We start from the raw sequence: 222216 nt of genomic DNA, 5'->3' as shown, positions 1-222216 counted from the left end.
CGACCGTGGCCGGGTGGGAAGCCGGCCGCAGCGAACCGCAGGGCACCACTCGGGCCGCCTACGCCAAGCTCCTGGAAGGCATCGCCACCCAACTGGCAGCCGCCCCCGCACCGCGAACCGAGGCCGTGGAGGCCGAGCCGCAGACCACGGCCGCTCCCGCCCCCGGACCCGCCGCTCCCGCACCGGCCGCTCCCGTCCCCGCACCGGTCGCTCCTTCCGCGCCGGAACCGCCGGTCGCCTCCGAGCCGTCGGTGGAAGCGTCCGTCGCGACGCCCGCTGCGCCGCCCCCGCTCCGCAAGACGCCGGCGGCGACGCGACGCCCGCCCGTCCGGAACTCGGCGGCAAGGGAACCAGCCCCCACCGCCGCAGCGGTCGATCCGCGTTTCGCCAATGGTCCGCTCGCGGTGCTGGACGGCGACGGATCGGCGTACTGCGTCGGCGGTCTTGTGCTCGACTGCCCGGCCACCACCGTCCCCGCCTTGGTCGAATGGACCCTCACCGAGGCGCGCCTGGGAGCGCCCCGGCTGAATCGCAACGGCAGGGACGCCGACCCCCTGGTCGTCATCACCGCCGCGGCAGCCGAGCGCCTCGGCCTCCCGGAGGGCCTGGAGGACCGGCGGGGTCTGCGCCTTCCCGAGGACCACAAGGTGAACAAGCAGATCGCCAGGGCGAAGTGGAAGACGACCAGGCGCGGTTTCGGCCCGTGGGCCAGGGTCTACCGCCCGGCGCAGGGCGGCTCGCGCCAGTGCGTACAGTTCGCGATCGTGCCCTGGGGTGCTCTCGACGCCCGCGCCTGGGGCGACGCCGCCCACCTCCCGGCGGCGGAACTCGCCCAGGTTCTGGGCACGTACGCCACGAGGGTCATCACCCCGCGCGGCTCCTGCGCGGTGTCCGGCCTGGAGCTGATGACCGCCCTGCGTCCGCCCACCCGCGCGGTCAAGGACGCCACGACCGGCGCGTGGTCGTCCGGTCCGAACCCCGGTTCACTCACCGCCCCGGTGGACCCCGCGCCGCCGGAAGCCCCGGACGAACACCCCGTCGTCGCCGCGCTGTACCCGCGCGGGCACCGGCGCACCCCGGCAGAGGTCCTCGACGAGGAGGCCTACGAGTGGATCCGTGATCCCGAGCTGCTCACCGACGAGGAGTGCACGAAGCCCTACGCGGTGGGAATCGACGTCAACATGGCGTTCGCGGCCGCCGCGAACCGGCTGAACGTCGGCCTCGGCCCCGCTGTGCACATCAACAACCCGGAGTTCGATCCCAAGCTGCCCGGCAGCTGGCTCGTCGACCTGTCGCACATCGAGATCGACCCCCGCCTCCCGAACCCGTTCACCCCGCACGGGGTACGGCCTTCAGGCCCCGCCTGGTACGCGACGCCGACCGTTGCCTACGCCGTTGAACTCGGGCACCAGGTGCGGCCCGCCGAGGCGTACGTCCGGCGCGAGCACGCCGCGTATCTGGACGCCTGGTACACCCGGCTGCGCGACGCTTACATGATCACCATGGCGGAGCTGGGTGTCGTATCCTCGATGGACGAGGCCGACTTCCTCAAGGCGATGGACCAGCACAAGCAGGTCGACGCCGGACAGGCCGCGGTCCTGTCGGCCATCAAGTCAACGGTAAAGGGCGGCATCGGCAAGCTCCGCGAGCGGCCGCAGGGGCTCGGCTACCGGCCCGGAGAACGCTGGCCGGCGCTGGAACGCCCCACCTGGCGGCCCGACATCCGCGCCGCCGTGATCTCTGCCGCCCGGATCAACATGCACCGCAAGATGCTCAAGATCGCAACAGTCGGCCTCTTTCCGATCGCGGTTCTCTCGGACTGCGCGGTGTACCTGTCCGACGGCCCTTCGCCGCTGGATTTCCTGCCCCGCACACCCGACGACAAGCCGCTCCCCGGAGGGTTCCGGCTCGGCGTCTCGCCGGGGATGGTCAAGTGCGAGGGAAGCCAGCCGATGATGTGGGCCGTTCACATGCTCGACCAGGGCCACAACCCTGCGCGGCACATCAAGGGCAGCGACGCGTCGGCCGACGGCGAATAGGGGAGTAGGGGTCAACGATGGGCATCCTGGGCGACAGCCTCGACAAGGCCGAAGCGAATACGTTCACCCGGCCCCTGCCCAAGTCGGCGCAGGCGCAGATGCGGTTCCTGGTGAAGCACGAGAAAGGCTCCACCAAGGCGGTGGCCGAGCGGCTCGGGATCTCGCAGCGGACAGTGGAGCGTTACCTCAAAGGCCAATTCAAGCGGCCGCGCAGGGACCTCGCCACCCGTCTGGTCGCGGAAGTGGCCAAGGACTGGCAGCCCAGGGTCCGTGAGCGCGCCAAGAAGCAGGCTGCCAGTACCACAGGCATCGTGATCGAGACCCGCGCGCGGTTCGGTTTCACAGCGGCGCCGGGCACTACGGACGACAGCAGGCTGAGGCTGATCACCCAGCACCTGCCGCCCGCGTACGCGAGCCGTCTCTTCGACGCGCAGGCAGCGGGCGCGACCGAGCAGCAATTGCAGCGCATCGCCGCCGAAGGGCTTCAAGAGGAGTACTTCAAGGACCGGGGGCGCCGGGCACCCGGCCTGCAAGTCGAGCTGAACGACATCGACTACGTCGAAGTCGACTACCGCTAGTTCTCCCCCGTTCGCCTCGGCTGCTCAGCAGGACCCGAGCCCCGGGGCAGAGTTGGTGTGTACCTGCCGCTAGAGTGCTTTGCTCGATCAAGGTGCCGTAGGGCGAGGGGGACGCGTGAGTGGGCAACTGAGGGACACCGCAAGCGAGTTGGCGGAAGTGCTGTGGCGGGAGCACACCGTCTACCGGGACCGGGCTGGCGGCGTGGTCATCCGCGGGGAGCACGTGCAGCGCTGGATCAGTCTCGCTCCCGCCGGTGGCCGCGGCGAGATCCTCGTCCGCGCCGGCCGCATTCTCGACGGCGGCACAACGGCCCCGGCGCGTTCGGAGGCGATAGTGCCGCTCGTCGCCGGAACGGCAGAGCTCGCCGCGACCTGCCGCCGCCTGCTCGCAGAGGCCGCGGTCGATGCGGCGCCGCGCGTGCCCGGCCCGGCGCGCGCCGGCCGCTCCAAGGCGTCCCGCCGGTCCGCCAAGCTGCGGCGCCGGCGGAGACACACGAGCTTCAGCTCCTGGGTCGTCCTGTTCTGCGTCGCGGGCGTTGTCGCGCTCTATCTCCACAGCGCCGGATTCTTCGGGTAGCAGGCAGCAAGCAGCGGGCAGCAGGACGAGGGGCGCGAGAACGCGGCTCAGACGGGCTTACGGGCCTCAATGAGGAAGCGGGTCGAATGAGCCACGAAGGGCCCCTCGCTCTCGATCATGTCGTGCAGCTCCCGCAGCCGGTCGCGGTACTGGTCGACGGTGAAACCGGGGACCATCCAGATCACTTTCCTGAGAAAGTAGATCACCGCGCCGATGTCGAAGAACTCGATCCGCAGCCGCTCGAAGCGCAAATCGACCACTTCCAGGCCCGCGGCCTCGGCGTCCCGGCGTTCGTCGTCGGGGTGACGCGCGCGGCGGACTTCCTCCGGCTGCGGACCGAGGAAGTACTCGACGAGTTCGAAGACGCTGGAATGACCGACGTGCTGGGAGAGGTACGTGCCGCCGCCCTGGAGGACGCGGGCGATCTCCTCCCACCACACCGTCGCCGGGTGCCGACTGGTCACCAGGTCGAAAGCCCCGTCTGCGAACGGCAGCGGCGGTTCGTCCGAATCCGCGACCACAGCGGCGCCGAGCGGGTGCAGCAGCCTGGTCGCCTTGGCGACATTCGGCGGCCACGACTCCGTAGCCACCATCGTGGGCGGCAGCTTCGGCGCTCCGGCCAGGACTTCCCCACCGCCGGTCTGGATGTCGAGCGCGGCGGACGCGCGGGCCAAGTACACGCTCATCGTGCGCTGGTAGCCCCACGAGGGGCGCTGTTCGGTGGCCCGCCCTTCGAGCCAGGAGAAGTCCCAGCCGTCCACGGAGACGGCCTCGGCCTCGGATACGAGTGCGTCAAAGGTGCGTGACATACCCGGATGATTGCTTCAGAAAGTGAATGCAGTCAAAGGAGAATTCCATGCGTTCCCGAGGCGCTCCGCCGTGATTCCCCCGCCCGGCCGGACCGTCGGTGTCGGGCGGGCGGGCCGGCCAGGAATGCCGGACGACGAACTGGGCACCCACCCAGAGCGTGCGACGGCGGGTGCGACGCGGGTGCAGCAGCCTGCCGCTGAGGCAGCCGGGTGACGCCTGGAAGCGGCCTGAAGCACTTCAATGGCGAAGAATTCTGACGTAATCCTTGTAATTCATGACGGTCTCCGCGTGCAGAACCAGCGATTTCCGGTTACTCGTAGGTCATGGCATCGAAGTGGCAGCAAGAGCATGGGGACGACGAACACGGCCGTGACCGCGAGCACCGCCCAGCGGATGCCGGAGCGGGGGCGGAGCCCGCCAGACGTGCGGGACCGGACCCCCAGGTGGAACGGAACGCTCCCGACAAGCCCACCCAGATGGGCAAGCAGTCATGGGGCGCGGTGCTGAAGCGGACGCTGGCGGAGTTCAAGGACGACGAGCTGACCGACCGGGCCGCCGCTCTGACGTACTACGGGATCCTCGCGCTGTTCCCCGCACTGCTGGTGCTGGTGTCGATCCTGGGCATCGCGGGCGAGTCGGCGACCAAGAGCGTCCTGGACAACATCGCGAAGCTGACGCCCGGTGCCGCGCGCGACATCATCACCGGTGCCGTCGAGCAGCTCCAGGCCAGCGGCAGCGGTACGGGTTCGATCCTGGCGATCGTCGGTCTCCTCGGCGCGCTCTGGTCGGCGTCCGGCTACGTGGCTGCGTTCATCCGCACCTCCAATGCCGTCTACGACATCCCCGAAGGCCGGCCGGTCTGGAAGATCACGCCACTGCGTGTGGTCCTGACGCTGGCACTGATGATTCTTGCCTGCGTCAGCGCGCTGATCGTGGTGTTCTCCGGCGCTCTCGCCAAGCAGTTGGGTAGGACCCTGGGGATCGGCGACACGGCCCTGAACGTCTGGTCGATCGCGAAGTGGCCTGTCCTCGTCGTGCTGGTCACCATCATGATCGCGCTGCTGTACTGGGCGTCGCCGAACGCCCGCGGCCGCGGCTTCAGGTGGGTCACCCCCGGCAGCTTCCTGGCTCTGGTGCTCTGGCTGATCGCCTCGGCGGGCTTCGCGTTGTACGTGGCGAACTTTGCTTCGTACAACAAGACGTACGGCACCCTGGCCGGTGTGATCATCTTCCTGGTGTGGCTGTGGATCACGAACCTGGCGATCCTGCTGGGGCTCGAGTTCGACGCCGAGATGACCCGTGAGCGCGCCATCGTCGGCGGCCACCCCAGCGACGAGGAGCCCTACGTAGAGCCGCGTGACACGCGCAAGTGGACAGATGAGGACCGCAAGCGGATGGGCAACGACTGACTGTGCTGCAACGCCTGAGCCGGGATGCCGGCGGACCTGACGGACCCGACGGAGCCCACGCGGCCCCAGGGGCTGACCGAACCGGCACCATACGGCCGAAAGAGGCCGCGACACGTTTCCTCAACCACCTTCGCCGCGTCGACCGGCAACTCACCCACCGGGCCGCCTCGTGGGACTCGGCCTGGGCCCGCAAGGCACTGCCCGCCGTGGAGTCGGCCGCCGAGCGCACCAAACTCTGGTGGGGCGCGGCCGTCACCATGGCTGCCGTCGGCGGCGTGTCGGAACGCAAGGCCGCGGCCGGGGGAGTGGCCGGCATGCTCTGTGCGCAGGTGATCGCGAACGCGGTGTGCAAGCAGCTGTACGAGCGGCGCCGCCCGCCGGCCGACATGATCCCGCACGACGATGTCGAGGACCGGCCGGATAGCTCGTCCTTCCCCTCCGGGCACACCGCCGCCGCCGTGGGTTTCTCCGTCGCGGTCGGCCTGACTTCGCCGTGGCTGGGTGCGGCAGCGGCGGTTCCCGCCGCGATGGTGGCTCTGGAGAGGGTGCATACCGGAGCGCACTACCCCAGCGATGTGGCGGCGGGCGCCGCTATTGGCGTCGGCAGCGCGCTGCTGGTGCATCACGCGCCCAAGCTGCTGGCCCGCGCGATCGTGTAGGAGGGCGGCCCGGCCGCACCGCTGCACGGGTGCGGCCCCCTGGGCCGCCGGCACGGCTGCTCGCCGACCCGGGTGGCAGGCCGCGCGCCAGGTAGCGGTTGCCGGGTGGCCGACCGCGCGCCGAGGAGCGGTTCGAATGGTTCGAATGGTTCCAAGGATGCGAGTGACGGGGTGGATCTTCGTCCCGGGCGCGGGCCTGTCGGCTGGCGGGCGCTCCCGGTAGGCGTTACGACTTGAGATGACAGCCACCACCAGCGGGGCCCCTCGCCGTCGCCACGTCCGGCGCGGGCCGAGAAGCGGCAAGGAAAGGCAGGTCACGACGATGAGCACGTCAGCGGGCCAACCGCCCTACAGGGACGCCGAGGAATCGGTGGGTGACCTGGTCAAGCACGCGTCGGAACAGATTTCCCAGCTGATGCGGCAGGAGCTGCGCCTGGCGCAGGCCGAGATGCGGCAGAAGGGGAAACGTTTCGGACGCGGCGGCGGCCTGCTGGGCGGAGCCGGTGTGGTGGGCTTTGTCGCTCTGCTGGCCGCGGTGACCACCGCGATCGTGGCCCTGGACCTGGTGTGGCCGCTGTGGCTGTCCGCGCTGGTCGTCACCGCCGCCCTGCTCCTTCTGGCGGCGCTGCTCGGCCTGGTGGGCAAGAAGCAGGTCGGCAAGGCCACTCCCGCCACCCCGGAGCAGGCCATCCACAGCATCAAGGCGGACGTGGCCGAGATCAAGGAGAGGGCACGGCGATGACGGACAAGTCAAAGGGCGACGGCGGTTCCTCACTCACTCCGGACGAACTGCGGGCCCAGGTGGAGAAGACCCGGCAGGAACTCGGCCGGACGGTCGAAGCACTGGCCGCCAAGGCCGACGTAAAGGCGCAGGCCCAGCAGAAGGCCGCCAAGGTCAAGGGCATGATGCACGACAAGGCTGCCCATGCCCTCCATACCGCGCACGACAAGACCCCGGAGCCGGTAAGGGAAAAGGTGGCCTCGGCGGGCGATCAGCTGACGGAGACCGCTCACGGGCTGGGGCGCAGGAGGCACAACAGGGACGCGGCGTCCGGTATGGGCGGTCAGGGCGGCCACGCCGGCCGTAACCGCAATCTGCTCGTGTTCGCCGGTCTGGCGGCGGCGATCGCCGTGATCGTCGTCGCTTCACGGCGCGGGGCGAGGTGCTGGTGAAAGCGTCGAAGATTGCTTACAAGCCGCTCGGTCTGGTCCTGGGCGCGCTGAGCGGCGCCCTGGCCGGCGCGGTCTTCAAGCAGCTGTGGAAGGTCACCGGCCACGACGAGGACGCCCCCGATGCGACCGACGAGGAGCGCGGCTGGCGGGAGGTCGTCATCGCCGCTGCCTTGCAAGGTGCGATCTTCGCCGCGGTCAAGGCGGCGGTGGACCGCGGAGGAGCCACGGCGGTACGCCGCCTGACCGGGACGTGGCCCGGCTGACCCGACGGTACGCCGAGACGAGACCCCAGCGCCCGTACGCCGACCGTCCGCGCCGGGCGTTCGGCCCGGACGGCGCCTCAGACCGCTACGCGCCGCTCATCGGCCCCGATGGGGAGGTCGTTGATGCTCGCGTAGCGCCGTCGCATCAGGCCGTCCTCGTCGAACTCCCAGTTCTCGTTGCCGTAGCTGCGGAACCACTGGCCCTCTTCGTTGTGCCACTCGTACTCGAAGCGGACGGCAATCCGGTCGTCCGTGAAGGCCCACAGCTCCTTGCGTAGGCGGTAGTCGAGCTCGCGCTGCCACTTGTCGCGAAGGAAGTCCACGATCTCCGCCCGTCCGCGCAGGAACGTGTCGCGGTTGCGCCACTCGGAGTCCTCCGTGTACGCGAGGGCCACGCGTTCGGGCTCCCGGCTGTTCCAGGCGTCCTCGGCCGCTTGGACCTTCTGCTGGGCCGTCTCGTCGGTGAACGGCGGGAACGGCGGCCTCTTGTCGGACGTCATGCGTCTCCTTCACACCTTCGCATGGGGAGAATGGGCATTCTCCTTCGTCTGAGGCGTTAGCGTAGGAGAACAATGATTCTCTGGCAAGGGGGAACGGTTCATGGAAGCCGCGGCACAAGAGACCCGCATCCTCGACGCCGCCGAGGCGCTCTTCTACGGACGCGGGCTGCAAGCGGTCGGCATGGCCGAGGTCCGCGACGCCTCGGGGGCGTCCCTCAAGCGCCTCTACCAGCTCTTTCCCTCCAAGGACCACCTCGTTGAGGCGTACCTGCGGCGGCGCGACGTGCGCTGGCGGGCCTCACTGGCGCGCCACGCGGAGGCCCATCCCCTCGGCGAGCAGCGGATCCTGGCGGTCTTCGACTGGCTGCGGACGTGGTTCCGGGAACCCGGATTCCGTGGCTGCGCCTTCGTCAATTCCTTCGGTGAGCTCGGTGCCACATCCGATGCCGTCGCCGCCGCCGCCCGCGACCACGTCGACGCCCTGAAGGGCTATCTGGCGGGCCTGGTGAGCGAGGCGGGCCACTCCGCCCGGCTGGCCGACCCGCTCCTCCTCCTCGTCGAGGGCGCGATCACCACAGCCGCAGTCTCGGGGGACAGCGGTGCGGCCGACCACGCCCGGTCGGCGGCACGCATGCTGCTGGAACTGGACTCCGCCGGTTCCAGCAGCCGCGCGCCAGCCCGCGACTGACGGCCCGTCCCCCCTAAGGTCGGCGTCCCCCCGTACGGTCGGCGTGCCCCCGTACGGTCGGCGTCGACCGTCACATCCTCGTCGACCGTGGCATCCGGCTCGTCGACCGTCACATCCGGCGGTCGACGAGGAACGGCAGGAGCGTGAGGATGTCACCGACCGCCGCCGGGGCCAGCGGGACGCTCGTCAGGCATGCGCGCGCGCTGTCCAGATGGCGGCGCGCTTCGGCAAGCGTGGCGTCGCGCCCGCCCGCCTCCTCGACGAGTCCGGCGGCCCGGCGGGCTCCCGCGTCGTCGAGGGGACTGCCCGACGCGAGGAGCGCGACGAGCTGCCGTGCGGCCGGGCTGTCCGTGGAGAGCGCCGCGATGACGGGGTAGGTCTTCTTCAGCCGGCGGAGATCACTGTGCACCGGCTTCCCCGTGACCCGCGGATCGCCCCAGATGCCCAGCAGGTCGTCCACCGCCTGGAACGCCACCCCGAGATGCCGCCCCGCCGCGGCGAGTACGTCGGCCGTTGCGGCCGGTGCCCCGGCCAGCACGGCGCCCAGGCCGGCCGCGCACCCGAGCAGCGCGCCCGTCTTGTGGCCGGCCATCGACCGGTACTCCTGCGGGGACACCGCCCCCGGGCCTCTCCAGGGCCGGGCTTCGAAGAGCAGGTCGTCGGCCTGGCCGCGCACGAGGTCGTTCAGCGTGGCGGCCAAGTGCCGCACCGCCGCCCCGCTGTGTACGTTCCGAGAGGCGGCCAGTGTCTCCACGGCCAGGGCGAACAGCGCGTCGCCCGCCAGCACCGCGGGGCCCGTACCGTACGCCTTCCACACGCTCGCCCGCTGCCGCCGGGTCTCGTCACCGTCCATGATGTCGTCGTGCAGGAGCGAGAACGTGTGGATCAGCTCGACCGCCACCGCGCCGACCACCGCGTCCTCACCACGGCCGCCCGCTGCCTCCGCGCACAGCACCGTGAGGGCTTGGCGCACTCCCTTGCCGCGCGAGCCGGGGCCCGGGCCGGGGACGGGTGCGCCGCCCACTTCGCTCCAGCCGAACGAGAAGGCCGCCATCTCGGCCGGCCAGGGATGCATGCGCTCCACCGCCACGGTGAGCGCCGGCCGTACGAGCTCACGGCAGCGGGCGAGGATCTGCGGCGCGGTGGCCGGGGCAGTCACGGGCACCGTCATCGTCGCTCGCCCTCCTGGTCCGGCGCGGCGGCGACCGGGGTGGCGACCGGCGTCTCCAGCGGGAGTACGCCGAGTTCGGCGTGGGCCTTGTCGACCATGTCCCGCGCGTGGCGCAGGCCGATCCGGTCGAGTGTACGCCGCAACTCGCCCAGCTCGGCGGCTGTCTCGGCCTGGTCCCGGCCGAGGTGGGCGCGGGCCTTCGTTAGCCCGAGCCGCGCGAGCGCCTCGCCCCGCGGCTCGCTCATGGCGCGAAACTCCGCGAGGGCCTGCTCATACACCTGCCGGGCCTCTTCGTAACGGCGGGCACGGTAGAGCACATTGGCACGCATCTTGTGGTTGTAGGCGAGCGCGCTGGACAACTTCATCTCACGGCACGTGACTTCGGCCTCGCCGAGCAGGGCCAGGGCCCGCTCGGGGTCGTCCCGAAGGGAAACGATGTCAGCCATGCCGCGCAGGGCCCAGGCCCGGCCGCGCCGGTCGTCGGCCGCGCCGGCGATCTCGGCCGCCTCCTCGAACATGGCGAGGGCCGTGTCGTACGAGCCGGTGTTGCGGTGTATCTGCGCGATGCCCTCCAGCGCCCATACGGTGTGCCGGGCCTCGCCGCGTTTGCGCGCTTCGGCGAGCAGTTGCTCGTGCAGAGCGGCGACCGCCTGGTAGTCGCCCTGTATGCGCCCGGTCTCCGCGAGACCGGCGAGGGAGTAGCCGCGGGCCACGACGTCCCCGCCCCGCTTGCCCAGGTCGGCGGCGAGCCCCAGCAGCCGGAAGGCCAGCGCGAGCGCGCCACGCTGGCGGGCGAGCGTTCCGCCGCTCCACAGGGCCCAGGCCATCGCTCCGAGGTCGCCCGCCGCACGGGCGGCGCGGTAACTGGCCTTCCAGGCCAGGTCCGCCTCCTCGATGTTGCCCAGCCGGCGGTGCGCCTCGGCCACGGCGAGCCCCGACCGTGCCACCTCCCGCTGCGCACCGGCTGCTTCGGCCGCTCTCAGGTTCTGGATGCCCTTTTCCAGTACGTCCGTCAGAGAGGAGTTCACCGACAGCGCGGTGAGGGCGCCTTGGTACTCCGGCGCGAATGCCTTGCTGTGCATGAGTGCCTTTCGTGCGCGGCCAGGGCAGTGGCGCGGGGCGACTATGCACAGCATGTATACGTGCAGTGTATAGCGGCCTGACCTGCGAACCCTGGTGTCGCGGGAATCTGTGGGGGGAGGGCCGCCGGTCATGGTCGGCGGACCGTCCTGCTGTGGATCAAGACGGCTCCTGCCCGCCCGGGGTTGCTTGCGGGGGACGTGTTTTCTTCCGGGCAGGGGGCTGGGGGCGAACCAGCGGGGCAGGGGGCGCGCCGCGGGTTAGCCGGTGGGAACCGCGAAGACGGGGACGGGGCGGCTGGCGGACAGGGCTTCCGCTCGGGGTCGCCTGGGGGGCCAGGGCGCCGCTCCCCGGCACATCAGGAGGTAACTCGGCGAAGTCGGCCGGTGGTCAGCCGGCGAACCGGCCTGAGCGGCTTACCGGCTGTTCGTTCTCGGCCGCCAGCCGTCGTGCGCCCATGAAACCGGGCTTCCTCAACGTGAAGTCGCGGGGGAGGTCGACCGTGCCGTTGTGGCTGATGATCAGGGGCGGACTGCACGCGTCGTACGGCAGCTCGGGCGACGTGATGCGTACGCGGTACGGCCCCTCGGGCAGTTCAGGAACCACCACGGAAGCCCGCAGGGCGCGGGGGTCCACCTGCGAGGCGAGCACCGCGGCCTCGGACCACTTTCCCTGTTCCGTCCTGCGCTCCAGCAGGACGCAGCACGGATGCCCCAGGCCCCCCGTGATCCGCCAGCTGATCTGCCGACGCTCGACCCAGTGCCAGCACTCCCCTCCGGTGGGTGCCCGTACGAGCAACGCGTCCGAGGCCGGTTCTCGCGTGGCGGTACGGGGTGGGAACAACGCGTCGGTTGCCCGCTTGAGTTGAGCTCTGGCACACGCGATCCAACGCATTCTCTTCCTTCCCTGTCGCTCCCGCGGCGCCGGCGGACCGGGCGGCGCGGGAACGGGTCCTCTGCCATCTGATTTGGGTGTGTCCGCCCGGAAAGCGCCCAACACGGGACCAAAGTCCCGACCGTCCGGGCCCTTCGTCACCGCCCGACTCGTGACCGCCCGACTCGTGACCACACAGGCTGTGACCACAGGCCGGTGCTGTTCCCGGCGGAGCGCTCGGCCGTCCGTCCGCCGGTGAGCGTTCGCGCGCGTCCGGGCCCGCACCTGCGATAGCCGTGAACGGATCTTGCCGTGCGACGCCACGCGGACCGGGGAGGCTGTACGGACTGCGTGGCCGGCCACGAAGGCCCGTCCCGGGGCGGCGGTGAGCGGACTCCCTGACGGCACGGGGCTGACCGCCGTCTTCAAGTCCGGGCGCCCTCGGTCTCCCCGTTCCCGGCGGACCACCTGGGCCCGCTGCTCGGCCCGATGTCGGCCGAGCAGCGTTACGCGCCGTCTCGGAAGCGCAGTACGAAGCGTTTCTGCCAGGGTGTCTCCACAGCGCGCGGGTGGTAGTGCCGGCGCGTGTACGCCACCGCCTCGTCCGCCGGTACCCCGTCCAGGACGGCCAGGCACGCCAGCGCCGTCCCGGTGCGTCCGCGACCGCCGCCGCAGGCGATCTCCACGCGCTCGTCGGCCGCCCGCTCCAGGGCTTCACGCAGTACCTCCGCGGCCTGCCGACGGTCGTGCGGGAGCCGGAAATCGGGCCAGCGCACCCAGCGGGCCTCCCACGCCGTGGCCGCGGGCTCCCTGCCCAGCAGGTGGACGGCGAAGGACGGCGACGGCCCCGGCGGGAGCGGACGGCGCAGCCTCCGGCCGCGCACGAGCAGGCCGGAGGGCAGTCTCATGACTCCGGCGTCGGACGGGCTCCACTTCTCGGCCATGGGCCCAGCCTATGGGCGCCCGGAACGCGTAGGAAAACCCGGTCGGTGGGCCGCGCTCCGACGCCGGGACCCGGGACCCCCGCATACAGCACGCCGGTGAACGCCCGGCCGGGGCAGGGCCGGTGCCTCCTCCGTACGCCGCCCGCTTGCGCGCATGTGCGTGAACATGCGCGTCCGTCCGGGTGGGGCCGCGGAGCTGATCATGTGTCAGGGGAAGCCTCTCCAGCGGGCGCGCACGAGCGTGCCCGATCCTTCTCTAGGAGAGCAACATGCGTATCCGCACCGCGATCGCCGCCACCGCCCTGGCCGCCTCCGCCGTCCTCGGCGGCGCGGGCTCCGCCCTCGCCGACGCCTACGCCGAGGGCAAGGTCAAGCACTCGTCCGGTGTGCTCTCGGGCAACCTCATCCAGATCCCGATCCACGCCCCGATCAACGTCTGCGGCAACACCGTCAACATCATCGGCCTGCTCAACCCGGCCGTCGGCAACCACTGCTTCAACAAGTAGTCACCGCGCTGCCCGGCCCCGCTCCGAGCGGGACCGGGCAGCGGCGCCACCACCACCGCCGGACGTTGCCGACGGGCCGGGGCTTGCGGCCGCGTCGCGTCAGGCGGCCGTCATCTTCGGCATCTCGCCCTTCGTCGTCTTCATGTCGATCACGGCGAACGCCGCACCCTGCGGGTCCGTGAGCGCCGCGAACCGGCCGAACGGGCTGTCCATCGGCCCGAAGTGCAGCGCGCCGCCGCGCGCGGTCGCCTTGGACACCGCCGCGTCGCAGTCCTCCACGGTGAAGTACACCTGGATGTACGGCGGGATCTCGGGCGGGAACTCCTCCGTCATCGTCATCCGGCCCAGGACGGAGTCGTCGCCGACATTGAAGACCTTGAAGTCCATGGCGTCGTCTTCCATCCGCTGCACGCTGTAAGGGAAGACGGCGGGGAAGAAGGCGTCGGACTTCTCGGGGTCGCGGGTAAAGACCTCGGCCCAGGCGTACGCACCCGGCTCACCGCGCTTCTCGAATCCTTCGTGCGTGCCCGCCTGCCAGACGCCGAACGCCGCACCGCTGGGGTCTTTCGCGATCAGCATGGAGCCGAAGTCGCCGACCTGCATCGGCTCCATCAGCACCTCGCCGCCGTTGTCCCGGATCTTCTGTGCGGTGGCGGTGACGTCCGGCGACGCCAAGTACAGGCACCAGGCCGACGGGCTGTCCTGGCCGGGCATCGGCGGCACGACGGGCGGCCACCGCCTTGCCGTCCGAGTAGGCCTGCGTGTAGTTGCCGAACTCCGACGAACTCTCACCGAACGTCCAGCCCAGTACGTCGCCGTAGAAACTCTTGGCGCCCTCCACGTCGGTGAACATCGCGTCCGCCCAGCACGGGGTGCCCTCTGGTTGCACGGCCATCGTTTCGCTCTCTCCTGCTCGAATGATTGGTCCGGTTTTTTACGGTATCCAGTCATTCGTCGCCCCGCGCGCTGCGTGCCGCCGCACCGGGGGCTCCCGCACGCGTGTGCGGCGGCAGGTGGCGAAGGCCGAAGGGGTGACGGTACGCAACCAGGCGGGTGACTCCGCGCCCGTGGCGATCACCGGAACAGGCCGGCATGCGTTGAGGTGGGCTCGCACTTTCGCCCGTCGCCCCTCGGGGGCCGGGCGGTCCCACTCTCATCTCCTGGAGGTTCCATGCTCCGCATCCGTGCCCGCCGGCTGTCCGCCGCGGTGAGCACCGCCGCCATGGCGATGACCGTCACGGGCGCCCTCGCCCTCCCCGCCCACGCAGCCCCCGCGCCGAAGGCGGAGTCCAAGGCGAAGGTGCTCAACTGGCTGGCGCACAAGCACTCGGACAGCCTGCCGCGCTCGCTGCGCAAGGGCTCCGACTGGACGTCGTACGCGTACCTGTACGACTTCAAGAAGGGCAAGCCCGGCAAGAAGATCGGTGACGCCACCGCCCATTGCAGCGCTGTCGAGGTGACGCCCCACAGCGTCGTCGCGCAGTGCCAGAGCGTGCTGCGCACCGACGGCGGCAGCATCACCGTGAGCGGCACCATCGATCACCACCGCTCCGGCCCGTACGGCGGCGACGCGGCGATCACCGGCGGCACCGGCAAGTACGAGGACGCCGAGGGGCAGGTCGAGGCCGTCTTCCACGGCGACTACGCAAAGCTGCGCGTGACGCTCGACGACTGACGAGCGGTACGCCGTGCGCCCGCCCCGTCCCCCTGGGGCGGGCGCACGGGTGATTGACAACCGATGGGGCCTGTGTGGGGGAGAGGGGAACAAGCCCAGAGTGCCTGAAGTTACCGACCCTCTGCTGAACCTCGTGCGGTGGCACAAGGAACCCGTGGTCGTACAGACCGTCAGGTCCACCGTCGCCGCCGTGATCTCCTACGTCGTCGCCCTGATGCTGAGCAGCGAACCGGCGCCGCTGACCGCCCCGCTGACCGCGCTGCTCGTCGTCCAGGTCACCCTGTACGCGACACTCACCACCAGCATGCGCCGCATGAACTCCGTGGTGGCCGGCGTGGTCATCGCCATCGGCTTCAGTTCACTGGTCGGGCTGAGCTGGTGGAGCCTCGGGCTGATCATTCTCGCTTCGCTGACCATCGGCCGTTTCGTCAAGGCCGGTGAGTTCGTCCCCGAGGTGGCCATCAGCGCCATGCTGGTGCTCGGGGTGACGCGGGTGGCCGCGACGGCCTGGGACCGGGTCCTGGAGACACTGATCGGGGCGGTCGTCGGGCTGCTCTTCAACGTCCTGTTCGCGCCACCGGTCTGGGTGCAGCCCGCCAGCGCGGCCATCGAGGGGCTCGCGGGCCGCATGCGGGACCTGCTGATGCACCTGGGCGAGGAGGTGCGTGGCCACACGACGGTCGCGGAGGCCGCGGAGGCGCTGCACGAGGCGCGCCGGCTGGACCACGACATCGTCGAGGTGGACGCGTCCCTGCGGCAGGCGGAGGACAGCCTCCGGCTGAACCCCCGGGTCAAGGAAGGGCTGCTCTTCCGCGTCGTGCTGCGCACCGGCCTGGACACCCTGGAGATCTCGGCGGTGGTGCTCCGTACGGCGTGCCGCACCCTGACCGACCTGGCCAAGGCCCGTACGGACGAACCGCTCTTCCCCGAGGAGATCGCCACCGCCCTGACGGAGCTGTTCACCCACATGGCCCGTGCGATCGAGAGTTTCGCCGTACTGATCACCACACAGGTCAGCGTCAACGCGGAGGAGGCGGAGGAGCGGCTCCTCAGGGAGCTCGCCGCGAGTCGCGCCAGCCGCGAGATCGTGGCCCACCTGCTCCTCGACGGCGTGAAGGAGCATCCGCGCCAGTGGCAGCTGCACGGCGCGCTGCTCGCCGAGATCGACCGGATCCTCGACGAGCTGGACGTGGAGAAGCGGTCCATGCGGCTGGTGGAGGAGCTGGACCGTCAGTCCCGTGAGCAACGGGAGAAGTACCCGGTGGTCGACAAGCTGCGGGGCCGGCTGCGCCTCGGCCGCTCGCGGGAGCTGCCCGAAGAGCACCTCGACTAGGCGGGTAGCCGGGCGGCGACCGGGTACCCGCTGCTGTGCCAAGATCCGCGCGGCAGGCACGCTGCCGCGCGTCACCAGGAGGAGGCGCAGATGAGCACGGTGAAGGAGACGGTAGAGGTCGAGGTCCCCGTCCGTACCGCCTACAACCAGTGGACGCAGTTCGAGGAGTTTCCGAACTTCATGGAGGGGGTGGAGGAGGTCAGGCAGATCGACGACCGCCACAACCACTGGACCACGAAGATGGGCGGGGTGAAGCGGGAATTCGACACCGAGATCGTCGACCAGCTTCCCGACGAGCGGATCACTTGGCGTACCACCGGCGGCGACACGCACCAGAAGGGCATGGTGCGGTTCCAGCGCCTCGACGACACGCACACCCGGGTAGAGCTCGTGATGGACGTGGACACGAGCGGCCCGGCCGAGAAGGCCGCGGACATGACCGGCATGATCGACCGGCGGGTCAAGGGAGACATGCGGCGGTTCAAGGAGTTCGTGGAGCACCGCGGCGGTGAGTCCGGTTCCTGGCGCGGCCGCATCCGGCCCGGCGGCTGACGTGCGCGTACGGACGGCCCTGACGCCCGCCCCGGCGTCAGGGCCGTCGCCCATGCCTGCCCCGGCGACAGAGCCGTCGCTCATGTCCGGCCCCGCGTCAGGCCCGTCGCCCATGCCCTCCCCGCGCACCGCCGTCTCCAGCGGGAGATGAGACACGACGGGATTGAGCGGGGGCTTGTCAAGTTTGCTGCGGCGAGCTATATAGGTGTTGTCGCCATGTGCATCCCGTATCCGGGAAAGGAGTGACCAATGATGCTCATGCGTACCGACCCCTTCCGTGAACTCGACCGCCTCACCCAGCAGCTGATGGGCACCACCGCGAGGCCGGCGGCCATGCCGATGGACGCCTATCGGGAAGGCGACACCTTCGTCGTCGAACTCGACCTGCCCGGTGTGGACCCCGAGTCGATCGACCTCGACGTCGAGCGGAACGTGCTGACCGTGAAGGCCGAGCGCCGTTCCCGCGCTGGCGAGGGCGCGGAGGTCCTGATCGCCGAGCGGCTGACGGGTTCCTTCAGCCGCCAGATGTTCCTGGGCGAGACGCTGGACACCGAGCGCATCGACGCGTCGTACGACGCCGGCGTGCTGCGCCTGACCGTTCCGGTGGCGGAGCAGGCCAAGCCGCGCAAGATCTCGATCACCGGGGGCGGCGGCCCCAAGGAGATCGGCGGCTGAACCCGGAGGGGCGGGACCCGGCCGCGGCCGGGTCCCGCCCGTTTTCCCGGCCCGCCACGGGCGGGCGCGAGCCGAGCAGGACAAGCGCGTAAGAAAAGAGGGCCGGCGGCATGGTGATGAAGTGGGACGCGTTCCTGTCCGCCGTTCAGGAACGAGGTCAGTACTCCTCACGGCAGGAAGCCGAGCGGGCGACCCGCGTGGTGATCGCCCTCCTGGGCGCGCACGTTGTGGGCTCCGAGCGGTCCGAGCTCGCCGCCCGGCTGCCGGAGACGTGTGCGCTGCTGCTGCTCAACCCGCTGCCGGCCGCCGAGCCGCTGGGACCGCAGCGGTTCGTGCGGGCGACGGCGGCGTGGATCGAGGGCGCCACGGAGGAGACGGCGAAGTGGGACGTCAGCGCCGTCCTGAGTGTCGTCGCCGACGCGGCCGACGACGAGCTGATGCGGCGAGTCCTGCTCCAGCTGCCCCCGGGCTACGACCTCCTCTTCGGCCGCCCCCAGCCGACGTGAGCTGTGGGGCGTTCGGCGGAGTCGGCACGGCGGCCGGACGAGCCCGCACATAAGGTGCTGCCTTCCCCGAGAGAAGGCATGCTGAATTCGACACCAATCGGTACCGATCGGTCACCGACCAGTCACCACCCGGACATCGTCCGGTCATCACCCAAAAACAGCAGAGAGGCAGGTAGCCACAGTGATGCGGTGGAAGGAACTCGTACAGCAGGTCCGCGTCTCGGGGCAGTACACCACCGATGCCGAGGCGGAGCGCATCCTGCGCACCGTACTGACTGTGCTGGGCACGCATACCAGTGGTGATGTACGCCGCGAACTGGTGCGCCTGCTGCCTGTCGAGGCGGCCGTCATCCTCGCCCGGCAGAGCCCGGCAGTGCGGTCCCTGACCGCGCCGGAGTTCGTCGAGGCCGTCGCGGCGAGACTGGGCGGGCTCACACCCCCCGCCGCACGCTGGGGAGTGAGTTCCGTACTCGGCGTCCTGGCCGACTGCGCCGGTGACGACCTCACCCGGCGCATCACTGCGGCGCTGCCACGGGGTTACGCCCTGCTCTTCGGCCGAGCGGAACTGGCTCCGGCTGCCGCCTGAGCCGGTATCGCCCTGTCGGTCCGGCAGGGGGACGCGTTGACGCTTCCCCCTGCCGGACCGACGCATACGGTCGTACGCTGGCTGTATGACGGACAAGGAACGCGTGACGATCACGATCCCGGCGGAGAGCGCGGCCGCGCTGAGAAGGCTCGCCAAGGAGAAGCGCATCGAGTCCGTGTCGGCGTACGTGACCGAGGCGGTCGAAGAGCGCCTCGGCCGCGAAGAGCGCGCCCAGCGCATCATCGAGGGCTGGGCCGCGGAGGTCGAGCGGACCAGCACCGAGCAGTGGGCCGAGGCCGTGGAGTGGGCGCGGGCCTCCGACCGGCGCGGCGATGACGAAGCGGGCGCGGCCGCGTGATCGGCGGGTACATCCTCGACACCGGCGCCATAAGGCAACTCGCCCTCGGGCGCCCCTTCATGGTGGCCCGGGTCGTGGTCTCGGTCGAGCAGATCCAGGTCCTGTACGTCCCCACCACGGCTCTCGCCGCCGGTCTCATCGGCCACGACATCTCGCCCCGCCGACGGGAGCAGGTCGACCTCGCGCTGGCCGCCCCGGTTTTCGAGTTCCACGGCCTCGACCGTCCGGCCGCCCTGGCGGTCGCCGAACTCGCGACCATGGCCCAGGTCGATCTCGCCACCGCCCACGCCGGGCACCTGGCTCTGCGCCGTCCGGGGTGGCCCGTTATCACCGACCGGCCGGCCGAGCTGCACAAGATGAACCCGGGCATCGAGACGGTCGAACTGCCCTAGGCCCGGCTGACATCAGGGCGTAAATCCGGCCGCATACCCCGTCGGCCGCCTTCGTCGCGGCCGCGTCCGCTCTCCTGGCCGCGTTCACGGCCCGTCCGTCCTCCTGGCGGCGTTCTCGGCGCGGCGACGGGCCTCGCGGGCGGCTGTGCGCGCTTTCCCTGCCGTGCCCCGCGCGGCCACGGTCTCCTCGCGGGCGGCCTTCCGCCGCTCCTGGGCCTCCTGCAACTGCTGGGACAGGGTGGCGACCTCGTCCTCCGCCTCCCGCAACGCGGCCTCGGCCCGCGCCAGTTCCGCCTCGGAGTCACGGGCTCGCCGCTCGGCCTCCGTGGCCTCCTCCTCGGCCCGCGCGAGCCGGGCGAGCCGCTCCTTCTGCCTCTCCTGTTCCTGTTCTTGTTTTTGTTCCTTCTTCCTGGCCTCGGCGGCGGAGGCGCCGACGCGGCGACCGGTGGAAGGGGCCGGGCCGGAAGGGGCGGTGGCGGCGGTGAAGCCGACCGGCGGGCTGAGCGGTTTGGTGAGATGGCCCGCGGCCCACTCCTGTGCGGCGTCCGGGTCGGCGAGGACGGCGTGCAGCGTGCCCTCGATCTCGTGCAGTACGTCCTCGCTGACCGGGTGGCCGGCTTCGGCGGCCAGCCGCTTCGCCTGCCGGGCCAGCGCGCCGACCAGGTCGTGCTGCCGGCGGACCAGTTCTCGCAACTGCCCGCCGTCGAGATCGCGGTGTGCCTGGCGCATGGCTTCGCCGAGGCTGATCAGGGGCTGGACCTGCTCCGGCTGCGCGCGTACGAGCAGATTGCCGGCCCACGCCGAAAGCGTCGGGCGCCGCAGCGTCTGGATCCGCCCCGCCAGCTCGCGGTCGCCCGCCGTACGGGCCGCCGCCGCGCGCTCGTTCCTGGCGGCGGTGAACCGGGCCGGGGGCAGCCCGTACAGCTCGTCGATGACGCTCTCCAGGTCCACACGCCATCATCTGCCCCGCCGGGCCCGGAGCGCCGCCCGGGGATTGCCGGTCGGCGTAGCGCGCGCCGGTATCCGGGTGATGTGTCGCGCGGCGGAAGATCCGACAGGCGGACGGGTGGGACGATCGGCCGGGGGCTGCCGTACGCCTCCGTATGCCGGCTGACGAGGAAAGGGCTGACCGTGGCGGGAGAGGATCTGGGGCGTCTGTTCGGAGGGCTGCTGGGAGGAGCCGACGGAAGGGCGGGCCTCCTCGGCTCGCTGCTGGGCTCACTCGGCGGCAGCACGGCGGGAAGCGGCAATCCGCTGGACGGACTGCTGGCCGCGCTCGGTGAGGGGGGTCTCGGTCATCAGGCCCACTCATGGGTGGGCGCGGGCGCCAACGAGCCCGTCGACGGCGCGCAGCTCGCACAGGCGCTGCCGCCGGACACGCTGGAGGAGGTGGCCCGGGAAGCCGGGCTGCCGACGGACGAGGCGGCCGATCAGCTCGCTCAGGTCCTGCCGCAGGCGGTCGACAAGCTGACCCCGGGCGGACAGCTCCCGCACGACACGACACTGGAAGACCTGATCAGGTCCCGGACCCCCTGACGCCGCCGAGCCCGTACTCCACGGGCTGCCCGTACGCCATTGGCCGCGCCCGCGCCGGGGGCGGTTCGTCGGGAACATCCCGAGCGACCGGTGGCTGTACCGCTAAGGCGGGCGACTACTCGGTCCGGCCCTGTCCGGGGCCGAGCTCCTGCGACTCCTTCTCGTCGGTGTCGTCCCGCTCCCCCTCCGCCTGGGAAGGGGTTGTCTGGCGTATGTCTTCGTGCCTCTCGCCTTCGCGCTCGCCCTCTGCCTGGGAAGGTGACTGCTCACTCATCGCAGTGGTCCTCACTGGTGGAAGTCTGCCGGGTTTGCCGTCGCGGCCGCGCCGCCGTACACGCGGCGCGCGGCCACACATATGCCGTACATACGCCATTTTCGGCGCTCGGCATCCTTCCTGCGATCCGGCAGACCTGTCCCAGTGGTTGAAGCGGCAATCGGTCCATCGGGGCGTCCTTACCCCGTGGGCTTGCGCAGTTCCTCGTTGAGACGCAGGGCTTCTTCGAGCTGGTCTTCTAGGATGACGATGCGGCAGGCGGCCTCGATCGGCGTACCGCTGTCGACGAGTTCGCGTGCGCGGGCCGCGATGCGCAACTGGTAGCGGGAGTAGCGGCGGTGGCCGCCCTCCGACCGCAGGGGAGTGATGAGCCGGGCCTCGCCGACGGCGCGCAGGAATCCGGGCGTGGCGCCGATCATCTCGGCGGCGCGGCCCATGGTGTACGCCGGGTAGTCGTCGTCGTCGAGTCGGTCGGTGGGGGAATGCGGATGGGTTTCTTGCGTCATTTGCACCTCTTCTAGGACGCGTCGAGGGGCCCCGGTGCCGTACGGCACCGGGGCCCCGAGGGGTTTCAACACCATCTGCCGGCTCTGGGCTGCGCCGGCTTTCTGTTACCGCGTATCCGCCTGGGAGGCCGGACGTGCGGGGATCGTGAATGCGTGACCGGGGACCACCTTCCAATCCGGGGCCTGCGGTACCCGAGCGGAATGGGTCTTCGCCCGGGCGATCCTGATGGCGTCTGCTCCTCTCTCGTTTCTTCTGGTTCGGTACTGCTGGTTCATGTAGTGGTCCGCCGGTTCGACGCCGGCGCGCTTCGCTGGACTTCGTTTCACCGACTTCGTTGACTACGGGAGGAACCCTACCTACGCGGGACTCGCATGTCTATCGTCGCCACGACAGATATTCAGGTGCGCCGCGAGACGCTCAGCCGGCGCCGCCGCCGTCGACGCGAAGCCGCACCTGGTGCTCCAGGCGCTCGAGGCTCTGGTCGAGTGCGGCGTTCACGGCCTCCGCGCCGGGGTCGTGGTCCTCCGCGAAGAAGGAGAGGTGCACCGTCACCTCGGTGGCGCCGCTGCCGATACCGGCCACCTGGAGCCACCCGGTGTAGCTGCCCTCGTCCCTGGTGCCCCACTCCAGCCGCATCTGCTCCTTCTGGGCGCGCAGGAGCGCCGAGGTGTCCTCGTCGGTGCGGTCCTCGTGGACGGTGACGGCGGGCAGTTCCCCGGCGCGCACATGCAGCGCCTCCGGCAGCCACTGGTCCAGCTGGTCCACGTTGGCCGCCTGGTCGAAGACGTGCTCGGGCAGTGCGGGCATTGTGCGTGAACGCTCGTATTCGGTCATCAACCACACCATTCCTTGGCTCGAAACCGTTCGGACGAACGCTTGCCCGGCCTCTGCCGGACATGAAGCCATGCGGCCGTACAACCACCCGTTCGCCGGAAAAGGGGCCGTGCCGCATCCCTTGACGCGCCTCCCGGGCCCTCACATACTGGCGGCCAAATCGATTTGGCCGAGTCGATGTGGCCCCCGTCCCGGGCCGGATCACGGTCGAACCCGGAGCGAGCCGAACGGAGCTCGAACGTGCCCAGTCCCCGCCCCGCGTCCCTTCACCCCTCGTCGACCGACCCCGAGTCGACCAGCCGCGAACCGATCCACCCCGTGGACGAATCCCGCCCGATCGGCAGAATCCTGCTCTTCGGCATCCAGCACGTACTCGTCATGGCCGCGACCCCCATCTCGGCGATCTTCCTGATGAGCGCGACCTTGCGCCTCGACCCCGGTCTGACCGTCGACCTGCTCTCGGCGGCCTTCCTGCTCTCCGGGATCGGCAGCCTGATCCAGTCCCTCGGGCCGTGGAAGTTCGGCCCCAGACTGCCGTTCGTCATGCTGCCCGGCGGCGCGCCGCTCATCCTCTTCCTGGCCATCGCCGAACAGCACGGTCTCCCCACCGCGAGCGGCGCGGTGATCATCACCGCGGCCTTCTACTTCGTCGTACTGCCGGTCTTCTCCCGGCTGCTCGCGTTCTTCCCCGCCCTCGTCATCGGCACGATGATCGTCATCGTCGGCGTCAACCTGGTCAAGGTCGGCGCGCTGCTCGTCACCGGCCGGCCCGGGCAGCCCGGCTTCGCCGACACCACCAACCTCCTGCTCGGCCTGGCGACGATCGGCTTCACCGTCGCCTTCTACTGGCTGTTCACCGGCGTACTGCGGCAACTCGCCGTCATGCTGGGCCTGATCGCCGGTACGGCCCTGGCGTTCGTGCTGGGCGCCGTCGACGCCGGCCGCGCGGCCGCGGGCGGCCTCCTGAGCGTTCCCGAGCTGCTGCCGTTCGGCTCACCCGAGTTCAACCTGCTCGCCGCGCTGCCGCTGATGCTCTACAGCCTCGCCTCCATGGCCGAGGCCACCGGTCAGACCGTCATCAACGCGGAGGCCGTCGGCAAGGACATCGACAAGCGCGAGGACGTCCCCAAGACCATCCGGGGCGACGCGCTCACCTCCCTCTTCGGCGGCTTCTTCGGCCTGCCGCTCATGGTGACCAGCGGCGAGAACATCGGCATCGTCCGCGTCACCGGCGTGCGCAGCCGGTACGTCACGGCCGCCGCCGGCGTGGTGCTCATCGCCATCGGCTTCCTCGCACCGGTCACGCGCGCCATCAGCGTCGTCCCGTCCGCCGTCGTCGGCGGTACCGCGATGGTCGTCTTCGCCGTCATCACGGTCCTCGGCGTGCAGATGCTCGGACGCGCCGACCTCGACCAGCACACGAACACGTTCATCTGCGCCGTCGCCATCGCCCTGGGGCTGCTGCCGATCCTCATTCCCGGCGTGTACGGCGGCTTCGCGCCCGGCGTCCGGATCCTGCTCGAAAGCGGCGTCGCCGTAGGGGCGTTCGTCGCCGCCGTACTCAACATCCTCTTCCACCACGTACGGCCGCGGTTCGCACGCGCGCAAGCCCCCGCCGCCACCGTCCCGGCCCAGGCCGACGCGGGGGCGGGCGAACCCGCCCCCGCCCAGCACTCCTGACCGCACCCGCACCGGAAAGAGCCCGATGACCGACCTGCCCGACCCGACCGACCTCTCCTGCCCGACCGACCCGGCCGACCTGCGTCACCCAGTCCGTCCGCCCGGCCCGGCCCCCGACCGCCTGCGCGTCGACGGCCCTCTGCTCCTCGCTCCCGACCTGGTCCTGACCCCCGACGGTCCGATGGACCACTACGCGGCAGTCGTCAGCGGCTCCACCTTCCTCGCGGTCGGACCGGCCGAACAGCTGGAGCGGACGTACCCGCACCTGACGCCCGTACGGCTGCGCGGACACATCCTGATGCCGGGATTCGTCGACGCCCACCACCACCTCACCCAGACCTTCGGCGCCGCCCTGGCCTTCGGTGAGCCCTCCGAGATCTTCCGCAGGCTGTGGGTGCCCCTGGAGGGCGCTCTCGACGAGGAAGGCGTGTACGTCGCCGCGAAGCTCGCCGCGCTGGAGTCGCTGCGCGGCGGCTTCACCACCGTCGCCGAGGCGGGCACCCGGGCGCCGGTGGACGTGGAGCTGGTGGCCGCGGCCGCCCGTGACGCGGGGATCCGGTGCGTACTGGGCCTCGTCTGCAACGACACCGACAGCGACGCCGACACCACGACGATCCTCGCCCATGCCGAGAAGCACCTCGTCCGGTACTGCACCGAGGAGTTGATCCACCCGTCCCTCGCCGTCTCCGTCCCGGAGGCGGCGACGGCCCGCACCCTGCGCGACACCGCCCGGCTGGCCGAGTCGGCGGGAGCCGTCGTCCAGATCCACGTCAACGAGCATCTCGCCGCCGTGGAACGCTCCCTGGTCGAACACGGGCTGCGCCCGCTGGAGTACCTCCACGAAGTGGGCGCGCTCGGGCCGCAGTTGCTGGCCGCGCACGCCACCCTGCTCACCCCGCACGAACTGACCCTGCTCGCCGGCTCCGGAGCGGCGGTGAGCTACAACCCCGTCGCCAGTGCCTGGAAGGGCAACGCGGTGGCGCCGGCGACCACCATGGCCGAGCGCGGGATCCGGTTCGGGCTGGGCACGGACGGAACCCGGGGAGACGCGTTCCGCCTGACCGAGGCCGCCGAGTTCGCCCAGCGGCTCGCGTACGGACTGGCCACGGGGGACTCCTCCTGCGGCGCCGGCTGGACCTGGCTGGAGCACGCGAGCCGGGGTGGCGCCGACGCCGTCGGGCTCGGCGCCCGTACCGGCCGGATAGCCGAGGGCGCCGCCGCCGACTTCCTGCTCGTGGACGTGAGCGGTCCGGAGATGCGATTGTCCTGGGACCTGCCGTGGGAGCTGGTACGGCGCGGCAACCGCGATCAGATCACCGCCGTCTTCGTCGCCGGCCGGCTGCGCCTGTGGCGCGGCTGGCCGCTCGACTGGGACGGGCCGGCCCTGGTACGGCGGGCCGCCGAACTGAGCCGGGACGTACTGTCGCGGGCCCCCGTGACCCGCGCCCACCCCACGTCCACGGCCGCGCGGCACGCCGCGGCCGAGCGGAGCACGGCCCAGTGAATACGGAGACGATGGTGATCCTCGCGGCGACCGTCGCCGTCGCGGCGTTCGTCCAGGGGAGCAGCGGTCTCGGCTTCGCGCTGATCGTCGCGCCCGTGGCCGGACTGCTCGATCCCACGCTGGTCCCGGTGTTCGTCCTCGCGTCGATGATCCCTCTCAACCTGTACGTCGCGTGGCGCGAACGGCACTCCCTGGACCTGCGCGGAGCGAGCTGGATCACCGCGGCGCGGCTGGCCGCCACACCGGGCGGGCTCATCCTGCTGTGGGCCGTCCCGGACCGCAGCCTCGGCCTGTTCGTCGGAGCGGCCACCGTGCTCGCCGCGGTGGTGAGCCTCGCCGCCCCGGCGTTCACCCCCGGCCGTGGCGCGTACGTCGCCGCCGGGGCGGTCACCGGTCTGACGGAGACCGCCACCGGGGTCGGCGGACCGCCCCTGGCACTCGTCTACCAGCACCGGCCGCCCGCGGAGCTGCGCTCCACGGTCGCGGTGTGCTTCCTCGTCGGCGAAGTGGCCTCGCTCGCCCTGCTGTTCGCGACCGGGCAGGGCAGTCCGGCCCAACTGGGCTGGGTGGCGCTGCTGTTGCCCGCGCTGGCGGGGGGAGCCTGGCTGAGCCGTCTGGTGCACCACCGCTTCGACGCCCGCAGGATGCGCCTGCTCGTACTGGTCTTCGCCCTCGTCTCCGGGGCGGTGCTCATGCTCGCGCCGTGACGCGCAGCGACGAGGCGCGGGGGATCACACGGGGCTCCGGCACCGTCGCGACCCCCGCGCCCGTCGCAGCCGCGCCGGGGCCGCCCCCGGCGTCCGCCGCGCCGCCCAGCCGGCCCAGCAGCAGTTCCACGGCGTCGGCGGCCGCCCGGTCGAGGTGCAGGTCTACGGCGGTCAGCGGAGGTTCGCAGGTCCTGGCCCGCAGACCGTCGTACCGGGTGACGACCATGACGTCGTCGGGGATGCTCCGGCCGCTGTCCCGGACCGCCCGTACGGCGCCCACCGCGAAGGCGTCCACGAGCGCGCACACCGCGTCGGTCTCCGGGTGGTCGGCCAGCAGTGCGGCGCAGCTCTCGTACCCCGCCTGCTCACCGCCCTCCTCTGGAGCCGTCGCGACGACGGGGTCCCAGCCGTGGGCGGCGGCCGCGCGTTCGAACGCGGCGCGGGCATCGACCGCCGAATGGCGGGCACCGGCTCCGATGATCAGCGCCGGACGGCGCGCCCCCTGCTCCCGGAGGTGTTCCAGCAGCAGTTCCACGACGCGGCCGCCGCGCAGGTCGACGTACGGGGCGTCGTCGCCGGGCGACACCGGCCGACCGAGCGCCACGTACGGCAGGTGACGCTCCCTCAGCTGCGCCACGGCGGCGTCGTTCTCGTCGGGTTCGACGACGACGGCGCCGTCGATGTCCAGGGAGTACAGCGCCGAACCCGACTGCACGGGCGGTACGAGCACGAGCGCGTAGCCGTGCACGAGGGCCCGCTCGGCGGCGGCCGCGGCGACCTCCATGTAGAAGCCGAGCCGGGACGGTCCGCCGGCCACCGCGAACGGCATCGACGAGGCGAGCGCGATCGCCTTCGCCTGCCCCCGCCGCAGCCGCTGGGCGCGCAGATTGGGCCGGTATCCGAGCTCGGCTGCGACTTTCTTGATGCGCTCGCGGGTCCGGGGGTCGACCTTGCCGATCCCGTTCAGGGCATGCGAGACAGTCGTCCGCGACACCGAGGCGGCCTGGGCGACATCGGCGATCGTCGGCGGCCGTGCGCCGGAACCGGGACCGGAAGTGGGCATCTGCGCGGACGCTCCTCGCTCGGACGGGTGAGTTGGTGAGTGACAGGTGACAGGTGACAGCCACATCTTCGCCGACCGGGCCCCCGTCGCACACGCCTACGCCGCATTTACCGGTTGCTCCATTGGACGCAAACGGGGCGTCCGGCGGCGTGGGCTTCCCGCCGGACGCGGCCCCGCCGGTCACGATGCCGAGCGGTGGACAGGTGATCCGCTCCTGATTCCGGCGGTGAAGAGGAGACCTTGTGACGGCTGCACCGGGTGTCGCCATTCCGCGCGAACCGGTACCCGGCGGTGGCGGTCCGGAGCGGGGGAGCGGCGAGGACCGAGGACTCCTCCGGTCGTCGACGACCCTCTGCACGACGACCCTCTGCACGACGGTGCTCTGCGTGCTGCTCCTGGGACTGCTCACAGCGGGCGCGTACCTGGGGCGCTACGTCAGGCCCAGCGCGGACGAGTGGTGCTTCCTGCCCAAGGTCCGCGAGCTGGGCGTCTGGGGGATGGTCGAGAAGTTCTACGTCACGGACAACGGCCGGATCGGCAACGGCCTGCTCGTCGGGATGTACGCGCAGTTCCCGGTCGCCGGCCATCAGTGGTTCGCCCTGATCAGCGGGGCACTGATGCTGGCCGTGCTGTGGGCGCTGACCGCCCAGGTGCTGCGCAGGGCCGGCCTTGCGGTGCCGCGCGGTGTCCCGCTGCTGGTCGCCTCCATGATCACGGCGGTCTTCCTCTTCGCCACGCCCAATACGTACAAGACGTTCTACTGGCCCGCCGCCTCCGTATCGCACACTCTGGCGCCCGTTCTGGCCTGCGCGGCGGCCCTGCCGCTGCTGCTGGCGCGCGGACGCCGGGGCAGGATCGCCGCCCTGGCCGTCGTGCTCCTGTCCGGCGTGTTCATGGGCACGCTGTCCGAGGAGGCGTCGGTGGTCTGCCTCGTGGTGCTCGCGGGCGTCGTACTGCTCGGCCGCTGGGTCTTCACCGACAGGGCCCTCGTCGCCGCCCGCTGGTGGGCCCTCACCGGCATGGCCGGGATCGCCATCGGAACGCTCGTACTGATGACATCGCCCGGAGGACGCAGGAGGCGCGAGCGGTTCGGCCTCGAAACCACCTCCATGATCGCCCCGGAGTCGCTGAAGTCGTCGCTGCGCGCGTACGTACACATCCTGGAGACCGTCTTCACGACCTGGCAGTACGCGGGAGCCGTCGCGGCCGGGGTGCTGCTGGGGCTGCTGGCGAGCGGCCGGGAAGGCAGGTCACGCGGCCCGGAAGGAAGGCCACGTGGCCCGGAAGGAAGGTCACCGGTCCTCCTGCCGGTCCGGCCCCTGCTGTGGACGGCCTTCGGCGCGCTGGCCTTCCTGGTCTCGGGCTACCTCTGCACCGTCATCACGTATCCCGTCTTCGGCGCCCGTGTGGTGACCGCCCAGCGGACCTGGAACGACTACCTCCTGCTGTACGTCGTGCTCCTGGCCGGCGCCGGAGCGTTCCTGGGACGCGCGCTGCGCCGGCGCGCGTGGAGGACGGGCGTGGCGACGGCGGCCGCCGCCACGGTGTGCGCCGTGACGGTCGCGGGGCTGGCCGTTCCGCTCCATGATCTGGGGCACGACATGCGCGTGCGCGCCCAGATGTGGGAACGACAGGACCAGTACCTGCGTGGGCAGGCGGCGAAGGGCGCCAGGACGGCGCCCTACACGCCGCTCTCGGTGGCCGGGACTCTGGAGCCGTTCAGCGGCAAGGGACGCAACAGCTGGCCGGCGGGCTGTGTCGCCGACTACTACCACCTGGACCGGGTCACTTATTCGACTCGGCTTCCGTGACCCGCGACTCGGCCCCCGGCGGCCGCTCCGCCTCCCCGGAGGCCCGGGTGGCGGCCGCTCCCGAGGTGATGGCCCACCGCGCGACCAGGAACGACAGCGGTGTGACGAGGACACCGGCGGCGAGCGCGGAGACGTTCTCGGGCAGGCCGAACCGGCTCACGGCGACGTACAGGAGGATGCCGCTGCCCACGACGTTGGCCACGGCCGACAGGGGATAGCGGACGAACGCGCGCCAGGTCGGCTTCGTACGAAGGGTGACGTACGAGTTGAGCAGGAACGACCCGACGATGCTCACCGCCCAGCCCGCACCGTGGGCGAACAGATACGGCAGCCAGATGTTCAGCGAGGCGTACACGGCGTAGTAGACGGCCGTGTTGACGACACCGATCGCGGCGAAGGCGGCGAACTGGCGCAGGCCCCGGGCGTTCATACCTCCGGCCGCGCCTGTCCGGCGGCCAGGGAGAGGTTGGAGCTCAGCACCGCGGCGGACTCGTCCGTCTCACGGACCACGTAGTGCGGGCGGCGTTTCGACTCGTCATAGATCCGCCCCACGTACTCGCCGATGACACCGAGGGTGGCGAGCTGGATGCCGCTGAGAGCGACGACGGCGGTGATCAGGGTCGCGTAGCCGGGGGTCTCCACGCCGTCCAGTACGACGTTGGCGATGATCCACAGCGCGTAGACGAGCGCGGACAGGAAGAGCCACAGCCCCGTGTGGATGGCCAGGCGCAGCGGGCGGCTGTTGAAGGAGATCAGCCCGTCGATGCCGTAGTTCAGCAGATGCCTGCCGCTCCACTTGGACTTCCCGGCCGCCCGCCGGACGTTCTCGTACGTGAAGCCGACCGTCTCGAAGCCGATCCAGGAGAAGAGGCCCTTGGAGAAGCGATTGCTCTCGGGAAGCGACAGGAGCGAATCGACGGCCCGGCGGGACAGGAGCCTGAAATCGCCGGCCCCGTTCACGATCTCGACGTTCATGCAGCGGCGTACGAGACGGTAGTAGGCGCGGCAGACCGCGCTTTTCAGCGCCCCTTCGTGCGCGCGGTCGCGCTGCGCGACGACCTGGTCGTACCCGTGCTGGTGTAGCGCCAGCATGCGCGGTATGAATTCGGGCGGGTGCTGGAGGTCGGCGTCCATGAGGACGACCGCGGCGCCCCGGGACATGCGCATGCCCGCGAGCATGGCGGATTCCTTGCCGAAGTTGCGGCTGAAGGAGGCGTAGCGCACCCGCCCGTCGGTCCCGGCGAGGCCCTTGATGATCACGAGCGTGTCGTCGCCGCTGCCGTCGTCGACATAGCAGATCTCGAAGGTCGTGCCGATCGGCTCCAGAGCGTCGACGAGGGCCTCGTGAAACGCCCTGAGCACCTCGCTTTCGTTGTAGCACGGCACGACGATCGAAATCTGAACCATGGTCATTTCACTCCATGTGCTTCTTCCCGGTACACGCGCTGCCGCCTCCAGTGGATCGCGGGGACGGCCGGAAGGCCGTCCCAGGCACTCCACACGGGTGACGGCGGCGCCGGGGGAGGACGCATGCGGCACAGGGTGAAACGGCCCGCACCCGCACGGCTGCCGCGTGCTCAGGCGCCGAGTTCCGCGACGGTGGTGTTCAGTACGCCGGCCAGCGTCGTGATGTCCTGGTCGGACGGGGACCCGGTGCCGATACGCCGCTCCAGGTCCTTCGCCGACGCCACCTCCAGGGCGCCGCGGAAGTCGCCGGTGTCCAGATCACTCGCCGGGATCACCCGGGCCCGGCCGCTGACGACCACCAGCACCGGCTCGTCGTCGCGCGGGCGCAGAAGGTCCCTGACGTGCTCCTCGGTGATCACATGAGCCGCCTTTCGGGTCACCTGTGGCGTCACCGGTCGCGTCACCTGTGGCGCTTGCGGCGGGCGGGGGTGTCGGCGGCCTCGCCCTCGCGGGTCATTGCGCACACCTCGTTCCTGGGTGTCGGCAGTCCTTGACGGACTGCGGGCGTCGCGGGTTAGGAGTACCCGTGCGGCGCGGCTGATAACTGCCCGCGCCCCGGCGGGTCCATCGGCGGACGACCTGCTTCCGTCAGGCCGGGATGAGGCCCGGCCGACCGGCCTCGGTGACAAACGAGGCGGCTGTGGTGAGCGTCCCGCCGGGCCTGGTGACCTCGGAGACGGTCCTGAAGTCCGCCCGCGCGCGGTCCGTGCCCAGCGTGATGACCGTGTATCCGCGGCGGCCGTTGTAGAACTTGAGGTGCGGGTTCGCCTGGACGAGGCTGTCGAAGTTGGCCGGCTTGTCGGCGCCGTCCTTGCCACTGGAGACCGAGGTGGTGGAGATCTCGGTGGCGACGGTCCGCGAGTCCGGGTCGTCGAAGTCCTTCTTCAGGTCGAAGCCGTATCCCACATGGGCGTCACCGTCCAGCACCATCAGGTTCTGGACGCCGGCCGCTTCGGCGCCGTCGAGGAACCGCTTCCGCGCGGCGGGGTAGCCGTCCCAGGCGTCCATGGAGAGCTTGAAATCGGCGGTCGGTACGTCGCGCCTGCGCGCGAAGGTGACCTGCTGCGGTACGACGTTCCAGGTCGCGCCGGAGCCCTTCCACCCGTCGAGCAGCCAGCGCTCCTGCGTCTCGCCGGTCATGGTGCGGGAGGCGGCCTCGGACTCCGGGCCGGACTTGTGCCAGCCACCCCCGTAAGCCCGCTCCGAGCGGTACTGACGGGTGTCGAGGATGTCGAACTGCGCCAGTCGGCCGAACGTCAGCCGCCGGTAGAGCCGCATGTCGGGGCCACGGGGCCGCTGCGGGGCGCGCAGGGGCTGGTTCTCCCAGTACGCCCGGTAGGCACCGGCGCGCCGCAGCAGGAACTCCTCGGGCGGGTCGTTGTTCTCGGACCTCCCGCCCGCGTAGTTGTTCTCCGTCTCGTGGTCGTCCCAGGTGACGACGAACGGGTGCGCGGCGTGCGCGGCGGCGAGGTCCGGGTCGGACTTGTACAGGGCGTACCGCAGCCGGTAGTCGGCGAGTGTCATCGCCTCGCGGTCGAAGTGGGCCGGCAGCAGGCGGTCGGTGTAGCCACGGGCGCCGCCGGCGCTGTCGACGGCGTACTCGTACAGGTAGTCGCCGAGGTGGACGACCAGGTCCAGGTCCTCGCCGGCGAGGTGCCTGTACGGGGTGTAGTAGCCGTGGTGGTACGCCTGGCAGGCCACGGCGGCCAGCTTCAGCTGCGACTTGGCCGTGTCGGCGGCGGGCGCGGTGCGGGTGCGGCCGGTGGGGCTGGCCCAGGCCCCGGTGCGGAACCGGTAGTAGTACGGACGGTCCGGATCGAGCCCCGGGACCTCGACATGAAGGGTGTGGTCGAACTCGGGATGGGCCGTGACGGTGCCGCCCCTCACGGGGCGCAGGAACATCTCGTCGTGGGCGAGTTCCCAGGTGACCACGACCCGCTTCTCGGGGAGGCCGCTGTCGGGTTCGAGGGGGCGCGGAGCGAGCCGCGTCCACAGCACGACGCTGTCGGGAAGCGGGTCTCCGGAGGCGAGGCCCAGGGTGAACGGGTTCTCCGTGATCTTCCTGGCGTCCAGCTCGGGAACGCTCGCCGCGCCGGCGGCCGGCAGCTCGGTGGCGAAGGCGAGTGCGGCGGCGGCCGCGGTGAGGGTGAGGAAATGACGGCGTCCCAGACGCCGTACGGCGGCGCGCAGTTCTGGCTGATGGCTGTTCATATGCCGCGTGATATGCCCGTTTCGCGGCGTTCTTGATCGCTGCATCCGAGTGGTGCGGGCCCCGGTGCCCCGACGGCGGCGCCGGTGAGGGCGGCCGGGACGCGGCCGCCCTCACCGGCGCCGAGGTGGTCGTCAGGCGCCGTTTGCCGCGTCGGGTTCCTTCTGGCGGCGCAGCAGGGCCGAACCGGCGAGGACCGCGCCCACGGCGGCGCAGGACACCGCTGCGGCGTCCGCCCATGCGAAGGATTCACCCAGGCTGCTGTCCAGCAGGTCCACCGTGCCGACGCTCGCCAGTGCGTGCAGGGCGACGATGCCGATGGCCGTCGCGGCGCTCGCCGCCCAGACGCGCAGGGTGTCGCGTACGGCCAGCCAGACGCCGAACACCAGGCAGAGCACGGTGACGGCGATCGCCAACGCGTCCGCGTAGCCGCCGGAGCGCAGGTGCGCGAAGTCCGTCGGCAGGTGGATGACGCCACAGGCGAAGAGCAGAACGGCGGCCGGCCATCGCAGTACGGAACGGAGGGCCGGTGACGGATTGTCACCGCCGGAGCCCGCGCCGAGCGCGTCGCCGACGGACGGCATGACGCCCCGGGGGCCGACGGTGGGCCGCGCCGGGCGGCTGCTCGGCGGTGCGCCGGCGGCGGCCTGCCTGCCGTCGGCGCCGCGGCCGCCATCGGCGAGCGGTGTCGCCGTGACTTCGGGCTTCGCCCGTTTCCTGTCGGCGGCAGTGGCCTCCCCGGCCGGGGAACGGTGGTGGTCGCTGTCCTCGTGGCCCAGGATGCTCACCAACTGCGCCACGTCCTCGATCGGCCTGCCGACGGCGGCCGCGCGCAGCGTCGTGTCCGCCTCGTCGATCTCGTGCGGGTGTTCGGCGAGCATGGCGACCAGCTGCCGCACCTCGTCCAGCGGGCGGGCCACGGCGGCCGCGCGCAGCGCCTCGTCGCCGGGGCTGGGGACTTCCCCGGTCCGCTTGAGCAGACTGACCAGCGCGGCGACTTCCTCCAGTGGCCGGCAGGTGGCCGCCGTCCAGAGCAGAGTCCTTATGGGCTCCTCGCTGGAGTCCGGAGCGGAGCCCTGGGGCCCGCCGGTCTCGTCTGCGACCGTCCCGTTCGCGGCCGGTGCGCCCGGGGTCGTCACACCCGTGGCCGGCGCACTCGCCGGTGCCGGACGTGCGGCGGCCTCGTTCGCGGGGGCCGCACGCGCCTGGGTCTCGTTCGCGGATGCCACACGCGCGGTGGTCTCGTTCGCGGGCGTCACGCTCGGGGACGCCTTCGCCTCGTCCATGGCCGCCGCGTAGGCAGCGGCGGTGCGGGCGGCGGCCGCTTCGTCGGGCGGCTGCGAGCGGTCGTCGTTGCTGGGCGTGGGGGACATGGTCGGATCGGTTGTCATGGCGCGGCTCCGTTCGCCGTACTTCCGGTGGCACACACCGTTCGGTTGTCGTGCGCCACCTAGACGCACGCTTTGGTCCATCAAAGGGGCATATGCGGCTATTGCGCCATCCGGGCATGGCAGAAGAGGGGTTCCGGCCGGAATCCGGCATGACGGCTCGACACGAGCGGCCCGCCGCACCGGTCAGGTCGCGGACGCGTCCTGATCCTCCGTCCTGACTCTGGGCAGGAGCAGTACGCCCCAGGTGACCATCACCGCGCCGATGCCTTCCGGGATCAGCCACCACCCCGTACGCACCTCGTCTCCGTACACGAGCATCCCGAGCGCCACGCTGACCAGTGCCTCTCCCAGCGTGAGAGCGGGCTGGGAGGCCACCAGGGGGCCGGACTCCATGGCGTTGGCGAGCAGGAAGAGGGAGCACGCGCCCGCCGCCACGAAGCCATAGGTCTGCCAGCAGGCCAGGAACGCGCCGAACCCGTGCTGTTCGAACGTGGTCGTGGAGAACTTCATCAACGTGGCCGTCAGCGCGTAACCGATCGCGGAAGCCGAACTGAACAGCGCCGCGCGCGCCATACCGCGCGGCCGGGCAGGGCGGCCAGTACGCACAAGGTCATGACACCCCCGTCGTCAGCAGGGTCACTGCCCACACGCCCGGCGTGACGGGGAGTGGCGTTCGTACGGGGACGCCGCGGCCAGGGCGAGACCGAGGCCGGCGGCGATCATCCCCGCCGCCGCCCAGCCGGCCGCGGGGAGCGGACGCCGGGAGACCATGCAGGCGATCAGGAGGGTGAACGGCAGTTCGCTCACGAGGATGGGCTGGACCAGCGACATCGACCCCAGGGTCAGGGCCAGCGCCTGGCACGCCGCGGCCACGACGATGACGGCGATCCCGCCGAGCCACGCCGCGCTGTGCACCAGGTGAGGGATGAGCCGGAAGCTGAACGCGTCACCCGGCGGTACGCGCCGCGCGGCGATCCGCTGGAGCACCGTGCCGGTTGCGTTGCCCACCGCCGTGAGCACGGCGAACAGCACGGAGAGTACGGATGCCACGCGGCGGTTCCTCCGGTTCGCCGGAAAATCAGGGAGTGCGGCCGGCCGGCCGGCTCTCCGGGTGTTGCCCCGGTTCGGCGACCGCCGGTGAACCGGCCGCCGCGTACGGTGCGCCCGGCCCGGTCCCGTCCGGTGCCGCCACCTCACGGGCGAGGAGCGCGAACCACAGCCCCACCAGCAGGACATGTGCCCGCTGCGGCACACCGTGCCAGCCGGGATGGCCGATCAGCGGGCCGACGGTGGTGACGGCGGACACCATCGCCCCGGCCAGCAGTCGCGGGCCCCAGCGGCGGATCACCGGCGCGCGGGAGGGGGTCGGCGCCGCCGCCACGCAGAAGGCCACCATGGAGGCGAAGAGGAAGAAGTGCACCAGCCCGCTCGTGACGGTGTGCCAGGGATGTACGGCCTGGCAGTCCGGTTCCAGTGAGGGTGCGCAACCCATGGGCAGCAGTACGTCGGCCAGTGACGACGTACCGAATCCGAACAGTGCCCACCAGCCGGTCCGGGCCGCGGCGTCCGGAAGCAGATCGCGGGCCAGGAGAGCGCCCGCCATGACGAGTGCGGCGCAGGCGGCCTCCATGCCGCCGAACAGTGCCCGGAAGGGCTGATCGGCGGCGAAGAGCTCGCTCACGTAGGAATGCCGGTAGTCCAGGCCGGTCGGCAGCGACAGCTCCAGGAGCCAGCCGTTGTAAAGCAGTGCCGCGCCGGTCAGCACGGCCGCCGTGAGTCTCCGCCGTCCGCGGGCCGGCCGGTGGAGCCGTAAGGGCGGTGCTGGCTGCCGGAGCGCGTCCGGGGTGTCGCGGGTCAGGTCCATCGAGACGCTCCGGCGGTCGTGGCGACGCGCGCCGGCGGGGCGCCCGGGTCGCTGAACGCAGCCGCGGCGCCTGCACGCGGAAGAGGCATGGTCATCGCCGCTGGTTTAGCTGGCCGGGCGTGGCCAGTCCAGGACCTGACGACCGGTTTCACCCGGGTGGAGGAGCGATTGCTGCGCGCCGGCAGGACCGCGTGCGGTGCGCGTTCACTCTCCGCTTCCGGTCTGCGCGTTGGCTCTCAGCCCCCGGTTCGCGCGTTCGTTCTCTCCGCCCCCGGTCTGCGCGTTCGCTGCCCGCGTTCGCGTGGGGGCGCCCGTCCGCCGCTTCCTCGCCCGTCCCCTACCTCGCCCCCTTCGCCGTCGGACGGCCGAAGCCCTGCCAGGCGTTGTGGCGGATGAGGGACTCGACCAGCCCCGGACGGGTGTTCGGGAAGTCCATCGGGACCACACCCAGGCCGGTCCAGCCGCCTGCCTCGGCGCCGTCGAGGAAGCTGTGCACCCTGGGGTTGAGCCGGTCGGAGTTCCAGCGGGGCGGCAGCAGCGCCGACGTGCTGACGTAGTTGAGGAACAGTTTGCCGGGCTGCTGCGCGGCCTTGCGGAAGTGGGCTTCGATCTGGGGGTACTTGGCGCCCGGCTCGGCCATGTAGTCGTCCTGGATGTCGAAGAGCGCCGCGTCCCCGTACCGGACCCCGGGCAGTCCGCCGTTGTCGGCGAGCAGTACGACCCTGCCCCGGGCCTGCCCCAGCGCCGGCAGGGCCGCGTCGATCCGGAAGAGCGGCCGCCAGCCCTTGCCGTCCAGGTAGAGGTCGAAGATCCGGCGGAACTCCGCGTCGGCCGCCGACGAGTACTCCTGCTTGACGCGCATCAGGACTGTCTCGGAGGGGCGGGCGAGCAGGAAGTCCTGGCAGGCGACGAGCACATCGCCGAACATCAGGTTCTGGTAGTACGCGCCGTGATGGATGGCGAAGGAGTCTCCGGTGACCCGGCACCGTACGTCCAGGAAGCGGATGCCGCTGCGGAGTTGCTCGGCCACGGAGGTGTTCTGGCACGCCACCCAGGGGCCGCCGACGCGCGCACCCGAGTCGTGGGTGCCCGGGACGGTCAGCCGCCCCAAGGGTGTGCTGTCGTCGAGGCCCGCCATCCAGTCCTGTACGGACAGGGCCCGAGGCGCCGCGGTGGCCTTCGGCAGTCCGAGCAGGGCGGTCGCGGAGAGCGCCGCCGCTCCGGTGAGAAAGCTGCGCCGGTCCACGCTCATCCGTGGGTCCCCCTCGGTCGGCCAGTGATCGCCGACCGCCCGATCGGCCCCCGAATTATGACGTGAGCAGGTCAAGACTGCCAGGGTTGGAACGGGCCACCTTCACAGCCGCGGAGAATCCGGGACACTCGTACGCACGTCTCTCAACACCCCGACGCCGAGGTACACATGACAGTGAAGAACACCCGCTCCCGCGCCGCCCAGCCTCTCGCCGTCGCCGCGACGGCGCTCGTGGCGACGGTCGCGCTCTACATGGCGCTCGTCGCCTTCGGGAACATCACCGACTTCGGTACGAACCAGCAGTTCGTACGGCACGTTCTGGCGATGGACACGACCTTCAAGGACGAGGACCTCATGTGGAGGTCCATCGATTCGGCCACGGTGCAGGACATCGCGTACATCGCCATCATCGGGTGGGAAACCGTGGCAGCGCTCGTCCTGACCGTGGCGGCCTGCCAGTGGGTGACGGCGCTGCGCGGCGGCGGGTTCGGCCGGGCGAAGCGCCTGGCGACCCACGGCCTCGTGATGGTGCTGCTGCTCTTCGGCGCGGGGTTCATAGCCATCGGGGGCGAGTGGTTCGCCATGTGGCAGTCCGCCGACTGGAACGGCCTGGAGGCCGCCACCAGGAACTTCCTCGTCGCCGGCCTGGTGCTGGTGGTCGTGCATCTGGCGGCCGTGGAGGGCCGGCGGGACCCGGGGGAGGAGCGCCACGGTGAGGGGGAGAAGCGGGCGGTGACGGAGGGAAGCACGCGGTAGGAGTGGGAAGCAGGCGGTGCGGGCGGGACATGAAGCGGTGAGGGCGGGACACGGATGTCCCGCCCTCACCGAAGCGCCGACCGGGGTCAGGGCTGCGGCGGCCGGTCCTGGCCCGGGCTCTGGTCCCGGCCGAGCTGGTCCCTCAGCTTGTCCTGGCCCGTGTCGACCTGGCCGCTGTACTTGCGCTGGGTCCGGTCGTCGATGGCGTCGCCCGCCTTGTCGACGCCCTTTTCGGCCTGCGACTCGTGGCCCTTCATCATCTGCTTGAGCTTGTCCATCATGGACATGGGCTAGCCTCCTAGCTGATCGCCCCCACCCCTACAGGGTCCCCGCACCTCACGCCGTCCGCATCTGCGAGCCCTGACCACTCCGGCGAAGGGCCCGTGATGAGGAAGATCATCCTGTGGATGTCGGTGTCCCTCGACGGATTCATCGAAGGGCCCGAACGCCAGATCGACTGGCATTTGGTCGACGAGGAACTGCACAGCCATGCCAACGAAGAGCTCGCCGCGAAGGGCGCCTTCCTGAGCGGGCGGGTCACCCACGAGCTCATGGCCGGTTTCTGGCCGACGGCCGACGCCGACCCCGCGAGCCCCCGGCCGGTGGCCGAGTTCGCCCGCATCTGGCGGGACATGCCGAAATTCGTGTTCTCCAGGACGCTGGAGCGTGCCGACTGGAACACCACCGTCGTGCGGGACGTCGTCGTCGACGAGATCATGGCGCTGAAGGCGCGGCCCGGCGCGGACATGGTGCTCAGTGGCGCCGACCTCGCCGCGTCCTTCAGGCGCCACGGCCTGATCGACGAGTACCGGCTGTACATCCATCCCGTCCTCATCGGCCGCGGCAAGCCGTTGTTCACCGCCTCGGACGCTAAGACCGACCTCCGACTCGTCGAGAACCGGGCCTTCGGCAACGGCGTACTCCTCGCCCATTACGCGAAGAGGTAGTGGTCCGGTCAGCCGGCGTCCAACCAGCCCCTCCCGCGCAGTTCCGCGACGAAACCCTCGTACGACGCGTCCAGCGCCGCCCGCTCCCCGTCGGCCGGCTCGACCACGCGCCCCGCCGCCGTCATCGCCGCCGCGCTCGCGGACAGGTCCGCATGGAGCGTGCCGGCTGCGGCGAGCAGGGCCGCTCCGAACGCCGTCTCCGCCCGTTCGGCGACGCGCAGCGGCCTGCCCAGGACGGTGGCACGGATCCGGTTCCACAGGTCGCTCCGGCTGCCGCCGCCCGCCGCGTGCAGGGGGCCCCGCACCTCGACACCCAGCGCCTGGACGCGCTCGAGGGCCAGGCGTTCCAGGAAGGCGACGCCCTCCAGGGCGGCCCGGTGCTCGTCCGCCTCGTCGCGCGGCGTACCGGCCAGGAAACCGCGCGCGTCACCGGAGACGAACGGGAACCGCTCGCCCGCCCGGCGCAGCGGGTAGTTCAGGCACGACGCCGGACCACGGGCAGCCGCTGCGGCGTCCAGTTCCGGCAGCCGGACCGGGTCCACGGCGGCGAGGGCCTCACCACCGGTGTTCGAGGCACCGCCGGGCAACCACCAGCCGTCGGGGTGGCGGTGGCTGTAGAGGGCCCCGGACGGGTCGGTGACCAGCTCCCGGGTGACTCCCTTGAGTACGTACGTCGTCCCCAGTACGCCGACGAACTGTCCCGGCTCCACCGCGCCCGTGGCGATCTGGCCCGCGCACCCGTCGGTCATCCCGAGGCGGAGCCGGCAGCCGGCCGGCAGCCCGGTCTCGGCGGCAGCCCCGGCCGAGACGGTGCCGGCCTCGGTGCCGGGTGCCCGTACGGCGGGCAGGGTACCGGCCGGGACGCCGAAGGCGTCGAAGACCTCGGTGGCCCACTCGCCCGCGCGCGGGTCGTAACCGGACTTCAGCGCGTGGCTCCAGTCGGTGGCGACGGGGCGGCCGGTGAGCTTGCGCCCGAGCAGGTCGGGTGTGTGCAGCACGACCTGGCCGGGGCGGGCCCGGTTGGCGTACCAGACCAGCTTCCCGAGCGCCGCCGTCGGGCCGACAGACAGACCCAGCGCCCGCCAGCGCCGTGCGCCCGCCTCCTGCGCCTTGGCGTTGAGGTCGGCGGCCCGCCGGTCGTCGTACATCAGCGCCGGACCCACCGGCTCTCCGTCCGGACCCGCCAGGACCAGGGTGCCGGAAGTGGCGGACACCGCGGCCGCCACCACCTCCTGGCCGCCACCGGGCAGTGCGCCGGTCGCCTGCCGCAGTGCGGCGGCTACGGCGGGCCACCAGGCGCGGGCGTCCTGTTCACTGTGGCCGCCGGCGCCGCGTACCGGCTGCGGGAGCGGGGCGCGTCCCTCGGCGAGGACCCGCCCGCGGGCGTCGGCGCACACCACTCTCACCGCAGCGGTCGCCACATCGATGCCGGCCACGACGGGGGCGGGGGAGCGGGATGCGTCGGCGGTGCTGCTCATGTGCGGCACGGGTCCTTTCGGGTACGCGCGTACGGCGGTGTGTACGGGTCAGGTGGTGGCGCGGGCGGTGACCGGCACGGCGGCCTCGTGGAGGGACTTGCCCTGCTCGATGGCCTCCTCGGACGCCGGCGGCAGCTTCAGGAAGAGCGTGAGCACCGCGGCGACGACGTACAGTCCGGCGAAGATGAGCACGACGCCGTCCCGGCCCAGCGGACCGAGGAAGAGCGACACGATCGCGGGCCCCACGAAAGCCGCACCGCCCGCGCCGAGGTTCAGCAGCGCCATGGCGCCGCCCTTGTTCTCCGGTGCCAGCGACGGCATCAGCGCGGAGATCGGCACGAATCCAGCGAGCGTGGCGCCGTAGACCATGCCGACACCGACCGCGACCCAGTAGTTGTCGGTCATCAGTTTTGGTACGAAGTACAGGGCGAGGACACTCACGGCGCAGCCCACCGCACCGAACCAGCCGATGGTGGTGCGCCAGCCGATCCGGTCGCTGACCAGCCCGAAGAGCAGGTTGAAGAAGATGTTGGTGGCGAACATGACGGACAGCAGCCGCAGCCAGTCGCCGTCGCTGAAGCCCATCTCGTCGGTGAAGAAGGCGGGGAGGATCACCCAGAGGCCGAACTGCGGGGCGGTGTTGATGACGCGCACCACGCAGCCGACGGCGACCTTGGGGTTGGTCCAGGCGATGGACAGGCTCCGGGTCAGCGACTGCACCGGCTTGACCCCGGGCGGGGCGAGCCGTGCGTACCCGGTTCGTTCCCGTACGCCGAGAAGGCAGAAGGCGCCGCCGATCGCGATCAGGGCGAGGGCGACCCAGAGCGTGCCGAACTTCCCGAAGAGCGGGTTGGTGACGGACGCGGTGAGCGAGCCGAGGGTGGGCAGGCCGCCGGTGAACGCGAAGTAGAACCAGCCGACCGCCGCGCCGAGCCGGGCGACCGGGGCGGTGGCCGTGACCCACACCAGGAAGGAGAACGCGAAGAGGGGGTAACCGAAACCGCGCAGCCCGTAGAAGACGAGCATCAGGGTGTAGTTGTCCTGGGCGGCGCCGAGGGTCAGGAAGAGGATGTCGAAGACGATCCAGACGGCGAGGCCGAGCTGCATCACCCGCCGGGGGCCCCACAGCTCGGACAGGGCGCCCGAAAGCCAGGAGGCGAGCATGACCGTGACGCCGTACGCCGTGATCACATAGCTCGCACGGACCTCGCTGCCGGCGCCGTTGCCCTCGATGAACGGTGCGATGAAGCCGGACTCGACACCGTCGCCGATCATGAAGATCAGGACGCCGATGAAGCCGAAGAGGAGGGGACGGGGGATCCCGACGCGATCCCAGACCGTTTCCCCCGCGCGCGCGGCGGGTGCGGCGGTGGTGCTCATTGCTCGTGCCTCCACAGTGAGGTGCCATGGGCCCGCGGACGTGACAGCCGCGACCGGGAATGCATCATGACCTCTGTGAAATTAACACGCAAGACTTTAAGAGCCCTGTTGTCAGCCGGTGGACGCGACTCGGACATCCGTGCGCTCCCGGAGCGAGGTCAGCAGCTCGCCGCCCACCCCGTCGTCCACCACCAGGTGGTCGAAGTCCTCCACGGGCGCCAGCCGGTGCAGCGCCGTCCTCGCCAGCTTCGTGCGGTCCATCAGCAGCACCTTGCGCGTGCCCGAGGCCAGCATCGCCCGCTTGACCAGCACCACGTCCTGCTCCTGGTGGTACGTCATCCGGGCGTCCATCGCCGAGGTGGAGACCAGCACCATGTCCAGCGAGAGGGCCTCGACGGCCTCCAGGCAGGGCACGCCGAGGAAGGAGTCGTGGGTGTGCGAGTACTCCCCTCCGAGGGAGATGAGGCGTATGTCCTCATGGCCGGCGAACAGGTCGATGACCCGCCGGGCGTTGGTCACCACCGTCAGCGGTGCCTGGTCCACCAGCAGCCTTGCCAGGGCGAGCGCCGTCGTGGAGTCGTCCAGCAGCACCGACGTGCCGGGTTCGACCAGGTCGGCGGCGGTCTTCGCGATGGCTTCCTTCTCGGCCGTGTTGACGCCGAGCCGGTAGTCGAGATTCGACTCGAAGACCGTCGAGGGCAGGGCGGAGACCCCGCCCCGGAACCGCCGCAGCACTCCGCGCCGGGCCAGTTCGTCCAGATCCCGGTGGACTGTCATCAGGCTCACACGGGTCAGCTCCGCGAGCTCGGCCCCGCTCGCCGTCCCGTGCTTGAGGACGTGCTCGGTGATGATCTGCCTGCGGGCTTCGGCGCCGGTCGTCGTCATGTGCCCAAGTTTCGCGTACGGCCGTGGAGAGGTGCCCAGGTGGGGACGTTGAGCGAGCGCAGCCCCGTACCGGCGTCCGTCACCTCGATCTCGGTCACGGCCGCGTTGTCCAGCCGGGGGAACACCAACCGGTAGCGGCCGACCGGGATGGACAGCATCGCGCACAGGGCCATGCGCAGCAGCGTGTTGTGCGCCACCACCAGGACCGTGCCGTCCGGATGCCTGCGCGCGAGGCCGCGCAGCGCCGTCGAGGCGCGGGCCGCGGCCTCGGACGGCGGCTCCGATCCGGCGAAGGCGCCCAGTTCGGCGTCCTTCAGGAAGCGCCGTACGGCCTCGGGGTCCTCGGCGGCCATCTCCGCGATGGTGCGGCCCTCGCCCCAGCCGAAGTCCACCTCGCGCAGCCCCTCGACGATCTCCGGCTCGACGCCCAGCAGCTCGGCGGCGGGCTCCGCCGTCAGCCGGGCGCGGCTGACCGGCGAACAGGCGACGGCGTCGACACCCCGCTGCCTGGCCCAGGTCCCCAGGTCCCGCGCCTGCCGCAGCCCCTTCTCGGTCAGCGCGACGTCGGAGATGCCGGCGTACCGGTTCTCGGCGTGCCATTGCGTCTCTCCGTGCCGTACGAGCAGCAGGCGTGATGCCATCGCGGTTTTCTCCCTGGGGGTGGTGACGCCGCCCGGACGGGCCGCGCCGGAGCGTTGATTCTTCAAAACAATAATGTTAAATCTATCAGCGCCAGTGTTAGTGGCGCTGCGGCAACGCCTGACGCGCATCGCCACCGCGACCCCCGGAAGGGCCCCGCCCCATGCGCATCCTCGCCGCCGGCGATCATTTCGTACGCCCCGACCTGCTCCGCGCCGCTCTGCGCGAGGAGCTGGGCACCGATCAGGAGATCACCGAACTCACCCTGCCCTGGCCCCATGAGCCCTTCGGCCCGGTCGGGGACGTCCACGAGGCGAGCGGTACGGAGGAAGAGCTCGTCGAGGCGCTGGACGGCGCCGAGATCTGCGTGACCCAGATGGCGCCCTTCACCGAGAAGGTCTTCACCGCCTGCCCCCGCCTGCGCATGGTCGCCGTCTCGCGCGGCGGCCCCGTCAACGTGGACCTCGCCGCCGCCACCCGCCACGGCGTCGCCGTGTCCTTCGCGCCCGGCCGCAACGCCTCCGCCGCCGCCGAGTTCGCCGTCGGCCTGATGCTCGCCGCGATGCGCCGCATCACCACCGCCGACGCGGAGCTCAAGCGCGGCAGGTGGCGCGGCGACTTCTACGCGTACGACGAGGGCGGCATCGAACTCGACGGAGCCACCGTCGGTCTCGTCGGCTACGGAGCCATCGGCCGCATCGTCGCCCGCGTCCTGCGCGCCTTCGGCTCCCACGTCCTGGTCGCCGACCCCTACACCGACCCGACGGCCGCCCGCGCGGACGGCGTGGAACCGGTCGGGCTCGACGAACTCCTGCGCCGCAGCAGCGTGGTGAGCCTGCACGCCCGCCTCACCCCCGAGACGCACCACCTCATCGACGCCGCCAAACTGGAACTGCTTCCCGAAGGCGCGGTACTGGTCAACTCCGCCCGCGGCGGCCTGCTCGACTACGCCCCGCTGCCCGGCCTGCTGAAGAGCGGCCGCCTCGGCGCCCTCGCCCTCGACGTGTACGACATCGAACCCCCGCCCGCCGACTGGCCGTTGCACGACGCCCCGAACGTCGTGACCGCCCCCCACCTGGCCGGTGCGACACGCCAGACGGCCCACCGCGCCGCCGCCATCACCGCAGCCGAAGCGGGCCGCTTCGTACGGGGAGAAAAGCTCGCCCACCCCGCCAACCCCGAGGTCCAGGAGGCCGCGCGCTCATGAGCGTGATCATCGGCGTCGACATCGGCACCTCCGTCACCAAAGCCGTCGCCTTCGACGGCGAAGGCATACCGCTGGCTTCGGCCACCCGGCGCAGCAGCGTGGTGCGGCTGTCCGGCGGTCGCGTCGAACAGGACCTCGACGACGTCGTCCGTACGGTCGCCGAGGTCGTACGCGAAACCGCCGCCGCGCTCCCCGAACCACCCCTCGCACTCGCCCTCACCGGCCAGGGCGACGGCCTGTGGCTGCGCGACGCGGACGGCCGCGCGGTCCGGCCCGCCATCTCCTGGATGGACGGCCGCGCCTCGGACCTCGTCGCGCGCTGGCTGGAGGACGGCACCGTCCAGGAGGTGTACGAACACACCGGATCCGGCATGTTCCCCGGCTGCCACGCCCCGCTCCTCGCCCACCTTCAGGAGCACGAACCGCACACCCTGCGGCGCGCCGCCACCGCGGGCTACTGCGTCGACGCCGTCGCCCAGCGCCTCACCGGGCGGGTCGGAGTGGACGCCTCCGACGCCACCCTGCCGTTCCTGGACCCGGTCGGCCGAACGTACTCGTCCGAGGCGCTCGCCGCCTGCGGCATCAAGGACCAGGCCCATCTGCTGCCACCGCCCGCCGCACCCGGAACCGTACTGGGCCTCGACGCCTACGGCGCCGAACTGCTCGGGCTGCCCCGGGGGCTTCCGCTCACGGCCGGTCCGTACGACCTGCCGGCCTGCGCGACGGGCAGCGGAGTGCGGGAGGTGGGCGACGGCCTGCTGATCGTCGGCACGACGCTCGCCTGCCAGGTCCTCACCGACCGCGCCAGGACCGACGACTCCACCGAACCGGCCGGAATGTGGCTGTGCACGCCGGACCCCGGCCGCTGGCTGCGCGCCATGCCCGCCATGGTCGGCACCGCCGCGCTCGAATGGGTCCTCGCCCTCACCGGCACGACCACGGCCGACCTCGACGGCCTGCTCGCACAGAGCCCGCCGGGCGCGAACGGCGTCACCGCGCTGCCCTTCCTCTCCGACGCGGGGGAGCGCGCCCCGTTCGTGGACCCGGCCGCCCGTGGCCGCCTCGACGGGCTCACGCTCGCGCACACCCGGGCCGACGCGGTGCGCGCGATGTGCGAGGCCATCGGTTACGCCGCCCGGCACTGCCTGGAGGCGGCCGGTCTCACCGGCACCCTCGCCGCGTGCGGCGGCGGCACCCGCTCCGGACCGTGGGCGCAGCTCTTCGCCGACATCCTGGGGCGCCCGGTCCGCATCCCGGTGGAGAACGAGGTGGGCGCGCTCGGCGCGGTGCGGGTCGCGCGGCGTTTCCTCGGCGAAGCCCCGGAATCGAAGCCTCAGATGTTCCGGGTCGTGGAGCCGCGACAGGAGTCACGCGCGATGTACGAGGACGGTTACGCCGCCTACCGCGCCGCCCTCGACGGGGCCCGTGCGCGATGGGGGACGGTGGCGCCGCACTGCTAACAGGCCCCCCGGCGCTGTCCCGCTCGTCGTCCGTCCGGCCGTCGTCCCCCCGGCCCCCGGCCGTCGACCGCCTGGTCGTCGACCGCCCGGTCGCCCTACGCCTTGGAGAGCGCGGCGGCCGCGCGGGCCTCGCGGATCGGGGCTCCCGCCCGGTGGAGGCTGGTCAGCGCCTGCTTGTACGAGGTGACCAGGCTGGTCTCCAGGTAGCTGATGCCGAGGTCGCGGCAGTAGTCCCGCACGATGACCTGGGCACGGCGCAGATGCGGGGTGGGCATGCTGGGGAACAGGTGGTGCTCGATCTGGTAGTTCAGCCCGCCGAGCATGAGGTCGGTGAACCAGCCGCCCCGCACATTGCGGGAGGTGAGCACCTGGCGGCGCAGGAAGTCGGGGCGGTCGTCGCCGGTCAGGATCGGCATGCCCTTGTGGTTCGGGGCGAAGATGGACCCCAGGTAGACGCCGAACAGGCACTGGTGGACCGCCAGGAAGGCGATCGCCATGCCGGGCGGCAGCACCAGGAAGAGCGCGGTCAGGTAGACGGCGAAGTGACCGAAGAGCAGTGTGCCCTCCAGCGTGCGGTGCTTGAGCGTGCGGTTGGCCAGCGCGCGTACGCCCGCCACGTGCAGGTTGAAGCCTTCCAGCGTCAGCAGCGGGAAGAACAGGAACGCCTGCGAGCGGCCGAGGAGGCGGGGAAGGCCCTTGGCCGCGCGCGCTTGGTCCTGCGACCAGACCAGCACGTCGGGCAGGACGTCGGGGTCGAGCTCCGCGTGGTTGGGGTTGGCGTGGTGGCGGGTGTGCTTGTCCTGCCACCATCCGTAGCCCATGCCGATGCCTATGTTCCCGGCGATGCGGCCCGAGCGCTCACTCGCCTTTCGCAGGCGGAACACCTGACGGTGGGCCGTGTCGTGGGTCACCAGCGCGACCTGGCCGAAGACCAGCGCGAGGAAAGCGGCGACCGTCAGCGTCCACCAGCTGTCACCGACGAGTACGAAGGCGATCCAGCCGCCGGCGTAGAGGGCCGTCACCGCTGCGATACGGGCCGTGTAGTAACCGGGGCGGCGGCCCATCAGTCCGGCAGCGGTGATCTTCTTCGAAAGCTTCGCGAAGTCACTGCCGGATTTCTGCGAGGGCGAGGGCTGGGGCGGAGGTCGTATCGAAGTCTGCACGGGCATGGTGAGGAGTCCTTCCGGTGGACGATGGGGGACGCGGGCGCGCTGTGGAGGATCACGGCGCCGTATGTGCGAGGGTTTCGCGCCGCACCATCGGTCCGGGGGCGCCGGTCATCGGGGAAGTGGGGGGCGGAAGATCGTGAATCCGGCCGGCGGGGTTGTGGGGGGGCCGCGCGGACGGGCTGAGAAGCAGTGCGATCTTGCCGTCGGGGGCCTGCTGCCAGGGGGCCGTCCTCGGCCGAGTGGGTCCGGGCGACCCTGCTGTCGGCGGCGTAGGCGACGGTCTTTCCCTTGCCACGGTAAACCACGCGCGATCGGAGCCCGCGCGTCAGCCAGGCTTTTCCGGCCCTCCCCATGCTCTTTCCAGGCCCTCCTCAGCCCTCATGGTCCCGTCACCCGGCCGGCCCGGCGAGGGTGGCCCTTGCGTGTCATGGGCACCGCGAAAACGGCTGCGACCGTGCCGAGGGCGCGTATTACCGCTGCGTACCCCGTCGGAGCCGGAGCCCCGGCGGAAGGCCGAACGGGCCGGTCCGGGAGCCGCCGCGCACCTGTGGTGCGAATCACTGACGACGCCGCGCGCGCAGGCGCCGAAAAGCTCGCCGCCCCCGCCCCGCGTGCCCCGGTCAGCGACGCTCGCGCAGGACCTCCACCGCCCGGTCGAAGGCCGAGTCGAGGTGACGGGCGAATTCCTCGTCCGTGAAGACCGGCTCGCTCAGATGCGGCGGGATGCCCGGACCGTCGAAGGTGTGCCCGGAGCGGGTGAGGAACTCCTCGTTGGGCAGCAGGACCGTCCAGCCGCCCGGAAGCCGTCGCTCCAGTGTGTCCGAGAAGACGCCCTGGGTGGGTTCCCCGATGCGTACGGTCAGCCCGGGACGCTCGATCAGCGCCTGCGTGAAGGTCTCACCCGCGCTGAACGTCGTGCCACCGGTCAGCACCGTGACCGGCCCCGCGAACCGGGATCGCCCGGCCGCGGGCTGTACGTACACGGGCTGCGGACGCGTGAAGCGGGACGGGTCGGACGGGTCGTTGCGGGCTCGCTTGGCATACGCGAAGTGCGGCCGGTCGGTGAGACGCGCCGCGAGACGCAGTCCCAGGCTGTCGGACCCGCCGCCGTTGATCCGCAGGTCGATGATCAGGCCCTTCAGCCGGGCCGTGCGCGCGGGGGTGAGGATCGCGTCCAGCGCCCGGTCGAGTTCCGCGCTGTTGGCGGCGAAGGTGTTGGCCTGGGTGAAGCCGCTGAAGGCGGAGAGGCGGAGGTAGCCCCGGCCGCCCGGCAGATCGGCGTAACCGATCCGGCCGCGCCCGAACTCCCGCAGCGGACGGCCGTCCAGATCCCGTTCCTGGACGTACGCCTTGATCCGGTCCTCCAGCGCCTGGCCGGGAATGACGGTGCCGGGCCGGCTCTGTGCGAAGACGCCGGTGCCACCTGCGAGAAGGGCGACATGCGCGTCGTGGAGCGGCGACAGCATCTCCCGGAAGACGGCGAACAGTTCGGCGTCCGTCGTCCCGGCGTGTATCCGGGGCCGGTAGCGGTCCCGGACCGCGTCCCAGTCGATCCCCTTGGCGGCGAAGAACGGATAGTTCTCCTCGAAGGTCTGCCAGAGAACGTCGAAGGCCGCCACCGGGCCTGCGGGCGTCTCACGCGCACAGGAGACGGGCAGCGCCGCGATCCGGCGCAGGGCGCGGTCGTTGGGCGAACCGTCCACGCGCATCGACGCCCGGTCGGGCCGTGGTCCGGATCGTACGGTGAAGGCGTCACCGTCGGCGGTGAGGTACCGGGGCGCGTGGCTCGCCCCGCCCGAGCGCCCGGCGGATTCGCCCTTCAGGCAACTCACCGAAGTGACCTGGTACTCCAGCAGCCGACCCCGTTCGACGGACAGCACCGTGCCGTATCCGTCCACGCGCCACATCCCGGCCGGTGAACCGGACACGGCGCCGGCGGCAGCGACGGGAAGGGCAGGACCACCCACGACGGCGAGCAGCACCGCCGCGGCGACACCCTTGGCCGTCCGGCCGGCCGTCCGGCGCGATGTCCAGCTCGATGTCCGACCCCATGGGCGCCTGCGCTGCATGTTCATGTCTCCCCGTAAGCGGCCGGTCCCGGTCGCGGGCCCGACTCGTACCACCAGCATGGCCACCGCGGTACGGCCCGGACATCCGGCTGGCCGGTCGGCCGGGGGTGGGGATTACCCCCTGCGGTCCTCCAGGTGGCGGGCCAGCCGTTCAAGGAACACACGCTGGCCCGTGACGAGCCGTTCGTGGGCGTTCTCGGGCGTGCACCAGGCGACCTGGTCGATCTCCGGGAACTCCTGCTGCACCCCGGAGCCCCTCGGCCACTCCATGGTGAACATCCCGAAGTCGGCGAGCGCCGGGTCCAGATCGGCCTCCAGGGCCCAGACCGTGACGACTTTCCCGCTCGGCTGGCGGGCCTCACCGAGGGGGATGAGCTCTCCGTCCGGCACCGGCAGGCCTAGCTCCTCCGTGAACTCCCGCCGGGCTGCCGCTTCGGGCGTCTCGTCCAGCTCGTACTCGCCCTTGGGGATCGACCAGGCAGCGCTGTCGCGGCCGGCCCAGAAGGGACCGCCCATATGACCGATGAGGACCTCGGCGCCGTCGTGGCCGTCCGAGGTCCGGAACAGAAGGAGACCCGCGCTTCGCTTTCCCGACATGCCGTCAAGTCTGCGTGCCGACACGGCCCCGCGCCAATGGGCGAAGCCGTGTCGCACCCGTACGCTCATCATGGCCGGGGGCCGCCCGCGGACCCGTTGGGGTGTGTGGCCCCTCACGTGCGCTGTTGAGGTGTGGCCAGTGGGTACATGGGGCCCATGGATCAAGTGGTGCTGGCAGGAATGTGGGGGCTCGTGGCCGGGTCGGCCCTGCTGCTCGGGGCCGCCCTCGGGTACGGGGTGCGGATTCCGCAGTGGGTGGTGGCGTCGGTCATGGCGTTCGGCGCGGGGGTGCTGCTGTCGGCGGTCTCCTTCGAACTGGTCGAGGAGGCGTACGACCAGGCCGGACTGGCCCCGGCGGCGATCGGGACCGTGGGGGGAGCGCTGGCCTACACGGCGGGCAATGTGTGGCTGGCGCGCCGGGGGGCCCGTCACCGCAAGCGCTCCGGACACCGGCAGTCACAGCCGTCGGAGGCCCAGCAGTCCGGCTCCGGGCTGGCGTTGGCGCTGGGCGCCCTGCTGGACGGTGTGCCGGAATCGGCGGTGATCGGCGTCAGCCTCGTCGACGGCGGGGCGGTCAGCACGGTGACAGTGGTGGCGGTGTTCATCAGCAACGTCCCCGAGGGACTTTCGAGCTCCGCCGGTATGCGGAAGGCCGGCCGCGGCAAGAAGTACGTCTTCGGTATCTGGGGCGCGATCGCCGCCGCGAGCACGGTTTCCGCGGTGATCGGGTACTCCGTCGTCGGCGGGCTGCCGACCGCGGTGGTGGCCGCGGTGACCGCGGTCGCGGCCGGAGCGATTCTCGCGATGATCGCCGACACGATGATCCCGGAGGCGTTCGAGGACGCCCACCTGGCGATCGGCCTGATCACGGTCAGCGGCTTCCTGGTCTCCTTCGCGCTGTCCCACGCCTGAGCCGTGCGCCGACGTCACCAGGAGGACAGCGCGTCCGGCGGCAGAGGCGTGAAGCGGATGGTGTGGTGGCTGGAGCGCGGTCCGGTCTCGTACAGCAGCCCCACCCTGCCCACGCCCGTCTGAACCAAGTCCGAGTACCCGGCCGGGTCTTGCGACACGGACAAGACCGGCCGCCACGAACGCCCGCCGTCGTCGCTGGTACGCACCTGCATCCGGAGGCGTCTGTCCGGGTCGGACGGACCGGAGTACAGCAGCGGTGACCTCCACGGCGGGCCCAGGACGTGCAGCACGCTGCCCTGGACCGTCGGGCCCGTCAGGTGGGGCTGCGGCCGGAAGGGGACGGACAGTGTCAGGCCGCCGTCGGCGCTGTAGGCGTCCGCGCGGGTGCCGTCGGCAGTGCGGTCGTGGTCACGGGCATTGATGTAGACGGTGCCGTCCGGAAGTTCGGTCAGGGTGCTCTCGTTGAGCGCGAGAGGGCCGCCGGCCGATCGGCTCACGTACCCGATCCGCCAGGTGTGGCCGCCGTCGTCGCTGTAGAGGGAGTGCGCGCCGCTGCGTCCGGTCTTCCCGGCGCTGTGGTTCGCGGGCACCAGCAGCCGGCCGCGGTGCGGCCCCTGCCGCAGGGCCGCACCGTGGCCGGGGCCGACGGCGTACCAACGCCAGTCGGGGGGCTTCACCGCGTCGGTGATGTCCCGCTGCGGTGACCACGTGGCACCGCCGTCCGCGCTGCGCTGGACGTACACACGGCGGACCGAGGCGGCCACCTTCCCCGACGTCACCTGCCGCTTCGTGGCGCCCCCGATGGTCCGGCACGTCACCAGCACGATGTCTCCGCTGCGGGGATCGACGACCGGCACCGGATTGCCCACCGTGTCCTTCCCGGCGTCCGCGACCAGTTGGAGCGGCTGCCACGTGCATCCGCCGTCGAACGAACGCCGCAGGACCAGATCGATGTCACCGTCGTCCGCGGCGGAGTCGCGGCGCCCCTCGGCGAAGGCGAGCAGCGCACCGCCGGGTACCTGGAGCGCGGCCGGAATGCGGAAGGTGGTGTAGCCGTACTCACCCGATGTGTACGGCACTGACGCCGGACACGGTGGTGCGTGGCCGTGAGCCGCCTCGCGGTCGGTCGCGCGGTCGTACGCCGCGGGGGCCGATGCGGGGGTTGCCGCCAGCCCGGCGACCAGGGCCAGCAGGAAGGCAAATCGCCTGCTGGCAGGGGCACGAAGTCTCATCGCGTCTCTCGTCCGGTGCGGCGTTCGTGAGGACCCAGGGGCACGCGGGATCCTCCCGCGCCTGTCCGGATGGAACATAACGACGGAAGGCGTCCGCGTCTGTGAGCGCCACGCCTCCGTGCGGGACCGGACCGAATGGCGCCCCACATCCGCGTGCCGGACGCCGTGACCGTACGGCCGCCCCGCCCCCGGCGCAGGGCCGTGACCTACGGGCCGGAAATCAGCGGCGGGACGGAACGCGCGGCGGGAGGCTGTGCAGGCGGACCTCGCCCAGCCGCCCCTCCGCCGCGACGGCGGTCATGTAGGTGCAGGAGGGCTGGCGCCGCCGGTCGGTCGGCGAGCCCGGGTTCAGCAGGCGCAGTCCGCCGGGAGCGGTGCTGTCCCACGGAATGTGACTGTGGCCGAACACCAGCAAGTCCAGATCGGGGAAGCGCTCGGCGCACCTGCGCTCCCGCCCCTGAGCCGCTCCGGTCTCGTGTACGACTCCCAAGCGCACGCCGCCGAGCTCGGCCCGCGCCACTTCGGGCAGCCGTGCGCGCAGGTCCGGGCCGTCGTTGTTCCCGTACACGCCGATGAGGAGCCGCGAGCGTGCTTCGAGGAGGTCCAGTGTCGCCCCGTCCACCCAGTCGCCCGCGTGGATCACGGCGTCGGCCTCCCGCACCCGCCCGAGGAGCTCGGCGGGCAGTTCCCTGGCACGTTTGGGCAGATGGGTGTCGGACATCAGCAGCAGGCGCACGACACCACCGTAGGCGCGCCGGCCACCACGGGCAGGTATGCCGCCCGGCGGTTTCCGGGCGCCGGCACGGCCGTCGGCCGGCCCTGCCCCGCCGCGGGCGGAGGCTCTGGCCTGGGTGGATAGCGGTGGGTGATCGTTCGGCATGCGCGGGAGCGCCGGGCCTGTTTCTCTGATTGCGCCCGCTCTGTCCTGTCACCCGAGGAGTGATCATGAGCGTTGCAGGTGAGTCCGGCGGCCGTGCCCGGGAACTGCGCCAGATGGCGCGGGAGATGGAGCAGGCCGCGGAACGTGCCGCTGACCCGGAGCAGCGCAAGCGGCTCGAGGAGAAGGCCCGCCGCCTCAGGGACCAGAGCGAGCAGGCGAGCAGCATGGGCGGCGGGGACATCTACCCCCCGCAGTAACCCCGCCCCTGCGCATGACACCGGCCGGTGGCTGCCCCCGCGCCCCAGGCGCGCGCGAGGCCACCGGCCGGTCAGTTGCCCGGGCACTGAGGCACAGCCCGTACCCCCATGGGAGCGACCCGAAGGCCCCTTTCGTCGACAGCGTCCGGTGGGTCAACCAGGGTCCAGTTCTCTGTTGAGCAGGGCGAGGGCCTCGTCCGACACGAGGGCGCGGCGTGTACGGGGCGACAGACCCGTCGCACCGCGTGATGCTGATGCGGTGAACACTCAGGACGAGGACCAGGACCAGGACCAGGACCAGGGTCACCACCGGGGACCGGGCCGTGCGGCATCCGGCGCGCAGGCGCCGCCCACGGTCGGAGTCGAGGAGGAGTACTTTCTCATCCACCCGGGGACGCACAGGATGGACCCGGCGGGCGCCAGAGTCGTGACGCGCGCCTCGGCGGTCCTGGGCGACCTGGTCTCCGGCGAGTTCACCCAGTACCAGATCGAGGGCAAGACGCCCCCGTGCGCCGGCCCCGGGGAACTGCGCAAGGAGCTCACCCGGGTGCGCGCCGCGGCCGTGGCGGCCGCGCGCGAGGAGGGGCTTCGCCTGTGCGCTTCCGGTACGCCCGTCGTGGGAGGCGGGGTTCCGGCCGGCATCGGTGACCATCCGCGCTACCGGGCCGGCGCGGACCAGTACCGCGCCCTGCTCGACGACTTCGCCATCAGCGCCTTTCACGCGCATGTGCACCTGCCGGACCGGGAGGTGGCCGTCCTGGTCACCAATCACCTGCGGCCGTGGCTGCCGCTCCTGGTGGCGATGAGCGCCAACTCGCCCTTCCACCAGGGACGCGACACCGGATACGCGAGCTGGCGGGCCGTGATGCGGAGCGCGTTCCCGTGTCTGGGACCGCCCCCGTACGCCGCGTCCCTGGCGGAGCACCAGCGGCTCGCCGAGGCGATGGCGGCGTCGGAGGCGATGCTGGAGGCGGGCATGCCGTTCTGGGACGTGCGGCTCAACCCGCGGCTGCCGACGCTGGAGATCCGCACCATGGACGTACTGCCCGACATCGACGACACGGTGGCTCTCACAGTGCTGGTCAGGGCGCTGGTGGTGACGGCGCGGGACAAGGCCGTAGGCGGCGATCCGGGCCCCCGTACGGAGGCCGAACTGCTGCGCGCCGCGTACTGGCGCGCGGCGCGGGACGGCTGGTCCGGCGCGGGCGTCGACGCCCTGAGCGGGCAGATCCTGCCCGCCCCGGTGCAGGCGGAGCGGCTCGTGGAGTACGTGCGTCCCGCTCTGGACGCGTACGGGGATACGGGCGAGGTGACGGCGTTTCTGCGACGCCTGACCGAACGGGGGTGCGGCGCGCGGCGCCAGCGCGCCGCAGCCGCCGCGGGCGGTGGTCCCGGCGCGGTCGTGGACGAGTTGGTGGCGGCGACCGCAGCCGGGCGGTGGCCCCCTGTGCGCTGAGGACGCCGCCGGAACGGAGGCGAGCGGGCCGCTTCAGCAGGCCGTGAGTGTGGTCACCAGTACGTCCCGGTACGCGAGCCGGCCGGCGTCGACGGGGCGGATCGGCGAGACCTGGTGCAGGGTGCGGCGGTCGTCGCCGAGGAGCAGGGCGGCCGGTTCGCTCAGCGTCGTCGTCAGCACCTGCTTGCCGTCCGGGTCGAACACCGAGCTCTCGCCGCCGTCGGCGTTGCGCCGGCCGATGAGGAGCGAGGAGACGAGCGTGACGCCGTCCCGGTGCAGTCCTTCGGGCGTGGGTTCGCTCGTCCCGTCGCCCACGCCGACGACACGGAAGGGATGCACCTTCACGCTCCACCGCGCCGACCGCTCCAGGCACGCCGCGAGTTTCCCGAGCAGCCCGATCACGGACCGCAGAATGGGGTCGGCCGAGAAGGCGTCGGTGAGCGGGTCGAAGTGACGGTCGACCTGGGCATAGAGCGGGTTGGTGTCCTGAGGCTGTAGGAACGGGACGTGCGGCAGGAGTGCCAGTTCACCCGTGGCCGCCGTGAGGGAGAAGTGTCCGTAGCGACGCAGCCGGCACGTGCCGCTCTCCGCCGCGTATCTGTCGGGAGACAGATTCTCCCAGTGGGCGGTGAAGCGCTCCCATGCCCGCCGGTCCGTTCCCGTGCACGCCGCCACGGCGTCCGGCGGCATCAGATGCACTCCGGTCGCGGTCAGGTCCCGCTGTGCGGCCTCGACCGAGGCGGCGGCAGTGCGGACCGGGTCGGGGTCGGCGGCGGTGGTGGTGCCGTGGTCCAGGTCAGCCATTGACAACGTCCGTCCACTTCGGCGGTCTCGCGCCCTGCGGCGCTCCGGATTCCATGGTCGGGCGCCCGGTGACGGCCCGCATCCCGGGCCGCGTCCGCACCTGACCTCCGGGGCGGGGTGCACCGGCACGAAGTGGTGTGGGAGCATCCGGCCATGGACCTCGCCTCCCTGGAACTGGCCGTCAACCGCCTGCGTGAAGCCGAAGCCGCGATCGACGCCGCGCGCGCCGATGTGGAGACGGAAGCCGTCGGCGCGGTGCGCGAGGGCGCACCCGTGGACGCCGTCTGCGAGGTGTCCGGGCTCAGCCCCCACGACCTGCTCCGCCTGGAGAAGACGGCGGGCGAACTCCCCCACTGACAGCGCTCCCGCCGATCGCCCAGCTTCGATTGCGGGGGGCTCGGACCGGCGGGATGCTGGAGACGTCAGCCTTCCGGTGCGCGTGCCGCCCGGGGTGCGGCTGAGGGGGTGCCGGGGCGCCGGCGACCACCGTTCCACGGCGGCCGGCCCGAGCAGCGGCCGGAGGTGTCGGGCGGTGCCGCGTCTCGCGAGGAGATGGTCATGGACGGCAGAACGCTGGACGCGATGCGGACCGCGCTGCGCGGCCCGGTCATTGGCCCCCAGGATCCGGAGTACGACCGGAGCCGCGCGATCTACAACGCCATGATCGACCGGCGTCCAGCCGCCCTCGTGCGGTGCGCGGACGCGGCGGACGTCATGGCGGCGGTCGACTTCATCCGCGACAACGGCCTCGAAGTCGCCGTCCGGGGCGGTGGGCACAGCGGCCCCGGCCTGGGCCTGGTGGAGGACGGCGTCACCATCGACCTGTCGCCCATGCGCTGGGTGCGCGTCGACCCTGCCGCGCGGACCGCGCGGGCGGGCGGCGGCAGTCTGCTCGGGGACCTCGACCACGCCGCCCACGGATTCGGCCTCGCCACTCCCGCCGGCGTCATGTCCACGACGGGCCTCGGCGGCCTCACGCTCGGCGGCGGCCACGGTTATCTCACCCGCAAGTACGGACTCACGGTCGACAACCTGCTGTCGGCCGACGTCGTACTCGCCGACGGCGGTTTTGTCACCGCGAGCGAGACCGAGAACCCCGACCTCTTCTGGGGTCTGCGCGGCGGCGGCGGCAACTTCGGCATCGTCACCTCCTTCGACTTCCGGCTGCATCCGGTGGGCAGCGTGGGCGTCGGGATGACCGTGTGGCCGGTGGACAGCGGCCGCGAAGTGCTGCGGTGGTACCGCGAATTCCTGCCGCGGGCGCCCGACGACCTGAACGGCTTCTGCGCCCTGTTCACCATCCCGCCCGGTCCGCCCTTCCCGGAGGAGATCCACGGCCGGAAGATGTGGGGAGTCGTGTGGTGCTGGACGGGGGACCCGCAGCGCCTCGACGAGACGCTGACGGTGGTGAACGAAGCCGGCCCGCCAGCCTTCCACTTCACGACGCCGATGCCCTACCCCGCCTTGCAGAGCATGTTCGACACGCTGATCCCCGCCGGCCTCCAGTGGTACTGGCGCGGGCACTTCTTCGACCGGATCACGGACGAGGCCATCGACGTGCACGCCAAGTACGCCGAGAATCTCCCCACCGAGCTGTCGCTCATGCACCTCTACCCGGTGGACGGCGCCGCGGGCCGCGTCGCCCCGGACGACACCGCGTGGAGCTACCGGGACGCTGTCTGGTCCGCTGTCATCGCCGGCGTGGACCCCGACCCCGCCAACGCGCGGGCCGTCAAGCAGTGGTGCGTCGACTACTGGGAGGAACTGCGGCCGCACTCCATGGGCGCCGCCTACGTGAACTTCATGGACGCCGAGAGCCAGGACCGGGTCAGGGCCGCCTACCGCGGCCACTACGACCGGCTGGCGGAGATCAAGCGGACCTACGACCCGCACAATTTCTTCCACGTCAACCAGAACATCGAGCCGGCGGAACAGTACTGACTCCGCGCGTACGCGGCCGGACCGACTCCGCGCGTGCGCGGCCGCCCCGCCGGCGAGGGGGTGCCAGGTGCAGCAGGCAGCCGTCGTAGAAGCGCCGTCCGTACTCGGGCTGCGCCCTTCCGGCGTACAGGACTCGCCGGCCGCTCTGCTCGACGCCGGCCTGCTGGCGGCCCTCGGCGCGGTGTGGGCAGGCCGGGTCGAACCGCCGGCGTACGACCCGAGGCGGGACGCCGAGACCGGAATCCTCAACCCGCTCGCGATCGCGCGGTACTCCGTACAACTGGCCGACAGGGTCGGCGGAGTCCTCGGGCGTGGTTGCTTTCCCGTGGTCCTCGGCGGTGATTGCAGCATCCTGCTGGGCAGTCTCCTGGCTCTGCGGCGCCGGGGGCGCTACGGGCTGCTGTTCCTCGACGGACACACCGACTTCTACCAGCCGTCGGCGGAACCGGCCGGCGAGGCCGCCTCGATGGAGCTCGCCCTGGCCACCGGACGCGGGCCGCTGCCGCTGACGGACCTCGAAGGGCGCGGGCCGCTCATACAGGACGAGGACGTCGTAGCCTTCGGCTTCCGCGACTCGGCCGAATCCGCGGGGGCGGGGATGCAGCCGCTGCCGCCGAAGCTGTGCGCGATCGATCTGGACGGCGTACGCGCGACCGGCGCCGAAGCGGCGGCGCGCCGGGCGGTCGACGGGCTCACCGCCGGGCAGAGCGCCGGATACTGGGTGCACCTCGACGTGGACGTCCTCGACGACGCGGTCATGCCGGCTGTCGACTACCGCCTGCCCGGCGGGCTGAGCTGGCCGGAACTGGAGACCGTGCTGCGCACGGCGCTCGCCGACGAACGAGCCCGGGGGCTCGACGTCACGATCTTCAACCCCCGCCTCGACCCCGGCGGGACGCTCGCCGTCCGCCTCACCGACTGCCTGAGCCGAGGACTGTCCGCCCGGACGGGCCGGGGGAGTTGAGCTCGGCGGCTGCGCGGGACGCGGGCGGCCCGTAGAGGACGGTGGCGAGACCGGCGCCGAGGAGCCCGCCGAGCAGCTGGGCGGCGACGAAGCCGGGAAGCGACGCCGGCGCGATGCCGGTGAGGGAGTCGGTGAGCGCGCGGCCGGCCGTCGCCGCGGGGTTGGCGAACGAGCCCGACGAGGTGAACCAGATCGCCGTGGCGATGTACGACGCGACCGCGACCGGGGCCAGTTGGGGGCGGCCCGTGCGCTCCAGCCCGTACACGACCACCACGAGCCCGGCCGTGGCGATCGTCTCACTGAGGAGCAGGTGTCCGTCGGACCGCACCTGGGTGGACCACACGCCGGGCGTCCGGCCGAACATCGTCTCGGCCAGCAGCCCTCCCGCACCGGCCCCGGCGAGCTGAGCGGCGATGTAGAGACCGACCTCGCGGCCGGTGAAGCGGGCGCCGGACCGCCGCTCCGACCACCAGACGAAAAGGGTGATCACCGGATTGAGATGGGCCCCGGACACCGGGCCGAACAGGACGATCAGCAGGCCGAGCCCCACCGCGGACGCCAGTGCGTTGGCGAGGAGCTGGACGCCGGCGTCCTGACTGAGGCCGGCGGCCTGGATGCCGGAACCGACGATGACGGTCACCAGGGACGCGGTCCCCACGAATTCAGCGGCCGCTCGGCGCGGCAGTGCCCTGTGGATACCCATGTGATTCCTCCCCCGGACCCAATTAATGGAAAATATATTCCGCATCTTGGAAATTAGTAGAGGGGTGTTCGAAGGCTGGACGCCGGAGGCCGTACGGGCACGGGGCGGCGGCACTTCCCGGACCGGTCGCCCGTGTCGGCCCCGGGGCCCGAGACGCCCCTGTGCGGTACCTGCCATGAGGCGCGCGGCGGCCACGCCGTAGGCTGCGGGGCGCGGAGCCGGGCACGGGGCGGCCTGCTCCGGCACTCCAGCACCACCTACACTCGTCCTCCGTTCTGGCTGCCGCCAGAAACCGCAGTACCGACTTGAAGGGCCCTCTTCGACGTGAGTTCCGCAAACCGTGCCGAGGCACCGATCTATGCAGGTCTCGTGGAAGAGCGCGGCGACGTACCCGCCGAAGTACGCCAGGCCGCGGAGGAGACCCTGCGGGAGGTGGAGCAGGCCATGGACTTCAGCTCGGTACGCGCCACGGCGATGCGCTGGTAGCCGAAGACCCGTCGTGCCCGTGTGGCGTCCGCCGCGCCGGCACACCGGGCGACGCCCTCAGGCCGCCAGGCTCTTCAGCAGGGCGGGCAGCGCCGTCCCGATCGGCTCGCGTACGACCTCGTCGGCGAGCTCGTCGTAAGGCGTCGGCTCGGCGTTGACGACGATGAGCCGTGCGCCGTGCTCCGCCGCGATCCCCGCGAGTGAGGCGGCCGGCTGCACCTTGAGGCTGGTGCCGACAGCCACGAAGACGTCGCTCGCCTTGGCGATCGCCAGAGCCTCGCCCATCACCACGGGATCGAGCCGCTGCCCGAACATGACCGTGGCCGATTTGAGGACGCCCCCGCACACCAGGCACGGCGGGTCCACCTCGCCCGCCTCCACCCGCGCCAGAGCCTCCTCCATCGGCGAGCGGGCGTGACAGCCGGTGCACACGGTCGACCGTGCGCTCCCGTGCAGTTCGAGCACCTTGCGGCCGGGCAGTCCGGCCATCTGGTGCAGCCCGTCCACGTTCTGGGTCAGGACCCGGACCGGTACCCCCGAGCGCTCCAGTTCGGCGATCGCCCTATGGGCGTCGTTCGGCCGGGCATGCCGCGCGGGACTGTCGCGGCGCATGCGCCAGGCCCGGCGCCGGATGTCGGGATCGGACATGTAGAACTCGTACGTGACGAGCTTCTCGGCCTCCGGATCACGCCGCCACAGCCCGTTCGGCCCGCGGTAGTCGGGGATGCCGGAGTCCGTCGAGACACCAGCTCCGCTGAGTACGGCGACCAGCGGCCGCCGAGCCGTGCCGTTGTCGCTCATACGAGCGAGCGTAGACCGAAGGCCACGGCGGCGTCGACGCAATTGCGGCGGAGCGCGTGGAGGGTGAACGGCGCCGCCGCTCTCACGGTCATCCGGTACGCACCCGGCAGGCCGTCGTCCGTCGTCTGCCACAACGACATGCGGCACCTGCCGGCGGAGCTGCGCCGGACCGGCTTCCCGCCGGAGCTGCACGTCTGAGCGCGAGCACCGGCGGCAGTGCCCGCACGGCTCCCGGCTCCGAGGTGCGCGATGATGGACGCAGGGCGCGGTCAGCCGCTTCTCATCGAGGAGGCGAGGACAATGGGCAAGTCCGATCGCTATGAACTGGTCTTCGTGCACCCGGGCGCACCGGCCGCCGTTCCGGAGGCAGCCGATGTGGTCGAAGTGCACCGCACGGACCGCAGCGGGCCCGGCGGCCACCCGGTGTACGCGGACGACACCGGTATCGTGCTGGCCGAGATCAGCGACCGGGACGAGGTGCGGATGCTCGCCAGCGGCGGTCACCAGGACCCCGCGGCGGCGGTCCAGGTACGTCCGGCCTAGGTCGCCGCCGGCCTCGGACGGGCGACGTCGGCGGAGCTTTCCGTAACGGGTCCCACCGGTTGCCCCGGGCAGGGTCCGCCCGTTTGATGGGAGTACGGGTACCTGCAAGACGGCACCGGAGGTGGAGCGGCCCGTGGATCTCGTACTGCGCCCCGGAAGGCCGGAGGACGCCGCCGAAGCGGGCCGGATCTGTTTCGACGCTTTCTCCGGAATCGCCCTCCAGCACGGTTTTCCCTCCGACATCCCGGGCGTCGAGGCGGCCGACGGGATGTTCAAGCAGTTGCTGGGACACCCCGGCTTCTACAGCGTCGTCGCCGAGCTCGACGGCCGGATCGTCGGCAGCAACTTCCTCGACGTACGGTCGGACGTCGTCGGCGTCGGGCCGATCACCGTCGACCCGGCCGTCCAGAACGGCGGCGTGGGGCGCCGGCTCATGGAGGACGTCATGCGGCGGGCCGCCGAGCGGCGGGTGCCCGGCATCCGGCTGCTGCAAAGCGGCTACCACTCCCGGTCGTTCGCCCTCTACGCCGGCATGGGGTTCGAGTTCCGCGAAACCGTGGCCTGCATGCAGGGACCGCCGATCGGGGGGACCGTACCGGGGTACGAGGTGCGCCCCGCGACGGAGGCGGATGTCGCGGCCTGCAACGAGGTCTGCCGCCGGGTGCACGGGGCCGACCGCGGCGGCGAACTCACCGACGCGCTGAGGACGGGCACGGCCCGCGTGAGCGAACACGGCGGGCGCATCACGGGTTACGCCACGGATCTGGCCTTCTTCGCGCACGCCGTCGGCGAGTCGACCGAGGACATCAGGGCGCTCATCGCCGCGGCGCCCGGCTTCGGCGGCCCCGGCATCCTCGTCCCCGCCTCCAACAGCGTGCTGTTGCAGTGGTGTCTGCACAACGGTCTCAAGGTGCAGCAGCTGATGAGCGTGATGACGATCGGGCTCTACAGCGAGCCGGCCGGGGCGTACCTCGCCTCCATCCTCTACTGACGTACGCCGAGGAGTGACAGAGAGTCACCTCTGGTGTGACGAGATGCCATTGGGGACGTTCGGGTGATTGGCTGCCCCGGGCGCAACTGGGCATCGGCTCCGGGGCCTCCTGTTGGGCAGTGACGACAACCCGGAGGTTCCGTTGAACGGCACACCGTTTTCCGCTCTCCCGCCGAGGACGCCGCGATGGGCTCTCGACCCGTACCGCTTCCACGGCCTGCCAGACCTCGACCACGAGGGCGCCGTCGCGGCCGTCGCCGAGGACGACGACTACGTCCTGCCGGCCCCGTGCGGGCAGCGGCCGTCGTACGCCCTGGCCGCCACCGACAAGCGCCGCCTCGACCTCCACGCCGCCCTGACCACCGCCGGCCTCGCGCCGCGGCCGGGCGACCTGGAGGCCATCGGCATCCTCAGCGGGCTCGACGACACCACGGTCGGCACGGTCCTGCGGTGGATCACCCGCGACTGACGACGGCTGGAACGGAGCGGCGCCGACTGCCGTCCGGGGCGGGAACACCCCGTCCGCCCGCGTTGTTCTGGTGAGAAAGCAGACATCCCCGGCGATCCGGAATGCCATGTTCACTCCCCGTCCTGTTCCCGCCGCCCTCGCGGGCGCGTGCGTCGCCGCGCTCGTGGGCTGCGCCACCGCCGGCAGTGACGGCGCGGCCGGCGCGCCCGCGCCCGCTCCGGTCTCGGTCTCGCTGACGCCGGACACCGCCCCGGCGGGCACGGCGACGATCGCCGGTCCCGCGCCCTCCTCGTCCGCCGCCGAGCCCGCCGTGAGCAAGAGCGGCACGCGGCAGGAGAGCGCCACGATGGCCATCCCGTCGATCGGCGTCCAGAACCTGCGCGTCGTCCCGTACGAGGGAACAACCGACGACTGGGCCGGTACGAAAATCCAGGACCGCGGTGTGGCCGCCAGTCCGTACGGCAAGGGCGGCGGGGTCGGACCGGGCGAGGTCGGGAACTACCTCGTCACGGCACACCGCCTCTCCGCCGGCGGACCGCTGCGCGAGCTCCCGTCAGTGCAGAAGGGCGGCTCCGTGTTCGTCACGTCGGAGGGCAAGGTGTACGAGTACGAGATCACCGGGACCAGGACGACGTCGTTCCGCTCGGAGCGGTCACTGGCCGAGCAGCGGGCCGCCGTGCCGGGATCGCCGGGTGAGCGGCCCACCAAACCGATGATCACGATCTCCACCTGCGCGACACCCGAGGACGACGCGGCCGGGAACTTCTGGCGCGACGACAAGGGCAACCCCGAGCACCGCATCGACAAGATCGGCGTACTGGTCTCGACCCGGACGGTGGCCGGCGGCTGAGCCGGCCGACGAGCGCGAGCGAGCGCCGTTCAGCACCGGTCGAACACCGGCGTGGCTCGTGTGGCTTGCGGGTGATCGGCTGCCGGCAGCCGTGACCGTGGGGCGGTCCCGGCCGTTGCTCAGGTCATGATCAAGACAAAGAGTGTCCTCGCCGCCGCGGCCCTCGCCGCCGGTTTCTCCGCCCTCGCCGCTCCCGCCGCCGGCGCTGCCGACACTTCCGGCCGGTACCTGGTGTCCGTGCCCGACGCGCTCGACAACATCGGCGCGAGCGCCGTACCGGCCGAGCGCCGGGCCGAGGTCCCGTCCGTGACCGGTCAGCTCAACGGGCTCAGCCAGCTGGACAAGCTCAGCGAGCTCCAGCAGTTCACCGGCCTGGTCGCGCCGGTCACCGGCGTGCTTCCCGCCATGGAATGACGGCTCGGGCGGCGGCTTCGGTCCGTCGCGTGAGGGTTGTACGGGAACGGGTCTCGATTGGATGCCTCTGGGATTTCGTGGTCGTCACGATCACCGGGGCCGGGCCGATCCGTTGATCATCCGGTGGGCGCGGCCAGTAGATTCAGTGATCACAACAAGCACCGCGTGTCACCGGATGTGTGAACTTCGCGCGGGGGGACCGTTGTTCACCGATCCAGAGGAATACTGTTCATGCGCCGCACCACCGTCCGCCGTACAGCCGTCGCCGCCTCCGCGCTCTCGCTGGCCCTGCTCACCGGCGCCTGCGGGTCCGGAGAGACCAAGACCGACGACGCCAAGGGCGGCAAGGGCGACGCCGCCGCCACCAAGGCCGTCTCGCAGACCGACCTGGACAAGCTCGTCCTGGCCGAGAGCGACCTGAAGGACCACAAGATCGTGAACGCGTCCAAGGCGGACATCGCGGCGGCGAAGGTCGTCACCACCGACAAGGCCGAGTGCAAGCCGCTCGTCGACGCCATGGCGCTCCGGCCCCTGGGCCGGCCTGCCGCGACGTCGATGCGCAAGGTGATGGCCGTGCCGCCGAAGCCCGCGAAGGACGCCTCGCCCGAGGAGAAGATGAAGGCCGGTCTGGGCGCCCTGGGCGGGACGATCACGAGCGACACGCTCGGTTCGTACGACGGCAAGGGCGCCACGGAGGCACTCGCCGGGCTGCGCGCCGCCGGTGAGGCGTGCGCCGACGGCTTCAGCGTGATCGTGGGCAAGGACAAGACGAAGTACACCAAGGTCGCCCCCGCCACCTACACGGCCGGTGACGAGGCGGTCGCCTTCACCCTGACCGCCGACCTGGAGGGCATGACCGGCACGGCCCACCTGGTCGCGGTGCAGAAGGGCGGCACGCTCGCGTCCTTCTACGCCCAGAGCCTGACGGGCAAGGCGGAGCAGCCGAAGGCCGTCATCGACGCTCAGGTGGCCAAGCTCGGCTGACCACTGCCGCACCGCAACGCCCCCACACCGGCCCCTTCGCCGGTGTGGGGGCGCGCCGCGTTCGGGCCGTGTTTGTGCCTGAGCACGGCGGCGGCCCCGCCGGAGACACGGACCGGTCAGTCGACGGTGACGACGACCGAGTGCCACCCGTCGGCGCCGTCGGGGATGGTGCGTGTCCGCTTCTCGGTCTGTACGGCGCCGGTGCGGTCGGTGGCGCGCACGGTGAGGGTGTGGCCGCCGGGGGTGGCCTTCCAGGGGAAGGACCACTGGCGCCAGGTGTCGACGGTGGCCTGCGCGGCGAGGTCCGCGGGCTGCCAGGGACCGTCGTCCACACGCACCTCGACGCGCTCGACACCGCGGCGCTGGGCCCAGGCGACGCCGGCGACCATGACGGTGCCGGCCGTGGGGCGGGCGAAGGGCTTGGGGGTGTCGATGCGGGACTGGGTCTTGACCGGAGCCTCGCGGGCCCACTCGCGCTTCACCCAGTACGGGTCGTAGTCGTCGAACGTGGTGAGTTCGATGTCCTCGATCCACTTGCAGGCCGAGACGTATCCGTACAGTCCGGGGACGATCATCCGGACGGGAAATCCGTGCACGAAGGGGAGCGGTTCGCCGTTCATGCCGACCGCGAGCATCGCGTCGCGGCCGTCCATGACGTCCTCCACCGGCGTGCCGAGCGTCATGCCGTCCACCGAGCGGGCCACCAGCTGATCGGCCGGGCCGCCCCGTGAGGGCGGCTTCACGCCCGCCTCGCGCAGCAGGTCCGCCAGTCGTACGCCGATCCACCGCGCGTTGCCCACGTACGGGCCACCGACCTCGTTGGACACACACGTCAGGGTGATGTCGCGCTCGGTCAACTCGCGTTCCAGCAGGTCCTGGAAGGTGACGGTCACCGGACGCCGGACACCCTTGCCGTGGATGCGCAACCGCCAGGTGCCGGCGTTCACCCGGGGCACCACCAGGGCGGTGTCCACGCGGTAGAACGTGCTGCTGGGCGTGGTGAAGGAACTGATGCCAGGAACCCGCAGCCGGGCGCCCGGCGGCACGGGGGCGGCGGGCGAAGCGGGCCGGGGCAGCAGTACTCCGGCGCGCGAGGCGACGGCGCCTTGGCCGCGCCGGCTGTTCACCGTACGGCCCAGCATTCCCGCACCGCCCGAGGCGGCGGCCGCGGCGGTCGCCGCGATCAGGAACCCCCGCCGGTCCCAGCCGCCTTCGTCGTCCCGCGCGGCCGTACGGCGTGGCCGGGTCAGCCTGCCGATCAGTACGTACAGCGCGGCGGCGCCCGCCACCCCGCCGGCCAGGGACGGCAGTCCGTCCGCGAGGCCGGTCGAGTCGGGGCGGCCGGTCGCCGCCGCGGCGCCGACCGCACCGAGGAGCAGCACACCGGCCGCACCGGTACGCCGATGGCGCAGCGCCACCGCGCCCAGGGCGAGTGCCAGGACGCAGAGGGTCGCCAGGATGCCCAGTTGCAGGACGAGCTTGTCGCTCTCACCGAAACTCCGGATCGCCCAGTCCTTCACGGGCGCCGGTGTGCGGTCGATGGCCGCCCCGCCGACCGCGGTGACGGGCCCGGCCTCCGGACGGACGGCCGTTGAGACGAGCTCGGCCACGGCAAGGGCGGCGCAGCCGGCGAGCAGGCCGCTGAGTGCGGCGAGCCCGCCGCGGGTCAGGTGCGTACGGGAGATCCTCACGCCCACTATTCGCAGCCGTCGGCGTGGGGGATTGGTCCGTCACCGCCGTCGTCCGGCTACCGGAGCCGTGGCTCTTCCTGCTCTTCTTCCTCCTCGTCCGGGAGCTGCACGTCGCTGACGGCGATGTTGACCTCGACGACTTCCAGGCCCGTCATCCACTCGACGGCGGAGATGACGCTCTCCCGCACGTTGCCCGCGACATTGGTGATCGAGACGCCGTAGTCGACGACGATCTCCAGGTCGACCGCCGTCTGCTTCTCGCCCACTTCGACCTTGACGCCCCGGGAAACGGACTTGGCCGTACCGGGCACGCGATCCCGCGCCGCTCCGATGGCCCGTGACATTCCGCTGCCCATCGCGTGGACCCCGTCGACATCGCGTGCCGCCATGCCGACGATCTTCTCGACCGCACTGTCGGCGATGGTGGTCCGTCCCCGGTCGGCGGGGTCGCCTCCGGTCTTCCCACTGAGGTTCTGGTGTCCGGTATCGGTCATAGCCGGTCGTTCCTTCCCAAGGAGAGGAGCTTGCCACCGTTCTTCCACGTTAGGCCCGTCCTGCCGACGATGCTCAGGGACGGGCCGGCGGCGGTCGCGGGAAGGCCGGTCGCGGCTTCAGACCTTGCGTACGGTCACGCCCGCCGCGGCCAGGGCGCCTGTCGCGTCCTCGGGGGCCGCCTGGTCGGTGACGACGACGTGGAAGGCGGAGGCGGGCGCCACGAAGGCGAGCGCGGTCCGGGAGAGTTTCGCGGATTCGGCGACCGCGATCACGCGGCGGGCCGAGGCGATCGCGGCGCGCTTGACGGCGGCGTCGTCCAGGTCGTACGCCGTCAGGCCGTCCGCGGGCGTGAGTCCGCAGCAGCCGATCACCGCCGTGTCGAAGCGCAGGGCGGCCAGTGACGCCGTGGTCAGCGGGCCGGTCAGGGTCAGCTCACCCGGTCGCGGTCGCCCGCCGGGCACCAGCAGCGTCAACCCGGGTGCCGCGGTCAGTGCGTTCACCGCGTGGAGGGACAGCGGCATCACGGTCAGGCGCCGGTGTTCGAGGGCGCGGGCCACTTCCAGGCAGGTGGTGCCGCTGTCGAGCACGACGGACTCGCCGTCCGCGATCAACGCGGCGACCTCGGCGGCGATGCGCTGCTTGGTCTCCAGCCCTTCCCGCTCGCGCACCGCGAACGGGGGTTCGTCGCCGTACAGCAGCAGGCTCCTCGCCCCGCCGCGGAAGCGTTCGAGAACGCCCTGCTCGGCCAGGACCTCCAGATCGCGCCGGATCGTCATCTCCGAAGCACCGGTCAGTGCGGCCAGCTCCGCCACCCCCATGCGGCCGGCCTCGCGCACGGCATCGGTGATCTGTCTCCATCGCTCTGTGCTCGCCATGCCTCCATTGAACATTGAGGCTGTTTGAAACTCAAGCTTTCGCACACGCAGGTTGTTCGTTATGTTCATGTGCATGGACAGATCTCTGCGGGCCGCTCGGTCGGCCACCTTCGCCTACTTCGCCTTGAACGGCTTCCTCATGGGGATGTGGATCGTGCACATCCCCGCCGTCGAGCAACGTGCCGGCACAAGCCACGCCGTCCTCGGCTGGCTCCTTCTCCTGCTCGGAGCGGGCGCGTTCGCCGGCATGCAGATCGTCGGCCCGCTCACCGACCGCATCGGGGCCCGCACGGTCGTACCGGTCAGCGCGGCCCTGTGCAGCGCCGCGCTCGTCCTGCCCGGCCTGGTCACGAACACCTGGACGCTGGGGGCGGCGCTGCTGGTCCTCGGCTTCGGCAACGGCTGCCTGGACGTCAGCATGAACGCCCACGCGGTTCAGGTGGAGCGGGGTTACGAGCGGCCCGTGATGTCCGCCTTCCACGCCACCTTCTCCCTGGGCGGTGTTCTGGCCGCTCTCGTCGGCGCCCGCACGCTCAGCTGGGGCGTGAGCCCCTCGGTCACCCTCGGGGTGGTGGCACTCTGCGGCATCCTCGTCGCCGTGCCGGCCGCCTCCGCGCTGCTGCGACCCGAACCCGTCCCGGCGGAGCGAACCTCCGCCGCCGCGTCGAAGACGGGCCGCGGTACACCCCGGCGCATCTGGGTGCTGGCCGTCCTCGCCCTGATGCTCATGCTCTGCGAAGGCGTGGCCAACGACTGGAGCGCGCTCCATCTGCGCGACGTCCTCGACGCCTCGGCGGCCACCGCCGCTCTCGCGTTCGGGGCCTTCGCCACGGCCATGACCGCCGGCCGCCTGCTGGCCGACCGGGTGGCCGCACGCTTCGGCCCGGTGGCCATCCTCAGGTACGGCGCCTCCATGGCCGCACTCGGCCTGGCGGCGGCGGCGCTGTCACCCTGGATCCCCCTGGCGCTGATCGGCTGGACCGTGTTCGGGGCCGGCCTGTCCGGCTGTATCCCACAGCTCTTCAGTGCCGCCGGCCACGCGGACCCGGAAGCCGCCGGAGTCAACGTCTCCCGGGTCGCCGGCCTCGGCTACCTCGGCATGCTCGCCGGGCCGGCCGTCATCGGCCCCCTCACCCACTTCGTCCCGCTCAACCTCACGTTCCTCCTGCCCGTGGCGTTCTGCGTCGTCGCCGCCTGCACGGCGGGCATCCTGCGGTCCCGGCCCAAGGCGCCCGCCCCGGTGGAGGCGCAGGCCGTATGACCGGCGCGCGCCGGTGTCCGGCCCGAGCGGCGGTGCGGCGGACAGCCCGACGGCTGTTCCGCGCCCCTACCCGAGTGCGCCTCGCTTTTCGTCGTGCCCCGGACCGAACCCGCCTCCTCCACCGGTCGCACCCCGGCGCGCCGCCGGGATGATCCCGGCGCCGGCAGGCAACGGACCGCCGCCCTCGCGCCTCTTCAGACCTGACGAACGGTCAACCTGAAGGGACGCATCTTGGGTACGAACCATGCGAGACACGGAGCAGTGGCCCTCGCCGTCATAGGAGCCGTACTGGCGCCGGTGTCACCGGCGTTCGCAGCCGACCCGCCACGGGCCGACCTCCGGGCGGACGTGAACCGGGACGGGAAGGTGGATGTCACCGGCGCTTCGGACACCGCGGGCGAGAACAGCTGGTCCGCCCGCAGAGGGGCGGTCTTCCTCCCCAACATCGACGACGACACCGGGCGTTGCCCGGTCAAGGGTCCGGACGGCCGGCGCCTGTCGGACGCCAGGCTGGCCGCCTGCAACGACGCGGCCGACACCTTGGTCAACGGCTCCGCCGACGCGGCCGACCTCGCCCGCGTCCGGTCCGTACCGATGAGGAACCTGCCCGCCACGGCGACCGGCACGCTGAAGATCGTGTCCGGCGGCAAGAAGGCACGTCTCTTCGTCAAGCGCTCCTCCGGCTGGGCCCCGGTCACCGCCAGGACCCGGCTGTCCGCCGCCGAACTGCGCTCCGGAGTGGAGTTCGGCGTCGAGGGCACCGACGTCATCCGCGACAGTGCGGTCTGGGACGGCCGCGCCGTGATCCGCCTGACGGTGACATCGGGCGGGAGGAGCACCTCGGACGAGGTCACGCTGCGGGCCGCCCCGCTCCTCACCCACCACCACCTCCAGAACGCACAGCAGCTGATGGTCACCAAGGTGCCGGGCAGGGACGACTACGCACGCCGGCAGCAGGCGTTCGTCAAGGGCCTGGCCGCCGAGGTCAAGTCGGCGGGGATCGACAAGCCGCTGCTGACCTTCGACAAGTACGGCGACATCTGGGCCCAGGACTTCGTCGAGCCCGGATACGTGAGCATGGCGCGTCCCGGCGGGGGCCGTCAGACCATGCGCGTGATGCTGCGGTCGGCGCAGGCGGACCGGGAGGCCGGCCGGGAGCTGTTCGAGAAGATGCGCGGCAACGGCGTGGGCGTGGTGCAGGTGGCCGGGGTCCGCGACACGGAGGAGTGGACACTCAACTCCATGGGCAACCTGGAGACCGTTCCCCCGTACACCCACGGCGGCCGGTCCTTCCCCGCCGGGCGCATCATCATGGGCGAGCGCAAGGACAACGGCTCCAAGCCCGCGAAGGCGATGCGGACGCTGCTCAAGTCCCAGGGCTTCCAGGACCCGCTGCTCCTCGACACCTCGTGGCTGCACGTCGGGCACGTCGACGAGTTCGTGCAGTTCCTGCCGGCCGACACCCCGCGCGGCTGGAAGATCGGCATCGCCGATCCGGAGGCCGGGCTGCGGCTGCTGCGCGAGGCGCAGGAGGCCGGACACGGCAGGACGAAGATGTTCTCGGTGCCGGGCAGCCGCGACATGCCCGCGCCCAAGGAGACCATCGACCAGGCGCTCGCCTCCAGGTGGCTGGTGGCCGACAACACCATGGCCGCGAAGCGGATCAAGGCGAACCTGGAGGTGCTCCGGCGCGAGACGGGCGCGACCGACGCCGAGATCGTACGGGTGCCCGCGCTCTACACGCGGGGTACGCAGGAGGGCGAGCGGGGTGAGCGCGTGCCCCGCCTGTCACGGATGGGCGCGGGTGAACTTCCGGAGGCGGTCCGCGAGTACGGGCAGCAGAAGGAGCTGGCTCGGCACGCCGACCGCGCCGGAGCGGCCCCGGAAACGGTCATGACCAGCGCGTACGTGCCGGGTGCGGTCAACGGGATCGTGCTGGGCAGGAACCGCTACCTGGCTCCCCGGCAATGGGGGCCGGTCATCGGCGGCAAGGACATATTCACCTCCGCGGTGAACGCCGCGTACACCGGGGCGGGCATGAAGGTGTCGTACCTCGACGACTGGTACACGTACCACCTCGGCGCGGGCGAGGTGCACTGCGGCACCAACACACTGCGCGACGCGTCCGCCGCCTGGTGGCTTCCGTAGCCCGGAGCGGGCGCGAGTGTCCCCCCGGCAGCGGCGTCCGGGCCCGGAAGGCGCCGTACGGCCGCTGGAGGAGGGGGTGGAACGTCCAGGTTTGACCTGGTAGCAGGTGGGGAGGGGCTTGGGTAGGAACATCGTTCTCACGAGATCGGAGGACACCATGATCGTCCTCGGAATCATTCTGCTCATCATTGGTTTCGTGGCCGGTATCTCCATCCTGTGGACCATTGGGATCATCCTGGTCGCCATTGGCGCCGTCCTCTGGATCCTGGGATCGATGGGACGCGCAGTGGGTGGACGACGGCACTACTGGTGAAGGGCGGGGCCCCGGACCGGCCCCTCCCGCCACCCGTACGGACGCGCCGGGCGCCTCAGCGCCCGGCGCACCCGTTCGGCGGCACGCCTGAGGGGGCGTGAGCGCCTTGCGGGTACTCGACGGGGCATGCCCCTGAAATCCGGTGCGCCGTACGAGGGCCGCCCGCAGCACTTCCGCCGGCTCGTCCGGCTTCGACAGCGGCTCGGCTCCTCGGCCGCCACGCTGACCTGGCAGCGCGGGCGCGAGGTGGAGCTCATGCACCGCGCCATGGGCTTCGCGGCGCTCAGTTTCCTCACCCTGGTGCCCCTGCTCGTCGTCGTCGCGGCGGCCGACCTCCCGAGCGGGCAGGGGTTCGCCCGCTGGCTGGTGACGGGCCTCGGGGTTTCGGAAGTGTCGCAGGAGGAGGTCGAGGACCTGTTCGGCCGGCCGGGCCAGGCGTTGCAGGGGACCACGGCGTTCGGTCTCGCCGCCCTGGCCACGTTCGGTGTGACGTTCGGCTCGGCCGTGCAGACCGGGTACGAACGCGTCTGGGGCCTCCCGACAGCGCGCTGGCACACGATGTGGCGTCACGTCGTGTGGCTGGCCATGCTGATCGCGGCGCTCCTGCTCTTCGTCAAGACCCCCACTCCCGACCGGTCGCCGGCCCTGACCGTGCTCGTGGCCGCCGGCGACGTCGTCGGCTTGTTCCTCTTCTTCTGGTGGTCGCAGCGAGTGCTGCTCTGCGGCCGGATCCGCTGGCGGGCCCTGGTCCCCGGGGCTGCTCTGACGGCTGTGGGGCTGCTCGGGCTGCGGATCTTCTCGCAACTGGTCTTCTCACCGCTGATCGCGTCGAACGCGTTGACCTACGGCCCCTTCGGGACGGTGCTGGTCCTCCAGTCCTGGCTGGTGGGAGTGGGATTCGTGGTGTACGGCGGGTCGCTCGTCGGGCGGCTCGTCCACGAGTCGCGGGTACGGCGCAGGCTGGGCGCGGTGCCGGGCGAGCCGGACTGACCGTACGCACCCGGCCGCTCCGGGGTACGCGCTCGTGGCCCGCGTCGCCACGGCACCCGCTGGTCCGAGGCCGCGCACCCCCCGCTGTCGCTCTCCCTCGGTGTGGCCGCGCCGGCGCCTGTACGCGTCAGGCCGGCGCGTGACGCAGCGCCTCGGCGGCGGTGGCGGCGACCGCGTCCGCCACCGCCGCGAGGGCCGGTGAGTCGAGCTTCCACTGCTGCCAGAACAGCGGAACGTCCACGGGCCGGCCGGACGCGAGCAGCGTGAGGGCGCCCGTGCGCAGGAGCGGGCGCGCTTGCGGTTCCGGCACCAGGCCCCAGCCGAGCCCGGCGGCCACCGCGTCGCAGAAGCCCTCCGAGGTGGGCACGTAGTGGCGCACCGGCGCCGCGCCCGTCCCGTCGCTGGTGAGCGACCGTACGAACCCGTCCTGGAGGTCGTCCCGGCGGTCGAAGACGATCACCGGGGCGTCGCGCAGAGCGCGCTCCAGCGGCTGTGTGAGGTGGCGGGCGGCGAAGGCTTCGGTGGACACCGGCAGGTACCGGGCGAGGCCCAGGCGGCGTACCGTGCAGCCCGCGACCGGGTCCGGCGACGACGTGACCGCCGCCATCACCTGGCCCTCGCGCAGCAGCGCCGTGGTGTGGGCCTCGTCCTCGCGGTGCAGCTCGAAGCAGACGGGCGGGTCCTGCGGCACGCGCGTCAGCGCCGGCAGGAACCACGTGGCGAGCGAGTCGGCGTTGACCGCGATGGGAACCCGTGCCGGCCCCCGCTCGCCGGCGATCCCCAGCTCCGCCCGCGCGTCCAGTTCCAGCCGGGCCAGCTGGCGCGCGAACCGCACCACCACCTGACCGGATTCCGTCGGACGCACCGGTTTCGTACGGATCAGCAGCACCCGGCCGGTGCGCTGCTCCAGCGCCTTGACGCGCTGGCTGACCGCCGACGGGGTCACGTGCAGGGCGGCGGCGGCCGCGTCGAAGGTGCCCTCGTCCACCGCCGCCAGCAGCGTACGCACCAGGTCCAGAGGAAGCTCGTCCATCACGAATGCTAAGGGTACGTTAGAACCTTTAGCTGTACTGATGACGCGATGATCCATACCGTCGTGGCATGACCCACGGAATCATCACTGCGGCACTCGTCGGCTTCGGCACCGGACTCTCCCTCATCGTCGCCATCGGCGCGCAGAACGCCTTCGTCCTGCGCCAGGGGGTCCGGCGGCACGCCGTCCTCGCGGTCGTGGCCATCTGTGCCGTGTCCGACGCGGTCCTCATCGTGCTCGGTGTCTCGGGGGTGGGGGCCGTGGTCACCGCCTGGCCCGCCGCCCTGACCGTGGTCGGCCTGGCCGGCGGCGCGTTCCTCATCGGTTACGGCGCCCTCGCCGCCCGGCGCGTCCTGCGGCCCACTCCCGGCGCGGCCCTCACGACGGAGGGCGCCGCCACCAGCTCCGCCCGGAAGGCCGTACTGACCTGCCTCGCCATGACCTGGCTCAACCCGCACGTCTACCTGGACACCGTCCTGCTCATCGGCTCCGTGGCCGCCGACCACGGTTCCCTGCGGTGGGCCTTCGGAGCGGGAGCCGTGCTGGCCAGCCTGACCTGGTTCACGACCCTCGGATACGGGGCCCGCCTGCTCAGCGGCCTGCTGGCGCGACCCGCCGCCTGGCGGGTGCTGGACGGCCTGGTCGCGGCCACCATGGTCACCATGGGAGGGCTGCTGGTGGCAGGCGCCTAGCGCGCCGGCCTGCGGGTGCGCTTTCAGACGTTCTGGGCGTAACGTCCAAAGATGATGTGTCTTGTGACGTACGGGGCGAGGAGCCGGTAGTCCATGGTCGCGCCGAAGGAGAGCGGGCAGTCGGAGGTACTTGACCGACTGCTGTCCCGGGTACTGCGTGAGTCCGACGCGTACGGCGGCGGGATCTACGTGCTGACGGCGGGCGGCCAGGTGCTGTCCGCCGTGGTGCTCGCCGGCGTACCGTCCAGCCTCGCGATGCCGTGGGCCAGGGTGGGCATGTCGGCCTCGGGTCCCCTCGCGGAGGCGGTACGCGAAGGCCGCCTCGTGTGGGTCGGCGCCGAAGGGGAGCTCGCCCGCCGCTACCCGCGCATCGGCCTCGCGCTGCCGTACTCGTTCGCCCTCGCGGCCGCGCCGGTGATCAGCGGGCAGCGGACCTGGGGCGGACTGCTGCTGCTCTGGCCGGGTTCCCACCCGCTGGTGATCGAGCCCGAGCGGCAGCGGGCGATCCAGAAGGCGTCCGGCTACGTCGGCGCGGCCCTGCGCCGGGCAGACGAGAGCGGCCGTCCGATCCTGCCCACGCCCGACCCCCGGATCGTTCCGGTGCCACGGCGCCGTATGGTCACGCAGGCCGAGTCCCTGGCGGCGGTGGACTTCACCGAGCGGCTCCCCGAGGGCTGCTGCGCCCTCGACCTCGACGGCCGGATCACCTTCATCACCCCCACCGGGGCGGAGCTGGTCGGCAGCACGGTCCCGGCGCTGCTGGGAACGCGGCCCTGGGAAGCCCTGCCGTGGCTCGACGATCCCGTCTTCGAGGACCGCTACCGCTCGGCCGTGATGAGCCGCCACCCCACCTCGTTCACGGCCCGGCGCCCGGACGACCTGTGGCTGTCCTTCGAGCTGTACCCCGACGCCGGGGGGATCAGCGTGCGTATCGCCCGGTCCTCCCTCGCCGAGGGTGCGGCCGGGGCGGCCGCCGCCGCGGAGCCGGGAGCCGCGGCCGCGCGCGGCTCACTGCCGGATGCCGCCGCACCCGCGGGCGGGGGCGCCGCGCCGACACGGGTGGGCGTGCTCTACCAGCTGGCGCATCTGGCCGCCGCGCTCACCGAAGCCCTCAGCGTGCCCGACGTGATCAAGCTGGTGGTCGACCAGATCGCCCCCAGCTTCGGCGCGCACGCGGTCGCCCTGTTCGCCGTACAGGCGGACAAGCTCCGGCTGCGGGGCCATCACGGCTACGGCGCCCAGGAGATGAAGCGGCTGGACGGCGTGGCGCTGTCGGCCGAGCACCCCGCCTGCCGGGCGGTGACCTCGGGGGAGCCCGCCTTCTTCGCGTCCCGCCGCGAACTCCACGACGTCTGTCCCGGCGCCGCGGACGAGGACAGCAACCAAGCCTGGGCCTTCCTGCCCCTCGTCGCCGCGGGCCGCCCCATCGGCTGCTGCGTACTGGCCTACGACCGGCCGCACGTCTTCGGGCACGACGAACGGGCCCTGCTGACCGCGTTCGGCGGTCTCGCCGCGCAGGCCCTGGACCGCGCGCATCTGTACGACACCAAGAGCGGGCTCGCCCGCAGTCTGCAAGCCAGCCTGCTGCCCCACGTACTGCCGTCGCTGACCGGTCTCCAGGCCACGGCCCGCTACCTGCCCGCCACGCGCGGCATGGACGTCGGAGGCGACTTCTACGACCTGGTGCGCCTCGACGACACCACGGCCGCCGCCGTCATCGGGGACGTCCAGGGGCACAGCGTCACCGCCGCCGCCCTGATGGGACAGGTCCGCACCGCGGTACGGGCCCACGCCATCGCCGGGGCGGCCCCGGGCGACGTTCTGGCCCGTACCAACAGACTGCTCACCGACCTCAACCCGGGACTGTTCACCAGCTGCCTGTACGTCCAGATCGACCTCGCCCGCCGGCGGGCGTGTCTGGCGACCGCCGGACACCTCCCGCCCCTTCTGCGGCACCCCGGCGGACGCACGGAAAGCGTCGCCATGCCGCCCGGACTGCTGCTAGGCATCGACCCCTCGGCCCAGTACGAGGCGATCGACATCGAACTGCCGCCCGACACCGTCCTGGCGCTGTTCACCGACGGCCTGGTAGAGCGGCCGGGCACCGACATCGAGGACGCGACCGCCGACCTCGCCGCCGTCCTGAGCGAGGGGACCCACAACCTCGACGCCCTCGCCGACGCGCTGACGCGGCGCGCCCGCCCGTCGCCCGACCGCAGGGACGACACCGCGCTGTTCCTGCTGCGCCTGGCATCGGCGTGACCCGCGCCCGCGACGCCGGCCGGTGTCGTGCACGAAGCCCCCGGGACCAGGTCCCGGGGGCTTCGCGGCACATCGTTTCGACCGGAGTAGGTCAGTTGGCGTTGACCAGGTCGTGAGCCGGCACCGTCACGGTACGCGCGCCCGCGCTCCCGCCCAGGACGACCTTGCGAAGAGCGCTGTTGTTGGTCAGGCTGGTCTCCTTCAGCCTCTTCTCGGGGTTGGCCAGCACCTGGATGTAGTACGTGCCGTTCGCCAGGTTGGTGATGTCGAAGGACTGACCGGGCAGGTCCTGGGTGTACGTGTCGCCGGAGCCGACGTCGAGCACCTCACGTACGGAGATCGAGTTCTCCTGGCCGCACGCGGTGGAGAGATCGGTGTTGCCCGGGTGCCAGTTGGCGTTCTTCACCGTGTAGTCGACGGCGTCCGTGTTGGCCAGGCAGAAGGCCTCCTTGCCGCTGCGGACCGCCTCCTTCTGGTCGGCCTTGAGCAGCCGGTAGCTGGCGAAGTCGGTGAAGTGCCAGTGCTCGTGGCCCCGGCGCGGGTCCCACTCCATGGTGCCGGTCGGCGTGTAGCCGACCTGCTTCCCGTTGGCGTCGTAGAAGTACTGGTAGGCGTCCATCAGCTTCTTGCCGGGGGAGCGGAATCCGTCGACCACCAGCTGCGCGGGGCCCGCGTTCCACACGTTGGCGCTGAACGCCAGATAGTCTTTGCCCCGGGTGCTGCCCTGTCCCTTGCTGATCGCGATGCCGTAGGCCGGCAGCGAACGGAGGTCGGGCTTTGGTACGTCCGGCACCGCCGGCGCGCCGGTCGGCCGCTTGGCGGCCGCCTTCACGGCGGGAGCCTTGCGCGAACCGTCCGTCCGCCCGGTCCCGTCACCCACTTGCGCCGCCTTCAGGGCGGCCTTCTTCAGCGACCAGGGGAGGGCCGGCGGAGCGGGGGTGTGAGGCCCGTGGCCCACGTTGTACGACGGACCCGCACCGCTCGTCGGGGCGGCGGGCACCGGCGGGGGCGTCGCGCCGTGACCGGCGTGCCCGGCCGCGTGCGACCCGTGCTTCATGGCGGCCCCGGCTCCCGGGCCCTCGTCCTCGTAACTGCGCTCGCGTACGGTCACCTTGATCGTCCGGGGCTTGTTCTCCATGCCGAACAGCTCGCGGTAGCGCTTGGTCACCGACACCTTGGCGGTGTACTTGCCGGCCGGCAGGCGGACCGGATCGGAGTAGTAGCCCGCGTAGGTGTTGGACGCCCAGCCGTTCTCGACGCCCCACACCGAACCGAGCGTGAACGGGTTGACGGGGCAGCTCTCGGGATACTTCGACTTGGCCGGGGCGTCGGGACGGATCCGGCCGGAGGCGTTGTTCGGACAGAATGCCTCCTTCTTGTCCAGCACCTTCCTGCCGGCGGCGTCGGTCAGGGTGACCTGCGCGAAGTCGGGCAGCCCCGCGAAGTTCCGCACCAGGCGGGCCGGAAGGGTCTTGGTGTGCTTCTTCGTCCCGAAGCGGATGATCTGCGCCGCCACGACCGGGTCCTTGTAGGACTTACGGGTCACCTTGAGTTCGAGGGGACCGTTCTCGGCGGTGATGTACGTGCCGAGGTCCAGGTAGACGCCGGGGCTCTCCTTGTACGAGTCGAGCGTCACCTCGTTGGAGGCGGCGATCAGGCTGAGCTTCGGCGCCGGCGCGTCCTGTGCCGTGTCGTCGTCGGGCGCGGCGACGGCGACACCCGCGGTCACGGTGATCGCCGCGGCGGCCGCGATCACCGAACGCCAGGGGCGGGCCTGGGGGAATCTGGTCATGGTTCCTCGTTCTCCGGGTCTTCCGAGTGCCTGCTGGGACGGTGGAGGAACAGCCGGTACACGGAAATGGGCCGGGCCTGCTGCGGCACGAGGGGCCCTGATCGCGAGAACTGTCTCCGGCCCGTGAGAGTTGATGAAGGGCCGTACGGGTTGTCTCGGGACTCATGAGTTGTGGATCGTTGTCCGAAAACAGCTCCTGGACGCCGGATCAGGCCGTTGTTGTGTTGAACCAGCCGACTGCGCCCATCTTTTGTGGTAATGAATCGACGGGCCGGGCTCATGTCACTCGGCCGACGGGCCGGACTTATGGTCCTCCGTATGAAATCCGCACCGCGCCTCGCGAGAATCACCGCCGACAACTTCGACGCCGCGATCGCCCTCAGGGTTCGCCCCGACCAGGAACACCTGGTCGCGCCGGTCGTGAAGTCCCTCGCTGAGGCGTACGTACACCCCGACACGGCCTGGCCCCGGCTCATCCTCGACGGCGACCGGCCCGTGGGGTTCGTCATGGCGTTCTTCGACATCGACTTCGCCGGTGACGGCAAGGGCAGCGACATCCGCTCGGGCCTCTGGCGGCTCAACATCGCGGACGGCGAACAGGGGCGTGGCTACGGCCGTTTCGCGGTCGAGGCCGTCGCCGCTGAAATCCGCCGCCGGGGCGGCAGTCGCGTCACCACCACCTGGCACCCGGGCGAGGACGGCCCCGAGTGTTTCTATCTGAGGCTGGGGTTCCGGCCGACGGGCGAGATGAGCGGGGACCAGAAGGTCGGTGAGTGGGAGCCGGACCAGGGGGCCCCGCGCCGGGCCGGTGCGTCCACCGCTGAACCCGGCGCGGGGGAGCGGACCGTCAAGTGAGGGCGCGGACGCGTTGGGAGTGGAGTTCGTAGCGGGCTCCGACGATCGCGAGCCTCCCCGTGGCGACCTTTGCCGCCAGGTCGGGCTCGCCGGCCAGGCGCGCGCGGACCCTGCCGACGTTGCGGGTGATGGTGGAGTCGATACGGGCGTCGCCGTGCCGGCCGTGGTCTATGGACGGCCGTATCTGCTCCGCCAAGTACCGTATGTGCGCCGGAAGTTCCTCTCCCGTCTCCTCCGCGTGCACGGCGGCGGACACGGCGCCGCACCCCTGGTGCCCGAGCACCATGATCAGAGGTACGTCCAGCTCCAGGACGCCGTACGCGATGCTGCCCAGTACGGCCTCGTCCAGGACCTCGCCCGCCGACCGCACGGTCATGAGGTCGCCGAGCCCCTGGTCGAAGACCAGTTCCGGCGGTACGCGGGAATCGACGCAGCCCAGGACGACGGCGAACGGGTTCTGCCCCGACACGAGCGCCTGGCGGACAGGGGGTGTCTCGTGAGGATGCCGCTGCTTGAAGGTCCGCCAGCGGCGGTTGCCGACGGCCAGCTCCCGCAGTGCCTCGCCTGGTGTGCGGGGAGTCTTGGTCGCCACGGCCGCGGCAGCGGACCCGGCGGACGAGGCGCTGAGCGCAATTCCCGCTCCGGCGGCGGCGGTTCCGGCGACAGCGGCCCGCAGCAGGGCGCGGCGCCCCGTGCTGACCGGTGCGGTCGATACGGTCGATACATGTCGATTCAAGGTCACGAGGGGGAACGTAGCGGTCACGTTCGGCCCTGAGATTCATGATTGTGATCTGTTGGCGTGGCCTTGAACAAACCATGGCGGGACGGGCCTTCCGCTGCCGGCTCCGCGGTCCGCGCGGGTCCGCGCCGCGGGGCAGCGGGTCAACGGCGCGAATGCCGGTGGTGGCGGTGATTGTGGATGACGGCGACGTCGACGAGTGCCAGCAGGGCCAGAACGGCGAAGACAAGAGCGACGGCCCCCAGCGCCCACGAGTCGGGCCCCGAACCGGTCTCCGAACGCCACGCCCATACGCCGAACAGCACGGCAAGCGCCAGGAACAACGGCATGTGCACCTTCGCCAGCAGATGCCTCAGCCGGTACGCCCGGCGGCGGCCCTCGGGGGAGGGAGGGGCGGCACCTGCGCTCCGCCGCCTGTCCGGGTCGGCACTGTGGTCGCGCATCGACTGCTCCAACGGCGAAGGACCCCTGTGCCCAGGATAGTCCTGTCCGTACGGCGCCCACGGGCCTCGCGTCGCCGACGGCGGAAGCGGGCGGCGCGGCCTCGGCGAGCACGCCGGGCACGAGCCAGGGCGGGTGCCCCAGGCGCCTCAGGTGACCCGCGCGAGGGCGGCACACCGTTGACACGCGCCGAACGCCGGCCGCGCGCCCGCCGGCGCCTCGCAGGTGGTTCGCCTACTCCCCGGTCCGCCGGTCGAGGCCCAAAGCCGGCGTGGTGTTCTTGAAGGTCTCCTCGTCGACCAGCGGCCCGGGACCGAGCACGGCCGTCGTCTGCCGGTCCATCCAGAACGCGAGGTCGAGCGAGCTCTTGGTGAGGGTCTGCGAAGCGTCCAGGGCGAGCTTTTCCGGGCCCGCGGCCTGCGCCGACGACGCGGCACCGCCGAGTACCAGGAGATTGAGAGCCGCCACCGCGGCGGCCGGTCGGAGTTTCATGTGTTCACCTCTGTTGCAGGAACGTTCCCGACGATCAACGAACGTGCCCGGCGGGCGTTACGAAGCCGGCCGCCGGGCCACCCGTCCGCGCGCGCGGTGAGGGCGGCGCCCCTCTCGGTTCAGTCCGGGTCCGCGGCGAGGATCGCCTCGATGCGCAGCAGTTCCGCGTCGCTGAACTCCAGCCGGGCTACGGCCTCGACGCTGTCCCGGAGCTGCCGGACGCTGCTCGCTCCCACGACCGCCGACGTCACCGTGTCGTCGCGCAGTACCCAGGCGAGCGCGAGCTGGGCCAGTGACTGGCCCCGTTCTCCCGCCAGCTCGTTCAGCGCCCGCAGCCGCGACACCAGTGAGCCCGTCACCGCGTCCGCCGTGAGGAAGGGGCTCGTGCCGGCGGCGCGGGAGCCTTCCGGCACCCCGTTCAGGTAGCGGTCCGTGAGCAGCCCCTGGGCGAGCGGCGAGTAGGCGATGGCCCCTGCTCCCACCTCCTCCAGGGTCTCCAGGAGCCCGTCCTCCGGAGCGCGGTCCAGCATCGAGTAGCGGGGCTGATGGATCAGCAGGGGCGTGCCCAGCCCGCGGAGGATGGCGGCTGCCTGCCGCGTCTCCTCGGCGGGGTAGTTGGAGATCCCCACGTACAGCGCCTTGCCCTGCTGGACGGCCGTGTGCAGGGCCCCCATGGTCTCTTCGAGAGGCGTGCCGGGGTCGTAACGGTGCGAGTAGAAGATGTCGACATGGTCGAGCCGCATCCGGCGCAGGCTCTGGTCGAGGGAAGCGAGCAGCGACTTGCGCGAGCCCCACTCCCCGTAGGGACCCGGCCACATCAGATAACCGGCCTTCGTGGAGATGACGACCTCGTCCCGGTACGGCGCGAAGTCCTCGGCGAAGAGGCGGCCGAAGACGGTCTCCGCCTCCCCGGGCGGCGGGCCGTAGTTGTTGGCGAGGTCGAAGTGGGTGATCCCCATGTCGAAGGCGCCCCGCAGGATCTCGCGCCGGCCGTCGAGGTCGAGGTCGCTGCCGAAGTTGTGCCACAGGCCGAGGGACAGCGCGGGCAGCATCAGGCCGCTGCGGCCGGTGCGGCGGTACGGCATGGCGTCGTAACGGCCGGGGTGGGCGGAGTGCACGTGGGTCTCCTCTGGAGAGCGCGGGTGGGCGGGGGCGCGCCTGGAGAGCGCGGGTGGGCGGGGGCGCGCCGCGCGGAGCGCGCCGCGTACCCAGACTGTCGGCCCGCCGTCATCCCGTCCAACAGAAGAATCCGAACGATTTGAGAAGCTATCCTTCTGAATCATGGAACTGAGACACCTGGAGTACTTCGTCACGGTGGCCGAGGAGTGCCACTTCACCCGGGCTGCGCAGCGCCTCATGGTGTCGCAGTCCGGGCTGTCGGCGGCCGTGCGCGAGCTGGAGCGGGAGCTGGGAACGGCGCTGTTCGCACGCACCACCCGGTCGGTCGGCCTGACCGAGGCGGGGCGCGCGCTGCTGGCCGAGGCGCGGCGCACACTCGCCGCCGCCCGCGCCGCCAAGGACGCCGTGGCCGCGGTCCAGGGGCTGCTGCGCGGCACACTCACCGTGGGCGCCGAGCAGTGCATCGCGGGGGTGCACGTCCCGGGGCTGCTGGCGCGCTTCCATCAGCGGCACCCGCAGGTCGACATCCGGCTGCGTCAGGCGGGTTCGGCGCAGCTCATCGAGGAAGTCGGCAGCGGGCGGCTCGACCTGGCCTTCGCCATCGACTGCGGGGACACCCCCAGGACCGTACGGACGCTGCCGCTCACGGACGAGCCGATGCTGCTGCTCTGCCATCCTCAGCACCCGCTGGGCGGGGCGCGGGAGGTCGCGTGGCACGAGCTGCGGGACGAGCCCTTCATCGACTTCCACTCCGACTGGGGGCCGCGCAGGGTGGGCGACGCGGCGTTCGCGGCGGCGGGGATCGGCCGCCAGGTCGCCCTGGAGGTCAACGACGTCCACAGCCTGCTGGAGCTGGTCCGTGAGTCGCTGGGAGTCGCGCTCGTTCCCCAGCACTTCACGCGCAAACCGGAAGCCAACGGGCTGCGCGCCGTGCCGCTGGCCGGGGCGAAGCGGCTGACGTACAGCAGTGTGACCGCGCTGCCCCACGAACAGTCCACGAGCCCGGCTGCCCGCGGCCTTCTCCGGCTGCTCGGAACGGACGCTTCCTGACGGGCTCCGGGCCCCGGGCCGGGCAGTGCCACCGCCGGCATGACGCCCCAACGATCATCAGCAGACCGAGCTCTTCCGGACCGAGCCCTCCAGAGCAGCAGGCGAACGTGGTTCGCCGACCGGCTCCCCGCGATATCAGCCCGCAACACTGGTCATGAACTGCGCCGATCCGACGACCAGTCACCTCACGCGCATCGGCCGGGGAGCGGCGTGACACGGGCCGGCCCGCGCAGCGCCCGAGCCGCCGCGCCGGCCTCACTTCACAGCCGCCGCAGCAACCTGCGCAGGCGCTTCAGTGGGCGGGACGGCTTGGCGCGGCTTCGCGGCGGCGGCTCCTCCGGCTTCCACAACGGGATCTGCGGCATGAGGAAGCGCTGGCCGGAGCTCTCCATCGCGCAGAACAGCTCGCCGCCCATGTCCTCCAGCAGGATGCGGAAGGGCCGGGGCGGATCCTCGGGCAGCTCCGCGCTCAGTGTGGTGACGCCCTTGACGCGGCCGTGCTGGTAGCCGACGACCTTGCCGTCCACCAGCAGCTCGACGCCGCCGGAGGGCTGCCCGGTCTGGACGGTGACCGAGTGCCCGTCCTGATCAAGGTGAAAGCGGTGACCACGGGCCATGGCGAGCCTCCCCGCGCGGTGCGGAACGTCCTGCTCCCAGGGTACGCAGCCTCCGGGGAACAGGGCCTCTCCACGGCCGCCCGGCGGGTCGGTTCGCCGCTTCCGCGCCGCGCGTCCACTGGGCCGTCCATACAGCGGGCCGTCCACGTAGTGGTCGTCGGAGTGCTCGGAGGACTCCTTGATCCCCGCGAGGAGCCGGCGATGACGGAGGGCCCGGGGCCGGGCGGACGGGACAGGCCGGGACCGCACCCGCCCCGTGCCGGACCGGCCGGCTACTTCTTGAAGCCGTAGTTCATGAGCTTCGTCGCGTCCGTCGTGCGGTTGGCCTGCGAGGAAGAGGCGAGGACGGTGCCGATGACCGTCCTGCCGCCCCGGGTGGCCGCGTAGACGAGGCAGTACTTGGCCTCGGGGCCCGAGCCGGTCTTGACGCCGATCGCGCCCGGGTAACTGCCGAGCAGGTTGTTGGTGTTGGTCCAGGACATGTAGCGGTAGCCGTTGTTCCTCATCGTGACCTTCTGTTTGGTCGACTTCGTCTTCACGACGGTGCGGAACAGCGGGTACTTCATCGCGTTGCTCGCGAGCTTCGTCAGGTCGCGCGGTGTCGAGTAGTTCGCCGTGTTCCCGATGCCGTCGAACGAATCGAAGTGCGTGTTCTTCAAACCGAGGCTCCGGGCGGTCGCGTTCATCTTGCCGATGAACGACTTCACGCGCTGGGCCGGCGTGGACCCGCTGCCGAATTTGTCGGCCAGCGCGTACGCCGCGTCGCAGCCGGAGGGCAGCATGAGTGCGTACAGCAGCTGGCGGACGGTGACCTTGTCACCGACGATGAGGCGGGCCGACGACGCGGTCCTGGAGACGATGTAGTCGCTGTACGCCTTCTGGACCGTCACCTTGGAATCCAGGTTGAGGTTCCGCTGTGCCAGCACCACCCGGGCGGTCATGATCTTGGCGGTGGAGCCGGTGGGCAGGCGCCGGTCCGCGGACTTGGCGAATAGCGTCTTCCCCGTGCCGTTGTTCATCACGAAGCCGCCTTTGGCGGCGATCGCGGGGGGCCTGAGCGTGTCGGCCTGTGCCGGGGCCGCGAACGGCCCGGCCGCCAGGACGGCTCCGGCGGTGACAGCGACTCGCGCGACGCGCAGTACGGCTTTGTTGTCGGTCTTCAAGATGGGTACTCCAAACGCCCTGACGGGCGGCCAGGTGAGACTGCCGGTTACCCGTACAACGGCCACAACCGCGCGGGGGATGTGTCCTGCGCGACGGCTCGTTGGGTCGTACGGGGGCGGCCCCTGACACACACCGTGAGCGCCGAAGCGGTCAGTGGGAGGCCGTACGGCTCCCGGTCGCAGCATCCGACAGATACGCGCGCAGCCCGGTCCGGCGGCCCAGATCGGGCAGCGGGCGGACGCGCCACTCGCGGGCGTAGGCGGGAGGGCGGCCCCCGGCGTAGACCAGCACCGCGACCGGCTGCCGCAGCCCCGTGGCGGCGAGCGCGCGGGGCGTGGTGCTTCCGTCGTGACCACTGAACTGGCGGGAGGCGCACCCCGTCCGGAACGCCACGCGGACGGCCTCGTCGCCGCTGATCACACACGGCGGCCGCACACCCTGGGCCCGCAGTTCGGCGGCGATGCGGGTGAGGTCGAGGCTGTTGCGCCGCACCCGGCCGGCCACCCCGTCGACCAGGAAGTACTGGATCGTCAGGTGACCGACGACGGCCACCGCGACGCACCACGCCGCGGTACGCCGCCACCGCGCCCGCGGGCCGCACGCCCGCACCAGGCACTGCGCCACGGGAAGGGCCAGCAGCGCGTACGCCGGGAGCAGGAAACGCGGCGCCGCGTACCCGACGGTGAACAGGTACGGCGCCGCCAGCGTCACCCCCACCACCGTGGCCACGACGACCGGCGTGCGGTGGCCGCCGCGCACGGCGGCCCGCACGCCGCCCGCCACGAGCAGAGGCAGCGCGAAGAACCAGAGGGCCGAGGGAGGGTGGCGCCACGGCACGTCGCACGGTCGGCACAGCGCGCGGCCGCCGAGGGCCCGCACGTGGTCGTCGACGGCGAAGTACCAGCCCAGGTGGCCCTGGATCTCGCTGGCCCGCCGCAGCCGGGCGGCGAGACCGCCGTAGTGGACGTACGCCTCGATCACCCACTCGGCGCAGCCCAGGGCCACGCCCGTGACCGCCACGAGGATCAGCAGGCCCCTGCGTCGCGTACGCGGCATCACCAGCGCCGCAACGACCAGAGGAAGGGCCAGCCATACGGCGTCGGACGGACGCATCAGCGCTGCGAACGCCACTCCGGCGCCCATACCGGCCAGGGCCCACCGGTCCCCGGGGTCCCGTGCGGCCCGGAGGAAGCACCCCACCGCGGCGAGCGCCCCGTACGCGACCCAGAGGTTCGGCATGGCCTGCGAGGCGTAGAACATCGTGACCCACAGGCTCGCGAACAGCGCCCCCGCGACCGCGAGCACCGGGGCGGGCAGCGATCGCCGCCACACCCACAGCGCCAGGAACAGGCCGCAGCCGGCCAGTACGGCCATGTACACGCGCAGCGCCGCCACCGAGGTGGTCAGCGCCGCGACCGGAGCGACGAGGTAGGTGATGCCGCGCGCCCGGGGCGCGCTGAAGAACGCCGCCGGGGCCTGTGGGCTCACCTGGCTGACGTACACGGTCTCGTCCCAGCCGAGTCCGAGGCCGGGGGCGACCAGCAGGAGATGGACGAGGGTGAACGCGGTGGCCACGGCGGCCAGCAGCGGCAGCGGGCGGGCGCCCGCCCCGGCGGAGGAGCAGCGCTCGCGCGTTCCGCGCCTTTCGCGCGGCACGCGGTCCGGCGGTCCGGCGACGAAGCGTGTTTCCTGCATGGCCCGGCCTCGCTCGGGGGTACGGCGGGTGACGGTTCCCCGGCCCTGTTCCCTCCACGCTGCGGGTGGTCGCACCGGGCGCACCACGCGGAGGAGGCACTCGGCTGAACGGTTCTCCCGAACGAGTGAGGCGGCGCATCGGAGCGCCCGTGGTTAGCATCCGACGAGGGGGCCAGCCCACGGATGGCACGGAGGCCGTCATGCAGCAGACACCCGCTTCGCGCCTGTCGGCGAACCGCTCACGACTCGGTCACAAGGTGCGGTACGCCCTGAGACATCCGGAGCGCGTACTGCCCTACCTGCGCCGGGCCGGGCGGGACAGCCTGCTGAGGCTGCGCCACCGGGGGAATCACGTCGCGTACTACAGGGCGGTGATGGCGTCCGACACGGCGCGGAGCCCCGAGGCGGCCGTCGGCGGCGGCCCCTCGCGCGAGCGCTGGCTGGCGATCGGACAGATGCAGTACGACTACCTGCTGGGGCACGGGCTGACGCCGCGGGACCGGATGCTGGAGATCGGCTGCGGCAATCTGCGCGCCGGGTGGCGGTTCATCGAGTACCTGGAGCCCGGCCACTACTACGGGATCGACATCTCGCCCGACATCCTCATCGAGGCCAAGAAAACCCTGGTCCAGTACGGACTACAGGCCCGGCTCCCGCACCTGACCCCCGTCCAGGACCTGCGGCTCGACTTCCTTCCCGACGCCTGGTTCACGGTGGTGCACGCCCACAGCGTCTTCTCGCACTCCCCGCCGGAGGTCATCGAGGAATGCCTCGCGCACGTCGGGCGGGTGCTGGCGCCCGGCGGCTTCTTCGACTTCACCTTCGACCGCACGGAGGGAGCCGAACACCGGGTGCTGGGCGAGGACTTCTACTACCGTACGCAGACGCTCGTGCGGCTGGCCGAGAAGTACGGTCTGATGGCCCGCTTCATGGACGACTGGGAGCGGCTGCCGCACGGCCAGTCCAAGCTGCGGGTCACCCACGCGGTGGCCGCCGAGCGGCTGCCCGGTGCGGCGGTGGAAGCCGAAGTGCCTTCCGTGGAGCCCTGAGAAGGCATCCGCGCCCCGCGACCACGGGGCCCATGGGTCAGTCCTGGGCGCCTGCACGCCGATCCCCGGCGGCCGGCGCCGGAGCGGGTCCCGGCCGTCCCGGCAGGGGGAGTTCCGAGGCGACGGCGCCCCGGAGCAGTTCCCGGGCGCGGTCCAGGGACGTCGACCCGCTGAGCCACCGCTCGCTGAGCCCTTCCACCAGGGTCGTCAGGCGCTCGGCCGAGTCCGCGGCGATCACGTCCTCGTCGACGGTGCCGGCTTCCTGCGCCCGGCGGATGAGACCGGCGGCGTACTCGACCCATTCGTACGTCGAATACCGCAGCTGCTCGCGCAGTTCGGGCTCGAAGACGGCGGTGGCGCGCAGTTCGCCCCAGGCGGCACTGTTCTCCTTCACCGTCGGTGCGTCCTGGAGTTCGAGCAGGAGCATCTGCTCCAGGTGCGCCCGCGGATCGGAGCGCGGGGAGACCGAAGGCTCGGTGTAGCGCTCGGCCCGTTCGCTGATGAACTCCAGCGTGCGGCGCATCAGTCCGGCGCGGTCGCCGAAGTGGTAGTAGATGAGCGCGGTGGACACCTTGGCCTCCGCTGCCAGCTCTTCCACGCGCAGGCCGCGGACACCACGCCGGGCGATGACGCGGGTGGCGGCCTGAAGGATCAAGGTTCGGCGGTCTGACACAGTCCCTCACCGTACCGGCAGGGCAGTGGTAGCCTGACCTTTCTGACTGAAATTTCAGTCAGAAATGAACCACGGCCGGATGGAGAAAGTTGTGAAGGAGCGCTCCCGGCGGGCTCTGCTCAGGTCCGGCGCCGCTGCCGCCCTCGGCGGAGCCGGCTTCCTGGCCGCGGCCTGCGCGCCCGCGCCGAACGGCGGACCGGGCGCGGGGCCGACGGCGCCGGCGTCGCCCGGCGGCGCTTCGCCGGACCGCCGGCGCCTCGCGCTGCCGGCCGAGTCGATGCGGCACGAGCGGACGTTCATGGCGTGGCCGCCCTCGGACTCCGTGTGGGAAGACGCGACCGCCGCCGTCCAGCGCGATGTGGCCCGCCTCGCACGGGCCGTCGCCGAGTACGAGCCGGTCACCCTGCTGGCCGCCCCCGCGGAGGCCGGGCGGGCCCGGCGGGCCTGCGGAGCCCAGGTCGAGATCATGCCGGTCCCCGTCGACGACCTGTGGATGCGCGACAGCGGTCCGACCTTCGTCACCGGGCCCGGCGGCGCGGTCGCCGGCACCGACTTCCACTTCAACGGCTGGGGCGGAAAGCAGGGACACCGGCGTGACGGACAGGTCGCGAAGCGGCTCCTCACCCGCGAGGACGTGGCCAGGATCGACGCGTCGATCACAGCGGAGGGCGGCTCCCTGGACACCGACGGGGCGGGCACACTGCTCGTCACCGAGAGCTCGCTGGTCAACCCGAACCGGAACCCGGGGCGCTCCCGCGCGGACATCGAGGGCGCGCTGAAGGACCTGCTCGGCGTCGACAAAGTGATCTGGCTGAAGGGCGTACGGGGCGAGGACATCACCGACTGCCACGTCGACGCGCTGGCCCGGTTCGCGGAACCGGGCGTCGTCGTGCTCAGCCGGCCACCGGCCGGGGCCGGGCCGGACGTGTGGACGCGGGTCTACGACCAGGCCCGCGGCGTGCTGGAGTCGGCGACCGACGCGCGCGGCAAACGCCTGGAGATCGTCGAGCTGCCCGAGCCGGAACCTGCGGAGCTCGGCGAGCGGGGAGCGGACTTCCTGGGCTCCTACGTCAACTACTACGTGATCAACGGCGCGGTGCTGCTCCCGCGCTTCGGTGACCGTACCGCGGACGACCGTGCCGCGTCGGTCGTCCGGGACCTGCACCCCGGGCGAACCGTCGTACAACTCGACATCTCCACCCTCGCCGAGGGCGGCGGCGGCATCCACTGCGCCACCCAGCAGCGGCCGGCCGTGTGAGGGCGGCGGCGAGGGGGCGGGGCTCGCGATCCGGGGCGGGCGCACAGGGCCGGGGCGGCGGGTCTCATGGCCGCGGGGCGGGTCTCACGGTCCCGGGGCGGCGGGCCTCACGGAGCCAGGGCGGCTGCCGACCGGCATATCGGGCACCGGTCCGTGCCGTCCCACCCCTCCCACCCGAAGGCCGCGGGTGAGAGCGACCGCCCCTCAAGCTCTTCCCGTACGGCCACCCGGTACCGCCACACCGCACCGATGTAGGGGTGGTAGGCGTCGTGGAAGGCCGTCGACGTGATCGAAGCCCCTGCCGCGACGGCCTGCCGAACGGCGCGGAGTTGCTCGAACATCGCCTGCCCGGCACCGGCGACGGCGGCCGTCGCGTCGATGAACAGCCTTTCGCGCGCTTCGTAGACGCCGGCTTCGCTCATCGCCGCGCGGCTGAGCGCGTCCATGTCGCTCTCGCCGCCCGGGTCCTGCGCGAGGTGGCGGAGCCGCGCATGGCAGATTCCGGCGGCGGTGATGAACTCGATGTACACCGCCCGCCTTTGCGCCCCGATGCCGCGATCGTCCTCGCGGCGATGGCGCAGGTAGTCGGCGAGTACGGTGCCGGTGATGGCGATCGAGCCACCGCTGACCGTCGCGACGAGCGTCCCCCAGTCCACCGCTGCCCCCCCGTGATCCCCGTGTCGGAGTCCGAATCTACGGGAGGCCGCTCCCCGATGAACAGCCGTTGACCCGGCGCGCCCCTGGCGTATGCGCGGCGGGGGCGCGACGCACGCCTACTGGCCACGCGCCGGCTGGTTGGCGATGAGCAGGGTGGTGCCGGCCGGACGGAATCCCAGGCGGGCGTAGATACGGGCGACGGCCTCCTCCGCGTAGGCGAGGAAGACGGTGCGGACACCGTTGTCGCGGGCGTGGGTGGCCAGGGCCACCATGACCGCCGCGCCGAGGCCCTGGCGGCGGGCGGCCGGGAGGGTGCCGATGCCGCCGATCTCGGTGGCGCCGCTCGCCGGGTGGTAGTGGCCCGCGGCGAGCGGAGTCCCGTCCGGGGCGAACGCGGCGACGAGCGTCTTGTGGCCGGCGTCCAGGGAGGGGCGGATCGTGGCGGCCGTGCCGTCCGCGGTGAGCCTGTCCGCCACCGCCATCAGCTCGGCGCGGCCCGCCTGCCCCACCGCGGTGCCTTCCGCGGCGAAGGCCAGCCGGGGGAGGGCGAGTACGGCGGGCAGGGAGGGGTCCTCGGCACCCACGGCCCGGACGGTGACACCGGCGGGCAGGTCCCGTGGGGGCAGCGGGTGGTGCGGGTCGAGGACCATGAGCGGGCGCTCCGCCACCGGAAGGCCCGTCGCCTCGGCACCGGCACGCAGCGACGGCGTCACCTCGGCGAGCCACTCGAAGGCCTCGGGCACCCCGAGTTCGCGCTGCCGGGCCCGCACCCGGTCGATGTCGCCGGGGCTGACGCGCCCGCCCGCCGAGGCCGGGCGGGCGTGGCCGGGGCCGCCGTAGTACGGGGCGCCCGCCTCCTTGCGTACGAAGAGGCGCAGGGAGCCGAACTCCTCCGCCTGTGCGAACACCAGCGGCACAGTGGCGTAGTACTGCTCGATGCGGTCACACAGGGACGACTCGTTCATACGAACATCCCACCACGGGCTCCGCCCGGCGCACCAACGGCCGTCCGCGCCGTCGTTCCGATCGGTGCGCGTGCCTGGGGGGTGCCCGCGTGAACGCCTCGGGTCTTCCGCACCGCCCCGAGATCTTCCACGCCGCTGCCGGTCCGGCTTCGGCGCGTCGCTCACTTGCTCAGTGCCTCTACTTGCTCAGTGCGTTCGCGACGATGATGAACAGCCCGAACAGCATGTCCACGCAGCCGGCCCGGCACGCCGCCGCCCAGCTCCGACCGGCGACCCGCGTCGCCCACAGCCCCCAGCCGAACAGCGCGACCGTGTTGAACGCCAGAGCCGCCACGAGAGCCGTTTCCTCGTCCCACCAGCCCGCGTGCGCGGTGAGCAGCGCCGCGACGGTGGGGAGCACCGCCGCCAGCAGGGGCCACTCGGCCAGGACGGACCGGAGCGTGCTGGTGACCGCCACGTCGTGGGCCACCCGGTGGGCGAGGGCATGGGCGTAGCCGTGCGCCGCCGCCGAGGCCAGGGCGGCCACCAGGACCCATACGGCGTCGTAACCGGGATTGGGAGAGCCGCTGTCGCTCTCCAGCGCGGCGGCCAGGGCGCTGGCCAGCACCGTTCCGTACACGCCGCCGAACAGCAGCCGCTGGAGGGGTTCCCCGCGCCGGGCCGGGCGGAGAGTATTGCTGGAGCTCTCTGACAAGACGTCATCTCCCACGAGAGGGCCGGTTCCTGGGAGAGATGTACCAGTCGGCGTGGTGAGTTCATGGTCCGCACACGCGCGTACGGGGCGCCGTACGCCTGTCGGCCACTCCACGGCTGGATGCTCACGCCCGTTGATCGTCATGTTCCCGTCAGCGAGGAGATCTCCATGGCCATGAACCGTCCCGCCCGCTCCGCCGCCCTGGCGCTGGGTACCGCGATGGCGGCGATCGCCGCACTCACGCCCGCCCAGGCACTCACCCACGCCTCCGACCCGCTCCCCACCGTCACACCGCGGTCGGAAACACCTACGCTGTACGACGACGAGGCGGGCGGCAGCGCCAACGCCGACGACCCCGCGATCTGGCGCAACCCCGCCGACCCCGACAACAGCCTGGTGATCGCGACGGCCAAGGAAGGCGGCCTGCGCGTCTACGATCTCGACGCCCGTCAGGTGCAGTCGGTACCGGCACCCCCAGCACCCGGCCCCGACGACGCTCCCGGCCGCTTCAACAACGTCGACCTCGTCCACGGCCTGCGCCTGCCCGCCGGGCGCGCCGACCTGGCCGTCACCACTGACCGCGGCCACGACCGGCTGCGTTTCTACCGCATAGACCGGAGGAACACCGGCGGCCCGCTGACCGACGTCACCGACCCGGCCGCCCCGCGCGTCTTCTCGGCCGGACAGGACGAGGTCAACGACCAGCAGACGGCGTACGGCCTGGCGGTGTGGACCGATCCGGCGACCGGCCGCTCCTACGCCCTGGTCAGCCGCCGCAACCGCACCACCGTCGCCCTGCTGGAAATCACCCCCACCGCCGACGGCAGGGTCACGTACCGCAAGGTCCGGACCCTCGATCTGCCGTCCGCGTTCCGCCTCCCCGACGGAACCTCCTGGACCCCGTGCGCCGAGCCGGGCGAACTGCCCCAGTTGGAGGGCATGGTCGTGGACCCGGCCAACGGCACGCTCTACGCCGGCCAGGAGGACGTCGGGATCTGGCGGATGCGCGCCGATCTCACGGGGACACCGGACCTTGTCGACAAGGTCCGTGAGTACGGCGTGCCGGGCGTGTACGACGAGGAGACCGAGGAGTGCGCCCCCGGAGCCGATCCCGGGTTCGGGGGCTCGTACCTCGCGGCCGATGTCGAGGGGCTGACACTGCTCACCGAGGCCGACGGCGACGGGTACGTCCTCGCCTCCAGCCAGGGGGACGACACGTTCGCCCTGTACGACCGTGAGACGCAGGACGACAACGAGTACGAGGGCGGTTTCCGCGTCACCGCCGGCCGGACCGTCGACGGCTCGGAGGAGTGCGACGGCGCAGCCGTCCTCAATGCCCCTCTCGGCAGCAGGTACCCCCGGGGCCTGCTCGTGGTCCAGGACGGCCACGACACACCGTCGGTCCCGGAGGGGCGTGAGGCGACCGGATTCAAGTTCGTCGACCTCGGACGTGTCATGGACCGTATCGACGACTGACGCCCCCGCCGTCGCGGCGCGGGACCGCCCCTCGAAGTCCCGCCACGGATCGCGTCTGCTTTTCTGTTATCCCGCTCCCGGGCAGCCGGTCTCCCTGGTGTCGGACAGAACAGCGAGGACCGGGCCCAGCCCGAGGAAGTGAGCCGAGTGTGGGCAGCGAACGTGATGCCGTGGTGGTCAGGGCGGCGCAGGGCGGCGACCAGCGGGCGCAGGACGAGCTCGTCGCGGCGTACCTGCCACTCGTCTACAACATCGTGGGCCGGGCACTGAGCGGGCACGCCGACGTCGACGACGTGGTGCAGGAGACGCTGATCCGCGCGCTCGGCGCCCTCGGCTCGCTGCGCGATCCGGAGAGCTTCCGGTCCTGGCTGGTGGCCATCACGATGAACCAGATACGCGACAGCCGGCGGAGCCGCCCGGACCAGGTGGGCGGCGAGCTGGCGGAGGTCCGCGACGTGGCCGACCCCGGCGCGGACTTCGAGGACCTGACCATCGTGCGCCTCGGCCTGTCGGGCCAGCGCCGCGAAGTCGCTGAGGCGACCCGCTGGCTGGACGCCGACGACCGGGCCCTGCTGTCGCTGTGGTGGCTGGAGGCGGCGGGCGAGCTCACCCGGGCCGAGGTGGCCGCCGCGATGGAACTGTCACCCCAGCACACGGCCGTGCGGGTCCAGCGGATGAAGGCGCAGCTGGAGACGGCGCGCGTGGTCGTACGCGCGCTGTCGGCGGTGCCGCGCTGTGTACTGCTGGACGACGCCCTGGCCCTGTGGGGCGGGGTGCCGTCCGCGCTGTGGCGCAAACGGCTGGCACGCCACGCCCGCGACTGCACCGTCTGCTCCGGGTACGGCGCGGAGCTGGTGCCGGCCGAACGGCTGCTGGTCGGCCTGGCGCTGGTTCCGGTCGGCGCCGCGCTGGCCGCCGCGGTCGTCCCCGGTGAGACCGGGCCGCTCGGCCTGGCCGCGTCGCACGGTGACGCCCCCGAGCCGCTCGCGTCCGCCGGGCGCCGTCAGGAGCGGCACAGCCGGCGGTCGCGGCGCCGGCGGGCCGCCGCGGCGGCGGCAGCGGTGCTGCTGGTCGGGGGTGGCGGCTACACGGGCCTGACGCTGCTGAAGCCCGGCGAGGCCGAGGAGGCGACCCGTTCGCAGACCGCCGCCGAGGCGGCCCGGCCGCCCGTCGTGGCCTCGACGCGGCCTGCCCTGCCGACGCCGAAGGCGCCCTCGTCGTCGGCCGCCTCGCCGAGCGCGTCCGCCTCACCGGCCGGCAAGCCGTCGAAGAAGACGTCCCCCCGGCCGACGCCGACGAAGAGCGCCACCCGGAGCCCGTCCAAGCCCTCCCCGCGTCCGGCGCCGCCGAAGCCCCGTCCGGCGGTCCAGCCGGACACGGCCCCCTCGTCCTTCGCCCAGCAGGTCACGGCTCTGGTCAACACCGAACGCGCCGAGAACGGGTGCGGCCCGGTGAGCCAGAACAGCCGCCTGGACACGGCGGCCGCGCGTCACTCCGCCGACATGGCCGCCCGCGACTTCTTCGACCACACCAACCCCGACGGCGCGGGCCCCGGCGAACGCATCACGGCCGCCGGATACGGGTGGAGCACGTACGGCGAGAACATAGCCCGCGGCCAGCAGACCCCGGCCGAGGTGATGGAGTCCTGGATGAACAGTTCCGGCCACCGCGCCAACATACTCAACTGCTCGTTCAAGGAAATAGGCATCGGAAAGCACGAGGGCTCCGGCGGCCCCTGGTGGACCCAGGTCTTCGGAGCGTCGCGCTGACAGTGACCGCCGGCGCCCGGTCGCGAGGCGCCGTCCTACACTCCGCTCCATGACGATCGCGACTGCTGCCATCACCAGAGACCTCGCGCCGAACGGCACGCTGCGGGCTTCGGTCAACCTGGGCAATCCGGTACTGGCCCAGGGCACACCGGCGGCGCCGGCCGGGGTGACGGTGGACATCGCGCGCGAGGTGGGGGCCCGGCTGGGCGTACCGGTGGAACTGCTCTGCTTCGACGCGGCGCGAAAGTCGTACGAGGCCATGGCGGACGGGCGCGCCGACCTGTGCTTCCTGGCCGTCGAGCCCGCACGGGAGGCGGAGGTCGCGTTCACGGCCCCTTACGTCGTGGTCGAGGGAGTGTTCGCCGTGCCCCGCGACTCGGGCTTCACCGCGGTCGCCGACATCGACCGTGCCGGCGTGCGCATCGGCGTGAAGCGCGGGTCCGCCTACGACCTCTTCCTCTCCCGCACCCTTGAGTACGCGACCGTCGTGCGCGGAGAGGAGGGGGTCGACGCGTTCCGCGCCCAGGGCCTGGAGGTCGCGGCCGGGATCCGGCAGCCGATGACCCGGTTCGTCGCGGAGCATCCGGGACTCCGGCTGATCGAGGGCCGGTTCATGGAGATCCGCCAGGCGGTGGGCACGACCAGGAGCCGGCGGCCGGAGACGGTCCGCTTTCTCCGGGACGTGGTCGAGGAGTTGAAGGCCGGCGGCTTCGTCGTGGACGCCCTCCGGCGCGCCGGCCAGCCCGACACCTTGGTCGCCCCACCCGCGTAGGAGCCGGCCTGCGCCAGGCGCGCCGGCCGGCTGTGCGGCCGCTCCGGCGGCTCCCGTACGTACCGTGGCGATCCGTTCGGCAGCCGCTACTCGAACCGCGTCGTGTCGCCCGCGCCCCGGCGTACGACCTCGGCCTCGCCGCTGGAGAAGTCGATGACCGTCGTCGGCTCGGTGCCGCAGTCGCCCGAGTCGACGACCGCGTCCACCACGTGGTCGAGGCGTTCCTTGATCTCCCAGCCCTGGGTCAGCGGCTCTTCCTCGTCGGGCAGAAGCAGCGTGCTGGAGAGCAGCGGCTCGCCGAGCTCGGCGAGCAGGGCCTGGGTGACGGCATGGTCGGGAATTCGTACGCCGACGGTCTTCTTCTTCGGGTGGAGCAGCTGGCGGGGCACCTCCTTCGTCGCGGGGAGGATGAAGGTGTAGCTGCCGGGCGTCGTTGCCTTGATGGCGCGGAAGACGTCGTTGTCGACGTGCACGAACTGGCCCAGCTGTGCGAAGTCCTGGCACACCAGGGTGAAGTGGTGACGGTCGTCGAGGTTGCGGATCGACCGGATCCGGCCCAGCCCGTCGCGATTGCCCAGCTGGCATCCCAGTGCGTAGCAGGAGTCCGTCGGGTACGCGACGAGCGCGCCGGAGCGGATGATGTCAGCCACATTGCCGATGGTGCGCCGCTGAGGATTCTCGGGGTGCACGTCAAAATACTTCGCCATTCGCCGAGCCTACGCGATCAGGCCGGTGCGCCCGGGCCGAGACGCCACGGTGGAAGGCATTGGTCTATACCTTGACTTGATCATGACATCGCGCTTGAGTGTGGACCGCAGCCCCCCACCGCGGCCGCACCCGGAGGTCAACGCACCGTCCGGGTACGGCCGTTGTGCTCAGAAGGAGTGATCGAGTGCTGAAAACACGCCTCATGGCCCTGCTGGCCGCGGTCCTCGTCGCCACAGGTCTCACCGTGACGCTGACGCCCTCGGCGACAGCGGCGTCCACGGCATCCACGGCGACCGTCTGCGACACCGCGCCGAACTGGCAGCAGGGTGTCTGGTACACGACTGGCAACGTTGTCAGATACAACGGCGCGTACTACATAGCGGAGCACGACAACCCGGGCTACGACCCGACGGTCAGCACCTGGTACTGGAACCCGCACACGTGCGGCGGCGGCGGCAACCCGTCCCCGTCCGGCTTCGTGGTCAGCGAGTCGCAGTTCAACCAGATGTTCCCGAACCGCAATTCCTTCTACACCTACAGCGGCCTGACCGCCGCCCTGAGCGCCTATCCGGGCTTCGCAAACACCGGCAGCGACACGGTGAAGAAGCAGGAGGCCGCGGCCTTCCTCGCGAACGTCAGCCACGAGACCGGCGGACTGGTGCACGTCGTCGAGCAGAACCAGGCCAACTACCCCCACTACTGCGACTGGAGCCAGTCCTACGGCTGCCCGGCCGGCCAGGCGGCGTACTACGGGCGCGGCCCCATCCAGCTCAGCTGGAACTTCAACTACAAGGCCGCCGGTGACGCCCTCGGCATCGACCTGCTCAGCAACCCGTGGCGCGTCCAGAACGAGGCCGCCGTGGCGTGGAAGACCGGCCTCTGGTACTGGAACACCCAGAGCGGTCCCGGCACGATGACCGGCCACAACGCCATGGTCAACCAGGCCGGTTTCGGCCACACCATCCGTTCGATCAACGGCTCGCTCGAGTGCGACGGCAAGAACCCGGCGCAGGTCCAGAGCCGCGTCACCAAGTACCAGCAGTTCACCCAGATCCTGGGTGTCCCCACCGGCTCGAACCTCTACTGCTGAGAGCGGGCCGCCCCTGAACGGGCCGCGGACCGGGGAGACACTGTGTCCTCCGATCCGCGGCCGCACCAGGTATCAGCCCAGCAGGTGGCCCAGGACCGACCGGACCGCCCGGTCCACGGCGTCACGTGTCTGCCCGGTGTGGTCGACCGTCTCGAATCCGTGGTGGCCCAGCGGCACGTCGACCACCTCGACATCGGCCTCGCAGTTCCCGGCCGCGCTCAGGAACTCCTCGACCGTCGCCGCGATCGCCGCGTGTTCCAGCCCCACCCGGGTCAGTACGACCGGCAGTTCCCCCGACGAACTCACCGTGGCGGCGGGGCGGAACCGGGGGTCAACAACCCCCCACCCCGGCAGCGGCGCGAGCACGGGGTAGGTCATCGCCACACACCGCAGCCACGGCGGGGGCGCCGCGAGCCAGTCCGCCGACAACAGCCCGCCGGCGGAGAAGAACCACAGGGCGACCCGTTCCCCGTCGACGCGCGGATCGGCGCGGACGAGCCCGACCGCCGCTGCGACGTCCTCGGCGGCACGCGCGTAGTCGGCGAGACCGTACAGCCGGTGATCGAGCGTCACACCGACCGCTCCCAGACTCGCCACGTACTGGCCGTATCCGACGTACGAAGGCCAGTCCCGCGGCGTGGGCCTCAGGTCGGGGGCGACCGGGCCGCCATGGACGAACACCACCGCCGGCCGGGGACGGTCGGCGTCCGGCAGATGGAGATCGATCCGTCCCACCCGTTCGCGCGGTTGCTCCGGTACGTCCAGGAGGAAGGGCCGCAGGTGGGCGGGCCGCTCGTCCGGCGCCGCGGTCACGCGGTGCCCTTCTCCCGCCGCGGCCCGGAGCAGTACGCCGGCCAACTCGTCGGGGCGGGAGAGCATCGGCCAGTGGCCTGTGGCGATCTCGAAGAACCCCACCCGGGGGTCGGCGAGCGCCCGGTACTGCGGGGGGCCCGATGCCACCAGCAGTTCGACCATGGCGATGTCCGTCCCGTTCGCGGTGCACAGGACGCCGGTGGCCGGTATCGCGGCGGCCGCACCGGACAGCCGCAGCGGCTGAGTGAAGGTGCCGGACGGCTGCGGCGCGGCGAGGCGGTCCAGGCGTGCCAGCGCGTCCGCCGGGATGCCCTCGGTGCTGCCCCAGCGCTGCCACTCGTCGCGCTGTGGCGGCAGGATCCGCCAGTCGTCCGCAGTCTGCCCGCCGGCGTGCGACAACCGCTCGCGGACCGCCTGGTCGGGCACCACCGCGAGGGCCGGGTCGCCGTCCTGCGGCATGCCGGCATCGAGATACACGATCCGCGCGATCCGCTCCGGCCGACGGTCGGCGGCGCCCAGCACCGGGTGGATGCCGTAGTCGTGGCCGACGACGACCACATCCGGCGCGTCGATCTCGTCGACCAGCCGCACCACGTCCTCGATGTGCGTCTCCAAGTCCGTGTCCGGCCCGGCCGGACGGCGTTGGTCCCCCATGCCCGTGAGCGTCACCGGGTACACCCCGGCACCCGACTCCCGAAGCCGGGCGGCCACCTCCCGCCACACCCAGCCCCCGGTGAAGGGCCCCGACACCAGCACGAACACCGTCATGATCGCCTCCTCGCACGTCCGGTTCCCGCGGCCGGCCTGACGGGCGGTCCGCGCTCACCGGTACGGTAGGAACTCCCCCTGAGGGAGGTTCAATCCTTGTTCCCCGACGGCATGTGGAGCATCGGAGAACTCGCCGAGCGCGCCGGTGTCACCGTCAAGACCGTTCGCTTCTACTCCGACCGCGGCCTGCTGCCCGAGGCCGCCCGCAGCGCCGGGGGCCACCGGCGGTACGGCCCCGACGCACTCGACCGGCTCCGTCTGATCCGCTCCCTGCGCACCCTCGGCCTGCCCGTGACGGAGGTCGGCCGGGTCCTCGACCGGGACGACGCGCTGGAGGACGCGGTCGCGGGCCGGCTGCGGGAGGTCGGCTCCCAACTGACCGCTCTGCGCTGGCGCGAGGCCGCCCTCCAACTGCTCGGGGACTGCACCGTTGAGGAGCGTGCCGAGCGGCTGCGCCTCATCGGTGCCATCGACACCCCGCCCAGCACGGCCGCGCTGGCACGCTTCTGGCGCCGCACACTGCCCGCGCGGTTTCCGGCCCGGCTGGCCGCCAAGGTTCTCGACGCGGCCGTTCCGCAGCCCCCCGCTGAACCCACCCCGGCCCAGGTGCTGATCTTCGCCCGGCTGCACGCCCTCGTCTCCGGCCCCTGCCACCGCGCGGTCGATTGCCGGCCCGTCTTTCTCCTGCCCGACGCGGAGTACCGCCCGGCCGTGCTCTACGAAGGTCTCGCCGAGGCATACGCGCTGGCCTCGGCGGACCTGCGGGCACGGCGGCCACCTCGCGGCGGCGAGGCACTCGACTGCTTCGTCTCCGCCTACGCCGCCTCACGCGGAACACGGGACACCCCCGCCTTCCGCCGCAGGCTCCCCGGCCTGCTCCCTCCGGGCGCCGATCCGGTCATCGCCCGCTACTGGGAACTCACTGCCGAACTGCGCGCCCCGTCGTCCGGCCCGGCGGAACCCACGGCCGGCGCCGCCCATTCCTGGCTCTGCGCCGCCCTGAAGACCCGGACCGGACGGCCGGCCCCTGCCCCCGACGGCCGGACCCCCTAGTCCGGTTGGCGCCGTACCAGCGCCTGTCGCGGCGTCGTACCGGCGCCGGCCCGGGGCCCGTCGGGGCGGGAGCAGGGGCGGCGCCGTCATCCGTGCGGGCGCGGCCGAAGGGATTGCGCCGGGCTTTGGGTACTCGTAACGAGGGAGAAAGATCCGTACGAGACCGAGGAGTCCGTGTGACCACTTACGTCATCTCCATTCCGGGCACGTTCCTGCGCGAACCGGACGAGAGTGCGCGAGCCGCCGTCGTGCGGCGCCTGCGCCCCGCAGACCCCCACCACACCTCGTTGGGCCAGTCGGAGGACCTGGACATCCTCACCGTCAATGACAACGGAACGTTCAGTATCCGGCTCGAAGTGGACGCCGACGACAGTCGCAGCGCGGAGACGCACGCGAAGGAGGTGGCCGCCGCCGCCCTGCGTGAAGCGGGGCTCAGCGAGGACGAGGCACCGCTCGGCCCTACAGCGGTCACCGGCATCGACACGTAGCCGGCCCGCCCGCCCGGCTTCAGCGCACGTACGTCGGGCTCGGCGCGCCGGTCACCGGGGAAACGCTCTCGATCATCTCAACTGAATGGCCGTTGCTCTCTGGTGAGCGGCGGTTCCGCCGTGTAACGTCGCTGGCAGATGTCGTGGTTCGCAGTTCCTGCCCGCGCTATGGCGTGGGCGCTTTGCTGTGCAGTGCCAAAGAACCAGGGCGATCACCTCCGGGTTCGCGCGGTGCGGATCCGATATCGACTGAAAGGCACCAGCATGGCCAGCGGAACCGTCAAGTGGTTCAACTCCGAAAAGGGCTTCGGCTTCATCTCCCAGGACGGCGGCGGCCCGGACGTCTTCGCGCACTACTCCAACATCAACTCTTCCGGCTTCCGTGAGCTCCAGGAAGGCCAGACCGTCACCTTCGACGTCACGCAGGGCCAGAAGGGCCCCCAGGCCGAGAACATCACCCTCGCCTGATCTCTGACGTCGGTACGTACGCCGGGCCCCCGGGAGCACTGCTCCCGGGGGCCCGGCGCGTCTGGTGCGCCCCGTCAGGCGGGGTGGCCCGGCGTCAGGCTCTTGACGTCGGTGAAGCGCAGCAGCCGGGGGCGACCCGGAACCTGCGGGGATTCGGCCACCGGCTCCAGGAGGAAGCCGACGTGGTCTCCCCCTTCGAAGCGGTCCAGAACGCGCCCGACGAACCAGGCGCAGGCTTCCCCCAGCACCGGCGTCCCGCCGTGACCCGGCTCCCATGCGACACGGGCGAACTTGTCGACGCTGTCGCCGGTCTCGCTGCCGAACAACTCGGCCAGTGACCTGTCGTCGCGGCGCAGCAGATGTACGCCCAGGTGCGAGGCGTGACGTGCCACGCGGTACGTGTGGTTGGCCTTGGAGAGCCACACCGTGTAGCGGGGCGGATGGATCGAGCACTGGGAGGCGAAACCCACCAGGCACCCCGCCCGCTCGTCCGCCGCCTCGGCCGTCACCAGGTACATCGGGTAGTCGAGCAGATCGGTGAACGTGTCGAGTTCCACCCGGGGACCGTACCGTGCCCTCTCGTCTCGCGATGTGGAATACGTGGGGGAGTGTGACCTGCGTCATTGGAGAGGCAGGTGCATATGTCCACTATGTTCGGCCAGTCCCCCGAGTGAAGAGTGGCTTCTATGAGCAAGCAGCATGTGCACGTCCGGCTCCACAAGGGAATGGTGGTCTCGCCGGAGGGTGAACTGGTGGAGGAGTTCCGCTGCCGGTGCGGAGCGGCCTGGACGAAGACGTACCAAGTCGAGGACCGCGACGCGGACTGAGCTAGAGATCAGGGCGCCGCGCGGGCGCCTGCGGGGCCGGCGTGCGGCGCGCGGGCGTCGCCTGAGGGGCCGGTGTGCGGCGCGCCCTTGCTGAGTTCAGTGACCCGCACAGCTCGTTGCCGCATTGCCGCCCTGTCGCACACCGGGTTGCACGCCCAGGACCCCGAGCGTGGCGGCCCGCAGGGAGACCGCCGCCTCGTCGGAGGTCATCCGGCCGGCTCCGACTTCGTTGCCCGCGGCGTGCCCCAGGGCAACCACCGCGGCCACCAGCCACGCGGCGGACGGCTCGGCGGTGAATTCCCCCGCCGCCTGACCCCTCTCGATCAACCGTCCGAGCCGGAGCGCTACCGGCTCGTGGCGGGCGCGGTCGGCCTCGTCGCTCGTGGGGGCGGCCCCTAGCTGGAGCATCACGGGGTGCCGCGTGAACAGTTGCCAGCCGATGTCCTGAAGGCGCAGCAGTGCGTCCAGGGCCGGACCCTCCTCCAGTTCTGACGCGTCCATCGCCGCCCTGGCCTCGTCCGTGACCCGGTCGGCCACCGCCTCCAACAGCTCGTCGCGCGTGCGGAAGTGGGCGTAGACGGTCTGGCGCGTGACGCCGGCTGCCGTGGCGATGGACGCCATACCGGCGTCCGGCCGCTCGGCGAGCAGTCGCATCGCCGCGTCGAGTACGGCGGATCTGCTCCGTTCGGCGTCGGCGCGGCGGCGCCGCTGAGGAGCCGAGGGGGTGGCAGTGGTCTCTGACTCGCTCAACTCTTACACCCTTGTCAAAGTTGCTTGAGGTGCATATCTTACAGTCCTGTAAAGGATCGTAGCGGGACGCGGGCCTGTCCCGCCCTCCCGCCTGGTCGGAGCGCCATGAATCGGAGCCCCGTGCATTCGAGCGACGGGCTCCTCGCCCACCTCCGCCCCGTACGCCCCATCGTGAACTTTGAGACCCGGAGGTAGCGCGAATGCGGGTACGCATCATCCAGGGGATCGCCCTCTTGTCCACCGGCGCCCTCGCGGGCGCTTTCGGTTACGGAGCGGCCAACCTGGTCCCCACGTTCAACGCCGTACCGCTGGAGATGAGGCTGGACTTCCACACCGAGCTGATGAGGATGAACGGCATCACCGTGCAGGGCGCCATGGGGCTGTCGGTGCTCAGCGCCTTGACGCTCGCGGCCATGACGCGCGGCACGGCGCGGTGGCTCGCCGGTGGTGCCGGCCTGCTGGCGCTGGCGTCCTTCCTGATCACCCGGCTCGGCAACGTCCCGATCAACGGTCGGATCAAGGAGTGGGCAGCCACGTCGGCGCCCGTCGATCACGCGGAGATCCTGGGCCGCTGGGAGGCGTTCAACTACGCCCGCACCGCCGCCGCGTTCGCTGCCTTCGCCCTGCTGATCCTGCTCACCCTGCGGCCGGGGGAGACCCGCTCCAGAAGTCGCGCAGTGCGGTGACGAGTTCTCCGGGGGCTTCCTCGGCGATGTGGTGACCTGACTCGATGGGGCCGCCGACGAGCCGGTAGCCGGCCCAGTCGCGCCATACCGCCAGAACGTCACCGTAGAGGTCGATCATGTCGTCGCGCGTGGCCCAGAGCACCTGGACGGGACAGTCGATGCGCCGGCCGCCGAGACGGTCGGCGTCGTCGTGGGCGCGGTCGATACCCAGACCCGCGCGGTAGTCCTCGCACATGGCGTGCACTGTGCCGGGATCATGGATGGCGCGGTGGTAGTCCTCGTACGCCTCGGCTCCCATCTCCTCCGGGGCCCCCCGGTACCAGGCGTCCGGGTCGGCGTTGATCACGCGCTCGGCGGGCTTGTCGGTCTGTCCGAGGAAGAACCAGTGCCACCAGCTCGCCGCGAACCGGGCGTCACACCGCCGCAGCGCCTCGCCGATCGGGACGGCGTCCAGCACGGTCAGGCAGCGCACCGCCTCCGGGTGGTCCAGGGCGAGGCGGGTGGCAACGTAGGCGCCCCGGTCGTGGCCGACCACGGCGAAGCGATGGTGTCCCAGGCCGCGCATCAGCGCCACGCAGTCGCCGGCCATGGCGCGTTTGGAGTACGGGCGGTGCTCGGCGTCGGTGGCGGGCTTGGAGGACTGCCCGTAGCCCCGCAGGTCCGGGCACACCACGGAGTACCCGGCGGCGGTCAGTAACGGGGCCACCCGGTGCCAGGTCGCGTGGGTGCGCGGATGGCCGTGCAGGAGCAACACCGCGGGCCCGGCGCCACCGTGACGTACACGCAGCCGGGCGCCTTCGCCTTCCCGCATCGTCAGTGTGAACCCCTCGAACATGACGTCTCCCTGGTCGCTTCCCGTCCCGGACATTGCGGAGCGTCTGCCCGGTGGCCGCATCCGTCATGCGAAGACGGCCGCGCGAAGGCGGCCGCGCGGGTGCGTCCGGGTGCACGCCGCTTCGGAGCCGGGAGTCGTCCGTACGCGGGCGAGTTGTCCGTACGCGGGCGGGTCCGGCGGGAGCTGTCAGCTGCTGCGGCCGCCGGCGGAGGCCAGGCCGAGCCAGGTGTGCGGATTGCCCTCCCAGCACCATCCCAGCTTCGGGGCGCCCTTGCTGATCCACAGTGCCGGGACCCGGCGGTCTCCGAGGCGTGTGCCGCCGAGTGAGAAGCACTTGTTCTTGGCCAGCGCCCCGGGGTACTGCGTGATGAACGCCAGGCCCTCCTCGATCGTGAGCGGGGTGCGGCCCCGCTCCTCCAGCGCGGCAAGAGCGTCCAGGGGGACGACGTCGCAGAACTCCTCGCCCCGGTCGATGTCGAAGGCGACGTACACCTCGCCTTCGGGCAGCTCCAGTTCCTTGAGCGAGACGAACCTTTCCAGCTCGCCGGGTGCGTAGAAGCGCTCGATGACTCCGGGGCGGCTCTTGCCGGCGAGCGTGGTCAGCGGTACCGCCTCCTCAAGGGGTACGAGCGCCCTGGTGACCACCAGCAGGAACGGAATCCGGCCTTCGGTCGGCGGTCGCAGGGACGCCGCGCGGGCGAGGACGGGCTCGCGCAACGGTTCGACGAGATCGAGGAAGGCGGCCTCTGTCGTCTGGGCAAGGGCCGGATAGCCCAGGTCGAGCAGTGTCTTGATCTGGCGGTCGAACTCGGTGCCGGCGTCGAAATCAGTCATGCGGGCCTTCCTGTGGGAGCGGCGCGTGCGGAGGCTTCGTCGGCTCACCGTGCGGCCACCGAAACTTGCTACGAACGTAAAGTTAGCCTCGAGGTGCGTAATGCGTCAAGGGTAAATGTATGTCGGGTGTAAGATTGCCGCATGAGTAGGGAACCCATGGGGCTGCGCGAGTCCAAGAAGCAGGAAACCAGGCAGCTCATCTCCGACCACGCGACCAGGCTGTTCATCGAGAACGGCTTCGAGTCCACGACCATCGCCGAGATCGCCGCGGCCGCCAGAGTGGCCAAGAAGACCGTCACCAACTACTTCGCCCGCAAGGAGGACCTGGCCTTCGATCACCAGGACGAGTTCGTTCAGGGACTCGCCCGCACGGTCGCGGGCCGGAGCGAGGGGGAATCGGCACTGGCCGCGCTGCGGCGCGAGTTCCTGGCGGCGGTCGGGCTGCACGATCCGGTCATCGGGTTCTCCGGAGAGGTGTTCGCCCGGATGATCGCGGACAGTCCCACGCTGGTGGCGCGCTTGCGCGACTTGCACGACCAGCGGGAAGAGGCGCTGGCCGTGCTCCTCGCCACCGAGACCGGGGCCGCCGCCGACGACATCGTCCCCCCGGCGGCGGCAGCCCAACTGGGCGCCGCCCACCGGGTTTTGTTCCAGCGTATCCAGGAGCTGACCCTCGACGGCCGGAGCGACGAGCGGATCGCCGAAACGGTGACCGTCTCGGCCCACCGCGTCTTCGGCCTGCTGGAGGGTTCGCTCGGCGATTACGCCGTGAAGTGAGCGTGCGGGCCCGGCAGCGGACGGCAACGCGTGCCCGGCAGCCCGGATTTCTCAGCCGTCCTGTCACATTCGCGGACCGCGGCACGTCAATGCGGTGAAGCACTCACCGCACACCGCCGGAGCGAGCCCGCACCGGCGCCCGCCTGCTGAGGAGTACCGCGATGTCCGCTCCCTACGTTGTCGTCAGCCTTCTGGCCGCCCTCACGGCCGGTTTCTCGGCCGCTTCCGTCTTCTTCCGCGTGCAGTGGGTCGTGGAGCCGCTGGCCGACTACGGCGTGCCGCAGTCGTGGTGGCCCTGGCTCGGCACGGCCAAGGCGGCTGGGGCGGCGGGCCTGGTCGCGGGCCTGTTCGTGCCGGTCATCGGTGTCCTGGCCGGTATCGGTCTGGTGCTGTACTTCGCCGGGGCCGTTGTCACGGTGGCCCGGGCACGCTCGTACGTGCACATTCCCTTCCCGCTGCTCTACATGGCTCCGGTGGTGGGCGCCCTGGTGCTCGGGCCCGTCGCCTGACCTCCGGTACGGCCGGCAGCGTCAGCGCAACTGCGGTCCGTCCGGGTGGCGTCGGCGGGGCCGGTCGCGCTCTGCTCGGCCCGGTCGGGCGACGTACCCGCGCCGGACACGGAATACGCCCCGGGGGCACGGGGGTTGGAAGCGAGGCAACCTACCGCCGCCCCCGGCCGGCTGCCGCGCCACGAGGCTTGCGCGTCGGCGCCCGAGGGTCCGAGACCGGAGCAGACATGACCACTGGCACCACCGACACCACCGGTACGACCGACATCACCGGCACGACCGACAAGACCGGCACCAGCAGTGGTACCGACCGCTCGTTCCTCTTCGTCCTGGGCAGCTCCCGCCCCGAGGGCAACACCGAGATCCTGGCCCGGACCGCGGCCGCGCAGTTGCCCGCCGGTGTCCCGCAGAGATGGGTGGACCTGTCCCGGCTGCCGCTGCCCGACTTCCAGGACGGACGGCACGAGACCGAGGGCTGGCCGGCCGGGGAGAACGAGGAGGAGCTTCGCCAGGCGACGCTGGCGGCCACCGACATCGTGATCGCCTCGCCCCTGTACTGGTACACCCTCTCGGCGCACACCAAGCGTTACCTCGACTACTGGTCGGGCTGGCTGGCGGTGCCCGGGTTGGACTTCAAGGAGCGGATGGCGGGGCGGACTCTGTGGGGCGTGACCGTCATGGCGCACAGCGAGGAGGTCGTCGCCGGCGGTCTGGAGATCACTCTCAGCCACACGGCGGCGTACTTGCGGATGCGTTTCGGCGGGTTGCTGCTCGGCAACGGTTCGCGTCCCGGGCAGGTACGGGACGACGAGCGGGCTCTGATCCGGGCCAAGACCTTCTTCAGCCGCGAGGCCCCGCTCGCCCTGTTCCCGTACGAGGAGGAGGCCGGCGCCCGGTAGCCGGCGATCACCGCCCCCGAACAATGTCGTCCAACGGCTACACAGCGTGGCCGCCCAGGTGGGGACCTTCCCGCGGCGGGCGCGACACCCCGGCACGTCGCACCATGGGCACAGGGCCCGGGAGCGGCCGCCGTCGCGGCGCCCTGCGCTCCGGATGAGAGGGCGTGAAGCGGGTAGCCGTACGGGCGAGACCGCACCGGTGAGACCAGATCGGCGGACCCCACCGGCGAGACCGTACCGGCGGCGGAGGAGGACCCCTGCTGTGGAACTCACCGACTGGCTTCTGACCTCCGGCGAACGCGGCAATCCCGCGACCCGTCTCGACTCCCGCCGCCCCGACGGAGCGGCCTGGGCGGACGGCAACCAGGTGCGGCCCCTGATCCACGGTGCGACGTACTTCCGGGAACTCCTCGCCGCGGTGCGCTCCCAGCGCGCCGGTGACCTGCTCCTGTTCACCGACTGGCGCGGTGACCCCGACCAGCGCCTGGACGGTCACGGAACGGAGATCGGCACGGTCCTCTGCCAGGCGGCGCGGCGCGGTGTGATCGTCAAGGGGCTGGTCTGGCGTTCCCATCTGGACCGCTTCCAGTTCAGCGAGACCGAGAACCGCCACCTCGGCGAGGAGATCGAATCCGCGGGCGGCGAGTGCCTGCTCGACATGCGGGTGCGCCCCGGCGGCTCCCATCATCAGAAGCTCGTCGTGCTCCGGCATCCCGACCGCCCCGAGCTCGACATCGCGTACGTCGGCGGCACCGACCTGTGTCACAACCGCAACGACGACGCCGCCCATCACGGTGACCCGCAGTCACAGCACATCTCCGCCGCCTACGGACCGCGCCCTCCGTGGCACGACATCCAGCTGGCCCTGCGCGGGCCGGTCGTGGGCGACATCGAGGCGTGCTTCCGTGAGCGCTGGGACGACCCGTCCCCGCTCAGCCGCAGCCCGGTCACCCGCCTGCGGGAGCGGGCACACCGGGAGGACACCGACGCCGACCCGCTGCCGCCCCAGCTGCCAGACCCCCGGCCCCGGGGGACGCAAACGGTCCAAGTGCTGCGCACCTACCCGAACCGTCTGCTGCGTGGCTACGACTTCGCGCCGGACGGCGAGCGCAGCATCGCGCGCGGATACCTCAAGGCACTGCGGCGGGCCCGTGCCCTCATCTACCTGGAGGACCAGTACCTGTGGTCTCCGCACGTCGTGAAGTTCTTCGCCGAGGCGCTGTCCGCGAACCCCGGCCTCCGCCTCGTCGCGGTCATCCCCTCCGCCCCCGAACAGGACGGCAGGATCACGCTGCCGATGAACCTGGTCGGCCGGATCTCGGCCCTGGAGAAGCTGCGGCGCGGGGGCGAGGGCCGGGTAGCGGTGTACGGGCTGGAGAACCACGCCGGGACACCCGTGTACGTACACGCCAAGGTGTGCGTGATCGACGACGTCTGGGCCTCGGTGGGCTCGGACAACATCAACCTCCGCTCCTGGACCCACGATTCGGAACTCGACTGCGTGGTCCTGGACGAGAGAGCCGATCCCCGTGAGCCGCGTGATCCAGGGGGCCTCGGGGACGGTGCGCGCCGCTTCGCGAGGAACCTGCGGCTGGAGCTCTCGCGGGAGCACCTCGACCGGGAGGCACCCGACCGGGAGGAACCTGACGCGCCCGACGCGGCGGACGCGCTCTGTGACCCGGTGGGCGCGTTCGACGCCTTCGCGGCGAGTGCCGCCGCCCTGGACTCCTGGTACGACGGCGGCCGCAAGGGGCCCCGGCCTCCGGGCCGTCTTCGTACGTACCGCCCGCCGGACCTCTCGCAACCGGCGAGGGCGCTCTCCATGCCGCTGTACCGCCTTCTCGTCGACCCCGACGGCCGTCCCTTCACCCTTCGCCGCCGCAACACGTACTGAGAACCGGGTGGGCAGCACGGGGAGACGCGGCTGAGCGAGAGCCGGGATATCCACCGGAATTGGCATGACTGAGACGGGCCGTTGTGGGAACTCAATTAGATTTGGGCACAGCGACTACTGTCGAACGGGCTGGGCAGACGCCCAGCATGAACGGGGACGAAGAACTTGCCGTCAAGGCTTCGGGGGCCGAACGAGCCGACGGGGACGAGGTCGTGGAGGGCGTGGCGCGCGCCGTTTCCAGCGCGGTGGATTCGGTGCGCCGGCAGTTGGCCAGAGTGCACGCGGGGCTGCCGCCCGTCGACGACGAGCAGGGCCTCCACGCGGACACCGACCTGACCGCCGCCGGCCACAGCGGCGACCCGCTCGGTGACGACACGGGGAACAACACCCTAGGCTTCGTCACCAAGACGAGCCCAGGAGGCACCACCACAATGATTTTTCTCCGCGAAGTGCGCGACGAAGACCTGCCCGCCTTCTGGAGGCACGTCTCCGACCCGGCGGCGCGCCATGTGGCCGCCGTGACGCGGCAGTATCACTACGACCGGGGCCACTTCGACGCCCACTGGGCGAGGATACGTTCGAACCCTGAGGTCCTGATGCGCACCGTGGTCGCCGACGACGAGGTGGTCGGCCACGCGGCGGTGTACGGTCCGCCGGACGAGCGCGAGGTCACGTACTGGATCGACCGAGCGCACTGGGGGCGCGGAATCGCCACGGCGGCGCTCGTGGCGCTGATCGATCTCGACGGTACCCGGCCGCTGCACGCCCACGTGGTGGCCGACAACGTGGGCTCGATCCGCGTGCTGGAGAAGTGCGGCTTCGTCATCACCGAGCACGGCAGGGGCTTCGCCCAGGAGCGCGGCGGGGAGATCGACGAAGTACTCCTGACCCTGAAGTGAAGGCCGAAGGCCGTCTCCGTTTCCCCCTGAGCCCTGGGCCGATGGTCGCCGGTGCGGTGCTACCCGGCCAGCCCCTTCCGCCACTCCACTTCGGCGGCGGTCACCGGGGCCTGAATGCTGTACACGTCGCCGACCCGTAGTTTGTCCGGTGTCGTGTACTCGCCGTAGGTGCCGATGACGGAGACGGCCACCTGGGAATCGGGTTGCCAGAACGTCCGGTAGTACGGTGCGTTCCCCGGTATCTCTGGAATCTCCGGCAGGGGGACGCCGCGCCGGTGCAGCAGGCGCCGGAGTTTCTCGAACCGGACCCTGGGGGTGAACCGCCCGTACCGGGCCCGGAGCGCCTCGTTGACGAGCGAGCCGCCCCGGGGGGCGAGCCGGTGCACTTGCAAGGTGAAGTGGTGGCCCGACCAGGAGTGGTCGGCGCGAGCACGGTGCCAGAAGAACTCGGCCAGGCCGTAGTCACGGAACATGCTCTGGTCGTCGAAGCTGTTCTGCGAGAAGTCCGGACCGAGGACCTCGGTGACGCGGCCGGGAGAATCCGTGGGGCGTACGCCCAGCACGGTGCCGGTGGTGACGACGTCCATGTAGAACGCCAGAGAGTGCGGGGTCAACCTGCTGATCCTTGTGTGGTGTGCGTCCGACGGGACTCGGGCTGGTTCACCGGGCAACGTTCCGGCTTGCTCATGATCCGCCATGACGCGCCATCGCCGCCCTGGGCTCGTCGTCGGCGCAACCACCACATGGGCGCGGAGGGTGCTCACCCTTCTGCTCCGCTGAGGTGGCCGTATCGAAGGCCGGGTGTTCGGCTGACCAGAGTCCGCATCGGATCGGCACCCATTGGGAGGCAATCAATGTTCAGACAAATCGTGCGCGCGACCACGGCCGCGGCCCTGGCGGCGACCGCGGTGCTCTTCCTGTCGAACGTGGCAACGGCTCAGGCCCGCACCGCGGAAGCCGGGCAGTACGCACAGTTCGCCGCTCCCGCCCCCGAGGACGAGGACGGCCTGGACTTCGGTGGAATTCTGGAGGGGATCATCGGCGGCATCGGGGACATCGGCGGCTGAGATGTCGATGTTGTCCGTCCGGGCCGTGCACCGAAGCCCGTGCGGAGAGTCTCCTTCAAGAAGCCGCGGGCCCCACGGGTCCGTGGCTTCCTTGTCACCTGCCCGGCGCACCACGGGGTGTCACACCACCGGGTGTGCGGACGCCGGAGCCTGACTCCGCCGTCCGCCGTCCGCTGTCCGCCCTCCACCGTCCGCCGTCCCGCCCGGCTTGGTTGGCCGCACCGGACCGTTGCCGCCTGGGACCGGTCGCGTCACCGGGGGGTCAGTACACAGAACTCCTGGCCGTCGGGATCGGCCATCACCACCCGCCCGACGTCACCCCGGCCGGTGTCGACCCGAGTCGCCCCGAGGGAGACGAGACGGTCGATCTCCGCCCGCAGATCACCGTGGACGGGCGGAGCGAGGTCGAAACGCAGCCGGTTCCTCCCGGTCCTCGACATCAGTGGCGGGCCACCCCACGTGATCTTGGGGCCGCCGTGCGGGGAGCGGATCGCGGTCTCCTGGTCCTGGTCCCAGACCAGGGGCCAGCCCAGGGCTCGGCTCCAGAAGTATCCGACGTCCTGCGAACCGTCGCACGCGAGCGCTCCGACGAAGCCGCAGTCGGCGAGGAAGTTGTTGCCCGGCTCGATGACGCAGAACTCGTTGCCCTCAGGGTCGGCGAGCACCACGTGCCCCTCCTCCGGGCGTTGGCCGATGTCGATGTGCCGGGCGCCGAGTCCGAGCGCCCTCGCCACCACCTGCTGCTGGTCGTCGAGGGATGTGCTCGTCAGATCGAAGTGCATCTGGTTCTGGCCTGTCTTCTGCTCCTGGGATGGAAGGAATCGGATCCGGAACCCCGTGTCGTCGCTCGGCAGGAGAGCGATGCCGTCGTCGGGATCGTCGGCCGTCTCCCAGCCCAGGACGCCGGCCCAGAAGCGCGCGAGACGGAGCGGGTCGTGCGCGTCGAAGCAAAGCGCGTGGAGGAGGGAGGTCATTTTTCGGCGTGTCCGATCTGCTGACTCGCTGCCCCAGGGGCGGGTCACGCAGAGCAGTCCACCAGCGAGAGGTTGCATCAGGGTCGGGCTGAAGCCTGCCCGGGCGGGCTCCACCCGGTCAACTCAATTACGACCGCGCTCAACCACTGACGTCACGACAACCTGACGTCACGACAGCCCACTGCCGTCACGACAACCCTGCTCAGTTACAGGCTCGTGAGGAGGTCGTGGAGCGGGGCCGGTGTCTGTTCCGGGGCGAGGGCGTCGACGAGGAGGCGGCCGTAGCGGATCTTGCGGCCCTTCTTCGTACCGAAGAAGCGGCGCAACTGCTGCTGCCGGGGCCGGTCGTGTTGTGCCGGCTGGCACAGGAACGTCTGCCAGGCACGGAAGTCGCCCTCGGCGCGGACGATCTCCTCGACCCTTGCCGTGCCCAGCGCGCGGATGAGTTCGTCCTCCAGGTCCGCCACGCATACGAAGAATCCCCCGAGCGGCACCCGAGCCCGCTTCAAACCGCGGTCGTAAAAGCGCTGTTCGCCCTCGTCGCACAGTCCCGCCAGGCGCAGGCCGAGGCCGGGCGGCCCGAGGAGCCCGGCGTAGCGGCCGATGCTCATCGCCCCACCCATTGACACGACACACACCCCTTCGGCGGCCAGGTCCCGGCTACCCCGTGCGGCCAGCGCCTCCACGGCGGCGAGGTCGCTCGGCCCTTCCAGCAACACCGCGGTCCGTACCCCCAGTCGTACAGCCAGATCACGGGCCGCCCCGCCGGGCCCGCCGGCCGCCCAGCCACACACCTCGTCCCGGAACGCCCGCATGTCCGCCATGGAGCGAGTGTGCACCTCCACCGACGACACGGCACGGGATTATTCGAGGGCCACGACGGCCACGCACGAAATGACCGGCACCCTGCCACATGACCGGCGCCCTGCCACGGGCGACGGCGGCAACCACCGCTGTACGGCAGCGGGGTGTGGCAGCGCGTGTGGCGGAGGAGTGTGGCAGAGGTGTGCCGCGGGCGCGGAGTGCTTCGCGAGGGGCGTTGTCAGTGGTCGCCAGTAGGTTCAGTGGTGTCCCGCCGGTGTGGCGCGGAATCCCCTTTTGCTGCATAGGAGATGTGCGTTGTCTGACTGGGAGAGGTCGAGTACGGCACGGGTGACAGCACCCGCACGGCCGCGCAAGCTCGCCAAGGTCCCGTTCGTCGAGTTGGCCGACGGGCGCCTTCAAGGAGTGGTGTCCAGCGGCTCGGACATCGAGCGCGTCTACGTCTCGTCGGTCGCGGCCGGCACCTACGCCTTCGCTTGCAGCACCAATAACAACCGGCCCTGCGGCGGTGCGCGCGGTTCGTTCTGCAACCACATCCGCGCCCTGATCAACGAGGCGGTTTTGCAGTACGGCGCCGTTCGTGTCGCCCGTTACCTGAGGATCGAGACCCCGGACGGAGAGCCCACCGCGCAGACCCTCGCCGCCGGCATGAGCGAGACACGTCCGCCGCAGGGGGACGCCAAGGCCGCCGCGCCGGTCTTCAGCAGGTTCCTGCGTCACCTCGCGTACCTCGAACTCGCCCCGAACACCGCACCGTTGCCGGAGATGCAGTGGTTCCCGCCGACACGGGCGGTGGCGTGATGCGCACCGACCTGCTCACCGACCCCGTCGAAGGACTCGACGAAGCCCTGACGGCCGTCGACGCCTTCGACGGGGCCCTTGTCACCGGTCTGCTGCGCCCCCACCCCGCCCAGGCCGCCGGCCTGACAGAGCTCACCCACGCCGTCGCGGGGACGCCACTGGCCGCGAGGGTCGCCGAGGCGGCCGAGAAAGCGTCGGGCGGGGCCGCGAGCGAAGACGACTTCGTCGCCCTCGCCGCAGCCCGCATCGCACTGCTCGGTTCCGTACACGACGCACTGATGGTCCGCGTCGACGAGGCGACCGGTCGGCCCCGAAGCGACGAGACGGCGCCCGTGTCCCGGGGCCTGCAGTCGGTCAACCTGTGTGCTGCCGCCCGCTCATGGCTGTCCGACCTGGCGCGCTGCGGGTGGCAGGGCATCGACCACGACGTGGTGGGCGGGTCGGCGGGCATCGTCTCCGCGATGCTTCCGGACCCGGCCCTGCGCCGCCTGGCGACGCTCCTCGACGGCTTCGCAGCCGAACTCGCCGCATCATGCCCGGGCGCCACTCTGGCCCGCGTCCCGGTCCGCCGCTGGGCCGATGTGTGGTCGCGCGCGATGCTGCTGACGCTTCCCGGCGCCGCCCAAGTGCCTCCGACCAGTACGGCCACCGGCCGCCTTCTGCCCCTCGGCGTCGACGTGCAGGAGCACGCCACCGCCGTACAGGCACAGGTGCACGCGGTGTTCGAGCCCGCTTACGGCACCGCGCCCCGCCTGGTGCGCGCCGGGGTCTCGGTGCCGAAGCCCGACACGGTCGTCGGCGCCGGTCTCTGGCAACTGCTCCGCCCGCACATGTCGCTCCTGGCCGCCGTCGGCGAAGGCCGCTCGATGGAACTCACAGACATGCCCGTCACCGCCGAGGGCGACCTCGTCTGGAGCGACGAGCACGCGCGCCCGGGGGGGCCGGCGGACGCCTTCGCCACGGCTCGCGTCGCCCTTCCCACGGCTACCGACGCGGCAGTCGCCCCCTTGGACCGGCACCCGGTGCGCATCGCCGTACCCGTGTTCCTGGAGGGCTACGCCGCCCGGACGGAGGAAAGCGGGCTGACGTTCACGTTCACCGCTGCCACCGAACCCCTCGCGGTCGACACCGACCGCGTTCCGGCCGCCGGACCGCTCACCCCCCAGGCCGTCGCGGCGTCCGGCGCGTGCATCGGTCTGCTCCGCTGGGACGCGGGCACGTTCAGCGTCCAGCCGCTGGCCGTCGAGACGACCGTACGGAAGAAGGCTGTCGCGATCCACGCCGGGGGATGGGCCGGGGGCACGACCGACAAGGCCGGGGTCAAGGCCGAGAAGGCCGCCACCGACGCCGTGGCCGTGCTGCGCGAGCGTGCCGGGAAGCTGCTGCGGAAATGACAGAGCACGCGACAGAAGAGTCGCCCCCGTACGCGTCCTCGCAAAATCCCGGAGCGGACGCCGACGACAACCGCCGGCAGGTCCTGTACTGGAGGCTCCTCGCCCGTCTCTTCGACAACGAGGAGCAGGCCACGCTGGAGTCGGCGAGCCTCGCTGTCGTCGAGGACATCGGACTGCCCTCCGCGCTGCTGGACCCGCAGGCATCCGTCGACTCGATCGTGCAACGCCATCCGGAACTGGCCACCGAGTTCGACGGCCTGATGACGCCTGACGTGGACCGCGCATCCGGCCCCGCCCCGGGCCGCACTGACGCCCACCCCGACGCCCACCGCGACGCCGACGCCGATCCCGACTCCGACGCTGCCCCCGACGCCGTCCCCGACCCCGCCGATGCCGGTGCCGGTGCGGACGACCGGGCCGCCGAAGTGCGGCGCGCGGCCCTGGTGTCGAAGGTGCTGCTCAACGTCTTCGCCCCCGCATCCGGCACGGTCACCGCCGCGCAGCTGGCGCGCTGGCAGTCCGACGCAGGCTGGCTGGAGCGCGCGCTCGGCTGCAAGCCCGGCGCCCTGCGCGGCGGACGTGCCGGCGGGGGAAGCGCCGCGGGACCTGGCGTAAGCCCGGCCGGCAGCGGCGGCCGGGGCACGACGCCCGATCTCAGCCGGCTGATCCCGGCGATCGGCCCGGAACTCGGCGCCATCGAGGCCGGCCTCGTCGAGCGGATGCGCCTGCGTGAGGTGCTGGCCGACCCCGCGCTCGCCGCACAGCTCACCCCGAGCATGTCGCTCATCGAACAGCTGCTGCGGGACAAGAACAACCTCTCGGGTGTAGCCCTGGCCAACGCCAAGGCCCTGATCCGCCGATTCGTCGACGAGGTCGCCGAAGTGCTGCGTACCCAGGTGGAGAAGGCCACCGTGGGCGCCCTGGACCGTTCCGTGCCGCCCAAGCGGGTGTTCCGCAACCTCGACCTCGACCGCACGATCTGGAAGAACCTCACCAACTGGAGCCCGGACGAGGAGCGGCTGTACGTCGACCGCCTCTACTACCGGCACACCGCCCGCAAGACGACACCCCAGCGGCTCATCGTCGTCGTGGACCAGTCGGGCTCGATGGTCGACTCGATGGTGAACTGCACCATCCTGGCGTCGATCTTCGCCGGGCTGCCGAAGGTGGACGTCCACCTGATCGCGTACGACACGCAGGCACTCGACCTCACACCCTGGGTGCACGACCCCTTCGAGACCCTGCTGCGTACCAAGCTCGGCGGCGGGACCGACGGCACGGTCGCCATGGCTCTGGCGCAGCCGAAGATCGCCGAGCCCAGCAACACCGTCGTGGTGTGGATCTCGGACTTCTACGAATGGTGGACCGAGCCGCTGTTCGAGAGCATGGCCGCCATTCACCGCTCGGGCGCCAAGTTCATTCCGGTCGGCTCCGTTACGAGCTCCGGGCGCGGCAGCGTCAACCCGTGGTTCCGGGAGCGCTTCAAGGACCTCGGCACACCGGTGCTCTCCGGCCACATCCGCAAGCTCGTCCACGAACTCAAGACGTTCCTCGCTTAGAAAGGCACCCTGTTATGTCCGACATGCTGCGCGCCCCCGCCGAGATCAAGTACGCCGAGGAGCTGGACTGGCTGGAGTCCGTCGACGACAGCCCCAAGCCCTTCTCCTGGCGCCTGTCCCCGAAAATGGTCCGTCTGTTCATCCTGGGCTCCGAGCGCTCCGACGGCCTGGACCGGGAGATCTCGCAGAAGTGGTACGGGGACCCCAGCTTCGTCGAGCGCTCCGTCGTGACGCTGGCCTCCGACCGCGGCCTGCTGCTCATCGGCGACCCGGGCACCGGCAAGAGCTGGCTGGCCGAGCTGCTGTCCGCGGCGATCTGCCGCAACTCCACGCTGGTCGTGCAGGGCACGGCGGGCACCACCGAGGACCACATCAAGTACTCCTGGAACGTGTCCATGGTGATCGCCAAGGGCCAGTCGCGGGAGTCGATGATCCCCTCGCCGATCATGACGGCGATGGAGAGCGGTGGAATCGGCCGTATTGAGGAACTCACCCGCTCCACCAGCGACGTTCAGGACGCGCTGATCTCCATCCTGTCCGAGAAGTACATCTCGGTTCCGGAACTGGACAGCGACAACATCGTTTTCGCCAAGCCCGGCTTCTCGGTCATCGCCACGGCCAACAGCCGCGACCGGGGCGTCAACGACCTGTCCTCGGCGCTCAAGCGCCGCTTCAACTTCGTCCGCATCCCGGTGGTCACGAACAAGAAGAGCGAGGTGGAGATCGTCCGCTTCCGCACCGAGGAACTGCTCCGCCGCCACCAGCTCGAACTGGACGTGCCGCCCACACTGCTCGACGTGCTGCTCCAGAGCTTCGCCGACCTGCGGGCCTCGGCGGCCGCGGCCGGCAGCGACGACGAGAAGTTGGAGTCCGCGCTGTCCACCGCCGAACAGATCGGCGTACTCGAGGACGCGATCCTGCACAGCAACTTCTTCGGCGAGCGCGCCCTGACCGCCCGTACGCTGGCATCCTCGCTCGTCGGGTCACTGGCCCGGCGCGAGCCCGAAGACCTCGCCATCCTCAACAAGTACCTGCACGGTGTCGTCGAGCCGCGCAGCAAGGAAGAGGGCGGGTCCTGGCCGGAGTTCCTCGAGGGCGGCCGCGACGCGATCGCCACCCTGTCATGAGCGGCACCCTCGCGAGCACCCCCGAGAGCACCTTCGGGGAACTGCGTGCGCAGTTGCAGGAGGCCGCCGCGACCTTCGCCGACGGGCCCGACGCCTTGGAGGGCATCCTCCTCGGCATGGTCGACGACGTCGACCGCGCGGTGCGCGAGCCACTGGAGATCTTCCCCGTCTGCCACCACTCGCCCGCCTCGGCGCTCGCCGTGGCACGCCGTCTGCGGGAGAAGCAGCCCAAGGTCGTGTACCTGGAGCTGTGCGAGGACATGGCGCCGCTGCTGAGCGAACTGCGCAACTGCAAGCTCCCCGTGGCGGTTCAGGCGTTCGCGACCGACGTCGACGGCTTCCCGGCCGAGTGGTCCCCGCTGTCGGTGGTCGCTCCGATCACCGAGGCGTCGGCCGAGTACCAGGCCATTGCGTACGCACTCGACACACCGGGCGTCGAACTGGTCCTCGTCGACCGCTCCTCGGACCACGTGTTCCAGTGGGACGCGCGCGGAACGCACGGTGCCGGGTCAGGTGCGGAGCAAGGCACGCCGGACGCACCTCCCCCCGAGGAAGAGGCCACGCTGCACGGCGACGCCGTCGGCGTGGAGATCGGTGACCTGCGGCCGCGCTTCGCCGAACTGGAGGAGCACCTGCTGCGCCACGGCAGGGTGCGGCACTGGTCGGAGTGGTGGCACCAGTACGTCGAACTGCCACTCGGCGACAGCGACCACGACACCTACCGTCAGGTCATGCTGCTGATAGGCAGCCTCTTCCGGCGCCTCGCACCCGGCGACACCCATCGGGTCCGGGTGGACGAGGACCGCGAGCGCTACATGTGGACCAGGATGCGTGAGCACCTGGCCGCGTCCGGCACGGACCCAGCGGACTGCCTCTACGTCTGCGGCGCCTTCCACGCGGCCAGCCGTGTGGCGGAGTTCGGCGTACACGGCACGGACACCTTCGACATCGGTCCGCGCAGTGCCACCAAGTGGCTGCACGGCCTGATTCCGTCCAGTCATGCGGCGATCGAGGCCCAGTTCGGCCTCGCCGCCGGCTCGGTGTCGATCGCCGCGACCGTCTGGGCGAAGAACGTCAGGCGCACCCGCGTGGAGCCGTACCGGCTGGCGGGACAGGCGGGCGCGAAGAGATCGAGGGCCCGGAAGACCCCGGCCCCGGCGGTCGCGGCGGCCGCGGTGCCACCCTCGGACAAGCTGACTGGCTTCCTGCGACAGCCACCGGCCCTGGACCGGCTGGACGAGGCCGAGTTGCTCGGCTGGTCGGTGGAGATCGTGCGCGCCGCGCGCCGCAACGGTTACCTCGCCTCCACCGCCGACGCCATCGCGGTGTTCGAGACGTCGATCCTGCTGGCCGGGATGCGCGACCGGGCCAAGCCCACGCCGTACGACTTCCAGGACGCGGCCGTCACCTGCATCGAGAAGGACACGGTGCCGGGCCGGCGCGATGTGCGCCGCCTCGTCGAGATCATGATGGGCAGCGACCGGGTCGGCCAGGTCGGCTACGAGGCCCTGCCGCCCCTGGCCCGCGACGTCCACGACCGGCTCGCGCCCCTGAATCTGAAGCTCCAGCAGCGCGGCGTGCAGAGGGCCCGGCTCGACATCGCCTCCCAGCCGGAACTGGAACGCTGCTCCGACGTGCTGTGGATGCTGCGCTACCTGATGCCGCACGGCAGCGCGCGGCCGATCATGGGCGAGCGGAAGCTGGGGGAGCGGCCGATCCAGGAATCCTGGGACCTGGCACTGGGCACCCACCAGCGTGCGCTCATCGAGCTCGGCTATGAGGGTGTCAGCATCGAGCAGGTACTGGAACAGCGCCTGCGCCGCACCGCGTACGCGCCGCACGCCACGGCCGCGACCGTCCTGGCAGCGGTCGAGGACGCGACGCTGTACCTGCGCAGCGCCCGGCTCGCAGACGAACTGGGCGTACGCGCCCTGGAGGTACTGTCGGCCGAGCGCAGTGTCGACGGCGCACCGGAGGTGCTGCGCCGGGTGCGGCGGCTGCTGGCCTACTACCGCACCAGCGAGCCGGTGCTGCCGCAGTGGATCGAGTCCTTCGTCAAGACCGGGTACGCGCACTACTGCACCCTCCTGCCGACCGCGTTCACCGACGAAGACGCCACTGCCCGCCAGGTGGCGGCGATGCTGGGCTTCCTGTTCAGCATGGAGAATCTGGCGCTGTCGCTGGGGTGCGACCGGACCCAACTGGAGCTGGCGGTCGCCCAGTCGCACCCGGACGACCCGTCGCGGACGGCGCTGCTGTGGGCGGCTCAGGTGCAGCTCGGGCGCCTCTCGCGGGCGGACCTCCGGGCAAAGTGCGACGAACTGCTGGCCAACCCCTTGGTGGTGCCCGCCTACCCGCGCTACCTCAGCGGCTTCGTACAGGCCCTGGAGCCGGTCCCCGGCCTCACCGACTTCGTCGTGGAGGCCGTGTCGAACGCGTTCGGCCGGCTGCCGGACCCCGTGCTGCTGCCCTGGCTGCCGACCCTGATCACGACCTTGCGATCGGGTGGCGGCGAGCTGGCTCCGCTGCTGATCCGTGAGGCCGGACGGATCTTCCCCGGCCGGCTGGCAGCGCTGGACGAGTGGGTGCCGCCGTGGCGGGCACAGCTGGAACCGGCAGCCGCGCACCCGGCGCGGCGCGCGGCCGGCGGCCACGACTGCACGTTGCTGGCCGCACACCCCGCGACGTGCGACGCGATGGCAAGCCTGCTGGGCTGCGACTCCACGTGGGAGACCGCGATTCCCGGCCCGCGCGGCGCGGCTCTGGCCGGGCGCCACCCGCAAACGGCTCTGGCGCTGGAGGCGCTGCTGGCCGGCGCGTGACAGACATCCGCAGGTCACCGGCGGTTACCACGGGAGGAAGGCGTGGACCGTCTTGCCGCCGGCGTCCGGGACGGTGATGGTCTGGTCCGCGAGTGCGTTGATGAGGTGCCAGCCCAGGCCGCCGCGACCGTTGAGGTTGGCGGGGCGTGGGCTGGGCACCGCGGGGCTGGTGTCGGCCACAGCGATGTGAAGCGTTCCCGTCGTCATGGCCCGCAGGCTGAGAGTGAAGGGACCGGGTGCGAAAGTGAACGCGTTCGAGGCCAACTCGGTGACTACCAGCAGTGCGTCGTCGTGTGCGTCCGGTGTACGGGGCGGATGCACACGAGCAAGTCGGTAGAGATAGGCACACACTTTGTCCCGGGCGTCGGACACGTCGCTCAGCGCCCCGTTGAACTTCCAGGTTTGTTCGACGCCAAAGGCGGTCGGCAAGCCAGTTTCTGGATCATGCCGGTCAGCAGTCACTTCTTGCTCCTTCGTTCCATCGAAAAGACTGGAGCCTTAGCGACTTCCCGGGCTTCTGCCCGCTATGCCTCATCTCGCACCGGCACGGTAGGCCTGACCCGATACGCCGTAAGTAATCGTGGTGACGCGTGACGGGTGCGAACCGAAACGGCGGAGGAGGCGTGCAGGCGGCCCTGACCGGCCGATTCGTACGGACAGCCGCACCGATCGGTAGGTGCGTGATCTGATCGGGGCATGATCACCGAGCACTGCGCGACGCGCAACCACATCGACCTGTGGAACAGACGGGTGCTGCCGGACGGCTCGGTGCCCTTGAGCTTCGGCACCGTGCTCCGGGGTTCTCTTCCGCCGATCGGGGTATGGCTGGGTGTTGCGGCCTTCCTCTGCTTCGCCCTCCACCCGCTGGCAGCCGTGCTCGAAGGAGGACTTTTCCTGGCCTTCCTTGTGCTGGGTTACGTACGCCGAAGGAGGTCCGAGCACTCCATGCGATGCAGCTGGTACGGCGCGGTGGGCGGGGTGCTGGACAAGTCGATGGCCGGGTTCTGAGCAGTGGCGTGACGGGCAGGCCGGGGAGGCGCCCGATGCCCGGATGCAAGCGGCGTACCGGCGGTCCTCAGGCGCGCCCCCAGGTCATTCCTGGCCCCCGCCCCCTCGGGAGGCGCGCCGCCCCCGCGTCACCGCGAGGACGCTTCCGGCGAGCGCGATCACCGCGATGGCCAGGGCGATGCTGACCCCGCCCTCGGTGTCCCAGTACACGTCTTCGAGGCTGATGAGCAGCGCCGCCTCGTCCAGTACGAGGGCCAGACCCACCCCGTAGGCGAGCCCCATCCAGGCGCGCGCCCGCGCCGAGCGTTCGACCAGCCCCGCCGCACCCACAGCCGCCAGCAGCAGGATTCCCCACACGTAGTGGTGGATGTGGACACCACCGGCCTGTATGTCGCCCACCCCCGCCACATCGATGTGGATGAGCCAGGTGAGCAGGCGCATCCCGCCGAAGGTGAGCGCGAACCCCCACCAGGCCAGCACGAACCCGCGCCGCTCCGAGGAGATGCCGGGCAGGAGCCGCAGCCTGGGCGACGGGCGGTCGGTGCGCGGACGGTCGGTACGCCCGGACTGCGAACGGTCGGACGTCTTCGACGGCTTCATACGCGCCTTCCTGCTGTGAATTCCCTGATCAGCGCGGCCACGGCGTCCGGCGCGCTGTAGTGGGCCGCGTGCGCGGCACCCCGGACCTCGGCCGCGCGTCCGTCACCGAGGACGCGCGCCACGCGCCTGGTCCAGGCGTCGGAGGCGATGGTGTCACCCGCCCCCCGCACGACGAGTGTGGGCGCGTGGACCTGTGCCAGGTGCCACTCGAATGCCTCGGCGGCGTCCCGCAGGGCGTGACGGAAGGACGCGGCGAAGCGGAAAGGGCCGGTCACCAGGTAATCGGCCGCGGCTACCGCGATGAGGGAGAGCGGCTCCCTGGGTGCGTCCGCCAGGAGCCGGCCGAACTGGCGCAAGCCGGACGCCCGTGGGTCGAGTGCCGGTCCGACCAGCACCATCCGGTGCACCAGGCGTGGATGGCGGGCGGCGAAGGCCGCGACAACCTGACAGCCGACGGAGTTGGCCACCAGCAAAGTCGGTGCCAGGGCGAGCCGCTGGTGCCAACGGGTCAGGGCACCGGCGAGTTCCCCGATGTCGGGTGTGCGGCGGACGGCGGCCCGCGACCGCGCGTTGCCCGGCAGGTCCGGTACGAGCACCGTTGCCCCGCTCACCGCCAGCCGACGTGCGAGCGGTACGAAATACCGCCCCGAGAGCCCCAGGCCGTGCACCAGCACCACGGTCGGGGCGCCTTCGCGCGGCGGAGGACCGAACCTGCGGGTGAAGAGCCCGGCGTGTGTTGTCTGTTCCATCCGTCAACCATCGCCCCTCAGGGGTACGGGATCGGGGAAGCGCCGTGCCGAAGAGGGGCGCGTGCCGGGGGCGTCGGAGGCATCGCGCTCGGCACCCACTTGTCGCTGCCCGTACGGCAGTGCGACGAGTCGCGGCCTCCTGCATGGTCCGAAGCCGGTCCGGCGATGGGCGGGGAACGCCCTGGGGTACGGCCGGGCCGACGAGAAGACGTCCCGTCGGGAGACTCGCCGAACGGCCCGGCGCTGCCGTCACGAGCGGGCGGCGTCAGTCGTACGTCAGCGGGACGTCAGCGGAACGGCAGGGCGTGCACCGAAGCTGTGAGCAGACCAGATGCCGGTACATGGCATCGACCGCATCGACCGCATCACACGGGGAGCCCCACATGCGTACTTTCATCAGCCGCCCTGCCGTACTCGCCACGACCGCCGTAGCCGCGCTCAGCCTGACGCTCACCGCCTGCGGTGACGACGGGGCCAAGGACAAGGCGGCCACCGGGTCGGCCTCGGTCTCGAAGTCCCTCGGCGAGGGTGCCGGGAAGAAGGACACGGCCGCCGGCGGCGAGTCGGGCGCAGGCACCTCCGGTTCGGGCACCTCCGGTTCGGGTACGTCCGGTTCGGGTACGTCGGGCTCCGTCACCTCTGGCACGGGTACCACGGGCACGGGCACCTCCGGCTCCACGGGTTCCGCCACGCAGGCCGGAGCCAACAAGAAGCCCGCGGCCAACGCGCCGGCCTGCGGTGTCAACGACGTCAGGATCTCGGCGGCCAAGCAGGGCGGCGTGCCCACCACGCACATCACGCTGACCGCGACCAACGTCTCGGGCCACGCCTGCACGCTGCTCCAGTACCCGCTGATCGCGTTCGGCGACGTACCGCAGACGGCGAAGGACGTCCCGGCCGTTGCCAAGAGCAAGCCCGGCGCCCCCATCGTGCTGAACGCAGGCGCCCCCGCCTACGCGGCCGTACGCATCAACCAGGGCGGCGTCGACGAGACGAACCACGCGGTGACCTCCTTCTACGTGAACCTCTTCGCCGCCGACGGCCCCGCCGAGGGCAGCAAGAACGTCACCGCGCCCAACGGCGGCATCGCGGTCAACGACGCGGTTGCGAAGACCGGTTACTGGACGTACGAGCTGCGCAACGGTGCCGACGACTTCTGAGCCGGCCTGGCACCGACCCGTACGTGGCTCCGCTGCGGTGCGCCCAGCCCCGGGCCGCACCGTTCACCCCCGGCGGGCCCACGACACGGGAAAGCCAACCGCACGCAAATCCGGTCCTGAGGGCCCGGACCCCACAGGGTCCGGGCCCTCCGGGCGTCCGCCGCCGCGTCGTTGCACCGGGACGGGGTGTCGCTCACACCGATGTGACCCGATCACGTGCCCTGCGGGGCATGACTTGCGGGGAGGGGCTCGGCTGAATCCCCCGGTATGTGCGTTGTAATGAACTCGTAATGCCCACACGGGTCTTTGGCATGCTCAGTACCCGTACGCTTCGTAAGCCCTCGCCCCAACAGCAACAACGCGAGGCGACACACTCATCACTTACCTGTCCCCGTGGGGTGGCTCAGCCAGAACGGGCGGCAGGAAGCACAGCAAGCAAGTGGGGAATTTGATGTCCACCGACGTCCGCACGTCCGCGCCCGCCGGCGCTCCTTCCAGCCCGGTCGGCACCTGGCTGCTCACCCTGGTGACCCTCGGTATCTACTGGCTGGTCTGGTACTACAAGGTCAACAAGCAGGTCAAGGCGATCGACCCGACCATTGAGGTCAAGCCCGGCATGGCGGTTGTCGCCGTCACCTTCGGCTCGCTGCTGATCGTCCCGCCCTTCGTCTCCATCGTGAAGACGGGCTCCCGCATCGCCCAGGCCCAGCGCGCCGCCGGTGTCACCTCCGACTGCTCCGGCGGTGTCGGCCTGCTGCTCGCCTTCGTACTCGGCCTGACCCCGCTCTACTACCAGAGCAAGCTCAACACGGTCTGGGCCGACCGCGCCTGATCCACCGCCGCACACGCGGCATCGGCACACCGGAGGGGGCCGGGAGAGCGAAGCGCTCTCCCGGCCCCCTCCGGCTTCGGACGATGATGCGTCCAGGCGTACCAAGTACTCTTGCGGCGTACCCTTGCGGGGTGACGATGCACAAGACACTCGGTATGAATGTCGAAGCGATGATCGAAGACCTCCGGACGCTCGTCGAAATCGAGTCTCCGTCGCGCGATGTCAACGCCTTGACGGCATCCGCCAAAGCCGTCGCCGCTGTCATCGAGGGCCGCCTCGGCGGACAGGCCCTCATCGTCGAGAGCGAAGCCGGGCCGCACGTCCACTGGTCGGCCGGTGGCGAGCCCAAAGTGCTGATCCTCGGTCACCACGACACGGTGTTTCCGCTCGGCACCCTCGCACGCCGCCCGTTCAAGGTCGAAGACGGGCGCGCGACCGGCCCCGGAGTGTTCGACATGCTGGGCGGTTTGGTGCAGGCCGTTCACGGCGTGGCGGCGCTCGACGACCGGTCGGGCGTCGAAATCCTGGTCACCGCCGACGAAGAGGTCGGCTCCCGCTCCTCCCGGGCCCTCCTCGAAGAACGAGCCATTGCCTGCGGCGCTGTACTCGTGCTCGAGGGCGCCGCTGAGGGCGGAGCCCTGAAGACCGGCCGTAAAGGATGCGGTACGTTCCGCGTCACCATCACCGGCCGGGCGTCACACGCAGGTCTTGAACCCGCGGCCGGGGTCAACGCCCTGGTCGAAGCGTCATACCAAGTACTGGACATCGCGGCGCTTGGCCGGCCCGACGTCGGCACGACGGTTACCCCGACCGTCGCGTCCGCGGGAACACTGGACAACGTCGTTCCCGCGGAGGCATCCGTAAGCGTCGACGTCCGGGTCGAGTCGGCGGACGAGAAGGAACGCATCGAAACAGCGTTCGCTGCCCTGACTCCGCATCTCGACGAGGCGAGGATCGCGGTGCGGGGAGCCATCCGGCGCCCCCCGATGCCCGAGTCGGCCTCGGCCGAGCTCTTCGCGGTGGCCGAGCGGCTGCTTCCCGGTATCGAAGGCAAGGCTGTCGGCGGTGGAAGCGACGGCAACTTCACGGCCGCACTAGGGGTGCCGACACTCGACGGCCTCGGCGCAGTCGGCGGCGGTGCCCACGCCGACCACGAGTACCTGCTGGTCGACGCCATGGCCGAGCGGGCGAACCTTGTCGCTGGACTGGTGCGCACGATCCAGAACGCGTAGGGGGCTCCGGCCCTTTCATGGGCAGGGGCGGAAGTGAACCGACTCACCGACTCAGACTCACCGACTCACTGACGCCCCCGGCCGGTCGGTGGTCTGCCGGGCCGCCCCGTAGCGTGCCAGGTAGTGCCACACCTTCTTGACTGCCTGGGGGTCATGACGGCCGGCACGTGCGGCATCTCCGACGATGCGAGGGTCGAGTACGCCGTCGACGGCGATCTCCGCGCCCAGTTCGACGTACTCCTCACCCCGGTAACCCGGATGCATGCGCAGTTCCTCGACTGCGAGTCGCAGGCCGGGGTGCCACTCCACAGGGCAGCCAAGACGCAGGGCCGCGGCCTCGACAGCCGTGCCTCGGTAACAGGGGTCCAGAACCAGTGCCTCCGCGTGGCGGTTCAGCCGGACCGGGCCGTGCACTTGGGCCTCTATGTAGTCGTCGAGGTCGTCCTGCCGATCCGCGCGAGCGAGCTCGATGAGCCGCATGCTGTCCGCGACACCGAAGTCCGAGGGTTCGAAAAAACTGTCCGGATAGCAGAACGTGGCCCGCGTCAGCGTCTCGCCGGTCAGCCGGAAGTGTGCGGAGCCGAACCGCGGCGCCCCGCCCAGCGGCTTGCGGCGGAAGTTCAACGCGCCGTATACGGGACGCTCATGAACAGACGCTTCGTCGTAGATCCCCTTGAAGATCCGGCTCTCCCAGCGCCAACGGTCACCGCCCGGATATGCGGTCAGTCCACCGTTGCTGGTGCCCGTGACGAACTGCGAGCAATAGACACCGTCCTCGGCCAGGGCATCCAGGATCGGCTTGCCGCGAAGCAAACGGTCCGGGTGGAAGTTGAGTGTCACCCGCAGGGCCCGGTCCATGGGAGGGCCCGACGCCAGTGTCGCGACATGGCGAAGGGCTCGTTCCTGCGGTGTCCGGGAGGCTGCGGCGCTCATCCGTACAGTGTCGCCCGTGCGGGCGAATCCACTGCGTGGACCCGCAGACCGCGCTGTGCGACGGCGGCGCTCAGAGGTGCACGGGGCACGGTAGTTCGCGCGGTGACCGCAGGAGGTCCGGATCGCCGCTCCACGCGCCGGGCTGCCACTGTCCCGGACGTTTCCGGTGTCCGCTTGAATGGCCGTATGACTGTCCATGACGTTGCCCGAGCTCTTCCCGGTATCCCGGCTGTCCGGGACCTCTGCCGGTCGATGGCCATGCTGGAGGCAGTACTGAACCCGGACGGTGCGCGGTACCACTCGTTCAGCGCGACGTGGTCCGAGACAGAAGAGATCGCCTCCATGCGCAACGGCTCCGGGGACGAGTTCGACATCGTCTTCTCCCCGGCCGGGGCGTATGTCCGCGGCTTCGACCACGAGTCACCGATGAGTCCCTACGACAACGAAGAGCCGTGGCCGGGTGTGGTCGACTCCGTACCGGAGGTGTTCCGCGCGTACGTGCTCGAACCGGCCTTCGCGGACGGGGACATGCCCAGAGTGACCGCCTGCATGTGGCGCGAAGCGGGCGGAGACCAGTGGCAGGCAGGAGAGATCGACTTCCCGGTGGGCTCCGCGGATCCGGACGGTGCCGACTGGCTCTTCCAGTTGCTGACCGAGCCGGCGCCTGAGGCATTCCAGAGTTTCGCCGACGCGTACTACGGGACCGCGGTCGACCTCGAAGCGGTGCGCCATGTCTATGCTTTCCGCCCACTGGACCGACGTACCGTCCGCGCACTGAACGCCACGGTGCCTCTGGCCACGGTCGCGGCAACAGCAGCCGCCATCGGCTATCCGGTCGTCTCCGAAGGAGAAGCGAAGCTGCCGGCGCCGACAGCACCCTCGGTCGGGCCGTCGTCGACCCCGTCGTGAGCCACACCGGGCCCGCCGGCCTGCCGGTGCCTCTCTGCCGGCGCGCGCCCGCCGACCTCGAGAGAGCACTCGCCTGGTAAGCCCGCGGAACGCCGACGGTGGCTCGTTCTTCTCGACGCGTACGTGCGCGTACGGCTCGTCGGGTCCCTGCGCCGGGCGTGTCGTCACTGTCTGCCTCGTCGGCTGCCCCCACATCTTGCCGCATCTATCGAAAAACGATAGATTTCTATCGCTGGTCGATCTAGGGAGAGATGATGGGAAAGCTGACAGTGCTTGCGCTGCGCGCCGTGCTCGTGGTGCTGCTCGCCGGCTCGGTGTTCGTGCAGGCGGTGATGGTGCCGCTGCTGGCCGTCGACTTGAACGGGCTCGACCCGGACTTCGCGTACCTGCGCACGCCGCTTCTTGTGATCATCGTCCTGGGTATCGTGACGGTGCAGGTCGTTCTCGTCTGCGTGTGGCGGCTGGTGACGATGGTGCGACGCGGAACCGTGTTCTCCCCCGCGGCCTTCCGGTACGTGCACGTCGTGATCGGCGCGATGGTGGCGGCAGCGCTCGTGGTGTTCGCCCTCGCGGTCGTCCTGGCGCCGGGCGAAGCGGTCGCCCCGGGCATTGTCCTCCTGATCTGCGGGGTCGTTGTGGCCATCCTGGGCGTCGCGCTCATCGTGCTCGTACTGCGCATGCTGCTCGCACAAGCGGTCGCGCGGGACGTCGAAGCGGCGCAGATGCAGGCCGAGCTGGACGAGGTGATCTGATGCCGATCTGCGTCGACATCGACGTGATGCTGGCCAGGCGGAAGATGTCCGTGGGCGAGCTCGCGGACCGCGTCGGGATCACCCCCGCCAACCTGGCGGTGCTCAAGAACGGCCGCGCCAAGGCGGTGCGCTTCGCGACGCTCGCCGCACTCTGCGAGGCACTCGAGTGCCAGCCGGGAGACCTGCTGCGCTGGGAAGCCGGGGACCCCGCGGAGGGGTGATTCCGGCGGAGGGAATGTGGTGGCCGGTGGTCCTGTCAGCGCCCCACCTTGCCGAGCGGCCGGCCGTACGTACCGACATCGAGCGCCTGCGTGAGCCGGGCTGTCCGGCGGATGCCACCCGCGGTTCGGCCGGCGGCTACCGGCCGGCAGGCCGCTCTCCTGACCCACGATGCGGACGACCGCCGAGCGTTGCCCGCCGCCGCATCGGACGCACAGCGGGCGTTGTCAGTGGCGTGGTGCAGCATGGGGGAGTCAGAGCTTCTCAGGTAGGCGCAAGTGGGCGGGGATCATCATGTCGGTCAGCAACGAACAGGTCGCAACGCACAAGTTTCTGCGCGTGCTTTACGCGGACGCCTCTTTTCCGGATCACCTCCTGGACAAGGGCAAGGAGATCCTGCTGAGGCTGAGCGAGCGCATCGAGGCCGAGCGGCCGGCGGATTTGGCTGCCCTCTACGTGCTCACGCACAGGGCGACGGTGGAATTCAACGCTCTGGAGGCGGAGTTCGAGGCGGCGGGGAGCGGGTTCGAGACCGTGGCACGGGAGGAGATAGCCGAGGGCTTCTGGTTCGTGGCATCGGCGTACGGGTTCGCGGAGGCAGACGTGGAGAAGCTGATCGCCCCTCGCGACTGGTGACCGACGCCGCGAAGAGCGTACGGTCCTGACTGCCGGGCCTCTGCTGTGGTCAATGACAGGTCCGGCCGCCGCCCTGTGGCGGCTGCCGGGGCTGCCCGCCGATGTACGCGCGCCGCGCTCACTGGTTCCCGCGCCCGGCCGTCGCAGGCCGTCGCATGTTCTCGCACCGACTCCGACTCCTGTGCCGGGCACCGCACTTCCTCCGGGGCTCCAGGCGTCAGCCGGGGGCACTGCGGGAGGTGTTCACGTCGCGTTAGCGGGACGGAGGGATGCCGTAGTGGCCGGTGAACGCCTGGCGGAGGGATTCGGCGGAGCCGAAGCCGCATCGGGCGCCGATGCCCGCCATGGGCAACCGGGTCGAGACCAGGAGGTGGGCGGCTGCCTCGACACGAGCCCGGCGCACGTACTGGCCTGCCGTCAGGCCGAGGTGTTGCACGAAGAGCCGGGACAAGTGGCGCCGGGTCACGCCCGCGCGGGCCGCCAGGGCGCTCGTGCTGAGATCGCCGTCCGGATGGCCGGCGATGTGGTCGACGAGCTGCCGGACCAGGTCGTCGCGGGGTGGTGGGGCGGCGGTGAACAGACTCATCTGAGCCTGGTTGCCGGGGCGTTGGAGGTAGATGACCAGATCCCGGGCGACCTGCCGGGCGAGTTCGGCGCCGTGGTCCTCCTCGATGAAGGCGAGGGTGAGGTCGAGGGCGCTCGTGATGCCCGCCGCCGTGGAGACGTTGCCGTCGCGGATGTAGATGGGGCGGGAGTCCACGGTGACGGCCGGGTGGCGGGCGGCGAGCCGGGACGCGAACCGCCAGTGCGTCGTGGCCCGGCGGCTGTCGAGCAGGCCGGCGGCGGCGAGGACGGCGGCTCCGGTGCAGACGGAGGCCACCCGGCGGCTTTCGCCGGCCAGCCTGCGTACGTGCGCGACCATTCGGGGATCGTCGGCGGCCTGCTCGAAGCTCACGCCGCCCGACACGATGAGCGTGTCCAGCGGGCCGACGAGGCGTTCGAGGGTCTGCTGGCTGTGCAGCGTGAGGCCGGAGCCGCACACGATCGGCCCGCCGCCCGGAGCGGCCAGCAGCACCCGGTAGGGGCGGGTGGGGTTGCCGAGACGGTTCGCCATGGCCAGGGTGGTCGTTACGCAGGCGATGTCCAGTAACTCTGCGCTGTCGTAGCCGACAACTGCCATCAGCCGATCCCTCATGCGGGCACCCTATGCCGGAGAGACCAGTACCCCAAGGTTCGGGACATGCCCGGAGGCAGCCGACGGGATGTTCGCCGCCAGGCCCCACAGTGGGTGGGCGAACATCCGCTCCCGCATCCTGGAGATCTCATGGCGACCGAATCTACGACGGCGGACCCGGCCGCCCGTACGGCCCGCCCGTCGGCCCTGCGCAGGCTGGGGCACCGCTGGCCGACCTGGGTGGCGCTCGCCCTGGTGGGCGTCACATTCGGCGACGGCGAGCCGCCCCTTGGCTTCCTGGCCGGGCTGCTGGTGTTCATGCCCCTCTGCTACCTGGCATTCGGCGCGTTCCGCGGTGAGTTCGGCGGCGAGTCCGGCCGCCGCGGCCTCCTGGCTCTTCAGCTGGCGGGACTCCTGGGCTTCGCGGGCCTGGCGGCGGTCGCCCTGTCCACCGGCGAGCCGGCCGCCCGCTGGGTGGTGGCGGCCGGATGGCTGGCCCACGCTGTCTGGGACTTCGTGCACCACCGTACGGGCCGGGTCGTCCCCCGGGCCTGGTCGGAGTGGTGCTGCGTCGTCGACCTCCTTGGCGCGGTGGGAATCCTGCTGCCGCTCTGGTGGCGGTGAAGGCCGCCCGTGACCTGTCGGGCAGTCGTCGGCCGGGGGCGGCGGCACGGCCGGACGCTGTTCGACGGCCAGGCCCGAATGCCCGGTGTCCGTCCGGCGAACACGGTGAGATGCCGGCCCCGGCCGCCGACGCGTCCGAGGCCCGACCGGGCAGTTGCTCGTCGGGCCTCACGCGCGTGTCCCGGGGTCAGCCGTAGTGGCGGTAGACCGCCTGGGCAACGCAGGCGGGCTTGTCGGCGCCCTCGACCTCCACCGTGAAGGTCAGCGGCATCTGCACACCGTTGCCCTTCACCTTCTCCACGGAGCCGACCGCACCGTGCAGGCGGACCCTCGCACCGACCGGTACGGGACTGGGGAAACGGACCTTGTCCAAACCGTAGTTGACGCTCATGGAGATGCCCGTGATCTCCAGCAGTTCGTTGAAGAGGGGGATGATCAGGGACAGGGTCAGGTAGCCGTGGGCGATGGGGCCGCCGAAAGGGCCTTCCTTGGCCCTCTCCGGGTCGGTGTGGATCCACTGGTGGTCCCCGGTGGCATCGGCGAAGGTGTTCACCCGGTCCTGGGTGATCTCTCGCCAGTCGGTGCGGCCGAGGTCGGCTCCGCTGAGGGAGATGAGCGCGTCGAGGCCATGGGTGGTGGTGGGCATGGTGGTCCTTTCCGGTGCGGTGAGCTGAGTTCGCAGAGTTCGGGGCCCGGTCACGGTCCGGTGCCGCCCGTGGAAGTGCCGCTGTACGTCGCGCGCACGGCGGGTTTGACGATCTTTCCCGAGGCTGTACGGGGCAGAGAGCCGGTGAAGACCACGGACCTCGGGATCTTGTACTTGGCGAGCCGCCCTCGCAGATGACCGAGGAGGGCGTCGGCGTCGGCACCGGAATGGGGACCGGCACCGGGACCGGAATGGGGACAGGCACCGGCACCGGAATGGGCACCGGCACCGGGACCGGAATGAGGGCCGGTATCGGCGTGGGCGTCCGGTCTCAGGACGACGACCGCGCGTCCGACTTCGCCCCAGACCTCGTCCGGTACCCCGATGACCGCGCATTCCGCCACGGCGGGGTGGCTCAGGATCGCGTCCTCGACCTCGGCCGGATACACGTTCTCCCCACCCGAGACGAACATGTCCTTGACCCTGTCGACGATGTAGCAGTACCCGTCGCCGTCGGTCCGGGCGACATCGCCGGTGCGCAGCCAGCCGCCGTCGGTGAAGGCGGCCGCGGTGTCCTGCGGCCGGTTCCAGTACCCCGTCATGACGTTCGGGCCGCTGACCAGGATCTCCCCGCTCTCCCCGGGAGCGGCCCCGCTGCCGTCCGGCAGCACCACTCTCGTGTCGGTGAAGAAGTGCGGTACGCCCGCCGAACCAGCCTTGGCCGCGGTTTGTTCGCGGTCCAGGTACAGAATTCCGGGGGCGGCTTCGGTCATGCCGTAGCCCTGGCTGAAGGCCAGGTTCCGGGCCAGGTAGGCGGCGATGGTGCGCGCCGGGACGGGTGCGCCGCCGCAGTTGAGGGTGCGCAGGCTGGACAGGTCGGTGTCCGCCCACCGCGGGCGGGAGGTCATGGCGTCGTACATGGTGGGAACGCCGAACATATACGTCACGCGCCGGGTCTCGATGAGGTCCAGTACGCGGTCGGGGTCGAACGCGCCGAGCAGCACGACGTGGCCGCCCTTCAGGAGGGTGGGCAGGCACGTCATGTTGAGCCCGGCGGTGTGGAACAGAGGGGCGACGACCAGGGTGATTTCGTCGCCGGCCTGGTCGGTGTCGACGAGGACGTTGACGCTGTTCCAGATGATGTTGGCGTGGGAGAGGACAGCCCCCTTGGGGCGGCCCGTGGTCCCGGACGTATACATGATCAAGCAGGGGTCGTCCGGGGAGACGGCCTCGTCCAGCGGCTCGCTTCCTCTGCCGGCGAGCAGCTCCTCGTACCCGATGGGCCCGGTTCCGTCGAGAGCGATACGGACGCTCACTCCCGCGGACTCGGCGGCCTCGGCGGCGGCCTCGGCCGTCTCCGGGGCGTGGACGAGCACAGTGCTTCCCGAGTCGGCGAGGTTGAACGCCAGCTCAGGCGCGGCGAGCCGGGTGTTGAGGCAGGTACGAACACCGCCCCGAGCACACTGGCCGCGAACAGTGTTTCCAGGAACGCGGGGTGGTTGGGGCCTAGGTACGACCCGGTCGCCCCGGCGCGTGCCCAGGGCGCGCAGAGCGTGGGCGAGTCGCAGCACCCGCCGGTGCAGATCCCGGTAGGTCCACGTGCGGTCCTCGTGCACAACGGCGATCCGGTCCGGGGTCTTGCGGGCCCGACGCGCCGGCCAGGAGCCGATGCCTTGGTTCAACACGGCGACTCCTTCAGTCCTTGAGCAGGTCGAGCAGGCGGGCGGCGTTCTCCTTGAGGATCTTCGGCCGGACTTCGGGCTTGATGTCCAGCTCGGCGAAGTCCGCCAGCCACCGGTCGGGCGTGATGACGGGGTAGTCGGAACCGAAGAGCACCTTGTCCTTGAGCAGGGTGTTGGCGTACCGCACCAGCTGCGGTGGAAAGTACTTGGGCGACCAGCCGGACAGGTCGATGTACACGTGCGGTTTGTGGGTGGCCACCGAGAGGGCCTCGTCCTGCCAGGGGAAGGACGGGTGGGCCAGGATGACGCGCAACTGCGGGAAGTCCACGGCGACATCGTCGATCAGCATGGGGTTGGAGTACTTCAGCCGGATGCCACCACCACCGGGGACGCCGGCGCCGATGCCGGTCTGCCCTGTGTGGAACAGCGCGGGTACGCCCAGTTCCTCGATGGCCTCGTACAGCGGGTAGGCGAGGGGGTCGTTGGGCGAGAATGCCTGGATGCTGGGGTGGAACTTGAAGCCGCGTACCCCGTGTTCCGCCACGAGGCGGCGGGCTTCGCGCACTCCGGCCCGGCCCTTGTGGGGGTCGACGCTCGCGAAGGGGATGAGCACGTCGTCGTGTGCGGCGCAGCTTTCGGCTATTTCCTCGTTGGCGATCCGCGGGTGGCCGGTGGCGTGCTCGGCGTCCACGGTGAACACGACAGCGGCCATCCGGCGTTCGCGGTAGTACGAGGCCATCTCGTCGACGGTCGGCTGCCGGTGCCCGTGGGCCTTGAAGTAGTGCTCGGAGGCACCGAACAGTTCGGGGCTCAGAGCTCCGTGGCCGTCCTTGGACACCTCCGCATGGGTGTGCACGTCGATGGCGGTCAGTTGCGAGAGGTCGAGCTCGATGTCGCTCATCTCAGGCTCCCGGCGCCTTGGGGGCCGGGATGCCGCACGTCTCGGGCTCGGCCCCGACACCGTCGTACCACTGCTCGCGGATCGCGTCGGCGCTCCAGCCGCCGTCGGCGAGGGCGACCGTCTTCTCCTTGGGATGGGCCCACAGGGCCAGCCGGTCACCGCCGATGCCGATGGCCTGCCCCGTGACGCCTTTGGAGGAGTCGGAGGCGAGGAAGGTGATCAGTCCGGCGACGTCCTCGACCGTGCCCATGCCCTCGTCCTTGCGCAGCCAGTCCGGGAGCGGCTCGCCGGTGCGTTCGGATGCGGCGATGACCGGCGCGAAGGCCGGGACGGTCTTGGTCATCTCGGTTGCCGCGACCGGAACGACGGCGTTGACCGTGATCCGGTCAGTACAATCACCTGATTATGGAATCGAAGGCCCAGGTCGAGATGGTCTCCGTCCAGGCGGGGCGGGTGTCACTGTCGGATCGGCGGACCCGACGCACATGGTCGGTGGACCTTGAGCCCTACGCGCTGTCCGCGTTCCCGGTCACCCAGGGTCTGTACGCGCAGTTGACCGGCCGGCGCCCGAGCACCGCACAGGGGGACCGGCTGCCCGTCGAGGGCGTCTCCTGGTGGGACGCCGTCCGGTTCTGCAACGCCTTGTCCCAGCAGAGCGGTTGCACGCCCGCCTACCGCCTGCACCCCGATGGAGAAGGCATCGAGTGGGACGCCGACGCCGACGGGTACCGGCTGCCGACCGAAGCCGAATGGGAACACGCCTGCCGTGCCGGTACCGACGGACCGCGTTACGGAACGCTCGACGAGATCGCCTGGTACCGCGGCAACTCGGACGAGCGCATCCACGACGTGGGCGGCAAGCGGCCCAACGCCTGGGGCTTTCACGACATGCTCGGCAACGTCTGGGACTGGTGCTGGGACATCTACGACGCCGAGGTCTACGGCACGTACCGGGTGCTGCGTGGTGGTGGCTGGTTCGACGAACAGTGGAGCTGCCGGGCCTCCGCGCGGCGACGCAGTCACCCGACCTTCCAGGTCGACGACGTAGGCTTCCGCGTCGCCCGATCCGTCTTCGGCTGACCGTCAGCCCGTACGACAGCCGCGTACCGCGCGTCACATGACCCGCTCGGCGCAGGACGGACAGGCCCTGCGCCGAGCACAAGTGGCGCCGGCTTCCGCCGGACCTGCCCGGTCTCCGGCTGGTTGACCGCCTGGGGTCGCTCCGCCTCGCCTGTGACGCAGGCCGATCAGCGGGCGGCGGCGAGGACGCGGTCAGCCATGGCCCGCTCACCGGCCGCGTTAGGGTGGAAGGGGGCGGCGGCGCTGGTGACGAGGGGTTCCATCCAGCGGGTTCCGACCGGCTTGCAGATGTCGTGGCCGATGGACTTGGTGTACGTGTCGACGTACTGGGCGCCGTGAGCGGCGGCCTGAGCGGCGATCATGGTGTTGAGACGCTTGTGGGTGTCCCTCAGCCAGGGGGCGTCACCCTTGGCAATCGAAACGACTGACGGGCAGTTGCTTCCGTCGTCGGGCAGGATCGCGGGGTAACCGGTGACCAGGATCCTGGCCTGCGGGGCGCGCTGGCGGATGCCGTCGACGGCGGCGGCGATCTTGGGTGCCGTGGCGTTGATGGTGGCGGTGAGGCGGTCGGTGCCGGTCCAGGTGTAGCTGCTCTTGCAGGGCGAGCCGGCGGGATTGAACGCCCCCAGGCTCACGCACCGCAGGATGATGTTCGCGAAGCCGATGTCGTTGCCGCCTATGGTGAGGGTGACCAGGTCGGTGTCCGAGCTCAGCGCGTTGAACTGTGGCGGAGCGGAGGCGTTTTGCGCCGACGTCATGTGTACGGTGGTGGCGCCGCCGCACGTGACGTCCTGGTGGCCGGTGGGAGCGAGTGCGGCGTTGACCAGCGCGGGGTAGTTGCGGTTGGAGCGGGTACAGGCCGAGTCGACCTGGTCCGGAACCCCGGCTCCCGAGGCGTAGGAATCGCCCAGAGCGACGTAGCGGTCGATCGCGGTGTCCGCGGCCTGGGCGGGGTTCGCCCCGAGACCTGCCATGGTGGCAAGGGCGGCTGTGGTGGCGGCGAGAAGGGTGCCGGTACGGCGGCCTTTCGAGACTGTTCGCATGACGGTGCCTCTCATGGCGAAGAGAAGAGGGCGCCTTCCGGTCGTCGTGGACGAGCGGAAGGCGCACGGAAACCGGCGGCAGCGTGGTTCGTCCGCCCTGCCGTCGATGGTGCGAGGCACTGCGCGCAGTTACTGGCCGGTTGTACTGGCACGTAATATGTGGCCGGAGTTGACGGATCGTCAAGACATCCGGCGCTGATTGTTCAATGTGCGTCCAAATTCCCGGCTCGGGCCGGGGGGCTCCGCAGCCGCCGGCTTGTGGGCGGCTGCCGGCGCCCGCTCCGTGGCCCTGGTGGGGATGGGTTCAGGCCGGCTTGTCGCTGATGTTGACCAGCCAGGTGATGCCGAAGCTGTCCGTACACATGCCGAAGACGTCGCCCCACATCTGCCTTTCCAGCGGGACCGAGACCGTGCCGTTGCCGGAGAGCTTGTCCCAGTAGCCGCGCAGTTCGTCGGCGTTCTCCCCGCTCACGCTCACCGCGATGTTGTTCCCGGGCTTGTACTCCATCCCCGGCGGGGTGTCGGCCGCCATGAGTGTGAAGCCGCTGTCGGTCTCGAGCATGCTGTGCATGATCTTGTCGGCCGCGTCTCCCGCCTTCTCCTCGCCGAACTCACCGAAGGTGTTCAGTGTCAGGTTGCCGCCGAAGACGCTCCTGTAGAACTCCATGGCTTGCCGGGCGTCGCCGTCGAAGCTGATGTACGGGTTGAGTCGAGAAGGCACGATGCGTTCCTTTCGTGATGAAGTGTCAGTTCGGCAGATTAGGCGATGTACTGCCCAGGACCCGGGCGACGCCCCGGCGGTCTCATCCCGTCCTTGCGGCAGCACGGCAGACGGCCCCGTACTCCGTGCCCCGAAGCTGAGGCGGTGGGCTGCGGAGGCCGGGGAGCCCTGCGGCGCCGTAAGCGTCCGCCGGCCGGATGGGTTGCGAGTCCTTGCACTTCAGGTCACTCGACCCACCCGAGGAAGAGCTGGGGCTCACGCGGGGGAAGAGCTGAGGCTCGTGCGGAGGAAGGGCTGAGGCTCACGCGCCCGGCTTCTCGGCCTCCTGCTTCGCCTTGCGGCTCCGGTAGCTGCGCATGGCGACTTGGGCTCCGCATCGGTTCGGGCTGCAATAGGCGGCGGAGGAGTTGCGCGTACGGTCGTAGAAGCCGAGGTGGCACGGTGGGTTCCGGCATGCCTTGAGCCGCATCCAGTCGCCGCGCAGGGCGACGTCGGCCGCTGCGGCGAGCAGCTGGGCGAGTGCGCCGGGTACGCCGCCCGAAGTCGGCGCGAGGTGGACGCCGGACGCGGTGATGACCGGTGCGAGGGGATACAGCTCCGCACTGCGGCGCAGATGTTCCTCGGCGTCGGCGCGGCTCTGGTCCGCGTCCGGCTCGCCCGCATGGGCCAGCAGGACGCACACCAGGGCGTCCCTCAGCTCACGCGCGGCCGCCGCGTCGGCATCGGTGACCAGCGACGCGGGAGCTGCCAGCTCCTCCCGCCTCAGCCACTCCGTGAGAGCGGCTCCGTCCAGCAGTTCTTCCCGACTGCCGTCGATGGCGCGGGTATTGACGAAGGTGAGTACGCGCTCCGCCGCCGGTGAGGGGCTCAGTGCTGTCCGGCTCGCATCCTTCGTCATGGCTTCACGGTACCAGAGGGGAGAAGTGACAGTTAGGTGCAAAGTCGCTTCGGCCGTAGACGCATGGACGCCTGACGCCTTGTGAGTTATGAGCTAAACGCTTATGGTCCTCACCATGACCGATGACAGAAACACCTCGCACACTGCCCGCGCATGGTTCATCACTGGAGCTTCCCAGGGTCTCGGCCGCGCCCTCGCCGTCGCTGCCCTCGATCGCGGCGACCGCGTCGCGGCCACCGCCCGCCGGGCGGAGGCGGTCGCCGACCTCGTCGACCGCTACCCGGGCAAGGCGATCGCGCTCGAACTCGACGTACGTGAGGAAAGTGCGGCCCACCGCACCGTGGAGCAGGCATGCGCCGCGTTCGGCCGAATCGATGTGGTCGCGAACATCGCCGGCTACGGGCTGTTCGGCGCAGTGGAAGAGGCAACCGACGCACAGGCCAGGGCGATCTTCGACACGAATGTCTTCGGTCCGCTGAACGTGCTGCGCGCGACACTTCCCGTACTGCGGGCACAGCGCTCCGGGCACGTCCTCCAGGGCTCTTCGCTGTACGGGCAGTCGGCCCACCCGGGAGTCGGTCTGCTCGCCGCCAGCAAGTACGCCCTCGAAGGGCTGTCCGACGCCCTGGCCGCCGAGCTCGCCCCCCTGGACATCAAACTCACGCTGATAGAGCCGGGATACATGAGCACGGGATTCCTGTCCCACCTGGTCTTCGCCGAGCCGGCCGCCGACTACGACGCGACCGTACGGGCCGTGCGGAGCGCGCTCGGTGAGCTGGCCCCCGAAGCCTTCATCGAGCCCGCCCGTGCGGCGGCAGCCGTCTTCGCCGCCGTCGACGCCAAGCAGCCTCCCCTGCGTCTGGCCCTGGGGCGCGCCGCGGAGGACGGCCTGCGCGCCGCGCTCACGGCACGCCTTCGCGAACTGGACGCCTGGGCCGACGTCACGCGCGGCGTGGACGCCGCGCCCCGGAGCTGACGACCGGCCGGCTGAGGGTGCCAATGACCCCCGCCGGGCGCCGGGGCGGCCGAAGCGCCGCCCCGGCACGCCCTTCGGGTGTGCGGCGGGCGGTCACGATGCGGCGTCTCCCGGGTGGGTCGTACGGATGCATGGCGGGCCTTCCGTCGTGATCCACGTCTACGCGGAGGTGGTTGCACAACCCGACCGTGACAGCAGCCGCTTGCGCCTTCTGGATTCGTCTCGCAGGCGTCCGATACAGCGCCGCGCCCTACTGTCGTCCGACCGGCGGAGGCCCTCCGTTCGTTCGGCCTTCCACCTGGACAGCGCGGTCCTGCCGCAGCCGCGCCACTGCGACGGTGAGACGCGCGCACGCTGTCCGCCGCTGGTGATCAGCGCGTTCACCGGCGCCAGGGGATCACCCGCCATGGTCTTGGCCAGTAGTACGCCGACCGCCAGCGGCAGCAGGGCCACGGCGAGGGCCGTGCCGGTGGTGGTGACGTGCTGCATGCTCGCGCGTCGCGGTGCGTCAGGAATCATGGTGCTCATTCCAGCAGCGGCGGCGCGGAGGGACATCGGGCGGCGTACTCAGTCCGGGCGTCCCGACGTACTCATGCCGTGGCGGCCCGGCTGAGCATCAACCGTGCCGGCGGAGCGGCGGTCCTCCCCCCGGGGTGGTTCCTACGGTGCTGTCGTGGCCTCGGAACAGTTCTTGATGAGTTCGTAGGAGCGCATACGGTCGCCCAGGTCGTACACGGGTGTGGTCAGCATCAGCTCGTCCGCCCCGGTCTCACCGGCCAGCTGTGCGAGCCGGTGTACGACGGCCTTCGGAGTCCCGACGGCCTGCTGGGCGCGGAAGCCGGCCAGCGCCTGCCGCTCCGTCGCCGTGAAGGGGTGTCCGGCCGCATCGGCGGGTGTGGGGAAGGGCGCGTCACTCACCCCTTTGAGGAGCCCGGCTTTGACGACGTCCATCGGTCCGGCCAGCCACGCGGCTTCTTCTTCCGTCTCGGCGCAGACCGCCTCCACGCACAACATCACCCGGGGCCGCGCGCACCAACGGGACGGGGTGAACGCCGACCGGTAATGGTCGAGGACCGCGAGGGTGTTGTCCGGCCGGATGTGGTGTGCGACGGCGACCGGCAGGCCGAGTGCCGCGGCGAGAGCGGCACCCGCGGTGCTGGAGGCCAGCAGCCACGGTTCCGGCAGGGGGCCGAGTGCGACTTCGTCGACCAGACAGGTCAGGATCGCGGCTACGTCGGCCGCGTACTCCGCGTCCGTCGTCGGTCCGGCTCCGCGGCGAAGTGCTCGTGCCGTGGCCTCGTCAAAGGTGCCGGGACCGCGGCCGATACCCAGGTCGATGCGGTCCTGGTGCAAGGCGGCCAGCGTGCCGAACTGCTCCGCCAGGGTGAGGGGCGCGTGGTTGGGGGCCAGCACTCCGCCCGAACCGAGACGGATGACCGAGGTCGAAGCGGCAGCGTGCGTGGTCAGAACGACGGGTGGGAAGGCGCCGATCGCGGGCGAATGATGATGCTCGGCGTACCAGATCCGGTGGTAACCCAGGCGTTCGAGTCCTTGTGCGAACGCGGCGGTGTCCCGCAGGGTGTCCACGGCCGGGGAGCCCGCCTGGACCACCGCGACTTCCAGCGCTGAAAAAGGTATGTCAACCATGACATCAGCATAATGACGACGTGTTAGGCGACCTCGGGCAAGCCTTCACCGAGCTTCACCGAGCGTCGTGTTCGGGAGGGGGCCGGTGCGGGCACCGGGAACCCGGTGCCCGCACCGGCCCCCGGCCTCAGGCCGCGGCCGGTGTGTAGTGCGAGGCGTCGTCGCCCTCGAGGACGTGGCTCAGCGTGCCGTCGACGCCGGCCGGTACGTCGCCGGCGACGGTCACCCGGTGCAGCAGGCGCGGCAGGTCGCCGTAGTCGTCCGGGGCGTAGTGCTGGGTGACGCGGTTGTCGAACAGGACGACGTCACCGGGCGTCCACGCCACCCGCACGATGTTCTCGGGACGCGTCACGTACGACTGGAACAGGCGCAGCAGATCGCGCGAGTCGGACGGTCCGAGACCGACGATGCTCTGCGCGAAGCCGCCGATGAAGAGCCCCCGCTCACCCGTCTCGGGGTGCACGCGCACGACCGGGTGCACGGTGCGGTACGTGCGTGAGACGAACTGCCTGCGGTGCTCGGCGGCCTTCTCGGTCCTGGGCGCGGCGTAGTCGTAGGCGTTCGTGTGGACCGCCCACAGCTTGTCGGCCAGCTCACGCAGCGGCTCCGGCAGGTCCTGGTACGCCGCGGCCGAGTTGGCGATGAGGGTGTTGCCGCCGTAGGGCGGGACGACGATGCCGCGCAGCGTGGATGCCTTGGGCGGCGTACGGACGAACGTGACGTCGGTGTGCCAGTGGTTGGCGCGGATGCCCTCGTCGCCGTCGACGGGCAGGATGCTGGGCTGCCCGTCGACGGAGGGCACGGTGGGGTGCGCGGTGGTGAGCTCGCCGAAGAGGGAGGCGAAGCGGAGCTGGGCCGCGTCGTCCAGCTGCTGGTCACGGAAGACGAGTGCCTTGTGCTCCAGGAGCGCGGAGTTGATCTCGCCGACGATCGCCGGATCGAGGTCGCCGGAGATGTCGACGCCGAGGATCTCGGCGCCGATCCGTCCGCCGATGCGCCGGATGTCGAAGCTGTTGCCGGTGGTGGCCATGGAGGTGTCCTTTCGGAGATGAGGGGCGGTTCAGTGGTCCTGCGGTACGGGGGCGGCCTGGGCGGCCAGCCGGTTGGCGGGGCGGGGAAGGCCGTAGTGCTCGCGCAGGGTGCGGCCGGTGTACTCCGTACGGAACAGGCCGCGCCGCTGGAGGATGGGCACGACGTGGTCGACGAAGTCCTCAAGTCCACCCGGGAGATGAGGTGCCATGATGTTGAAGCCGTCGGCTGCCCCCTGGGTGAACCACTCCTCCAGCTGGTCGGCGATCTGCTCGGGAGTGCCCGCGACGACACGGTGGCCGCGTCCCCCACCGAGGCGTGCGATGAGTTCGCGCAGCGTCAGACCGTCACGGCGGGCGAGTTCGGCGACGAGCGTGAAACGGCTCTTGTTGCCGTTGATGTCCCGCTCCGCGGGGAGCTCCGGAAGCGGTCCGTCCAGCGGAAGGCCGGTGAGATCGGTACCGAGCATGCCGGACAGCTGGGCGAGTCCGTACTCCGGCACCTGGAGGTCGGTGAGCTCCTGCTCCAGCGCCCGCGCGGCGTGCTCCGTAGATCCGATGACGGGGCAGATGCCGGGAAGGATCCTGAGATCGTCCTCCGTCCGGCCGTAACGCGCCAGGCGGGACTTGAGGTCCTTGTAGAAGGACTGACCGTCGGCCAGGGTCTGCTGGGCGGTGAACACGGCTTCGGCGTACTGGGCGGCGAACTCCTTGCCGTCCTCCGACGAACCGGCCTGCACGAGCAGCGGATAACCCTGAGGACTGCGCGGTACGTTCAGCGGCCCCTGCACGCCGAAGTGCTCGCCGCGGTGGCCGATCTCGCGGACCTTGTCGGTATCGGCGTACACACCGCCCTCACGGTCGAGCACGATCGCGTCGTCCTCCCAGCTGTCCCAGAGCCGGGTGGCGACCTCGACGAACTCCCGTGCCCGCTCGTACCGCAGGCCGTGTTCCATGTGCTCGTCCTGCCCGAAGTTCCGGGCCTCGTTCACCGTGCCGGAGGTGACGATGTTCCAGCCGGCCCTGCCGCCGCTGATGTGGTCCAGGGACGCGAACTTGCGGGCGGTGTGGAAGGGCTCGTTGAACGTGGTGGAGACGGTGGCGATCAGACCGATGTGCTCAGTGACCGACGCCAGGGCGGACAGCAGGGTGAGCGGTTCGAACCCTCCGAGGGCGTTGTGGCGGACCTTGCCCCACAGGGCGAGGCCGTCGGCGAAGAATATGGAGTCGAGCCTGCCCCGCTCGGCGGTCCGCGCGAGTTCCTGGAAGTAGCGCAGGTCGGTGACGCGTTCGGGCTGCGTACGGGGGTGACGCCAGGCGGCGTCGTGGTGGCCGGCGTTCATCAGGAACGCGTTGAGGTGAAGCCGGCGAGGGCTGGTCGCGGACATGAGAGTTCCTCACAGCAGGGCGAGCAGGGCGAGCGGGGAATCGAGGGAGCGGGGAGCCGAGGGATCGGGGAATCGAGAAGAGGGGGGAGCCGAGAGAGGGGGAAGTTGGGTCGGAGGGCGCGGTCAGCCGGCGGCCGGGACGCGCCAGGAGCTGAGTCGTCGTTCCACGGCCACCAGGAACTGGTTGAAGACCACCCCGATGGCGGAGATCGTGATGATGCCCGCGTACATCTGCGGGATCGCGAAGTTGTACTGGGAGGCGTTGATGAGATAGCCCAGCCCCGCCTTGGCGCCGATCATCTCGGCCGCGACGAGCACCAGGATGGAGACCGCTCCGGCCAGCCGGATGCCGGTGAACATCACCGGCACCGACGCTGGCAGGATCACCTTCTGGAACAGCCGGGGCGCGGACAGATCCATCGACCTGGCCAGACGCAGCAGAGTCGGGTCGACATTGCGTACGGCGCTGATGGTGTTGAGCAGGATCGGCCAGGTGCACGCGTACACCACGATGGAGATCTTCGACGTCTCACCGATGCCCAGCAGCAGCACGAACACCGGGAGCAGCGCCAGCGCGGCGGTGTTGCGGAAGACCTCGAGCAGCGGGCCGAGGAGATCGGCGACGGGCCGGTACCAGCCGATCAGCAGACCGAGCGGCACGGCGCCGGCCACCGCGAGTGCGAACCCGCTGAACGAGCGCGTAAGACTGGCGCGGGCGTTCTCGGCGAGCTGACCGTCGACCGCCAGTCCCCACCAGGCGGCGGCGACCTCGCTGAACGGCGGCAGGAACGTCCGGTCGACCAGGCCCAGCCTCGGCGCGGTCTCCCACAGGAGCAGCAGGGCGGCTATGGCAACGGACTTGGTCGCTCCCTTCAGCAGCAGGTACGACAGCCGGCGCAGCCTCCCGCGCAACCGGCCCACCGATGCGGTCAGCACGCCGGCACGCGGCGGGGGTGCCGGCGAAGGCACGACGTCAGCGGGCGTGTTCCGCGGGGGTGACGCTGCGGTGACGCGCGGCGCGGGGTTCTTTTCCGCGCTCTCGATGCCGGTGCTGGTCACGGCGCTCATACGGCGACCTCGTCCCTCTCCAGTTGCTGGGCCCTGGCCACCTCGTCGTGCAGCAGCGACCAGATCTCGTGCCGGTAGCGTGCGAACCCGGGGCTGAACCTCAGGTCGTCCGCCGAGGTGCGGGAGCCGAGGGAGATCGGCACCACCTGCTTGATCCGGCCGGGGCGGGATGTCATGACCGCGACCCGCTGGCCGAGATAGACCGCTTCCTCGATCCCGTGGGTGATGAAGACGACCGTCTTCTTCGTGCGCTGCCAGATGCGCAGCAGCTCGTCCTGCAAGGACTCCCTGGTCTGGGCGTCCAGGGCCGCGAACGGCTCGTCCATCAACAGCACCTCGGGGTCGTACGCGAGGCTGCGGGCGATCGCCACCCGCTGACGCATCCCGCCCGACAGCTCGTGCGGATGGCGGTCCTCGAACCCCGAGAGCCCCACCAGGTCGAGATACTCCCGGGCCCGCTCCGCGCGTTCACGACGCGGTACGCCGGTCGCCTCCAATCCGAACTCGACGTTGCCACGTGCCGTGCGCCAGGGCAGCAGGGCGTACTGCTGGAACACGATGCCGCGGTCCAGGCCGGGTCCCGTCACGGGTACGCCGTCCAGCAGGATGCGCCCGCGGGTCGGCCGCGTGAGCCCGCCGAGCAGATCCAGCAGCGTCGACTTGCCGCAGCCGCTGGGCCCGACGACGACGAGGAACTCCCCGGGCGCGACCTCCAGGTCGATGCCGTCGAGGGCCGTGAGCCCGGCAGCCGGCGGTCCGACCCCCGCCCTCTTCCCCCTGCCCTTGACGGTGAAGTCCTTCCTGACCCGATCGAACACGATCTTCGGTGTGGTGCGTTCCGGCATGGGATCAGCTCCCGCTCTTGGCGTTGAACTCATTGGTGTAGAGGCCGGACAGCGTGACCTGGCCCTTCGCTATGTCACCGCGCTCGGCCAGCCAGTCGATCCACAGCTGGAGCTCCTTGCCGGTGATCCGCCCTGCCGTCTCCGCGACGCCGTACGACTTCCAGTAGCGCAGGGCCGCGGTGTCCTCGTTGCGCCCGCGCTTCTTGACGATGGCGGTCATGCGGTCGACGACCTCGTCGCGCGGCGTGGTCTTCGACCACTCGATGGCCCGCCCCACGCCTGTGACGAAGGTCCGCGCGGTGCCGGGGTTCTGTTCGAGGAAGCGGTCCGTCATGACGTACGTTCCGGCGCTGAAGGCACCGAGGAGCTGGTGGTCGGTGAACAGGGGGCGGATCCCGCCGCTCGCCAGGGCCTTGTCACGCAGAATGCCGCTGAGTACGGCGACTTCGATCTGCTTCTGGCGCAGCGACTGCTCGGTGTTCACGGGCGGCACCACCAGCGGTTCGACCTTGTCGGCCTGGGCCCGGGACAGGCCGGCGCGCTGGAGGTAGATGTCGAGCATCGCCTCGGAGTGGGCTCCCAGGGTGTTCATTCCGACCTTCGCGCCGATCAGGTCGCGGGCCGAGCGGATGGGGCTGTCGTCGAGTACGTAGTAGCCGCTGTACGAGTCCTTGTCGGAGCCGTAGTAGCTGATGACGGCCTTGACGGGAGCCTTGTTGGCGGCCAGCTTGACCACGGCGCCGTTGAACGCGCCGCCGAAGTCGGTCTGGCCGGTCGCCGCGGTCTGGATGTCCTGCGGTCCGCTGGTCGTGTTGCCGACCCACTTCAGTTTCACGTCGTCCAGGTAGCCGAGATCCTCGGCGAGCTCGGGCAGGGTGACCTGGCCGGCCCAGCCCTGGTAGCGGAGCGTCTTGGTCTGTCCCTTGCCCGGGGACCCGGCGTTCGCAGTCGTGCCGCAGCTGACCGCCAGCGCCGAGACACCGAGCAGAGTGAGGAACTGTCGTCGGGACGATGCGGTCGGTGCAGTCATGGGAATGTCCTGTTCGGGGCTTGGATCGGTTTCCGGGAAGGCGGGCTCGGTGCGGAGCGACGCCGTTGGGGGAGGGGCTACGAGGCGGCCGTGGCGAGCGGCGCACGGGCCGCGAGAGCGTCGGTGAACCCGTCCACTGCCTGGAGCAGGCGGATCTCCGTCTCGGGTTCGAGCCGGACCGCCCCCTGGCCCAGGCGCTCGACCGCACTGTCCAGCAGGAAGCAGCCCGGCACGATGTGCCGGGCGCCGAGTGCGGAGAGCACGGGGCGCAGGGCGTAGTCGAGGGTCAGTACGTGGGCGAGGCTGCCGCCGGTGGCCAGCGGCAGCACCGTCTTCCCGGCCAGCCCGGACTGCGGCAGCAGATCGAGGAACGCTTTGAGCAGTCCCGTGTACGAGGCTTTGTAGACCGGGGTGGCGACGACGAGCCCGTCAGCGGCGGCCACCTCGTCCAATGCTCCGCGCAGCGCCGGACCGGTGACCCGGCCGGCCAGGAGATCGGCCGCCGGCAGGTCCCGTACGGCGAGATGACTTGTGCGGTAGCCGGCGTGCGAGAGATGCCGTACGACCCGGTCCACCACGAGGGCGGTTCTGGAATCGGCGGACGGGCTTCCTGATATGGCGAGAAGGGACGTCAAGACAGACTCCTTGGCATGATGAACACCCGGCCGGAAATGGCGGATCGATGAATGCGGAAAGGCGCGGAGAACCGAGGGGAGAGGGGAATGGATCCACCGGTCGGCAACCACCGGGGGAGCACGCCGAGCACACACGTCTGCAATGGCCGCAATGGCCGCAATGGCCCGCGACGCCCGCCGGGAGAGATGTGCCGGCACGTGTGGAAGAAGCGCCCGCGTCAGAGGCGCGAGACGTCTACGAACCGTGAACAGAAGTCAGGAGAGAGCGCCTGGCGACGGGTCTAGCGACCGGTGGCACAGATGGCGCTGGCGTGACGTCGCAGATCGACGTGCAAGCGCGCGGAGAGGTTCTCGGACTGGTTCACATGCAAGAGGCTGGCAGCGAAAATCGGCCACGTCAACGTCTCTTCCGGATGCGTCTCACATTCCGAATTACCTGTCACACCGGGGAAACGCGCCGTTCATCAAGAGGGCGACCGACCGCGTGCCGGCGAGGCCGCGGCGGCAGCGGACCCCCGGGCGCATGAGTCGCCGGGGTCCGCTGCCGTCGTCAGCCTCGCGGTCGTGGCTTCAGCGCAGGCGGCCTGTCGTCAGCACCAGACGACCCGGTCGCGCACACCGGCGGGGAAGTGCGAGCTGTAGGCCCACCCCCGCTGGCCGGTGGACGTCACGCTGACGCTGTACCACAGGTTGCCGAAATCGTTGCTCAGCTTGCAGAAGACATGAGTGTCCCGGTTCGCCGGCACTGAAGGCCCGTCCTTCCGGCATTCCTGATAAGGGCCGGTCCGGACGGGTGTGCTGTCCATGGTGTACGTCAAGTACCCGTAGCCACGGCTCGGCCTTTCACACACGACGGCGGATTCCGGTACCGAGGACTCGGCCGCGAAGGCCGGGGCGACGCTCGTCGGTATGGCGGTCAGGCCGAGTGCGCTCACCGCGATCGCGATTTTCTTGAGCATGGTCGTCTCCTGTCGTCTGCTGTTCGGATTGATGGGGGTGATGGGGTGACGGGGGTGATGGGCGCGGGGTAATGGGGCGGCGTTCTCGGCGCCCTCGAAATCCCCGGGCGCGGTCCAGCGGTCCAACGGAACAGGCGGGTATATCCCGGCCAGTGGTCACATCCGCTTGTCCGAGCGGGCAACACAGAGCTTGACGATGTCGATGGGGCTGGGCAATCACCAGCCGCTGTCCCGGACAGACCCCAGGCTGTCCGACCTGGTCAGCGCCCTGTCGGGGGAGCTGTCCGGGCCGCGACCCGCGCCGCCACCATCACCCGGCACAGAGCCCACGCCGGCCGAGTTCCGCACCGTGCGGCGGGAGGCGCTGCACTGGTCGAACACTCCTGCTGGACGCCGCCGAAGGCCCGCCGAGGGGAAGAGGCTCCAGGTGACAAGTACCGCCGTACGAACGCGTATCCGAGTGGCTGACTTCCTCGTGCAGACTGTGGGCATGGAGTTCTTCTGCTATCACCGCGACCGGTCCGGCTCCTTGGCGCTGCGCCACGAGCTACTGGAAGGGCACTGGTCCTACATGGACCAGTACGTGAAAGAGTTGATCGCCCGCGGCCCGACCCTCACCAGCGACGGTGAAGCGCCCACCGGCAGCGTGCACATCATCGACTTGCCGGATCCTGACGCCGCTCGCCGGTTCGCCTTCGACGAGCCCGGCTACCAGGCCGGCGTGTACCGGGACGTGTTGCTGCGCCGGTGGCGCAACGTGCTGGGGCGAACCATGTGGGACTTTCCCGGTGGCCGAACCGATGGCAACCGCTACCTGGTGCTCGGTCTGGGCTCGGGGCAGGCCGCCGACCTCGCCGTGCCGCAGAACGGGGACGAGCTGATCGCGTACGGGCCGCTGCTGTCCGACGACGGCACCACCTGGCTGGGTACGGCGGTGCTTGTCCGGGCCCCGGACCCGGAAACGGCACGCGCCGTCCTCACGGCGGACCGGTATGCCGAGATCGAGGTCCACAGATGGCAGTTCGGCGGCCGGCCGTCATGACCGAGGACATGCCGCACTGACCCGGCCGGGCACACCTGTTCCCTGACAAGGTGCTCGGCCCGAGGATGACAGCGTTGGAGGAGCTCCATGCCCGCCTACCGATCCCGTCCGCGCAAGTGATCCAATAGTGCAGGGGGGTGTGACTCCCTTGTGGGTGCGCAGCGGGGTGTACGCGCGCGCCGGGTTCCGAGGGGACAGGTGAGGGGATGTCGGCTGGTGGCGACAGGCGGGCACTGCGGCCCTGCCGGTGGTGCGGGCGGCCTTTCATGCCGACCGGCAGACGGTGGTCGCGGCAGTACTGCCGGCGGGCACACCTGTGGAGGCGCCGCCTGTCCGACCTCGCCGAACTGATCTCGAGCGGCGCCTGAAGGTGTCGCATGCGCGACGCACCCGCCGCCAGGAGATGCCATCTGCGCCTGGCGCTGCGACGCACAGTTCCACGAGTACCAGTTGATCATCCACGCGGCGGCACCTCAGGCTTCAGCGAAGCTGCCTTCCGCGCAACGTGCAGACCCGTCCCTGGACGTACCCGTCGTCGTCGGCTATCGAAGAACGGCGGTGTTGCACGCTCCGTGATCAGGCGGAGATGCCGGGCTCGCGCCAAGTGCTCGGGCTGCCTTTCTCCAGGCAGCGGTCACGGCCTGATGCGCCCTTTCCGTTGCTGCCGGAATGTCGTGGGGCAGATCCACCGGGAGTCCCATGTGCACGTGCAGGCGAGGACGGCGCAACGGTGCGCTGAGCACGCCGGCGATCTGCTTCGTTCGGCCACCGGAAGTGATGCGCCGGGCACCCGCGTGGCCCAGCGGAACGATCGGCGAGCCGGACGCACGAGCGAGGCGGGCCAGGCCCGTGCGGAACGACTCCGGTGCGGCCGTACCCGCGTCCCGTCGGCTGGGCAGACGGCCCTCACCGTAGATCAACACGTGACGGCCCTCGGCCAGGGCCGCGAGTGCGTGATCGAGCGCCCGGGCCGCATGCTCGCTCCTCCGGTGCACCGGAATATGACCGCCCCGCTCGAGCGCGAACCCCAGGAGAGGGATACGCCAAAGCCCAGCGGCGGCCATGACGACGGGCTGGATGCCCATCCGGTGCAGAGCGGCCAGAGTGACAGCCGGGTCGGCAAGCGAGTCGTGGTTGGGAGCGATGATGCTGCCGGTGGCAAGGCGGCCCGGGAGGTCTGAGGTGATCGTCAGGTTCCCGAAGGCGGGTACGAGCATCGCGGCGGTACGGCTGAGCACGGGTGCCTCTCTGACTGGTGTAGGTGATTCACATCCTTGCTGTGCCGCGGACGCCGAGGCTTGAGTACGCATACTCATTCGGCCTGTGCTGAAGCGGCATGTCCCGGGGGGCCGATGCGAGGTCGTATGCCTGGGCTGTGGCGATCGCGAAGCGGGCGGCCCGCGGGCGTTGTGGCTGCGCCCTGACGGCCGGCGGAACTCGCGCAGGGCGCGATCCGGCAAGCCATGGAATGCCGGCCGGCCGCCTTGCTCCGGACCCCCACCGGAGGGAGCATGAAGTGCGGGCGGAGCGGTGGTAGTTGCCCAACGTCGCGGGAACCGACCGCCTCTTGTAGAAGTCTACGAAGGGTCGGCGGGCGCTTTCATGTCTTCCACTCCTAGCTGGCTCCACTCCGGTGGCTGTGTACTCCTCCCACAAGTTGCAACGAAATAAAGCAGGTTGCGACGAAGTGAAGGATGAGTGACGTGGACTTCCTCCGGACTGCCACTTGCCACACGGAGGAAGTGCTGACCGCAAAGGCACAGCATCAGGGTGTGACGCCGATCGCGGACGGTACCAGGCACCAGGTACCAGGGTGATTGGTGGAGATCAGCCGCTTGTTGCCCCGCGTGCGGCCTCCCGTATGGGCAGAGCATTCGGGGAGTAGTCCCCAGTACTTTTCGAACAGGGAGTGACCGTGACCGCAAACACCCAGGAAACGAACATCCAGGAGCTCAAGCTCGTCTGGATGGAAGAGGCCATCAGGCTGGCCACCAACAGCGTGACGAACGGCGGCGGTCCGTTCGGCGCACTGGTCGCCAAAGACGGCGAAGTCGTCGCCATCGGCAACAACATGGTCACCGCGACGCTGGACCCGACGGCGCATGCCGAGGTGAGCGCGATGCGAGCCGCCTGCAAGGAGCTGGCTACCTTCTCGCTCGAGGGCTGCGTCCTGGTCACCTCGTGTGAGCCGTGTCCGATGTGTCTTTCCTCCGCGCTGTGGGCGCGATTCGACCGGATCATCTACGCCGCCGATCGGCACGATGCCGCAGTGGCCGGTTTCGACGACCGCAAGTTCTACGACCTGTTCGAGAAGAAGCCCGCGTCGATGTGGCCGATGCCGGTCGAGCGGCTGGATCTGCCGAACCGTACGGCGCCGTTCGACGCGTGGCTGGCCAAGTCCGACCGTATCGACTACTGACGAGGAGCTCTCGGGGAGAGCGAAGGAAGCACGCGGTCCTGGTCCTGGAGGCCCGTGTGGTTGGCGCGGTGACCGCCGTACCGCTGGCGGCCGTCCTGTGGTCGGTCCGGCAGGCGCTGCGCCGGGCCACCGCTTCCGGTCCGCCGGTCGCCGGGCGGCGTGGCGCACCGGCCCTGAAGCGGCGTACGGCCGCCCAGGGGCAGCCACTGACCGTGTGCTCCTCAGGGAACGGTCGCACCCGGCTCGGCGTCGCTCTCGGGGGCCACGACAGCGCGGGCGATCGGCATCCTGGACAGCATGAGCACCCCGGCCGCCACCAGGGCGACGCCGAGGACTTCGGGCAGCAGCCACCAGCCGGAGCGGACGTGCTCCTCGTACAGAACGATGCCGAGGGCGAGGCTCACGCCGGCATCGCCCAGAGTGAGCGCGGGCTGGGAGGCGACCAGGGGGCCGGCCTGCATGGCGTGCTCCAGCAGGAACAGCGCTCCGGCGCCCACCACCGCGAAGGCGTAGGTCTGCCAGGCGGTGAGGAAGGCCGTGATGCCACCGGCGTCCAGGATGTGCATGGATGCCTTCATGAGCGCCGCGGTGAGTGCGTACGCGATGGCGGTGGCCGCACCGAAACAGGCCGCCCGGGCCCCGCCCTCCGGGCGGCGGACCGCCGTCAGGACGAGCGCGACGACGATGCCGAGGCAGATGGCGAGCGCGACGATCCACCGGTCCAGCGGGACGTGCGTACGGTTGCCCGAGGGCGACGCGGCGGCGAGAGCGATGCCGAGTCCCGCCACCACGGCGGACACCGCGATCCAGCCGCGCACGGGCAGGTGGCGTTTCAGCAGGAGCGACGCGATGATCAGGGCCAGCGGCAGTTCGAGGACGAACAGGGGCTGAACGATCGTCAATGGTCCCGTCGCCAGGGCCACCGCCTGGCATACCGCCGCGGCGACGACGGCCAGGATGCCGGCCAGCCAGACGGGTCTGCGCAGCAGATCGAGCATCAGCCCGGCGCGCAGACCGTCGGATCGGGGCACGCTCAGCGCCGCTTTGCGCTGGAGCACCGTCGCCAGAGCGTTGCTGAGGGCCGCGCAGATCGCGAAGAGAATGGGCAGCAGCAGGTCGTCCACCGTAATCGGCCTCCGGCAGTGCGTTGTCGTCGCGGTCCGGACCGACGCTGGCGGCCCCTTTTCTGGCGTATTTTCCCTTCCGTGGCGATCCCTGACCGCCACGGCTCGCCTTGCGTACGCCGACAGGGCTGTTCGAGCGGTTCAACCGCCAAGGTCACCCCGGGCGGCGCCGCGACCTCGTCCCACTACGTGATCGAGGGTGTCAGGGGCGCGGGACAGACCGTGGGAGTGGGCCAGGGGACGTCGGTTTCGACGGGGACGGTGTAGTCGACGCCGGGGACGGAAAAGCCGTAGAGGCGGCGGACTTCGCCACTGAACCAGTCGAGGTCGGCGAGACCGGTGATGGTGCGGGTGGTGGCGGTGCTCCAGCGTTCGGCGACGGCGTTCTGTACGTCGGGGGCGAGTTCCCAGGTGTCGAGGCGGACCCGGCCCTCGTTGTCGAGGTCGAGGGGGCGGGCGCCGGTCAGCTGGTCCCACAGCTCAACCAGTTGACCGACCGGGGCCACCATGGCTTCGCCGAGGACGCCGCGCAGCAGCCCGGTGTACAGGGCGATGCCCGGGATGGCGGTGGAGGACTGGGTTACGGCGGCGGCGTTGACCGAGGTGACGGCCCGGCCGCGCACAGTCTTGCCGAGACGCTCGTCCAACGTGCGCGCGGTGGCTTCGAGATGGGCCTTCGCGGCGCCGATGCTGCCCTGCCGGTAGATCGCCGCCGTGAGGGGTGAGCCGATGTAGGACAGGGCAGCGGTGGTGAAGCCGTCGGCGAGCAGGGACCGGTCGGCCAGGAACGTGATCCACCGTTCCCAGTCGGTACCGCCCATCACCGCCACGGTCTGCTCGATGTCGTCGCCCTCGGCCGGCGCGGTGGTGACGTCCTTGACCTCCGGGGCGCCGTACTCGTCGAACACGAGCGTCTTGGTGGTGTACGGCGAGCCGACCGGCTTGAGGACCGAGCTGTACGTGGTGCCGGTGTCCGGGTCGGTGCGGCGAGGCGCGGCCACCGAGTAGATCAGGAAGTCGAGTCGTCCCCCGAACCGCTCGGCGAGGAGGTCGGCAACCTGCTCCTTCATCGCGTCACTGAACGCGTCGCCGTTGAGGAAGACCATGTCCCGCCCGTGCTCTCGGGCGAGCCGGGCGGTGGCGGCGGTGCGGTACCAGCCGGCCGTGCCGGTGCGGCGCGCGGGCGCCTTCTCGAAGCACACCCCGATGCCACGGATACCCACTCGGGCCAGGCCCGCGATCGTAGCGGCCAGGCCGTACCCGGCGGACGAGCCGATGACCAGCGCCACCGGCCCCTCTCCCTCGGCGGCCACCGGGGCGGGGACGGCCTGCCACTTCTCGTCCACCAGCTTTCGGCAGCCGCCAGGATGGGAGTCGAGGAACAGGAAGCCCCGGCTCTTGGGCGTAATGACGCGTGCGCTCACGGTGTGGTGTCCCAGATGTCGTCACGGGCAAGGGCGCGGCGGCCGCCTCGGCCACCCCGTCCCGCAAGTCTGCGGCGGTGCGCACGAACGCGGTGATCTTGACCGGCACAACGCTGTCCAGCCGGGCTTGGAGGGTTCCTACTGTCTCCGGCGGCGACGGCCGGCGGCACCTGGCGCACGCCGGGAGCACCACCACGCCACCGCCTCACGGTTCGCCCGTCGCGGCCGGTTGATCCGCTGCTCGTGTCAGGAATCCTCGTCCCGCTCGGAACGTTCCTGGGTAGGGTGATCCGGATGATCGAGGTTCGTCACGCCGGTCCGAACGACGGCCACGTGCTGGGTGAAATCCACGCCGCCGCCTGGGAGGTGGCGTACGCCCCCTTCTTCGAGCCGGAGTTCGCCGCGCGCGCTGTCCAGAGCAGGCGGACCCGATGGCACGAGCGGATCGCGGACGGGAGAGGGACGATCCTGCTCGCCGTCGTTGACGACCGCCCACTTGCGCTTTCCGTCTTCCTCCCGTCCGAGACCCGGCACGGTCTGGCTGAGATCTGTAGTTTCTACAGTCACCCGGACGGCTGGGGCAGCGGTGTCGCCGCCGCGCTGATGACCGGGACGCTGCGCCGTCTCCGCGAAGACGGATTCGCTCGCGTGCACCTGTGGACGCTGCGTGACACCCCGCAGTCCCGTCGCTTCTACACCAAGTGCGGTTTCACCGAGACCGGCGCCGCACGGGCCTTCGACTTCGGCGACGGCAACGCACTGGACCAGGTCGAATACGAGCGAGCCTGCTGATCCAGGAGCGCACACCCGGCCGAAGGCTTCTGCGCCGGGCAGCGTGCCGTCGTCCTTGGGCCGGGCACAGCCAGTCGCGGTCAGTCGGCCGCCACGGTGTTCAGCACTGAGCCGTCGAAATCGGCGGCGAGGTATCCGGACGAGTGGTATTCGTCGCTCAGGTAGACGTTGACCGTCGGCACGCTCTCGAATATGGGACCGCGGACGATGACGTAACGCATCGTCGGTTCGGTGATGCCGAGATCCTGGTCGGCTTTCCGGATGAGCGCCGGCAGCTTGTCCCAGTCCACCTTGCTGATGTCGATGGGGCCTGCGTCCGCGCCGATGGCAGTGCCTGCAGGGCCCTCTTCGGCGGCGTAGCCGTTCCGGTACACGAAGCGGTCGTACTTCGTCCGGCTGCCCCGGACCGGAACGCCGGCGATCGCGTACTCCTTGTAAACCGTGAACTCGAAGAACTTCGTCGTCCCTGTCTTGGCCTTGAGCGCCGCGATCGCCTCCCGCACACGATCGGGGGTGAGGAGGTTCTTCGTCTGCTTGGACGGCGGAAGGGACGCCTGTCCCGGCTGCCCGTCCCCCTTCCGCTCGGTTGTCTTCGGAGTGTCCGTACCGCCGGTGAGACCCGCCGTCGAGGTCGATTTCTCCTTCTGGTCACGGCTGAATCCGCTGAACAAACCGGTGTTGAGCGGAAGGGCGTTCAGCAGAGCCACCAGCGCTGCCGCGAGCACCGCAGCGGTCAGGACGGGTGCTGTCCACCGCCTTCGCCGTGGCTGGGGCGGGGCGGAGCGCGACGGGGTGTCGAAAACGGTGACCGGAGGTGGCGGAGGGCCGAAGCCGTACGGCGGGGCGGTCGAAGGAGGAGTGCCCGCAGGCCCGGCCGGCGTCGGGTGGGTGGCCGCGACACCGGGCCCGGTGGCAGCGCCGGGAGCCGCGGGCCGTGCGCGCAACACCGCGGTGGTCGAACGGCCGTCACCGACTCCGCGTCCGGCGTCGATGAACATCTGCTCCAGCCGTGACGCGTCCGGCCTGGCCGCGACGTCCCGCGTGAGCAGGGCGGTGAGCAGCACGGTGAGCGGCCCCGAGCGCACGGGCGGGGGTATCGGCTCGTCGAGGACCGCGACCAGGGTCGACAGGCTGGTCTCGCGCCTGAGCGGGTGGTGCCCCTCCAACGCGGTATAGAGCAGCATGCCGAGCGACCACAGGTCGGAGGCCGGGTTGCCTTCTTCGCCCCGGATGCGCTCGGGTGCGATGTACTCGGGGGAGCCGATGAGGTCACCGGTGGCGGTCAGGCTGGTCGACTCGCGCAGTACAGCGATACCGAAGTCCGTCAGGACGGGGCTGCCGTCGGGCCGCAGAAGGACGTTGGCGGGCTTCACGTCCCGGTGCTGGATGCCCGCACTGTGGGCGGCCCGGAGAGCGGACAGCACGCCGCGCCCCACGGCCAGTGCTTCCGGAACGCTCAACGGGCCCTGGGCCAGGCGGTCGTGCAGGGACTGCCCGGGAACCAGCTCCATGACGATCCACGGGTGGGGCCCGTCCGACGAATCCACGATGTGATGGATGGTGACCACATGCGGATGGGCGAGGCGGGCGAGCGCCCGGGCCTCTCGCAGCACGCGCTCGCTGAGCATGCGCGCCCGGGCCGGGTCCGCCTCCGACAGCGCGGGGTCGGGCGAACGTACTTCCTTCAATGCCACTTCACGGTGCAGCACGATGTCCCGGGCCCGCCACACGGTGCCCATACCGCCGCTGCCGAGTCTGCCGAGCAGTTCGAACCGGCCGTCGATCAGCCGTCTGCCGGCCTCCTTGGTGTTCATAGCGGCTCAGTTTACGAGCAGCGCGCCGCTCACGATCGGCCGTGGGCTGCCCAAGGGCTTTCGGCGGCTGTGCTGGTGTGCCAGGAGGTCCGACCGGCCTCCGGTCCCGCGATCAGCCGCGTTCGAAGCAGTGCGAGTGGCCGATGACGGCGAAGCCGCGGCGCTCGTACCAGTGCCGTGGCCAGTCCGCCGCATCGGCGGTCAGGAACCGGGCGCCGCAGTCCTCGTTCGCGGCGAGGCGCAAGGCGGTGGTGAGGACGGCATCGGCGTAACCGCGCCCGAGGTGGGCCTCCGAGGTGATCAGGTCCTCGATCTGCGCTGTGCCGGTTGCCGGGTCGAGGTAGAGGTCGGCCCATGAGGCGACCTCGCCGTCCGGCGTGCGGGCACCGATGAAGCGAACGATGCCGGCCCCGCGACGGCGGGCCTCGCGTCGGTCGACGAGGTGGCGTACGACCTCGTCGCCCACGTCCGGAAGGAGGTCCCGCCAGCGCCGGGTGAGGGGGACGCGTATCGCGTCGAGGTCCACCTCCTCAGCGGGTGCGCCGGCTGGCACCGGGCCGGTGTGCAGCATGACCAGGTAGGTGGAGTGGGCGTATCCGGCCCGGATCAGTGGCTCCGCACACGCCAGTGCGACTTCGTCGTCAAGGACGGAGATCAGTCGGTGAGGCAGATGCCCCAGTGCCTCCTCCGCGATGGCGGGCAGAGCCTCGCAGTCGACGCCCCCGTCGATGACCACCTGGTTGTTCGCGCGCGAATGCGCGAAGGCGTCGTCGTACACGGCGAACCCGCCCGGCAGGTCGACGACGCGGGCGGCCTGGCGGCGGGCGAAGGCCGAGAGGAAGGAGGTGATCCGCTGAAGCTCTGCGTTCGGCATGGCAGGAGCGTAGGCAGCCGTGAGGCATGGCCGCCCGCGAATAGTTCCAAGCTTGTACGACGCTGTGCGTGGCGAGTGGCTGCGCCGCGACGATCCGCTCGTACGGCGACCCGCGTGCGTCCGGCCACGGGAGCGGAAGGCGACGCACGTCAGCGCACGGCAGGCGGAGGCTGCAAGTGAGCCTCCGTCTGCCGTGCGCGCTGACGCGATCGCCGCGCCGCACGGTGCCGGATTGGGCAGAGGAGGCGCGTGGACGGCTACTTCGCGCGCTCCGCCGCCGACTCTGCCTGGGCGTCACCTCTGGCCAGGGCGCTCGGCCACCACGCCCGGGGGCCGATGTCGACCACCAGCGCCGGCACCAGCAGGGAGCGGACCACCAGGGTGTCCAGCAGCACGCCGAAGGCCACGATGAAGGCGATCTGTGCCAGGAAGGCCAGCGGGATCACCATCAGGGCCGCGAACGTCGCCGCCAGCACCACGCCCGCCGAGGTGATCACCCCGCCGGTCGTGGCGAGCCCGCGCAGGACACCCTGGCGGGTGCCGTGGGTGAGCGCCTCCTCCCGGACCCGCGACATCAGGAAGATGTTGTAGTCGACGCCGAGGGCCACCAGGAACACGAACCCGTAGAGCGGGACCGACGCATCGGTCCCGCTGAAGCCGAGGAGATGCTCGAAGACGAGCGCCGACACCCCCAGCGTCGCCAGGAAGTTGAGCGCGACCGTCGCCACCAGCAGCACGGGGACCAGCAGCGAGCGCAGCAGCAGCACGAGGATCAGCAGAATGACGACGAGCACGACAGGCACGATGACCGTCCGGTCACGGGCGGCCGTCTGCTGGGTGTCGTACTGCTGCGCCGTGTAGCCGCCGACCAGCGCGCCGGCGCCGCTCACCGCGTGCACCTTCTCGCGCAGCCGTTCAACGGTGTCCTTCGCGGCGTCACTGTCGGCGGCCGCTTCGAGAGTGGCGTCGATGCGCAACCGCCCGTCCACGACGAGCGGTTCGCCGGCGCCCGGCCGGCCTGACGCCGAAACGGCCGCGGTTGAGGCGACACCTTCCGTGCTCTCCGCCGCGGCCCTCACCGCCGCGGCACGTCCCGAGTCGGCGATGATGACTGCCGGGTTGCCCGAACCGGCCGGAAAGTGCTCGCCGAGGGTTTCCTGGGCGGTGACCGACGGGGCGTCGTTGACGAAGATCTCGTCGAGCGGGACGCCCTTGGAGGACAACGTCGGGGAGAGCGCGGCGAAGGCCGTCAGCACGAGGGCGGTGGTGACCCACACCCGCCGCGGCCGGCGGTCGACCAGGGCGGCGACGCGGTGCCATACGCCGCGCCCCTCCGCTCCGGCGTCCGACGGCTTCGGTCCGGCCGGCCAGTAGGCGGTACGGCCGAGCAGGGCCAGCACAGCCGGCAGGAACGTCAGGCTGGACAGCACGGCGCAGACGATGCCGATCGCGCCGACCGGCCCGAGCGCGCGATTGTTGGTGAGGTCGCTCGCGAGCAGGGCCAGCAGACCCAGCGCCACGGTGGCCGCGCTCGCCGTGATGGCACCGAGGGAACGGCGTACCGCGGCGAGGGCGGCGGTCGTACGGTCGGCTCGCGCGGCGAGTTCCTCGCGGAAGCGCGCGGCGAGCAGCAGGGCGTAGTCGGTGGCCGCCCCGATCACCAGGATGGACAGGATGCCCTGCACCTGGCCGTCCACCCGCACCAGGTCCCGGTCCGCCAGCGCGTAGACCACCGCACACGCCAGCCCGAGGGCGAAAACCGCCCCCAGGATGATGACGAACGGCAGCAGCGCGCTCCGGTAGACCAGCACCAGGATCAGCAGCACCGCGCCGAGCGCCACGCCCACCAGCAGCCCGTCGATGCCGGCGAACGCGTCGGACAGATCGGCCTGGCTCGCCGCCGGGCCCGCGATGCGCGCCACCGAGCCCGGCACGCCCTGTGCTGCCTCGCGTACCTCCTGGAGGACGACCGGCAGTTCCTCGCCCAGATCCGGTTCCAACTGGACGACGGCCTGCATCGCCGCGCCGTCCTTCGACACGAGCGCGGGCGAGGGCCGGCCGACGACCCCGGGCTGTCCGGCCAGCGCGCCGACCGCCTTCGTCGCGGCGGCCCGCTGCTCCCGGGTGACCGGGGGCCCGTCCACCGTCCACACGACGATGGCCGGCACCGTTTTCGCCTGGTCGAACGCCTCGCGGGCCTGGAGCACCCGGGTGGACTCCGCGCTGCGCGGCAGGAACGCGGCCTGGTCATTGGTGGCCACCTCGCCCAGCTTGCCGGCATACGGGCCGAGCGTCCCACCGACGCCCAGCCAAATGATCAGGAGCGCCACGGGTACCAGCCAACGGGCCCAGCGCGATGTGCTTCTCATGAGGTTCCCAAGCAACATAGGAAATTATCTCATCCATCAAGTATGTCAATGGTCGAGATACCTTATCCTGGTGAGATGAGCAGCACGGACACTCCCTCCCCCTCACTTCCCTCCGAGGACCCGATCGGGTTGCAGGAGTTCGCCGTGCTGTTGCGCCGCCTGAACGGCGAGTTCAATCGCATCGCCCAGGAGTTCGCCCAGTCGCAGGGCCTGCATCTCACGGACGTACAGGCGCTGATCGCGGTCCTCGACGGGGATCGTGACGACGACGGGCCCATGACGCCCGGCAGGCTGCGCAAGCAGCTCAACCTCACGTCGGGCGCCATGACCGCGTGCCTCGACCGCCTGGAGAAGGCCGGTCACATCCGACGGGTCAGAGCGGCCGACGACCGCCGGGTGGTGCACCTGCACTACGCCGAGGCGGCCAAGAAGGTGGCCCGGGACTACTTCTCGCCCCTCGCCCGGGGCACCGACGCCGCGCGTGGCCGTTTCACCCCCGACGAGCTGAGAGTGGTCGTCCGCTTCCTCGCCGAGATGAACCGGGAACTCTCCCTCCTGCGTCGGTGAGGAGCCGCGCGCATCGGCTGCTCCGCGCGACCGACTCGCCGCGCACCGCGGCCACTTGAGGCCCCCCGGCCGGGACCCTCGCCCCGTGTCCCGCGCACTGCAAGGGATTCCCCTCTTACTCCCCGGCGGGGCTGTCTGACATCTTGCGTCCACCCCCTACACGTTTCGTCCCCGGCGGCCCCATCGGCGTGCCGGGACTCGGAGGACGCATTGAGACGTCACATATTCAGCCGGCTCCAGGCCCCCGCGGTCGCCGCCGTCGCCCTCGGAGCCACCCTGGCCCTCGCGGCTCCCGCCGCGGCCGTCGCCACCGGGCCGCAGACCGCCGCCGCTTGGGCCGCCGGCACCCGCGCACATCTCGTGATCACCGCCCCCGGGGACACCAGCGCCGTACGGACGGCCGTCGCGGGCAACGGTGGCTCGGTCTTCGCCTCGTACGACGCGATCGGCGTGATCGTCGCCCACTCCGCCTCGGCCGGCTTCGCCTCGACCATGCGGAGCGTGACGGGAGTGCAGCAGGTCGGCGCGACGCGCACCTCGGACGTTCCGGCCGACGCGTACAACCCCGCGCTGCCGGCGAACCCGGCCCAGTCGCCGACCACGCTCACGGAGAGCCTGACCCGCTGGGACATGACCCAGATCAAGGCGGACCAGGCGTGGTCGGTGACGACCGGCTCCGCGTCGGTCAAGGTAGGCGTACTCGACACGGGCGTGGACGACCAGCACCAGGACATCGCCCCGAACTTCAACGCCGCCGACTCCGTCTCGTGCGCCTACGGCAAGGCGGACACCCGCGCCGGAGCCTGGCGTGACGTCGGTACGCACGGCACGCACGTCGCCGGTACGATCGCGGCCGCCAAGAACAGCAAGGGCGTCGTCGGGGTGGCGCCGGGGGTCAAGGTCTCCTCGGTCCGCATCGCCGAGCCGGGCAGCAGCCTGTTCTTCGCCGAGAACACGATCTGCGGTTTCATGTGGGCCGGTGACCACGGCTTCAAGGTCACCAACAACAGCTATTACACGGACCCGTGGCAGTTCAACTGCCCTGACAACGTGGACCAGGCCGCCATCATCGAGGGCGTCAAGCGCGCCCAGGAGTACGCGGAGCGCAAGGGTTCGCTCCAGGTCGCCGCGGCGGGCAACTCCAACCTCGACCTGGCGAACAAGACGGTCGACACCGAGAGCCCGAACGACTCCACGCCCGTCACCCGGACGATCACCAACGCCTGCCTCGACATCCCGACCGAGCTGCCGGGCGTCGTGACCGTCGCCGCGATGGGCAAGGGCAACGTGAAGGCGTCGTACTCCAACTTCGGCAACGGAGTCATCGACATCGCCGCACCCGGTGGTGACGGTGCGTCAGGTATCTACTCGACGCTTCCGGGCGGCAAGTACGGCAACATGAACGGTACGTCGATGGCCTCCCCGCACGTCGCGGGCGTCGCGGCACTCATGGCGAGCGTCAACCCGGCGGCCACCCCGGCCGACCTGCGCTCCAAGCTCGGCGTACAGGCGACCGACACGGCCTGCCCGTCGGACAGCCGCTGCACGGGTACGACCACGAAGAACGGCTTTTTCGGCGAGGGCCAGACCGATGCGCTCCAGGCCGTCGGCAGCACGCCCCCGCTCCCCGGCTCGTACTTCGAGAACACCGCGGACGTCACGATCGCGGACAACGCGACCGTCGACAGCCCCCTCACCGTCTCGGGCGTGACCGGCAACGCGCCGGCCACCCTCAAGGTGGGCGTGGACATCAAGCACACCTACCGCGGTGACCTGGTCGTCTCCCTCGTCGCGCCGGACGGGACGGTGTACCTCCTGGAGGACTTCGCCAACAGCGACGGCACGGACAACGTGGCCAAGACGTACACGGTGAACGCCTCTTCCGAAGCCGCGAACGGCACGTGGAAGCTCCGCGTCCGAGACATCGCGTCCCAGGACACGGGCAGGGTCGACGCCTGGAACCTGACCTTCTGAGTCCACCACCCCCATACCGCGCCGTTGCGCGCCCCGCACGACCGGGGCGCGCAACGGTGCATCCATCAAGAGGGCGGATCGCGTCAGTTGTGCAGACCGCCGTCCCCGTCGCCGGCCGCATCGCCCTGCGCCTCGCCGCCGCCAGCCTCGTCGGGTCCGCCGGCACCGCCGTCGTTCGCACCGTCGTCGCCCGGGACACCGGCGTCCGCCCCGCCATCTGCCCCGGCGTCCGCACCGGCGTTCGCCTCCGCGCCGCCGTTGTCCGCGACGCCGCCGTTGTCGTCGGCACCGGCGCCCGCATCGGCGCCCGCATCAGCACCGGCACCGGCGTTGTCACCGGCTCCGCCGTTCTCCTGAGCCCCGCCCGCACCGTTGTCGTCGCCGGCACCGCCGCCCGCGCCGTCACCGATCCGGGCACCGACCGCTTCGAGCGCCGTGGTGACCGGCTGGAAGAACGTCTCGCCGCCCGCCGTGCAGTTCCCGCTGCCGCCCGACGTGAGGCCGATCGCGCTGCCGTCGGCTGTGAAGAGCGCCCCGCCGCTGTCGCCGGGTTCGGCGCACACGTTGGTCTGGATGAGGCCCGTCACCGTGCCCTCCGGGTAGTTCACCGTGGCGTCGAGGCCGGTGACCTGGCCGTCGCTGAGGCCCGTCGTACTGCCCATCCGGATGACGTCCTGGCCGACCGCCGCGTCGGCGGCCCGGGCGATCGCCACCGTCTGCCCGTCGCCGGTGTCGACCTCGCTCGGGGCCTCGGTGGCGGGGTCGTCGTACGTCACGAGCGCGAAGTCGCCCGCGCCGGGGAACACCGCTTCCTGGACGGTGCCGACCGGCGCGCCGCCGGCAGCCTCCGACCACTGCTCGGCCGCCACACCGCAGTGTCCGGCGGTCAGGAAGCCGGGACTGCCGTCATTGGTGGTCACGTTGAAGCCGAGGGAGCAGCGCGCGCCGCCGCCGAAGATGGCGTCGCCGCCTTCGAGGAACGTCTTGAACTCGCCCTCGGACTTCTGGATCCGGGCCATACCCGGGCCGAGGTTCTTCACCGCCGCTTCGAGCCTGTCCCAGCGCTCACCGGTGACGGTTCGGTCTGCCGTGACGAGGACCTGGTTGTTTCTCGGGTCGATGGCCCACGACGTGCCCACGACGGTGGCCTTGCGGGACAGTGTGCTCTTGGCCGCGCTCAGCTCGCTCGCGCTGTTGTCCACGCTCCTCGGCACCGCGCCGGCCTTCTTGACCTGCACCTCGATCTCGTTGTTGTCGCCCACGACGTTCACGACAAGCTGCTGCTTGCCGGCGTCGTAGTAGGCGCCGCCGTAGGACTCACCGAGCTGCCCGCCGAGCTGCTGGAGCAGCTCCGCCGCGGAGGCCGCGCTCATCCGCCGGGGGGCCGACGCGTCGGAAGCGGCCCCGTCCTGACCGGCGTAGGCCTGCGGAAGCAGGACGGCGGCCGCGGCAACGCCGACCGCCCCCGCTCCCGCCAGAACGGCCTTTCGCTTGGTTATTCGCCTGTGACTCAACTCGCCGCCTCCTGTAGGGGGGTACGGAGCCGGTTGCCGATGGGCAGCCGGGGGACGCGTCCGCCTCTTGATACGCACGAGGCGCGTGTTGTTCTCATCGCGCGCGCACATTCGAGCTGACGGCCCGCCACGGACGCGTACGGAGAAGCCCGGTGAGGACGGGTTGACCTCAAGTCCGATTGAGGTCCTAACGTCACGCCCATGGACATGGAAGTCACCGCTTGGACATCGCTGCACAACGCGATCAACGCCAGTCAGGACCGCAGGCCGGTCTCCCGCACCACTCTGCGCCGCATCGTCGGGTTCGCCCGGCCGCATCACCGGCAGCTCTACCGCTTCCTGCTGCTCAGTGTGGTGACCGCCCTCCTCGCGGTGGCCACGCCGGTGCTCGCGGGACGCGTCGTCGGCGCGATCGTCCGGGGCCGCGATGAGGGAACGGTCACCCGGATCGCCCTGCTCATCGCGGTCATCGCCGTCGCCGAGGCAGGGCTCGGCCTGCTGACCCGCCGGCTCTCGGCCACCCTCGGGGAGGGGCTGATCCTCGACCTCCGCACGGCGGTCTTCGACCACGTCCAGCGGATGCCGGTCGCCTTCTTCACCCGCACCCGGACCGGTGCGCTCGTCAGCCGTCTCAACAACGACGTCATCGGGGCCCAGCGCGCCTTCAGCAACACCCTCTCCGGTGTCGTGTCCAACCTCGTCACCCTGCTGCTGACCCTCGCCGTCATGCTCAGCATCTCGTGGCAGATCACCCTGCTCGCCCTCGTCCTGCTGCCGGTGTTCGTCGTGCCCGCCCGCCGGATGGGCGCACGCATGGCGACGCTCCAGCGCGAGGCCGCCCACCACAACGCCGCCATGGGCACCCAGATGACCGAACGCTTCTCCGCCCCCGGCGCGACCCTCGTCAAGCTCTTCGGCCGCCCGGCCGACGAGTCCGCCGAATTCGCCGCCCGCGCCCGCCGCGTGCGCGACATCGGTATCCGTACCGCCATGGCGCAGTCCACCTTCATCACCGCGCTCACCCTGGTCTCCGCCCTGGCGCTGGCCCTCGTCTACGGACTCGGCGGCTTCTACGCCCTGCGCGGCAGCCTCGACCCCGGAGCCGTCGTCGCACTCGCCCTGCTCCTCACCCGGCTCTACGCCCCGCTCACCGCACTCGCCGGCGCACGCGTCGAGGTGATGAGCGCACTCGTGAGCTTCGAGCGGGTCTTCGAAATCCTTGATCTGCGCCCGCTGATCGCCGAGAAGCCGGACGCCCGGCGGGTGCCGGACGGACCGGTGTCCGTCGAGTTCGACCGGGTCTCCTTCGGCTACCCGTCGGCGGACAAGGTCTCCCTGGCCTCCCTGGAGGACGTAGCGACCCTCGACTCGCGCGGCGGCACACAGGTCCTGCACGACGTCTCGTTCCGCGCCGAACCCGGCCACATGGTCGCCCTCGTCGGCTCCTCCGGCGCGGGCAAGTCCACGATCGCGCAGCTCCTGCCGCGCCTGTACGACGCCGACTCCGGCTCCGTACGGCTGAACGGCGTCGACGTACGCGACCTGAGCGCCGACTCGGTCCGCGAGACCCTCGGCATGGTCACCCAGGACGGGCACCTCTTCCACGAATCCGTACGCGCCAACCTGCTCCTCGCCCGCCCCGACGCCACCGAGGACGACATCTGGGACGCCCTGCGCCGCTCCCGCCTGGACGGTCTCGTGGCCTCGCTGCCCGACGGCCTGGACACGATCGTGGGGGAACGCGGCTACCGGCTCTCCGGCGGCGAGCGGCAGCGCCTCACCATCGCCCGCCTGCTGCTGGCGCGCCAGCGCGTCGTCATCCTCGACGAGGCGACCGCGCACCTCGACTCCACGTCGGAGGCGGCAGTACAGGAGGCACTGGCCGAGGCGCTGGAAGGACGCACCGCCGTGGTGATCGCCCACCGCCTGTCGACCGTACGGGCCGCCGACCTGATCCTGGTCGTCGAGGACGGCCGGGTCGTCGAACGCGGGACGCACACCGAGCTGCTGGCTGCGGGCGGCCGTTACGAGGAGCTGCACCGCACCCAGTTCGAACGTCCGGGCACGCAAGAGCCGCAGGCGAGGCAGGGCGCCCCCGCAATGCCCTGAACCCCACCGGCCCGGCGTGACCAAACCGGCCCGGCCCGTGGGCAACCACCGACCCCCTCCACACCGTCCCTCCTCGGATGGATCTTTTCGGGCACGCATGCGGTGGAGCGGCGTGGAGGGGTGGGGGCAGCGAATGAACAGGCCGCTGAGGCGCGTGGCGATCTTCTGTGGGTTGCTGATACTGGCCCTGCTCCTGCGGATCAACTGGGTCCAGTTCGTCCAGGGGGAAACGCTCGCCAACCACGAGAACAACCGGCGGGTGAAGATCGCCCGGTTCGCCGAACCGCGCGGGGACATCATCGTCGCGGGACAGCCGGTCACCGGCTCGAAGGAAGTAGCCGGCCAGGACTACAAGTACAAGCGGACCTTCACGGACGGGCCGATGTACGCCCCGGTCACCGGTTACGCCTCACAGGCCCAGGGGATGTCGCTGCTGGAGAAGACGTACGACTCGATCCTGAGCGGCCAGGACGACCGGTTCGCGTTCAAGCGGGCGCGGAACGTCCTGACCGGGGATCCGCTGCGCGGAGGGTCCGTAGTCACCACCATCGACCCCAAGGCGCAGAAGGCCGCCTACAAGGGGCTGACGGATCTCGGGGCCAGGGGCGCGGTGGTCGCGCTCGAACCCGGCACCGGCAAGGTGCTCGCCCTGGCGTCGGCTCCCTCGTACGACCCCTCCGTGTTCGCCGGGATGACGTTCAAGGAGAGCGACAGGTTCCAGGCGCTCGTCGCCGACAAGAGCAAGCCGCTGGCGAACCGGGCGCTGCGCGAGACGTTCCCGCCCGGCTCCACCTTCAAGATCCTCACCGCTGCCGCGGCGCTGGAGCACGGCGTGGTCACCGACGTGGACGCGCCGTCCGGCGCCCCGTCCCCGTACCCCCTGCCGCTCTCCACCTCCAAGATCGGCAGCGAGGCCGGCGACGCGGTGTGCGCCAAGGCCTCGCTGAAGACCGCCATGCAGTTCTCCTGCAACAACGTCTTCCTCGACGCAGCGTCCAGGCTGGGCCCGGAAAAGATGCGGGAGACGGCGGAGAAGTTCGGCTTCAACGCGGACGTGTACTCCGAGGACTTCGGCGACATGCTGGCGTACAAGAGCCTCTACCCCGACCGGCTCGACAAGCCGGGGACCGCGCTGACCGGAATGGGCCAGGGCAGCCTGACGAGCACCCCCATGCAGATGGCCATGGTGACAGCGGCCATCGCCAACGACGGCGAGCTGATGCAGCCGTACATCGTCGACAAGCTGGTCGACCCCGAACTCTCGCCGGTCGAGGAGCACGAGCCGAAGCTGAAGAGCCGGGCGGTCTCCGAGGAGACCGCCAGGAGCGTGCGGGAGATGATGGAGTTCACCGCGCGTGAAGGCAGCGCGAAGGGGGCCCTGATCGACGGGATCACCGTCGGCGGGAAGACCGGAACGGCGCAGCGCGGCGTCGACGTCGACGACGAGGTGCCGTACGGCTGGTTCGTCTCGTACGGGAAGAACGCCGACGGAGCCTCGGTGGCGGTGGCGGTCTTCATCGACCCGACCGACATGGACATCTCGCGCGCCGACATCTCCGGCGGCAGGCTCGGTTCCCCGATCGCCAGGCAGGTCATGCGGGCCGTCCTCGTCAAGTGATCCCTCGTGCGGACCCGAATTGCGGTCTCACGGGTAACGGCTTCCCCGTCCATCTCACTGACATGGCGGAATTATTGACTTCTATTCATTTGAAAACACCCCTCGTTCGATTTGAAGATCACCATGCTAATGTCGGAAGACTGAATCGCTGAATTGCGGGGGGTCCGATGCTCCAGTTACGTGATCGCCTGAGCGCGGCCCGGGGCACCAAAGCGATCAACTTCAAGCACGTCCTCCTCTCCGTCATGATCAAGAGCGACAGCCAGGCCGATTTGGCCCGGCGCACCGGACTCGCTCAGTCCACCGTTTCGAACATCGTCCGGGAGTTACAGACGGCCGACGTCCTGGTCTCGGAGCCCGGGCGCGGGGCGAGGGTCTGCCTCGCCCCCACGCGCAACGTCGCGGTCGGCGTCCACCTCGGCTTCAACCAGGCGACCGTCGTGGCCCGGCGGGTCGACCGCCCCGTCACCGAGACGCACTGGGAGCACGTGGGGAGCGGCGCGAACCGGGGCCTGGGCGAGATCATGCCCTCCCTGAAGCAGGCCGTACGGGAGGCGGTCGCCAAGACCGGCCGTGAACTGGAGGACGTCGTGTCCCTCGGTGTGGCGGTGCCGAGGATGGTCGACCCCCGGACCGGCAGGTTCCGTACGCCCGTGCTGCCCCCGTGGAGCGAAGGGGACGCTCCGTCGGACGACCTGGGGGAGTGGCTGCGCGTCCAGGGCGCCCTCGACAACGACGCCAACCTCGGTGCGCTCGCGGAGCAGACGTACGGCACGGACGGCCACTGCGAGATCGTCGTCTACGTCAAGGGCTCCACCGGCATCGGCGCCGGGCTCGTCATCAGCAGCAACCCCATTCGCGGGCACGGAATGGCCGGCGAGATCGGTCATCTCGTGCTCGACCCGGACGGCATGGTCTGCCGCTGCGGCGGGCGCGGCTGTCTGGAGACGATCATCGGTGCCGACGCGCTCGTCCGTCAGGCCCGCGAGGCACTGGCCGGCAGCGTGGCCGATGTACCGTACTCCCTCGCCTCGCTGATCGAACGGGCGCAGTCGGGCGACGCGGTGTGCGAGCGGGTGGTGCGGGACGCCGGACGGGTGCTCGGCCGGGCCCTCGCGCTGGTCTGCAACCTCCTCAACCCGGACTTGATCGTCCTGGGCGGGCAGCTCGCCGCCGCGCAGAACCTGGTGCTGGAGCCCTGCCGGGAGTCCCTCGCACGCTACGGACTGCGGGGTGCGGTGGGGCCGCACAGTGAATTCGCCCTCAAGCTGAGTTCGATGAATCCGCTGTCCGAGGCGCAAGGGGCACTGGTGCTCGGTCTGACCTCCTTGCGAAGGACGGACGTGGAGAAGGACTGAGCGGGAATTGAAGCTCGGCGCCTGTTCCGTACGGCGCACAGCGACGAGCTGAACTCCGCGCCCGCACCGTCGGTCCACAGCTCTGCGAATTGACGCCGCGGTGTGTTGCGGGGGAGGGGCGCGAGTCTCCGCGTCGAGGCCCTCACCTCGTCGAGCACCTGTCGTCGCGCGTGGACAACGGCCGCTCACGCCTGCCATGGTGGCCGCACGCCAGGGGTGCGAAAACCCCGTGTGCGGCTAAAGTCGAATAGCAGACTCTGTCCGAACGTGTTCGTTCATGCAATTGCATGCGCCTTTTGAGTCAACATCAGGTGGATATATGACCTTGCTGAGAAAATACGCCGAACGGTCGGTGGCCCGGCCCTCTGTTTCCGATACTGCTGCTCAGGAACATGGCGCCGCGGCGGAACCCGACCGCGACGACTCTTACGCCTCCCCGGTCGTGGTTGATCTCGGTCATGTCCGGGAGGTGACTCTCGGAAGCTCCAGCAGTGGCACCGCCGACGCCAACTCCCATTACTACTGGTGAGGGACGTGACCGCACCCGACCACAGCACCGACGGGCGGCTCCACCCGGACTTCACCGGCTGCTTCCCGCTTCTCACCGGCTCGTCCGCCCCCCTCACGGACGTGACCGGTCACTGGCGGGAAGGCGAACTGCGCAGTTTCCGGGGCGCGGGCGGCACTGTCATCACCGTCGGGCAGTGTCTCGCCGAGGAGCGGCAGTTCGCGGCTGACGCCGAGCGGGCGCTCGCCACGGACCGGCTCACGCCCCTGACCCGGTGGGCGGGCAGCTACCTCTGCATCGTCGTACGCCCCGGAGATCTCACGGCCTTCGCCGACCTGGCCGGGCAGTACCCGTTGTACTACCGGCGTCGCCCGGGCCGCACCTGGATCGGTTCGCGGCCGAAGGACGTAGCGGTCGCGGCCGGCGGCGGCTGCTGCCCGGACCCACAGGTCCTCGCCGCGCACATCTTCTGCCCCGGCATACCCCTGCTGCCCGGGAACCGGTCCGTGGTGGCCGGTGTCGAGCGGCTGGGCGGCGGGCACGCCTTGCGGATCACCGCCGACGGCGCGGCCGTCCAGTGGGAGTACGAGACTCTCCAGCCCCCACCTGAGGCATCAGCGGCGACCGCGGCCGAGGCGCTCGGAGCGGCCCTCGAAGATTCGGTGCGCCTGCGCGCCGCGCGGGCCCGGACCCTGACAGCCGACTTCAGCGGCGGACTCGATTCCACTTCTGTGGCCTTCCTGTCGCTGCGCCACCGGACGGACCCGTTACCCGTTTTCACCTATCACCGGGCGGACACGTCCTGCGACGACCTGGAGTACGCCCGCGACTACGCCCGGCTCGACGAACGGCTCCGTCTCGAAGTCGTGACGGGGACGACCGCCGACACCCTGCCCTACCAGGGCCTGTACGACGCGGAATGCGACGGGGAGCCCAACCCCGCAGCGGTGGGCGCGGCCCGTACGCGGCTCCGCCTGGAACGCATCGCCCAGCACGGTTGTGACGTCCACCTCGGCGGCGAGGGCGGCGACGCACTCCTCAGCCCGCCGCCCTCCTACCTGGCGGGCCTCGCCCGGCCGGGCGGGCTGCGCAGGCTGCTCCGGGACGCGCACGTGCTGGCGAGAGCGCGCCACACCTCGCCCCTCCGCGTCGCGGGCAGGGCTGCCCGACTGGCGCGCACTCCGCCGGCAACAGCCCTGCGGCAGACGGCCGAACGCCTGGAGTCACCGGGGGCGCACGACCCGCACTGGCTGGACACGCTGAGCTGGTGGGTCCCTCCGGGCCCCGAAGCGGCTTGGCTCACGGCCTCCGCACGCGGGGAACTCGCCGAACTCGCCCGTACGGGGGCCGCCGGGCGACGGCCGCGAGGACGGCGGACGGACGACGGCCCGCCGGACCTCCGCACAACCCTCCACGAGTTGCGTACGTCAGCCTCGGCGCAGCGCCAACTCGCGTGTGCGGCAGCGCCCTTCGGGATCTGGCCGCAGGCCCCCTTCCTCGACAACGACGTCGTCCGGGCCTGCCTGCTGCTGCCCGCCCACCGCCGCTGCGAGCCCCCGGCCTTCAAACCGCTGCTCGGTTCGGCACTGGCGGGCGCCGTCCCCGCCCCCGTGCTGGCCCGGCGGACGAAGGGCGACTACTCCGACGAGGACTACCAGGGTGCCCGGCTCGCCGCAGGGACGCTGCGGGACATCATCCGTACGTCCCGCCTGGCCGCCCTCGACGTCATCGACCCGCGCGCCGTCGCGGCCTCTCTGGAACGCGCCCTGATGGGGCTGCGCGCCCCCTTCCCCGCCCTGAACCGCTTCCTCGGCGTCGAGTTGTGGCTGAGGGACACGTCATGGCCAGGCGACTCGCAGTACGGAGGCAGCTCGTGACCGAGCTCCGGATTCCCCAGCACGTCCACGCCGGCGAGGCACCGCACGGCGGGACCGTGCTCTTCAACGCCCGGTCCGGGCAGTGGTACGCGATGAACGGCACGGCACGCGACCTCTGGGAGGAGTGGCGACGCACCGGCGATTTCGACACCGGCGTACAGACGGTCGCCGACCGATTCCCGGGGGTGCGGTACGACCACGTACGGCTGGACGCCGAACGGCTCGCCGACGACCTGGTCGAACGCGGCCTCGTGGCCGCCGAGATGGACCGGACCCCTGTCGCGGGTGCGGCCCCGGACACGGGCGCGGCCCCGGACGCGAGGAAGGAGAGCGGGTGCGCGCCGCCGGACTGCGCGCCGTCGGCCGACGGCGTCCGGTGGCTCAGGACGGCCGGGTGGCTCGGGCTGTGCCTCGCGCTGGTGCTGCTGCGGCTTCCCTTCCGCGTTCCCGTGCTCGCCGTGGACGCACTGAAGCGGCCGCGGGCACGCCTGCGTCCGGCCACGATGCGCCAGGCCGAGGCGATGCTCGCGGTCGTCCGGCGGGCCGCGGACGGGTATCCGGGGCGAGCCGCCTGCCTGGAGCACTCGCTCGGCACGGTGCTGGGGCTCGCGCTCGCCGGGCTCACGGCCGACTGGTGCCTCGGCAGTGCCGACGACCCGTACCGGTTCCACGCCTGGGTGGAGATCGACGGCGAGACCGTCACGCATCACGAAGCCGACGACCGCGTCTCGTTCCGACGAGTGCTGGTGCTCTGAGCACCCTGCGGCGCGCCCGGCGCTTCAGAATGAAGGCCGGCCCTCGTCCTGGTTCAGTTCGTTGTTCAATTTCTGCTCCAACCCCCGCGGATATCATTCCCAAGCCGATCGTGTGCGCGCTCCCACGAGTGGCTGACGGAGGGGGGTATATGAAAGCTTGCTTCAAATTATCCGACGTCGGAGGATACGGGGACTGCCTACCGATCGGTTTCACACTAATGCGTGGGCGAGGCTTTCCCCGGAGTGCGCGGAGCGCTATGCTCAACACACGCACAAAAAGACTTGAGGGGCCGCCCGCTGCAACGGGCAACCCCTCAAGAGCATGAAACCACCTGGTCGGTGAGCGGTCAGAGCAGCGGCGTGACTCCTTCGTTCACCAGGGCCAGTACGACCAGGATGGTGATGACGATGACCTGGATCACGCGTGCCCAGCTCAGGTTCGTGCTGCCCTGGATCGTCATTCGTGCTTTCACGTTCACGGAGGAATTCCCTTCGGGGGTGAGGGCCGGCGCAGTGTAGATCGAAAAGCAACACCGCGACAACAGTTTCTTCCGCATTTCGCAGCGTGGCAAGCCCTCGGCATGCGACCTGGGGGCGTCCTGAAGGCCATTCCTCACAGGGGAATTGCACTTGAGGAGCGAGTGTTCTGCAATTCGTCGGTAAGGGGTTCCCGGCGTGGAAGCCGGAAGCGGAAATTGGATGAGACACGCACGCCGGAACGCCCTCCGGCCCGCACGTGCCTCCCGCCTCGTCGCCCAGTCCGCCCCCGCACGGCGCGGGCGTCAATCCGTACACCGGGCACCGCCGGCCGGCGCCGACGGCATCGGTTCGGCCCTCGCGTTCCCGTAACGTTCCCTCCCGGGCGGCGAATTGGCGGTCGGCGGGGCGCGGCCCCCACCGGAGAAAAATCTTGGGCCGGTTTTCACGCCTGAAGGCGAGGGCGCTCGCGCCGCCCGGCGGACTTCATGAAGTGGTCACATCACGGCCCGCCCTGCCGCGATCACAGCGGCCGGCTTCGCCCACCGTGTGCGGCGACGGCGGGACGGTCCGCGTCGGCGATCTCCGGTTCCAGGCCCTGTGCGGGCGTCGTGGGAAGACGCCCGATGTCCGAACGCCAGGCCTCGAAGGCGAGCGCCGTAGCGGTGACCACGGCGAGGCCCAGGCACCAGCCGCCGATCACGTCGCTGACCCAGTGGACCCCCAGCGCCACACGCGTACCGCTGACGCCCAGAACCGCGACGACAGCGAGGACCCAGGGCACCGGGCGCCAACGCCGGGGCACCAGCGGAATCAGGACCAGCAGCAGAATGGCGCAGGAGGTCGTAGCCGTCATCGCGTGCCCCGAGGGGAACGAGAAGCCGGGACTGTGCGCCACCGGATCCGGCAGGTGCGGGCGGGCACGTTCGACGGTGTTCTTGGCCAGCAGACCGGCCGCGGCGCCTGCCAGCGCCGTGACCGCCGCCCAGGCCGCCAGCCGCCAGGCGCGGCGGCTCAGGAGCCACACCACGAGCACGGCCACCAGCAGGCGCATGGTCACCGGCCCCCACACGACATCCGTGAGGAACCGGAGGACGCGTACCAGCCAGGGGTGCTCAAGAACCTGTTGGTGCAGCGATGCGGCCGCGCCCCGGTCGAGCCGTCGCAACGGCGCCCACTGGGCCTCGACCAGCACCAGTGCCAGGGCCGCAGGCACGGCCGCCACCACGGTGGCGACGGCGGTGCCGGCCAGCCGCATGCCGAGCTTGACGTCCGGCCCCCAGTGGCGGGAGATCAGTGGTCCTACGCGTCGTGGCGGGCCGGCGGGGCGCCGGCGCTCGGATCGTTGTTCCATGGCGCGGTGCGCCTCCTCTCAAAGACCGTTACGGGCCTGGCCGAGCGGCGCGGGTGACGCCGGTGTGCCTCGCCCCGGGCGTACGGGGGCCGCAGGGCCGGGGTGCCGGTCGTCGTGCTCGCCGTCAGGGGGTGTGGATGCGGGGTGCGGGGTAGGGCCCGGACCGGAGGGCCGGTGCTTCGGTCTCCGAGGCCCCGGTGAGTGCGGGGTCCGTCGCCCGGGACGGGCGGGTGGCGGCGGAGCGCCGGCTCCTGGGCAACTGGACCAGCAGCGCGCCCGGTTCCACCTCCGCGACCAGTCGCGTGCCCTCGACGGCGCAGTCGCCGTCAACTTCGCGGGCCTGTGGCCCGGCGAAGCGGATGTCGACCCGGGCCGCGCTGAAGTACTCCAGGGCGCCGCGCGCCACGAGCCGTCGCGCAGACGGCCCGGCGGCCTGGGCCGTCCCCCTCGTCCCGGCCGTTCCTGTCATCCCGACAGTCCCTGTCGTCCCGACCCTCCCCCTCCTCCCGCCCGAGCGCCGGAAGTGGCCGGCCGTCATGCCGCGCAGCAGGTGCGCCGCCGCCGCGAGCCAACCGGCGGCGCCGACGGGATCGAGCAGGACCACCTCCAGCCGTCCGCTGTCGGGCCGGGCGTCCGGAAGGAGCGGCACGCCGCCCTGTAGGGCGCCGACATTGCCGATGACGACCATGCGCGCGCGTCGGGACAGGAGCTCGCCCGTGTCGAGCCGGATCGACAACCGCATCGGGGGATCGCCGAGATGACGTACGGCCGAGGCGACGTAGGCGAGCCAGCCCAAGGACGCCTTGAGCTGTGGTGAGGCGTCGCGCACCATCAACGCGTCGAACCCGGCACCGGCCATGACGGTGAAGCGGGTCGGCGCGATACCGTCCCCGCTCACCCGCCCGACGTCGATACGGACGCGGTCGCCGCTGAGTGCCCGGTCCAGGGCCGCGGCGGGCTTCACGGGCAACCCGAGGTTGCGCGCGAGCAGATTGCCCGTACCGCACGGGACGACCGCCAGGGCGGTGCCGCTGCCGGACAGCTCGTCCGCGCAGGCGCGTACGGTGCCGTCCCCTCCGCACACCACGACCAGGTCGACCCGCCCGGCCGCCGTGTACGCGGCGAGGTCGCCGCAGGGGCGTTCGGCCGTCGTCGACGTCCACCGCACATCGGTGCAGCCGTGACGGACCAGGACGCCGTGTACCTGCTGGGCCAACTTCTCCGTGCACGCCAGGGGATGGCGCACCACGACGACGCGCCGGACACCCCGGACGCCGCCGACGGCGCTCCCGGCGGCTCGGGCCAGGGGCAGGGGACCGCTCTCACGGCCGGCGGGCACCGGAGCGGGACGCCGGCGCGGCGCCAGCAGCGCGTACCCGATGACGAGCAGGGTGCACGCGCCGTTGACCAGGCCGCCCACCACATCGCTCGGATGGTGCATCCCCCGGTACAGGCGGGAGAAGGCCACGGTGGGCGGAACGACCAGCAGCACTGCCGCGGCGGCGTACCGCCACGGGCCGCGCAGCCGGGTGACCGCGAGTGTGGCCAGCCCGCCGTAGAGCGCGACCGACGCGCCCACGTGACCGGAGGGGAAGCTGGAGGTGGGCGGGGCCGGATCGAGATGGGGCACGTCGGGGCGCGGCCGCTCCACGCACAGGGTGATGAACAGGAAGAGCGCCGACTGCGCCGCGACCGACCCGCCGAGGAACACCGCCTCCCGCCACCGCGGCACGCGCGGCAGCACGACCAGCGCGACGACGCAGACAAGGGTGATGCCGATGATGCTTTCGGTGGAGGCGACGAGCGTCAGCCACTCGGTCACCGCCGTGGCCGGCCCGGTGCGATGCCCGGCGAACCAGGCGTTGACATCGCCCTCGGCCGCAAGGGGCCACCAGGAGGCGGCCGGGCCGGTGATCAGCAGACCCGCTCCCACCATCAGTGCCCACAGCGGTGGCAACAGCAGCAGGGGTCTGATCCGTCCGGCGGCCGTGCCGCTACCCGTTGTCATGTCCCACGTGTTGCCCGTCGCGGCCGGGTGAACCGTGATGGCCGGGGCGCATCACCTCGCGTCACACCGGGGGAGAGCAGGGGTCGGGCTTCTTCGGCCGTCCGTCCCGGGCGAGTTCGGCGTTGAACTGCGCCCCGCCCAGCAGGACGACGTGGGACACCCACAGCCAGACGAGAAAGGCCACCACACCCGCCAGGGAACCGTAGAGACGGTTGTACGTCGCGATGTGCGAGGCGTAGAACGCGAAGCCCGCCGAGGCCACGAGCCACAGCACCACCGCCAGCGCCCCGCCGGCCACCGTCTGCCGCAGCCCCCGGGACTCGGACGGCCCGGACCGGAAGAGCAGCAGGACCAGGGCGACGACCACCAGGAACAGCAGCGGCCACTTCAAGCCCGCCCACACGAGCGCCGCCTGATGGTCCGTGCCGGTTCCCCGGCCGATGGCACGGGCGATCCGTCCGGTGGCGGTCAGCGTCAGCACGCCGCTGACCAGCAGCGCCAGGACGGTCAGCGCCCTGAGCAGGATGGCGGGCAGCGTGCGCCACGCCGGACGGCAGTCCGCCACGCCGTACATCGCGTGCAGCGCGCGCCGGAACACGGCCAGATAGCTGGAGGAGGACCAGAGCGCCGCGCCGCCCGTGAGTACGACCAGCAGCCACGGGCCCGAAGCCCCCTGCGGCCGGCTGCCCAGTGCCTGCTCGAGCACCGGTCGGGCCGTGCGCGGTACGAAGGCGCCGAACTGTGCGATGACCTCCTCGGGGGAGCCCGTGCCGAGCAGCGCGATGGCGAAGACGATCACCAGCAGGGCCGGGAAGACCGCCAGGACCGCGTAGTACGTCAACGCGGCCGCCCAGTCGGTGAGGTCGTCCTCCCACAGAGCGACAGGCGTACGGGCCAGGGCCCTGGCGTACGCTCCGCGTTCGCCACCGCGCGCCGAGCCGCTTGCGGGGACACCGACCGCCATGAGACCACCACTCCGTTCCACCCTGCCCGCCCGCATCGCCGCTTCCTCGTCGCACGGCTGCCGACAGGCTCTCCTCCCTGCTGCCCGGCAAAGGTGCCCGCACGCCATGGCGCGGTGGTGAATCCGAGGCCGGCGGCCGGGGGCCCACCGGCCGCCGCCACGGCTCGCGCGTCATGCGCGATGAGGACGTCACGCGGGGTGGACTTCGGCGGCCGGTACGAAACGACGTCGCGGGAGTGCGCCGGCCCGTACAGCCGGGCGCGTGACGTCGGGCACGGCCGCGTGCGTGGCCGGGGCGATCGCGGGGACATGAAGCGGCATGTCGACAGTCGAGCAGCAGCCGCCCACAGCCACGTCCGGCCCCGCCCTCCAGCAGACCCTCACCACGGGACTGCTGTACTTCTTCATCCTGGGCGATGTCCTCGGCGCCGGGGTGTACGTCCTGGTGGGCGAGGTCGCCGCCGACTCGGGCGGGGCGGTCTGGGTGCCTCTCGCCGTCGCCCTCCTGCTGGCGCTGCTGACCGCCGCCTCCTACGCCGAACTGGCGACCAAGTACCCCAGATCGGGCGGCGCATCCCACTACGCCACCAGGGCGTTCGGACCGTTCGCCGGCTTCGTCGCCGGGTTCTGCATGCTCGCGGCCGGCGTCGTATCGGTCGCGGCACTCGCCCGGGGCTTCGCCGGCGACTACCTGACGGAATTCGTGACCCTGCCCGTCGGCCTCGTCGCGGTGGGCTTCCTCCTGGCGCTCGCACTGATCAACGCCCGTGGCATCAAGGAGTCGACCCGCGCCAACGCCGTCGCCACCGTCATCGAGGTCGGCGGCCTCCTCGTCGTCGTGGCCCTCGGCGCCTGGCTGCTCCTGCGCGGCGACGGCGACCTCGCGCGTCTCACCCGGCTCGGCACGCCCGAGAAGGGTGCCGCCGCCGCGGTCCTGAGCGGTTCCGTACTCGCCTACTACTCCTTCGTCGGCTTCGAGACGTCCGTCAACGTCGCCGAGGAGACCCGTGATCCCCGGCGGTCCTACCCCCGCGCCCTGTTCGGCGCGCTCGCCACGGCAGGGGCCGTGTACGTACTCGTGGGGATCGCCGCCTCCGCGGCCGTACCGACGGCGAAGCTCGCCGAGTCCAGCGGGCCGCTGCTCGAAGTCGTCAGGGCGGCCGGGGGTGTTCCGCCGTGGCTCTTCAGCGCCGTCGCGCTCGTCGCCGTGGCCAACGGCGCGCTGCTCACCGGCATCATGTCCTCGCGGCTCGCCTACGGCATGGCACGCGACGGATTGCTGCCCGCCCCACTGGCCCAGGTGCTCCCGCGCCGCCGGACCCCCTGGGTGGCGATCGCGGCCACCACCGCACTGTCGGCCCTCCTCGCCCTGACAGGCGGCGCCGCCACCCTGGCCTCCACCCTTGTGCTGCTCCTGCTCGTCGTGTTCCTCGTCGTCAACGCCGCCGTTCTCGTGCAGCGCCGCGACCGGGGACGGCCGGACCACTTCCGGGCCCCCACCGTGCTGCCCGTACTGGGCGCGCTCTCCTGTGTCGTCCTCGCCACGCAGATCGAGGCCCGGGTGTGGCTGCGCGGGCTCCTGGTTCTGGCCCTCGCGGTGGTGCTCGCCGCGATCGCCACCATGAGGCGGGCGGAGGGATCCGGCACGCCCGACGGTGACACCACGGTGGGCGCGTGACGCGGTCCGGGCGGTCGGCGCATCGGGAAGGCAAGCGATTCGAGGCGGATGGTGGACCGCACAGCGGGTACGCGATCCACAGCGTTGTCCATGTTCGTGCCTGCTCGTGGTGACAGTTACGGGAGACCAGATGAGGGTCCGCCAATCGCCTTTCCCTCCGGCGTTCCGGTTGTCCGCCGAAATCGTGGCCGGACGCTACCGGTTGGGAGCGAAGATCGGCACAGGAGGCGTCGCCGACGTCTACGAAGGGCTCGATCTCCGGCTCAGGCGGCCCGTGGCCGTCAAGGTCTTCCGGCCGGGCTCCGACCCGGAGATGGAGGAACGCTTCGCCGACGAGGCCGTACTGCTCGCCCGCCTGCGGCACCCGGGGCTGGTCACCGTGTACGACAGGGGCCGGCACAACGAGTGCGAATACCTCGTCATGCAACTCGTGAAGGGGCAGACCCTCCGCCGGCGGACCGTGACCGGGCCCCTGGAACCCGCGTACGTCGCCGAGCTGGGCGCCGACCTGGCGCACGCCCTCGCTCATGTGCACGCCGCCGGCATCGTGCACCGCGACGTGAAGCCCTCGAACGTCCTGCTGGATGACGCCGGACGGCCGCATCTCACCGACTTCGGCATCTCGCGGATGATGAACTCCACGAGGAACACGGCCTCGGGAGCCCTGATAGGCACCGCCGCCTATCTGGCGCCCGAGCAGGTGCTGGGCAGGGGAGCGGGCCCGGCCGCCGACATCTACGCCCTCGGACTCCTGCTGCTCGAATGCCTCAAGGGAGAACTCGAATACCACGGCGCTCCCCTGGAGGCGGCCTTGGCCCGTCTGCACCGGCCGCCGGAGATACCCGGCTCGGTGCCCGAAGGGCTGGCTCGCACGGTACGGGCCATGACCGCCCTGGAGGAGGAGGCGCGTCCCGACGCCGAGCAGTGTGCGCAGGCGCTGTCCGCGCTCGGCGGCGACCCGGGTTTCGTGCCGCCGCCCACGACTGCCGCGCCTGCCCCCGCCGGTCACAGCGGCCCCGCACCGGCCACGCTGAAGACCGCCGGGGCCCGGTACCCCTCGCGGCAACCGCACGGGCCGGGCCGGGCCCGCCACCTGCTGGCGGCCACGGGCACCGCGGTGCTCACGGCGGTCCTCGGTGCCACTCTCGTGGCCTCGGACAACCCGGGCGACCGAACCGCACGGTCGGCCGGCTCCACGCCGCCCCGGGCCGCCGCCGTGGAGCCGCCCTCCACCACCGCGTCCGCCGAGGGCCCCGGGGCGGTGGGCCGGCGGCCCACCGCGGCCACCACCGGACCCGCCCCGCAGGCTCCTGACCCGCCCGAGCCCGCCGCCTCGGTGCGGACGGCCGGGTGGACCTCGGGCGAGCCGGGCGGCAGTCCCGCCGTACGGGCACCGGCAGAGGACCGAACACGCGCCGCGCACGCCACCGGCACCGGCACGCGTCCGGGCTCCGCGCACCGCGACGACGCTCACAAGCCTCACGGCGAGGCGCAGGGGCAGAACAAGAACCGCCCCGGGAAAGAGAACCGCCGCTGAGCTCCAGCGAGCGAGGACGCGTCCAGCCCTACCGGGACTAGGGCGGCCGGACCCTGGGGGGCAGCGGCCACTCGTGGGCGGTTCCGGCCAGGCGGTCGGCTACCACATGACGGGGAGCCGCTCAGGCATCCGCTTCATGAACCTGGTCCGCCACACGAGCTGTTCGACGGGGACCGCCAGCCGGAAGTCCGGCATCTTCTCCAGCAGCGTCTCCAGGGCGATCTCCGCGTGCCTCTTGCCCAGCGCCGTCGCCGGGCAGTAGTGCTGCCCGCCCCCGAAGGAGAGGTGCGCGGTGTTGTTCTCCCGCGCCAGGTCCACCTTGTGCGGGTCGGCGAACGCGTCGGGATCGAAGTTGGCGCCCTCGACCAGGACCAGCACGAGCTCGCCCTTCTTCACCTCGACATCCCCGAGCGTGACGTCCTCCAGCGCGAGGCGCGGCAGGCCGTCGCCGATCGACAGGTTGATGCGCAGCAACTCGTCCACGGCCGCCGGGATCTTGCCCCGGTCGGCGAGCAGTTCGGCCGTCAGTTCCGGGTGCTGGATGAGGGAGACGAGGGCCATGGTCAGGAACCCGGACGTGGAGATCACGCCCGCGCCGAACATGGTGACACCGACGGTGGCCAGCATCTCGTCGGTGAGGTGGTCGTACTGCGGGTCCTCGCGCAGGGCCGCCAGCTCGGCCATCAGACCGGTGGTCGCCGGGTCGTCGAGGCGCTCCACCATGTACGCGATGTCGCGGTCCCAGTTCAGTTTCGCCCCGGTGACGGGGCACGCGGAGTTCATGAACGCGATGTCCAGGCTCCGCATCAGGCGCGGTGCGTCCGCCTTCGGGATGCCGAGGATGTGGCAGTGCATGCCCGCCGAGTACGGATCGGCGAACTGTCCGCGCAGGTCGGCCGGCGCGCCCTCCGCCATGAGGCTGTCGACCAGCTCGGCCGCGTTCGACCGCATCCACTCGACCAGACCCGGGGCCTTCGGGTTCAGCGCCTTGAGCACCGCCTTGCGCAGCCCGGCCCCGGTGATGTTCCCCATGTTGTTGACGACCTCGGGTGGGATCGTCAGGGCGTACTGCCGGGGCACACCCGGCGCCGAGGTGTCCTTCAGGCTGAACCGCCGGTCCTCCAGGACTTGTCTGCACAGCGCGTGGGACGACACCAGCCACGCCTCGTCGCCTGCGATCGTCCGCACCCGCTTGACGGGTTCCTTGCGCAACACCTCTATCTCGTCGGGCAGTTGGTCGCCGCGCCAGGAGAAGGGGAAGTCGATCAGCTCGTCGGGCAGCGTCTCAACGGACATCTGAGTCTCCTTGTGCGGGGGTGACAATGGCGTGGCCCTGGTTGCGGGAGGCACGCAGGCCCGAACCGCGCGAGTAGAGCAGCTCGGCCATCGGCAGAAGCTGGTGGTAGCAGTTGAGCGACGACGGGACGCCCAGGATCGCGGGTGTGTCCAGGAACAGTGGCGCTTCGGCGCAGACGTACTCCAGGCACACCGCGCGCTGCCGCTCGGTGGCGGTTCTCCCGTCCAGGACCTTGGAGGACAGGAAGGCGTCGACGAGCGCTTCGCACGTGGTGCGGAACTCCGCGTCGGTCCGCAGGCGGTTCTGGAGGTGGTCGTGAATCTCGCGGTACGCCGGGTTCGAGGTGAACGCCGACATGGGGTGGGCGCGCAGCCGTGTGCCGTCGGGATCGACGGTCTGCACGGCGTTGGACACCTTGGCCCGTACGCCGCGAAGGTTCTTCACGGCCTTGCGCCGGGCGTCGTCGGCGGGATAGCCGGAAGCCTCATACATTTCGGCCACGTGGAGGTCGGTATAGACGAAGTCCACCTGGTGGAAGTGCTCGATGCCCCAGCGGGCCAGGTCGATGACGCGCTGGGCGGAGAAGTAACTGTTGCCGGGTGAAACGCCGATGACGGCGTGGGCGCCCTCGGCGCATATCACCTGGCAGTGGGCTGTGTAGGGCTGGATCTGGAAGAGTCCGGCGGGTGACGCCGGCGGGGTGAAGGGCTGGCTTTCGAAGACGGTCTCAGTCGTCAACTGGAAGGGGTCCTTCGCGTCGCTAGTCCCGGAGGAGCCTCGTGCTCCTGGTGTGGCGACGACGCCGTGAAGTTAGCTTCCGGACACGGAGAGTGTCAACGACGGTCCACGGCCGGAGGTTTGTGTATACGCTTCCGTTTCCTGCTCGTCATGCTGAAGTCATGCGGTATTAACCATTCCGCCCTGCTGGGTGTCGGTTCCCTGAAAGTTGACATGGGGCAACGGTTGTGTGCGAGGGTGTGAGGACGCCAGCCTGGTCTGGTGGGAGGCCCCGCGCCGCCCTTGTGGTCAGTTCGTGGCCGGGGCGCGGTACGGGTGGTCTTACTTGGCTGTGCGCGGTCCACGCCGCGCGCTTGACGGCTCCGCCGGTCCGCCGGCCGCCGTGATGGGCTCGACCCCTGGATTGAGGGGCGAACCATGAAGAGTTTCACCGTAACCGTCGAACAGCAGCCCGGCCTGACACTCATCACCGTGGCCGGGGAGCTGGATTTGCAGACCCTCCCCGCCGTCGAAGACGCCACCGTCGTCGTACCGCTCGGCGGCAAGGTGCTGCACGTGGAACTCTCAGGGGTGCCCTTCATGGACTCCAGCGGCTTGAACCTGCTGCTGCGCCTGCGCCGCCGCATGCGCCAGGAAGCCGGACACCTGGTGGTGTCCGGGCTTCAGGAGCAGCCGGCCGGCCTGCTGCGTCTGACCGGAACGTACGAGCTGCTCACCGCAGCCGACAGCGTCGGCGTGACGTCGCCCGTCGGCCGGCGGTCACCGTCGCGGGTCTGATACGCCGCCGTCGCTTCTCGGTGCCGAGCCCGCATGTACCTCATGGGTTGATGAGAGGCGCAGCGCCGCGCCGAACCGCCGGCCCCGCAGGTCGCGTTCGGTGTCATACGCACCAACAGGGCGGCGAATGGGCCCACGTTGCCGACCGGTCAAGGCCGCACCGCTGTCCCGGCGGGCCGCACGTACCGCCTCACCCGCCGGCACCGGCCGCAGCCCCGCCCGCCCCGACCGCGCGGGCGGCGCCATCGGAACGCGGCACGTCGTCCGGTCCGGCGCCGACGCGGCAAGGAGCGCATCGGCCGGGCCCGCGGTGGGTTTTTGCCCCGTTTTCGTGGGGAACCCGCTGTGCCATGGACCACTCACAGGTACCCGTGCTCGACGCGCTGGCCGCGTACCATGCCCAGAAGCAGACCCCCTTCACTCCGCCCGGCCACAAGCAGGGGCGCGGAGCCGACCCCCGCGTGCGCGCGGTCCTCGGTGACGCCGTGCTCCACTCCGACGTGCTCGCCACCAGCGGCCTGGACGACCGGACCTCGTCCAAGGGCGTCCTCGCGAAGGCCCAGGAGCTGATGGCCGACGCCGTCGGCGCCGAGCACACCTTCTTCTCGACCTGCGGCAGCTCCCTGTCGGTCAAGGCCGCCATGCTGTCCGTCGCCGGGCCGCACGAGAAGCTGCTCGTGGGACGTGACGCGCGCGAGGCCGTGGTGTCCGGCCTCGTACTCGCCGGGATCGTGCCGATCTGGGTGGACCCCCAGTGGGATCCCGAGCGCCACATCGCCCACCCGCCGTCCGCCGACGCCTTCCGCGCCGCCTTCGCCGAGCACCCCGACGCCCGGGGCGCCCTGGTCACGACACCGACGCCGTAGGGCACCTGCTCCGACCTGCCCGCGATCGCCGAGACGTGCCACGAACACGGCGTACCGCTCATCGTCGACGAGGCATGGGGCGCCCACCTGCCCTTCCATCCGGACCTGCCCACCTGGGCCATGGACGCCGGCGCGGACGTGTGCGTCACCTCCGTCCACAAAATGGGCTCCGGGCTCGAACAGAGCTCGGTCTTCCACCTCCAGGGCGACCTGATCGAACCCGAGGTGCTCAAGAACCGCGAGGACGTGCTGGGCACCACCAGCCCCTCCGTACTCATGTACGCCGCTCTCGACGGATGGCGCCGCCAGATGGTGGAGCACGGCCACGCCCTCTACGACGACGCGCTCACGCTGGCGAAGACCGTACGGGCGCGGATCGCCGAGATCGACGGCATGCACGTGCACGGGCGCGAGGACTTCTGCGGCCCCGGCCGGGCGGCCGACCTCGACCCCCTCCAGGTCATCGTCGACATCAGCCGCCTCGGCACCACCGCCGACTGGATCCGCGAACACCACCGGATCAACCTGCACCTGTCCGACCACCGGCGCACCAGTGCCCAACTCACCCACGCGGACGACGCCGACAGCGCCGACGCGCTGATCGCCGCGCTGCGCGATGTCGTCGACCATGTGGACGAACTGCGGCCCGCTGCTCAAGTGGAGATCCCGGACCCGGCCGACCTGCGGCTGGAGCAGGTCCTGCTGCCGCGCGACGCCTTCTTCGGGCGGACCGAGCAGGTGCCGTGGGAGAAGGCCGTCGGCCGCGTCAGCGCCGAAATGCTCACGCCCTACCCGCCCGGCATCCCGGCCGCCCTTCCCGGCGAGAAGCTCAACTCCGAAGTCCTGCGGTACCTGCGCAATGGCGTCGACGCGGGCATGGTCGTACCGGACGCGGCGGACACCGAGGTCAAGACCGTACGGGTGAGCCTGGAGGACTGACGTACGGCGACCCGCACGCCACCGGGACGCGGGCAGGCGGGCGCCGGCCCCCCGTCACAGGCCGGCGGCCGCCTTCTGCCGGAAGGACGCCCAGGCCCGCTCCGGTACGTCCGTACGCAGCAGGACGTCGGCTGCCGTACACGCCAGCGCCTCCGCCGCGGCCAGCATCACCTGCCGCGCGCGGGGACCGGCCGCCGCCTCCGCGAACCGGGGCGTGTGGTCCGAGGCGTCCGAACCCGTGATGGCGACGAACGGATGGATCGCGGGCACGCGTGTGCTGACGTTGCCGATGTCCGACGAGCCCAGGTACACGCCCGCCGCCGGTTCCGACAACGGGATGCCCGCCCGGCCCAGGTGGTGGGCGAACAGCCCGGACAGCACGTCGTTGTTACGGAAGTGCTCGTACCGGCCCCCGACGTCGGTCACCTCCACCTTCGTACGGGTGGCCAGCGCCACGCCCTGTGCGCACGAGCGCAACTCCTCCACCAGGTCCTCCAGCGCCGACGTGGTCCCGCCGCGCAGCCCGAACAGCCCCTCCGCGTATTCGGGGACGATGTTCGTGGCCCGGCCACCGTCGGTCACGATGCCCTGGATGTGCGATCCGCCGGGAAGCCGCCGGTGCAGCACGCCGAGCGTGTTGAAGAGCTGGATCAGCGCCCCCAGCGCGTCGATGCCCTCCGTCGGACTGCCGGTCGGGTGCGCGGCCCGCCCGTGGAACCCCACCCGCACCTGCGCGCTTGCCGTCAGCGGCGCCCAGGACCAGTCCTGGACGCCGGGGTGGAACATCAGAGCCGCGTCCACCCCGTCGAACAGGCCCGCCTCCACCTCCGTGACCTTGCCGCCGCCGCGCTCCTCCGCTGGCGCCCCGACGGCCAGCAGCGTCCCGGCGAACTCGCCGAGTGCGGCCCGCGCGGCGAGCGCCGCACCGAGGCCGGCCGACGCGATCAGGTTGTGGCCGCACGCGTGCCCGAGCAGCGGCAGCGCGTCGTACTCCATCAGCAGGGCCACGCAGGGGCCTTCGCCCGCGGCGGCGGCGGTACCCGTACGAGCGACGAAAGCGGTCGGCAGCCCGGCCGCGCCGCGCTCCACCCGGAAACCCTCCCGTTCGAGCTCGTCCGCCAGCAGGCGGGCCGCCCGGTGCTCCTCGTATGCCGTCTCCGGTTCGCGGTGCAGCGCGAGGGCCACGTCCCAGAGCCGGTCCGCGCGGGCGGCCACCTCTTCTTTGACGCGGGCGTACAGGGAATCCGTGGTGTGGGACACGTGGGCCTCCTCGAACCGGTGCGTTTCCTCGCATCGCACGTGTTCCACCGACTCCGTCGCCCGATGCCTCGAAGCGCTTGTCGAACGGTTGAAGTTCGCGAGGGGGGATGGGATGCCGGACGTACGACTGGTACGCGCAGGACACGATCTTCTTCTCCCTCAGGGGCTGACCCTGTGCAGAAGCGGCGGGGCCGAGCCCGCGAAACCGGCGTCGACGAACCCGCCGCACCCGCGCGCCCGGTAGGAACGACTTCCCGCGCATGACATCCCCGCCACGGGGCATCAGCACTACAGCACCCAGTCAGGCGGCCTCCCCCCGCTGCCTGACGCGGAGAGGCCGCGCGAACCCACCCCCCTGGGGTCGCGCGGCCGTTGCTGTTCCCGGTCGACCAGAGGGGCCCGTACTCCTGATCGTGGAGCCCGTGCCGCCACGAAGGCGTTCGTCGACACCTCGGGTCGTGCACGTCCCCAGTGCGACGTGTATATCCCGGTCACTCCGCGGTCATGCCAGTTCCAGCACGAGCTTGCCGACGTTCTGGCCGCGGAAGAGCATGTGCAGCGTCTCGGGGAAGTCGTCCACCGTCCCCTTCACCACATGCTCCTTGACCTTGAGCCGGCCCTCGCCGATCCACCCGGCGATCTCCTGTGCGGCCTGCGCGTAGCGCTTCGCGTAGTCGAAGACCACGAAGCCCTCCATGCGGGCACGGCGCACGAGCAGGGACATGTAGTTCGACGGGCCCTTGACCGGTGTCGCGTTGTTGTACTGGCTGATCGCGCCGCAGATCACTACGCGAGCGTGCATGGCCAGCCGAGTCAGCGCGGCGTCGAGGATGTCGCCGCCCACGTTGTCGAAGTAGACATCGATGCCGTCAGGGGTCTGCTCGCGCAGCGCACGCTTGACGTCGCCGGCCCGGTAGTCGATCGCCGCATCGAATCCCAGTTCGTCAGTGAGCACCGCGCACTTCTCGGGCCCTCCGGCGATGCCGATGACGCGGCAGCCCTTCACCTTGGCGATCTGGCCGACCGTCGTGCCCACCGCGCCCGCCGCGCCGGAGACGACGACGGTTTCGCCTTCCTTGAGGGCGCCGACGTCCAGCAGCCCGAAGTACGCGGTCATGCCGGACATGCCCAGCGCGCCGAGGTACGTCGAGGGCGGTGCGAGCGAGGTGTCGATCTTCAGGGCGCCCTTGCCGTCGGACACGACGTGCTCCTGGACGCCGAAGGTTCCCACGACGTGATCGCCGGGCTGGAAGCCAGGGTGGTTGGAGGCGGTCACCTCGATGACCGATCCCGCGCGCATCACCTCGCCGAGCCCGACAGGCGGGAGATAGGAGGGGCGGTCGTCGAGCCAGCCGCGCATCGCGGGGTCCAGCGATATGACGCGCGTCCTGCCCGCGAACTGGCCGGGGCCGGGTGCGTCGACGGGGACGGAGACGTGTTCCCAGTCCTCAGGCTTGACGTCACCTGTGGGGCGGGCTGCCAGACGGATCTGGCGGTTGGTCGCAGGCATGAGGCCTCCTGTCGCGGCTATGAACCACTGACCATACCGACCAGCAGGTATGCCTGTGGCTGTGAACTGCGCCACTTTTCACCGGCGGTGCGGGCGGCCGTTCGGCGTGCTCGGGTGGCGGCCGGTCGCTCACGGGGCCTCGGTGGTCCGGACGGTGAGATCCTCGCGCCGCAGGTGCTGCCCCCGATGGCGCGAAAGCTCCCGTACCGTGCCTCAATATCTACGTCGCCTGCTGTAGTTTTCCTCGGGCTCGGCAAGGAGCTAATCTACTTCCAGAATGTCGGCCGGGCGTACGTGCCCGGTGTGAGGAGGAGCCTGCCGGCGTGACCGCCGGACCGGCTCCCGGGCGATGAGGGGAAACGTGAGCAAGGCAATGGGGGCTGCGGCTCGCGTCGAAGTACTGCCCGACATGGACGGCACGCGCGTCATCGTCTGTTCGGGAGAGTTCGACATGGAAACCGAGGGTGCGCTCCGCCAGGCATTGGACACCGCTCATCATGACGGCACGACACTGACTGTCGTCGACCTGGCCGGCGTCTCCTTCGCCGACTCCTCCATGCTCAACACGCTGATCGGAGCCCACAATCGCCAGCCCCTCGTCCTCGCCGGCCCTCTCGCTCAGCAGGTGATCAGACTCCTGGAGGTCACCGGCACCGACTCGTTCTTCCATCTCGCCGCGGACGCGAACAGCGCCCGTGCCACCAGCCCCGCCGTCGCTCCCCGGTAGGCACCGTCCGGCCGGCGGTCTCGCCCGCACGCTCGACCAGTGCCCCGACGCGCCCGTCCTTCTGGGCGGGCTGGTCAGGACGAGGCGCGATGGTGCCGGGTGGGGTGCTGGCGAAAAGGCGGCCGGTCGCGGTTGCGGTGTCGTGGGTTGGCCTGCCGTGGTGGACGGGTGAGGGTGATCTGCCGTACGAGCTGCTGGAAGCAGGCCAGCGCGGCCAGCGAGGGGAGTGCGGCCGCCGCGGCGTCCACCACTGTGTGCGGCGCCTGCGCTACGCACAAGATCATGGAGACGGTGGAGAACAGCAGGACGACGGCCCAGGAGTGTGCCGCACGGCGCTGATGGAGAGCGGCACGCAGAACCGACAGAGAAGCGACCATCCACGGTCCGTAGACCAGCAGGGGCCACCACCGGACCGTAGCGCCGGACGTGCGGTGCTTGGCGAGGTGGCGCAGCGGGTCGTAGGCGACCATGCCGCCGAAGACGCACACCATGGACACGACGACCGCGGCGAGCGCGGCGAGGAAGAAGCTGGTCGTCTGTAGGGCCCCGACCGCGCGTTTCCTGCGTGCGGGGGCGCGGCGACGGCGGGAGGGGGCGGTGCGCAGGGGCGGCAGTTCCGCGGTGATCTGCGTCAGCCCCGCGAGGGGGGCACCGGCACCTTCGGTGGCCGGTTGTTCAGCGGTGTCCGGCGGGTCATGGATCTCCGCGGGCGGGGCGGCGCTCCTCTCGTTCTCCATGGCTTCGTGCAGAAGGTGGGCGAGTTCCTCTGCCGGGTCCCAGTGCGCGTGCAACTGGTCGACCAAGGTCGGAGGCTGGTCGGCCGCCTGCGGAAAGCCGTCGGCCGGGCGGGGCCAGCTGGGCGGGGTGATCCGGGGGGAGGACGGCTCGGGGCGGCTGTGGCGGCCGCGCGTCTCACCCATGAAAGGGCCGCCGGCCGGGGTGACCGCCGGTCCGGGCGTCCGGTGCGCCCGACGTTGTGGCGAAGCCGGCTTCGATGCTGCCCAGTCGTGCCAGCAGCTCTTCAAGGAGCGAGGCCGAGTACCGCAGTTCGACGCACCGGTCCTTGTCGTGCAAGGTCGCGTTCGGCCCCCAGATGGGATGGCCGACAGCAGGGGTGAAAACCCAGTCCCCCATCCGGACAGCAGGCGCGGTGCTCTTCACGCCGGTCGGATGCGGTCCTGCGGAAACCAGTCGACTTGCTCTCGTCATACTCAGGCCAACGCAGTCTGGATTAGGCAGGATGCGCGGCAAACGGGTGGCTGCCTTGTCGCATTTGGAGTAATTCGGCCTAGTGATTTATCGGTTCTGCGAGGCGCTCAGGTATATGGGCCCGTCACTTGCCCCCTGCCGCTGAGGGGAGGGGCTCAGCTGTGATCGTCGGGCGTGTCACCGTGTCGCGCCGCGTCCGGGGCGGCAAGGGTGCCCCTCTCGGCCGTTTGTCCGGCCGGCGAGCCCGCTGCTTGGGGGCCGGGGCCGGTCAGGGCCGCCCTGAGCCGGCGGTGGCGCCGGAGTTCGATGACGTCGACGTGCCGCATCCGGCTGGCCGGGGACGGGACGACCGTCCACAGCACGGTGCATGCCGAAGCGCAGGCAATGGTGATCAACAACATGATGTCCGTCACGAGAATCCCTGGTTACGCCACCATTCCTGGCGGCAAGCGGGCCGCGCCTTCTGGAAGTTCGCCCGTTGAGCGCGCGATAGCACCCGCATAACGGCCCGGCATATGCCGGGTTACGCAAGTTGCCAGGATTCGAACCGGCAGGAGCAGTGGAACGTACAAGCGGAAAACCGGTCGTACGTCTCACGCCGTGCGACCGGCCCGCGCCCGCGGTCCATTCTTGGCGGCGACGGGCGGGGCCGGTCGGCCCCGCGACGCGGCCCGTGACGGCGGCGTGATGGGGCTATGTCCGGGCCAGGGGGCCACGGGCCTGCTGGGGGGCAGGGGCGGACGCGTCCGGGCAGTGCGGGGAATGGTCCTTCCAGGTGTCGGCGTGGTCTTCGGGTGCACCGAGGCGGATTTCGCCGCGGGTGCACCGCTGGGCTCGGGTTGTCGACGGCAGGCCGTGGAATTCGCGGGCGTCGGCGGACAGGGTGCAGTGCTCGATCATGTGCTGCCCTGTTCCCCGTCAGCGATTCTAAAGTGCGGCTTCCTGTCCTTCGTTCTGGTGGCGACGTTCGTAGCGTGCTGACGTCCGCGCAGGCCGGCGGGGGACAGGGCGTGTGAAGAAGTCCGCCAGGGCTCACGTCACGTGCGGGAGCCTGTCACCGCGTACCCCGGTACCCGCTGGTCGCCGCGTACCTCAGTCGCCTTCCGGCTCGCAGCGCGTGTCGCCGGGAGGGAGAGCGCCGGTGAGCAGGTAGCGGTCGACGGCGGAGTCGACGCACGCGCTGGTGGTGCTGTTGAACGGGCTGTAGACCCCGTGCCGGAAGGTGTCCGGCAGGGTCACGAGGCGTGACGCCGTCAGTGTGCGGTGCAGGCTCCTCTGATGCCGGTAGAGAGCCGCCGGGTCACCGGTGGAGCCGACGAGCAGGGCCGGTACGTCGTTGCGGAACGCGGTGGGCGGTTCGACGGGCGCGGAGGGCCAGAACGAGCAGGGCGTGATGTTGCGAAGGAGCGGGCCGTACAAGGGGTCACGGTCCCGGTGCGCCTCGATGTCCGCGAAGTAGTGCTGGGGGTTACGGGACGTCGCCGCCTGGTCGGCGCACAGGATGGCGGTCTGCGCCGATGCGGCCCCTTCTGTGTCTGGTGCCGAACTGAGCCGCAGCATCTGGTCGAGAGCGGGACCGGGAGTGGCGGGCAGGCCCGCGGCGGCGTCGGCCAGGACGCGGACGTCTGCGGCGAAACTCCGGTAAGACTCGTCGCTGTCACTGCCCAGTGGCTGCAACAGGATCGGCAGCAGGCCGCTGCCGACCTGGTGGGAGCCGACCCGCAACGCGCTTTCGGCGGCCGCCTCGTTGATGCGCAGCACCGTACGCATGACGTCGGCGGTCGTGTCACCCAGCCGGAAGTCGGAGTCGTGCCGGGCCGCCCACGCCGCCCAGTCCCTGAGTGCCGCGTTCCATGCGGGGCCGTTCTCCCGCAGCCCGTCGGGCGATGCGCTTCACCCCCACCCTGAAGGGTGGAGCGCGGCGCAAGATCAGAGGTAGACGGGCGGACGAGAGCGCACGGCAGGACGGAATTGCGCGCGCGGCCCGAGGCGCCGGAAGTGACAGCGGTCGGCCTGCCCGACCGCGACAGCGGGCCGGACCCGCCGCGGTGTGCGGCGGGCCCGGCCGGGCAGTCTTTCGCTTCGCTAGAGACCGAGTGGCCTCGCTTCGGTGATGCTTGCCCAGTCGTTCTCGGGATTCGCCCAGAACGAGATCTTGAGGTACCGGGCGTCCAGGGCGCCCGAGGTGAAGTGCACCGTCTCCGGCGCCGTGGTCGTCCCGGAACTGCGGCCTTCCCACACCTTGGTGTACGAGACGCCGTCCTGTGAAGCGTGGATGGTGTAGTCGTTCCACCGCAGGTCACCGCGGTGCCAGGCCACGGTGGCGCCGCAGAGCTGGCGGGGTTTGCCCGTGTCGAGGATCAGTGCGGCGCCGAATCCTCGGCCGGACCAGCGGGTCGTCAGGTTGTTGTCGACGGCGTGGGAGGGTGGGTTCGCGGCCTCGTACGTGGTGGCGGACGCGGCGGCGACCACCGGGGCCCGCGTACAGGCTCGCTGGGGCGTGATGTCCCGGTGGACGGCGCGTTCGTCGCCCAGACGCAGAGCGTCGTAGTACATCACCCGCTGCGTGGTACTGGAGGGAGCTCCGGTGTTCCAGTCCCACTTGTAGATACCGAACTTGAAGTAGGGCGACCGTGGTCCGCCGTCGTGGGTGGCGCCGGTCTGGTGCACGACGCGTTCGCCGTTCTTCCATACCTGGAGGAGGCCGGTGCTGTCCGTCCTCCAGGTGACGTGGAAGACCCAGTCCACCCAGGCCCCCGTGGTGTAGGCACCCAGATCGATGGGCTCACCGCGGAAGTCGATCTTCCAGCGTCCCTCGTCGGTCAGAAGGGCCAAGGGGGGAGAGGTGCCCGGGCATCCGACGTCGCAGTGGTGCCACTGGCTCACGATCTCGGCCGAGGTGTCGTGGGTCCATGTGTTCGCGAGGTTGATGCTGAAGCCGTACCACCGGTCGGCGCCCGCGGGTTGCTCGTCGCGCTGCGAGATCTCCGCCCGTTTGCTGCTGGAGACGACCGGATCGGATTTGCGCAGCTCGAAGCGGGCTGCGTGGGAGCCGTCGCGCGTGGGGCTGGTGACGTTGGTGGCGCCGTACGAAGTGGCCCACTGCTTGTTGAGACCGGCCGGTGCCGTGGCCGGGAGGGTCCGGTCGGCCGACTGCTCCCAGTCGAGGGTGCGTTGCACGCCGACGGGATCGGCCATGGCTGTCTGTACGGGTGCCAGTGCCACTCCCGCGGCCAGCATTGTCGAACTCACTGCGACGATCCATGCTCTGATACGTGACCTCTTCATGCTCGAGCTCCTTCGTAGGACGCCAAGCGAATGGTTTCGTTCGTCCGGCCCCGAGGGCGGGGCGCCGGCGCTCACCCGCCGCCGGAGCCCAGGAAGTCTCCGGCGGCGACAAGCGGCGGTTGGGGCGGCAGGCGGCGGTTGTACGGGACCGGACCCGTGCCCCCGTTTCTCAGCTGGCCTTGACGGTCAGCCGGCTGTAGGTGATGTTCATCGCGTTGACCGGGAACCCGCCCCACCACCGCTCGATACAACGCGTCTGGCCCGCTGCTACGGAGACGTACTCAGGAGCCGCAAGGGGTGCGCTGCTCTGCACCCTTGCGGTGCCCGCGGCCGAGTAGCCGGCTGTGACACACAGCCGCGTCCTCCCGAAGAGCCACGTCGGGAAGTTGTATGCGTCGTGGTAGTAGAGGGGCGGTGATTGCGTTGCCGCCACTCGAACGGGAGCCGAGAGGGCGGGCTGTGCCGCGGCGGCCGTCGCCGGCCGTGGCGATGCCTGGGCCAGGCCGGCCGGTCCCAGGCCCAGACCTGACACGACGCTGATGGCCGACAGGGCGACGGCGAGGCGCCGAAGCGACGCTCGAGGCATGCGATGCTCCTTCAAGCTGGTGTCCGGGCGGGCCTGGAGAGCTGGTACTTCTCCGCTTGCTCCGGCCGCACCGGAGGACTGAACCGACGCATCCCATGCTCCGCTCCCAGGTGTCCCGGGAGCACTCCCCGATCGTCCTCGGTTATCCCGGTCGCAGGTCACCCGGCAGGGAACCGGAACCGTTCCCCAAGCCGTTGGCCCGCGCCACTTCCGCGGCCTCGTTGCGCCCGGCCACACCGAGCTTGCGCACGACGGCCGACAGGTAGTTGTGCACCGTGTGAGGGTCGAGGACGAGCTCACGGGCAATCCGGGACGGCTCCTTGCCCTGCGCCAGCAGGGTCAGTACCTGACGTTCCCGCCCGCTGAGGGAGGGAAAGGGACCGACCGTCGGCGTACGCGCCGCCTCCAGTGCGCCGAAGAGGTGGCTGCGCGCGGTCTGGTCGAGCACGGTCAGTCCTCGTGCGGCCGCACCGAGAGCCGCCAGCAGAGCGGGTGCCGAACACGTCTTCAGTACGAAACCGGCGGCGCCGGCGCGCAGCGCGTCGCTGACCCGGGAACCCTCGTCATAGCCGGACACCACGACGACCGGCAGGCCCGGCCGTTCGGCGGCCAAGGCGCGGATCGCTGTCAGCCCGTCGCCTCCCGCCATCTCCAGGTCCATCACCACGACGTCCGGTTCCGTCTCCAGAACCACGTCCACCCCTTCCGCGGCATTGCCGGCCTCACCCACCACCTGAATGCCGGCCACCTCCGCGTAGTCGCGCAGGCCGTTGCGGAAGACTTCGTGATCGTCGACGATGACCATCCGGATCGTGGTCAACTCGCGTCCCCCAGCGGGAGGCGCGCCACCACGGTGAGACCGCGCTCCTGCTTCGTGTCGAGGACCAGCTCGCCGCCCAGCTCCTCCGCCCGTTCACGCATGGAGCTCAGCCCCACTCCCGCGCGCCGCTGCGTCCGCAGCCCCTTTCCGTCGTCTGCGACACTCAGTTCGAGGATGTCGGACACCCGCACGGTAACGACGCACCGCGTGGCGGCTGCATGCCGGACGACGTTGGTCATGGCCTCGGTGGCGATGAGGTACGCGGCGGCGTCCACCGCTGCCGGCAGGTCCGCGGCGTCCCCCTCGGACTCGACGGTTATGCGGAGGCTGTCGGGGGAGGACAGCCGGTCGGCGTACAGACGCAGGGCCTCGACCAGCCCTTCGTCGTCGAGAGCGGCGGGGCGCAGGCCCACCACGGCCTGGGACACATCGGACGTGATGCCGTCCACCAGGACCTGTAGGGCCTGAAGCCGTTCGCGCAGGTGCTCCGCGCTGCCCTCGGCCACGTGCTCGGCCGCCGCGAGCCGCAGGCGGAGCCCGACGAGGGAAGGCCCGACGCCGTCGTGCAGGTCCCGGCGCAGACGCCGGCGCTCTTCCTCGCGTGCACGCACCACACGTTCACGTGATTCCCTCAGGTCGGCGGTGAGCCTGGCGGTCTCCACAGCCATCGCCGCCAGTCCGGCCGTCTGGTCGAGCAGTTCCCGGTCGGCGGAGGAAAGGTCGTCTCCCGGCAGCCGGGGGCTGACCATCAGCCGGCCGATGACCGCGTTCCGGTATTCCAGGGGAAGGGTCAGTACGGTGCCGGTCGGCGCACCGTGACGCACGCGGGGCCCGGCGGGTGTCTCGATGGCCACGTACGACAGGCGCAGCGCGTCCGCCAGCGTGCGGGCCACCATGGGCAGGGCGGCGTCCGGTTCGACCGAGGACCGCAGACGTGCGGTCAGACGGGCGATGACGGTGTGGGGTTCGTCCCGGTCACCGAAGAAGATCCGGTTCACGGCACGCTGACTGCGCTGGTGCAGCGGCTGAAGGGCCACCGCGACCACGCCGGTCGCCAGCAGGGAGGCCGCGAAGGTGGACCTCCGGTGGAGTACACCGTTGACCGACCACATCACCCCCGCGTACAGGACGACCACGCCCGCGGTGAGCGCCGCATAGGCGAGCGAGCGCCGGATGATCAGGTCAATGGCCCACAGCCGGTAACGCAGTACCGCGACGGCAACGGCGACGGGGACCCCGGCATCGAGGCAGAAGCCGATCCCGTGCAGCACCACGGGCGAGTACGGCACGAGGTCCAGCGCGACCTGCCCGCCTATGGCCAGCGCGACGGCGAAGGCCAGCCACTTCAACTGGTCGCGCTCCAGCCGCGCCCCTCTTCGCCACCGTGCCACGAGCGAGACCAGGGCAATCAGGAGACATACCTGCAAAGCGATGAACGTGACCCGGTTCACGGGAAAGAGAGGGCTCTGCCCGATGTCCTCGGGGTCCACCACACCGGCCGTGGGATGGATGGCCCCGACCACTGCGAGGACGGCGGTCGGCAGAACCACCAGAGCGGAGAAGAGGAGGCCGGCCGGGCGCCAGCGTGGCGAAGGCAGGCGTCCCGTGGGGTACAGCAGCAGAGCCAGGGGAAGGGAGCCGAAAGCCGGCCACCACACCCACGCCGTCATCCAGCCGAGAACACTCGTGCCGGGCATCCGTGCCGCCGAGGCCAGCGGCCACACCTGGTGGATCAGGCATCCGAGCGAACCGCTCAGCGCCATCAGGAGCATCAGCCAGCCCAGCGGGTGGCGTGGCAGCCGGTGAGCCAGCAGTCCTCCTACGGCCGCGAAAGAGACCGAGACACCGGCATCGCCCCAGTACAGGTCCTGAAGTCGGTCTTCGTACGCCGCGATGCACACCGCCGCGGCCACGCCACTCAGCGCACCCGCTGCCACCGGATACGCCCACGGCCGGTATCGCTCCATGGACCAGCCCCCTCCCGCAGAAGGCCGCCACCGAGCGGCTCGCGAGGAGCCTAAAGAGCTACCCGCTGGTCATGACCCTGCGTTACCGAGTCGATACCTGGTGTGCGAACGGGGTGGCTCCAGTGCCTACCGCATCCTCGTGAACGCACGGCGGTACGTGCGGGGCGGCACGCCCCGGCGGCGGACGAACTGCTCACGCAGCACGGCCGCGGAGCCGTAGCCGACCAAGCGGGCGATCTCCTCGACGGGCAGGTCCGTGGTCTCCAGGAGCTCCTCCGCCCGGCCGAGCCGCAGGCCGACCACCCAGGCGTGCGGCGTCGTGCCGGTCGCGGCGGTGAACCGGCGGGCGAAGGAGCGGCGGCTCATCAGGGCGCGCCGCGCCAACTCAGCCACGGGCAACGGTTCGTGGAGGTGCTCGCGGGCCCAGGCGAGCACGTCCGCGAGCCGCTCGTCCTCACCGTCCTCGGGGACGGGGGACGCCAGGTACTGGGCCTGCCCGCCGTCCCGGTGCGGCGGCAGGACGAGGTCGCGGGCCACGGCGTTGGCAGCGGCGGCGCCGTACTCGCGGCGCAGCAGGTGCAGGCAGAGGTCGAACCCGGCGGCGGCGCCCGCGCCCGTGAGGATCCGGCCCTCATCGACGTACAGGGCGTCGGGATCGACGGTGACGGACGGGTGGCGGCGGGCGAGGAGATCGGCGAACCGCCAATGAGTGGTGGCCCGAAGGCCGTCGAGGAGTCCGGCGGCGGCGAGCGCGAACGCACCGACGCAGTGTGCCCCGACAAGCGCGCCGCGCGCGTGCGCGGCACGGAGTGCGTCGAGCACGGGCTCGGGCGGCGGGATGCGGAAATCGGCCCACGGCAGGACGAGTACGAGGTCGGCGGCAGCGAGCCGCTCAAGACCGTGCTCGACGGCGAGCGGCACCCCGACATCGGTGGTGACCTGTCCCGGCCGCTCGGTGCAGAGCGCGAAGTCGAAGCGCGGTGGCCCGTCGGCGTGGGCGTCGAAGACCTCGGCGACGAGACCGACGGCGAGCATGCCGACACGGGGCGGGGCGTATGCGGCTATGGACGCGAACGGCATGGCGCGGAGTATGGCACGGGTGGCAGGAATCCTCCGATGAGCGGCAGTGCGGCCACTCGCGGGCCTGTTCAGCCTGCTGCTCCCCACCCCGCAAGGGCCGGTCGGCCGAACAGCGGGCGATGCCGGCGTACTACGCATGGTCGCCGCCTCGCCGCCTCGCCGCCTCGCCGCCTCGCCCCCTCGCCGGTGGTCGCGCAGGGCGGGTGACGGATGTGGTGACCGCGTGGTCACCTGCCGCCGGCGAGCGGAACCGCTGCGGCGATGCGTCCCCCCGCGCCGAAGTGGAGACGGTCGAGGCTGTCGCCGTACGGCCAGTCCTCCGCCCGGTGGAAACACAGGTCGGTGGGTATCGGCGCCCGGCGCAGGTCCGCGACATGGGTTCCGGCGGGGAGACCGGCCACCGCGGCCCGCAGCGGGTCGGTGGAGGAAGCCCACTCGCCCAGGGGGACCGGACGGGTCCACGGCTCACCGGTGTTCGGGAAGAACCATGTGGTGGCCCCGGCGAGCGAACGCGCGAAGTCGGGGCTGTCCCCGGCCTCGCGGGCAAGACGGGCGACGGTCAGCAGCAGGTGAGGAAGCGACTCGGCCAGCAGGGTGACCTCCGGGAATTCCCGGAGGCTGCCCAGGTCGGTGGGCACCGACACGGCGTAACCCCACTCGCCGGTGTCCGGGTCGATGCGGATCTGCGCGAGGGCGGTGTGGCGCGCGTACACAACCCGGGCGACGGGCCAGTACGTCCCGTCACCGCCCATCATCCGGTGCACCTCGGGGTCCACGCCTTGCTCGGGCGCCCCGTGCAGCAGCTCCAGGTCGGGCAGGCCCGGCATGCGAACACCGCCGATCTCACGCAGCACGTCGCGTACGTCGGCGGGGACGGGCACCGGCCAGGTGTCCATCTCCGCGTCGTCACAGCCGGGCTGGAGGGAGACGAGGCCGGGGAGTTCGGCCGCCAGCGCCCGCAGCTCGGCGACGGCCCGCGGGCCGGCATCGTCGGGGACACGGTGACGGCGTACGCCGTCCCGCAGGAAGTCGCCGCTCACCATGCTGCGGATGAGCAGCACTTTGCCGTCTCCGGCCAGCCGGAAGTCCACTTCGCTGCTTCCCGTGTCGGCGGTGTTGTAGTCGGTCGAGTGGTACGGCTCCCAGCCGACTCCGCACGGATAGGCCAGGAGGGAGCGCAGATCGACCAGATCGGTGAGCGAATCCCCCCGCCCGGCCAGGGCCACCAGCTCGGCGTCCGCGTCAGCGCTCTCGGCGATCTCCACGGACGGCACGGCCTCGGTGAAGACGGTGGGCAGGGGGCGGTCCTCCACCGTGCCGCCGTCGGCGAGACGTTCGGCGAGACCCAGCAGCCAGCTGGTGAAGCCCGGGGCTTCGACGGTGACTTCCGGTTCGTCGTACGGCTGGACGGCCGCGACCGGGCCCCAGTCGGAGCGCTGCTCTCCGCCCACGCCCACCAACAGTGAACCCTGGCCCCAGGTCAGTTCTCCGAGCGTCCAGTGGCCGTCCGCGAAGGGACGGCGACCGTGGGAGTCGCCGCGTGGCCCGAACACGTAACGAACGCCGCCTGCCTCCAGGCCACCGGTGTCGCGCAGCACGACGCGCACCGCTTCCGGCACCGGAACCGGCCACGCGTCCAGCTCCGCGTCCGTGAAACCGTCGAGCAGGGCGATGTCCGGCCGCCGTGCGGCCGACGACCGCAGTGCCGCGACCACGGCCCGTGCCCGCTCAGCGCTCTCGTCGGTCATGTCGTTCCCGCCCCCGTCGTGCCTTCGAATGTGCCTCGTGCGTGGCGTACCGCTCCATGATCCACGGCGTCCGCGCCCCACGTCCACCGCGACGGGGCCGGTCTCGGCTCGCGGCGGATGCCTCTTACGTCCTTGCGTGCCGATTTCCAGGACTCCAGGCATGGCGTCGGCGCGTGTACGAGGTACTGGATCTAGCCTTGACCGAGTACGACGGGACCGTGATCGTGCCCATGACGGTTGTGGAGCCGGTCTGCTTGGAGCGTCTTCGAGAGCCGGAGTTCGCGCAGCATGTCTGGACCGATCAGATCACCGTCCCGCAGACTGCAGACTGCAGACTGCAGACCGCAGACCGCAGACCGCAGACCGCATCGCCGCCTCGGCGGGCTTGGCGCTCGGGCCGGACTTGGACGGACCTCTGCGAGGTCGCCCCTGCCGTATGCCGCGTCCAAGCCGCCCGCCCCGGCACCCGACTGCGTACCCGACCTGTCCGCTATCGGTGCCAGGGTGGCTCCATGGAGGCAAACGGTCTCGACGTGGAGCGTGCGGCGGGCTCCGGGTCCCGGTCGGCACGAAGGAACGTTCCCCGTGATGCCCATGGCCGGCCCGCCGCTGCACATCCACCGCCGGCTGATCCACCACCTGTCCGAGGTCTGCCCACTGCGAGACCTCTGCCCGCAAACGAAGCACGCCACGAACGGAGCGAACCGATGAGCCGCCACTTCCAGGTCACCTTCGACGCCCACGACCCGAGGGCGCTGTCGTCCTTCTGGCGCGACGTACTGGGGTACGTCCACCCCGGCCCGCCCGGAGTCGACCTGCCCGAGGACGCCGATCCGCTGGCCGCGTGGGACGACTTCCTCGCGCGGGTCGGCGTACCGGAGGAGCAGCGCAACAGCAGATCGGCCATCGAGGACCCGGACGGGCACGGCCCACGGCTGTTCTTTCAGCAAGTGCCGGAGGACAAGGTCGCCAAGAACCGGGTGCACCTCGACGTCCGTACGGCTCCCGGCCTGGAGGGCGAGGAGCGGATGGCGGCGCTGGAGACCGAGTGCGACCGGCTCGTCGCGCTGGGAGCGACGCGGGTACGACGCTACGAGCCCGAGCCCCCGATGAGCACCGGCTTCATCGTGATGACCGATCCCGAGGGCAACGAGTTCTGCCTGGACTGACGCAGCTGTGCCAGGGGCAGCCGGACATCGGAGTACCCGACTGCCCGTCGCAACACGTTGCCTATGGGGCGGGCGGCTGATCCTTGTACGGGCTCAGCGGTGGGGGGATGCGCTCGAGTGACCGCACGTCAAGGGCGGGGGCCGCGGACGCGGTGCCCAGGGCACCGCTCGGGTGCCAGGTGCCCGTCACCTTGACCCAGGTGTCCGCGGGCGGTGCCGGAAAACCGTGCATGGGCACCGTCAGGGACTGGGAGTCGGCCGCGCAGCACGCCACGAGCAGCCGCGTCAGGTCCCACCGTCCGCCCTTGCCGGGGGTGACGAAACCCGACATCACAACGGTGCGCCCCTGGAGACTCTTCGCGCGATCCTGCTGGACCCGGGCGGTGAACTCCGTCAGCGAAAGGGGTACGGGCCCTTGCGCGGGCAGTCGCTTGAAATGGTCGTAGTCCTCGACGACCTTCGGACTGTCCCGCGCGGCTGTGTACGAACCGAGGGCGGGCGGCGCGAACATCAGCAGGACCAGCGCCGGAGCCGCGAGCAGCCAGGCAATGCCGGGTACGTGGGCGTGCTCGTGCCCGTCGGGACCAGGAGCGGCGACCGCGGGCACGGAGCCTGTCGATTCCCGACGCCTGATGAAGCGCAGACCCTGGGGCAACGCACCCGCCAGGGCGCAGCCGACCAGCACGAGCCCGGAAGCGATGAGGAAGGGCTGGAGGCCCTCCTTCACGTACCGCAGGCAGATGTCGCTGAACAGGGAGACGCGCAAGATCGCCGCCCCCATGAGCAGAAGCAGCATGGGCTGCACCATCGGCTTCACAGCAGCCACCATCCGACCACGACGCTGCTCGTCACAGCGGTCACCGCCGTCGCTGCCGAGAAGCGCAGCGCGAACGCCCGGCCGAAGGTGCCCACCTGCAACGCGATCAGCTTCAGGTCCACCATGGGCCCGACCACCATGAACGCCAGCCGGGCGGTGGGGGAGAAGCCGGTCAGGGAGGCGGCGACAAACGCGTCGGCCTCCGAGCACACGGCCAGAACGACGGCCAGTGCCGCGAGGAAGAGGACCGACATCCACGGAGAGTCGGCGAACATGTCGAGGACCGAGCGCGGCACGGTGACGTTGAACGCCGCGGCGGCCATGGCGCCGAGCACGAGGAAGCCTCCGGCGTGCAGGAAGTCGTGCTGGAAACCGAGCCGGAACTCGTTGAGGCGACTGCGCCCGTGCTCGTGCCCGGAGTGCCGGGCAGGCATCCGCAGCCAGTCCTCGCGGCCGAACCTCAGCCAGAGCCAGCCCATGATCGCGGAGGTCGCCAGTGAGGCGGCGAGCCGGGCCGCGACCATTTCAGGGCTGCCGGGGAACGCCACAGCGGTCGACGCCAGCACGATCGGGTTGACGGCAGGCGCCGAGAGAAGAAAGGCGAAGGCTGCCGAGGGCGTGACGCCACGCCGGATCAAGCTCCCCGCGACCGGTACTGACGCGCATTCACACCCCGGCAGCACCGCGCCGGCGGCGCTCGCCACGGGGACCGCAAGCGCGGGATTGCGCGGCAGTACGCGTGTGAACAGCTCGGCCGGTACGAAGGCGTTGACCGCTCCGGAGATCAGTGTGCCGAGCAGCAGAAAGGGCAGAGCCTGGACGGTGATGGCCACAACGACGGTCTGCCACGCGGTGAAGCCCGGATGCGTGAGCCATGTGTCGTCTCGTACCAGGGAGTAACCGAGTTCGCCCACCAGCAGGGACAGGACCAGACCGGCCACGATCAGCGGGACCGGAAGCTTCCCGGCGGGGCTCTCGGCAGGCGCCTCCTCCGGGACGGCGTCCGGCTGCGGCGGCCTGGCCAGTCCTTCCGGGTGACGCATGTGTGCTCCGGTTGTCTGCGAGGGGCATGACCGTTACCGCCGACCGGCGCGGTCCCGGCGATCTGGTGAGGGTACGCGGTGCGCCGCACGCCACGAGCGGCAGGTGGCCGACGGAGCGCGCCTGCCGTGAACCGGCATTCATCCTAAGCACCGGGCGAGAGGCCCCGTGTCGCAGGTCGACAAGCCGCGTCCTGCCCGGCAGGCGGTGACGCCGGCCGGCGGTGCTCCGGGTGTCGGGCGGGGGTGATTCATACCTCTGAGTGAGAGCCAGAGGCTTTCCCGACTCGCGCTGGCCGCACCTTTCTAACGTGTAGCCGCAGGGCGGCGGATCGCCCGTCCGAATGCCGCGTCGACTCATGCCGGGGGTGCATGGTGCAGCACACGACGCCCCTCTGGCGACGCCTCCAATACCGGTTCGACTATCTGGTGTCACGCAGCACCACCGCTCTCATCGGCTGGCTCACCCTCGCCTGTCTGAGTGTTGTCGTCCCGGCGAGCGTGGTGCTGGTCCGGGCGGGTCACCAGCCCCCGGCAACCCTCTCCGGCCAGCTCACGGCCGTATGGGTCAGTGTCGGGCAGACCCTGAAAATCGGAGGAGCGGTCGGTTCCCCCTTGTACGTACTCGCGTCCGTCCTGCTGGCGCTGATCGCCCTGCTCTTCGTATCGACGCTGGTCAGTCTGATCACTGCCGGGATCAACCAGCGCATCATGGAGCTGCGTCTGGGCCACTCCAGGCTGCTGGAGACACGGCACACCGTCGTACTGGGCTGGTCCGACCAGGTTTTCCCCGTGACCGCGGAACTGGTGGCGGCCAATTCCAACCAGCGCCGGGCTGTCGTCGCTGTCCTCGCCCCGAAGGACAAGGTGGAGATGGAGCAGGAGATCGACGCCCGCGTTCCGGCTACCGGAACCACCACGATCGTCTGCCGCAACGGCTGCACCACCGACCCGGCGGTTCTGACCAGGGTCAGCCCGCAGACCGCCAAAGCCGTACTCGTACTACCGCCCGGCGCGGACGACGGTGACACCCACGTGGTGAAGACCCTCCTCGCGCTGAACGCGGTCGCCGCCGAACCCGGCGACGCGATCGTGGTCGCCGCAGTTCACGATGCCCACAACCGTGTCGCCGCCCAGCTCGCCGCAGGACCGCGCGGCCATGTCCTCGCCGTCGACGACATCGTCGCCCGCCTTCTCGTACAGACCGCACGCCAACCGGGCCTCTCGCTCGTCTACCAGGAACTGCTGAACTTCGCGGGCGACGAGTTCTACACCGTGGACGCCCCGGCGCTCACCGGCCGCACCTTCGGCGAGGCTCTTCTTTCGCTCACCACCTCCTCGGCGGTCGGCCTGCTGCGCGAGAACGGTACGGTCGCACTCAACCCGAACCCCGGGACGGAAATCGCCCCCGGTGATCGGATCGTCGTCATCGCGAAGGACGACGACACCACCGTTGTCGCCGCCGCGGCATCCGGCATCGACGAGGAAGCGATCGCCACGGCCGGGCCCCGGGCAGCCACCGCGGAGCGGCTGCTCCTGCTCGGATGGAATCGCCGGGCACCGCTCATCGTCCAACAGCTCGCCACCTATGTGAGCGCCGGAACCACGCTGGACATCGTGGCTCTCGGAGACCACGCGACGATGCGCGGGGCCCAGGACGTCGCGGTGGCATCCCAACGCCTCGACGTGACCCTCCACAGCGCGGACACCACGGACCCTCGCGTACTGGCCCGGTTGAACGTGCCCTCGTACGACAGCGTGATCGTCATCGGCGACGCGGGCCGCACGCCCACCGCGGCAACCGTTGCGACCCAGGTGGCGGAGGCGGACGACAGGACGCTCGTCACGCTGCTGCACCTCAGATCGATCGAGCAAGCCTCAGGCAAGAGGATCTCACTCACCACTGAAATGACCGACGACCGCAACCGGTTGCTCGCGCCCGCACGAGAAGGCGCCGACTTCATCGTGAGCGGTCGGCTGACAAGCCTGCTGATGGCCCAGATCTCGGAGAACCCCTCCCTGGCGGACGTCTTCGACGAGCTGTTCGATGCGGAAGGCAGCGAGCTCTACCTCAAACCCGCGGCCGACTACGTCCACCCGGGAAGCGAAACCACGTTCGCCACCGTCGTCGCCTCAGCACGTCGCCGCCATGAGTGCGCCGTCGGCTACCGACTGCGCGCGCAGGCCGCGGCAGGCCCCGCGTACGGCGTACGGATCAACCCCGACAAGCAGCAGCAGGTGCGCTTCACCGCGGAGGACTGGGTGATCGTGCTCGCGGAGAGCTGAACCACACCTCGGCACTCCCGGGCCCCGCGGCCGCGTGGGCCAGTGAGCCCTCGCGGCAGTGGCGGACCCCCCTGCGCAACCGGTGTGCGCCCCTGAACGCGCCGCCGCACCTTCACGTCCAGCTCCTTCATGTGGGTGGTTTGGATCTGATCCGTCCCGCCTGTCGCCGGCGTGCCGGAAGGATTGCCCGCGCTACGGCTGTCGATCGGGAAAGCGAGATCTCATGGCGAACGGCACGGTCCTGCTGGCGCTGCGCGAGGATCCGCTAGGAGGCGGCGTCGGTACTGAGCAACTGCGCCGGATCGGGAAGGAGCTGGAGAACCGGGGTCTGGAGGTGCGCCGGGCCCGCTCGGAGGGCGACGCGCGGGCGGCCTTGCAGACCGAGGCGGGGTTGACGGCCGCCGTCGTGGGCTGGGACCTGCCCGGCGCGGCCGACGGGGAGGACGAGGGGGGCGGCGCCGCGGTACTGCGCCGGATCGGCCGGCGCTTCAAGGATCTGCCGGTGTTCCTGGTCATGACCGACGAGTCCGATCACGCCCTGGAGCGCCTGCCCCTGTGGGTCGCCGAAACCGTCGTGGGCTACGTCTGGCCGCTGGAGGACACGGCCCCGTTCATCGCCGGCCGGATCGTCAGTGCCGCTCGCGCCTACCAGAAGAACGTGCTCCCGCCCTTCTTCAAAGCCCTTCGGCGGTTCGACGACGCGCACGAGTACTCCTGGCACACCCCCGCGCACTCCGGCGGCGTCGCGTTCCTGAAGTCACCGGTCGGGCGCGTCTTCTTCGACTACTTCGGTGAGCGGCTCTTCCGCAGCGATCTGTCGATCTCGGTCGAGGAACTGGGCTCCCTGTTCGAGCACACCGGCCCGATCGGGGAGGCGGAGCGCAACGCGGCCCGTGTCTTCGGCGCCGACCGCACCTACTTCGTACTGCACGGCGACTCGACCGCGGACCGCATGGTGGGGCACTACTGCGTCACCACCGACGAGGTCGCCCTCGTGGACCGCAACTGCCACAAGTCCGTACTGCACGGCCTGGTCATCTCCGGCGCCCGACCGGTCTACCTGGTGCCGACCCGCAACGGCTACGGGCTGGCGGGTCCCCTGCCGCCGCACACGATCGAGCGAACGGCCGTGGCGGCCCGGATCGCGGCCAACCCCCTCGCCCAGGGGGCCGTATCCGACGCCGCCCAGTACGCTGTGATCACCAACTCGACCTATGACGGCCTGTGTTACGACACGCTCCAGGTCGCCCGCGCGCTCGCGCCGAGCTCCCCGCGCCTGCATTTCGACGAAGCGTGGTTCGCCTACGCGCGCTTCCATCCGCTGTACGCCGACCGCTACGGCATGGCCGTCGGCCCGCACACCTTCGAAGGACCGGACCGGCCGACCGTCTTCTCCACCCAGTCCACCCACAAACTGCTCGCCGCGCTCTCACAGACCGCCATGGTCCACGTCAGGTCCGCACCCCGTGCCCCGGTCGAACACGAGCGGTTCAACGAGGCGTTCATGATGCACGGCACCACCTCGCCGTTGTATCCCGCCATCGCCTCGCTCGACGTGGCCACCGCGATGATGGACGGTCCTCAGGGGCAGTGGCTGATCGACGAGGCGGTGACCGAGGCCATCCGCTTCCGCCAAGCCGTGGTCCGTACCGGTCGGCGCATCGCCAAGGCCGGCGACCGGCCGGGCTGGTTCTTCGGCGTCTGGCAACCCGACACCGTCACCGACCCGGCCAACGGAGATCCCATTCCCTTCGCCGACGCGCCAACCGCGCTGCTGAGCCGCGAACCGGCCTGCTGGCAGCTGGAACCGGACGCCGACTGGCACGGCTTCCCCGGCCTCGACGACGGCTACTGCATGCTGGACCCGGTCAAGGTCACTCTCACCTGTCCCGGCGTGAACGCCACCGGCCGGACCACCGGTTGGGGCATCCCCGCCCGCATCCTGACCTCCTACCTCGCCGGGCGCGGCATCGTGGTGGAGAAGACCGACAGTTACAGCACCCTCATCCTCTTCTCCATGGGCATCACCAAAGGCAAGTGGGGCACCCTCCTCGACGCCCTGATGGACTTCAAGGCTCTCTACGATGCGAACACCCCACTCGACCGCGTCCTGCCCGGCCTGACCGAGCGATATCCGCAGCGTTACAGGCACGCCACCCTCAGGGGCCTCTGCGAGGAAATGCACGAACACCTCACCCGGGCCCGACTCGTCACGGCCCTCGACGACGCCTTCCAGCAACTGCCGGAGCCCGTCCTGCCCCCGCAGACCTGCTACCGGCAACTGATCCGCGGCGGCACCGAACGCGTACGCCTGAACCAAGCAGCAGGGCGCATCGCCGCCGCCATGGTCACCGTCACTCCGCCCGGCATCCCCGTCCTGATGCCCGGCGAGTCCCTCGGTGAGCCCGAAGGCCCGCTGCTCCGCTACCTCCAGGCTCTGGAAGCGTTCGACCGGGCCTTCCCCGGGTTCCGCAGCGAGGCGCACGGAGTCACCGTCGACGACGAGAACGGCGACTACCTGATCGAGTGCGTACGGCCGGGAAGCGACACCGCCGCCGGTTCCGACGAGCCGGGCGGTTCGCCCGGCTGACATGCGCCGTACCGGCCGGCGCCGATCGGCTCCTGGCGCCGGCCGCCGACCGATCAGTTGCCGGCGGCGGAGCTCGCACCGTCCCGGAGCAACTCGCCCACCGGGAGCCGGGGGTGGGGTGTGCCGGGTTGGGGCATGCTTGGAGGTGCGCAGACGCGCTCTACCGCTGTGGCAGGGAGCCGGTCGGTGTTACGCATTCACTTCACGGCGGAGGACCTCGCGCGGACACGCGTGGCCGCGACGATCGGAGTCGCGGCGGAGACGTACTACAGCCTGGAGCTGCTGAGAGAGAACCGGAACCCTGCCTACCTCCGCCAGTGGCGCTCAGCGGTGGCGGGCCGGATGGGGGCGGACACGCGCCCGCTGACGTCCTTGGTTCCGAGGCGCGGTCCGGGGCTCGACCTGCTGGCCCTGATGGGCGACGTGCCGTCCCTGGATCACGCCGTGGACAACCTGCTGCGCGCACCCGTGGCCCGGCTGCGACGCGAGTTCCAGGGCCTCGACTTCCACCCCGGACAGCTGTCATGGGCCAGGCGGGTGTCCGAGGGGGACCGCGACGCGCGGCGGGAGTTGGCCGAGGCCGTGCGCGCCTGCCACCGGCTGACCGTGGAGCCCTACTGGCACAAAGGACGTACCGAACTGGTCGCCCTGTCCTCCCGCTGCGCGAACCTGATGCTCGAAGGAGGCATCGACCTGCTGCTGCGGTCGCTCTGCGCACCACTGGTCCGCTGGCGTCCGCCCGTACTGGAAGCTCCCTACCCGCGCCGGACCGAGGTGCATCTTCGCGGCAGGGGACTGATCATCACGCCCACGGTCTTCTCGCCGCGCCCGCTGAGCCTTCTGTGGGACCCGCTGGATACCGCGCAGCCACCCAGGCTGACCGTGCCGTGCCTCCGCGAAGCGCTGACCGGTGCCGAACCGACTGAGCCGGGCGGCTCCCCGGGCCGGAACCTGGAGTCCCTGCTCGGCCGCACGCGCGCCGCCGCGCTGAACGTGACGGCGGAAGGCTGTACGACGACGGAGCTGGCCCGACGCCTCGAGGTCTCGGCCGCAGCCGCGAGCCAGCACGCGACAGTGCTCCGGAACGCGGATCTCATCACCACCAGCCGCCGAGGCGGGTCCGTGCAGCACCGCATCACTCCTCTGGGACTCGCCCTCCTCAGGACCGGAACCATGCCGTGAGCCGTGAGCCGTGAGCCGTGAGCCGTGAGCCGCGAGCCGCGAGGCCGCCGTGCGGCGCGGCGGTTGCAGCCGGCAACTGGACCGCCGCCCCATTCGAAACGAGGTGGCGACAGCGCGACGGCCACCGGCCACCTTTAAGCCGTGGCTTAAGAGCTGGGCCGCGGGTGCCCGGATCCCGCAGCATGTAGAGCCGTAACCGGCCAACTCCTGGAGATCACATGCGTACGCGATTCGCCGCCGCCCTCGGTACCACCGCGCTGGCCGCGGGCACGTTACTGGGCGCTCCCGCCGCACATGCTCACACCGCCGCCTACCCTGTCACCCCGTTCTACGTCGAGGTCGGGAACACGTGGACGACGGGCACGTTGACCTGGCAGAACCGGTCGGTCGTCGTGAAGGGCACGCACAAGTCGGTGAGCGCGGCCGGCCCGGCATACTGCCGGCGCACCTGGGCGTACACCTACAACGCCGCCGACACAGTAAAGCTGGGCTCGAACGGCTCTGCCTCCGGCGATACGGCGTGCGGCACGACCGAAGACTTCTCATTCGTCGTTCCGGCAGACGTTCCCGGCGGAGCCGGGCTCGTGCGCGTGTGTCTGGACGACGGCAATCTCAAGGACCTGCTCTGCCGCCCCTACAGGCGGCCCTGACCCTCGGCGGGCAGACAGGGGGCGGGGTCGGAAGAGGCTCGCTCATCCGGCCTCGCTCTTGTCCGACGAGCTCGTCCACACCGGAACGGGAGAGCAGTTCGGGGTGGTGTCCGGGTAGAGGGGGAAGATCTGGTCCAGGCCGACGACGCGCAGGATGCGCATCGTGTGGGCGGGGACGGCGGCGAGCGCGATGTCGGCCTGGGCGGCGTGTGCGCGGTTGCGGGCCGCGAGCAGGGCGGTGATGCCGCTGGAGTCGCAGAACCTCATGCTGCCCAGGTCCAGGACGAGACGCCGGCCGGGCTGGAGGGCGAGCGTGGTGAGCCGGTCGCGCAGCTCGGAGGCATTGGAGTAGTCGAGTTCGCCGATGATCTCCAGAACGGGACCGGTCGCGGTGTCTCGGGTGATGATCTGTAGCGGGCTCATCATGGGTTCTTCGTCGTAGGGCCGGCGGCGGGAATGCCGAGGGCGAGCAGGGCGGTGTCGTCGTCGAGGCCGTCACCGAAATCGTCCAAGAGGCCGGTCAGGGCCTGGATGACGGCATGTGGGGGCTTGCCGGCGTGGCCGGCGGCGAAGGAGCGCAGCGCCTCGTCACCGTAGAGGCCGGCGCGGTCTTCGCCCGTCCGCGCTTCTGTGAGGCCGTCGGTGTAGAGCAGGAGGGTGTCGCCGGGGGCGAGCGTCGTGGTGGCGGTGGCGAAGTGCGGGTCCGGCAGAACGCCGACGAGGAGGCCGCCGGGGGTGGGCAGGAAGTCGGCTGTGCCGTCGGCGCGCAGGACGAGGGCTGGGGGGTGGCCGCCCGAGGCGAGGCGGATGGCGACCTGCCCGGTCGCGTGATCGGGTTCGAGGATGCCGTAGATGGCGGTGCAGTAACGCGGGTCGCCGCCGGTGTAGCGCTCCTGGAGCACATTGTTGAGGGTGGACAGTGCGGCGACGGGGTCCGGGTCGTGCAGGGCGGCTGCGCGCAGGGTGTAGCGTGTGAGGGAGGTGACCACAGCGGCCTGGGGGCCCTTGCCGCACACGTCGCCGAGGAAGAAGGCGAAGCGTTTGCCGTCGACGGGGAAGACATCGTAGAAGTCACCGCCGAGCCGGTCGGGAGAGGCGGTGTGGTAGTGGGCGGCCGTCTGCACTCCCGGTACCGGCGGCAGTGCGGCGGGCAGCAGCGACTGCTGAAGGACTGCGAGGGCGTCCTGTAGCCGCGCGCGGTCGGCCTCCGCCTCTTTGCGCGCTTCCTCGGCCGCTTGCCGGCTGCGCAGGAGTTCCCGCTCGTAGGCGCGGCGGTCCCGGGCGTCGAAGACGGTGGTGCGGATCAGCAGCGGTTCGCCGGTGCTGCCGTTCTTGACCACGGAGGAGATCAGTACCGGCAGCCGGGCACCGCCCGCCTGTTTGATCTCCAGAGCTATTCCGTTGATCTCGCCCTGCATGCGCAGCAGCGGCGCGAAGTGGGTCTCGTGGTACAGCTTGCCGCCCACGGTGAGCAGGTCGGTGAACCGCATCCGGCCCACCACCGCCTCCCGCTCCAGGCCGAGCCAGCCCAGCAGCGTGGTGTTGATCTTCGCGATACTGCCGTCCATCAGAGTGGACAAATAGCCGCACGGCGCGTTCTCGTACAACTCCTCGGCGCTGTCCTCCAGCAGTGCGGTGAACGCCGCATCCGGCGTCTGCTCCTTGCCGGCGTCGTGCGGGTCGGGTTCCTGTCCCGTGCGGCACATCACCGCAGGCCCGCCAGGAAGCCGGTGATCGCCCTGTTGGTGGCTTCGGGCGCGGACATGTGGGGGCAGTGCCCCGTCGCGTCGAGAGTGCTCAGCTTCGACCCGGGGATCGCCCGGTGGACAAAGGCGCCGACCTCCCGGGGAGCGATGGCGTCCTGGGTGCACTCCAGTACCAGTGTCGGAACCCGCACACTCTTCAGATCGTCTCTCGAGTCGGACAGGAAGGTGGTGCGGGCGAACACGCGCGCCATGTCGGGGTCGGTGGCGCAGAAACTGTTCGTCAGCTCCTCACCGAGCTCCGGCCGCTCCTCGTTCCCCATGATCACCGGCGCCATCGCCGCCGACCAGCCCAGGTAATTGGACTCCAGTGACGTAAGGAGTTCGTCGATGTCCCGACCATCACCATCGCGCCGATGCGCTCCGGAGCCATGTTGGCGGCCATCACCCCGACCATCGCGCTGACCGAGTGCCCTACGAACGCGACATCACGCAGTTCCAGCGCTTCGCACACCTCCACCACGTCCCGGGCATAGCCCTCCAGGGAGGAATAGCGCTCCTCCGAGAAAGCGGACAGATCCGAGCGGCCCGAACCCACGTAGTCGAACAGCACCACGCGGTAGTTCTCGACCAGCGCGGGCACCGTCAGCCGCCACATGTTCTGATCGCAGCCGAAGCCGTGAGCCAGCATCACCGCCGGACCCTGCGGGTTGCCGACGACGGTGACGTTGTTCCTGCGATCGATGTCCATGCCCGCTATTCTCCCAGCCTCCGCTCACAGTTGCGCCGTGGCCCACGCCACCGGCATCGCGGCCGGCCACCGCGGCCGGGGCGACACCGCGCGCTCAGGCGTGACGGGCGAGCTTGAGTGCGGAAACGAGCAGGATCACGACCAGCACGGGGATGAGCACCAGTTCCGGGAACGCACCGAGGAGCAGCCCGCCCAGCACGGCACCGGCGACCGAGCCCGCGGCCATGATCAAGGTGAAGCGGAGGTGGGTACTGAGCACCGCGAAGCTGCCGTCACGGCTGTAGCGGACGAAGGCCACCAGCATGGTCGGCAGCGACACCAGCAGGGAGAGGCTGCCCGCGGCTCTGATGTCCACCGCGAACAGCAGCACGATCGTCGGGATCAGCAGCTCGCCACCCGCCACGCCCATGATCGCCGCGACCACCCCGATCCCGAACCCGGCCACGACGCCACAAGGCACCTGAGCCCACAGCGGCAGCGCCGGCGTCCCCACGGTGGTGGTGTGTGTGACCAGCAGCCGGCGGCCATGAACACCATCAACACCGCCAGGACCTTGTGAAGGGTGGAACCGCGCATGCGCACCGCCCAGGTCGCTCCGGCCCAGGCGCCCAGCAGACTCCCGGCCAGCAGGTTGATCGCGACAGGCCAGTGTGCGCCCACCTCGGACGCCGGCACCGCTGCCAGGCGGGCGGGCAGAGCGACCAGGACCACGACGAGGCTCATCGCCTTGTTCAGGATGACCGCTGAGAGCGCGGCGAACCCGAAAAGGCTGATCAGCAGCGGCAGGCGGAACTCCGCGCCACCCAGACCGACCAACCCGCCCAGAACGCCGACAACCGCCCCCGCACCGAAAACCAGGGGCGTCGAGTGTGTCGAACGTACGGCGGCGAGGTCGTTGTCAGTGGCCATGGCGGGCATCCTCGTCGTCCCGGCCCCCGCCCGCTACGTCACGCCCACACCTTTGGGGAAAGGCACCGGGCACCCGCACGAGATTCAGCCGGTCCTCCGAACCGCGGACCGGTTCGCACTCGTGGAGGAGGCGCCGGCGTGGTGCCTCTCGCCCGGTTCACGGCCGGTGCCGGGGGTGGATCGGGGTGGTCGCGACGGCTGAGGCCCGCGCGCCGGCCGGGCGGAGCATCTGCCCGGCGGCCAGCTCGCGGTAGGCGGGGCTGCTGGTGAGCAGGTCCTGGTGCTGTCCGCAGGCGGCGGTGCGGCCGTCCTCCAGTACGACGATGCGGTCGGCGTGCTGGACCGTGGAGAGTCGGTGCGCGATGACCAGAACGGAGCACTCCTGGGCGACGTCCCTCATCACGGTGGTGAGCGCGGTTTCGTTGATCGTGTCGAGGTGGGAGGTGGGCTCGTCGAGCAGGAGGAGAGCGGGGCGGGCGAGCAGCGCGCGGGCCAGGGCGACGCGCTGACGTTCTCCTGCCGAGAGGGTGCCGCCGCGTTCGCCGAGCACACCCGACAGGCCACCCGGCAGCCGTCGTACGACCCCGTCGAGCTGGGCGAGCTCGACGACGCGCCGCACATCGGCCTCGGTGGCGTCGGGAACGGCGTAGGTGATGTTGTCCCGCAGCGTGCCATGGACGACGTGGGTGTTCTGGTCGACGACGGCGATGCGTTCACGGCAGGCCGCGCGGCTCAGTCCCGTGGTGGGAAGGCCGTCGAACAACAGGGTTCCGGAGTCCGGTTCGTAGAACCTGGCAATGAGGGCGAAGACCGTGCTCTTTCCGGCACCCGACCGGCCGACCAGGGCGACCTGCTGCCGGTGTGCGACGGTGAAGGACAGGCCCCGCAGCACCGGCCGGCCCGGCGTGTAGCCGAAGCAGAGGTCCCGCAGGGCGAGGACGGGCTCCTCGCGCGAGGCGACATGCCTGGCCGGTTCGCGCGTACGCGCCCGGACAGCCGGCTTCTCCGCGGAGGGCTCCGCCGGCAGGGACAGTGCCTGCTCGACGCGCTGGTAGGCGCCCATGCCGCGCTGGATGAGACCGACCGCGCGGAAGACCGACGACAACGGCAGCACCAGGTACGAGGCGTACAGCAGGAAGGCCACCAGGTCGCCGAGTGAGTTGGCCTGCCCGTTCACCCGCAGGCCGCCGATCACCAGGACGATCAGGAAGGAGCCCTGGACGGCGAGTTCGACGGCCGGGCTCATGACGGAGGCGAGCTTCGCGGTCCGTACACCGGCGTCGTAGGCCGCTTCGACGCGCTCTCCGATGCGGGCCGCTTCACGGTCCTCGGCGCGGTGGACCCGGACCATCGGGAGCGCGCCGAGGGCGCGTTCCAGCTCTGCGGCGATCGCGCCCACGGAGTTCTGCATACGTTCTGACGCGACCCGGATGCCCTTGAGCAGTGAGGCAACGATCATGGCGGCGGCGGCCACGGTCAGAGCGACCAGGAGCAGCAGCAGCGGGTCGATCCAGATCATGAGGACGATCGCGCCCGCCGCGACGAGAGCCCCCGTCACCAGATCGACCAGCGCCTGGGACACGACTTCCCGCAGCAGGGTGGTGTCCGCGGTGACCCGGGAGACGAGGTCACCGCTGCGGTGCCGGTCGTACTCCCTCATCTCCAGCCGGAGCAGCCGCCCCACCAGGCCGTGGCGCAGCCCTCGTACGACGCCTTCGCCCATGCGCTCCAGTACGAAGCGGCCCACCGCACCCGTCGCCGCCTCGGTGACGAACAGCACCGCGAGCAGCAGCAACAGCGGCCACAACACCTGCCCCCGGCCGCTCGCGTCCACGACATGCTTGGCGACGAGCGGCTGAGCGAGGCCCAGAGCGGAGCCCACCAGAGTGAGCACGGTGGCGACGGCGACCGAAGACCGGTGCCCGGTGGTGAGCCGGTACATGGTGGCGACCGCGGCCCGCGTCGAGCGGTCGCCTTCGGCCGCCGGCTGCGCCTGCTCCACGACGGTGCCGGTCATCGGCCCGATCGGTCCGCCGGGGTGACCGTCATCAGCCGAGTGAAATAGTCGTCCGGTACGCCTTCGTCCACGGGCCGGCCGTCCGCCTCGATCCAGGCGTGTGCCGTGAACGGCGGCACCACGCGTACCCCGGTGCACCAGGTCGGCCATGTTCCCGAGACGCGGCACAGAAGGGCGGCGCCCAACGAACGGGGCAGGCAGCCCTTGGGGCCGGCGCAGCGCAGGCTCACCGCGCACATGGCATCCCGCGCGCGTTTGGCCTCGGCGGCGGTGGCCGGCCTGGCCCGGCCACGGACGACACCGAGTACAACGCGGATCCGCCGTGGCGGCAGGAAGGACAGAGCGACCGCGGGGAGCAGAACGAGACGGGCGGCCAGTCGTCGCGCGAAGGGCACTCCGGTGGGCCGCTCCAGTGCGCTCGGCGTCGTCATTCGGCCAGCCCCGAGGTCCGCAGTTGCCGTACGAGGGCGTCGACATCCTGCTTCGCCCTCGAAGCACTGATGTCGAATTCTTCGGTGAGTGCGGCCACCGCGTCCGCTTCGTCACCACCCGCCATGAGCGTACGGACGACCAGCGTGCCCGTGGGATTCAATTCCCAGTATTCCCCGGCCCGTTCATCGAGAAGAACAGTGCCGTAGTCGGTCTCGGCAGTGGAGACATTGGCGCCGAATTTCAATGCCATGCGTGTGCCTTTCCGCTGAGGAACTGTCGTCATCGGGCGGCCGGCGCCCTGGGGCCGGGGGAGCGGCTGAGTCCGCGCAACCACACCTCGGCGGCGATGGTCGAGTAGAGGATCGCGTCGCGCAGTTCGGGGGTGGCCGGCCGCTGGGCAAGCCGGCGCAGGGCTGCGCCGTCCACCAGACCGAGTTGCTCCAGCCGCGAGTCTTCCCAGAGCCGCAGCAGGTCCGCTCGGTGTTCGCGCAAACCGTTGGAGGCGTCCATGGACGCGGCGGCCTTGTTGGTACGTCGCAGACACGCATCGGGCACGATCCCGCTCATGGCGGCGGTCAGGAGGGGCTTGTACGCCCAGGGAGTCACCCGCTCGCCCGGACGGACCGCGAGGCATGCCTCGATCACACGGTCGTCGAGGAACGGTGACGCCATCGGCACCCCGGCCCGGGCCGCCATACGGTCCCACTGACGGATGATGCGCGTACACGCGAGGATCTGTTCGAGATCGGTGTGCAGGCCACGATCCGGGTGTAGCGGGACCGCCTTCGCCGCGGCCTCGCGCAGCGCCCGCCGGGCCATCTGCTCAGCGTCGGGAGTGACCCAGCCGAAGAGACGGGGCGGCATGCCCCACCCGAGGCTGGTGCGGACGGTGGAGGCCAGCGGGTCGCGCAGGCGACCGCTGGAGTCGGCCAGCCACTTACCGTACGGCCGCGAGTCGGCCAGCGCACGCGCCACGTCTCCGACCGGCCACTGCCACAGCGCCCGGAAGCCGCGCAGCCGGCCCAGGGCGAACAGCGGCCGGGTGCGCAGCAGCCGGTGGTAGTACGCCTCCGAGCACCAGGCCACGTGGTCACCGCCGATGCCGGTAAGGTGCAGTCGGCTGCCGCGCTCGGCCAGTCCGGGCAGGTGGTGCAGGACGCGTGACCGGTCCATGACGCCGATGGTCGGTTCGTCCAACAGGTCGTCGATGCCGAGCAGGCCGCTGTAGACGAGCGGTGAGGCATCGGCGTCCCAGACGACGTGCTCGACGTCCGGCAGGGACCGGGCGGCCTGTTCGGCCCAGTACAGGTCGGTGTCGGCGGGATCGCGTCCGGGCCAGGTGCTCGCCACCACCCGGGCCGGCGATCGCGCGGCGAGAAAACAGACGGAGGTGGAGTCCAGTCCGCCGGAGAGATCGCAACTGACCACACCGCCCTGCCGCGTACGGGCATCGACGGCCTCGGCGAGCGCTTCGCGGACGAGGGGCGCGCCGTCGGCGAGCGTGCGTACCGGCTCCGGCGGCGTCCACCAGCGGGAGTGGCGCACGGTCCGCCCGTCCGCCGAGACGACGAGTGCGTCATGCGGGGACACGGCGGTGATGCCCCGCCACATGGGGGTCTCGGCGAGTGGATGGGGAACGGGCCACAGCAGCCGGACAGCCAGCTGCTCCTCGTCCGGCTCGGCGCCGAGCGCGGCGGCCAGTACCTCAGCACTGGTGGCAGCCACCTGGACCCCGCTGACGGGAGCGTGGAAGACCAGCCGGAGACCGGAAGCGGTCCCCTGGATCCTGAGCCGTCCGTCGAGCGCGGCGACGAGATGGAAGCTGCCCGGCAGGGAGCGGGCCAGGGCGTCGAGTCCGGCGAGATCGCGCAGGCGCCCGGCATGGCGTTCGAGCTCCGCCGAGTCGATGGGGCACGTGCCGATGACGGCGAGCGCGGCGTGGCCGGCACGCGCGGTGGTGATCTCCTGGTCGTGCCACTGCCCGACGAGCCAGGGCCGGCCCGAGGGGTGCTTCAGGGTTCGTGCTCGGGGATGGGAGAGGGAGCGGGCCACGGCGGCCGCGTCCTGACAGTCGGTGAAGACCGTGAAGTGCGCGTCGCCGGGGCCCGCCCCCGCACTCTCGTGCAGTTCAGTCATGGCGTCGGATCAGAACCGTCAGCCGTCAGTTCTTGCTCAGGATCAGCCGGTCGTTGCCGGAACTCTGGAGGAGTCCCGTCTTCTTACGGAACGTCCCCAGCCGGGCGAGCGTCGGTGCTTCGTAAGCCTTCTTCATGGCCTCTCCTCACGTACGGGTGTCACGCCGCTTCCCCGGCCGACCGCACGTCGCGAGGCCGGCCTGTCCAGGGGTCATCGGGAGCCCGGAACGGGAAGCGGGTGTACGCAATAGCTACCGGTACATGTGGAGGCGATGGCAAGACCGCCACGAAAAATAGGACGAGATGTAAATTGCAGATGTGGTCGGATTTACGCGGTGCGGTTCAAGGACTTCGTCGAAGATGAAACAATTTTCTTCCAGCGTTAAAAGCTGCCGGAAAAACGATTCGACCTGCGCTCCGAGGAGTTCGCGGCCGGTGTGGTGACGAAGAGACGCCGCCAGGACCGGCGGAGCCGCCGGGGCGCATTCCCGTACGGGACCCTGCGCTTCCCGACCGTACTTCCCCCCACGGGATTGGCTGGATGCACACCCCCGCCTCCCGGCCGGGCCGCCTGCCTCTCGCCGGGGGCCTCTTGTCCGTGCTGGTCCTGCGAGCCGGGACGGGGTCGCTGACGTCATCCAGACCCATATGGAGGTGGTGTCTGGTGGATCGTCGGCGTGTTTGCCGCAAGCCGGCCGGTGCTGCCGCGCAGAGTGAAGTCCTGCGCCGCCCGCCGGTGGCCTCGCTTCACGACGGATGGAGATGAGATGCCGATGACTGTGGTCAGCGACAGCACTACGGGTGAGGAGCTTGCCGAGAGGTTGCTGGAGGGGGTGGTGAACGAGCCGATGCGGGCGGCGACGAAGTTGCTGGGGGCGCACAGCGACGGCTACTGGCTACGGCGCCTGACCAGCGACCAGGAACTGGCGGCCTTGGTCGACCATCAGCTGATCGACCCCTCCGGCCGGTGTCCCACGGTCGACTGGGACGGCGTCGGCCACCTCCTGAAGACTCCGGGGTGGTCCCGAGGGACCAGCAGGAGCCAGACGGCGGTGCTGGAGTTTGCCGCGTCGCTGGTGAGCCGGTGCCCGGTGCAGATCGGGCGGGTGAGCCATGCCGTGGACGACGCGGAGTTCCAACTCCTCCTCCGGGCGATGGAGGAAGCCTCGTACGGCGATCCCCGCTGAGCCGCCGGGGTGTTCAGCTGGTGATTGCCCTTCCCCTCGCTGCGGACTGCGCTCCTGCGCGCCTTGAGGGAGAGACGCGGATGCCACGGCGGTAGTGCTGCGCGTGTTCGGTCCTGAGTAACCGTTTCGATGCCGGGTGGAGGCTACGCCCGCCTTCGTGCCCGGTGCCGTTTTGCGTACGACCAGGTCACCGCGGTCATGAGTGCGGGGATGGCGAGCAGCGGGGCGAAAGCGACTGCCCAGACCGCCCCGGCTGGACCGCTCGACAAGTACGTCTGGCTCTCGACGGTGAAAGCGACCGCGACTTGCCACAGCGCCACCAGGACCAGGATGCCCGAGGCGGTCCAGGCGAGCGCGGCGAGGGCCCGGGGCGGCAGCGGCCGCCAACGGTCGGTGACGAGCAGCAGTGGAAACAGAGCGGCCAGCTCGGCGACAACGGACAGTCCGACGACGTATGCGATGCCCCAGCCCGGGATTCCGTAGACGTCGCGCAGCACCTGGTCGCTGTAGCCCACGTATACGCCGGATGCCATGGCTATACGCCACAGACCCGACGGGACTGCGCACAACGCGATGGCGTGGGCGGCGCGGCGTGCCCAGACCGGCGCGGGCGCGGCGGCGCGGAGTTGAGCGTTCTCTGTCGTCATGACGCCCATGCTGACCGCGGACATGGCAGCCGTGCGTCGTCTGCTACGGCGGACCGTCTCCGCCCTGCGACGGAGGACGGAGACCCTGAAGGAGGACTCAACGCATCACCGCCGTCCGGCCCCTGACCGCGCTCAGGTTCGCTCACCAGATGCAGCGGAGAGTGACGTGCGTCACAGTGGAATAACGAGTGGTTTGGTCACACGACGCCCATGTCCATGGGCCGAGGCTCGCCCCAGCTGCCTGTCGCCGATCACCTGTCGCAGCCCATCGATCACGGACGTCGAAGTGAACGCCGGGAGGGACGGCTCGTACCGGCTCGCTTGCTTGAACCGCTGACCGGTGCGCTCGCCGTATCGCACGCCCCACTGCGATCAACAACCGCTCCGCAGCGGACGCCGTCCTTGTTCACTTCAGGAGGTCCAGCGACATGACCGCATTGCCCAAGCCCGTGATCGACGCCATGGCCGACCGAGCTGTGCGCCTGCACCACTTGCTGTGGCACACCGCCCGCGACGACTGGGCGATTATGACGCCGGAACAGCAGGAGGTGCTCCGCCACCACGGCTGGGAACCGCCGCGCCCGTCAATATCGGCTCCCCCTCGGGCCATAGAACTTGAAAATGGTTCTGGTGAGGATTTCCTGTTCATGCACCGGGAGATGATCGCCGCAGTCAACGACATACTTGCCGAGCTGGGTGATCCCCAGCATGTACGGGTGGAGGGATGGCCGACCGTTCCCGCTCCGGAAGACAGTGAGTACCCGGTCCCGCCCCCGTTCGATGTCCCGATCGGTGTCCTGGTGACAACCGAGGACATCCGCGGTGCCAAGAGCCCGGAGTCATTCGCCCAGATCCGTGACTGGGAGTCGAAATTCACGGACCCGGCGAGGCTGCGGGGAATGTCACTCGGCCGTCTCGGCGCCCTGGTCGAGTACACCATCCACAACACGATGCACCTGCGCTGGTCAGCCGAAATGCCCGGCTACCGGCCGGACAAGGATTACTTCAACGTCGACCCTCGATGGGACGACGCCGGCTACGACTGGATGGCCGACTTCTACTCCTCTCATGTCAACCCGATCTTCTGGAAGCTTCACGGCTGGGTGGACGCCCGGATCGACGACTGGATGGCGGCCAACGAACTGACGGGGGCCGTCCCGTGGAGTTTCGACCCTCCGTGGAGCGGTCCCGCGGGGCACCACGGGCACGACCCTCATCACCCTGTGGCCCGACTCGCCGTGCGGGCTCAGCCGGGCAGCGCCGAGGCCGACTACCTGGACTCGCGCCTCCGCGCCCTGGAAGCGACGGTCGAGCACGTGAAGCGGGCCGGGGTTCATGAACCCGCCCCCTTCTTCATCTCCAGGGACGTTCGGCTGACCTGACCGCGTGGCGCGCCCGCGTGGAAAGCCCGCCCGGCGCGCAGCGTCCGGGCGGGCTCCGTCACAGACGTGTCAGGCATCCCGCTTTACCGCGAGGAAGCTGGCCGTCTTGCCCGCCGGCGCCACAGCGGTGCCACTTCCGTGGTCCTTCGCGCGTAGCACGGTCCCGGCGAGCGTCATGCGCTGATTCACCCCGGTTTCCCAGTGGCGCAGGACAATGCCGTCGTACTCGTAGTGGTAGTCGGCGATGGAAGTGTCCGGCTGACCTTTGCCCGTCAAGGTGAAGGTCACGGGCGACGAGTTCGACACCTTACCGGTGATGTACATGGATTGCGGTTCGGTGCCCGGCTCCGCGGGAAACACCAACTCGCCGCTGATCGCTCCGGCCGAATCCACGGCCAGCCTCAGCTCCGCCTGTGCGAACCAAAGCTTGTTGAAGTCGTCGACGAGTTCCGGCCGGTTGTGGAAACTTCGGTACGTGTAGGTCCCGGTCAAGTCTGTCGCGTTCATTCGGCCTCCTGCACGATGTTTTTTCGATGCGAGTCAAAGTCCCGGATTCATTTCTTCCCCGAGAAGCGTGCCCCAGGGGTACATTCCGAGGGTTGCTGACTCGCCGTTCGGGGCGGTCGAGGTGCGTGCACCAGGGCGCCGCAACTCGGAATTGTGGCCGCCGGGCGCATGGCGTCAGGTTCGGACGAACCGTCTCTCGGCGGCTTACCGTCTTTCCACGGACTCACCCGTCGACGAGGTGTACCTGGAACTCCCCCCGCGGAGGCGCGACCGGGAGCCGGCCCGCGCCCAGGGCGGCGAGCAGGGCGTTCGGGTCGGTGGTGAGGCTGACGGTGCGGGGGCTGCCCTCGAGGCGGACATGGAGGAGTCCGAGGTCGAGGGCCAGCACGTCCTCCAACCATGGAACTTCTGGACGTACACGGCTCAGGTGACGCGCGAACGCGGATGCCTCCTCCGAGGCGAACAGACGGGGTGTTTCGGCGCTGCTGTACGCGTCCAGGACGTCCCGCAACCCCGCAGCGCCGAGGGTGAGGAACAGCAGGCGCATCGCGTTGGGCAAGGCGCCGGCCAGGGAGCCCCCTCGGGCCTCGGTGATGAGTTCCCGGAGCAGTCCGATGGCGGGGTCGGCCGCCAGTTCCCGGTCCAAGGGAGTGGCCGGTTCGCGTCCGAGGGCCAGGCTTCCGAGGGCGTACTCCCAGTCCTCCGGAGACGCGGTGCCGTCGTCCGGACCCTCGGTGTGCCGCGCCGGGCGGGGCACGGACAGGGGCGGAAGCTTCTCCGGGCGGTCCCACAGCGTGTCCAGTCGCGTCAGCACCGTGCGGACGGCCTGCGCGTCCAGCTCCGGCACGGCGGACGGCGTCACTTCGAACAATACGGCGCGCAAGGCCGGCAGCAGGGGCAGAGTCCGTTCCGCGAGCGCCATGAGGTCCTCGTCGGGCAGGCCGTGATGGGCGTCCAGCCAGTAGCCACGATGGTCGAGGCCACCCGCGAGGTGCACCTCCCAGACCCGGTCCAGCGGCAGCGCCGCGATCAGTTCGTCCGCGCTGCCGCGGCCGTTGCGCTGGTTCGTCAGCACGTTGTGTAGATCGAGCAGCAGCCCGCAGCCACTGCCCTCGGCCACCTGGCGCACGAAGGCGCCGTCGGCCAGTTCGTCGTTCCGGGGTCGCAGGTAGTTGGCACCGATCTCCACTGCGAGGGGCACGGGGAGCTCCTCGGCCATGGCCCGGACCGACCGGACGGCGGACCGGACGCCGGCGGGCGTCTGGCGCGGAGGCAGCATGAAGCCGGTGTGAAAACTCTCGCCGCGGGCGTCGACCTGATTGAACGCCAGGTGTTCGCTCACCCACGGCACGCCGAGCCGCTCGGCGAGTTCGCCGACGAGCGCCGTGTTCCGGGGGTCCGGGAGCCGGCTTCCGCCGACGGGGTTGCCGACGCCGTGCAGTAGTCGGCCTCCGGGCAGGTCCGCCAGCCTGCGCAGCACCTCCTCGTCGGTCGAGATCGTGCCGTCGGCCCGGATGCGCCAGAGGGTCTGCGGTTCGATCTCGACGACCTCCAGCAGATCGGCGCAGGCGTCGAGGATCCGATCGAGACCGGGGACGTAGGTGAGGCCCACGCCGAGCTGCGTCATCGGCCGTTACCGGTTGACCGGCACGGCCACGCCCTGGAAGACCTCACCAGCGGGGTTGACCACGAAGTCCCTGGCGATCTTGATCCTGAGGTCGATTCCGGAGTGGCAGGTGTTGCACCCGTACTGCGTCATCACCTCCTTGATCACGTTCTGCATCTGGTCGAGATTGTTCGCCACAGACACAGGGACGGTGATCGTGACCGGCTCCCATGGGTCAGGAA

General features: G+C 70.9%; 225 protein-coding genes and 4 pseudogenes (1 of these 229 running past the window's edge). 105 read left to right on the top strand and 124 right to left on the bottom strand.

Annotated features, from left to right (window positions below):
• From tap to AS594_RS04020, 3 genes are all read left to right on the top strand, one after another.
• Positions 1–2039, top strand: the 3' portion of a protein-coding gene (tap, locus tag AS594_RS04030; protein ID WP_069925690.1) for a telomere-associated protein Tap. It extends 148 nt beyond the left edge of the window; the window shows 2039 of its 2187 coding nt (coding positions 149–2187); its start codon lies beyond the left edge, outside the window; the stop codon is at positions 2037–2039.
• Between the two features lie 17 nt (positions 2040–2056).
• Complete coding sequence (gene tpg, locus AS594_RS04025) at positions 2057–2617, top strand: telomere-protecting terminal protein Tpg (protein ID WP_069925689.1); 561 nt, start codon at positions 2057–2059, stop codon at positions 2615–2617.
• Between the two features lie 115 nt (positions 2618–2732).
• Complete coding sequence (locus AS594_RS04020; RefSeq protein WP_107357987.1) at positions 2733–3194, top strand: hypothetical protein; 462 nt, start codon at positions 2733–2735, stop codon at positions 3192–3194.
• A 47-nt stretch (positions 3195–3241) separates the two neighbouring features.
• On the opposite strand, the gene AS594_RS04015 is transcribed toward AS594_RS04020, so the two are convergent.
• On the bottom strand, positions 3242–4003 hold the full coding sequence (locus AS594_RS04015) for a class I SAM-dependent methyltransferase (RefSeq protein ID WP_069925688.1): 762 nt from the start codon (positions 4001–4003) through the stop codon (positions 3242–3244).
• Positions 4004–4327: 324 nt separating this feature from the next.
• Between AS594_RS04015 and AS594_RS04010 the strand changes: the two genes are divergently transcribed.
• The 5 genes from AS594_RS04010 to AS594_RS03990 all read left to right on the top strand — a co-directional run bounded on the left by AS594_RS04010 (position 4328) and on the right by AS594_RS03990 (position 7508).
• Complete coding sequence (locus AS594_RS04010; RefSeq protein WP_079148296.1) at positions 4328–5413, top strand: YihY/virulence factor BrkB family protein; 1086 nt, start codon at positions 4328–4330, stop codon at positions 5411–5413.
• A gap of 206 nt (positions 5414–5619) precedes the next feature.
• Positions 5620–6072 (top strand): phosphatase PAP2 family protein, encoded by a 453-nt coding sequence (locus AS594_RS04005; RefSeq protein ID WP_240508929.1) that lies wholly within the window; start codon positions 5620–5622, stop codon positions 6070–6072.
• 322 nt (positions 6073–6394) lie between these two features.
• On the top strand, positions 6395–6814 hold the full coding sequence (locus tag AS594_RS04000; protein WP_069925686.1) for a phage holin family protein: 420 nt from the start codon (positions 6395–6397) through the stop codon (positions 6812–6814).
• The gene (locus AS594_RS03995; RefSeq protein ID WP_069925685.1) at positions 6811–7245 is read left to right on the top strand and encodes a DUF3618 domain-containing protein; all 435 of its coding nucleotides are present in this window, start codon (positions 6811–6813) and stop codon (positions 7243–7245) included. Before AS594_RS04000 ends, AS594_RS03995 begins: the two co-directional genes overlap by 4 nt.
• A complete protein-coding gene (locus tag AS594_RS03990) occupies positions 7242–7508 on the top strand; it encodes a DUF4235 domain-containing protein (RefSeq protein WP_069930260.1) in 267 nt (88 codons plus the stop codon). Before AS594_RS03995 ends, AS594_RS03990 begins: the two co-directional genes overlap by 4 nt.
• A 77-nt stretch (positions 7509–7585) precedes the next feature.
• On the opposite strand, the gene AS594_RS03985 is transcribed toward AS594_RS03990, so the two are convergent.
• A complete protein-coding gene (locus tag AS594_RS03985) occupies positions 7586–8008 on the bottom strand; it encodes a nuclear transport factor 2 family protein (RefSeq protein ID WP_069925684.1) in 423 nt (140 codons plus the stop codon).
• A gap of 100 nt (positions 8009–8108) precedes the next feature.
• On the opposite strand from AS594_RS03985, the gene AS594_RS03980 reads away from it, so the two are divergent.
• Positions 8109–8696 (top strand): TetR/AcrR family transcriptional regulator, encoded by a 588-nt coding sequence (locus AS594_RS03980; protein WP_069925683.1) that lies wholly within the window; start codon positions 8109–8111, stop codon positions 8694–8696.
• A gap of 109 nt (positions 8697–8805) precedes the next feature.
• Here the strand turns inward: AS594_RS03980 and AS594_RS03975 are convergent, their stop codons facing one another.
• The 4 genes from AS594_RS03975 to AS594_RS03960 all read right to left on the bottom strand — a co-directional run bounded on the left by AS594_RS03975 (position 8806) and on the right by AS594_RS03960 (position 12764).
• Positions 8806–9867: a polyprenyl synthetase family protein gene (locus tag AS594_RS03975; RefSeq protein ID WP_069925682.1), complete on the bottom strand. Its 1062-nt coding sequence runs from the start codon at positions 9865–9867 to the stop codon at positions 8806–8808.
• A complete protein-coding gene (locus AS594_RS03970) occupies positions 9864–10949 on the bottom strand; it encodes a tetratricopeptide repeat protein (protein WP_069925681.1) in 1086 nt (361 codons plus the stop codon). Before AS594_RS03970 ends, AS594_RS03975 begins: the two co-directional genes overlap by 4 nt.
• A 388-nt stretch (positions 10950–11337) precedes the next feature.
• The gene (locus tag AS594_RS03965) at positions 11338–11841 is read right to left on the bottom strand and encodes a hypothetical protein (RefSeq protein WP_141747148.1); all 504 of its coding nucleotides are present in this window, start codon (positions 11839–11841) and stop codon (positions 11338–11340) included.
• 485 nt (positions 11842–12326) lie between these two features.
• Positions 12327–12764: a protein-tyrosine phosphatase family protein gene (locus tag AS594_RS03960; RefSeq protein ID WP_069925679.1), complete on the bottom strand. Its 438-nt coding sequence runs from the start codon at positions 12762–12764 to the stop codon at positions 12327–12329.
• Positions 12765–13033: 269 nt separating this feature from the next.
• Between AS594_RS03960 and AS594_RS03955 the strand changes: the two genes are divergently transcribed.
• A complete protein-coding gene (locus AS594_RS03955) occupies positions 13034–13270 on the top strand; it encodes a chaplin (protein WP_069925678.1) in 237 nt (78 codons plus the stop codon).
• A 99-nt stretch (positions 13271–13369) separates the two neighbouring features.
• Here AS594_RS03955 and AS594_RS03950 read toward each other — a convergent pair.
• A pseudogene (locus tag AS594_RS03950) lies at positions 13370–14165 on the bottom strand (VOC family protein).
• 276 nt (positions 14166–14441) lie between these two features.
• Here AS594_RS03950 and AS594_RS03945 point away from each other — a divergent pair.
• The 8 genes from AS594_RS03945 to AS594_RS03910 all read left to right on the top strand — a co-directional run bounded on the left by AS594_RS03945 (position 14442) and on the right by AS594_RS03910 (position 19347).
• Positions 14442–14945 (top strand): hypothetical protein, encoded by a 504-nt coding sequence (locus AS594_RS03945; RefSeq protein WP_069925676.1) that lies wholly within the window; start codon positions 14442–14444, stop codon positions 14943–14945.
• 100 nt (positions 14946–15045) lie between these two features.
• The gene (locus AS594_RS03940; RefSeq protein WP_069925675.1) at positions 15046–16278 is read left to right on the top strand and encodes an FUSC family protein; all 1233 of its coding nucleotides are present in this window, start codon (positions 15046–15048) and stop codon (positions 16276–16278) included.
• 90 nt (positions 16279–16368) lie between these two features.
• Positions 16369–16830 (top strand): SRPBCC family protein, encoded by a 462-nt coding sequence (locus AS594_RS03935; protein ID WP_069925674.1) that lies wholly within the window; start codon positions 16369–16371, stop codon positions 16828–16830.
• Between the two features lie 249 nt (positions 16831–17079).
• Positions 17080–17505 carry an Hsp20/alpha crystallin family protein gene (locus tag AS594_RS03930; RefSeq protein WP_069925673.1) on the top strand — a complete coding sequence of 142 codons (426 nt, stop codon included), beginning with the start codon at positions 17080–17082 and terminating at the stop codon, positions 17503–17505.
• Positions 17506–17615: 110 nt separating this feature from the next.
• Positions 17616–18011 (top strand): DUF2267 domain-containing protein, encoded by a 396-nt coding sequence (locus AS594_RS03925; RefSeq protein ID WP_069925672.1) that lies wholly within the window; start codon positions 17616–17618, stop codon positions 18009–18011.
• 184 nt (positions 18012–18195) lie between these two features.
• Positions 18196–18597 (top strand): DUF2267 domain-containing protein, encoded by a 402-nt coding sequence (locus AS594_RS03920; protein ID WP_069925671.1) that lies wholly within the window; start codon positions 18196–18198, stop codon positions 18595–18597.
• A gap of 85 nt (positions 18598–18682) precedes the next feature.
• Entirely contained in the window at positions 18683–18955 is a 273-nt protein-coding gene (locus AS594_RS03915; RefSeq protein WP_069925670.1) for a ribbon-helix-helix domain-containing protein, read from the top strand.
• Positions 18952–19347, top strand: a complete 396-nt coding sequence (locus AS594_RS03910) for a hypothetical protein (protein ID WP_069925669.1) — start codon at positions 18952–18954, stop codon at positions 19345–19347. The genes AS594_RS03915 and AS594_RS03910 overlap by 4 nt, the downstream gene beginning before the upstream one ends.
• Positions 19348–19431: 84 nt before the next feature.
• On the opposite strand, the gene AS594_RS03905 is transcribed toward AS594_RS03910, so the two are convergent.
• Complete coding sequence (locus tag AS594_RS03905; RefSeq protein ID WP_069925668.1) at positions 19432–20298, bottom strand: hypothetical protein; 867 nt, start codon at positions 20296–20298, stop codon at positions 19432–19434.
• Positions 20299–20478: 180 nt separating this feature from the next.
• Between AS594_RS03905 and AS594_RS03900 the strand changes: the two genes are divergently transcribed.
• Positions 20479–20883, top strand: coding sequence for a YidB family protein (locus tag AS594_RS03900; protein WP_069925667.1), 405 nt, complete (start codon positions 20479–20481; stop codon positions 20881–20883).
• 115 nt (positions 20884–20998) lie between these two features.
• Here AS594_RS03900 and AS594_RS44470 read toward each other — a convergent pair whose 3' ends face one another.
• From AS594_RS44470 to AS594_RS03890, 3 genes are all read right to left on the bottom strand, one after another.
• A complete protein-coding gene (locus AS594_RS44470; RefSeq protein WP_167367937.1) occupies positions 20999–21157 on the bottom strand; it encodes a hypothetical protein in 159 nt (52 codons plus the stop codon).
• A gap of 179 nt (positions 21158–21336) precedes the next feature.
• The gene (locus AS594_RS03895) at positions 21337–21663 is read right to left on the bottom strand and encodes a MerR family transcriptional regulator (protein ID WP_069925666.1); all 327 of its coding nucleotides are present in this window, start codon (positions 21661–21663) and stop codon (positions 21337–21339) included.
• A gap of 418 nt (positions 21664–22081) precedes the next feature.
• Complete coding sequence (locus AS594_RS03890) at positions 22082–22498, bottom strand: SRPBCC family protein (protein WP_069925665.1); 417 nt, start codon at positions 22496–22498, stop codon at positions 22082–22084.
• Between the two features lie 240 nt (positions 22499–22738).
• Between AS594_RS03890 and AS594_RS03885 the strand changes: the two genes are divergently transcribed.
• Genes AS594_RS03885 through AS594_RS03875 form a run of 3 tightly spaced genes read left to right on the top strand, consistent with a single transcriptional unit; the run spans position 22739 to position 26389 of the window.
• Positions 22739–24178: a uracil-xanthine permease family protein gene (locus tag AS594_RS03885; RefSeq protein WP_240508928.1), complete on the top strand. Its 1440-nt coding sequence runs from the start codon at positions 22739–22741 to the stop codon at positions 24176–24178.
• A gap of 25 nt (positions 24179–24203) precedes the next feature.
• Positions 24204–25682, top strand: a complete 1479-nt coding sequence (locus AS594_RS03880; RefSeq protein ID WP_079148298.1) for an amidohydrolase family protein — start codon at positions 24204–24206, stop codon at positions 25680–25682.
• A gap of 11 nt (positions 25683–25693) precedes the next feature.
• Complete coding sequence (locus tag AS594_RS03875) at positions 25694–26389, top strand: sulfite exporter TauE/SafE family protein (protein ID WP_420877881.1); 696 nt, start codon at positions 25694–25696, stop codon at positions 26387–26389.
• Here AS594_RS03875 and AS594_RS03870 read toward each other — a convergent pair.
• Complete coding sequence (locus tag AS594_RS03870) at positions 26373–27452, bottom strand: LacI family DNA-binding transcriptional regulator (RefSeq protein WP_069925663.1); 1080 nt, start codon at positions 27450–27452, stop codon at positions 26373–26375. The genes AS594_RS03875 and AS594_RS03870 overlap by 17 nt on opposite strands.
• 242 nt (positions 27453–27694) lie before the next feature.
• Here AS594_RS03870 and AS594_RS03865 point away from each other — a divergent pair, with 242 nt between their 5' ends.
• Positions 27695–29263 (top strand): DUF6056 family protein, encoded by a 1569-nt coding sequence (locus AS594_RS03865; protein WP_069925662.1) that lies wholly within the window; start codon positions 27695–27697, stop codon positions 29261–29263.
• Here AS594_RS03865 and AS594_RS03860 read toward each other — a convergent pair.
• From AS594_RS03860 to AS594_RS03825, 9 genes are all read right to left on the bottom strand, one after another.
• Positions 29238–29693 (bottom strand): GtrA family protein, encoded by a 456-nt coding sequence (locus tag AS594_RS03860; RefSeq protein ID WP_069925661.1) that lies wholly within the window; start codon positions 29691–29693, stop codon positions 29238–29240. The two genes, AS594_RS03865 and AS594_RS03860, sit on opposite strands and share 26 nt — an antisense overlap.
• Positions 29690–30670: a glycosyltransferase family 2 protein gene (locus AS594_RS03855; RefSeq protein WP_069930257.1), complete on the bottom strand. Its 981-nt coding sequence runs from the start codon at positions 30668–30670 to the stop codon at positions 29690–29692. The genes AS594_RS03860 and AS594_RS03855 overlap by 4 nt, the downstream gene beginning before the upstream one ends.
• 170 nt (positions 30671–30840) lie before the next feature.
• On the bottom strand, positions 30841–31089 hold the full coding sequence (locus AS594_RS03850) for a hypothetical protein (RefSeq protein WP_069925660.1): 249 nt from the start codon (positions 31087–31089) through the stop codon (positions 30841–30843).
• Between the two features lie 229 nt (positions 31090–31318).
• Positions 31319–32941, bottom strand: coding sequence for an alkaline phosphatase D family protein (locus AS594_RS03845; RefSeq protein ID WP_069925659.1), 1623 nt, complete (start codon positions 32939–32941; stop codon positions 31319–31321).
• Between the two features lie 132 nt (positions 32942–33073).
• Complete coding sequence (locus tag AS594_RS03840; protein ID WP_240508927.1) at positions 33074–34330, bottom strand: hypothetical protein; 1257 nt, start codon at positions 34328–34330, stop codon at positions 33074–33076.
• Positions 34331–34513: 183 nt separating this feature from the next.
• Positions 34514–34936, bottom strand: coding sequence for a hypothetical protein (locus AS594_RS45955; protein ID WP_240508926.1), 423 nt, complete (start codon positions 34934–34936; stop codon positions 34514–34516).
• A gap of 30 nt (positions 34937–34966) precedes the next feature.
• The gene (locus AS594_RS45950) at positions 34967–35380 is read right to left on the bottom strand and encodes a DMT family transporter (RefSeq protein WP_240508925.1); all 414 of its coding nucleotides are present in this window, start codon (positions 35378–35380) and stop codon (positions 34967–34969) included.
• 28 nt (positions 35381–35408) lie between these two features.
• Positions 35409–36194: a DUF998 domain-containing protein gene (locus tag AS594_RS03830; RefSeq protein WP_069925657.1), complete on the bottom strand. Its 786-nt coding sequence runs from the start codon at positions 36192–36194 to the stop codon at positions 35409–35411.
• A gap of 337 nt (positions 36195–36531) precedes the next feature.
• Positions 36532–37446 carry a phosphatidylinositol-specific phospholipase C gene (locus AS594_RS03825; protein WP_069925656.1) on the bottom strand — a complete coding sequence of 305 codons (915 nt, stop codon included), beginning with the start codon at positions 37444–37446 and terminating at the stop codon, positions 36532–36534.
• 168 nt (positions 37447–37614) lie between these two features.
• Between AS594_RS03825 and AS594_RS03820 the strand changes: the two genes are divergently transcribed.
• Positions 37615–38202 (top strand): DUF2165 domain-containing protein, encoded by a 588-nt coding sequence (locus AS594_RS03820; protein ID WP_069925655.1) that lies wholly within the window; start codon positions 37615–37617, stop codon positions 38200–38202.
• 86 nt (positions 38203–38288) lie between these two features.
• Here AS594_RS03820 and AS594_RS03815 read toward each other — a convergent pair whose 3' ends face one another.
• A complete protein-coding gene (locus AS594_RS03815) occupies positions 38289–38489 on the bottom strand; it encodes an antitoxin (RefSeq protein ID WP_069925654.1) in 201 nt (66 codons plus the stop codon).
• A 99-nt stretch (positions 38490–38588) separates the two neighbouring features.
• Between AS594_RS03815 and AS594_RS03810 the strand changes: the two genes are divergently transcribed.
• Positions 38589–39149: a dihydrofolate reductase family protein gene (locus AS594_RS03810; protein WP_069925653.1), complete on the top strand. Its 561-nt coding sequence runs from the start codon at positions 38589–38591 to the stop codon at positions 39147–39149.
• 8 nt (positions 39150–39157) lie between these two features.
• On the opposite strand, the gene AS594_RS03805 is transcribed toward AS594_RS03810, so the two are convergent.
• The 4 genes from AS594_RS03805 to AS594_RS03790 all read right to left on the bottom strand — a co-directional run bounded on the left by AS594_RS03805 (position 39158) and on the right by AS594_RS03790 (position 43533).
• Positions 39158–40627: an FGGY-family carbohydrate kinase gene (locus AS594_RS03805; RefSeq protein WP_069925652.1), complete on the bottom strand. Its 1470-nt coding sequence runs from the start codon at positions 40625–40627 to the stop codon at positions 39158–39160.
• Positions 40628–40675: 48 nt separating this feature from the next.
• Complete coding sequence (locus tag AS594_RS03800; protein WP_069925651.1) at positions 40676–42007, bottom strand: MFS transporter; 1332 nt, start codon at positions 42005–42007, stop codon at positions 40676–40678.
• Between the two features lie 111 nt (positions 42008–42118).
• A complete protein-coding gene (locus AS594_RS03795) occupies positions 42119–42892 on the bottom strand; it encodes a DeoR/GlpR family DNA-binding transcription regulator (protein ID WP_069925650.1) in 774 nt (257 codons plus the stop codon).
• The gene (locus AS594_RS03790) at positions 42889–43533 is read right to left on the bottom strand and encodes a histidine phosphatase family protein (protein WP_069925649.1); all 645 of its coding nucleotides are present in this window, start codon (positions 43531–43533) and stop codon (positions 42889–42891) included. The genes AS594_RS03795 and AS594_RS03790 overlap by 4 nt, the downstream gene beginning before the upstream one ends.
• A gap of 161 nt (positions 43534–43694) precedes the next feature.
• Here AS594_RS03790 and AS594_RS03785 point away from each other — a divergent pair, with 161 nt between their 5' ends.
• Both AS594_RS03785 and AS594_RS03780 read left to right on the top strand, forming a co-directional pair.
• Positions 43695–44738 carry a 2-hydroxyacid dehydrogenase gene (locus AS594_RS03785; RefSeq protein ID WP_069925648.1) on the top strand — a complete coding sequence of 348 codons (1044 nt, stop codon included), beginning with the start codon at positions 43695–43697 and terminating at the stop codon, positions 44736–44738.
• The gene (locus tag AS594_RS03780; protein ID WP_069925647.1) at positions 44735–46198 is read left to right on the top strand and encodes an FGGY-family carbohydrate kinase; all 1464 of its coding nucleotides are present in this window, start codon (positions 44735–44737) and stop codon (positions 46196–46198) included. The genes AS594_RS03785 and AS594_RS03780 overlap by 4 nt, the downstream gene beginning before the upstream one ends.
• 95 nt (positions 46199–46293) lie before the next feature.
• Here AS594_RS03780 and AS594_RS03775 read toward each other — a convergent pair whose 3' ends face one another.
• The 3 genes from AS594_RS03775 to AS594_RS03765 form a co-directional block, all read right to left on the bottom strand.
• Positions 46294–47367 carry a fatty acid desaturase family protein gene (locus AS594_RS03775; protein ID WP_069925646.1) on the bottom strand — a complete coding sequence of 358 codons (1074 nt, stop codon included), beginning with the start codon at positions 47365–47367 and terminating at the stop codon, positions 46294–46296.
• A 620-nt stretch (positions 47368–47987) separates the two neighbouring features.
• The gene (locus tag AS594_RS03770; RefSeq protein ID WP_079148486.1) at positions 47988–49436 is read right to left on the bottom strand and encodes a S41 family peptidase; all 1449 of its coding nucleotides are present in this window, start codon (positions 49434–49436) and stop codon (positions 47988–47990) included.
• Positions 49437–49550: 114 nt separating this feature from the next.
• Positions 49551–50033 carry an NUDIX hydrolase gene (locus tag AS594_RS03765; protein ID WP_069925644.1) on the bottom strand — a complete coding sequence of 161 codons (483 nt, stop codon included), beginning with the start codon at positions 50031–50033 and terminating at the stop codon, positions 49551–49553.
• 156 nt (positions 50034–50189) lie between these two features.
• Here AS594_RS03765 and AS594_RS03760 point away from each other — a divergent pair, with 156 nt between their 5' ends.
• Positions 50190–50945 (top strand): ZIP family metal transporter, encoded by a 756-nt coding sequence (locus AS594_RS03760; protein ID WP_069925643.1) that lies wholly within the window; start codon positions 50190–50192, stop codon positions 50943–50945.
• A 14-nt stretch (positions 50946–50959) separates the two neighbouring features.
• On the opposite strand, the gene AS594_RS03755 is transcribed toward AS594_RS03760, so the two are convergent.
• Both AS594_RS03755 and AS594_RS03750 read right to left on the bottom strand, forming a co-directional pair.
• On the bottom strand, positions 50960–52177 hold the full coding sequence (locus AS594_RS03755) for a sialidase family protein (RefSeq protein ID WP_069934944.1): 1218 nt from the start codon (positions 52175–52177) through the stop codon (positions 50960–50962).
• Positions 52178–52397: 220 nt separating this feature from the next.
• A complete protein-coding gene (locus tag AS594_RS03750; RefSeq protein ID WP_069925641.1) occupies positions 52398–52913 on the bottom strand; it encodes a metallophosphoesterase family protein in 516 nt (171 codons plus the stop codon).
• 209 nt (positions 52914–53122) lie between these two features.
• On the opposite strand from AS594_RS03750, the gene AS594_RS03745 reads away from it, so the two are divergent.
• Positions 53123–53314, top strand: coding sequence for a DUF6381 family protein (locus AS594_RS03745; RefSeq protein WP_069925640.1), 192 nt, complete (start codon positions 53123–53125; stop codon positions 53312–53314).
• A 259-nt stretch (positions 53315–53573) separates the two neighbouring features.
• Positions 53574–54770 (top strand): carboxylate-amine ligase, encoded by a 1197-nt coding sequence (locus tag AS594_RS03740; RefSeq protein ID WP_079148300.1) that lies wholly within the window; start codon positions 53574–53576, stop codon positions 54768–54770.
• A gap of 33 nt (positions 54771–54803) precedes the next feature.
• Here the strand turns inward: AS594_RS03740 and AS594_RS03735 are convergent, their stop codons facing one another.
• Positions 54804–55574, bottom strand: a complete 771-nt coding sequence (locus AS594_RS03735; RefSeq protein WP_069925639.1) for a 2OG-Fe dioxygenase family protein — start codon at positions 55572–55574, stop codon at positions 54804–54806.
• A 153-nt stretch (positions 55575–55727) separates the two neighbouring features.
• Between AS594_RS03735 and AS594_RS03730 the strand changes: the two genes are divergently transcribed.
• From AS594_RS03730 to AS594_RS03720, 3 genes are all read left to right on the top strand, one after another.
• Positions 55728–55931: a hypothetical protein gene (locus AS594_RS03730; RefSeq protein ID WP_069930254.1), complete on the top strand. Its 204-nt coding sequence runs from the start codon at positions 55728–55730 to the stop codon at positions 55929–55931.
• 201 nt (positions 55932–56132) lie between these two features.
• Positions 56133–57515 carry an FAD-binding oxidoreductase gene (locus AS594_RS03725; protein WP_069925638.1) on the top strand — a complete coding sequence of 461 codons (1383 nt, stop codon included), beginning with the start codon at positions 56133–56135 and terminating at the stop codon, positions 57513–57515.
• 67 nt (positions 57516–57582) lie between these two features.
• Entirely contained in the window at positions 57583–58479 is an 897-nt protein-coding gene (locus AS594_RS03720) for an arginase family protein (RefSeq protein WP_069925637.1), read from the top strand.
• On the opposite strand, the gene AS594_RS03715 is transcribed toward AS594_RS03720, so the two are convergent.
• Entirely contained in the window at positions 58427–59182 is a 756-nt protein-coding gene (locus AS594_RS03715) for an aquaporin (protein WP_069925636.1), read from the bottom strand. The genes AS594_RS03720 and AS594_RS03715 overlap by 53 nt on opposite strands.
• Positions 59183–59506: 324 nt before the next feature.
• Between AS594_RS03715 and AS594_RS44465 the strand changes: the two genes are divergently transcribed.
• Positions 59507–59668 carry a hypothetical protein gene (locus AS594_RS44465; protein ID WP_167367980.1) on the top strand — a complete coding sequence of 54 codons (162 nt, stop codon included), beginning with the start codon at positions 59507–59509 and terminating at the stop codon, positions 59666–59668.
• Positions 59669–59725: 57 nt separating this feature from the next.
• Here AS594_RS44465 and AS594_RS03710 read toward each other — a convergent pair whose 3' ends face one another.
• Positions 59726–60469 (bottom strand): SIR2 family NAD-dependent protein deacylase, encoded by a 744-nt coding sequence (locus tag AS594_RS03710; protein WP_069925635.1) that lies wholly within the window; start codon positions 60467–60469, stop codon positions 59726–59728.
• A 75-nt stretch (positions 60470–60544) separates the two neighbouring features.
• Between AS594_RS03710 and AS594_RS40810 the strand changes: the two are divergent.
• The 7 genes and pseudogenes from AS594_RS40810 to AS594_RS03680 all read left to right on the top strand — a co-directional run.
• Positions 60545–60667: pseudogene (locus AS594_RS40810) on the top strand (histidine phosphatase family protein); the annotation flags it as partial.
• Between the two features lie 102 nt (positions 60668–60769).
• The gene (locus tag AS594_RS03705; RefSeq protein WP_069925634.1) at positions 60770–61012 is read left to right on the top strand and encodes a DUF6296 family protein; all 243 of its coding nucleotides are present in this window, start codon (positions 60770–60772) and stop codon (positions 61010–61012) included.
• 133 nt (positions 61013–61145) lie between these two features.
• Complete coding sequence (locus AS594_RS03700; RefSeq protein ID WP_069925633.1) at positions 61146–62003, top strand: GNAT family N-acetyltransferase; 858 nt, start codon at positions 61146–61148, stop codon at positions 62001–62003.
• Between the two features lie 142 nt (positions 62004–62145).
• Complete coding sequence (locus AS594_RS03695) at positions 62146–62472, top strand: hypothetical protein (RefSeq protein WP_079148301.1); 327 nt, start codon at positions 62146–62148, stop codon at positions 62470–62472.
• A 106-nt stretch (positions 62473–62578) separates the two neighbouring features.
• Positions 62579–63322 carry a sortase domain-containing protein gene (locus AS594_RS03690; protein ID WP_069925632.1) on the top strand — a complete coding sequence of 248 codons (744 nt, stop codon included), beginning with the start codon at positions 62579–62581 and terminating at the stop codon, positions 63320–63322.
• A gap of 126 nt (positions 63323–63448) precedes the next feature.
• Entirely contained in the window at positions 63449–63736 is a 288-nt protein-coding gene (locus tag AS594_RS03685) for a hypothetical protein (protein WP_069925631.1), read from the top strand.
• A gap of 231 nt (positions 63737–63967) precedes the next feature.
• Entirely contained in the window at positions 63968–64720 is a 753-nt protein-coding gene (locus tag AS594_RS03680) for a hypothetical protein (protein WP_069925630.1), read from the top strand.
• 116 nt (positions 64721–64836) lie between these two features.
• Here AS594_RS03680 and AS594_RS03675 read toward each other — a convergent pair whose 3' ends face one another.
• The 3 genes from AS594_RS03675 to AS594_RS03665 all read right to left on the bottom strand — a co-directional run bounded on the left by AS594_RS03675 (position 64837) and on the right by AS594_RS03665 (position 67781).
• The gene (locus AS594_RS03675) at positions 64837–66411 is read right to left on the bottom strand and encodes a molybdopterin-dependent oxidoreductase (RefSeq protein ID WP_069933992.1); all 1575 of its coding nucleotides are present in this window, start codon (positions 66409–66411) and stop codon (positions 64837–64839) included.
• A 56-nt stretch (positions 66412–66467) separates the two neighbouring features.
• Entirely contained in the window at positions 66468–66905 is a 438-nt protein-coding gene (locus AS594_RS03670) for an Asp23/Gls24 family envelope stress response protein (protein ID WP_069925628.1), read from the bottom strand.
• Between the two features lie 117 nt (positions 66906–67022).
• Positions 67023–67781, bottom strand: coding sequence for a DeoR/GlpR family DNA-binding transcription regulator (locus AS594_RS03665; protein ID WP_069933482.1), 759 nt, complete (start codon positions 67779–67781; stop codon positions 67023–67025).
• A 73-nt stretch (positions 67782–67854) separates the two neighbouring features.
• Here AS594_RS03665 and AS594_RS03660 point away from each other — a divergent pair, with 73 nt between their 5' ends.
• The 4 genes from AS594_RS03660 to AS594_RS03645 all read left to right on the top strand — a co-directional run bounded on the left by AS594_RS03660 (position 67855) and on the right by AS594_RS03645 (position 72493).
• Positions 67855–69042, top strand: coding sequence for an MFS transporter (locus tag AS594_RS03660; protein WP_069930252.1), 1188 nt, complete (start codon positions 67855–67857; stop codon positions 69040–69042).
• Between the two features lie 231 nt (positions 69043–69273).
• Complete coding sequence (locus AS594_RS03655; protein ID WP_079148302.1) at positions 69274–71190, top strand: protein-arginine deiminase domain-containing protein; 1917 nt, start codon at positions 69274–69276, stop codon at positions 71188–71190.
• A 157-nt stretch (positions 71191–71347) separates the two neighbouring features.
• Positions 71348–71503, top strand: a complete 156-nt coding sequence (locus AS594_RS44460; RefSeq protein ID WP_167367979.1) for a DUF6131 family protein — start codon at positions 71348–71350, stop codon at positions 71501–71503.
• Between the two features lie 126 nt (positions 71504–71629).
• Positions 71630–72493 (top strand): YhjD/YihY/BrkB family envelope integrity protein, encoded by an 864-nt coding sequence (locus tag AS594_RS03645; protein ID WP_069933483.1) that lies wholly within the window; start codon positions 71630–71632, stop codon positions 72491–72493.
• A 127-nt stretch (positions 72494–72620) separates the two neighbouring features.
• Here AS594_RS03645 and AS594_RS03640 read toward each other — a convergent pair whose 3' ends face one another.
• The gene (locus AS594_RS03640) at positions 72621–73526 is read right to left on the bottom strand and encodes a LysR family transcriptional regulator ArgP (RefSeq protein WP_069925623.1); all 906 of its coding nucleotides are present in this window, start codon (positions 73524–73526) and stop codon (positions 72621–72623) included.
• 68 nt (positions 73527–73594) lie between these two features.
• Between AS594_RS03640 and AS594_RS03635 the strand changes: the two genes are divergently transcribed.
• Complete coding sequence (locus AS594_RS03635) at positions 73595–74218, top strand: LysE/ArgO family amino acid transporter (protein ID WP_069925622.1); 624 nt, start codon at positions 73595–73597, stop codon at positions 74216–74218.
• Positions 74219–74311: 93 nt separating this feature from the next.
• Complete coding sequence (locus AS594_RS03630; RefSeq protein WP_069934943.1) at positions 74312–76480, top strand: SpoIIE family protein phosphatase; 2169 nt, start codon at positions 74312–74314, stop codon at positions 76478–76480.
• Between the two features lie 91 nt (positions 76481–76571).
• Here AS594_RS03630 and AS594_RS03625 read toward each other — a convergent pair whose 3' ends face one another.
• Positions 76572–78272: a lysyl oxidase family protein gene (locus tag AS594_RS03625; RefSeq protein ID WP_069925620.1), complete on the bottom strand. Its 1701-nt coding sequence runs from the start codon at positions 78270–78272 to the stop codon at positions 76572–76574.
• A 318-nt stretch (positions 78273–78590) separates the two neighbouring features.
• On the opposite strand from AS594_RS03625, the gene AS594_RS03620 reads away from it, so the two are divergent.
• Positions 78591–79127, top strand: coding sequence for a GNAT family N-acetyltransferase (locus AS594_RS03620; RefSeq protein WP_069930251.1), 537 nt, complete (start codon positions 78591–78593; stop codon positions 79125–79127).
• On the opposite strand, the gene AS594_RS03615 is transcribed toward AS594_RS03620, so the two are convergent.
• From AS594_RS03615 to AS594_RS03600, 4 genes are all read right to left on the bottom strand, one after another.
• A complete protein-coding gene (locus AS594_RS03615) occupies positions 79120–79869 on the bottom strand; it encodes a carbonic anhydrase (RefSeq protein ID WP_069925619.1) in 750 nt (249 codons plus the stop codon). The two genes, AS594_RS03620 and AS594_RS03615, sit on opposite strands and share 8 nt — an antisense overlap.
• 140 nt (positions 79870–80009) lie before the next feature.
• Positions 80010–80309 (bottom strand): hypothetical protein, encoded by a 300-nt coding sequence (locus AS594_RS03610; RefSeq protein WP_240508924.1) that lies wholly within the window; start codon positions 80307–80309, stop codon positions 80010–80012.
• 232 nt (positions 80310–80541) lie between these two features.
• On the bottom strand, positions 80542–80799 hold the full coding sequence (locus tag AS594_RS03605) for a hypothetical protein (RefSeq protein WP_069925618.1): 258 nt from the start codon (positions 80797–80799) through the stop codon (positions 80542–80544).
• A gap of 119 nt (positions 80800–80918) precedes the next feature.
• Positions 80919–81917, bottom strand: coding sequence for an aldo/keto reductase (locus AS594_RS03600; RefSeq protein ID WP_069925617.1), 999 nt, complete (start codon positions 81915–81917; stop codon positions 80919–80921).
• A gap of 163 nt (positions 81918–82080) precedes the next feature.
• On the opposite strand from AS594_RS03600, the gene AS594_RS03595 reads away from it, so the two are divergent.
• Entirely contained in the window at positions 82081–82968 is an 888-nt protein-coding gene (locus AS594_RS03595) for a LysR family transcriptional regulator (RefSeq protein WP_069925616.1), read from the top strand.
• Positions 82969–83228: 260 nt separating this feature from the next.
• On the opposite strand, the gene AS594_RS03590 is transcribed toward AS594_RS03595, so the two are convergent.
• The 3 genes from AS594_RS03590 to AS594_RS03580 form a co-directional block, all read right to left on the bottom strand.
• On the bottom strand, positions 83229–83585 hold the full coding sequence (locus AS594_RS03590; RefSeq protein ID WP_069925615.1) for a hypothetical protein: 357 nt from the start codon (positions 83583–83585) through the stop codon (positions 83229–83231).
• A 272-nt stretch (positions 83586–83857) separates the two neighbouring features.
• Positions 83858–84748, bottom strand: coding sequence for a D-alanyl-D-alanine carboxypeptidase family protein (locus AS594_RS03585; protein WP_069925614.1), 891 nt, complete (start codon positions 84746–84748; stop codon positions 83858–83860).
• 151 nt (positions 84749–84899) lie between these two features.
• Entirely contained in the window at positions 84900–86444 is a 1545-nt protein-coding gene (locus AS594_RS03580) for an ArnT family glycosyltransferase (protein ID WP_069925613.1), read from the bottom strand.
• 200 nt (positions 86445–86644) lie between these two features.
• Between AS594_RS03580 and AS594_RS03575 the strand changes: the two genes are divergently transcribed.
• Entirely contained in the window at positions 86645–87493 is an 849-nt protein-coding gene (locus AS594_RS03575) for a class I SAM-dependent methyltransferase (protein WP_069925612.1), read from the top strand.
• A gap of 37 nt (positions 87494–87530) precedes the next feature.
• On the opposite strand, the gene AS594_RS03570 is transcribed toward AS594_RS03575, so the two are convergent.
• On the bottom strand, positions 87531–88166 hold the full coding sequence (locus AS594_RS03570) for a TetR/AcrR family transcriptional regulator (protein ID WP_069925611.1): 636 nt from the start codon (positions 88164–88166) through the stop codon (positions 87531–87533).
• A gap of 91 nt (positions 88167–88257) precedes the next feature.
• On the opposite strand from AS594_RS03570, the gene AS594_RS03565 reads away from it, so the two are divergent.
• Positions 88258–89424 carry an agmatine deiminase family protein gene (locus AS594_RS03565; RefSeq protein ID WP_240508923.1) on the top strand — a complete coding sequence of 389 codons (1167 nt, stop codon included), beginning with the start codon at positions 88258–88260 and terminating at the stop codon, positions 89422–89424.
• Positions 89425–89531: 107 nt separating this feature from the next.
• On the opposite strand, the gene AS594_RS03560 is transcribed toward AS594_RS03565, so the two are convergent.
• The 3 genes from AS594_RS03560 to AS594_RS03550 form a co-directional block, all read right to left on the bottom strand.
• Positions 89532–90080, bottom strand: coding sequence for a CchlQ (locus AS594_RS03560; RefSeq protein WP_069925610.1), 549 nt, complete (start codon positions 90078–90080; stop codon positions 89532–89534).
• A gap of 117 nt (positions 90081–90197) precedes the next feature.
• Positions 90198–91046 carry a GNAT family N-acetyltransferase gene (locus AS594_RS03555; RefSeq protein WP_069925609.1) on the bottom strand — a complete coding sequence of 283 codons (849 nt, stop codon included), beginning with the start codon at positions 91044–91046 and terminating at the stop codon, positions 90198–90200.
• A 178-nt stretch (positions 91047–91224) separates the two neighbouring features.
• Positions 91225–91740 (bottom strand): hypothetical protein, encoded by a 516-nt coding sequence (locus AS594_RS03550; protein ID WP_079148488.1) that lies wholly within the window; start codon positions 91738–91740, stop codon positions 91225–91227.
• Positions 91741–91908: 168 nt separating this feature from the next.
• Here AS594_RS03550 and AS594_RS03545 point away from each other — a divergent pair, with 168 nt between their 5' ends.
• From AS594_RS03545 to AS594_RS03535, 3 genes are all read left to right on the top strand, one after another.
• Positions 91909–93216 (top strand): phytase, encoded by a 1308-nt coding sequence (locus AS594_RS03545; RefSeq protein WP_069933484.1) that lies wholly within the window; start codon positions 91909–91911, stop codon positions 93214–93216.
• Positions 93217–93365: 149 nt separating this feature from the next.
• Positions 93366–94985: a sigma-70 family RNA polymerase sigma factor gene (locus AS594_RS03540; RefSeq protein ID WP_069925607.1), complete on the top strand. Its 1620-nt coding sequence runs from the start codon at positions 93366–93368 to the stop codon at positions 94983–94985.
• Positions 94986–95034: 49 nt separating this feature from the next.
• Complete coding sequence (locus AS594_RS03535; protein WP_069925606.1) at positions 95035–95757, top strand: transporter substrate-binding domain-containing protein; 723 nt, start codon at positions 95035–95037, stop codon at positions 95755–95757.
• Positions 95758–95843: 86 nt separating this feature from the next.
• Here the strand turns inward: AS594_RS03535 and AS594_RS03530 are convergent, their stop codons facing one another.
• Complete coding sequence (locus AS594_RS03530; protein ID WP_069925605.1) at positions 95844–96464, bottom strand: L-threonylcarbamoyladenylate synthase; 621 nt, start codon at positions 96462–96464, stop codon at positions 95844–95846.
• 203 nt (positions 96465–96667) lie between these two features.
• Between AS594_RS03530 and AS594_RS03525 the strand changes: the two genes are divergently transcribed.
• Entirely contained in the window at positions 96668–97555 is an 888-nt protein-coding gene (locus tag AS594_RS03525) for a glycoside hydrolase family 19 protein (protein WP_069925604.1), read from the top strand.
• A 72-nt stretch (positions 97556–97627) separates the two neighbouring features.
• Here the strand turns inward: AS594_RS03525 and AS594_RS03520 are convergent, their stop codons facing one another.
• On the bottom strand, positions 97628–99136 hold the full coding sequence (locus AS594_RS03520) for an alpha/beta hydrolase (RefSeq protein ID WP_069933485.1): 1509 nt from the start codon (positions 99134–99136) through the stop codon (positions 97628–97630).
• A gap of 96 nt (positions 99137–99232) precedes the next feature.
• On the opposite strand from AS594_RS03520, the gene AS594_RS03515 reads away from it, so the two are divergent.
• The 3 genes from AS594_RS03515 to AS594_RS03505 all read left to right on the top strand — a co-directional run bounded on the left by AS594_RS03515 (position 99233) and on the right by AS594_RS03505 (position 101145).
• Positions 99233–100189: a helix-turn-helix domain-containing protein gene (locus tag AS594_RS03515; protein ID WP_240508922.1), complete on the top strand. Its 957-nt coding sequence runs from the start codon at positions 99233–99235 to the stop codon at positions 100187–100189.
• A gap of 176 nt (positions 100190–100365) precedes the next feature.
• Entirely contained in the window at positions 100366–100677 is a 312-nt protein-coding gene (locus AS594_RS03510; RefSeq protein ID WP_069925602.1) for a hypothetical protein, read from the top strand.
• A gap of 264 nt (positions 100678–100941) precedes the next feature.
• On the top strand, positions 100942–101145 hold the full coding sequence (locus tag AS594_RS03505) for a cold-shock protein (protein ID WP_069925601.1): 204 nt from the start codon (positions 100942–100944) through the stop codon (positions 101143–101145).
• A gap of 74 nt (positions 101146–101219) precedes the next feature.
• Here AS594_RS03505 and AS594_RS03500 read toward each other — a convergent pair whose 3' ends face one another.
• Complete coding sequence (locus AS594_RS03500; protein ID WP_079148489.1) at positions 101220–101663, bottom strand: flavin reductase family protein; 444 nt, start codon at positions 101661–101663, stop codon at positions 101220–101222.
• A gap of 168 nt (positions 101664–101831) precedes the next feature.
• On the opposite strand from AS594_RS03500, the gene AS594_RS44455 reads away from it, so the two are divergent.
• On the top strand, positions 101832–101972 hold the full coding sequence (locus AS594_RS44455) for a hypothetical protein (RefSeq protein ID WP_167367978.1): 141 nt from the start codon (positions 101832–101834) through the stop codon (positions 101970–101972).
• Positions 101973–102068: 96 nt separating this feature from the next.
• Here AS594_RS44455 and AS594_RS03495 read toward each other — a convergent pair whose 3' ends face one another.
• The gene (locus tag AS594_RS03495) at positions 102069–102722 is read right to left on the bottom strand and encodes a TetR/AcrR family transcriptional regulator (RefSeq protein ID WP_069925599.1); all 654 of its coding nucleotides are present in this window, start codon (positions 102720–102722) and stop codon (positions 102069–102071) included.
• A gap of 200 nt (positions 102723–102922) precedes the next feature.
• Here AS594_RS03495 and AS594_RS03490 point away from each other — a divergent pair, with 200 nt between their 5' ends.
• Positions 102923–103408, top strand: coding sequence for an anthrone oxygenase family protein (locus AS594_RS03490; RefSeq protein WP_069925598.1), 486 nt, complete (start codon positions 102923–102925; stop codon positions 103406–103408).
• On the opposite strand, the gene AS594_RS03485 is transcribed toward AS594_RS03490, so the two are convergent.
• Together AS594_RS03485 and AS594_RS03480 are read right to left on the bottom strand one after the other, a co-directional pair.
• The gene (locus AS594_RS03485; RefSeq protein ID WP_069930247.1) at positions 103359–104243 is read right to left on the bottom strand and encodes an alpha/beta fold hydrolase; all 885 of its coding nucleotides are present in this window, start codon (positions 104241–104243) and stop codon (positions 103359–103361) included. The two genes, AS594_RS03490 and AS594_RS03485, sit on opposite strands and share 50 nt — an antisense overlap.
• 186 nt (positions 104244–104429) lie before the next feature.
• On the bottom strand, positions 104430–105077 hold the full coding sequence (locus AS594_RS03480; protein ID WP_069925597.1) for a DUF5701 family protein: 648 nt from the start codon (positions 105075–105077) through the stop codon (positions 104430–104432).
• A gap of 141 nt (positions 105078–105218) precedes the next feature.
• Here AS594_RS03480 and AS594_RS03475 point away from each other — a divergent pair, with 141 nt between their 5' ends.
• From AS594_RS03475 to AS594_RS03455, 5 genes are all read left to right on the top strand, one after another.
• Complete coding sequence (locus AS594_RS03475; RefSeq protein ID WP_069934942.1) at positions 105219–105854, top strand: TetR/AcrR family transcriptional regulator; 636 nt, start codon at positions 105219–105221, stop codon at positions 105852–105854.
• A gap of 161 nt (positions 105855–106015) precedes the next feature.
• Positions 106016–106363: a DoxX family protein gene (locus AS594_RS03470; RefSeq protein ID WP_069925595.1), complete on the top strand. Its 348-nt coding sequence runs from the start codon at positions 106016–106018 to the stop codon at positions 106361–106363.
• Between the two features lie 227 nt (positions 106364–106590).
• The gene (locus AS594_RS03465; protein WP_079148304.1) at positions 106591–107262 is read left to right on the top strand and encodes a flavodoxin family protein; all 672 of its coding nucleotides are present in this window, start codon (positions 106591–106593) and stop codon (positions 107260–107262) included.
• A 262-nt stretch (positions 107263–107524) separates the two neighbouring features.
• Positions 107525–109156 carry a phospholipase D family protein gene (locus AS594_RS03460; protein ID WP_069934941.1) on the top strand — a complete coding sequence of 544 codons (1632 nt, stop codon included), beginning with the start codon at positions 107525–107527 and terminating at the stop codon, positions 109154–109156.
• A 431-nt stretch (positions 109157–109587) separates the two neighbouring features.
• Complete coding sequence (locus tag AS594_RS03455) at positions 109588–110055, top strand: GNAT family N-acetyltransferase (RefSeq protein ID WP_069930245.1); 468 nt, start codon at positions 109588–109590, stop codon at positions 110053–110055.
• Positions 110056–110114: 59 nt separating this feature from the next.
• Here the strand turns inward: AS594_RS03455 and AS594_RS03450 are convergent, their stop codons facing one another.
• Positions 110115–110669: a hypothetical protein gene (locus AS594_RS03450; RefSeq protein WP_069925593.1), complete on the bottom strand. Its 555-nt coding sequence runs from the start codon at positions 110667–110669 to the stop codon at positions 110115–110117.
• Between the two features lie 240 nt (positions 110670–110909).
• Between AS594_RS03450 and AS594_RS03445 the strand changes: the two genes are divergently transcribed.
• Positions 110910–111122, top strand: coding sequence for a hypothetical protein (locus AS594_RS03445; RefSeq protein WP_069925592.1), 213 nt, complete (start codon positions 110910–110912; stop codon positions 111120–111122).
• A gap of 251 nt (positions 111123–111373) precedes the next feature.
• Here AS594_RS03445 and AS594_RS03440 read toward each other — a convergent pair whose 3' ends face one another.
• A complete protein-coding gene (locus AS594_RS03440; protein ID WP_069925591.1) occupies positions 111374–112096 on the bottom strand; it encodes a VOC family protein in 723 nt (240 codons plus the stop codon).
• Between the two features lie 206 nt (positions 112097–112302).
• Positions 112303–112920, bottom strand: a complete 618-nt coding sequence (locus tag AS594_RS03435; protein ID WP_069930244.1) for a TOPRIM nucleotidyl transferase/hydrolase domain-containing protein — start codon at positions 112918–112920, stop codon at positions 112303–112305.
• Positions 112921–113248: 328 nt separating this feature from the next.
• Here AS594_RS03435 and AS594_RS03430 point away from each other — a divergent pair, with 328 nt between their 5' ends.
• Genes AS594_RS03430 through AS594_RS03410 form a run of 5 tightly spaced genes read left to right on the top strand, consistent with a single transcriptional unit; the run spans position 113249 to position 120621 of the window.
• Positions 113249–113719 carry a hypothetical protein gene (locus AS594_RS03430; RefSeq protein ID WP_069925590.1) on the top strand — a complete coding sequence of 157 codons (471 nt, stop codon included), beginning with the start codon at positions 113249–113251 and terminating at the stop codon, positions 113717–113719.
• On the top strand, positions 113689–115113 hold the full coding sequence (locus AS594_RS03425; protein WP_069925589.1) for a hypothetical protein: 1425 nt from the start codon (positions 113689–113691) through the stop codon (positions 115111–115113). The genes AS594_RS03430 and AS594_RS03425 overlap by 31 nt, the downstream gene beginning before the upstream one ends.
• Entirely contained in the window at positions 115110–116672 is a 1563-nt protein-coding gene (locus AS594_RS03420) for a VWA domain-containing protein (RefSeq protein WP_069925588.1), read from the top strand. Before AS594_RS03425 ends, AS594_RS03420 begins: the two co-directional genes overlap by 4 nt.
• A 14-nt stretch (positions 116673–116686) precedes the next feature.
• Positions 116687–117799 (top strand): ATP-binding protein, encoded by a 1113-nt coding sequence (locus AS594_RS03415; RefSeq protein WP_069925587.1) that lies wholly within the window; start codon positions 116687–116689, stop codon positions 117797–117799.
• Positions 117796–120621, top strand: coding sequence for a DUF5682 family protein (locus AS594_RS03410; RefSeq protein ID WP_069934940.1), 2826 nt, complete (start codon positions 117796–117798; stop codon positions 120619–120621). The genes AS594_RS03415 and AS594_RS03410 overlap by 4 nt, the downstream gene beginning before the upstream one ends.
• 24 nt (positions 120622–120645) lie before the next feature.
• Here the strand turns inward: AS594_RS03410 and AS594_RS03405 are convergent, their stop codons facing one another.
• Entirely contained in the window at positions 120646–121050 is a 405-nt protein-coding gene (locus AS594_RS03405; RefSeq protein WP_069925585.1) for an ATP-binding protein, read from the bottom strand.
• Between the two features lie 267 nt (positions 121051–121317).
• On the opposite strand from AS594_RS03405, the gene AS594_RS03400 reads away from it, so the two are divergent.
• On the top strand, positions 121318–121629 hold the full coding sequence (locus AS594_RS03400; protein ID WP_069925584.1) for a hypothetical protein: 312 nt from the start codon (positions 121318–121320) through the stop codon (positions 121627–121629).
• 84 nt (positions 121630–121713) lie between these two features.
• Here AS594_RS03400 and AS594_RS03395 read toward each other — a convergent pair whose 3' ends face one another.
• Both AS594_RS03395 and AS594_RS03390 read right to left on the bottom strand, forming a co-directional pair.
• Positions 121714–122229 carry a hypothetical protein gene (locus AS594_RS03395; RefSeq protein WP_069925583.1) on the bottom strand — a complete coding sequence of 172 codons (516 nt, stop codon included), beginning with the start codon at positions 122227–122229 and terminating at the stop codon, positions 121714–121716.
• A complete protein-coding gene (locus AS594_RS03390) occupies positions 122226–122978 on the bottom strand; it encodes an alpha/beta fold hydrolase (RefSeq protein WP_069925582.1) in 753 nt (250 codons plus the stop codon). Before AS594_RS03390 ends, AS594_RS03395 begins: the two co-directional genes overlap by 4 nt.
• Before the next feature lie 383 nt (positions 122979–123361).
• Here AS594_RS03390 and AS594_RS03385 point away from each other — a divergent pair, with 383 nt between their 5' ends.
• From AS594_RS03385 to AS594_RS03375, 3 genes are all read left to right on the top strand, one after another.
• Complete coding sequence (locus AS594_RS03385; RefSeq protein ID WP_069925581.1) at positions 123362–124138, top strand: DUF4232 domain-containing protein; 777 nt, start codon at positions 123362–123364, stop codon at positions 124136–124138.
• Positions 124139–124589: 451 nt separating this feature from the next.
• The gene (locus AS594_RS03380; RefSeq protein ID WP_069925580.1) at positions 124590–124970 is read left to right on the top strand and encodes a DUF4234 domain-containing protein; all 381 of its coding nucleotides are present in this window, start codon (positions 124590–124592) and stop codon (positions 124968–124970) included.
• A 137-nt stretch (positions 124971–125107) separates the two neighbouring features.
• Positions 125108–126202, top strand: coding sequence for a M20 family metallopeptidase (locus tag AS594_RS03375; RefSeq protein WP_079148490.1), 1095 nt, complete (start codon positions 125108–125110; stop codon positions 126200–126202).
• Between the two features lie 57 nt (positions 126203–126259).
• Here the strand turns inward: AS594_RS03375 and AS594_RS03370 are convergent, their stop codons facing one another.
• On the bottom strand, positions 126260–127135 hold the full coding sequence (locus AS594_RS03370; RefSeq protein ID WP_069925578.1) for a DUF3626 domain-containing protein: 876 nt from the start codon (positions 127133–127135) through the stop codon (positions 126260–126262).
• A 186-nt stretch (positions 127136–127321) separates the two neighbouring features.
• Between AS594_RS03370 and AS594_RS03365 the strand changes: the two genes are divergently transcribed.
• From AS594_RS03365 to AS594_RS03350, 4 genes are all read left to right on the top strand, one after another.
• Positions 127322–128044: a hypothetical protein gene (locus tag AS594_RS03365; protein ID WP_240508921.1), complete on the top strand. Its 723-nt coding sequence runs from the start codon at positions 127322–127324 to the stop codon at positions 128042–128044.
• Between the two features lie 254 nt (positions 128045–128298).
• Positions 128299–128796 carry a DUF2975 domain-containing protein gene (locus AS594_RS03360; protein WP_069933993.1) on the top strand — a complete coding sequence of 166 codons (498 nt, stop codon included), beginning with the start codon at positions 128299–128301 and terminating at the stop codon, positions 128794–128796.
• Positions 128796–129017, top strand: coding sequence for a helix-turn-helix domain-containing protein (locus tag AS594_RS03355; protein ID WP_069925576.1), 222 nt, complete (start codon positions 128796–128798; stop codon positions 129015–129017). Before AS594_RS03360 ends, AS594_RS03355 begins: the two co-directional genes overlap by 1 nt.
• A 292-nt stretch (positions 129018–129309) precedes the next feature.
• Positions 129310–129651, top strand: coding sequence for a DUF5713 family protein (locus AS594_RS03350; protein WP_069925575.1), 342 nt, complete (start codon positions 129310–129312; stop codon positions 129649–129651).
• Between the two features lie 253 nt (positions 129652–129904).
• Here AS594_RS03350 and AS594_RS03345 read toward each other — a convergent pair whose 3' ends face one another.
• Positions 129905–130846: a GlxA family transcriptional regulator gene (locus AS594_RS03345; RefSeq protein ID WP_069925574.1), complete on the bottom strand. Its 942-nt coding sequence runs from the start codon at positions 130844–130846 to the stop codon at positions 129905–129907.
• A gap of 129 nt (positions 130847–130975) precedes the next feature.
• On the opposite strand from AS594_RS03345, the gene AS594_RS03340 reads away from it, so the two are divergent.
• A complete protein-coding gene (locus tag AS594_RS03340) occupies positions 130976–131449 on the top strand; it encodes a hypothetical protein (RefSeq protein ID WP_069925573.1) in 474 nt (157 codons plus the stop codon).
• 187 nt (positions 131450–131636) lie between these two features.
• Here AS594_RS03340 and AS594_RS03335 read toward each other — a convergent pair whose 3' ends face one another.
• The 4 genes and pseudogenes from AS594_RS03335 to AS594_RS03320 all read right to left on the bottom strand — a co-directional run.
• Positions 131637–132095: a MaoC family dehydratase gene (locus tag AS594_RS03335; protein WP_069925572.1), complete on the bottom strand. Its 459-nt coding sequence runs from the start codon at positions 132093–132095 to the stop codon at positions 131637–131639.
• Between the two features lie 50 nt (positions 132096–132145).
• Complete coding sequence (locus AS594_RS03330) at positions 132146–133780, bottom strand: acyl-CoA synthetase (protein WP_240508920.1); 1635 nt, start codon at positions 133778–133780, stop codon at positions 132146–132148.
• 10 nt (positions 133781–133790) lie between these two features.
• Positions 133791–134678, bottom strand: coding sequence for an amidohydrolase family protein (locus AS594_RS03325; protein ID WP_069925571.1), 888 nt, complete (start codon positions 134676–134678; stop codon positions 133791–133793).
• A 1-nt stretch (position 134679) separates the two neighbouring features.
• Positions 134680–135060: pseudogene (locus AS594_RS03320) on the bottom strand (SDR family oxidoreductase); the annotation flags it as partial.
• A gap of 23 nt (positions 135061–135083) precedes the next feature.
• Between AS594_RS03320 and AS594_RS03315 the strand changes: the two are divergent.
• Complete coding sequence (locus tag AS594_RS03315) at positions 135084–135758, top strand: formylglycine-generating enzyme family protein (RefSeq protein ID WP_069925570.1); 675 nt, start codon at positions 135084–135086, stop codon at positions 135756–135758.
• A 167-nt stretch (positions 135759–135925) separates the two neighbouring features.
• Here AS594_RS03315 and AS594_RS03310 read toward each other — a convergent pair whose 3' ends face one another.
• The 3 genes from AS594_RS03310 to AS594_RS03300 all read right to left on the bottom strand — a co-directional run bounded on the left by AS594_RS03310 (position 135926) and on the right by AS594_RS03300 (position 138420).
• Entirely contained in the window at positions 135926–136801 is an 876-nt protein-coding gene (locus tag AS594_RS03310; protein WP_069925569.1) for an SGNH/GDSL hydrolase family protein, read from the bottom strand.
• A 304-nt stretch (positions 136802–137105) separates the two neighbouring features.
• On the bottom strand, positions 137106–137522 hold the full coding sequence (locus AS594_RS03305; protein ID WP_069925568.1) for a VOC family protein: 417 nt from the start codon (positions 137520–137522) through the stop codon (positions 137106–137108).
• A gap of 301 nt (positions 137523–137823) precedes the next feature.
• Positions 137824–138420: a CGNR zinc finger domain-containing protein gene (locus tag AS594_RS03300; RefSeq protein ID WP_069925567.1), complete on the bottom strand. Its 597-nt coding sequence runs from the start codon at positions 138418–138420 to the stop codon at positions 137824–137826.
• A gap of 115 nt (positions 138421–138535) precedes the next feature.
• Here AS594_RS03300 and AS594_RS03295 point away from each other — a divergent pair, with 115 nt between their 5' ends.
• A complete protein-coding gene (locus AS594_RS03295) occupies positions 138536–139396 on the top strand; it encodes an SDR family NAD(P)-dependent oxidoreductase (protein ID WP_069930243.1) in 861 nt (286 codons plus the stop codon).
• Between the two features lie 159 nt (positions 139397–139555).
• Here the strand turns inward: AS594_RS03295 and AS594_RS47520 are convergent, their stop codons facing one another.
• From AS594_RS47520 to AS594_RS03250, 10 genes are all read right to left on the bottom strand, one after another.
• Positions 139556–139915: a hypothetical protein gene (locus AS594_RS47520; RefSeq protein WP_079148307.1), complete on the bottom strand. Its 360-nt coding sequence runs from the start codon at positions 139913–139915 to the stop codon at positions 139556–139558.
• Positions 139916–140056: 141 nt separating this feature from the next.
• A complete protein-coding gene (locus AS594_RS03285) occupies positions 140057–141043 on the bottom strand; it encodes an LLM class flavin-dependent oxidoreductase (RefSeq protein WP_069925565.1) in 987 nt (328 codons plus the stop codon).
• A 127-nt stretch (positions 141044–141170) separates the two neighbouring features.
• Complete coding sequence (locus AS594_RS03280) at positions 141171–142073, bottom strand: TauD/TfdA dioxygenase family protein (RefSeq protein WP_069925564.1); 903 nt, start codon at positions 142071–142073, stop codon at positions 141171–141173.
• 30 nt (positions 142074–142103) lie between these two features.
• On the bottom strand, positions 142104–143459 hold the full coding sequence (locus AS594_RS03275) for an LLM class flavin-dependent oxidoreductase (RefSeq protein ID WP_069925563.1): 1356 nt from the start codon (positions 143457–143459) through the stop codon (positions 142104–142106).
• Between the two features lie 123 nt (positions 143460–143582).
• A complete protein-coding gene (locus AS594_RS03270; protein WP_107357989.1) occupies positions 143583–144527 on the bottom strand; it encodes an ABC transporter permease in 945 nt (314 codons plus the stop codon).
• Positions 144524–145372, bottom strand: coding sequence for an ABC transporter ATP-binding protein (locus tag AS594_RS03265; RefSeq protein ID WP_069925562.1), 849 nt, complete (start codon positions 145370–145372; stop codon positions 144524–144526). Before AS594_RS03265 ends, AS594_RS03270 begins: the two co-directional genes overlap by 4 nt.
• 4 nt (positions 145373–145376) lie before the next feature.
• Positions 145377–146402, bottom strand: coding sequence for an ABC transporter substrate-binding protein (locus AS594_RS03260; protein ID WP_069925561.1), 1026 nt, complete (start codon positions 146400–146402; stop codon positions 145377–145379).
• Between the two features lie 77 nt (positions 146403–146479).
• Positions 146480–147037, bottom strand: a complete 558-nt coding sequence (gene ssuE / locus AS594_RS03255) for an NADPH-dependent FMN reductase (protein ID WP_069925560.1) — start codon at positions 147035–147037, stop codon at positions 146480–146482.
• 281 nt (positions 147038–147318) lie between these two features.
• Positions 147319–147402: a putative leader peptide gene (locus AS594_RS47870; RefSeq protein WP_369524658.1), complete on the bottom strand. Its 84-nt coding sequence runs from the start codon at positions 147400–147402 to the stop codon at positions 147319–147321.
• Positions 147403–147627: 225 nt separating this feature from the next.
• Entirely contained in the window at positions 147628–147996 is a 369-nt protein-coding gene (locus AS594_RS03250; RefSeq protein ID WP_069925559.1) for a hypothetical protein, read from the bottom strand.
• Positions 147997–148486: 490 nt separating this feature from the next.
• Between AS594_RS03250 and AS594_RS03245 the strand changes: the two genes are divergently transcribed.
• Entirely contained in the window at positions 148487–149038 is a 552-nt protein-coding gene (locus tag AS594_RS03245; RefSeq protein ID WP_069930241.1) for a YciI family protein, read from the top strand.
• Between the two features lie 542 nt (positions 149039–149580).
• Here AS594_RS03245 and AS594_RS40805 read toward each other — a convergent pair.
• Positions 149581–150276, bottom strand: coding sequence for a lysophospholipid acyltransferase family protein (locus AS594_RS40805; protein WP_079148308.1), 696 nt, complete (start codon positions 150274–150276; stop codon positions 149581–149583).
• Positions 150277–150953: 677 nt separating this feature from the next.
• Here AS594_RS40805 and AS594_RS03235 point away from each other — a divergent pair.
• The gene (locus AS594_RS03235; protein ID WP_069930240.1) at positions 150954–151457 is read left to right on the top strand and encodes a nucleoside deaminase; all 504 of its coding nucleotides are present in this window, start codon (positions 150954–150956) and stop codon (positions 151455–151457) included.
• Positions 151458–151678: 221 nt separating this feature from the next.
• Here the strand turns inward: AS594_RS03235 and AS594_RS03230 are convergent, their stop codons facing one another.
• Positions 151679–152581 (bottom strand): DMT family transporter, encoded by a 903-nt coding sequence (locus AS594_RS03230; RefSeq protein WP_069925557.1) that lies wholly within the window; start codon positions 152579–152581, stop codon positions 151679–151681.
• Positions 152582–152766: 185 nt separating this feature from the next.
• Positions 152767–154005 carry an enoyl-[acyl-carrier-protein] reductase FabV gene (gene fabV / locus AS594_RS03225; protein WP_069925556.1) on the bottom strand — a complete coding sequence of 413 codons (1239 nt, stop codon included), beginning with the start codon at positions 154003–154005 and terminating at the stop codon, positions 152767–152769.
• A 294-nt stretch (positions 154006–154299) separates the two neighbouring features.
• Between fabV and AS594_RS03220 the strand changes: the two genes are divergently transcribed.
• Positions 154300–154797 carry a GNAT family N-acetyltransferase gene (locus AS594_RS03220; protein ID WP_069930239.1) on the top strand — a complete coding sequence of 166 codons (498 nt, stop codon included), beginning with the start codon at positions 154300–154302 and terminating at the stop codon, positions 154795–154797.
• Positions 154798–154877: 80 nt separating this feature from the next.
• Here the strand turns inward: AS594_RS03220 and AS594_RS03215 are convergent, their stop codons facing one another.
• The 3 genes from AS594_RS03215 to AS594_RS03205 all read right to left on the bottom strand — a co-directional run bounded on the left by AS594_RS03215 (position 154878) and on the right by AS594_RS03205 (position 159854).
• Positions 154878–156611 (bottom strand): serine/threonine-protein kinase, encoded by a 1734-nt coding sequence (locus AS594_RS03215; RefSeq protein WP_176742725.1) that lies wholly within the window; start codon positions 156609–156611, stop codon positions 154878–154880.
• 112 nt (positions 156612–156723) lie between these two features.
• Entirely contained in the window at positions 156724–157485 is a 762-nt protein-coding gene (locus AS594_RS03210; RefSeq protein ID WP_069925555.1) for a GNAT family N-acetyltransferase, read from the bottom strand.
• 257 nt (positions 157486–157742) lie between these two features.
• Positions 157743–159854: an MMPL family transporter gene (locus tag AS594_RS03205; protein WP_069925554.1), complete on the bottom strand. Its 2112-nt coding sequence runs from the start codon at positions 159852–159854 to the stop codon at positions 157743–157745.
• Between the two features lie 75 nt (positions 159855–159929).
• On the opposite strand from AS594_RS03205, the gene AS594_RS03200 reads away from it, so the two are divergent.
• Together AS594_RS03200 and AS594_RS03195 are read left to right on the top strand one after the other, a co-directional pair.
• Positions 159930–160421 carry a MarR family winged helix-turn-helix transcriptional regulator gene (locus AS594_RS03200; protein ID WP_069930237.1) on the top strand — a complete coding sequence of 164 codons (492 nt, stop codon included), beginning with the start codon at positions 159930–159932 and terminating at the stop codon, positions 160419–160421.
• A 210-nt stretch (positions 160422–160631) separates the two neighbouring features.
• Positions 160632–162395, top strand: a complete 1764-nt coding sequence (locus tag AS594_RS03195) for a S8 family peptidase (protein WP_079148309.1) — start codon at positions 160632–160634, stop codon at positions 162393–162395.
• A gap of 83 nt (positions 162396–162478) precedes the next feature.
• Here the strand turns inward: AS594_RS03195 and AS594_RS03190 are convergent, their stop codons facing one another.
• Complete coding sequence (locus tag AS594_RS03190) at positions 162479–163909, bottom strand: S1 family peptidase (RefSeq protein ID WP_079148310.1); 1431 nt, start codon at positions 163907–163909, stop codon at positions 162479–162481.
• A gap of 201 nt (positions 163910–164110) precedes the next feature.
• Between AS594_RS03190 and AS594_RS03185 the strand changes: the two genes are divergently transcribed.
• The 6 genes from AS594_RS03185 to AS594_RS40800 all read left to right on the top strand — a co-directional run bounded on the left by AS594_RS03185 (position 164111) and on the right by AS594_RS40800 (position 172134).
• A complete protein-coding gene (locus AS594_RS03185) occupies positions 164111–166018 on the top strand; it encodes an ABC transporter ATP-binding protein (protein WP_069925553.1) in 1908 nt (635 codons plus the stop codon).
• 133 nt (positions 166019–166151) lie between these two features.
• Positions 166152–167636 (top strand): peptidoglycan D,D-transpeptidase FtsI family protein, encoded by a 1485-nt coding sequence (locus tag AS594_RS03180; RefSeq protein ID WP_069925552.1) that lies wholly within the window; start codon positions 166152–166154, stop codon positions 167634–167636.
• A 167-nt stretch (positions 167637–167803) separates the two neighbouring features.
• Positions 167804–168994, top strand: a complete 1191-nt coding sequence (locus AS594_RS03175; RefSeq protein WP_069925551.1) for an ROK family transcriptional regulator — start codon at positions 167804–167806, stop codon at positions 168992–168994.
• A gap of 319 nt (positions 168995–169313) precedes the next feature.
• Positions 169314–169523, top strand: coding sequence for a lasso RiPP family leader peptide-containing protein (locus AS594_RS42790; RefSeq protein ID WP_107357990.1), 210 nt, complete (start codon positions 169314–169316; stop codon positions 169521–169523).
• A gap of 5 nt (positions 169524–169528) precedes the next feature.
• Entirely contained in the window at positions 169529–171379 is a 1851-nt protein-coding gene (locus tag AS594_RS03170) for an albusnodin/ikarugamycin family macrolactam cyclase (protein ID WP_069925550.1), read from the top strand.
• Entirely contained in the window at positions 171376–172134 is a 759-nt protein-coding gene (locus AS594_RS40800; protein WP_079148312.1) for a lasso peptide biosynthesis B2 protein, read from the top strand. The genes AS594_RS03170 and AS594_RS40800 overlap by 4 nt, the downstream gene beginning before the upstream one ends.
• 347 nt (positions 172135–172481) lie before the next feature.
• Here the strand turns inward: AS594_RS40800 and AS594_RS47190 are convergent, their stop codons facing one another.
• The 5 genes from AS594_RS47190 to AS594_RS47185 form a co-directional block, all read right to left on the bottom strand.
• Entirely contained in the window at positions 172482–172613 is a 132-nt protein-coding gene (locus AS594_RS47190; RefSeq protein WP_256096989.1) for a hypothetical protein, read from the bottom strand.
• Positions 172614–173134: 521 nt separating this feature from the next.
• Complete coding sequence (locus AS594_RS03160) at positions 173135–173869, bottom strand: phosphatase PAP2 family protein (RefSeq protein ID WP_069930233.1); 735 nt, start codon at positions 173867–173869, stop codon at positions 173135–173137.
• Between the two features lie 220 nt (positions 173870–174089).
• Positions 174090–175973 (bottom strand): bifunctional phosphatase PAP2/diacylglycerol kinase family protein, encoded by a 1884-nt coding sequence (locus tag AS594_RS03155; protein WP_107357991.1) that lies wholly within the window; start codon positions 175971–175973, stop codon positions 174090–174092.
• 61 nt (positions 175974–176034) lie between these two features.
• Complete coding sequence (locus tag AS594_RS03150; RefSeq protein WP_079148314.1) at positions 176035–176937, bottom strand: YihY/virulence factor BrkB family protein; 903 nt, start codon at positions 176935–176937, stop codon at positions 176035–176037.
• Between the two features lie 189 nt (positions 176938–177126).
• Positions 177127–177258 (bottom strand): hypothetical protein, encoded by a 132-nt coding sequence (locus AS594_RS47185; RefSeq protein ID WP_256098434.1) that lies wholly within the window; start codon positions 177256–177258, stop codon positions 177127–177129.
• On the opposite strand from AS594_RS47185, the gene AS594_RS03145 reads away from it, so the two are divergent.
• A complete protein-coding gene (locus AS594_RS03145) occupies positions 177257–178615 on the top strand; it encodes an APC family permease (protein WP_069925547.1) in 1359 nt (452 codons plus the stop codon). The two genes, AS594_RS47185 and AS594_RS03145, sit on opposite strands and share 2 nt — an antisense overlap.
• A 184-nt stretch (positions 178616–178799) precedes the next feature.
• Positions 178800–180152, top strand: a complete 1353-nt coding sequence (locus AS594_RS03140) for a serine/threonine-protein kinase (RefSeq protein ID WP_240508919.1) — start codon at positions 178800–178802, stop codon at positions 180150–180152.
• 99 nt (positions 180153–180251) lie between these two features.
• Here the strand turns inward: AS594_RS03140 and AS594_RS03135 are convergent, their stop codons facing one another.
• Both AS594_RS03135 and AS594_RS03130 read right to left on the bottom strand, forming a co-directional pair.
• Positions 180252–181448: a cytochrome P450 gene (locus AS594_RS03135; RefSeq protein ID WP_069925545.1), complete on the bottom strand. Its 1197-nt coding sequence runs from the start codon at positions 181446–181448 to the stop codon at positions 180252–180254.
• Entirely contained in the window at positions 181438–182187 is a 750-nt protein-coding gene (locus AS594_RS03130) for a cyclodityrosine synthase (RefSeq protein ID WP_079148315.1), read from the bottom strand. Before AS594_RS03130 ends, AS594_RS03135 begins: the two co-directional genes overlap by 11 nt.
• A gap of 417 nt (positions 182188–182604) precedes the next feature.
• Here AS594_RS03130 and AS594_RS03125 point away from each other — a divergent pair, with 417 nt between their 5' ends.
• Both AS594_RS03125 and AS594_RS03120 read left to right on the top strand, forming a co-directional pair.
• Positions 182605–182964 (top strand): STAS domain-containing protein, encoded by a 360-nt coding sequence (locus AS594_RS03125; RefSeq protein ID WP_069925544.1) that lies wholly within the window; start codon positions 182605–182607, stop codon positions 182962–182964.
• Between the two features lie 350 nt (positions 182965–183314).
• Positions 183315–184769: pseudogene (locus tag AS594_RS03120) on the top strand (aminotransferase class I/II-fold pyridoxal phosphate-dependent enzyme).
• Positions 184770–184823: 54 nt separating this feature from the next.
• On the opposite strand, the gene AS594_RS03115 reads toward AS594_RS03120, so the two are convergent.
• Together AS594_RS03115 and AS594_RS03110 are read right to left on the bottom strand one after the other, a co-directional pair.
• The gene (locus tag AS594_RS03115; RefSeq protein ID WP_069930231.1) at positions 184824–186029 is read right to left on the bottom strand and encodes an amidohydrolase; all 1206 of its coding nucleotides are present in this window, start codon (positions 186027–186029) and stop codon (positions 184824–184826) included.
• Between the two features lie 502 nt (positions 186030–186531).
• On the bottom strand, positions 186532–187539 hold the full coding sequence (locus AS594_RS03110) for an NADP-dependent oxidoreductase (protein ID WP_176741072.1): 1008 nt from the start codon (positions 187537–187539) through the stop codon (positions 186532–186534).
• A gap of 361 nt (positions 187540–187900) precedes the next feature.
• Between AS594_RS03110 and AS594_RS03105 the strand changes: the two genes are divergently transcribed.
• Positions 187901–188266 (top strand): STAS domain-containing protein, encoded by a 366-nt coding sequence (locus tag AS594_RS03105; RefSeq protein ID WP_240508918.1) that lies wholly within the window; start codon positions 187901–187903, stop codon positions 188264–188266.
• Positions 188267–188340: 74 nt separating this feature from the next.
• On the opposite strand, the gene AS594_RS03100 is transcribed toward AS594_RS03105, so the two are convergent.
• The 10 genes from AS594_RS03100 to AS594_RS03050 all read right to left on the bottom strand — a co-directional run bounded on the left by AS594_RS03100 (position 188341) and on the right by AS594_RS03050 (position 198964).
• Positions 188341–189186: a DUF2637 domain-containing protein gene (locus tag AS594_RS03100; protein WP_069925542.1), complete on the bottom strand. Its 846-nt coding sequence runs from the start codon at positions 189184–189186 to the stop codon at positions 188341–188343.
• A 444-nt stretch (positions 189187–189630) separates the two neighbouring features.
• Positions 189631–189888 (bottom strand): hypothetical protein, encoded by a 258-nt coding sequence (locus AS594_RS03090; RefSeq protein ID WP_069925540.1) that lies wholly within the window; start codon positions 189886–189888, stop codon positions 189631–189633.
• Between the two features lie 280 nt (positions 189889–190168).
• On the bottom strand, positions 190169–190375 hold the full coding sequence (locus tag AS594_RS03085; RefSeq protein ID WP_069925539.1) for a hypothetical protein: 207 nt from the start codon (positions 190373–190375) through the stop codon (positions 190169–190171).
• 192 nt (positions 190376–190567) lie between these two features.
• The gene (locus AS594_RS03080) at positions 190568–191245 is read right to left on the bottom strand and encodes an alpha/beta hydrolase (RefSeq protein WP_069925538.1); all 678 of its coding nucleotides are present in this window, start codon (positions 191243–191245) and stop codon (positions 190568–190570) included.
• 315 nt (positions 191246–191560) lie between these two features.
• Positions 191561–192763, bottom strand: a complete 1203-nt coding sequence (locus tag AS594_RS03075) for a heparin lyase I family protein (protein WP_079148317.1) — start codon at positions 192761–192763, stop codon at positions 191561–191563.
• Between the two features lie 169 nt (positions 192764–192932).
• Entirely contained in the window at positions 192933–193349 is a 417-nt protein-coding gene (locus AS594_RS03070; protein ID WP_069925536.1) for a hypothetical protein, read from the bottom strand.
• A gap of 142 nt (positions 193350–193491) precedes the next feature.
• Positions 193492–194169 carry a response regulator transcription factor gene (locus AS594_RS03065; protein ID WP_079148318.1) on the bottom strand — a complete coding sequence of 226 codons (678 nt, stop codon included), beginning with the start codon at positions 194167–194169 and terminating at the stop codon, positions 193492–193494.
• The gene (locus AS594_RS03060) at positions 194166–196136 is read right to left on the bottom strand and encodes a histidine kinase (RefSeq protein WP_069933487.1); all 1971 of its coding nucleotides are present in this window, start codon (positions 196134–196136) and stop codon (positions 194166–194168) included. The genes AS594_RS03065 and AS594_RS03060 overlap by 4 nt, the downstream gene beginning before the upstream one ends.
• A 126-nt stretch (positions 196137–196262) precedes the next feature.
• Positions 196263–197216, bottom strand: a complete 954-nt coding sequence (locus AS594_RS03055; RefSeq protein WP_069925533.1) for a GlxA family transcriptional regulator — start codon at positions 197214–197216, stop codon at positions 196263–196265.
• Positions 197217–197443: 227 nt separating this feature from the next.
• Complete coding sequence (locus AS594_RS03050; RefSeq protein WP_069925532.1) at positions 197444–198964, bottom strand: hypothetical protein; 1521 nt, start codon at positions 198962–198964, stop codon at positions 197444–197446.
• A gap of 707 nt (positions 198965–199671) precedes the next feature.
• Here AS594_RS03050 and AS594_RS03045 point away from each other — a divergent pair.
• Positions 199672–200133 carry a VOC family protein gene (locus AS594_RS03045; RefSeq protein ID WP_069925531.1) on the top strand — a complete coding sequence of 154 codons (462 nt, stop codon included), beginning with the start codon at positions 199672–199674 and terminating at the stop codon, positions 200131–200133.
• A gap of 61 nt (positions 200134–200194) precedes the next feature.
• On the opposite strand, the gene AS594_RS03040 is transcribed toward AS594_RS03045, so the two are convergent.
• Together AS594_RS03040 and AS594_RS03035 are read right to left on the bottom strand one after the other, a co-directional pair.
• On the bottom strand, positions 200195–200929 hold the full coding sequence (locus tag AS594_RS03040) for a TIGR03943 family putative permease subunit (protein ID WP_240508917.1): 735 nt from the start codon (positions 200927–200929) through the stop codon (positions 200195–200197).
• A 17-nt stretch (positions 200930–200946) separates the two neighbouring features.
• Positions 200947–201993, bottom strand: a complete 1047-nt coding sequence (locus AS594_RS03035; RefSeq protein ID WP_079148319.1) for a permease — start codon at positions 201991–201993, stop codon at positions 200947–200949.
• A 369-nt stretch (positions 201994–202362) separates the two neighbouring features.
• Between AS594_RS03035 and AS594_RS03030 the strand changes: the two genes are divergently transcribed.
• The 4 genes from AS594_RS03030 to AS594_RS03015 all read left to right on the top strand — a co-directional run bounded on the left by AS594_RS03030 (position 202363) and on the right by AS594_RS03015 (position 208698).
• Positions 202363–204276, top strand: a complete 1914-nt coding sequence (locus AS594_RS03030; RefSeq protein WP_069925529.1) for a CASTOR/POLLUX-related putative ion channel — start codon at positions 202363–202365, stop codon at positions 204274–204276.
• A gap of 223 nt (positions 204277–204499) precedes the next feature.
• A complete protein-coding gene (locus AS594_RS03025; protein ID WP_069925528.1) occupies positions 204500–206866 on the top strand; it encodes an Orn/Lys/Arg family decarboxylase in 2367 nt (788 codons plus the stop codon).
• A gap of 186 nt (positions 206867–207052) precedes the next feature.
• A complete protein-coding gene (locus AS594_RS03020) occupies positions 207053–208048 on the top strand; it encodes an ArsR/SmtB family transcription factor (protein WP_079148685.1) in 996 nt (331 codons plus the stop codon).
• A 218-nt stretch (positions 208049–208266) separates the two neighbouring features.
• Positions 208267–208698 (top strand): hypothetical protein, encoded by a 432-nt coding sequence (locus tag AS594_RS03015; protein ID WP_069925526.1) that lies wholly within the window; start codon positions 208267–208269, stop codon positions 208696–208698.
• 42 nt (positions 208699–208740) lie between these two features.
• Here the strand turns inward: AS594_RS03015 and AS594_RS03010 are convergent, their stop codons facing one another.
• The 11 genes from AS594_RS03010 to AS594_RS42785 all read right to left on the bottom strand — a co-directional run bounded on the left by AS594_RS03010 (position 208741) and on the right by AS594_RS42785 (position 216782).
• Entirely contained in the window at positions 208741–209121 is a 381-nt protein-coding gene (locus AS594_RS03010; protein WP_079148321.1) for an STAS domain-containing protein, read from the bottom strand.
• A complete protein-coding gene (locus AS594_RS03005; protein WP_069925525.1) occupies positions 209121–210404 on the bottom strand; it encodes a PP2C family protein-serine/threonine phosphatase in 1284 nt (427 codons plus the stop codon). The genes AS594_RS03010 and AS594_RS03005 overlap by 1 nt, the downstream gene beginning before the upstream one ends.
• The gene (locus AS594_RS47515; RefSeq protein WP_338120138.1) at positions 210404–210724 is read right to left on the bottom strand and encodes an alpha/beta fold hydrolase; all 321 of its coding nucleotides are present in this window, start codon (positions 210722–210724) and stop codon (positions 210404–210406) included. The genes AS594_RS03005 and AS594_RS47515 overlap by 1 nt, the downstream gene beginning before the upstream one ends.
• Before the next feature lie 2 nt (positions 210725–210726).
• Complete coding sequence (locus tag AS594_RS47510) at positions 210727–211152, bottom strand: alpha/beta fold hydrolase (protein WP_338120137.1); 426 nt, start codon at positions 211150–211152, stop codon at positions 210727–210729.
• A 94-nt stretch (positions 211153–211246) separates the two neighbouring features.
• Positions 211247–211561, bottom strand: coding sequence for a TSUP family transporter (locus tag AS594_RS45940; RefSeq protein WP_240508916.1), 315 nt, complete (start codon positions 211559–211561; stop codon positions 211247–211249).
• Entirely contained in the window at positions 211534–212061 is a 528-nt protein-coding gene (locus tag AS594_RS45935; protein WP_240508915.1) for a TSUP family transporter, read from the bottom strand. Before AS594_RS45935 ends, AS594_RS45940 begins: the two co-directional genes overlap by 28 nt.
• Positions 212062–212218: 157 nt before the next feature.
• A complete protein-coding gene (locus AS594_RS02990) occupies positions 212219–214078 on the bottom strand; it encodes an ABC transporter ATP-binding protein (protein ID WP_069925523.1) in 1860 nt (619 codons plus the stop codon).
• On the bottom strand, positions 214075–214509 hold the full coding sequence (locus AS594_RS02985) for a lasso peptide biosynthesis B2 protein (protein ID WP_069925522.1): 435 nt from the start codon (positions 214507–214509) through the stop codon (positions 214075–214077). The genes AS594_RS02990 and AS594_RS02985 overlap by 4 nt, the downstream gene beginning before the upstream one ends.
• Positions 214506–214760, bottom strand: a complete 255-nt coding sequence (locus tag AS594_RS02980; protein WP_069925521.1) for a lasso peptide biosynthesis PqqD family chaperone — start codon at positions 214758–214760, stop codon at positions 214506–214508. Before AS594_RS02980 ends, AS594_RS02985 begins: the two co-directional genes overlap by 4 nt.
• Positions 214761–214789: 29 nt before the next feature.
• On the bottom strand, positions 214790–216646 hold the full coding sequence (locus tag AS594_RS02975) for a lasso peptide isopeptide bond-forming cyclase (RefSeq protein ID WP_069933489.1): 1857 nt from the start codon (positions 216644–216646) through the stop codon (positions 214790–214792).
• A 25-nt stretch (positions 216647–216671) separates the two neighbouring features.
• A complete protein-coding gene (locus tag AS594_RS42785; protein WP_107357993.1) occupies positions 216672–216782 on the bottom strand; it encodes a keywimysin-related RiPP in 111 nt (36 codons plus the stop codon).
• A gap of 630 nt (positions 216783–217412) precedes the next feature.
• Here AS594_RS42785 and AS594_RS02970 point away from each other — a divergent pair.
• Positions 217413–217832, top strand: a complete 420-nt coding sequence (locus AS594_RS02970) for a hypothetical protein (RefSeq protein WP_069925519.1) — start codon at positions 217413–217415, stop codon at positions 217830–217832.
• A gap of 143 nt (positions 217833–217975) precedes the next feature.
• On the opposite strand, the gene AS594_RS02965 is transcribed toward AS594_RS02970, so the two are convergent.
• On the bottom strand, positions 217976–218488 hold the full coding sequence (locus tag AS594_RS02965; RefSeq protein WP_069933995.1) for a hypothetical protein: 513 nt from the start codon (positions 218486–218488) through the stop codon (positions 217976–217978).
• A 419-nt stretch (positions 218489–218907) separates the two neighbouring features.
• Here AS594_RS02965 and AS594_RS02960 point away from each other — a divergent pair, with 419 nt between their 5' ends.
• Positions 218908–219861, top strand: coding sequence for a Tat pathway signal protein (locus AS594_RS02960; protein ID WP_141747147.1), 954 nt, complete (start codon positions 218908–218910; stop codon positions 219859–219861).
• 69 nt (positions 219862–219930) lie between these two features.
• Here the strand turns inward: AS594_RS02960 and AS594_RS02955 are convergent, their stop codons facing one another.
• From AS594_RS02955 to AS594_RS44450, 3 genes are all read right to left on the bottom strand, one after another.
• Positions 219931–220368, bottom strand: coding sequence for a hypothetical protein (locus AS594_RS02955; protein WP_069925517.1), 438 nt, complete (start codon positions 220366–220368; stop codon positions 219931–219933).
• A 223-nt stretch (positions 220369–220591) separates the two neighbouring features.
• Entirely contained in the window at positions 220592–221995 is a 1404-nt protein-coding gene (locus tag AS594_RS02950) for an MbnB/TglH/ChrH family RiPP precursor modification enzyme (protein ID WP_069933490.1), read from the bottom strand.
• A gap of 6 nt (positions 221996–222001) precedes the next feature.
• On the bottom strand, positions 222002–222172 hold the full coding sequence (locus tag AS594_RS44450) for a hypothetical protein (protein ID WP_167367977.1): 171 nt from the start codon (positions 222170–222172) through the stop codon (positions 222002–222004).
• Positions 222173–222216 lie beyond the last annotated feature (44 nt).

The sequence above is a fragment of the Streptomyces agglomeratus genome (genome assembly GCF_001746415.1).
Lineage (GTDB): Bacteria > Actinomycetota > Actinomycetes > Streptomycetales > Streptomycetaceae > Streptomyces > Streptomyces agglomeratus.
The sequence above is the reverse complement of the archived record's forward strand: the minus strand, read 5'-3'. Positions and strand labels throughout refer to the sequence as shown.

Excerpts from the sequence above, each read along its gene's own strand:
- tpg (WP_069925689.1), top strand. The coding sequence starts at position 2,057 with ATGGGCATCCTGGGCGACAGCCTCGACAAGGCCGAAGCGAATACGTTC.
- AS594_RS04015 (WP_069925688.1), bottom strand. The coding sequence starts at position 4,003 with ATGTCACGCACCTTTGACGCACTCGTATCCGAGGCCGAGGCCGTCTCC.
- AS594_RS04010 (WP_079148296.1), top strand. The coding sequence starts at position 4,328 with ATGGCATCGAAGTGGCAGCAAGAGCATGGGGACGACGAACACGGCCGT.
- AS594_RS04000 (WP_069925686.1), top strand. The coding sequence starts at position 6,395 with ATGAGCACGTCAGCGGGCCAACCGCCCTACAGGGACGCCGAGGAATCG.
- AS594_RS03995 (WP_069925685.1), top strand. The coding sequence starts at position 6,811 with ATGACGGACAAGTCAAAGGGCGACGGCGGTTCCTCACTCACTCCGGAC.
- AS594_RS03985 (WP_069925684.1), bottom strand. The coding sequence starts at position 8,008 with ATGACGTCCGACAAGAGGCCGCCGTTCCCGCCGTTCACCGACGAGACG.
- AS594_RS03980 (WP_069925683.1), top strand. The coding sequence starts at position 8,109 with ATGGAAGCCGCGGCACAAGAGACCCGCATCCTCGACGCCGCCGAGGCG.
- AS594_RS03975 (WP_069925682.1), bottom strand. The coding sequence starts at position 9,867 with ATGACGGTGCCCGTGACTGCCCCGGCCACCGCGCCGCAGATCCTCGCC.
- AS594_RS03970 (WP_069925681.1), bottom strand. The coding sequence starts at position 10,949 with ATGCACAGCAAGGCATTCGCGCCGGAGTACCAAGGCGCCCTCACCGCG.
- AS594_RS03965 (WP_141747148.1), bottom strand. The coding sequence starts at position 11,841 with ATGCGTTGGATCGCGTGTGCCAGAGCTCAACTCAAGCGGGCAACCGAC.
- AS594_RS03960 (WP_069925679.1), bottom strand. The coding sequence starts at position 12,764 with ATGGCCGAGAAGTGGAGCCCGTCCGACGCCGGAGTCATGAGACTGCCC.
- AS594_RS03955 (WP_069925678.1), top strand. The coding sequence starts at position 13,034 with ATGCGTATCCGCACCGCGATCGCCGCCACCGCCCTGGCCGCCTCCGCC.
- AS594_RS03945 (WP_069925676.1), top strand. The coding sequence starts at position 14,442 with ATGCTCCGCATCCGTGCCCGCCGGCTGTCCGCCGCGGTGAGCACCGCC.
- AS594_RS03935 (WP_069925674.1), top strand. The coding sequence starts at position 16,369 with ATGAGCACGGTGAAGGAGACGGTAGAGGTCGAGGTCCCCGTCCGTACC.
- AS594_RS03930 (WP_069925673.1), top strand. The coding sequence starts at position 17,080 with ATGATGCTCATGCGTACCGACCCCTTCCGTGAACTCGACCGCCTCACC.
- AS594_RS03925 (WP_069925672.1), top strand. The coding sequence starts at position 17,616 with ATGGTGATGAAGTGGGACGCGTTCCTGTCCGCCGTTCAGGAACGAGGT.
- AS594_RS03920 (WP_069925671.1), top strand. The coding sequence starts at position 18,196 with ATGCGGTGGAAGGAACTCGTACAGCAGGTCCGCGTCTCGGGGCAGTAC.
- AS594_RS03915 (WP_069925670.1), top strand. The coding sequence starts at position 18,683 with ATGACGGACAAGGAACGCGTGACGATCACGATCCCGGCGGAGAGCGCG.
- AS594_RS44470 (WP_167367937.1), bottom strand. The coding sequence starts at position 21,157 with ATGAGTGAGCAGTCACCTTCCCAGGCAGAGGGCGAGCGCGAAGGCGAG.
- AS594_RS03895 (WP_069925666.1), bottom strand. The coding sequence starts at position 21,663 with ATGACGCAAGAAACCCATCCGCATTCCCCCACCGACCGACTCGACGAC.
- AS594_RS03890 (WP_069925665.1), bottom strand. The coding sequence starts at position 22,498 with ATGACCGAATACGAGCGTTCACGCACAATGCCCGCACTGCCCGAGCAC.
- AS594_RS03880 (WP_079148298.1), top strand. The coding sequence starts at position 24,204 with ATGACCGACCTGCCCGACCCGACCGACCTCTCCTGCCCGACCGACCCG.
- AS594_RS03875 (WP_420877881.1), top strand. The coding sequence starts at position 25,694 with ATGGTGATCCTCGCGGCGACCGTCGCCGTCGCGGCGTTCGTCCAGGGG.
- AS594_RS03870 (WP_069925663.1), bottom strand. The coding sequence starts at position 27,452 with ATGCCCACTTCCGGTCCCGGTTCCGGCGCACGGCCGCCGACGATCGCC.
- AS594_RS03860 (WP_069925661.1), bottom strand. The coding sequence starts at position 29,693 with ATGAACGCCCGGGGCCTGCGCCAGTTCGCCGCCTTCGCCGCGATCGGT.
- AS594_RS03855 (WP_069930257.1), bottom strand. The coding sequence starts at position 30,670 with ATGGTTCAGATTTCGATCGTCGTGCCGTGCTACAACGAAAGCGAGGTG.
- AS594_RS03845 (WP_069925659.1), bottom strand. The coding sequence starts at position 32,941 with ATGAACAGCCATCAGCCAGAACTGCGCGCCGCCGTACGGCGTCTGGGA.
- AS594_RS03840 (WP_240508927.1), bottom strand. The coding sequence starts at position 34,330 with ATGACAACCGATCCGACCATGTCCCCCACGCCCAGCAACGACGACCGC.
- AS594_RS03830 (WP_069925657.1), bottom strand. The coding sequence starts at position 36,194 with ATGGACCTGACCCGCGACACCCCGGACGCGCTCCGGCAGCCAGCACCG.
- AS594_RS03825 (WP_069925656.1), bottom strand. The coding sequence starts at position 37,446 with ATGAGCGTGGACCGGCGCAGCTTTCTCACCGGAGCGGCGGCGCTCTCC.
- AS594_RS03820 (WP_069925655.1), top strand. The coding sequence starts at position 37,615 with ATGACAGTGAAGAACACCCGCTCCCGCGCCGCCCAGCCTCTCGCCGTC.
- AS594_RS03815 (WP_069925654.1), bottom strand. The coding sequence starts at position 38,489 with ATGTCCATGATGGACAAGCTCAAGCAGATGATGAAGGGCCACGAGTCG.
- AS594_RS03810 (WP_069925653.1), top strand. The coding sequence starts at position 38,589 with ATGAGGAAGATCATCCTGTGGATGTCGGTGTCCCTCGACGGATTCATC.
- AS594_RS03805 (WP_069925652.1), bottom strand. The coding sequence starts at position 40,627 with ATGAGCAGCACCGCCGACGCATCCCGCTCCCCCGCCCCCGTCGTGGCC.
- AS594_RS03800 (WP_069925651.1), bottom strand. The coding sequence starts at position 42,007 with ATGAGCACCACCGCCGCACCCGCCGCGCGCGCGGGGGAAACGGTCTGG.
- AS594_RS03795 (WP_069925650.1), bottom strand. The coding sequence starts at position 42,892 with ATGACGACGACCGGCGCCGAAGCCCGCAGGCAGATCATCACCGAGCAC.
- AS594_RS03790 (WP_069925649.1), bottom strand. The coding sequence starts at position 43,533 with ATGGCATCACGCCTGCTGCTCGTACGGCACGGAGAGACGCAATGGCAC.
- AS594_RS03785 (WP_069925648.1), top strand. The coding sequence starts at position 43,695 with ATGCGCATCCTCGCCGCCGGCGATCATTTCGTACGCCCCGACCTGCTC.
- AS594_RS03780 (WP_069925647.1), top strand. The coding sequence starts at position 44,735 with ATGAGCGTGATCATCGGCGTCGACATCGGCACCTCCGTCACCAAAGCC.
- AS594_RS03775 (WP_069925646.1), bottom strand. The coding sequence starts at position 47,367 with ATGCCCGTGCAGACTTCGATACGACCTCCGCCCCAGCCCTCGCCCTCG.
- AS594_RS03770 (WP_079148486.1), bottom strand. The coding sequence starts at position 49,436 with ATGCAGCGCAGGCGCCCATGGGGTCGGACATCGAGCTGGACATCGCGC.
- AS594_RS03765 (WP_069925644.1), bottom strand. The coding sequence starts at position 50,033 with ATGTCGGGAAAGCGAAGCGCGGGTCTCCTTCTGTTCCGGACCTCGGAC.
- AS594_RS03760 (WP_069925643.1), top strand. The coding sequence starts at position 50,190 with ATGGATCAAGTGGTGCTGGCAGGAATGTGGGGGCTCGTGGCCGGGTCG.
- AS594_RS03755 (WP_069934944.1), bottom strand. The coding sequence starts at position 52,177 with ATGAGACTTCGTGCCCCTGCCAGCAGGCGATTTGCCTTCCTGCTGGCC.
- AS594_RS03745 (WP_069925640.1), top strand. The coding sequence starts at position 53,123 with ATGAGCGTTGCAGGTGAGTCCGGCGGCCGTGCCCGGGAACTGCGCCAG.
- AS594_RS03735 (WP_069925639.1), bottom strand. The coding sequence starts at position 55,574 with ATGGCTGACCTGGACCACGGCACCACCACCGCCGCCGACCCCGACCCG.
- AS594_RS03730 (WP_069930254.1), top strand. The coding sequence starts at position 55,728 with ATGGACCTCGCCTCCCTGGAACTGGCCGTCAACCGCCTGCGTGAAGCC.
- AS594_RS03725 (WP_069925638.1), top strand. The coding sequence starts at position 56,133 with ATGGACGGCAGAACGCTGGACGCGATGCGGACCGCGCTGCGCGGCCCG.
- AS594_RS03715 (WP_069925636.1), bottom strand. The coding sequence starts at position 59,182 with ATGGGTATCCACAGGGCACTGCCGCGCCGAGCGGCCGCTGAATTCGTG.
- AS594_RS03710 (WP_069925635.1), bottom strand. The coding sequence starts at position 60,469 with ATGAGCGACAACGGCACGGCTCGGCGGCCGCTGGTCGCCGTACTCAGC.
- AS594_RS03705 (WP_069925634.1), top strand. The coding sequence starts at position 60,770 with ATGGGCAAGTCCGATCGCTATGAACTGGTCTTCGTGCACCCGGGCGCA.
- AS594_RS03690 (WP_069925632.1), top strand. The coding sequence starts at position 62,579 with ATGTTCACTCCCCGTCCTGTTCCCGCCGCCCTCGCGGGCGCGTGCGTC.
- AS594_RS03685 (WP_069925631.1), top strand. The coding sequence starts at position 63,449 with ATGATCAAGACAAAGAGTGTCCTCGCCGCCGCGGCCCTCGCCGCCGGT.
- AS594_RS03680 (WP_069925630.1), top strand. The coding sequence starts at position 63,968 with ATGCGCCGCACCACCGTCCGCCGTACAGCCGTCGCCGCCTCCGCGCTC.
- AS594_RS03670 (WP_069925628.1), bottom strand. The coding sequence starts at position 66,905 with ATGACCGATACCGGACACCAGAACCTCAGTGGGAAGACCGGAGGCGAC.
- AS594_RS03665 (WP_069933482.1), bottom strand. The coding sequence starts at position 67,781 with ATGGCGAGCACAGAGCGATGGAGACAGATCACCGATGCCGTGCGCGAG.
- AS594_RS03660 (WP_069930252.1), top strand. The coding sequence starts at position 67,855 with ATGGACAGATCTCTGCGGGCCGCTCGGTCGGCCACCTTCGCCTACTTC.
- AS594_RS44460 (WP_167367979.1), top strand. The coding sequence starts at position 71,348 with ATGATCGTCCTCGGAATCATTCTGCTCATCATTGGTTTCGTGGCCGGT.
- AS594_RS03645 (WP_069933483.1), top strand. The coding sequence starts at position 71,630 with ATGCCCCTGAAATCCGGTGCGCCGTACGAGGGCCGCCCGCAGCACTTC.
- AS594_RS03640 (WP_069925623.1), bottom strand. The coding sequence starts at position 73,526 with ATGGACGAGCTTCCTCTGGACCTGGTGCGTACGCTGCTGGCGGCGGTG.
- AS594_RS03635 (WP_069925622.1), top strand. The coding sequence starts at position 73,595 with ATGACCCACGGAATCATCACTGCGGCACTCGTCGGCTTCGGCACCGGA.
- AS594_RS03630 (WP_069934943.1), top strand. The coding sequence starts at position 74,312 with ATGGTCGCGCCGAAGGAGAGCGGGCAGTCGGAGGTACTTGACCGACTG.
- AS594_RS03625 (WP_069925620.1), bottom strand. The coding sequence starts at position 78,272 with ATGACCAGATTCCCCCAGGCCCGCCCCTGGCGTTCGGTGATCGCGGCC.
- AS594_RS03620 (WP_069930251.1), top strand. The coding sequence starts at position 78,591 with ATGAAATCCGCACCGCGCCTCGCGAGAATCACCGCCGACAACTTCGAC.
- AS594_RS03610 (WP_240508924.1), bottom strand. The coding sequence starts at position 80,309 with ATGCGCGACCACAGTGCCGACCCGGACAGGCGGCGGAGCGCAGGTGCC.
- AS594_RS03605 (WP_069925618.1), bottom strand. The coding sequence starts at position 80,799 with ATGAAACTCCGACCGGCCGCCGCGGTGGCGGCTCTCAATCTCCTGGTA.
- AS594_RS03595 (WP_069925616.1), top strand. The coding sequence starts at position 82,081 with ATGGAACTGAGACACCTGGAGTACTTCGTCACGGTGGCCGAGGAGTGC.
- AS594_RS03590 (WP_069925615.1), bottom strand. The coding sequence starts at position 83,585 with ATGGCCCGTGGTCACCGCTTTCACCTTGATCAGGACGGGCACTCGGTC.
- AS594_RS03580 (WP_069925613.1), bottom strand. The coding sequence starts at position 86,444 with ATGCAGGAAACACGCTTCGTCGCCGGACCGCCGGACCGCGTGCCGCGC.
- AS594_RS03575 (WP_069925612.1), top strand. The coding sequence starts at position 86,645 with ATGCAGCAGACACCCGCTTCGCGCCTGTCGGCGAACCGCTCACGACTC.
- AS594_RS03555 (WP_069925609.1), bottom strand. The coding sequence starts at position 91,046 with ATGAACGAGTCGTCCCTGTGTGACCGCATCGAGCAGTACTACGCCACT.
- AS594_RS03545 (WP_069933484.1), top strand. The coding sequence starts at position 91,909 with ATGGCCATGAACCGTCCCGCCCGCTCCGCCGCCCTGGCGCTGGGTACC.
- AS594_RS03535 (WP_069925606.1), top strand. The coding sequence starts at position 95,035 with ATGACGATCGCGACTGCTGCCATCACCAGAGACCTCGCGCCGAACGGC.
- AS594_RS03530 (WP_069925605.1), bottom strand. The coding sequence starts at position 96,464 with ATGGCGAAGTATTTTGACGTGCACCCCGAGAATCCTCAGCGGCGCACC.
- AS594_RS03525 (WP_069925604.1), top strand. The coding sequence starts at position 96,668 with ATGGCCCTGCTGGCCGCGGTCCTCGTCGCCACAGGTCTCACCGTGACG.
- AS594_RS03520 (WP_069933485.1), bottom strand. The coding sequence starts at position 99,136 with ATGACGGTGTTCGTGCTGGTGTCGGGGCCCTTCACCGGGGGCTGGGTG.
- AS594_RS03505 (WP_069925601.1), top strand. The coding sequence starts at position 100,942 with ATGGCCAGCGGAACCGTCAAGTGGTTCAACTCCGAAAAGGGCTTCGGC.
- AS594_RS03500 (WP_079148489.1), bottom strand. The coding sequence starts at position 101,663 with ATGTACCTGGTGACGGCCGAGGCGGCGGACGAGCGGGCGGGGTGCCTG.
- AS594_RS44455 (WP_167367978.1), top strand. The coding sequence starts at position 101,832 with ATGAGCAAGCAGCATGTGCACGTCCGGCTCCACAAGGGAATGGTGGTC.
- AS594_RS03490 (WP_069925598.1), top strand. The coding sequence starts at position 102,923 with ATGCGGGTACGCATCATCCAGGGGATCGCCCTCTTGTCCACCGGCGCC.
- AS594_RS03485 (WP_069930247.1), bottom strand. The coding sequence starts at position 104,243 with ATGTTCGAGGGGTTCACACTGACGATGCGGGAAGGCGAAGGCGCCCGG.
- AS594_RS03480 (WP_069925597.1), bottom strand. The coding sequence starts at position 105,077 with ATGACTGATTTCGACGCCGGCACCGAGTTCGACCGCCAGATCAAGACA.
- AS594_RS03475 (WP_069934942.1), top strand. The coding sequence starts at position 105,219 with ATGAGTAGGGAACCCATGGGGCTGCGCGAGTCCAAGAAGCAGGAAACC.
- AS594_RS03470 (WP_069925595.1), top strand. The coding sequence starts at position 106,016 with ATGTCCGCTCCCTACGTTGTCGTCAGCCTTCTGGCCGCCCTCACGGCC.
- AS594_RS03465 (WP_079148304.1), top strand. The coding sequence starts at position 106,591 with ATGACCACTGGCACCACCGACACCACCGGTACGACCGACATCACCGGC.
- AS594_RS03455 (WP_069930245.1), top strand. The coding sequence starts at position 109,588 with ATGATTTTTCTCCGCGAAGTGCGCGACGAAGACCTGCCCGCCTTCTGG.
- AS594_RS03445 (WP_069925592.1), top strand. The coding sequence starts at position 110,910 with ATGTTCAGACAAATCGTGCGCGCGACCACGGCCGCGGCCCTGGCGGCG.
- AS594_RS03440 (WP_069925591.1), bottom strand. The coding sequence starts at position 112,096 with ATGACCTCCCTCCTCCACGCGCTTTGCTTCGACGCGCACGACCCGCTC.
- AS594_RS03435 (WP_069930244.1), bottom strand. The coding sequence starts at position 112,920 with ATGGCGGACATGCGGGCGTTCCGGGACGAGGTGTGTGGCTGGGCGGCC.
- AS594_RS03420 (WP_069925588.1), top strand. The coding sequence starts at position 115,110 with ATGACAGAGCACGCGACAGAAGAGTCGCCCCCGTACGCGTCCTCGCAA.
- AS594_RS03415 (WP_069925587.1), top strand. The coding sequence starts at position 116,687 with ATGTCCGACATGCTGCGCGCCCCCGCCGAGATCAAGTACGCCGAGGAG.
- AS594_RS03410 (WP_069934940.1), top strand. The coding sequence starts at position 117,796 with ATGAGCGGCACCCTCGCGAGCACCCCCGAGAGCACCTTCGGGGAACTG.
- AS594_RS03400 (WP_069925584.1), top strand. The coding sequence starts at position 121,318 with ATGATCACCGAGCACTGCGCGACGCGCAACCACATCGACCTGTGGAAC.
- AS594_RS03395 (WP_069925583.1), bottom strand. The coding sequence starts at position 122,229 with ATGAAGCCGTCGAAGACGTCCGACCGTTCGCAGTCCGGGCGTACCGAC.
- AS594_RS03390 (WP_069925582.1), bottom strand. The coding sequence starts at position 122,978 with ATGGAACAGACAACACACGCCGGGCTCTTCACCCGCAGGTTCGGTCCT.
- AS594_RS03385 (WP_069925581.1), top strand. The coding sequence starts at position 123,362 with ATGCGTACTTTCATCAGCCGCCCTGCCGTACTCGCCACGACCGCCGTA.
- AS594_RS03380 (WP_069925580.1), top strand. The coding sequence starts at position 124,590 with ATGTCCACCGACGTCCGCACGTCCGCGCCCGCCGGCGCTCCTTCCAGC.
- AS594_RS03375 (WP_079148490.1), top strand. The coding sequence starts at position 125,108 with ATGCACAAGACACTCGGTATGAATGTCGAAGCGATGATCGAAGACCTC.
- AS594_RS03370 (WP_069925578.1), bottom strand. The coding sequence starts at position 127,135 with ATGAGCGCCGCAGCCTCCCGGACACCGCAGGAACGAGCCCTTCGCCAT.
- AS594_RS03365 (WP_240508921.1), top strand. The coding sequence starts at position 127,322 with ATGACTGTCCATGACGTTGCCCGAGCTCTTCCCGGTATCCCGGCTGTC.
- AS594_RS03360 (WP_069933993.1), top strand. The coding sequence starts at position 128,299 with ATGGGAAAGCTGACAGTGCTTGCGCTGCGCGCCGTGCTCGTGGTGCTG.
- AS594_RS03355 (WP_069925576.1), top strand. The coding sequence starts at position 128,796 with ATGCCGATCTGCGTCGACATCGACGTGATGCTGGCCAGGCGGAAGATG.
- AS594_RS03350 (WP_069925575.1), top strand. The coding sequence starts at position 129,310 with ATGTCGGTCAGCAACGAACAGGTCGCAACGCACAAGTTTCTGCGCGTG.
- AS594_RS03345 (WP_069925574.1), bottom strand. The coding sequence starts at position 130,846 with ATGAGGGATCGGCTGATGGCAGTTGTCGGCTACGACAGCGCAGAGTTA.
- AS594_RS03340 (WP_069925573.1), top strand. The coding sequence starts at position 130,976 with ATGGCGACCGAATCTACGACGGCGGACCCGGCCGCCCGTACGGCCCGC.
- AS594_RS03335 (WP_069925572.1), bottom strand. The coding sequence starts at position 132,095 with ATGCCCACCACCACCCATGGCCTCGACGCGCTCATCTCCCTCAGCGGA.
- AS594_RS03325 (WP_069925571.1), bottom strand. The coding sequence starts at position 134,678 with ATGAGCGACATCGAGCTCGACCTCTCGCAACTGACCGCCATCGACGTG.
- AS594_RS03315 (WP_069925570.1), top strand. The coding sequence starts at position 135,084 with ATGGAATCGAAGGCCCAGGTCGAGATGGTCTCCGTCCAGGCGGGGCGG.
- AS594_RS03310 (WP_069925569.1), bottom strand. The coding sequence starts at position 136,801 with ATGCGAACAGTCTCGAAAGGCCGCCGTACCGGCACCCTTCTCGCCGCC.
- AS594_RS03300 (WP_069925567.1), bottom strand. The coding sequence starts at position 138,420 with ATGACGAAGGATGCGAGCCGGACAGCACTGAGCCCCTCACCGGCGGCG.
- AS594_RS03295 (WP_069930243.1), top strand. The coding sequence starts at position 138,536 with ATGACCGATGACAGAAACACCTCGCACACTGCCCGCGCATGGTTCATC.
- AS594_RS47520 (WP_079148307.1), bottom strand. The coding sequence starts at position 139,915 with ATGATTCCTGACGCACCGCGACGCGCGAGCATGCAGCACGTCACCACC.
- AS594_RS03285 (WP_069925565.1), bottom strand. The coding sequence starts at position 141,043 with ATGGTTGACATACCTTTTTCAGCGCTGGAAGTCGCGGTGGTCCAGGCG.
- AS594_RS03280 (WP_069925564.1), bottom strand. The coding sequence starts at position 142,073 with ATGGCCACCACCGGCAACAGCTTCGACATCCGGCGCATCGGCGGACGG.
- AS594_RS03275 (WP_069925563.1), bottom strand. The coding sequence starts at position 143,459 with ATGTCCGCGACCAGCCCTCGCCGGCTTCACCTCAACGCGTTCCTGATG.
- AS594_RS03270 (WP_107357989.1), bottom strand. The coding sequence starts at position 144,527 with ATGAGCGCCGTGACCAGCACCGGCATCGAGAGCGCGGAAAAGAACCCC.
- AS594_RS03265 (WP_069925562.1), bottom strand. The coding sequence starts at position 145,372 with ATGCCGGAACGCACCACACCGAAGATCGTGTTCGATCGGGTCAGGAAG.
- AS594_RS03260 (WP_069925561.1), bottom strand. The coding sequence starts at position 146,402 with ATGACTGCACCGACCGCATCGTCCCGACGACAGTTCCTCACTCTGCTC.
- AS594_RS03250 (WP_069925559.1), bottom strand. The coding sequence starts at position 147,996 with ATGCTCAAGAAAATCGCGATCGCGGTGAGCGCACTCGGCCTGACCGCC.
- AS594_RS03245 (WP_069930241.1), top strand. The coding sequence starts at position 148,487 with ATGGAGTTCTTCTGCTATCACCGCGACCGGTCCGGCTCCTTGGCGCTG.
- AS594_RS03220 (WP_069930239.1), top strand. The coding sequence starts at position 154,300 with ATGATCGAGGTTCGTCACGCCGGTCCGAACGACGGCCACGTGCTGGGT.
- AS594_RS03215 (WP_176742725.1), bottom strand. The coding sequence starts at position 156,611 with ATGAACACCAAGGAGGCCGGCAGACGGCTGATCGACGGCCGGTTCGAA.
- AS594_RS03210 (WP_069925555.1), bottom strand. The coding sequence starts at position 157,485 with ATGCCGAACGCAGAGCTTCAGCGGATCACCTCCTTCCTCTCGGCCTTC.
- AS594_RS03205 (WP_069925554.1), bottom strand. The coding sequence starts at position 159,854 with ATGAGAAGCACATCGCGCTGGGCCCGTTGGCTGGTACCCGTGGCGCTC.
- AS594_RS03200 (WP_069930237.1), top strand. The coding sequence starts at position 159,930 with ATGAGCAGCACGGACACTCCCTCCCCCTCACTTCCCTCCGAGGACCCG.
- AS594_RS03185 (WP_069925553.1), top strand. The coding sequence starts at position 164,111 with ATGGACATGGAAGTCACCGCTTGGACATCGCTGCACAACGCGATCAAC.
- AS594_RS03180 (WP_069925552.1), top strand. The coding sequence starts at position 166,152 with ATGAACAGGCCGCTGAGGCGCGTGGCGATCTTCTGTGGGTTGCTGATA.
- AS594_RS03175 (WP_069925551.1), top strand. The coding sequence starts at position 167,804 with ATGCTCCAGTTACGTGATCGCCTGAGCGCGGCCCGGGGCACCAAAGCG.
- AS594_RS42790 (WP_107357990.1), top strand. The coding sequence starts at position 169,314 with ATGACCTTGCTGAGAAAATACGCCGAACGGTCGGTGGCCCGGCCCTCT.
- AS594_RS03160 (WP_069930233.1), bottom strand. The coding sequence starts at position 173,869 with ATGCGGCTGGCCGGCACCGCCGTCGCCACCGTGGTGGCGGCCGTGCCT.
- AS594_RS03155 (WP_107357991.1), bottom strand. The coding sequence starts at position 175,973 with ATGACAACGGGTAGCGGCACGGCCGCCGGACGGATCAGACCCCTGCTG.
- AS594_RS03150 (WP_079148314.1), bottom strand. The coding sequence starts at position 176,937 with ATGGCGGTCGGTGTCCCCGCAAGCGGCTCGGCGCGCGGTGGCGAACGC.
- AS594_RS03145 (WP_069925547.1), top strand. The coding sequence starts at position 177,257 with ATGTCGACAGTCGAGCAGCAGCCGCCCACAGCCACGTCCGGCCCCGCC.
- AS594_RS47185 (WP_256098434.1), bottom strand. The coding sequence starts at position 177,258 with ATGCCGCTTCATGTCCCCGCGATCGCCCCGGCCACGCACGCGGCCGTG.
- AS594_RS03135 (WP_069925545.1), bottom strand. The coding sequence starts at position 181,448 with ATGTCCGTTGAGACGCTGCCCGACGAGCTGATCGACTTCCCCTTCTCC.
- AS594_RS03125 (WP_069925544.1), top strand. The coding sequence starts at position 182,605 with ATGAAGAGTTTCACCGTAACCGTCGAACAGCAGCCCGGCCTGACACTC.
- AS594_RS03110 (WP_176741072.1), bottom strand. The coding sequence starts at position 187,539 with ATGCCTGCGACCAACCGCCAGATCCGTCTGGCAGCCCGCCCCACAGGT.
- AS594_RS03100 (WP_069925542.1), bottom strand. The coding sequence starts at position 189,186 with ATGGGTGAGACGCGCGGCCGCCACAGCCGCCCCGAGCCGTCCTCCCCC.
- AS594_RS03085 (WP_069925539.1), bottom strand. The coding sequence starts at position 190,375 with ATGATCGAGCACTGCACCCTGTCCGCCGACGCCCGCGAATTCCACGGC.
- AS594_RS03080 (WP_069925538.1), bottom strand. The coding sequence starts at position 191,245 with ATGCGTACGGTGCTGCGCATCAACGAGGCGGCCGCCGAAAGCGCGTTG.
- AS594_RS03075 (WP_079148317.1), bottom strand. The coding sequence starts at position 192,763 with ATGAAGAGGTCACGTATCAGAGCATGGATCGTCGCAGTGAGTTCGACA.
- AS594_RS03070 (WP_069925536.1), bottom strand. The coding sequence starts at position 193,349 with ATGCCTCGAGCGTCGCTTCGGCGCCTCGCCGTCGCCCTGTCGGCCATC.
- AS594_RS03060 (WP_069933487.1), bottom strand. The coding sequence starts at position 196,136 with ATGGAGCGATACCGGCCGTGGGCGTATCCGGTGGCAGCGGGTGCGCTG.
- AS594_RS03055 (WP_069925533.1), bottom strand. The coding sequence starts at position 197,216 with ATGCCGTTCGCGTCCATAGCCGCATACGCCCCGCCCCGTGTCGGCATG.
- AS594_RS03050 (WP_069925532.1), bottom strand. The coding sequence starts at position 198,964 with ATGACCGACGAGAGCGCTGAGCGGGCACGGGCCGTGGTCGCGGCACTG.
- AS594_RS03045 (WP_069925531.1), top strand. The coding sequence starts at position 199,672 with ATGAGCCGCCACTTCCAGGTCACCTTCGACGCCCACGACCCGAGGGCG.
- AS594_RS03040 (WP_240508917.1), bottom strand. The coding sequence starts at position 200,929 with ATGCTGCTTCTGCTCATGGGGGCGGCGATCTTGCGCGTCTCCCTGTTC.
- AS594_RS03035 (WP_079148319.1), bottom strand. The coding sequence starts at position 201,993 with ATGCGTCACCCGGAAGGACTGGCCAGGCCGCCGCAGCCGGACGCCGTC.
- AS594_RS03030 (WP_069925529.1), top strand. The coding sequence starts at position 202,363 with ATGGTGCAGCACACGACGCCCCTCTGGCGACGCCTCCAATACCGGTTC.
- AS594_RS03025 (WP_069925528.1), top strand. The coding sequence starts at position 204,500 with ATGGCGAACGGCACGGTCCTGCTGGCGCTGCGCGAGGATCCGCTAGGA.
- AS594_RS03015 (WP_069925526.1), top strand. The coding sequence starts at position 208,267 with ATGCGTACGCGATTCGCCGCCGCCCTCGGTACCACCGCGCTGGCCGCG.
- AS594_RS03010 (WP_079148321.1), bottom strand. The coding sequence starts at position 209,121 with ATGAGCCCGCTACAGATCATCACCCGAGACACCGCGACCGGTCCCGTT.
- AS594_RS03005 (WP_069925525.1), bottom strand. The coding sequence starts at position 210,404 with ATGTGCCGCACGGGACAGGAACCCGACCCGCACGACGCCGGCAAGGAG.
- AS594_RS47515 (WP_338120138.1), bottom strand. The coding sequence starts at position 210,724 with ATGGGGAACGAGGAGCGGCCGGAGCTCGGTGAGGAGCTGACGAACAGT.
- AS594_RS47510 (WP_338120137.1), bottom strand. The coding sequence starts at position 211,152 with ATGGACATCGATCGCAGGAACAACGTCACCGTCGTCGGCAACCCGCAG.
- AS594_RS45940 (WP_240508916.1), bottom strand. The coding sequence starts at position 211,561 with ATGGGCGTGGCGGGTGGCGAGCTGCTGATCCCGACGATCGTGCTGCTG.
- AS594_RS45935 (WP_240508915.1), bottom strand. The coding sequence starts at position 212,061 with ATGGCCACTGACAACGACCTCGCCGCCGTACGTTCGACACACTCGACG.
- AS594_RS02990 (WP_069925523.1), bottom strand. The coding sequence starts at position 214,078 with ATGACCGGCACCGTCGTGGAGCAGGCGCAGCCGGCGGCCGAAGGCGAC.
- AS594_RS02985 (WP_069925522.1), bottom strand. The coding sequence starts at position 214,509 with ATGACGACGCCGAGCGCACTGGAGCGGCCCACCGGAGTGCCCTTCGCG.
- AS594_RS02980 (WP_069925521.1), bottom strand. The coding sequence starts at position 214,760 with ATGGCATTGAAATTCGGCGCCAATGTCTCCACTGCCGAGACCGACTAC.
- AS594_RS02975 (WP_069933489.1), bottom strand. The coding sequence starts at position 216,646 with ATGACTGAACTGCACGAGAGTGCGGGGGCGGGCCCCGGCGACGCGCAC.
- AS594_RS42785 (WP_107357993.1), bottom strand. The coding sequence starts at position 216,782 with ATGAAGAAGGCTTACGAAGCACCGACGCTCGCCCGGCTGGGGACGTTC.
- AS594_RS02970 (WP_069925519.1), top strand. The coding sequence starts at position 217,413 with ATGCCGATGACTGTGGTCAGCGACAGCACTACGGGTGAGGAGCTTGCC.
- AS594_RS02965 (WP_069933995.1), bottom strand. The coding sequence starts at position 218,488 with ATGGGCGTCATGACGACAGAGAACGCTCAACTCCGCGCCGCCGCGCCC.
- AS594_RS02960 (WP_141747147.1), top strand. The coding sequence starts at position 218,908 with ATGACCGCATTGCCCAAGCCCGTGATCGACGCCATGGCCGACCGAGCT.
- AS594_RS02955 (WP_069925517.1), bottom strand. The coding sequence starts at position 220,368 with ATGAACGCGACAGACTTGACCGGGACCTACACGTACCGAAGTTTCCAC.
- AS594_RS02950 (WP_069933490.1), bottom strand. The coding sequence starts at position 221,995 with ATGACGCAGCTCGGCGTGGGCCTCACCTACGTCCCCGGTCTCGATCGG.